Consider the following 226,011-nt stretch of genomic DNA (forward strand, 5'->3'; position numbering starts at 1 on the left):
CGCGCGGCGTACGCAGCGCGTCGATGATGACGATTTCGGTCATCGTGTCCCCCTTCGGTCTGGTCCGGCCTCTTACTGGGCCTCGACCACAAAACTCACGACGGTCCCGAAAGAGCCGCCAATATTCAACGTCTGCATCCGCTGCGCGCCTTCGATCTGCAGGTCGCCCGCCTGCCCCAGCACCTGCCGCGCCGCGTCGCGCAGCATGCGCGTGCCGGTCGCACCGACCGGATGCCCGCAGCCGATCAACCCGCCGGACATGTTCACCGGGCAGCGCCCGCCATGCTCGATGGTGCCATCCTCGACCGCCTGCCAGCTTTGGCCGGGCGCGGTCAGGCCCAGATGGTCGATGGCGATGTATTCGGTGGTGGTGAAACAATCGTGCGTCTCAACCCCGCTGACCGCCTCGATCCCGCCAATCCCGGCGCGTTTCCACGCATCCTCGATCGTCTGGCGCACATGCGGGAAGACATACGCGCCGCTGCGTTCCAGCTTGTCGCGGAACCGCAGACCTGCGTTGTGATGCCCCCAGCCTGCGATCTTCGCCGCGCGCTTGCCGGTGCGGCGCGACCACTCGGCAGCGAAGGCAGGCGAGGCCAGCACCAGCGAGGCCGCGCCATCGGTGATCTGCCCGCAATCCTGCCGACGCGTGCCCGGCTCGATCACCGGATTGGCGAAGTCGTCATCGGTGAAGCTGAGATCGGTGAATTCCCAGCCGCGCGTCTGCGCCAGCGGGTTCTTTCGGGCATTCGCGTAATTTAGTTCCGCGATGCGGTTCAGATATTTGCGATCCAGCCCATAGCGCCGGTCATATTCCTGCGCGGCCAGCCCAAACACCGCGGGCCACAGGAATTTGCAGTCGATATCCTCACGCCCCAGCCAGCCCGCGGCGTTCTGGTTGACCGAGGCGACATCGCCCTTGGTGTTCTTGAATTCCTCGGCCCCGACCACCAGCACGCAGTCATACCGCCCCGCCTCGATCTCGGCCATCGCGGTCAGCACGGCCAGCGAGGACGACGCACAAGCCCCCTCATGCCGCATCGCGGGCACGCCCCACAGTTCCGGCACCACCTGCGCGACCATGGCGCCCAGATGCGCCTGCCCGCGCTGCATCTCGCCGAAGGCATTGCCGACATGGATGCTGGCGATCTGGCCGGCATCGACCTGCGCATCTTCCAGCGCATCCAGAACGGATGCGCGGATCATGTCCGACAGATCCAGCCCTTCCCGCGACCAGGCGCGGGCGAAATCGCTTTGCGAACTGCCTAAGATATAGGTCATGCCACCCCCGCCCCAGCCGCACCACGGCAGCGTCAAACTCGCCCGCCAGACGCGCGACAATGGCCGCGACCGGCTCGGTTGCCGTCACCGCGCCCACGCCCTGCCCCGCCGCCCAGACATCCGCCCAGCGCTTGCCCTTGAAGCTCTGATTGCTGTCATAGGCGCGGTTGGGGGCGTCCGGCATGGCGTCAGGGTCCAGCCCGTTGGCGCGCAAGGACGGCTTCAGCCAGCTGGCGGGCGTGCCGGTGATCCCGGCACTGACCAGCAGATCTTCGATCTGCGCGGCGACCACCATGTCCTTGTACGCCTCGGGCGCCATGCTCTCGCTGGCCGCGATGAACGAGGTGCCCATGTAGACGTAATCCGCCCCCGCCGCGACGGCTCCGGCAACACCCCAGCCATCGCTGATGCCGCCGCCGACGATGACGATCCCGTCAAAGAACGACCGCACCGCGCTGACAAAGGCAAAGGGCGACAGCGTGCCGGTATGCCCGCCCGCGCCGGCACAGATGCAGGCCAGCCCGTCCGCCCCGGCCTCGACCGCCTTGCGCGCCAGCTTCACGGTGGTCACATCGGCGATGACCTTGCCGCCGTAAGCATGCACCGTCTCGATCGCCGGTTTGGGCGAGCCGAGCGCGGTCACCACGAAGGGCGGCTTGTGCTTGGCGATCATCTCCAGATCCTGCGGCAGGCGGGCGTTGGTGGAATGCGTCACCAGATTGGCGCACCACGGCGCATCGCCCACTTCGGCGGTGATCCGGGTCATCCAGTCATCCAGCTGCTCTTGCGTGCGGGCGTTGGGGGTCGGAAACGCACCGACGATCCCCGCCTTGCAGGCCGCGATCACCAGATCAGGGCCCGAGATCAGGAACATCGGCGCGGCAAAGACCGGCAGGCGCAGGGTATCAGGCATCATTCCTCACGGGTCGTCTGGATTGCGTCACGGCAAAGCGCGGGGCGACGAAACCGAGCGTGGTCAGCGTCGCATTGCCCGCGCCGTTCAGGCCGGTGACGTGGTAATCGCTGTAGGCAGCGGCAAAATTGAGCGGCATCGCACCGGTCAGGTTGATGGTCAGCTGGGCACCGGCCTGGGCATAGGCATCCTCGGCCCGCGTGATGAAAGCCTCGTCGCGGGCATAGAGGAAACCGGTGATCCCGCCATTGTTGCGGGCGTCCGTGGTGGCTTGGGCCAGCGCATCCTCAGCACTGTCGCAGTCGATCACAAAGCCAATGGGACCAAAGCGTTCCTCGGCGTAAAGGTCGCGCGCGTCCTTGCCCAGTTGCACCAGCAGCGGCGTCGCGGTGCGGGCCTTGGGGAAATCGAGGTGCGGATAGGCGCGGCTGTCGAGCAGCACGCGGCCCCGCGACTGGGCCTGTTCGCGCACCCACCCAATCAGCCCCAGCGTCGGTTCGGCCTGCACGGTGGCAAGGATCATCGACGCCTTGCGCGGGTCTTGCGTCAGGGCGGCGATGGCATCGGCCAGCTTCTGCGCCACGACGTCGCGCGGCACCGGGCCTGCGGGCGTGTCGATGACCGGCGGCAGATAGACGTTCTGCGGGCTGGTGCACATCTGCGCCGAGAACATGCACATCGTGGTGGCCAGCGCGCGGATCGCGGCGTCCAGATCCTCGGCTCCGGCCAGCACGACCGTGTTGCAACCCGAGGTTTCGGTGAACGCCAGCGCCGGGTGTGCGTTGGCCTCGACCCAGTGCCCAAAGCGCGCCGAGCCGGTGAAATCGACAATCGCGCACGCGGGGTGCTTGATCAGCACCTTGCCCAGGGGCGCGGCGACCGTATCCAGACAGAGCGTCACCAGATTGGGATCGAACCCCTGCTCGGCCAGCAGCGCACGAAACACCCGCACGGTCAGCGCCATCGGCAGCACGCTGGCCGGGTGCGGCTTGAGGATCACCGCGTTGCCGGTGGCGAGGCTGGCCAGCATCGACGGCCAGGCGTTCCACGTCGCAAAGCTGGCGCAGGTGAAGCACACCGCCACACCGCGCGGGATCAGGCGGTAGGTTTTCTCCAGCGCGATCTCGGACGGCCCGAACCGCCGCGCCCAGCGCGCGCTGGGGGCCACGGCGCGCATCGCCTGCTCGGCATAGACCAGCGCCTCGATCCCGCGATCGAGCGCGTTCACGCCGGACCCGGCATAGGCCATGTTATAGCTCTGCCCGGCCGTGTGCATGACCGCGTTGACCAGCGTGAACAGATGGTCACGGTAGAGGCGGTCCAGCCCTTCCATCAACAGCATCAGCCGGGTGTCGATATCAGCGGCAGCCCAAGACGGGATCGCGGCCTTGGCGGCGGCGAACAGCGTATCGGGGTCGGCCTGCGGATAGGTGATGCCCAAGGGCGCTTGGGTGTAGGGCGAGATTTCCTCGCCCACCCAGCCGGTCACACCCGGCAGATCCAGCGCAAAGGGCTGGCCCAGCAGCGCCTCGAACGCGGCCAGCCCGGCGGGGGCGGCGATATCGGCATCGGGGTAAAGCTTTGGCATCTCAGGGAAAGGCGACCAGCATTCGCGGCTGGCGCAGGCAGCTTGCGCGCGCTCAAAGGTCTTTGCATGGTCAAACATCAGCGCCTCCACCGCAGCCGATGATGGCGCGGGCCTTCCTGTGCAGAGAGCGTCAGGCGGTCGCCCTGCAAATCAACGTTGCGGACCTGTTCCGAGCCGACGAAATCGGGGTTCAGGCTGTGGGTCACCGAATGGATCACCACGGTTTGCCCGTCGCGTTCCTCGATCCGCCACGTCCCGGCGTAGTGAAAATAGCTCTCGAACGCGGCCAGCCGTTCGGCGTCAGGCGCCTTGCGCGGGTTGCCGGTGCTCCAGCGCGGACGATCCGCCCGTGCGATGCACGCCGCCATCCCACCGTCAGCGGTATAGTGAATGAGACCCGTGGCGTCGGGGCCAAAGGGATGGGCAACGCGCCCATCCCCTGACTCGATTTCCCAACCCAGCAGTTTCCACGTTCCTTCCAGCATCACGCCACCTGCGCCGCGCTCAACTGATCGCCGCGCACCCAGCACGAATGAAACCCGTGCGGCACCCGGTGTTTCAGGATCACCCGCGCGACCGGCCCCTTGGCGATGTCGCGCGCATCGGTGACCCAGACCTCGGACCGGTTCGCCAACCCGTTCCACACGAAGCCCACGACATAGCCGTCGTCCTCTTCGGTCGCCCCGTCACGCGGCGCGAAGGGTGCCTCGGAAAACCAGTACCCCTCGCCCGGATGATAGGCGAGCGCGGCGCCGGTCTGCAGGTCGTACTTCACCAGCCCGGCGAAATGCGGCTGTTCCAGCGTGCGCGGGCGGCCCATCAGCACGTTATAGGTGAAGCGGTTCTTGCGGCCCTGAAACGCCGTGTTGATCATCGGGAATTCGGTGTTCAGGATGTCATCGACCACCCCTTCGCGTGTCATCCCCGTCGTCAGGTTCATGCGCCACTGGTAGAGCTCGTAATCCGTGCCTTGCGTGCCGATGGTGTAGAGCAGTTTCTGCACATCCAGGCCCCCGTCATAGCCGCGCGGGTTGACGTAAGGCGTGCCCAGCATGACGATCTCGGTCTCGCCCTGTGCGTTCACCTCTTCCCACGCATTCGCGACGTGCAGCATGTAGCGCGGTTTGAACTCGAACCAGCGGATCTGCTCGGGCGTGCCGTGGCGCGGGATGACGGCGTAGCGGGTCGGCCAGTCCTGATGGAACTCAAGGCTGTAGCGGCCCCGCTCCAGCGCGGCGGGGGTGTTGATCAGCGGGAAGTCATGCAGGATCGTGTAGTTCTGCGTGATCGCGCAGTCGTGCGGCAGGCGCGGGCCGGGCAGTTCGACCGGCATGAAGGTTTTCAGCGCACCATCGGCCCCGATCACCCCGTAATGCATATAGGGATGGCGGTTGCCATAGGCGAAGAACATGAACTCGCCCGTCGCCTCATCCACACGGCTGTGGGCCGAGATTTGCAGGCCCACCAGACGCGGGTCCTGTTCCAGCTTGCCCAGCGTGATCAGACTGCCGGGATCGACGGTATAAACCGCGCCGCCGCGATACCACATCGAATAGAGCTTGCCGTTGTGGAACTTCACATCGGTGTTGGAGACGTTCTTCATCGCGTCATCGGGCAGCACGCCCTCGGGCATGCGCTCTTTCAGACCGGGCCACAGGGGTTCACCCGCCGCTTTCTCGGCCTTCAACCCGTCGGTTTGGACGAACCGGTTGCGATAGGTCGCCTTGCCGCCCTCAAACCGCACGGCATGCAGCATGCCGTCACCGTCGAACCAGTGGTATTTGCCATGCGGCGCATGCGCGGGCGACGGTCCGTTGCGGACGTAGAGACCGTTGAGATCGCTGGGCAATTCGCCGATGACCTCAAGATCCTGCTCGACGCTTTCCACATTGTTGGGCGCGAAGGGCCCGGCCATGCTGGCGTTTGGGACGAACCAGTCCTGCTCGTCGGGGATATGGTTTACACTCATGATCATCCTCCCATCGCGGCGCGGGCCAGAATGCCGCCGTCGCGAAAATCAACGCCGTTGGCCCAGCACGAATGCGTGCCCGAGGCCATCTGATGCGGCAGTTGCACCCGGCAGATCGGCCCGTCCGAAAAGCGCTTGCAGTCGATCAGCGCGACCTCGGATTTGCCGGTGGTTTCATTGATGATGAAGGTGACCAGATAGCCGTCATCCTCATCCTTTGCGTTGATCCGCGGCGCAAACGGCGCTTCGCTGGCGAACTGGCCTTCAGGCAGCCGGATCTCCCAGCTTTCGCCGGTGTGCAGATCGGTCTTTAGGTAGCCGTTGAAGATGAACCAGCCCGGCACCTGCAGCGCGGAATAGGCATAGCGGTAACGCCGACCTGCATACTTCTGGTTGAACATGCCGAATTCCATGATCCGGTCGTCCAGCCGCTGCTCGGTGGTCTTGCCGGTCTTCAGATCAAAGCGCCAGCGGTGCAGCTTGGTGCCCATCTTGAACTGGTCGAGATAAGACATCATCCGCTCGTAGCCCGGCAGCGCCCCCTCATAATTGGTGGGCATCGGGTCTTCCTGGAAATACCCGTCCAGCACGATTTCGTCGCCGTCTTCATAGGCGTTGAGGAAATGCAGCACGAAGGTCGGCTCGGCCTCGAACCACATGATGTCGTCCACGCCACCGCGGCGCGGGATCACCGCAAAGCGCGACGGCTTGTCCTTGAAAAAGCGCACGACATGCTTGTCCTGTTTCAGCGCCTCAGGATCCCAGTAGAGCGGAAAATCGTTCAGGATCGCGTAGTTCTGCGTATAGGCCATGTCATGCGGCAGGCGCGGGCCGGGCAGCGGGATCGGCGTGTAATGCACCAGTCGGTCGTTCCGGTCGACCACGCCGTAATGCATGTAGGGCGGCTTTTTCGAGTAGTTGAAGAACAGAAGTTCGCCGGTCTGCTCATCGACCTTGGTATGGGCCGAAATGCCATCCTCGGGCGACCAGTCGGGCACGCCCGCCTGCGCCAGCGTCAGCGGGTCCAGCCGGTAGCCTTCACCGCATTGGAAATAGGTCGTCAGCGCCTTGCCCGCGTGGACCACCACGTCCGTGCTGCTGGCATCCTTCATCGCCCCATGCGCGCCCCAGCCGGGGCGTTTGGACAGGCTGGGAGCCTCCATCAGCCCGGCCCAAAGCCGCTCGCCGCTTTCAATCTCGGCCTGCAAGCCCTTGGTTTCGATATATCGGTTGCGATACTGCACCTTGCCATCACGGAAGGCCGCCATGTGGATCATGCCGTCGCCGTCGAACGGGTGATAGCGCGACAGCGCCTGATGCAGCGGGTTTTGCGTGTTGCGCAGGTAGACCCCGTCGATGTCATCGGGCACCGCACCCTCAAGAACGATTAGGTCATCAGCATTGACCTCTTCATGCAAGGGCGCCCAGGGGCCTTGCAGATAAGGGTGATCTCCCGGCTCGATGTTGCCGGTAAAGGTCTTGATCACGTCGTGACTCATGGTTCTCCCCCACTGCGTCCGCCGAATTTAGATACCGTTATTGAACTGATGATTTCGCCAAAAATCGCATCTGTCAACCATCTTCTCAAACTGCCGTTAAATTAGGCACCTGCGTCCGCGCATTCCTGCAGCCCTGCCCGTGCAGCAGCGCACAGGCATTTCTCTCGACCGGGCAGATCGCCGCGCCTAGCTTTTGGGCATGCCCCATTCGATCACCCTGACCCGCGCCCTTGTTGACCGTCTTCCGCCCCGCGTGGAGTCGGAAGGGCCGCTCCCGGCCGAGCCAACGCCGGACGACTACTACACCGGCATGGCCACGCAGCTGCTGGCGCAGGCCGATCCGTCGGGGCTGTGGGTCTTTGCCAGCGGCTCGCTGATCTGGAACCCGCGCATGCCGGTGGCCGAGCGCCGCGCGGCGCTGATCCACGGCTGGCACCGCAGCTTCTGCTTAGGGCCGATGCTGCGCTTTCGCGGCTCGCCCGAGGCACCGGGCCAGATGCTGTCATTGGATCGCGGCGGCTCGTGTCACGGGATTGCGCTGCGCATGGAGCCGGGTAACGAGCACGCCGATCTGGTGTCACTCTTGCAAAAAGAGCCGCCCCGCCCGCCCAGCTGGGTGCGCTGCAAGACGGATCAGGGCGTGGTGCGGGCGATTGCCTTTACCATGGACCGCAGCTGGGTGGCCTATTGCCCCGAGGGCTGCATCGACGAGGTCGCAGACAAGCTGGCCACGTCCGTGGGCACCATCGGCACGATGGCCGAATACCTGCTCAACACCGTCGAGCATCTGGCCGAGGTCGGCATCCATGACAGCCACCTGTGGCGGCTGCAGGCGATGGTGGCCGAACGGCTGGAACGGTTGCCCGAAAGGCCCGCCGATCAGCCCTCGACGGCAATTTCTGCGGCGATCTGAACCGGGAAATTCACCGACCGGGCGATGAAGCAGACCTTGTGGATCTCGTGGTGAATAGCCTCGGCCCGCGCCAGATCCGCGCCCGGTTTGACGGTGATCCGGGGGCGCAGCGTGACGCCGACGAAGCGCGCAGCACCGTCCGGGGCCAGCTCTCCGGTGCCCTCGGGGTCATCCTCATACGCGGTCACCACGATCCCCGCCTCGGACGCCAGATGCAGATACCACAGCATATGGCAGCCCGCCAAAGCGCTCAGCAGCATGTCTTCGGGGTTCATCAACCCTTTGTTCCCGCCCAGAAGCGGGTCATTCGAGCACTCGATCACCGGCTTGCCCGGCACCGCCACCTCCCAGTCGCGGGTATAGGCGCGGTAATGCGCCGTGCCCTCGCCGGTGTTGCCGGTCCAGCGGATATTTGAGGAATAGGCGTGATGTTTCATGCACTTGCTCCCATAGCTTGAACAATCAGACTGGCCGCAATCGCCCACATGACCGCACCGATCATGAGTTCAACCACCACCCAGGCGCGGGGCCGCGCCAGCACCGGTGCCAGCAGCCGCGCCCCGTAGCCAAGCGCAGCGAAGAACACCACCGATGCGACCATCGCGCCCGAGCCAAACAGCCCCTCGTGCGGCGCATACTGCGACGACAGCGCGCCGAGCAGCGCCAGCGTATCCAGATACACATGCGGGTTGAGCCAGGTCAGCGCGAGGCAGGTCAGCACCACCCGGCGCAGCGGCACCGGCGCGTCCTGCGCGGCAGCCAGGGCTTCGCCGCCTTTCAGCGCGGCGCGAAACCGCAGCGCGCCGTAGACCAGCAGAAACACCACCCCGCCCCACAGCATCACCGGCTCCAGCCACGGCAGGCGCTCCGCTGCGGCGTTGAAGCCCAGAACCCCGGCAGCGATCAGCAGCGCATCGGACCCGGCGCAGAGCGCGACCACCACGCCGACATGCTCACGCCGCAGCCCTTGGCGCAGCACGAACGCGTTCTGCGCGCCGATGGCGGCGATCAGGCTGAGGCCGGTCAGGAACCCGGCAACCAAGGCAGCAAACATAAACCCTCAGGCGCTGTGACGCGCCCTTTGGACGCCAGCCCCCGGCAAAAGTAAAGCCGCCAGAACCCGCTGGGGGCCTGACGGCTTTCGACCACACAGACAGGCGATCAGCGCGAGGCGCGCACCAGACGGGCACCGGATACCAGACGGGCATAGGTGCGCGCGGGCATCGCGGGACCGGTACGCTGGATGCTCAGGCCCGCGCTGTGCGCCGCGCCGCCGAATTCCTCGTCACAATCGTTCAGACCCGAGGCGTTGCCGCATTCGCCCGCATGGTCAGGGAAGGTTTCGACGCACCAGTTGATCACGGCGGTATAGCATTCGCCCAGCGTGGTGATCGGACCGGCACTGGCGGGCACGGCGGTGGTGATGCTGAGGGCGGTGGCGGTGATGGCGATGTAACGGATCATTCTGAAAGTCCTTTGGTTGAAACAAAACCCACAATGGGCTCTCTTGTGTCGGGCGGCCCCGGCACACGGTTCAAACAAAGAGTCCCGCGCGGATCAGAGACGGCTGGGCGGGCGATCTTCTGACATCAACGCGGTCAGATCGCGGCCAGACATGGCCTCTTGTGCATAGCTGAACGTCCCTGCCCCCAGCACCTCTTGCGCGGCGCGCTGCAACCCGCCGAAAGCCGCGCGGGCAAACGAGCCGCCGACGCTGATCCGCCGCACCCCCGCCGCAGCCAGCTGAGCCACCGAATAGCGCGGACCTTGCAGGCCCATCACCACGTTGACCGGCTTGTCCACGGCGGCGCAGACGGCACGGATCGCTGCCAGATCGGGCAGACCCGGCGCATAGAGCACATCCGCCCCGGCCTTTGCGAAGGCCTGTAGCCGGGCGATGGTGTCGTCCAGATCGGGGCGGTCCCACAGGAAATTCTCGGCCCGCGCGGTCAGCAGGAACGGCAGGCCGCGCGCGGCCTCGGCGGCGGCATGGACCCGTTCAACGGCTTGCGACAGATCGTAGATCGGCGCGGCGGAATCGCCGGTGGCATCCTCGATCGAACCACCGACCAGCCCGACTTCCACAGCCAGCCGGATCGTTTCGGCACAGGTTTCGGGCGCGGGACCGAAGCCGTCCTCAAGATCGGCACTGACCGGCAGGTCGCAGGCGGCGACGATCTGGCGGGCGTTCTCCAGCAATTCCGTGCGGCTCAGCCCGGCGAACGAGTCGCGCCGGCCGACCGAAAACGCATAGCCCGCGCTGGTGGTCGCCAAGGCTTCGAACCCCAGATGGGCCAGCAACCGGGCCGACCCCGCATCCCACGGATTTGCCACGACAAACGCGCCATCGCGCGTGTGCAACGCCTGAAACGCCGCGAACTTTGCTGCCTGATCCATGGCTCTCTCCCGCGTGGCCTTTCGCGAAAGCCTAGCTCAGAAAGAACGTAAAGGGAACTCTCAGCCGCGCGCCGCCGCGCGTTCGCGCCACCAATCCTGCACCTGCAACGCCCAATACGTGCCCTGCGCGGCGATCAGCCCGGCAGGGCCACCGGCCCAGTCCAGCCCGTATTCGCCAAACAAGGCGATGCGATCCGATTCCCCCAACAGCTTTTCGCCCAGAACCGTGCCGCCGATCGCCGTGGTGTTCAGCCCGTGGCCGCCAAACCCGGTCACGTACCAGACCTTGGGGCCAAGCTTGCCGATCTGCGGCATGCGGTGGCGCGCATAGGCCATCAGCCCGCTCCACGCGCGTTCGGTCTTCAGGGGCGCGAGCTGCGGATATGCGCCCAGCATCTCGGCCCGCAGGGACTGCGTGATGCCGGGAACATTGGCAGCGCGGGTGGTGATCCGACCGCCCCACAGCAGCCGCTGGCCGTCCGCGACCAGCCGGTAATAGTCGCTGGCGCGGCGGTCGTCGCCGATGGCCATGCGGGTCTGGATGGCGGTTGCCAGCAGATCGGGTGCCGGTTCCGAGACCATCACATAGGTTGCAATCGGCAGGATCGCGCGGCGCAGGCGCGGCACCAGCGGGCCGGTGTAGCCGCCCATGGCAAAGATAACCCGCTCGGCCGTGACGCGACCCTGCAGGGTGCTGACGCTTTTGGCCGGCCCGTTCAGATCGGTGCCGATCACCGGGCTGTTCTCGAAGATCCGGCCACCCAGACGCTCGACCTCGGCCGCGATGCCGCGCAGGGTGTTGAGCGGGTGGATGTGGAACCCGCTGCGGTCTTCGATCCCATGGAGATACCGGGTAGAGCGTATGTGCGCCCCGATCGCCGTTCGGTCCAGATAGGGGCTGTCGGCGCCTGCTTCGGCCTGCAGGTCCGCCGCGCGGTCAAAACGGCGCAGGCGCAGGATGCCGGGCACCGGATCAGCCCCGGGGATCGCCAGATCGGCGATGGTCCGGCGCATGATGTCCACCCCTTCGACCGAGAGCGCCTGCAACGCCGCCGCGTGCTGTGTCCCGACGCGCTGTCGGATCGCCGCCGCACTGCTGGCAAACCCGTCCGACACAAAGCCGCCGTTGCGCCCTGACGCCCCGAACCCCACCGACTGCGAGTCGAGCACGACGACCCGCATACCGCCCCGCGCCAGCGTGAGCGCCGTGAACAGACCCGCGAATCCCGCGCCCACGATGACGCAATCGGCAGCAATATCGCCGTGCAAAAGCGGCCGGGTCCGGGTGTCAGCCAAGGTTCGGCTGTAGAACGTATCTGGATAAGAAAGCACGATGCCCTCGGGCTGAAATCAGCGCCAAGCTAGGCCAGCCGCGCGCGCCCTGCAATGGGTCAGTGCAGATGTTCACGCGGGGGAACCGGCCCCTGATTGGCAATCTCCAGTTCGGCTAAAAGGCGTCCTTGATCAAGATGTTCGACAAGTTTTTCCATGCCATGCAGACGCGCATAATTCTGCAGGTTTTCAAGCGTCCTGAACATCCACTCATGCGGCACCGCGCTGCTCCTTGTTACCTGAAGCAGAGCCTGAGACCACAGAGTTTAGAAAAGGTTTCGGACCGCTAAAATCGCGAACAAAAAGGGACCACCCCGAAGGGTGGTCCCTGACCGGACGTCTCTGCGAGGGTTCAGCGGCGGCCGGCTTCGAGCGCATCCTCGAAGGTGCGCAGCCCCGTGGTCGGTGCTTGCACCAGTACCGCCATGTTGCCCGGCTTATGCTGATTGCGCAACATCTTCACATGGGCTGCGGGAATATCCGCCCATGGGAACACCTCGGACATGCACGGATCGATGCGCCGCTCGAGCATCAGACGGTTCGCCGAGGACGCCTGCTTGAGATGCGCAAAATGCGAGCCCTGCAAACGCTTCTGGTGCATCCACATGTAACGGACGTCAAACGTGCAGTTGAACCCGCTGGTGCCCGCGCAGATCACCACCATGCCGCCCTTCTTGCACACCAGCGCCGAGACCGGGAAGGTCGCCTCGCCGGGATGCTCGAACACCATGTCGACGCTGACGCCCTTGCCGGTGATCTCCCAGATCGCCTTGCCGAACTTGCGCGCCTCTTTGAGCCACTCGTTGTATTCGGGCGTGTTGACCGTGGGTAGTTGCCCCCAGCACTTGAAATCCTTGCGGTTGATCACGCCCTTGGCGCCCAGCCCCATGACAAACTCGCGCTTGTCCTCGTCCGAGATCACCCCGACCGCATTCGCCCCCGCCGCGTTGATCAGCTGGATCGCGAAAGACCCCAACCCGCCCGACGCGCCCCAGACCAGCACGTTCTGGCCCGGTTTCAGCTCGTGCGGGTGATGCCCGAACAGCATGCGGTAGGCGGTGGCCAGCGTCAGCGTGTAGCAGGCGGCCTCTTCCCAGGTCAGGTGCTTGGGACGCGGCATCAGCTGCTGGGCCTGCACGCGGGTGAACTGCGCGAAGCTGCCGTCCGGCGTCTCATAGCCCCAGATGCGCTGGGTCGGTGAGAACATCGGATCGCCGCCGTTGCATTCCTCGTCGTCGCCATCATCCTGATTGCAGTGGATCACCACCTCGTCGCCGACTTTCCAGGTTTTCACCTTGTCGCCAACCGCCCAGACGATGCCCGAGGCATCCGAACCGGCGATGTGATAGGGCTGCTTGTGGCCATCGAACGGGCTGATCGGCACACCAAGCCCGGCCCAGACGCCGTTGTAGTTGACGCCCGCCGCCATCACCAGAACCAGCACCTCATAGCTGTCGATCTTCCAGGTATCGACAACCTCGACCTGAAACGACTTGTCCGGCTCGCCGTGACGCTCGCGGCGGATCGACCACGCGTACATTTTCGGCGGCACGTAGCCGAGCGGTGGCATTTCACCGATCTCGTAGAGGTCTTTTTCAGGTGCATCGTAGGGAACGATACCGGGGTTCACATCAAGCGCCATGAGTCACTCCTGATTCACTGTGCCGCAATGCAGAAACCATGCAGCAGTTGCAGCATGCATAGAATCGGTCGCGCAACAATGCAACCCCACAAACGTCAGTATTGAAACTTTATGTCTCAGTGACATCCGGGAGTGTCAGAGGCTCCAGCCCCTCGGACAGGTCAGCACCGGGTTCGGAAAGCCGTTGCTCAACCGATGCCGCGTAGTAGGCCAGCGCCGTCTCCTTGCCCGGCGCGATCCGCAACACCTCCGCGTCCTGCCGCAGGATCTTGTGGCGCTGCAGCGCCTCGGCAGCGAAGCGAACGGCCTCGACCACGGTGCCGCCGGGCAAATGCAACGTTGCACCCTTGGCGCGCGCTTCCTCGACCAGCGTGCTGACCCCGCTTTCCAGTTCCGGCAGGCTGGCGCTTCCGCCCAGCCGCGACAGCGCCGCAGCGGTCAACGGAACCGGCAGCAAGGGCACGGCGGCGCGGATACGGGTCATCAGTTCCTCGGCCAGCACCTCGGTGCTGCGCTCGGATCCGATATCGGTCTGGCCGGTCAGATGCGCGCGCAGCGACAGCGGCGTGCCATAGCAGACAGCGGCATGACCATAGGTGCTGGTACGGCGCAGCAGCTTCTGCCACAGAATCCAGAAGAACCACCCCGCCGCCTCACCCAGCCGCAGCCGGAACCGGCGGCTGCCGGTTGTGCCGGCCGCGATCAGCACCTCATCCTCAAGCACCCGGTCATAGTTCAGCGCGACGGGGACAAAAACGACGTCCTGTTCCGCGTCCGGCTCGAAGGCGCGCACGATGTAATGCAGCAAGCCCTTCTTGGCCGACCCGACCGCCCCGGTCAGGCTGAGCCCGCCTTCGGGGAACATCGCTTGCGTGACCCCCTCCTGCACCGACATCTGCACATAGCGCGCCAGCACCGCGCGGTAGAGCGTGCTGGAATAACGTCGCCGGATGAAATACGCACCCATCCCCCGGATCAGCGCCCTCAGCGGCCAGACCCGCGCCCATTCGCCCACGGCATAGCTGAGCGTCGAGCGATCCGCCGCCAGCCATGTCACCAGCACATAATCCATGTTGCTGCGGTGGTTCATGACGAAAACCACCGCCGACTTGGGGTCGATGTCGCGCAGCGTCTGCGCATCGCCCCGGCCCAAATGGACCTTGTAGAACAAGCGGCTAAGACCCCGCGCCACGCGGATGGCAAAGCCGAAATAGGTGGCGGTGGAGAAGCCCGGCACGATCTCGCGCGCATGGCGGCGCGCCATCTCGAAGGCGACGGAACGCGGGATACCCTGCTCGCGCGCATAGTCGGCGACGGCGGCCATCACCTGCGGGTCATAGACCAGCCGGATCACATTATCCTGCCGCCGCATCAGCTTGAACGGCTGGATCGGGCGTTCAAGCCGCTTGTTCAGCTCCTCGACCGCGCGCTCCATCCGGCGGCGCAGGAACCAGCGGACCGACGGGAACAGAAAGTGCGACAGAAACGCGACCGCTGCAAAGAGCAGGATCAGGCTGAGCAACCATAGCGGGATTTCAACACGTTGGAACATGGCGCGAGAGTGTCACCAAGCGGGGCCGGGGACAATCCACCGCGCACGCGACTTAGCGCAGCATGGGACCAAAGACGCGGGCCAAATAGTCGCGCCCGCCTTCAGGCACCGGCGTGCCATGCGCCATCACCACGCGCTCGGCGGGCCAGTCCAGCACCCGCCGCAACCCGGCGCGCGCCGGGTCGTTGCGCATCGCCAGGCGGAATTTGACCGGCACGCCGGGCTGCGGCCCGGTCATGCGGTCCAGCCGCGCGATCAGCGCGCGCCAGCCGTGATACCAGTCGGCGGGCATGTTTTGCAGCAGATCAGCGGTCAGGACCGTGGCGCTGGCAAGGTGAAAGAGCACCACCTCGGGCGCGATGGAATTGGGCACCAGCACGGCGTCAAGCTGACCGTCCCAGTGCGCGGGCATCTGGCCGGGCAGCTCGGCAGCGAAGGCCAGATCAGGCCGCTTGGCGCGCAGTTTCGGCGCAGCGTAGAGCGCGGCCTGCGGGAACGCCTCGGCCCAGTCGCCCAGAAACACATGATGCAACGCATTGGGTGCGACGATCGCCTCAACCGGCCCCAGCGCCGCGATCTCGGCGCGCAGGTCTGGATCGGCCTGCACCGGCGACCACAGCACCAGCCCGCCCGACCCCAAGCGCAACACCGCCATGCGAATTGGATAGCGAAAACCCAGCGCGGCAGTGATCGGCGTGCCGTCAGCCAACCAGAGACCGGGGGCAAAGGGGTGCAGTCGGGGCATCGCGCGGCCTTTCCTTTGCACCGACGCTAAAACCCCGCGCAAAGAAGGACAACAGCGGGTCTTCTCAGCATCCGGGTGCGACCCTACTTTTATAAGGCAGAGCGAAAGGACGCGGCCATGGCAGGCGGATGGGCAAAAGACGGCGCGGTGAACGAGCAGATCGAGGCGTCGATCAGCGACGAACTCGCCCGGCTGCGCGCACAAAAACGCCCGGCGGGTGAAAGCCGCACGCACTGCGTCGAATGCGAAGAGCCCATCCCCGAACCGCGCCGAATCGCGATCCCGGGCGTCACGCTCTGCATCGATTGCCAGACTGAGCGCGACGCAGCCTTCAAACCGCGCAGCGGCATCAACCGGCGCGGCAGCAAGGACAGCCAGCTGAAATGAGGATTATCCACGGCATCCCCCCGGACCAGATCGACACCGCCGCCGCCCTTTACTGGCAGGCCTTTGGCGGCAAGCTGGGGCGGCTGATGCGCCCTGAGGAAAAGGCGCTGCGTTTCTTCGCGCAGGTCATCGTGCCCGCGTTTGCGATCAGCGCCGTGGATGCAGACGGCCAGTTGCTGGGCCTCGCGGGCTTCAAAACCGATGCGGGCGGTCTGGTTGCGGGCGGTCTGGCGGATCTGGCGCGGGTCTATGGCTGGCCCGGCGCGCTCTGGCGCGGCCCCCTGTTGGCGCTGCTCGAACGCGAGCTGGAACCCGGCGTGTTGCAGATGGACGGCATTTGCGTCAGCGCGCAGGCGCGTGGTCAGGGTGTTGGCACAGCGTTGCTGGCTGCGATCAAGGAGAGGGCGGCGCAGCGCGGTGACCGGGTGGTGCGGCTGGATGTGATCAACACCAACCCCCGCGCCGAGGCGCTTTATCGCCGCGAGGGCTTTGCCCCGGTCTCGCGCGAGTCACTGGGGCCGTTTCGCTGGCTGTTCGGGTTCAGCTCGGCCCTGCGGATGGAATTTCCAGTCGCGGGTGCGGGCGCGCGCTGACCCCCGGCGACGCCGCGTTGCAGCAATTTCCGCCTTGACACGATCTTGCGTGTCCGGCATCCACTTGGCAAGAATATTGCGCAGTGGTTGCAGCAATCGGAGGCCAAGCATGACCCAGACCCCCAAGGACAAGCCCTGGCTGTTTCGCACCTATGCTGGCCACTCGACAGCGACGGCCTCGAACGAGCTGTACCGCACCAACCTGTCCAAGGGGCAGACCGGCCTCTCGGTCGCCTTCGACCTGCCCACCCAGACCGGCTATGACAGCGATCACGAACTGGCGCGCGGCGAGGTCGGCAAGGTCGGCGTGCCGGTCAGCCATCTGGGCGACATGCGCATGCTGTTCGATCAGATCCCGCTGGAACAGATGAACACCTCGATGACAATCAACGCGACAGCACCCTGGCTGCTGGCGCTCTATATCGCGGTGGCCGAGGAACAGGGCGCCGATGTCAGCCAGCTTCAAGGCACGGTGCAGAACGACATCATCAAGGAATACCTCTCGCGCGGGACGTATATCTGCCCGCCGAAACCGTCCTTGCGGATGATCACCGATGTCGCGGCCTACACGCGCGAACATCTGCCCAAATGGAACCCGATGAACGTGTGTTCCTACCATTTGCAAGAGGCCGGTGCGACGCCCGAACAGGAACTGGCCTTCGCGCTGGCGACGGCCTGCGCGGTGCTGGATGACCTGGAGGGCAAGGTTCCGGCCGAGCATTTCCCCGAGATGGTCGGCCGCATCAGCTTTTTCGTCAACGCCGGCATCCGCTTTGTCACCGAGCTGTGCAAGATGCGCGCCTTTACCGAGCTGTGGGACGAGCTGTGCCTTGAGCGCTACGGCGTCGAGGACGCCCGCTATCGCCGCTTCCGCTACGGCGTGCAGGTCAACTCGCTGGGCCTGACCGAGCAGCAACCCGAGAATAACGTCTACCGCATCCTGATCGAGGCGCTGGCCGTCACCCTGTCGAAAAACGCCCGCGCCCGCGCCGTGCAACTGCCCGCCTGGAACGAGGCGCTGGGCCTGCCGCGCAAATGGGATCAGCAATGGTCGCTCAGGATGCAGCAGATCCTCGCCTATGAGACGGACCTGTTGGAATACGGCGATCTGTTCGACGGCAACCCGGTGGTGGCCGCCAAGGTCGCCGCACTGAAAGACGGCGCGCGGGCCGAACTGGCACTGATCGACGGCATGGGCGGCGCGGTGCAGGCCATCGAGTATATGAAGGGCCGGCTGGTCGACGCCAATGCCGAGCGCATCGCGCGCATTGAGAGCAGCGAAACCACGGTCGTCGGGGTGAACCGCTTCACCACCACCGAACCCTCGCCCCTGACCACCGGCGACGGCGCGATCATGGTTGCCGATGCCCATGCCGAAGCCGACCAGATCGCCCGCCTCACCGCCTGGCGCAACACCCGCGATGAAGCGGCGGTGCAGGCCGCGCTGGCGGAGCTGCGCGCGGTCGCCGCCTCGGGTGCCAATGTGATGCCTGCGTCGATCAAAGCGGCCAAGGCGGGCGCGACCACCGGCGAATGGGGACTGGTGGTGCGCCAGGCCTTTGGCGAATACCGCGCCCCCACCGGCGTGTCGCGCAACCCGTCGAACCGCACCGAAGGGCTGCAAGAGATCCGCGCCGCCGTCGACGCGGTCAGCACCCAGCTGGGCCGCCGGTTGAAATTCGTCGTCGGCAAGCCGGGGCTGGACGGCCATTCCAACGGTGCCGAACAGATCGCCGCCCGCGCCCGCGATTGCGGCATGGACATCCACTACGAGGGCATCCGCCTGACCCCCGCCGAAATCGTCGCGGCGGCACTGGAACAAGAGGCGCATGTGGTCGGGCTGTCGATCCTCTCGGGCAGCCATGTCCCGCTTGTCGCTGAACTGATGGAGCGTATGCGCGCGGCCGATCTGGGCGATGTGCCGGTGGTCGTCGGCGGCATCATCCCCGAAAACGATGCCACCGCCCTGCGCGCCATGGGCGTCGCCGCCGTCTATACGCCCAAGGATTTCGAGCTGAACCGGATCATGATGGACATCGTCGGCCTCGTCGCCGACCACCCGGTGGCCGCGCAGTAAATAGGGGCCGGCGTCCGCGACAAACGGCGCAAAGGGGGCCTTGCCCCCTCTTCGGCGCTGCCGAATTCACCCCCCAGGATATTTAAGGACAGATGATGGGGCGTTTACGCTTTGTTAACTGTGCATCATCTGTCCACAAATATCCCGGGGGTGAATGGCCCGGAACGGGCCAGAGGGGCTGGCCCCCTCAACCGTACACAAGGGAACGAGCCCGCAGGGCTCTCCGCAGGGTCACCGGTCCGTTGTTTCCCTTGCCCTGAAAGCGTGCACCGCATAAACAGCTAAGGCTGAAAAATGGTTGGCCGGTACGGTTACCCCGGCCCCCGCATGGCGGGATTTAGTCGTTTCGAACCCCCAGCACCGACCCGATCCCGGGGGTGCTGTCGCGTCTGCGCTGCGTGCCCCTTCCTCTGCAAAGGAGCTGCAATGCAGTCCAGAAAAGTTATCCTACTCGCTCAGGTGTTCATCTCGGGCCTGATGGCCTTCTCGATGAGTGGCATCATGGGGTTCCTGCACACCGGCAACGCGCCCGATTTTATCAAGATCTGGCTCAGCGCGTTTATCACCGCCTGGCCGATTGCCTTTGTGCTGTCGCTGGGCGTCAGTCCGCTGGCCTTCTGGATGGCCGGGCGTTTGGCCAAACCCCGGCACCGCGCGCAGGGCTGACAGCAAAAAGGGCGCATCCCGCAGGATGCGCCCCGTTTCGTTCCGTCAAAGCCTTCAGGCTGCCGACGCGTCCACCAACTGGCTGGCCTCACTGGCCCGCGCGATCTCGATCCGGCGCGGTTTGAGCGCCTCGGGGATCTCGCGCACAAGGTCGATGTGCAGCATACCGTCGGCATGCGTCGCACCCGTCACGCGCACATGGTCGGCCAGATGGAAGCGGCGCTCGAACGCGCGGGTGGCGATGCCGCGATGCAGATAGCTGCGCTCGGCAGTGTCTTCGCCTTTGCGCCCGGCGACGGTCAGGCCGTTCTCTTTCATCTCGACGCTCAGCTCATCAGCCGCGAACCCGGCGACGGCGATCGAGATGCGGTAAGCGTTCTCATCGGTCTTTTCGATGTTGTAGGGCGGGTAGGTCGGCTGCACGGGTTCGGCAGCCAGAACACGGTCCATCAGATCGGCCATCTGGTCAAAACCGACCGAGGCACGAAACAGGGGGGTCCGGTCAAAAGCACGCATGGGAGTCATCCTTTGATAAGCGATGTCAGAGTGTTGCCCGCCGGTCTGCCGGCCGGGCGTCAAGATACCGAACCCCGTCTGGGCGTCCGGTATCCCTGATGTGGGAAGAGGTTTGCGGCGTTTCAAGAGGCCGCGATGCGCGCGTTACGGCCGCACGAACCGCGCCGTTTCCCGCGCACCCTGCGGGCCTTGCGCCGTGCCGCTGGCATCCAATGTGCCCTGCAGCGCGCGCACGCGGCGGTCCAGTTGCATGCCCAGCGACATCGGCGTGTCGCGCCCCTCGACGCGGGCCGAGATCAACGACACAATCCGCATCTCGCCCGCCTCTTCGGCAAAAACCGGCGCGCCCGAGGAACCGAAGTCGATGTCGCAGGTAAACACGGACACCCCGTCCGTGCGCTGGTCCAGCACATGGCAGCTTTGCTGGATCGACGGGCTTTCTGCGCGCTCACGCGCATAAGACACCACCGCGACCGACGTGCCCGCCGCCACAGGATGATTGCCAACGGCGAAGGGATGGATCGCGGTGGTGCGCACCGGGCGGTCCAGCTCCAGCACCGCGATATCCGAAGGCACATTGCCGATGGCCGCCCCCGCCGCAAAGTCGAACTCCGGCCAGATCGCCGCGCGCCGCACGCCGCGGATCGCCTCGGCCCGGCCGGTGCGCCAGCCCGCCAGAAACTCCAGTTGCGCATCCTCCAGCCGCGCGCCCGTACGCCGGTCAAACAGGCAATGCGCCGCCGTCAGCACCCGGTCCGGCGCGATCAGCGTCGCCGTGCAGAACCCCACACCCTGCATGTTGAGCCGCCCGACAGCCTCCCAACCCCGGCTCGCATCGGCAGTCTGCAACGGTTGCAAGCGGCTGTCCTGCTGCGCTGTCGCAGGCAAGGGGAGGAGCAGGGCAAGGGTCAGAACGAGGGTGCGCATACGAGGCAGGCTCTCCGGGATCAGCGCGAGACTGCAACGGGATGGTGGCTGAAATGCGGCAGAATAAGAAGGCGTTCGCCTGCTTGTTGCCTACCAGGATCGGCGGGATACGCCCTTCCTTTTTAGGACTCGGGATCCGCGGCAAGCGGATAGTTGGGGGTTCAGGTTTGTACCGCGCGCGGTGGGGTTTAACCCCGCCCCAAGGTAGGGTGGGGTTTAACCCCACCATCCCCCCCGGGTCACCGCAAACGCGGCACCGCGCCCTGCGCGCCCAGCGCCCTTGGCCTCACCCCACCCGTCGCCCAGTCCACCAGCTCTACCGTATGCACCACCGGCACCCCGGTGCCCGAGCCGATCTGCATCATGCAGCCGATGTTGCCGGCGGCGATCACGTCGGGGGCCTTGGCCTCCAGCGTCGCCACCTTGCGGCGCTTCAACTCGCCCGAGATTTCCGGTTGCAGCAGGTTATACGTCCCCGCCGACCCGCAACACAGATGCGCGTCCGCCGGCTCGACCACCTCGAACCCCAGCCGTTTCAGCAGCGCCTTGGGGGCGTCCTTGATCTGCTGGCCGTGCTGCAGCGAACACGCCGCGTGATAGGCGACGCGCAGGGGTTCGGGCGCGGCCCCCTCGGGTTTCAGCGCCGTCAGCACCTCGCTCACGTCCTTTGCCAGTCCCGCGATCACCGCCGCATCGGCGGCCAGCGGACCGTCGCGGAACATATGGCCGTAATCCTTGACCGTCGTGCCACAGCCTGAGGTGTTGATCACCACCGCATCCAGCCCCGCGCCCTGCACCTCGGCCATCCAGGCCTTGATGTTCTTCGCCGCCGCCACGTGGCTCTCATCCGTCTTGCCCATGTGATGCGTCAGCGCCCCGCAGCAGCCCGCGCCCTTGGCAACGACGACCTCGCAGCCCAACCGGGTCAGCACGCGGATTGTCGCGTCGTTGATGTCGGTGTTCAGCGCCCGTTGCGCGCAGCCGGTCATCAGCGCGACCCGCATCCGCCGCGCGCCCTGCGCCGCGAAGACCTGCGGCGCGTCGTTTCGGCTGACCGGCGGGATCACCCGTGGTGCCATCGCCAGCATCGCCTTGAGCCGCGCGTCGGGCATCAGAAAGGCGAAGGGCCGCCCGATCTTGGCCCCCAGCAGCGCCAGCCGGAACCGCGTCGGATGCGGCAGCACCTTGGCCAACACCCAGCGCAGGACGCGGTCGCCGAGGGGGCGCTTGTAGGTCTTCTCGATATGATCCCGGGCAATATCAACCAGATGCATGTAATGCACACCCGAGGGGCAGGTGGTCATGCACGACAGACAGCTCAGACAGCGGTCGATGTGCTTGACCGTCTTGGCGTCGGCAGGGCGACCCTGTTCCAGCATGTCCTTGATCAGATAGATCCGCCCGCGCGGGCTGTCCAATTCATCGCCCAAGACCTGATAGGTCGGGCAGGTCGCGGTGCAGAACCCGCAATGCACACAGGCGCGCAGCACCTCATTGGCGCGTTTGAGCGCCGGGGTTTGCAGCTGATCGGGCGTGAAGGTCGTCTGCATGGCTTACTCCATCAGCCCGGGGTTCAGGATGCCGCGCGGGTCGAATTTCGCCCGCAGTCCACGCGTCAGCGCCGCCACCGGCGCGTGTTCGGGTTGGAACGGGGCCAGCGCCCGCCGCGTATCGGCGCTGGCGCGCACCAGCGTCGCGTGGCCCTGAAACGCGCCCAGCGCGGCGCGCAAATCGGTGCCGACGGCAACCCGCAGCCAGACCAACCCGCCGCCCCAGTCGTAAAGCGCCTCGCCCCCCGCCTTGGCCACCAACCCCGGCGCGTCCGAGGGCTTTACCGACAACCGCCACACATCGCCGCCCCCACCATGAAACGGCACCACATCGCGCACCGAGACCCACAGCGGTTCACTTTCTTCGCGGTCCAGCACCCCCGGCGACCCAAACCGCGCCAGATGCCGCCCCAAGGCACCCGCGCGGTAAGTCACCGAACTTGCGAACCCCTCGACCCGCAGCACCGAACGCCCGTCGGGCAAATGCGCCGCGCCATTGACCTCGAACGGCGAGCCCAGCGCCGCTGCGAACATCGCGACAGCCTGCGCGCTGTCCAAACCATCAAACACCAGAGTCGCGGCGCTCGATGGCGCGGGCAGCAGCTTGAACGCTACCTCGCTCAGCACCCCCAACGTGCCCCAGCTCCCGGCCATCAGCTTGACCAGATCATAGCCGGTGACGTTCTTCATCACCCGCCCGCCGTTCTTGATCACCGCGCCCGTGCCATCGACGAACCGCACCCCGATCAGACTGTCGCGGCACGCCCCGGCCTGCACCCGACGCGGCCCGCTGGCATTGGCGGCGACCATCCCGCCCAGCGTCGGCTCACCGCCCTGCCCCAGCAACCCGCGATGATCCATCGGCTCGAACGGCAGGCGCTGCCCTTCGGCGGCCAGCGCCGCCTCGACCTCGGCCAGCGGCGTCCCCGCTTTCGCCACCAGCGTCAACGCGCCCGGCTCATAGAGCGTCACGCCCGACAATCCGCCCGTCTCCAACACCTCGCCCGCCACCGGCCGCCCGATGCCGCGCGTGCCGCCGCCGCGCACGACCAGCGGCCCCGCCGCGCCGCGCACCGCCTCTGCCAGCTCCGCCTCTGTTTGTGGACGCATCCGCCCCTCCCAGCCCGCCTTGGGCATCACCTTGTTTCAAATACGCACGGGGTTTCCCAAGGGGGCCGTGGCCCCCTTGGGCGAGGGGGTTTGGGGGGCGAGCAGCCCCCCAACCTCACCCGCGCCGCCCCTCCGACGCTGCCAGGGGAAACACCTTGGCCGGGTTCAGCAACCACGCCGGATCAAACACATCCTTGACCCGCATCTGCGCTTCAAGATCGGCGGGGGCAAACTGCACATTCATCAGATCGCGCTTTTCCACGCCCACCCCGTGCTCGCCGGTCAGACAGCCACCGACCTCGACACAGAGCTTGAGGATCTCGGCTCCCATCGCCTCGCAGGTCTCCAGATCGCCGGGTTTGTTGGCGTCAAACAGGATCAGCGGGTGCATGTTCCCGTCGCCCGCGTGAAACACATTCGCCACGTCCAGCCCGTATTGCTGGGACAGCTCACCGATCCGGCGCAGAACATGCGGCAATTCGCTGACCGGGATCGTGCCATCCAGACAGATATAGTCATTGATCTGCCCCATCGCGCCAAAGGCCGATTTGCGCCCCAGCCAGATCTTGCGCGATTCCTCTTCTGACTGGCTCTCGCGGAATTCGACCGGGTTGTGGCGCTGGGCGATCTGGCGGATCAGACCCAGTTGCTCGTCGATCTCGGCATCCGAACCCTCGACCTCGACAATCAGCAAGGCCTCGCAATCGGGGTAGCCCGCATGCGCGAAAGCCTCGGTCGCACGGATGCAGGGGCGGTCCATGAATTCGATGGCAACGGGCAGGATCCCGGCCTTGATGATGTCCGACACACAGGCCCCGGCCACCTCATTGGCGTCAAAACCGATCAGCACGGGGCGCGCGCCCTCGGGTTTGGGCAGGATGCGCAACGTCGCCTCGGTCACCACGCCGAGCTGCCCCTCGCTGCCACAAATGACGCCGAGCAGATCCAGCGCGCCAGCATCCATGAACGGCCCGCCAATGTCGACCACCGTGCCGTCCATCTGCACCAGCGTCACACCGAGCAGGTTGTTGGTCGTCACGCCGTATTTCAGACAATGCGCCCCCCCCGAGTTCATCGCGATATTCCCGGCAATGGCGCAGGCAAGCTGACTTGACGGATCGGGGGCATAGAAAAACCCGTCCGCCTCGACTGCGCCGGTAACGCTCAGATTGGTGCGCCCGGTCTGCACGCGGATGAAGCGGTTGGCATAGTCGGTTTCCAGCACGTCGCGCATCCGCGCCACACCCAGAATGACGCAATCCGCCGTTGGCAGCGCGCCCCCGGCCAGCGACGTCCCTGCCCCGCGCGGCACAACCGGCACGCCCGCCGCGTGGCAAATGCGCAGAACGGCAGCAACCTCGGCGGTGGTGGCGGGCAAAACAGCAGCCAGCGGCGGGCAGCGATAGGCGGTCAGGCCGTCGCATTCATAGGCCCGCGTCTCGGTCGGATCGACGATCACCGCTTCATCGGGCAACACCGCCCGCAGCTGCTCGAACAGGCGCGCACGCTGGGCGATGACATCGGCCCGGGGGACTGGCATCTGCATGACTGGGCACTCCTCGCCTTTATTGGTAAGAAAATGTCACCAATTGCGCCGAAAAGTCCAGCGCCAATCCCTTGGCCGCACAGCGCCTTGACACCCCGGTCGCAGCGTCGGACATCTTGAGCCTCACGAACAGGGACTGCCCATGACCCTCACGTCGTTGCTCTCGGTATTCAGCTGGCCCGACCTGCTGGCCCTGATCCTGATCGCCGCCACCTGGTTCGGCCTGCAGGCGCGGATCGAATCGACCAAGGCGAAAAAGCTTTCGGTGACCGTGCTGATGGCTGACTACCGGCGCGAATGGCTGCGCGAGTTCGTCACGCGGATGCCGCGGATGTATGACGCCTCGGTGCTCAGCAGCCTGCGGCAAAGCGCCAACTGGCTGGCCTCGACCACACTGCTGGCACTGGGCGGGCTGTTCGCGCTGATCGGCAATACCGAACGACTGGTCGGTGTGGCCGAGGATCTGGTGCTCACCGATCCGTCAGCGCGTATCCTCGAAGCGCGGCTGCTGCTGCCCGCGCTGTTTCTGAGCCACGCATTTCTCAAATTCCTGTGGTCAAACCGGCTGTTCGGCTATGCGCTGATCGTGATGTCGGCCGTGCCCAATGACGCCGACGACCCTGTCGCCTATCCCCGCGCCGCGCAGTCGGCCGAGATCAACATCCGCGCCGCCTTCAACTTCAACCGTGGCCTGCGCGCGACGTATTTCGCGTTGGCGTCGATGGCCTGGCTGCTGGGTCCCTGGGCATTGCTGTTGGCAAGCGCCGTGGTCAGCTGGCTGATCTGGTCGCGCGAATTCGCCTCGCACTCGCGCGCGGTGCTGCTCGACCCGCCGCCCAAGGTCTGAGGCCGCGCGGCGTGAGGGGTCGGAAAAGGGGGCCTTGCCCCCCTCTTGGCCTGACGGCCAATTCACCCCCCAGGATATTTAAGGACAGAAAATGGTCATGGTTAACAAAACCTGAACGCCGCATTTTCTGTCTCTAAATATCCCGGGGGAGTCGCGCCCCTGGGCGCGGCGGGGGGCTGGCCCCCCTACCCGGTCACCCGACCCAGCGCGCCGGGCAGAACCCGCGCAGGGCGTTGCCGATCCAGAGACGCACCAAAGGCAGATCGCCCGGCAGCAGCGTTTCCTCAGGCACAGCGAGCGAGGCGCGCAGGACGCCCGGCAGCAGACCGGCAGAGAGCGGCGGGGTGCGCAGGCCGTTGCCCCGATCAAAGAACAGCGTGCTGATGGATCCGTCGCAAACCTCACCGCGTTCATTGAGCAGGATCACTTCGTCAATCCCCTCTGGGAGCTCCGCGCGGGCGCGGTCATACGCGGCGCGGCGGGTGGATTTCACGCGCAGCCAAGGATCGGTGGAGGTCAGGCGCTCGCGAGAGAGAGCGAGACGCCAGACATCTTTCATTGGTGACAACGGGCCGGATTCCAGCGCAACCGTGCCCCCGGCATCCAGCGTCAGACGCAGGCGGGCGGGGTGTGCTGGCCCCTTCAGCACAAACGCGGGACAACTCCAGCCCAACGCCTGCGCCCCCGCCAGAAGCCGCGCGCGGTGCAGCGATTCCAGCGCCACGCCCGATCCGTCCCACAGCATCGTTTCGATCAGCTTAAGACCGGGTTCATCGGCCCCGCGAAGGCGGCTTTCCATAGCGCTTCCTCCCATTCCCCTTGCGGTGTGGAATCGGAGACAACCCCGCCGCCAACATTGAACACCACCGATCCGTCCGCTGACAGCGACAGCGTACGGATCGCCACGCTCCATTCCTGATCCCCGTCCGGCGCGGCCCAGCCAATCGCCCCGCAATAGGCCCCGCGTGGCTGCGCTTCGATCTCGCGGATGATCTGCATCGCGCGGATCTTGGGCGCACCGGTGATCGAGCCGCAGGGGAACAGCGCCTGCATGACCTCGGGCAGACCCACTCCCGGCAAGAGCCGTCCCTGAATGGTCGAGGACATCTGATGCACCGTGGCAAAGCTGTCGATGGCGTAAAGCTCGGGCACCCGGACCGACCCCACCGCGCTGATCCGCGCGATGTCGTTGCGCAGAAGATCGACGATCATCAGGTTCTCGGCGCGGTCCTTGGGGCTGCTTTGCAACGCCTGCGCCAGCCGCGCATCCTCGACCGGATCGGTTGAGCGCGGGCGGGTGCCCTTCATCGGGCGGCTTTCGATCAGCCCGTCGCGGATGCGAAAGAACAGCTCGGGACTGCGCGAGACCACAACCGGCCCCTCTCCCAGATCGACCAGCGCGCCGAATCCAACCGCCTGCCGGTCGCGCAACGCGGCGTAAAGCCCCGCAGCGGTGCCGGTTTCCAGCCGGGTCTGCAGCGGGAAGGTCAGGTTGATCTGATAGCAATCGCCCGCCGCTATATAGTCCAGCACCCGGCCGATCGCGCGGTCATAAGCGGCTTGCGTCAGCGCCGGTCGGATCGGGCCGAGCCTGCCGTCGGCCCGCATCGGCGCCACCGCTGCCGGCCCCTCATACACGCCCAGTTGCACCAGCGGCCCCGGCCGGTCTTGTGGCATCAGCGGCAACAGGCGCGGTTCCAGCGCATAGCCCGCCTCATAGGCCAGCATCCCGGCCACCCACAGCCCGCGCCGCCGCGCCGCTTCGGCCGCGGCGAGAACCGGCATCACCTCATCCGCCGTCCGGGCGGTCAACAGCTGCTGCGCACCCTTGAAAAGAGCGGGTTGCCCGTAGGGGCCGTGTTCGATCAGGATCATTGCCGGTTTCCGCCATCTGCGCCGCCCCGTAACACGGCGACAGGCCGGGTGACAGAGCCGCGCGGCCGCCCCCGTTTCAAAGCGCTGAAAGCGGGGTTGCGAAGCGCCGTTCGAGGCCCTAAACCCTGCGCAATTTGCTAACAGCACGAATCCGCAGGCCCGGGCTCTTTGTCCCGCGCGCTGCCTTGGAAGGGGCCGAGATATGCCGAAAAGAACCGATATCAAATCGATCATGATCATCGGCGCCGGCCCCATTGTGATCGGTCAGGCCTGCGAGTTTGACTACTCGGGTGCCCAAGCCTGCAAGGCGCTGCGCGAAGAAGGCTACCGGGTCATTCTGGTCAACTCGAACCCCGCGACGATCATGACCGATCCGCAACTGGCCGATGCCACCTATATCGAGCCGATCACCCCCGAAGTCGTCGCCAAGATCATCGAGGCCGAGCGCCCCGACGCCCTGCTGCCGACGATGGGCGGGCAGACCGGTCTGAACACCGCGCTGGCACTGGCCGACATGGGGGTGCTGGAGAAATTCGGCGTGCAGCTGATCGGCGCGAACCGCGAGGCCATCGAAATGGCCGAGGATCGCAAGCTGTTCCGCGAGGCGATGGACCGGATCGGGCTGGAAAACCCCAAGGCGACGATCATCGCCGCGCCCAAGAAGCCCAACGGCAAATACGACATCGCCGCCGGTGTAGCCGAAGCGATGGTGGCGATCGAATACGTTGGCCTGCCTGCGATCATCCGCCCGGCGTTTACCCTTGGCGGCACCGGCGGCGGCGTTGCGTATAACCGCGACGACTATGAGGCCATCGTGCGCTCGGGTCTGGAAGCCAGCCCGATGGCGCAGGTGCTGATTGATGAAAGCCTGCTGGGCTGGAAAGAATTCGAGATGGAAGTGGTCCGCGACAAAGCGGATAACGCCATCATCGTCTGCGCGATCGAGAACATCGACCCGATGGGCGTGCACACCGGTGACTCCATCACCGTTGCCCCGGCGCTGACCCTGACGGACAAGGAATACCAGATCATGCGCAACGGCTCGATCGCCGTGCTGCGTGAGATCGGCGTGGAAACCGGCGGGTCCAACGTGCAATGGGCGATCAACCCGGCCGACGGGCGCATGGTGGTCATCGAGATGAATCCGCGCGTGTCGCGGTCCTCGGCGCTGGCGTCCAAGGCGACGGGCTTCCCGATTGCCAAGATCGCGGCGAAACTGGCCGTGGGCTATACGCTCGATGAGCTGGACAACGACATCACCAAGGTCACGCCCGCCAGCTTCGAGCCGACCATCGACTATGTCGTCACCAAGATCCCGCGCTTTGCCTTCGAGAAATTCCCCGGATCCAAGCCCGAGCTGACCACCGCGATGAAATCGGTGGGCGAAGCCATGGCGATTGGCCGCACGATCCACGAATCGCTGCAAAAGGCGCTGGCCTCGCTGGAAACCGGGCTGAACGGCTTTGACGAAATCGCCATCCCCGGCGCGCCCGACAAGGCGGCGATCTTCAAGGCACTGTCCGAGCAGACCCCCGACCGGCTGCGTGTCATCGCGCAGGCGATGCGCCACGGGCTGAGCGACGCCGACATCAATCAGGTCACCTCGTTCGATCCGTGGTTCCTGGCCCGCATCCGCGAAATCATCGACGCCGAGGCGCAGGTCCGCGCCACTGGCTTGCCGCAGGATGCCAAGGGCATGCGCGCGCTCAAGGTGCTGGGCTTCACCGACGCCCGCCTTGCCGCGCTGACGGACACCACCGAGACCGAAGTGCGCCGCGTCCGCCTGAGCGCGGGCGTCAATGCCGTGTTCAAACGCATCGACACCTGCGCCGCCGAATTCGAGGCGCAGACCCCCTACATGTATTCGACCTACGAGCAGCCCGCGATGGGCGACGTCGAATGCGAAGCGCGCCCCTCGGCTGCCAAAAAGGTCGTCATTCTGGGCGGCGGGCCGAACCGGATCGGTCAGGGGATCGAATTCGACTATTGCTGCTGTCACGCCTGCTATGCGCTGACCGAGGCGGGCTATGAAACCATCATGGTCAACTGCAACCCCGAAACCGTGTCGACCGACTATGACACCTCGGACCGGCTGTATTTCGAGCCGCTGACGCTGGAGCATGTGCTGGAAATCCTGCGCGTCGAGCAGTCGAACGGCACGCTGCACGGGGTCATCGTGCAGTTCGGCGGCCAGACGCCGCTGAAACTGGCCAACGCCCTGCATGACGAAGGCATTCCGATCCTTGGCACCAGCCCTGACGCCATCGATCTGGCCGAAGACCGCGAGCGCTTTCAGCAGCTGCTGCAAAAGCTGGATCTGAAGCAGCCGATCAACGGCATCGCCTCGACCGACGATCAGGCGATTGCGATTGCCGAGCGTATCGGCTTCCCGCTGGTGATCCGCCCGTCCTATGTGCTGGGCGGTCGCGCGATGGAAATCGTGCGCGATATGGACCATCTGCGGCGCTACATCACCAACGCCGTGACCGTCTCGGGCAAGAACCCGGTGCTTCTGGACAGCTATCTGTCGGGCGCCATCGAGGTCGATGTCGATGCGCTGAGCGATGGCAAGACCGTGCATGTCGCGGGCATCATGGAGCATATCGAAGAGGCAGGCGTGCACTCGGGCGACAGCGCCTGCTGCCTGCCGCCGCACTCGCTGTCGGCCGAAACGGTGGCCGAACTGAAGGTGCAGACCGAAAAGATGGCGCTGGCACTGGGTGTCGTCGGCCTGATGAACGTGCAGTTCGCGATCAAGGACGGCGAGATCTACGTGCTCGAGGTCAACCCGCGCGCCAGCCGTACCGTGCCGTTTGTTGCCAAGGCGACCGACAGCGCGATTGCCTCGATCGCGGCGCGCCTGATGGCCGGTGAGCCGATGGCCAACTTCCCGATGCGCGCCGCCTATCCGGCGGGTGTCGGTCCCGACAGCCCGCTGCCGCTGGCCGATCCCAACACGCTGGCCGATCCGATCACGCCGTGGTTCTCGGTCAAGGAAGCCGTGCTGCCCTTCGCCCGCTTCCCCGGCGTCGACACGCTGCTGGGCCCCGAAATGCGCTCGACCGGTGAAGTCATGGGCTGGGACCGTTCCTTCCCGCTGGCCTTCCTCAAGGCCCAGATGGGCGCGGGCACCATCCTGCCCGAAGAGGGCCGGGTGTTCGTCTCGGTGCGCGACGGCGACAAGACCGACGCGCTGGCCGGCGCGCTGCGCGATCTGGCGGGCATGGGCTTTGAGCTGGTCGCCACGGGGGGCACGGCGGCATGGCTGGCCGCCGAAGGCGTCGCCACCACGCGCGTCGCCAAGGTCTATGAAGGCCGCCCGAACATCGTTGACCGGCTGAAGAACGGCGACATCGCGCTGGTGTTCAACACCACCGAGGGCGCGCAGGCCGTTGCCGACAGCCGCGACATCCGCCGCGTCGCGCTGATGGACAAGATCCCGTATTTCACCACCGCCGCAGGGTCGATTGCGGCCACGCAGGCGATGATGGCCCGGCGTGAAGGCTACGGCGTGCGCACCCTGCAGGGCTGATCCCGCCCCCGAAGAACCCGACGCGCCGCGAGAGCCCCTCTCGCGGCGCGTTGCGTTTGAGGGCCGGGCTATCGGCAGGGCCGGTCAGGCGGGATGTATCGGCCAGTGCGTCGCCAGATCGGCCAGACCCGCGCGGATCAGAGCCTCCAGCGCCGCGCAATCCACCTTGGCCAGCGCGGTCAGGTAGAGGCAGGATTTCCCCAGCTTATGCGGCCCCAGCCGCGCCAGGATCGGGCCGAAATCGGCGTAGCCGGGCAGGATGTACAGCACCAGCTGCGCCTTGCGCGGGCTGAAACCGGTGGCGAGAAAACTGCCGGAATGCCCGCTGGCATAGCGGTAGTCATAGCGCCCGTAGCCGACGATTGCCGGCCCCCACATCTGGGGCTCGAACCCGGTGGCGCGCCGAAACAGCGCGTCCAGCTGCCGCCCCTCGTCCCGGCGGCGGGCAGGTTCGACGACGCTTAGAAACGTCTCGACGCTGGCACCGGTGGGGCGGGTAACGGGTTCGGACATGGCGCGCCTCCTGACACCGCAGTGTGCCAGCGCGCGGCCATGACGGCAATCGCGGCGCTTCGGGCTTGGGTCACGCGTAAGGTGGGGTTAAACCCCACCTTACGCCGCACGCCCGGGGGGGCAGACACCGTAGGGTGGGGTTTCACCCCACCCCGACCCGATCCGCCCGCTTAGCTCTCCTGCCGCAGCAGGTCGGTGATCAGGACGTCCTGCACCGCATCGCCAAGCTCTGCCCGCGCCGCTTCGCGCAGCGTCCGGCGGAGCGCCAGCAGCGCCTCGCCCGAGGTGAAGATGCCATCGAACCCGCCGATATTGGCGTGATCGAACAGCAGTTGCAGCAGGACCGCCCTGAGTCGCGGCTCGTTGTCGGCCAGGCTGAACGTGTTGCCCACCGACAGCTCCAGCGCCAGCCCGATCACCACCATCGCATGCACCTGACCGTCCGCGATCACCGGCACGACGAACTGGTTGGGCAGACGCACGGTTTCCGTAGGGCCGCTGGACGGGGCGTAATGGCTGGGCGTATCGCCGTGGCCAGTGTCCTCTCCATGCCCCGCCTCCGCGCCAGGCACGGCTTCAGCCCCATGCCCGGCATCCGCCATCTCGCCATGGTCCTCGGCGGCGGGCTTCAAGAAGATCCCGGCCCCGACCCCGGCCCCCAGACCGACCAGCAGCAACAGAACGGGCAGCAATTTGCGTATCATAACGCCTCCTTAGAACGGCAGCACGATGTCAGCGATCTGCTGGCCATAGCGCGGTTGCTGCATCTGGCTGATCTGCCCGCGCCCGCCATAGCTGATGCGCGCGCCTGCGATGCGGTCATAGGCGATGTCGTTGCGGCGCGAGATATCCTCGGGCCGGATGTAGCCGGTGACGATCAGCTCGCGCAGCTCGTTGTTCACGCGGACCTCCTGACTGCCCTCGATGCGCAGCACGCCGTTGGGCAGTGTCTCGATGATCGTGGTCGCCACGCGCAGGGTCAGCCGTTCATTGCGGCTGACCGTGCCCTGTCCCTGAAAACTGGAAGCGGAATCCATCGACACCGCATCGGCCATGCTGGCCCCGGTTGGCAGGCGTTCGTCAATCGCCTGCGGCAAGCCAAAGAGCTGCGGCACCCCCATGCTTTGCGAGCCGGAGCGCCCCCGCGAGGTCGAGTTGGAAATCTGCGCGGAATCGTTGATCTCGATCACCACGGTCAGAATATCCCCGGCCCCGCGCGCCCGCCGGTCACCAAACAGCGAGCGCTGGCTGGACGACCAGAGCGAGGCCGTATCGACCACGCTGCGCCGCTCGGTCACCTCGGGCAGCGGCACGTTATAGAGCGCGTGATGCTCAAGATTGGGGTCGAGCGGGGCAAAGTCGGGCGGGCTGCCCACCGAAGCCAGATCGGTGCAGGCGGCGAGCGGCAGGATCAGCAGAAGGCGTCGCATGGATCGTCCTTTCAGGGCACGCTCACCAGCGCCGGGCCGACAATCGTGCCGGAAACCGTGCTGCGTGACGCAAGGTTCATGATGCGGACCGCGTCGCCCTCGGCGCCCCGGCCCAGCGCGCGGCCATCGGCGCGGATCAGCAGGCCGCCCTGCTGGAAAACCAGCGTGACCAGCTGGTTCCGCTCGACCATCGCGGGCGGGCCAAGGCTGGCCAGCGGGATCGGGCGGCCGGCGTAAAGCGTGACACGCGCTTCAAGGCCGATCACGTCGCCGGGGTTAGAGGCCGTGCCGACCGGGGCCGGGTCGGGCTGAAAGATGATGTCGCCCGGTCCGAGCTGCGCGCCGGCCCTGAGCGTGCGCGCCGCCAGCAGAACATCGGCCTGCGCCGGGGCGGCCAGCAGCAAAAGCAGCGCCAGGCGGATCATCAGCGCACCTGCGTGGTGGCGGCGAGCATCTGGTCAGCGGCGGTGATCACCTTGGCGTTCAGCTCGTAGCCGCGCTGGGCCTTGATCATCTCGGTCAACTCGCGCACCGGATCGACCGAGCTTTCCTCAAGATACCCCTGCCGCACCGTGCCCAGCCCGTCCTCACCGGGGGCCGATTGCACCGGCGGGCCCGAGGCTTCGGTCTCGACAAACAGGTTCGAGCCCAGCGCTTCCAGCCCGCGTTCGTTGGTGAAACCGGTGAGCACCATCTGGCCCAGCCGCTCGGGCTGCACCCGGTCGGCAAAATAGGCGTAAACCTCGCCCTGCGCGTTGATCGAGATTTGCCGCGCATCGACGGGAATGGTGATGCCGGGCGCGACCGCGTACCCGTCCGAGGTGACGATCAGCCCCTCGCCCGTCCGCTTCAGCCCGCCATCGCGGGTATAGGCCGAGCGGCCATCGGGCAGCGTGACCTCGAACCAGCCGCGCCCCTCGATCGCCAGATCCAGATCGCCGCCGGTCGCGCTGAGCACCCCCTGCTGGACCTGCATCGCCACCGCCGAGGGCCGCGCGCCAAGGCCAAGCTGCACACCGGTCGGCACCAAGGTGCCATCCGAGGCCGAGATGGTCCCGGCGCGGGTGTGCTGCTGATAATGCAGGTCGGCGAATTCGGCGCGGCGGGCGTTGTAGCCGGTGGTCGACATGTTGGCGAGGTTGTTCGCCACGGTATCGACCCGCATCTGCTGGGCGCTCATGCCGGTGGCGGCAATCTGTAGGGCACGCATGGAACTCTCCTATTTACCAAGGGTCTGGACGACGGCGCGGATGCGTTCATCTTCGCGGTCGAGGAATTTCTGACCGATCTCATAGGCGCGCTGGACCTCGATCATGCGGGCCATTTCCGTGATCGCGTTGACGTTGGAGTCCTCCAGAAACCCCTGCAGGATCACCGGAAACGCAACCGGGACCGTCGCGCCCGTCGCCTCGTGCAGCACACCGGTTTCGCGGCGCAGTTCCGAAGGGTCTTCGGGCAGGACCAGCCCGATCTGGGCCAGCGGCTGGCCATCCGCGCTGATCGTGCCGTCGCGGGCGATGGAAATCTGCGCGGCCTCGGGCGGGATGAACACCGCAGCGCCGCCGATATCGAGCAGCGCGTGGCCATCCGGCGTGACCAGTTCGCCGTTCTGGTTGGGGGTGAAATGCCCGGCGCGGGTCAGGCGTTCGCCCTCCGGGGTCTGGATGGTGAAAAAGCCCTCACCCTCGATCCCCAGATCCAGCGGCGAGCCGGTCATGGTGAGAGGTCCCTGCGTCAGATAGGTCTGATGCGCCCGGGCGGCGGCCATCGAGAGCGATTCCTCCTGATGGTCCAGATCGGCCACGTATTCGGAAAACAGCAGTCCCTCGCGCCGGAAGCCGGTGGTGGACAGGTTGGCGATGTTATGCGCGATCATCTGGATTTCGCGCAGCAGCCCGGACTGGCGGGCAAGCTGGGTGTAACCGGCGTTATCCATGGCTCAGCCCCCCGCCACGATGGGAATGACCTGCCCGCGAAAGAAATCGACCAGCATGGCGGTCATCGCGCTCATCGAGACCCAGAAGACGATCAGCATCGCCAGAATCTTGGGCACGAAGGTCAGGGTCATTTCCTGCACCGAGGTGAGGGCCTGAAACAGACCCACCGTCAGGCCGGCCACCAGCGCGATACCCAGCAGCGGGGCGGACATCGCAACGGCAACCCACAGGCCCTGTCGCAGGATGTCGAAAAAGGCGATCTCGGTCATTGGCCAGCCCCCGCTGTCAGACGGGCGGCCATCACACGGGCATCCGCAGGATTTCGAGATAGGCCTCGACCACCTTGTCGCGCACGGCCACAGCGGTCTCGACCGCCATCTGCGCCTCGCTCAACGCCGAGACCAGCGCATGCGGATCGGCATTGCCGGTCATCGTCTGCTGAGCCGTCGCCTCGGCGTTCTGCAGCACCTGTGTGAAGTTTTCGGCCAGACGGCCTGCGGTGCTGGCCGGGCCGCCCTCGGCTTCAGGATCGGGGGATGTGAGGGGTCGTGCCGCGCCGTAGGAACGGGCGGCCGCATTGGCAGAGACTTGCATCAGGATTCTCCTTATCTGCGCAGAAGGCCGATCAGGCTTTGCGACATCTGCCGCGCCTGATCGAACATCCGCAGGTTGGCCTCATAGGAACGCTGCGCTTCGCGCGCGTCGGCGATTTCGACCATCAGATCGACATTCGATCCATCGTAATGGCCGCTCTCATCGGCCAGGATATGGCCGGGGTCGTAGATCTGCGTCAGCTCGCTGCGATCCAGTTGCAGCGGGCCGGTTTCAACCCCGCTGCGCTGCCCCATCCGCTCGCCGGGCAGCGCCGCCTCCTGAAAGGCAATGTATTTGCGGTGATAGCCGGGGGTATCGGCGTTCGCGATATTCTCGGACACATGGCGCAGGCGCATCGCCTGAGCCTGCATGCCGGTTGCCGACAGCATCAGCGTATTGCCAAGGGTGTTGGTCATGCTCACCGCCCGATCGCGGCGCGAATCAGATCGCGCGTCATGGAATAAATGCCCAGCGCGGTTTCGTGCTGTTGCCGGGCCTCGACCGCGCGCATCATCTCGAACTCTACCGACACCGTGTTGCCGTCGGGCGATGCTGTGGCCGGGTGCTCATCCGTGCGGATCAGATCGCGCCCCTCTGCCCGGCCGGACTGGCTGGCTTGCCAGTAGTCGGCAAAGGACACGGCATCGCGAGAGCGATAGCCGGGCGTGTTGGCATTGGCCACGTTCTGCGCGATCGCCTGTTGGCGGGTCGAGGCGTGGGTCGCATAGGCCTGCGCCATGCGCAGGATCTCCAGGCTGTGGAACATGGGATTCTCCCGTTGCTGGTCTACACGAAGGATTAAGGCTGATCTCGTTTAGAAACCGTAATCGAGCGTCACCAAGACGCGCGTTGCACCAGGAGGCCCCATGTCCGTGTTCGATTCCCTGCTGGCCGAGATGGCCACCGTCCGCCCCGTGCGCCATTTCGGCCGCATCCACGCCATGCAAGGCGCGACGCTGCTGGTGCATGGCCTGTCCAAACGCGCGCGGCTGGGTGACCGGGTGCAGATCGATCCGGCGCAGGGCGCGCTGATCGGCGGTGAGATCCTTGCCCTGACCCGCGACGGCGCCGAAGTCTTGCCAGAGGCGGCGACCGAAGGGCTGGCGATCGGCGACCGGGTCGAGCATCTGGGCCGCAACGGCGTCGCGCCCGATAACAGCTGGATCGGGCGCGTCATCGACCCGTATGGCGAGCCCCTGGACGGCCGCCCGCTGGCGCTCGGGCCGGTCAACCGCAGCCTGCGGCAAGCGCCCCCTCACCCGCGCGGCGCAAGCGGCTGGGCGGGCGGCTGTCCACGGGGCTTGATGCGTTCAACACGATGCTGCCGCTGGTGCGGGGGCAGCGCGTGGGGCTGTTCGCCGGGTCAGGCGTGGGCAAGACGATGCTGCTGGGCCAGCTGGCGCGCGGGATCGAGGCCGATGTGGTGGTGCTGGCGCTGGTGGGCGAACGCGGGCGAGAGCTGCGCGACTTCGTGGAAGATGTGCTGGGTGTTGAAGGGCTTGCACGCTCGGTCGTGGTCAGCGCCACCTCGGACCTGTCGCCGCTGGCCCGCCGTCGCGCGGCCCTCACGGCGATGACCGTGGCCGAACATTTCCGCGATGAGGGCAAGCATGTGCTGCTGCTGTGCGATTCCGTCACCCGCTTCGCCGAGGCACACCGCGAGATCGCGCTGTCCGCCGGCGAGCAACCCTCGCTGCGCGGTTTCCCCCCGTCGACCGCGCATCAGATCATGGCGCTGGCCGAACGCGCCGGCCCCGGCGAAGAGGCGCAGGGCGACATCACGGCGGTCTTTACCGTGCTGGTCCCGGGTTCGGATATGGACGAACCCGTGGCCGATATCCTGCGCGGCGTGCTGGACGGCCACGTCATTCTGGACCGCACGATTGCCGAACGCGGGCGCTTTCCGGCGATTGACCTGATGCGATCCGTCTCACGCAGCCTGCCTGCCGCTGCCTCGCCCGGCGAGAACGCCCAGATCGCCGAGGCCCGCCGCCTGATCGGCGCGTGGGAGCGGGCCGAGATGATGGTGCAAGCCGGGCTTTACGCCCAGGGGTCGGACCCGCTGACCGACCGGGCGATCAAGCTCTGGCCCAAACTGGACGGGTTTCTGGCCGGTCAGGCGGCCAAATCCAACGCCGACAGCTTCGCCCGGCTGCGCAAGGCGCTGGAAGGGTAAGCCCGCAGCCCTGGTGATCCGCGCGTTTTGCCCTATGTGAAGGGCAAGACGCCGACCAACCCTGCGTGGCACGATTTGCAGCAGCGGCGCGCAACCGAAAACCATTTGTGCGCAGACAGCGTTGCCTGTATCCGGGCCGCGCGCGCTGGACGGCGCTCTGACCCCTGGCCAACGGGAGGGCCCGAGATGCTGCAAACCCCCTATTACCTGATCGACAAATCCCGGCTGCTGCCGAACATGGAAAAGATCGCCTGGCTGCGCGAAGCCTCGGGCGTGAAATCCCTGCTGGCGCTGAAATGCTTCGCGACATGGTCGGTGTTCGATTTCATGAGCCAGTACATGGACGGCACCACCAGCTCGTCGCTCTATGAGGTCCGTCTGGGGCGCGAGAAGTTCGGCAAGGAAACCCACGCCTATTCCGTGGCCTATGCCGACAACGAGATCGACGAGGTGCTGTCGCATTCCGACAAGATCATCTTCAACACCATCGGCCAGCTGACCCGGTTCGAGGCGCAAAGCGCCGGGCACAAACGCGGGCTGCGGGTCAATCCCGGTGTCTCGACCTCCAGCTTCGATCTGGCCGACCCGGCGCGACCCTTCTCGCGGCTGGGCGAGCATGACCCCGAAAAGATCGCGCAGGTCGCCGACAAGATCAGCGGTTTCATGTTCCACAACAACTGCGAGAACGCCGATTTCGAGCGCTTCGACGCCATGCTCTCGCTGATCGAGCAGCGATTCGGCTTCCTGATCCGCTCGATGGAGTGGATCAGTCTGGGCGGCGGTGTGCATTTCACCGGCGAGGGCTATCCGCTCGACCGGCTGGCCGACCGGCTGAAACGCTTTGCCGACCAGAACGGCGTGCAGGTCTATCTGGAGCCGGGCGAAGCCTCGATCACCAAGGCGGCAACGCTGGAGGTGACGGTGCTGGACACGCTGCACAACGGCAAGAATCTGGCGATTGTCGACAGCTCGATCGAAGCGCATATGCTGGACCTGCTGATCTACCGCGAACAGGCCAAGGTCACCCCGAACGCGGGCGATCACGAATGGATGGTCTGCGGCAAGTCCTGTCTGGCGGGCGATATTTTCGGCGAGTTCCGCTTCCCCGAGGCCCTGAAAGCCGGGGACCGTTTGTCGATTCAAGACGCTGCCGGTTACACAATGGTCAAAAAGAACTGGTTCAACGGCGTGAAGATGCCGGCGATTGCGGTGCGTGAACTGGACGGAACCGTCCGGCAGGTCCGCGATTTCGGCTATGAGGATTTCGCGGCAGCCCTGTCGTGAACACAGACACCAAACCCAAGGAGGTGCATGGGCGCATGAAACGCAACGTACTGATCATCGGAGCCGGGGGCGTCGCCCAGGTCGTCGCGCATAAATGCGCGCAGAACAACGACATTCTGGGCGAGATCCATATCGCCAGCCGGACCCTTTCGAAATGCGAGGCGATCATTGCCTCGGTCCACGAGAAGGGCGCGATGAAGGTCGAGGGCGTGCTGCAACCCCATGCGTTGAACGCGCGCGATTCGGCGGCCGTGGTTGCCCTGATCCGCGAGACGGGGGCGGAAATCGTCATCAACGTCGCTCAAGTTTTCGTGAACATGCCGGTGCTCGAAGCCTGCATCGAGGCGGGCGTGGCCTATATGGACACCGCGATCCACGAAGAGCCCGACCAGATCTGCGAAACCCCGCCCTGGTACGGCAACTACGAATGGAAACGCCGCGCCGCCTGTGCCGAAAAGGGCGTGACGGCGATTCTGGGCGTGGGGTTTGACCCGGGCGTGGTGAACGCGTTTGCGCGCTTTGGCATCGACGAATTCGTGCCGCAGGTCGAGTCGATCGACATCGTCGACATCAACGCCGGCTCGCACGGGCGCTGGTTCTCGACCAATTTCGACCCCGAGATCAACTTCCGCGAATTCACCGGCACGGTGTATTCCTGGCAGAAGGGCGCGTGGCAGGAGAACACCATGTTCGAGGTCGGGCGCGAGTGGGATCTGCCGGTGGTGGGCACCCAGAAAGCCTATATGACCGGGCATGACGAGGTACACTCGCTGGCCACCAACTACCCGCAGGCGGATGTGCGCTTCTGGATGGGGTTTGGCGATCACTACATCAACGTGTTCACCGTGTTGAAAAATCTGGGTCTGCTGTCGGAAAAGCCGGTGGTAACGGCCGAGGGGCTGGAAGTGATCCCGCTCAAGGTCGTGAAGGCCGTGCTGCCCGACCCCGCCTCGCTGGCGCCGGACTATGTGGGCAAAACCTGCATCGGCACGCTGGTGAAGGGGACCAGGGACGGCAAACCGGCCGAGGTCTTTGTCTATAACGTCGCCGACCACAAGGACGCCTATCTCGAGGTCGGCAGCCAGGGCATCAGCTATACCGCCGGCGTGCCGCCCGTCGCTGCCGCGATCCTGATCGCGAAGGGGGTCTGGGACGTCTCGCGCATGGTCAATGTCGAAGAACTGGACCCCAAGCCGTTCTTCGAGGTGCTCGACCGCATCGGCCTGCCGACCCGCGTCAAGGACGCGACCGGCGACCGCCCCTGGAACGCCTGAGTTTCCGCAGGATCTGACCTGAGCGCGCGGGCATAGCCCGCGCGCGTTGCTTTTCGTGCGTTCAGGGGGGCCTTCAGCCCCCTCTTCGGCTAAAGCCGAATTCACCCCCCGAGGATATTTGAAGAGCAAAGAGGGCGTTAAGGTTTCGTTAACCCGCCTTTCTTTGCTCTCTCAATATCCCGGGGGCGGGCCGGAACGGCCCGGCGGGGGCAGCGCCCCCGAGCGGCGCGAGGGCCCTCGATGGGCCCGAGCGCCGCCCCCTGACTCGACTCGTTTTCCTGACCGCGCTAGATGAGAACATATAGCGAACACGTCAGAGCCGATGGACACACGCATCCTGTCCTTGTTCCTTCCCCGGCTGGCCAGCAATGTGCACCAGCGGCGGGAGAAGGCACTGAAAACCCCGTTTGCGCTGATCGCGCGGCAGGGGCGGGGCGACGTATTGGCCTGTCTCAGCCTCTCGGCCGAGGCGCTGGGGGTTCGGCGGGGCCAGTCGCTGTCCGAGGCGCGCACGCTTTTGCCGACGCTCACCACCCGGCCCTATGATCCCGAGTGGCCCCTCAAGGCGCTCAACGGTCTGCGTCGCTGGGCGTTGCGCTATGCCCCCTGGATCGCCGTGGATGGCAGCGACGGGCTGGCCATCGACCTGACCGGGGCGGCGCATCTGGGGGGCGGGGAGGCCGCGCTGGTGCAGGACATGCGGGCCCGGCTGGCCGATATGGGCTTTGAGACGCGGGTCGCCGTCGCCCCCACCCGCGGCGCGGCCTGGGGGCTGGCGCGCCATGCCCCGGCCTCGGTCACGCTGGCCGCCGAGGCGCGCGAAGCGATTGCCACACTGCCGCTGGCCGCCCTGCGCTTGCCGGCCGAGATCTGCCTGCCGCTGTCGCGCCTCGGGATCAGGCAGGTGCAGGATCTGGCCCGCGCGCCACGCGCCACGCTGGCCCGGCGCTTTGGCGGCGATCTCTTGTTGCGCTATGATCAGGCCATCGGCGCGGTGGGCGAGCCGGTTGCCGCCCCGCCCGAGGACGCGCCCTATGCCATCCGCCTCAACCTGCCCGAGCCGATTGGTCTGGCCACCGATGTGATGGCGGGTCTGGAGCGGCTGCTGGTGAGGCTCTGCGCCCGGCTGAGCGCCGAGGATCACGGCGCGCGCCGCCTGCATCTGGAGCTGCAGCGCAGCGATGGCACACGGGCCGAGGCCGAGATCGCCCTCGCCCGCCCGATGCGCGACGCGCCCGCCATGGCCGCGCTCTTCGCGCGCGCCATCGAGGCGCTGGATGCGGGCTTCGGCTTTGACGCCCTGCGGCTGACCGCGCCGCTGGTGGAATCGCTGCCGCCCGCACAGGTCACCGGCACACAGGGCGCGGGCGCGCGCGGCACCACGGATTCCGACGCGCTGGCCGATCTGATGACGCGCCTGGGCAACCGGCTGGGGCTGGAGGCGCTGACCCGCTTCCTGCCCGCCGACAGCCATATCCCCGAGCGTGGCTTCCAGATCGCCGCAGCCGCCTATACCGAGGCCCCCGGCCCTGCCGCCTGGCCTCCCGGCCCTGACCGCCCTCTGGTGCTGTTCCCGCCCGAACCGCTGATCGGGTTGCGCGGCTCGGCCCCGCCGCAGCGCTTCCGCTGGCGGCGGCGCGCGCTGACGGCGGCGCGCACCACCGGGCCCGAGCGTCTGACGCCCGAATGGTGGCTCGATGATCCCGGCTGGCGCAGCGGCGTGCGCGACTACTGGCGCATCGACACGGCCGAGGGCCCTCGGTTGTGGCTGTTTTTCACCCCGCAAGACCCCGGCTGGTGGGTCCAAGGAGAATTCGCATGAGCGAACGTGGTCAGGACATGACGCCCGAGACCGGCTATGCCGAACTCTGCGTGACGTCGAACTTCACCTTCCTCACCGGGGCCTCGCACCCTGAGGAACTGGTCGCACGCGCCGCCGAGCTGGGGCTGGCCGCCATCGCCATCACCGACCGCAATTCGCTGGCCGGGGTGGTGCGCGCGCATTCAGCCCTGCGCGAGATCGCGCGGGCGCTGGAGACGGGCGGGCCGGTGACGATCTCGCGGGCAGATGGTGCATGACCCCTCAAGCCGCCAAAGCCACGGCGGCCCCGGCCTGCCCGTGCCGCCGCGCCTACCCAAGCTGATCATCGGCGCGCGGCTGGTGCTGAGCGATTCGCCGGTGGAATGGGTGGCGCTGCCGACCGACCGGGCCGCCTATGCCCGCCTGTCGCGGATGCTGAGCACCGGCAAGCGGCGCGCCGAGAAGGGCAACTGCGATCTGCGGCTGGACGATCTGCAGGGCGGCGATCACGGCGGTGCCGAAGGCCTGATCCTGATCGCCCTGCCCCCTGATCCCATGCCCGGCCCCACGCAGGGCCCCGCCCCCATCACACTGTTGCGCGACATGATGCGGCGCTTTCCCGGCCATGTCTTTATCGGTGCCGCCCCGCGCTATGACGGGCGCGATGAGGCGCGACTGGATGCCATCGCCGGAATGGCCCAGCGCAGTGGCGTGCCGATGGTGGCGGTGGGCGATGCGCTGATGCACCACGGACGCCGCCGCCGTCTGGCCGATGTGCTGACCTGCCTGCGCGAGAAATGCCGCATCGACGAGATTGGCCGCCGGTCGCTGCCCAACGCCGAGCGGCGGCTCAAATCGCCCGCCGACATGGCGCGCATGTTCCGCGACCACCCGGCGGCGGTGCGCCGTTCGCTGGAGATCGCCGGGCGCTGCGCCTTCTCGCTCGATGAGCTGAGCTATGAATACCCCGACGAGATTTCCAACGGCGAGCCGCCGCAGAAGCGGCTGGAGCGGCTGACCGCTGAAGGGCTGCGGTGGCGTTTTCCCCATGGCGTGCCGCGGGCGACGATGGAGAAGATCGAGAAAGAGCTGCGCATCATCGCCAAGCTGGGATTTGCCGCCTATTTCCTGACGGTCAATGACATCGTCGCCTTTGCCCGCTCGCAGGGGATCTTGTGTCAGGGGCGCGGCTCGGCGGCCAATTCGGTGATCTGCTACGCTCTGGGCATCACCGAGGTCTCGCCGGATGTGATTTCCATGGTGTTCGAGCGTTTCATGTCCGAGGCCCGCGGCGAGCCGCCCGACATTGACGTCGATTTCGAGCATGAGCGCCGCGAAGAGGTGATCCAGCACATCTATGAGACCTATGGCCGCCACCGCGCCGGGCTGACCGCGACGGTGATCCATTTCCGCAGCCGCGCCGCGATCCGCGAGGTGGGCAAGGTGATGGGCCTCAGTGAGGATATGCTGGCGGCGATTGCCGGGGGCAGCTGGGGCTGGTCCTCGCGCCCGCCCAGCCGCGAAAGCCTGCTGGAGCTGGGCCTGAACCCCGACGACCGGCGGCTGGCGCTGACCATGGACCTGATCGCCGAGATCATCGGCTTTCCGCGCCACCTGTCCCAACATGTCGGCGGCTTTGTCATCACCAAGGGCCGGCTGGACGAGCTGTGCCCGATCGAGAACGCCTCGATGGAGGGGCGCACGGTGATCGAATGGGACAAGGACGACATTGATGCCTTGGGCATCCTGAAAGTGGATGTGCTCAGCCTTGGCATGCTGACCTGCATCCGAAAATGCTTTGATCTGGTACACCAGCATGGCGGGCATGACTGGAGTCTGGAAACCCTGCCGCGCGAAGATCCTGAAACCTATGACATGCTCTGCCGCGCCGATGCGGTGGGGGTGTTTCAGGTCGAATCGCGCGCGCAGATGAACTTTCTGCCGCGCATGAAGCCGCGTGAATTCTACGATCTGGTGATCGAGGTGGCGATCATCCGCCCCGGTCCCATTCAGGGCGGCATGGTGCATCCCTATATCAACCGCCGTCAGGGCAAGGAGGACATCGTCCTGCCCTCGACCGACCTGCGCCACGTGCTCGGGCGTACGCTGGGGGTGCCGCTGTTTCAGGAACAGGCGATGCAGATCGCCGTGGTCGCGGCGGGCTTCACGCCGGAAGAGGCCGACCGTTTGCGCCGCTCGCTGGCGACGTTCAAGCGGATGGGCACGATCAGCACCTTCAAGGACCGGTTCATCAACGGCATGCTGGAACGTGGCTATGACCTGCCCTTTGCCGAGCAATGCTTTGCCCAGATCGAAGGCTTTGGCGAATACGGCTTTCCCGAAAGCCACGCCGCCAGCTTTGCGCTTCTGGTCTATGCCTCGGCCTGGCTGAAACGGCACCACCCGGCGGCTTTCACCTGCGCGCTGCTCAATTCGCAGCCGATGGGCTTTTACGCCCCCGCCCAGATCGTGCGCGATCTGCGCGAGCATGGGCACGAGGTCCGGCCGGTCAGCGTGAACCATTCGCAATGGGACAACACGCTGGAAAAACGCGCCGACGGCACGCTGGCGCTGCGGCTGGGGTTCCGCCAGATCAAGAGCCTGCGCGAAGAGGATGCCGGATGGATCGTCGCGGCGCGGGGCAATGGTTACCCGGATGTCGAAAGCCTGTGGCGCCGCGCCGGGGTGCCGCCCTCGTCACTGGAAACGCTGGCCGAGGCCGACGCCTTTGCCGGCATGCGCATCAACCGGCGCGATGCGCTCTGGGCGGTGCGGGCGATCCGCGCGCCCAAACCGCTGCCGCTGTTCGGGGTTGAAGGCGAGGGCATCGTCGAACCCATCGCCGACCTGCCGCAGATGAGCCTCGGCGAGCAGGTGATCGACGATTACCTGTCGCTGCGCCTGTCGCTCAGGGCGCATCCGATGGAGATCATCCGCCCGCATCTGCCCGGCCTGACCGCGCATTGCGATCTGGCGCGCGCGGGCCACCGGGTCAGCGTCTGCGGGCTGGTGATCACCCGGCAGCGGCCCGGCACAGCCTCAGGGGTGATCTTCATCACGCTTGAGGATGAGACGGGTGTCTGCAACGTCGTGGTCTGGGCCAAGGTCTACGAGCAGTTCCGCCGCATCGTGATCGGCGGGCGGCTGCTCAAAGTCACCGGGCGGCTGCAGCGCGAGCAGGGCATCATCCACCTGATCGCCGAGGTGGTCGAGGATTACTCGCCCAATCTGGCCCTGCTGGGTGAGCTCGGGATGGAAGCCATCGACCCGACCGAAGGCCGCGGCGACGAGACCCGCCGCCCGGTGCAGGCGCGCGAGCTGCCGGGCAAGCACCCGCTGCGGTCCAAGACCGCGCGCGGGGCGATGCATCCGCGCGATCAGGCCAAGATCCTGTTTCCCAGCCGGGATTTTCACTGACCCACCCCCGGGGCCGCGCGCCCCGGGGACTTGACGCCTTGGCCTGCAACGGGCACCCACGGGGCCAGTCCCCACAGGAGCCGCCATGCCGCCCACCGACCGCGAGATGCACGACCTCGAAGCGCTGATGCGGGCGGGCGATTTCGCCCCCGCCATCGCCCGGACCCGCGCGCTGATCCGCCAATTCCCGCGTGAGCCCTTGCTGCACAACGTGCTGGGCGTCGCGCTGATGCAGGACAAACGCGCCGACGAGGCCCCGCGCGCCTTTCGCCGCGCGCTGGAGCTGGCGCCGGGCTATGGCGAGGCGAACCACAACCTGATCGCAGCCCTGATCGCCACCGGCGCGCTGCTTGACGCTGAAGCGCCGATCCGCGCCGCGCTGGCGCAGCAGCCTGACGATGCCCTGATGCAGCGCAATCTGGCCAGCGTGCTGGTCTTGCGCGCCGACTGGGCCGCCGCCCACGCCGCCGCCACGCAAGCACTGGCGCTGGCGCCGGGCCACGCCGGTACGCTGTTGATGCTGGCGACGATCCAGCGGGCGCAGGGCGATCTGGACGCAGCACTGGCAACGCTGGCCACGCTGCCCGCCAACGCCGAGGCGCTGATGCTCACCGGCGAGATCCGCACCACGCAGGGCGATCTGGACGCCGCCCGCACCAGCTTCACCGCCGCGCTGGACGCCGACCCGGCCCTTGGCAACGCGTGGGAAGGGCTGGCGATGATCACCCGCTTTGCCCCCGGCGATCCGCTGATCGCGCGGATGCAGGCGCAGCACGCCCAAGCGACGGGCGAAACCCGGATGCATCTGGACTTCGCGTTGGCCAAGGCGCTGGCGGATACCGGCGAAGACGCGCAGGCCTTCACCCATCTGACCGCCGCCAATGCCGCCCGCTGCGCCGCGCTGCCCGCCTATTCCCACGGCCAGCGCCGCAAGGAAATCACCCGGATCAAGGCGCTGTTTGCGCCGCAGGCGCTGGCGCGGCTGGCCGAGGCGGGCGACCCCAGTTCGCTGCCAGTCTTCGTGATCGGCATGCCGCGTTCGGGCACCACGCTGGTCGAGCAGATCCTCGCCAGCCACCCGGCGGTTGCGGGCGCAGGCGAGCGGCCTGACATGATGCGGCTGGGCGCGGCCCTGTTGGAAACCCCGCGCAAACTGGATGCAGGCTTCGTGCGCGACACGGCGGCGGCGCAGCTTGCCGCCCTGCGCGCGCTGGCCCCCGACGCCCAGCACGTCACCGACAAGATGCCGCAGAATGCCGATTGGGTCGGGCTGATCCTGACGCTGTTCCCGCAGGCGCGCATCATCCGCACCCTGCGCGACCCGCGCGACATCGCGCTGTCGGTCTACCGCGCGCATTTCACCGATCCGGCGTTGAACTGGACCTGTGATCTGGACGATATCGCCAGCTATTACGCCCAGCATTGCGAGCTGATGGCGCATTGGCAGGCGCAATTCCCCGGCGCGATCCTGAGCTGCCGCTACGAGGATCTGGTGACGGATACCGAGGCCGAAACCCGCCGTCTGGCCGCGCATCTGGGGCTGGACTGGGACGCCGCGATGCTGGCCCCGCAGGACACGCAGCGCGTCGTCACCACCGCCTCGGCGGCGCAGGTGCGCGCGGCGATCTCGGATCGCTCGGTGGGCGGCTGGAAGCGGTATGAAGCGCAGTTCGACCCGTTCAACGCGGCCTTGGCCCGGCTGGGTCAAACCGTCTGAAACAAAAAAGGCCCGGCGGTGACGCCGGGCCTTTTCCTGTCAAACCTGCCGTTTACTTGCCTTGTGTCGGTGCAGTCGGCATCGGGGCCGCCGGGGCAGCGTTGGCAAAGCTGAAGCTGCCGCTCCAGGTGCCATAGTTCGCCGACTGTACGTCATGCGCGCTCGACCCCTGATAGGCCTGCTGACCCGGCAGGATGTTGATCTGCACAACACCCGTCTCGCCGACCTGCAGCACACCCGCATGCACCGCCGCGCGCGCGACCGAGCTGTCATCGGTATAGACACCCGACCCCCAGACCGAGCCCGAGGCAGCGCCGGTCACGGTAAAGCTGAGCGTCTGGCCCACCTGGCTGCGAAGACCGGTCATGTTGGCAGGGGCCATCGGGGCCGAGGGCGCGGCGGGCGCACCGGCAAAACTGAAACTGCCGCTCCAGCTGCCATAGTTCGACGATTGCACGCCGTTGGCGGACGAGCCCGAATAGGTCTGCTGGCCGGGCAGGATCGTCACCTCGACCACGCCCGTCTCACCCACCTGCAGCACGCCGGCATGCACCGCCGCTCGCGCGACCGAACTGTCATCGGTATAGACATCCGATCCCCAGACCGAGCCCGAGCTGGCACCGGTCACGGTGAAACTGAGCGTCTCGCCAACCTGATTGCGCAAGCCGGTCATGTTGGCGGGCGCATCCGGTGCCGTGGGGGCCATCGCGCCGCCCGGTGCCGTGGTCCCGCCAAAGGTTTCCAGCACCAGCACGGCCTGACAGGTGGCCTGATTGAACGTCCCCACCCAGATGTCATAGGCCCCGGCAGGCGCATTTGTCAGCCGGATGCGCGAGGTCAGGTTGGCCCCGTCATCATCGTTGAAATGCCAGGTGCCGGTGGCATCATTGACCAGCAGCACGGTGTCGCACTCGGCCTCGACCCGGAATTCCAGCTCGCGCCCGGCGGTGTTGTCGGTCACGGTCAGGTCAAAGTCGGGCGCGGTGATGACCCAGCCGTGGCCCTCGATCGGGCAGGCGCTCAGGTCGACATTGCCGCCCGCAACGACGGGCAGGCTTTGCGGCACCCACATTTCATCGGCGGAATAGGCCACCGGCGCACCCGACTGGCTCCAGTCCGGGCAGGCCACCGCCGAGGTGGCCGCACCGCCCGCAATCAGCGCGGCAAGGCCAAGGGTGGCCGGACGAAAGGGGGAAAATGAAAAAGTCATTGCACTTCTCTCATGACGTTAAGGTTGAAAACCACGGTGCGCTCGGCACCGGGTTGCTCTGTGTCAGTCCCGGCGCGGCGCGCGGTGAAACGCCCTGCGCCGGGGCTGGGAAACCGGTATGCCAGAACGGCCTCCGGCTTCCGCCCGGTTACTTGCTACCCCCGGGCGAGGGCGCGCCCGGCTCGATCAGAAAACTGTAACTGCCCTGCCACCGCCCGTAGGCGATGCTGTCGATGCCGTTGCGGCGGCTGGCAGCATAGCCGTCCTGCCCCGGCAGAACCGTGACGGCGACCACACCCGTCTCACCGGCCCGCAGCACGCCCGCATGCACCGCCGCGCGGGCGATCGTGCTGTCGTCGGTATAGACATCGCTGCCCCAGACCGAACCCGTGGTCGCGCCTGTCACTTCGAAGCGGAGCACCAGCCCGTTCTGGCCCCGGTAGCGCGTCATGTTGCCCGGATCGGGCAGCACATCGACCGGCGGCGGGGCCATCGGCATCGCAAGACGGTAACTGCCGTTCCAGCGCCCGTACGAGCGGCTCTCGACCCCGTTCCTGCTGGTCCCGCTATACGCGATCTGCCCCGGCTCCACGGTGACCGTGACCACGCCCGTCTGCCCGACCTGCAACAGCCCGGCATGGACCGCAGCGCGCCCCAGCGGGCTGTCATCGGTATAAACCTCGGTGCCCCAGATCGCGCCACTGGCCGACCCGGTGACCCGGAAGCGGAAGGTCTGGCCATCCTGCCCCCGGTACGCGGTCATGGTGCCGGGATCGGCCAGCACGCCCTGCGGAAGTGGCGGCGTCACAGGCACAGGCGGCACTGGCGCGGGCGGCGCAAAGGTCTCCATCGCCAGCGTGGCCTGACAGGTGCTCGACCCGAAGGTGCCGACCCAGATGTCATAGGCCCCCGGCACCGCCCGCTCGACCCGCAGGCGCGGGTTCAGCCCCGCGTCGTCGTCGTTGAACAGCCACGGCCCCAAGGGGCCATGAACCAGCAACACCGGATCGCAGGTGCCATCCACGCGGAACTCAAGATCATGGTTCTGCGGATTGTCCGTAAGGTTCAGCGTGAAATCGGGCCGCTGGATGATGTGCCCGTGCCCGGGAACCGAACCACAGGCCCCCAGATCCAGCGAACCGCCCGCCACGACCCCGACGCTTTGCGGCACCCGAAGTCCCTGCGCGTTATAGGTCAGCATCTGGCCGTTCTGCCCCGGGTCAGGACAGAGCGCAGGTTGCGGCGGTTGCGGTGGCTGGGGCGGTTGCGGTTGCTGGGGTTGGCCGCCGAAGCTTTCAACGATCAGCGTCGCCGGGCAGGTGTTGGCCCCGAACGTGCCAACCCAGACGTCATACGACCCCGTCGGCGCAGCAGGCAGCCGCAGCCGCGAATTCAGGCCCTCGCTGTCATCGTTGAACGACCACTGCCCCGAGGGTCCGCGCACCAGCAGCACCGGATCGCAATTGGCCTCAACCCGAAACTCCAGATCATAGCGCGGATTGTTATGCGTCAGGTCCAGCGTGAAATCCGGTCGCTGCGCAACGCGGCCATGACCGGGCACGTTGGGGCACGTGGCCAGCGTCACAGTGCCGCCTGCCGTCACGCCATGGCGCTGCGGCGTCCTCAGCTGCCGCGCGGCATAGGTCAGCAACTGGCCATGGGCGTTGGGATCGGGGCAGGCGACGGTCTGCGGCGGAACAAGGGGCGGTGACAGCGGCGGCGCGACACCGCCGGTTCCGCCGAAGGTCTCAGTGATCAGCGTGGCCTGACACAGGCTTGGGCCATAGGTGCCGACCCAGATGTCATAAGCCCCGACCTCGGCATTGCTCTGACGGATACGGGGGTTAACGCCGTTGGAGTCGTCGTTGAACAACCATCCGCCGCTGGGACTGCGCACAAGCAGGACGGTGTCACAGGTGCCTTCGACCCGGAACTCCAGATCATAGCCCGGCTGATTCCGCGTCAGGTTCAGGGTGAAGTCGGGACGGCGCGCGACGTGACCGCTGCCCTGCACCCGGTTGCACCGGCGCAGATCGACGTTGCCACCGGCGGTCACCGGGTGGCTTTGCGGCACCCATAACTGCTGGCCGGTATAGCTCAACGCCTGACCGCTGGCGTTCGGATTGGGACAGTTCTGCGCGCTCACCGGGGCTGCAAGCCCAAGGACCACCAGCAGCGCACCCAGACCGGCGCGCAGCCCGAAGCCGGTGACTCGCCGCTCGAAAAATCGGAGCATGGCGTCCTCCCTCAGTGTACATAGCCCGGCAGCACGAAGGCGCCGGAAAAATAATCGGCTTTAAACACAGGAATGCTGCGACGAGTCGCGCTTGAAATCAAGGAATTTGCGCGTGAAGGCAGGCCGGGGGCCAGTCAGCGGGTCAGTCGGCTGGTCAGTCGGCGCGCAGCAAGATCAGCAGCGCGACAACGATCAACGCCACACCGGGCAGCACCAGCAGACCGGGTCCGCCATGGCCCAGAGCCAGCTCCCACAGGATGATCCAGCAGGGCGTGGCATAGGTATAGGCCATGACCTTGGACACCGGCAGCCGTTGGGCGGCGAACTGAAGCGCGGTGGCGGAGAACGCCGTCGCGAAGACCACCAGATAGGCCAGCGTCACCCAGACCAGCGCGGGCAAAGCGCCCCAATCGGTCGCCAGCAGATCGCGCCAGCCATAGGCAAGCAGCACGAAAAACCCGGCCCCGGTGATCATCGACGCGGTGACCAGCGCGCTTTCGCCACGATTGAGGCGGCGCAGCATCGGCGCATAGACCGCGTGCAGGATACAGCCGAGGAAATAGATCCCCTCGCCCTGCCCGACCTCAAAGCCCACCAACGCCGCCGTGTCGCCGCGAAAGATCACCCACAGGGCCCCGACAGCCCCGACACCCAGCGCCGTGCCGACCACCGGGCGCAGGCGCTGGCCCAGAAAGGGCCAGGCGACGGCGGCCGTCATCAGCGGTGTCAGCGTGAACACCGCCCCGGCCGAGACCGGCCGTGCGGTCTTCAGCCCCTCGAACATCAGCACGAAATACCCGGTATAGAGCGCCGCCATCAGCCCATAGCGCCACGGCGCGCGCCAATCGGCACGGGTAAAGCCCCGCTGGCCGTCGCGCCCGCCGCCCGGCACGATGCTCACCAACAGCGCCAGCACCAGCGAGGCCAGCAAGAAGCGCACCGCCGTCAGCGCGACCGGTGAGATGTCATTGGCCACCATCGCGCCAAGACTGAACGAGCCCGACACCGCCGCCGAAAACCCCAGCATCGCGGCGTGGCCCCGCAGCGCCTGCGCCCGCCCGCGTGATGCCGCAAAGCCAGTCATGGGACGAAGCCGGTCATTGACGAAACGCATCCTTGATCACCCGAACCGCCGCCTGAACCTTGGGCGTCCGGTGCAGATCGACATGGGTCACCATCCAGACGGTGAACTCCCATTCTGGACGCGATGGCATGACCTGCACCAGATCCGACCCGGTTTCCGTCGGCGCCAGAAAACCCAGCCCCAGCCCGTCGACAATCGCCGCGCGCCGCGCGCCGGCCTCGTTCGAGCGGAAAACCACATGCGGCTTGACGCTGAGTTTTGACAGCCATTGCGCGAAGGGCGCACGGTCGTCATCGTACTCCTCACCGATGAAGCGATGATCAGCCAGGGCCGCGTCATCGGCGGGCGTCCCGTGCCGGGCCAGATAGGCCGCGCTGGCGTACAGACCAACCGGGCATTGCGCCAGCGCCTGCACCACGTTGTCGGGCTCCGTCGGGCGCGGCCCGGCACGCACCGCCAGATGCGCCTCGCCATATTCCAGCCGCAACACGCGGCGGTCGGTCTGTATGCGGATCACCAGATCCGGGTAGTTCTCGGCCAGCTCGTTGATGGCCGGGCGCAGCATGGGGATCAGGGCAGGCAGCGTGGTGATGACCAGATCACCCTCGATCCCGGTGCCCGCGCCAGTCAGGCGGGTGCCCAGTTGAGCGAATTGCTCCTCGGTTACCCGCCCGACCTGAGCCAGCGCATTCCCCGCTTCGGTCGGGGTATAGCCCCGGGCATGGCGCTGAAACAGCTTGACGCCGAGCCGGGCTTCCAGCGCATCGATATGGCGGATGACGGTGGCGTGGTGAACACCCAGGGCATCAGCGGCACCGCTCACGGTGCCTGCGCGCGCAACCTGCCAGGCCGTGCGGATCTCGTCCCAGGATTCGATGCTCATGATGCGGTCTTTCTGTGCATTGGTCCACAGTCTCGCTGTATTTTGTGAGATCACGCAGGGGGCTGCAAGGGGCAATCGCCCCCCGCGCCCGGCTTGACGCCGCGCCGCAGAACGCCTTTGATCCCCGCCGAAACCGCAGGAGACCGCCATGCAACCCGATACCCACGCCCTGATCGCCATCGACGTGCAAAACGATTTCTGCCCCGGCGGCGCGCTGGCCGTGGCAAACGGGGAGGACGTTGTCGCGCCGATCAACACCCTGCTGGACGATTTCGCGGTGCGCGTGCTGACGCAGGACTGGCACCCGGCGGATCACAGCTCGTTTGCCGCCACCCATCCGGGGGCCGCGCCCTATTCGATGACCCGGATGCCCTATGGCCCGCAGGTGCTCTGGCCGACGCATTGCGTGCAGGGCAGTGCGGGGGCGGCGTTTCATCCGGGGTTGCATACCGACCGCGCCGATCTGGTGATCCGCAAAGGCTTCCGCCCGGCGATCGACAGCTATTCTGCCTTCTTCGAGAACGACAAGGTGACTCCGACCGGGCTGGACGGCTATTTGCGGTCGCGCGGGGTGACCACGCTGACGCTGGCCGGCCTCGCCACCGATTTCTGCGTCGCCTACTCGGCGCTCGATGCCGCTCGGCTGGGCTATGCCGTGACCGTCCGCCTCGATGCCTGCCGCGGCATTGATCTGGAGGGGTCGCTGGCAGCCGCGCTGGACCAGATGCGCGCGGCGGGGGTTTTGCTTCACGGGTGAGGCGTTTCGCCCTTGGCCGAGACGGCTGTCGCCGCCGCGCCCTCGGGCGACCCAGGCAGGGGGGCGTCGCCCCCTCTTGGCCTGACGGCCAATTCACCCCCCAGGATATTTAAGGACAGATGATAAGGTTTCGTTAACCACGTCCCATCATCTGTCTGAAAATATCCACGGGGGATTTTCAAGGGGGCGCGTGCGTCCCCCTTGAAGCGGGCGTGGGTGGCAACCTACGCGGCGCGAGGGGCTCGATGCCCCCGAGCGCCGCACCCGCCGCGCTCAATGCGCCTCGGGCACCAGGATTTCGCGTTTGCCGACGTGGTTGGCCGTCGACACCACACCCTCGTCTTCCATCTGCTCGACCAGACGCGCCGCCTTGTTATAGCCGATGCCCAGTTTGCGCTGGATATACGAGGTCGAGCATTTGCGATCCCGCGCGACGATGGCCACGGCCTGATCGTAGAGCGCGTCTTCGCCGCCGGAATCGCCCAGCCCCAGCACCGCGTCGATATCCGCCTCACGCTCGGAATCCGGGCCGTCGAGGACGCTGTTGACGTAAGCCGGCTCGCCATAGCTCTTCAGATGCGCGACGATCTCCTCGACCTCGGCATCGGACACAAACGGCCCGTGCACGCGGGTGATCTTCGATCCTCCCGCCATGTAGAGCATATCGCCCTGACCCAGCAGTTGCTCGGCCCCTTGTTCGCCCAGGATCGTCCGGCTGTCGATTTTCGACGTCACCTGGAACGAGATCCGGGTGGGGAAGTTGGCCTTGATCGTGCCGGTGATCACGTCCACAGACGGGCGCTGCGTCGCCATGATCAGGTGGATGCCCGAGGCCCGCGCCATCTGTGCCAGCCGCTGGATGCAGGCTTCGATCTCTTTGCCCGCGACCATCATCAGGTCGGCCATCTCGTCCACGATGACCACGATGAACGGCAGCACTTCGGGTGCGAATTCTTCGGTCTCGAACACCGGATCGCCGGTTTCGTCGTCGAACCCGGTCTGCACGGTGCGCTTGAACATCTCGCCCTTGGCCAGCGCCTCGCGCACGCGGCCGTTATAACCCTCGATGTTGCGCACGCCGGTCTTCGACATCTTGCGATAGCGCTCTTCCATCTCGCCGACGACCCATTTCAGCGCCACGACGGCTTTCTTGGGATCGGTCACCACGGGCGAGAGCAGATGCGGGATACCGTCATAGATGCTGAGTTCCAGCATCTTGGGGTCGATCATGATCAACCGGCATTCAGCCGGCGTCAGCTTGTAGAGCAGCGACAGGATCATCGTGTTGATCGCCACCGATTTACCCGAGCCCGTGGTCCCCGCGATCAGCAGGTGGGGCATCTTGGCGAGGTTGGCGACCACCGGATCCCCGGCGATATCCTTGCCCAGCGCCAGCGGCAGCCGCATCGTGCTGTCGCCGAAGTCGCGGGTGGCGAGGATCTCGCGCAGCACCACGGTTTCGCGGTGGGCGTTGGGCAGCTCGATCCCGATGACCGAGCGGCCCGGCACCGTCGACACCCGCGCCGACAGCGCCGACATCGAGCGGGCGATATCGTCGGACAGACCGATCACCCGGCTGGCCTTGAGGCCCGGCGCGGGTTCCAGCTCGTACTGCGTGACCACCGGACCGGGGCGCGCATCGACGATATCGCCGCGCACGCCGTAATCCTCCAGCACGCTTTCCAGCATCCGCGAGTTCTGGTCCAGCGCGTCCTGCGACACCACCATGCGCTGCTCAAGCCGCGGGTCGCGCAGCAGCGCCAGCGGTGGCAGCTCGAACCCGTCGCTGGGCGGCTCGAACGGCAGAACCGGTTGCGCTTCGGCCTGCGCGCGGCGCGAGGGGACCGGCGTGCGACGCGCCATGCTGGCACTGGGCGCAGGCCGGGTTTCCGGGTCAAGCCCGGCACGCGGCGGTGGCGCGTCATAGCGGTCGTCATAATCGTCGTAGTCGTCCTGCTCGTCGTCGATCAGAACATCCTGCGACGCCACCGGCGGGGCAGCGCGGACCGGAGCCCGGGCGATCTCGGGTGCAAACGCGCCGGGATAGGCCGCAGGCGCTGGCGCCGGCTGGTAGCCGAACGCGTGGCTGAACGCATAGCCCATCGGCGCAGGCTCGGCCGGACCGGTCAGCACAGGTTCGCGCCGCCCCCCGGTCAGCGGCGGTTCAGCCTGTTGCGCCGGATCCTGCGCGCCGGGCTTCACGCGCTTGCTCGGATAGGCCTCGGGGTCGAAGCGCAGCACCGGCTTGGCCCTTGTGCGCGAGGTCATCAGCTCGGCGATGCGCGCGCGCAGACCTTCGGGGCTGGGACGCTCGGCCTGCTGGGCCGGATCGGACAAATGCGGCTCGATCAGCTCGCCTTCCGGCATCGCCCAGTCCGTACGGGTCTGGCGGGCGGGCGGCTGGTGCTGCGGGGCCTCGGGACGGCGGCCAAGGCTGGCGACGCGGCCCAGAACGCCCTGACGGTCCGGCTGCGCCCAGGATTGCGGCGGTTCGGCGCTATAGGCAGGCGCCTCGCCGCGGCGCGGTGCGGCGCGGTGCGCGGCCCGGGCAGGCCGGTCGTCGTAGGGCGCGTAATCGGGGGTATAGTCGGGCGCGTCGTCATAGACGGCGTAGGGGTCAGGCTGCCAATCCGACGGCGGGGCCGCACGGCGCGCACTGACCTGAGGCTCGGCCGGATGACCATAGCCGCGCGGGTCCGGCGTCGCGTGACGCTGGGCGCGCAGCGGCGCGCGCTGTGGTTCGCGCTGTGGTTCGGGGGCGTGCCAGCCCGGGGCGGCCGGCTCTTCCCACGGCTGATATTGCGTCAGCGCGTGCTCGGCTGCAGCGCGGGCCTGCGCCCGCGTCTCGCGGCGGGTCTGCCACTGGTCGTGACCGCGCGCAGCCAGACCGCCGACACCCCGGGCCGACAGGCCAAGCACCGACAAAAGCCCGGCATAGGTCAGGATCAGACCCGACAGCAGGAACTGAGCGATGCGGATCAGCTCGGGCACCGACGAGCCCAGCACATAGAGATACAGGGCCACCGCCGCTGCAAAACTCAGCAGCGTGACGATATTGGCCACCGTGGTGGTCATCGGCAGCGTGGTCATCACCGCTGCCAGCACGGTATCGCCGAACATGCCGCCCAGACCGAAGTTCTGCGACCAGCCCGGCCCCACCACCAGCGAGGCCAGCCAGACCGACCCCATCGCAATGGCAACCGGCACGAACAGCGAGCGGCCCATGATGTTTTCTTCGCCCTGATGGATCACCAGACGCAGGCCCCAGACCCCCAGCGCCAGCGCAAGTCCCCAGGCCCCCTTGCCGGTAATCGTCACCAAAGGCGCGGCCAGCGCGGCACCGGCACGGCCCAGCGCGTTGTGCACCGGGGCATCGGTGGCGGCCATCCACGAGGGATCCTCGGGCGAGTAAGAGCCAAGCACCAGCGCAAGGATCAGCCCCAGCCCGATCAGGCACAGGCCGAGCAATTCCTTGCCACGTTGGTTCAGCACCGCTTGCAGGCGGCGGTCGAGCAGGGGTTCGCGTTGGGGGCTGGGATAGCTGGCCATCGGGTCCTCACGCATAAAGGCAGGTACGCAGCCTGTTCAGGCCGCGACGGGTTTCGTCCTCGGGGCCGACAAGGGCCACGCGGATGTATCCCGCGCCGGGGTTCTCACCCGCAACGTCTCGTGACAGATAGGCGCCCGGCAGCACACGCAGACCGGTTTCGCGCCAGAGTTTCACGGTTGCCGCTTCGCCATCGGCGACGGGCAGCCACAGGAAAAAGCCTGCCTCGGGTGGCAGATAGGCGTTCAGACCGCCAAAGATTTCGTCGGCCACCGCGTATTTGCGCTGATAGAGCGCGCGGCTGACATCGACATGGGCCTCATCGGCCCAGGCGGCGGCGGCAACGGCTTGCAAGGGTTCAGGCAGGGGCGCACCGGCATAGGCGCGCAGCTGGCGGATCGCCTTGATCGAGGCAGGCCCGCCCGCCACAAAGCCCGAGCGCAGGCCCGGCAGGTTCGAGCGCTTCGACAGCGAATGGAACGACACCACGCGCTCGGGGTCGGCACCGATCTGCTGCGCGACCTCCAGAATGCCCGGCGGCGGCGTGTCGCGGTAAATTTCGGAATAACACTCATCCGCGAAAATGCGGAAATCGTGCTTTTCGGCCAGCGCCAGCAGCGCCGCCCAGTAGTCGCGGCTGGCCACCGCGCCCTGCGGGTTCGCGGGCGAGCACAGATAGGCGATGGTCACCCGGTCCAGAAGCGCGGGCGGCAGGCTGGTGTAATCGGGCAAATGCCCGGTGGCGGCGGTGGCGGGCACATAGACCGGCTCGGCCCCGGCGGTCAGCGCGGCGATGGCATAGACCTGATAAAAGGGATTGGGCGTCAGAATGACGGGCTGGCCGCCCTTCTTGCGCTCGGGCGACAGCGCAAGGGCGGCGTTGAACAACCCCTCACGCGTGCCGTTGAGCACCATCAGCCGGTCGGTGCCGATCTCGACGCGGTAGCGCCGCTTGAGCCACGCGGAAATCGCCCCCAGCAAAGCGGGCGTGCCGTCGTTGGACGGGTACTTCGCGAATCCCGCGATATTGGCGGTGAGCACCTCGGCCAGAAACGGCGGCATCGCGTGACGCGGCTCGCCGATGGTCATCGCAATAGGCTCGCCCCCCGGTTCATAGGGATCGAGTAACGCGCGCAAACGCGGAAATGCGTACTCTGGCAGGTTCGAAAACCGCTCAGGAAATGCCATGGACTGCCTCATATCGACGGGATCGTGTCGCCCCGCTTTCGAGCGAGGATAACGCGCGTTTGCGCTCAGGTCCAGAAAAACGGTGCCATTTCGAGAGGTTGCAACAGGGGTCTGTGGCTTTTTCGCCGCTTGCGGCTGGCAGAGGCGGGGGCTGCGCGCCCCCCGCACCCCTGCGCCCGAGGGGGAGCACGCTCCCCCTCGGGACACCCCCCGTGGATATTTAGGGACAGATGATGCGCGCGCCGCGAGATGTGGTTAGCGAAACGCGTCGCAGGGGTCCGGGCGCTCGGTCGGTGGCGTGACGATCCAGGCGTCCCACGGGGCGTTTGCGTCGGGATCGGCTTCCATCTGGCCCAGCGCGAAGACGCTGAGGTCGGGCGCGGCGGCGGCGATGGCCGCCGGTGCGCCCCAGTCGGTGCGGCTGTGGCCGGTCCCGGCGATGACGACGACGGGGCCGCCGGTCTGGTCAAGCGCCTGCAGCGCGGCGCGGGCCAGCGACGCGTCGCGCAGGCGTTGGGCCTCGACCATGCCGGACATCAGGTCGCGCGGCATCGCCTCGCAATGGGCGTCGAACTGCTCGGCTTCGCGCTGGTTCTGCTCGGCTTCAGGGAGGGGTTGATCGAGCGCAAAGCGCGCGGCATCGGGACCAAAGACCGCCGCTGCCCCTTCAGCAAATGCGCGCTGCGCTTGCGGGCGCGGTACGGCCGCGCCGTAATGGCGGGCGTCACCCGCCGCCTGAACGATGGGGAAGTAGAGGGCAAAATCGGGCCAGCCAGAGCCGTCCCAGCCCAGTGCTGCGTCAACAAAAGCCCGGTTGCTGCGGTCAGCGGGCATCTTTGCCGCCTGGTCAGGCGTCAGCATCTCCCAGACAACAGCGGCAGGGCGGATCGCGGTGATCGCGCGCGCCTGATTGAGATGGTGCTGGGGGTTGTCATGCACTTCGCCCAGCACGGTAATCTGCGCGGGCGGCAGGGCATCAAGAGCGGTTTCAGGGATCGGCTGCGCCCCGGCGGGCATGGCGACTAAAAGAATCAGGTATAGGGCATGTCTCATGCCAAGAAGGCGTAGACCCCCGGTGCGCGGCTGACAAGATCGTGCTTCATCTTGGCCAGCGCCGCCGCTTCGATCTGACGGACACGCTCTTTCGACAAGCCCAGCTCTTGCCCCAGCGCCTCCAGCGTGCGCGGCTCGTCTTCCAGCTTGCGCGCCGCCACGATCGCCCGTTCGCGCGGATTCAGCGCGGCGAGCGACTCGGCCAGCCAATCGCGCAATACAAGCGTGTCATGGCGATGCGCGACGCTTTCGCCGGGCAGCGTGCTGTCATCCTCGATCGTATCGATCCACTCCTGCCCGTCATCGTCACCCGACGGCTTGGCGTTGAGCGAAAAATCCCCGCCCGACAGCCGGCCATCCATCATCAGCACGTCATGCATCGGCACACCGATCCGCTGAGCGGCACGTTGCAACAGCTCTTCGGGCCGCGGATCTTCCCCCAGCTGCCGCGCTTCGCGGGCCAGTTCGGCCTGCACGCGGCGCAGGTTGAAGAACAGCGACTTCTGGCTGGTGGTCGATCCGGTGCGCACCATCGACCAGTTGCGCATGACGAAATCCTGCACCGAGGCCTTGATCCACCACACCGCATAGGTCGAGAACCGGACGCCCCGATCCGGGTCGAACCGCTCGGCCGCCTTCATCAGGCCCAGACCGGCCTCCTGAATCAGATCGCCCATCGGCGCCCCATAGCGGCGATAGCGTGAGGCCATCGAAATCGCGAGCCGCATATAGGCCGTCACCAGCCGGTGCAGCGCCCGCTCATCACGGTCGTCGCGCCACGCCCGGGCCAACGCGGCCTCGGTCTCGGCGTCCAGCAGTTCGGCGCGCATTGCCTGACGCGCCATCCGGTCGGTTCCCGTGCTGTCGAGTGCCATCATCGCCTCCTGTTGCGTAAGGACTACGCGCAGACCCCCGGTTTGGTTCAGTGCTTCATCGAAAAAACGCATGATTTGCCGCACAAATGCTGATTTGAGCCGGAAAGCGGTTCAGGGCATGCTGCGGGTTCCCAAGCGAGAGTGCCCCCGAATGAGTTATGATCTGTGCATCGCCGACCGCGGCTATTCCAGCTGGTCCCTGCGCGGCTGGCTGCTGTTTGCCGCCTTCGGCCTGACGCCCCGCCTGACCGTGACCCGGCTTTATGAGCCGGGCTTTGCGCAGACGCTCGACGGGTTCTTCCCGGCACGCACCGTCCCGGCCCTGCGCCTGCCCGAAGGCCTGGTGATCGCCGAGAGTGTGGCGATTGCCGAGGAACTGGCGACCCGCCACCCTGAGGCCGGGCACTGGCCCGCCGACCCCAAGGCGCGCGCCATCGCCCGCGCGTTGGTGGCCGAGATGCACGCAGGCTTCACCGCCCTGCGCAGCCATTGCCCGATGAACCTGCGCGTCAGCTATAGCGACTGCGCCCCACCGCAGGCGGTGCTGGACGATCTGGCGCGGCTGGAGGTGCTCTGGGCCTGGGCGCGGCGCGAAACCGGGGCGCAGGGGCCGTGGCTTTGCGGTGACTACAGCGCGGCGGATGCGTTCTTTGCACCGGTCGCGGGGCGCGTCGCGGGCTATGGGCTGCCGGTGAGCGACGCATCGCAGGCCTATGTCGACGCGCATCTCGCGCATGGGCCGTTCCGGCGCTGGCGGGCGATGGGGCTGGTCGATGGCGCGGATCAGCCGTTCTACGACCGCGATTACCCGCGCCGCCCCTGGCCCGGCCCTGCGCCGCTGGAGGCCGAGGCCTGCGACGGCCCGTCGATCAACGACGCCTGCCCCTATTCCGGCAAACCCGTCACCGATTTCGCGCGCATCAATGGGCAGGTCATCGGCTTCTGCAACCCGTTCTGCCGTGACAAGACGGTGGCCGACCCGCAGGCATGGCCACAGGCGATGGCGCTACTGCAGCCGTGACAGCGCCCAGACGGCGGCATCCCTGACCGTCGGATCGGGATCCCCCACCAGTGCGCGCGCCGCCCCGGCCAGAGACGGCGCGCCACTGTTGCCGATGGCATAAAGCACGTTGCGCACAAAACGGTCCCGCCCGATCCGCTTGATCGGCGAGCCCGAGAATTTCGCCCGGAACGCCGCATCATCCAGCGCCGCCAGCTCGGCCAAGGGCGGCGCAACGAGATCTGCGCGCGCGGCGTATTTCGCCTCGCTGGCGGTGGCCGCGAACTTGTTCCACGGGCAGACGGCCAGACAATCGTCGCAGCCATAGATGCGGTTGCCCAGCAAGGGCCGCAGTTCGGGGTCAACCGGGCCGTGGTGTTCGATCGTCAGGTAAGAGATGCACCGCCGCGCATCCAGCTGGAACGGCGCGGGGAAGGCCTTGGTCGGGCAGGCGTCCAGACAGGCAGTGCAGGACCCGCAGGACTCGCGCCCCGGCGCATCCACCTCCAGCTCCAGCGTGGTAAAGATCGCCCCCAGAAAGAACCAGTTGCCCAACTCGCGGCTCAAGAGATTGGTGTGCTTGCCCTGCCAGCCCAACCCGGCCGCTGCGGCCAAAGGCTTCTCCATCACCGGCGCAGTATCGACGAACACCTTGATCTCGGGCGGCTGTACCGCCGAGGGCGCAGCAGTCGCCTCCCCCGGAGGCGATGCGAGCGGCCCCCGCTGCAGGCTCTGCGCGCGAACGGCCTCCTCGATCAGCCACCGCCCCAGCCGCTTGAGCCGCTTCTTCACCACATCATGATAGTCACGGTTGCGCGCATAGACGCTGATCGCCCCGGCCTCACGCCGCGCGACCGCCGCCAAAGGGTCGTCGTCGGGCGTGTAGACCTCGGCCAGCATCACCACCGAACGCGCCTGCGGCCACAGCGCCGCCGGATCGCCACGCCACGCCATGCGCTCGGCCATCCAGCCCATCTGCCCGTGCCGCCCCTCGGCGACAAACGCCGCCAGCCGCCCGGCGATCTCGGGCACCGCATCCGGGCGCGTCACGCCCATCGCCGAAAACCCCTCCGCCAGCGCCTGTGCGCGCAAGGCGGCGGTCAGGCCCATCTTTGCTCACCAAATATCCCGGGGGTAGGCCGCAGGCCGTAGGGGGCAGCGCCCCCTGCGCGGCGCGAGGGGGCTCGATGCCCCCGAGCGCCGCCGCTCGCCGCCTCAGAAATCCAGATCGGCATAGCGACGCGGTGGCGGAAAGCCCGGAACCTGATCGGTCAGCAAAGGCCGGAACGCCGGGCGCGACTTGATCGTCGCATACCAGGCCTTGACCGCCGGGGCGCGGTCCCAGTCCACATCCGAGATATAATCCAGACAGCTCAGATGCGCCGCCGCCGCGAAATCGGCCAGCGACAGCGCGCTGCCCGCCAGCCAGCGGCGGTGTTCCAGCAGCCAACTCATGTAGTCCAGATGAAACTTGATCCGGGTCGAGCCGGTCTTGATCTTCTGGCTGTCGGGATAGCCCTGCCCGGTGATCTTCTTGTTCACCCGCTCGTACAGCAGGTTCGCCGTGACCTCGGCGTGGAACTTGTCGTCGAACCACGCGCAGAGCCTGCGCACTTCGTAGCGCCCGGCAGGATCGTCGGGCATCAGCGGCGGGTCGACATGGACCTCGTCGATGAACTCGCAGATCGCCTGACTTTCCGACAACAACCGCCCGTCATAGCGCACGATCGGCACCTTGCCCGCCGCGTTCAGGCGCAGGAACTCTGTGCCGCCCTCCCAGTAGCGCTCTTCCTTCGTGGTGAAGGGTATGCGCTTTTCGGCCAGCGTCAGGCGAACCTTGCGGCAGAACGGGGACAGCGGGACGTGGTGAAGATGGACGACGGGTGAGTGCATGGTGCCGGGGTTCAGGGATTTCCCTGTCTTTGCACCCGCAGCCCCGGAAATTCAACCGCCGAAACAGGCCGAGCGGTCATCGCGGGCGATCGTCGCCGCCCCGTCCGCGATCGAGGTCGCCCGGCGGCGCATGAACTCGCTGGGCCGCGCGGCGTCGCGATCCTGCGGCGCGGGCAGCACGGCGGCCAGCAAGGCAGCCTGCCGCGCGCTCAGATCGGCGGCATCGACGCCGTAATAGCGCTGCGCGGCGGCCTGCACGCCGAACACGCCCTGATCGAACTCGGCGATATTGAGGTACACCTCAAGGATGCGTTCCTTGGGCCAGAGCAGTTCGACCACCGGCGTCAGCACCGCTTCCAGCAGTTTGCGCACCATGGTGCGGCCGTGCCACAGGAAGGTGTTCTTCACCACCTGCTGGGTGATGGTCGAGGCCCCGCGCGCCCCGCCCTCGGCCAGCGCGTCGCGGATCGCGCCCATGTCAAAGCCCCAGTGGCGGCAGAAATTCACATCCTCGGCCGCCACGACCGAGCGCGCCATGACCGGCGCGATCTGGTCGAAATCGACCCAGTCGCGGGTCACGCCGCCCAGCTTGCGCGATTCGCTCCACTGGTAGAAGCCACCCGGCGGATCGACGAAACGGTACAGCCCGACCCAGGCCACCAACAGCACAAAGCCCGCCGCCAGCCCCAGCAACAGCCAGCGCAGCGCGCGGCGGATCGCCTGCGCGGTCCGGTCCAGCAGCCTTAACGGCGCCTTGGTCTTTTTCTTCGTCCTGCTCGCGCGTGCCATGCGCGCAGTAAACGGGTTGTCGCCGGTCGCTTCAAGCACCCCTGTGGCGCTCAGCCGCCCGTCAGAGAGAATTCGCCACCGCCAGCGATGGACGTTTGGGCCCCGCATGATACATTTCGCCGCACCCTACCCTTGCGCCAGCGAATGGATCCCCGCCGATGATGACCCTGCACTACTCTGCGACCTCGCCTTATGTGCGCAAAGCAATGATCCTGCTGCACGAGACCGGCATGCTCGACAGCGTGACCCTTGCGCCCTCGATGGGCACGCCGGTCGATCCCGGCACGATGCCGGTCGGGGCGAACCCGCTGGGCAAGATCCCGGCGCTGGAACGTGACGACGGCTGCACGCTTTATGACAGCCGGGTGATCTGCCAATACCTCGCCGCACAGGCGACCAAGGGTCCGGCGCTCTATCCCGCGGCCCCGGCCCTTTGGGAAACCCTGACGCTTGAGGCCACCGGCGACGGCATCCTCGATGCCGCGATCCTGATGCGCTACGAGACCGCGCTGCGCGCGCCCGAGCAGCAATTCGCCCCGTGGATCGAGGGCCAGTGGCAAAAGATCGCGCGCAGCCTGACGGCGCTGGAAACCCGCTGGATGGCGCATCTCGAGGGGCCGCTGACGATGGGGTCCATCGCCGTTGGATGCGCGCTGACCTATCTCGACTTCCGCCACGCCGACCGTGACTGGCGCGCGTCCCACCCGACCCTTGCCGCGTGGGAGGCCAAATTCGCCGCCCGCGATTCGGCCAGGGCCACGGTTCCCCCGGCGGCCTGATCGCAAAAATGCCCGCGACTTTACTGCCCCCGGCCGCGTTTCTGGCGGCCTGGGCCTTTCTGGCGATGAATGTGCTCACGCCGGGGCCCAATGTGCTCAACACCATCGCGCTGGCCATCGGCTCGGGGCGGCGCGCGGCGCTGGGCGCGGCGCTGGGGACCGGGCTGTCGATCACGCTGTGGTGCCTCGGCATGGTGCTGGGCGTCGCGGCCTTGCTGGTGACGGTGCCCGCGACCCGGCTGGTGATGACGCTGGTCGCCACCGGTCTGCTGATCTGGTTCGCCAGCCGCTACCTGCGCCGCGCGGCCAGCGGGCTGGCGGCACGGCGGCGCGGTGAAGCCCCCGCGCCCGAGGCCAAGCGTGGCCTGTCCGCCCGGGCCGGGATGCTGCGCGCAATGTCGATCATGCTGATGAACCCCAAGGCGCTGACCACCTGGCTGACGATGACCGCGGTCTTTCCGGTGGACCGCGCCGGGCCTTGGGATGTGGCGATTCTCTGCGTCGGGGCCTGTGTGGTCGCCGGGGCGATTCACGCAGCTTATGCCGTGGCGTTTTCCACGCCCGCCGCCGGGCGCGCCTTCATGCGCGCCGCACCCTGGATCAATCTGGGGGTCGGCCTGTTTTTTGCCGGCTTCGCCGCGACCCTTGCAGGAACGCTTCTGCGGCATATCTGAGGCGGGCGCGACCATACCGCAAGCACTGCCGCAACCGCTGCCCTCAAGGGCCGGGGTGCGGCATCATTCCCCATTTTCGCGGCTGGACTGATGTTCAAATCGCCGTTAAACAGCCGCCTTGGAAGCTGCAAGACCTGCGGCTCGTTTCGGCATATCTGCCGGACCCATGACCTTGAAATGGAGAATGCTCGTGTCCCACGCAGATGACAACGCAGGCACTCGCCGGGATTTCCTGTATTACGCGACAGCCGGCGCCGGTGTCGTCGCGACTGGCGCGGTGGTCTGGCCACTGGTCAACCAGATGAATCCTTCGGCTGATGTTGCGGCCCTGTCCTCGATCTTTGTCGATATCAGCGGTGTCTCGGTTGGCACGCAGCTGACCGTCAGCTTCCTGGGCAAGCCGGTGTTTATCCGTCGTCGTACGCCCGAAGAAATCGAAGCGGCCCGTGCCGTGCCGATGACCGATCTGATCGACACGAGCGCCGAGAACGCCAACAAACCCAACGCTGAAGCGACCGATGACAACCGCGCTGCCGACGAAACCGGCGAGTGGCTGATCATGACCGGCGTGTGCACCCACCTGGGCTGCGTGCCGCTGGGCAACGGTGCCGGCGACTTTGGCGGCTGGTTCTGCCCCTGCCACGGTTCGCACTACGATACGGCTGGCCGTATCCGCAAAGGTCCTGCGCCGCAGAACCTGCATATTCCTCTCGTCCAGTTCGTGGACGAGACCACCATCCAGCTCGGCTAAGGGAGACTGAAGGTATGTCCGGGATTCCCCACGACCATTACGAGCCCAAGACCGGCCCGGAGAAATGGCTTGACCGCCGCCTGCCGATTGTCGGGCTGATTTACAACACGCTGATGATCCCCACCCCCAAAAACCTGAACTGGTGGTGGATCTGGGGCATCGTGCTGGCCTTCTGCCTGGTGCTGCAAATCGTCACCGGCATTGTGCTGGTGATGCATTACACGCCGCATGCCGACATGGCGTTCAATTCGGTCGAGCATATCATGCGCGACGTGAACGGCGGCTATATGCTGCGCTACCTGCACGCCAATGGCGCGTCGCTGTTCTTCTTTGCCGTCTACATCCACATTTTCCGCGGTCTGTACTACGGCTCGTACAAAGCGCCGCGCGAAGTGACCTGGATCATCGGCATGCTGATCTACCTGCTGATGATGGCAACCGGTTTCATGGGCTACGTTCTGCCCTGGGGTCAGATGTCGTTCTGGGGCGCTACGGTGATCACCGGCCTGTTCGGCGCGATCCCCGGCATCGGCGAGCCGATCCAGACCTGGCTGCTGGGCGGACCGGCGGTTGGCAATGCGACGCTGAACCGCTTCTTCTCGCTGCACTACCTGCTGCCCTTCGTCATCGCCGGCCTGGTGATCCTGCACGTCTGGGCTTTCCACAACACCGGCAACAACAACCCCTCGGGTGTTGAGGTCCGTCGCGGGTCCAAGGAAGAAGCCGAGAAGGACACGCTGCCCTTCTGGCCCTATTTCGTGATCAAGGATCTGTTCGCGCTGGTCGTGGTGCTGCTGGTGTTCTGGGCGATCGTCGCCTTCATGCCGAACTTCCTGGGCCACCCTGACAACTACATCATGGCCAACCCGCTTTCGACGCCTGCGCATATCGTGCCGGAATGGTATTACCTGCCGTTCTACGCGATCCTGCGTGCCTTTACCGCCGATGTCTGGGTGGTGATCGCGGCGAACTGGCTGTCCTTCGGCATCATCGACGCCAAGTTCTTTGGTGTGCTGGCGATGTTCGGGGCGATTGCGGTGATGGCGCTGACCCCGTGGCTCGACACCTCGTCGGTCCGCTCGGGTCGCCACCGTCCGATGTTCAAGTCGTTCTTCTGGCTGCTGGCGGTCGACTTCGTGGTGCTGATGTGGGTCGGTGCGATGCCTGCGGAAGGGATCTATACCAATATTTCCCTGATCGGTTCCGCCTACTGGTTCGGCTATTTCCTGATCATCCTGCCGCTGCTGGGTGTCCTTGAGCGTCCGACGACTCCGCCGGCGACCATCGAGCAGGACTTCAAGGCCCAAGTGAAGGCAAAGGCCAAGAAGAGCGGCCCGGCCCCTGAGCAGATCCCGGCCGAGTGAGCGAAAGGAAGAGAGTGAAGATCATGATCAAGAAACTTGCCCTTTCGGCGATGACCGTGCTGGCACTGGGGTCCACCCCCGTGCTGGCCGCAGAATCGGGTCACGTCCACGACTTTGCGTTCTCGTTCGAGGGGCCCTTCGGCTCCTACGACCGGGCGCAGCTGCAGCGCGGTCTGCAGGTCTATACCGAGGTCTGCGCAGCCTGCCACGGTCTGGACCTGGTCACCTTCCGCTCGCTCAGCGACGAGACCGGCCTCGGTCTGGAAGACGACGTGATGCGCGCCTATGCGGCGACGATGGAAGTGCCTGACGGCGACGGCGGCTACCGCGCCGCCAGCGGTCCTGACCACTTCCCCGGCTCCAGCATGGAAAACGCCCCGGACCTCAGCATGATGGCCAAGGCCCGCGCCGGTTTCCACGGCCCCTATGGCCTGGGGATCAACCAGCTGCTGCACGGGATCGGTGGTCCTGAGTATATCGCCTCGTTCCTGACCGGGTTCACCGGGGAAGAGACCGAGCAGGGCGGCGCCATCTTCTATGAAAACACGGCCTTTGGCGGCAACGTCGCCATGCCGCCGCAGCTGGAAGACGGTCTGCTGGAATACGCGGACGGCACCGAAGCCACCGAAGAGCAAATGGCGCAAGACGTCGCTGCCTTCCTGATGTGGGCCGCCGAACCCAAACTGGTCGAGCGCAAGATGTGGGGCTTTATCGGCGTCATCTTCCTGGCGCTGCTGGCCTCGCTGCTCTACCTGACCAACAAGCGCCTCTGGGCACCGGTCAAGGACGCGGCCAAGAACAGCTGATCGGCTGATCCGTCACAGAACCGTGAAATGCGCCCCCCGGGGCGCGTTTTGCATTTTGCGGGTCTGGAAACGCGCTGGCGCGGCCGTTAGGCTTTTGTCATCTTTGGAGATTGCCGATGCTGCGCCCGGTTCTTACGCTGTTTCTCGCCCTCGCCGCCCCCCTGCCCGCCCTCGCACAATGGCAGGGCGTGGGCCGCTGGGGCAGCGAACAAAGCTTCCGCTTTGTCGCGCCCGGTACGTGGCTGGTGCTGCAACAGGGCGACAGCGTGCAGATCACCGCCGAGGGCGACAACCACGCGGGCAGGATCGAACTGTCGTGCACCCGCGACGCCCCCGCCGGGCAGCTGCGCCTGTCGCGCTATTACGGTGACGGGCTGGGGCTGTCGGACAGCGAACCCGTGCGCTTCGCCATCGACGGCCAGAGCTTCGAGCGCGCGCTACACTACCGCCCCGCCGACCGCGCTTGGGTGGCGTTGGACGTGCTGGATCCCGCGTTGCTCGACGCCTTCGCCTGGGGCACCCGGCTGGAATTGCTCAACGCCGCGGGCGAGCGCATCACCGCCTATCGCCTCAACGGCAGCGACGCCGCCCGTGCCGCCCTGCACCGGACCTGCGGGATCTAACCCAGATAAGCCTTCAACGCGGGCGGTGGATCAGCCAGCAGCGCCCCCGTGGCCGCAGGCGGCGCGGCCCGACCCTCCGCCACCACGATGGTCTGATCGCACAGGCGCAGCGCATCCTCGGGGTCATGGGTGATCATCAGCAGCGTCGCCCCCGTCTCATCCGCGATCCGCGCCACCAGATCCAGCATCTGGCGTTTCAGCGCCGGCCCCAGTGCCGAGAACGGCTCGTCCAGCAGGATCATCGGCCGCGCCCGCAACAGCACCCGCGCCAGCCCGGCCCGGCTGACCTGCCCGCCTGACAGCTGCGCGGGTTTGCGGGCCTCAAGGCCGCTTAGCCCCGTCTCGACCAGCGCCTGCCCCACCGCCGCCTTTTGCGCCGTGCTCAGGCGCAGGTTGGGGTTCACCCCCAGCGCCACATTGTCAAAGACGCTCAGATGCGGCAGCAGGTTGTTGTCCTGAAACAGAATGCTCAGCGGTCGCAGCGCCGGGGCCAGCCCGTCAATCCGCGCGCCCTGCCAGCTGATCGCCCCGGCAGCCAGCGGCACAAACCCCGCTACCGCGCCGATCAGCGTCGATTTTCCCGCTCCCGACGGCCCCATCACGGCGATCCGCGCGCCCTGCGGCACGCTCAGGTCCGCCGCCAAGCGGAAGCTGCCCAGCACGATCTCTACCCCGTCAAGCCCCAGCATCGCGCCCTCCGACAATCCGTTCCACGGCCACAAAGGCCCCCAGCGACAGCGCCAGCAGCAGCACCGCCGCCCCCGCCGACTCGCCGCTGCGATACGCCCCCATCAGCCGGTGCATCTGCATGGGCAGGGTCTCGGACCCGGTCTGCGCGAACAGCACGATCACCCCCAGATCCCCCAGCGACAGCGCCGCCCCCAGCCCCAGCGCAAAGCCCGCCGGGCGGCGCAGGCGCGGCCACAGCACCAGCCGCCAATGTGCCGCCGTGCTCAGCCCCAGCGCCGCCGAGAGCCGCGCGAAATCCGCCTCGGCCCGCCGCGCGGCAGGCACCAGCGCGCGCAGGGCAAAGGGCAGCGCCATCGCCGCATTGACCAGTGCCGTCACCGGCAGCGCCAGCCGCGCCGGGTCGATCCACGGGTTCGCCAACACGAACAGCCCGGTGCCGATGACCAGCGGCGATGAGATCAGCGCCGCCATCCCCAACGCCTCAGGCGCTTTGCGATACAGCGACGCCGCCGTCAATGTCGCCGCAAACACCGCCAGCAGCACCACCGACAGCCCCGCCACCAACAGCGACCGCAGCGTGGCCCACCAGACCACCGCAGGCAGACCGACCACCGCAGGCAGCCCCTTGATCACCACCATCGCCAGCGGCGCGAGCAGGAACGCCGCCGCCAGCGCAATCGCCAGCGCGTCCAGCCCCTTGGCCAGCCCGCCGGGCGGCGCAGGTGCCACCCGGTCCATGCCGGTGCTCGCCCCCTCAGGCAGCGTGAACCGCGCCAGCGCCAGCAGCGCGGCCAACCCGACGCCCGCCTGCACCGCCGCCAACAGCGCCGCGCGCCCCAGATCGAAATCGAAACGGAAGGCCTGGTAAATCGCCAGCTCCAGCGTCGTCGCGCGCGGGCCGCCGCCCAGCGTCAACGCCACCGCGAACGAGGTCAGGCAGATCAGAAACACCACCGCCAGCGCGCCGGGCACCACGCGGGCCAGCATCGGCCCCTCGATATGCCGCCACCGCGCGACCGCGCCGAACCCCAGTGCCGAGGACAGCCGCAGATGCTCTCCCGGGATCCGCGCCCAGCCCTGCAACAGCAGGCGCACCGACAGCGGCAGGTTGAAGAACACATGCGCCAGAATGACGCCGTGAAAGCCGTAGATGCTGAAACGCGGCAGACCCAGCCAGACCAGTGCCTCGTTGACGATGCCGTTGCGGCCCAGCACGGCCAGCAGGCCGATCACCGCCACCAGCACCGGCAGAATGAACGGCGCGCCCATCAGCACGATCAGCACCCCGCGCCCGGCAAAGCGCCGCCGCGCCAGCGCGCGCGCCACCGGGATCGCCAGCGCGACCGAGACCAGCGCCGACACCGCCGCCTGCACCACGGTAAAGCGCAGCGCAGACCAGTCGGCGCTGCTCAAGCTGGCGCTGCCCTCGGCCCGCCAGACCACGGCACCCAAAGCGCCAAGGTTCAGCACGACAAGGACCGCCGCGACCAGCGCGGCGGCCCCGATCAACCAGAAGGGCTCACTGCGCCAGCGCATCCCGCCACTCGGCAAGGGCGGGATCCCGCAAGGCCTGCGCCGCGTCCGCGGGCAGCAGGATCGACACCTCGGGCCGCGGCAGTGCCGCGAACCCCTCGGCCAGACCGCCCTCGGGCATCACGGCAGGGTACATCCAGTTGGTTTCGGGGATCAGCGCCTGCGCGGCGTCCGAGGTCATGAAGTCCAGAAACTGCGCCGCCAGTTCGGGCTGATCGGTCCCCGCGACAACGCCGCCGACCTCGACCTGCATGTAATGGCCCTCGTCGAACAGCGCGGCGGCCTTGGTGTCATCGCCCTCGGCGATGATGTGATAGGCGGGTGAGGTGGTATAGCTCAGCACCATGTCGGCCTCGCCCTCAAGGAACAGGCCGTAAGCCTCGGACCAGCCCGGCGTGACGGTCAGGATGCGCGGGGCGAGGCCCTGCCAGATCGCCCCGGCCTGATCGCCGTACAGCGCCTTGACCCACATCAGCAGGCCCAGACCGGGGGTCGAGGAACGCGGGTCCTGAATCACCACGCTCAGATCGCTGTCGATCAGATCGGCAAAGCTGCGCGGCGGGGTCGCGACGCGGGTGGTGTCATAGACGAAGGCGAACCAGCTCCAGTCGAAGGGCACGAACAGGGGATCGTCCCAGGCAACCGGCAGATCCAGCTGCGGCGACAGACCATGCGGCGCGATCAGGCCGGCTTCGGCAGCGGCAGCGGTCAGGTTGGTGTCCAGCCCCAGAACCACGTCGGTGTCGCTGCGCGCGCCCTCCAGCATCAGCCGCGCCAGCATCGCGGCGGCGTCACCGGCGGCCTCGAACACCAGATCGCAGCCGCAGGTCGCCTCGAACGCGGCCTCGATCTGCGGGCCGGGGCCCCAGTCAGCGATGAAACTGTCATAGGTGAGCACCCGCAGTTGGGGTGTCTGGGCGTTTGCCATCAGGGGAACTGCCAGCGCACAAGCCGCAAGCAATCCCGTGGCAAAGGTCGGATGGGTCATGATCATTCCTCCATTGCGACGGGCAGGGTCGGGGTGGAGGATCATCCTGTCACCTTCCCTCCGCCGGTCCTAACCGGTTCAGGTTCAACGGGTCCGTGGTTGCCCACATCTCAGCCGGATTGCGCCGGCACCCCGAGGTAGCGGGCAAGATAGAGCTTTGCAGAGCGACCGCAAGGGGGCACCATGACCGCAGCAAAGGGAGGCTCTTCATGCCCATCGCCATCACACCGGACTTCGACGGCCAGACCGTCATCACCACCTTCGAGATGACCCCCGGCACCTGCAGCGACGTGCTTGACGCGCTGAATGACGCCTATGAGGCGGTGATCCGCCACCAGCCCGGATTTCTGGGCGGCGCGCTGCATGTGAATGACGCGCAGACGCGGATCTCGACCTATTCGCGCTGGGAAAAGCGTGGCGACTTTCAGGCCATGCTGCGCACCACCGAGATGCGCGAGCGCAACCGCAAGATCGCGGCGCTGTGCACGCATTTCGAGCCGGTGATGTACGAGGTCGCAGCGGTGTTCTGAACGGCGCTGTGGAACCGGGAGGGTTTTCCACCCTCCCGGACGCTCCCGGAGGATATTTTCAGACAGAAAATGAGGCGCGGTTAACGAAAGCTTAACGCCCCTCTTTGCTCTTCAAATATCCTCGGGGGTGAATGGCCGGAACGGCCAGAGGGGGGCCGAGGCCCCCCTGCCCGCTCACCCTGTGCGCCGACCGCTGGCGCTGTTGAACGGGTGCAGCCCGTCCAGCGCGGCATAAAGCGTGATCGGCGCGCCTTCGGTCACGGCAGGCAGGCCAGAGAGACGCACGGTGATCGGCTGGTCGCTGCCGCCCAGTGTGACGTAGATGTGGCTCTCGGCCCCGGCCGGTTCCAGCAGTACCACCGTGCCGTTCAGCGCCAGATGCGGCTCTGCGGGCGGGGTCAGCAGCAGCTCGTCCGGGCGCACGCCGATCAGGTCGGTGCCCGAAGGCAGCGCCTGAGGGGCGATGCCGCTATCGCGCAGATAGGCCATGTCGATCATGTTCATCGCCGGAGAGCCGATGAACCCGGCGACAAACACCGTCGCGGGGCGCGAGTACAGCTCCATCGGCGTGCCGACCTGCTCGATCTTGCCGCCGTTCAGCACCACCAGCCGGTCGGCCATGGTCAGCGCTTCCAGCTGGTCATGCGTCACATAGAGCGAGGTGGTCTTGAGCCGTTTCTGCAACTGCCGGATCTCAACCCGCATCTGCACGCGCAGCTTGGCGTCGAGGTTCGACAGCGGCTCGTCGAACAGGAACGCCGCCGGTTCGCGCACCAGCGCCCGCCCCATGGCCACGCGCTGACGCTGGCCGCCCGACAGATTGCGCGGCTTGCGGTCGAGATACTCGCCGATCTGCAGCATCGCGGCTGCTTCCTGCACCCGGCGCTCGATCTCGGCCTTGTCCACGCCCTGATTGCGCAGCCCGTAGGCGAGGTTGTTGTAAACCGTCATATGCGGGTAGAGCGCGTAGTTCTGGAACACCATGGCGATGTCACGCTGCGCGGGCTCCAGACCGTTCACCACACGGTCGCCGATGGTCAGAGTCCCGCCGGTGATCGTCTCCAGCCCGGCGACCATGCGCAGCAGCGTGGACTTGCCGCAGCCCGAGGGGCCGACGAGCACGATCATCTCGCCATCGGCGATGTCGAGGCTGACGTCGCTCACCGCCTGGACGCCGCCGGGATAGACCTTGGACAGGCCATCAAGCACGATGCGGGCCATATTACTTCTCCGTCTCGGTCAGGCCCTTCACAAAGAGCCGTTGCATGAACAAAATCACCAGGATAGGCGGCAGCGCGGCCAGCACGACGGTGGCCATCACCAGATGCCACAGGGGCTCGCTGTCGGCTCCGGTCACCATGCGCTGAATGCCCATGACGACGGTGTAATAAGCCTCGTCATTGGTCACCAGAAGCGGCCAGAGGTACTGGTTCCAGCCATAGATGAACATGATCACAAACATCGCGGCGATGTTGGTGACCGACAGGGGCAGCAGGATGTCCTTGAAGAACTTGAGCGGCCCGGCACCATCAACGCGCGCGGCTTCCAGCATTTCCTCGGGCACGGTCATGAAGAACTGCCGGAACAGGAAGGTCGCCGTGGCCGAGGCGATCAGCGGGATCGACAGGCCCCAGTAGCTGTTGAGCATCCCCAGATTGGCGACAACCTGATAGGTCGGCACGATGCGCACCTCGACCGGCAGCATCAGGGTGATGAAGATGATCCAGAAGAAGAAGATGCGGAACCGGAAGCGGAAATAGACGATGGCGAAGGCCGAGAGCAGCGAGATCGCAATCTTGCCCACCGCGATCATCATCGCCATGACGAAGCTGTTCCACAGCATCAGGCCAATAGGCGGCGCACCGGCGTTCGAGCGCCCCTCGAAGATCACGGTCGAATAGTTCTCGATCGCGTGGCTGCCGGGCAGCAACGGCATGACGCCCTGCAGGAAGGTGCCCGGCGCGTGGGTCGAGGCGATCAGCGCCACATAGACCGGGAACACCACGATGGCGACGCCGATGATCAGGATGAGATGGGCAAGAAGCGTGCCCCAGCGGTCGTTTTCTACCATGATGCGGCGCCTTTAGTAATTCACCCGACGCTCGATCCAGCGGAACTGGACCACGGTCAGGACGATGACGATCCCCATCAGCACAACCGATTGCGCTGCGGACGAGCCGAGATTGTTGCCGATGAACCCGTCGCGATAGACCTTGTAGACCAGAATATTGGTCGCCTGCGCAGGGCCGCCTTCGGTCGTGGCATGGATCACGCCGAACGTGTCGAACATCGCGTAGACGATGTTCACCACCAGCAGGAAGAACGTCGCCGGCGACAGCAGCGGGAACACGATGGTCCAGAACCGCTTGGACCGGCTGGCGCCATCAATCGCCGCCGCCTCGATCAGCGATTGCGGGATGGATTGCAGACCGGCAAGGAAGAACAGGAAGTTATAGCTGATCTGCTTCCACGCGGCGGCGATCACCACCAGAATCATCGCGTGGCTGCTTTCCAGCCGGTGGTTCCACTCGATCCCGATGCCGCCCAGCATATAGGGCAGGATGCCGATGGACGGGTTGAAGATGAACCACCACAGCACACCGGCAACCGCCGGGGCCACAGCGTAAGGCCAGACCAGAAACGTCGCATAGCCATCGCGCGAGCGGATCATCCGGTTCACCATCACCGCGAACAGCAGTGACACCGACATGGCCAGCAGCGTGGTCGACACCGAAAAGATCAGCGTCGTTTTCATCGACACCAGATAATGCGGGTCGGCAAACAGACGCTCGAAATTGCGAAACCAGATGAAGGTGGTGCGCAGCCCGAACGGGTCCTGACGCAACATGGATTGCCACAAGGCCTGGCTCGCGGGCCAGACAAAGAAGATCAGCGTGATGATCACCTGCGGGGCCAGCAGCGCATAGGGCAGCCAGCGACTGTTGGTGAAGGTCATGCGCTTGGTCTGCATGCCGGTCGTCCTGCAAAAAGAGGGACCCGCCCGATCCTGAGGAACCGGGCGGGCAAGGGTCTGTTCGGATTACTGCGTCGCCGCTTCGAAATCGCGCAGCAGATCGTTGCCGCGCGCGACGATGTTGTCCGCGGCTTGCTGGGCGCCGATCGTACCGATGATCATCGCTTCCATCTCTTCCGAGATGATGTCGCGGATCTGAACGAAATTCCCGAAACGCAGACCGCGCGAGTTTTCGGTCGGCGGGTTCAGGTTCATCTGACGGATCGAGATGTCGGCGCCGGGGTTGGCGTCATAGTAACCTTCCGACTGGGTCAGCTCGAAAGCGGCCTGCGTGATCGGCAGGTAGCCGGTGTTCTGGTGCCACCAGGCCTGGTTCTCGGGCAGCGACAGGAAGGCGAAGAACTGGGCAACGCCGGTGTATTCCTCGTCGGTGTGACCCGTCAGCGCCCACAGCGTGGCCCCGCCGATGATCGAGTTCTGCGGCGCGCCTTCGACATCGGCGTAATACGGCTGCATGCCATAGCCGACGTTGAACGTGGCGTTCGACAGAACCCCGGCACGACCGGCCGAGCTTTCCATCATCATCGCGCATTCGCCCGAATAGAACTTGGCACCCGCGTCAGGGCCAGCGCCGCCGCCCGCCCAGCTGAACAGGCCTTCGGACTGCCAACGGGCCAGATTTTCCCAATGCCGGATCAGCGCCGGATGCTGGTTCAGCACCAGCTCGGTGTCGAAGCCTGCGAAACCGTTTTGCTGGGTGCCCAGCGGCAGGTTGTGATAGGCAAGGAAGTTCTCCAGCTGAACCCAGCTGGGCCAGCGGGTGGTGAAGCCACAGGTGGCCGCGCCCGACTCGACGATCTGGCGCGACATGGCTTCCATGTCAGCCCAGGTGGCCGGCGGGGTATCGGCGTCCAGACCGGCGGCCTCGAACACGTCGCGGTTGTAATACAGGATCGGCGTCGACGAGTTGAACGGGAACGACAGCATGTTGCCATCGGGATCGGCATAATAGCCGACGACGGCCGGCAGATAGGCCGACGGATCGAAGACCACATCATTGGCTTCCATCAGCTCATAGATCGGATAGATCGCGCCTTCGGCGGCCATCATCGTACCGGTGCCGACTTCGAAGACCTGCACGATGGCGGGCTGCTCACCGGCGCGGAACGCGGCGATCGCGCCGTTCATCGTCTCGGCATAGGTGCCGCGGAAGCTGGGAACGACGACGTAATCGGACTGGCTGGCGTTGAAGTTGGCGGCGATCTCTTCGACCAGCTCGCCCAGACGGCCGCCCATTGCGTGCCACCACTGGATTTCGGTCTGCGCCTGCGCGGCGGGCGCAACGAGCGCCAGTGCGGTCGCGGCCAGGAGACTGTGTTTCAACATCGGGAACCCCATTGGTTACGTTGGTTCTGATTGCGCTCAAAAAAGCGGAAACCGCGTCCCTCCGGAAAACCGGAAGGGCGCGAATTTCAGCACTTTGATGCGATAATCTTCGTTTGTGAAGCGTTTATGTCAAAAGGCGAAAATTTTCTTCGCCCGTGCATTATTCGCTTGGCCGCCCACGCAAAAGGCGCGGCCCCGTTGGAGCCGCGCCTTTTATACACAAGAAAAATCGCTGTTTCAGCCCTGATACGGCGTGGTTGCCCGCCCGACATAGCGCAACCCGCGCGGCCCCCAATGCGGCCAGGCCAGCAGTTCGGACATGGTCACCGGCTGCAACCCGCGCGCCAGAATACCGTCCAGGGCAGCGGGCACCGCGCGGATGGTCGGTCCGTGGATGTCATGCGCCAGAATCACCGCCCCCGGACGCGCGCCCTGAATCATGCGCTGCGCCACGACGGACACGCCGGGGCGTCGCCAATCCTCAGGATCGACCGACCACACCACGGACGACAGATTGCGCTGATCAAACAGCATCTGCATCTGCCGATGGGTGAACGATCCATACGGCGGGCGCATGGTGACCGGAACCGCACCGACCGTGTCCCAGATCATCTGCTGGGTGCGGTCAATCTCGGTCAGGATGGTGCTGTCGCTCTGCCGCGACAACACCGGATGCGTCCAGGTATGGTTACCCAGTTCGTGCCCCTCGGCCACGATCCGGCGCACGATCTCGGGATACCGCCGGGCGTTCTGGCCAATGACGTAGAACGTCGCCTTGACGCGATACCGGGCCAGAATATCCAGCAAATGCGGCGTATTCTGCGGATGCGGGCCGTCATCGAACGTCAGCGCCACGCGCGGACGATCCGTGTGAACGGACGTGAGCGAGACCAGTTCATGCGTCCGGCGCAGCCGAGGCATCGGCGTTGTCGGAACGGCAGGCACGGTCTGCGCAACGGCAGATGTAACAGTCCCCAGCTGCGCCGAGGCGGCAAAGCCCAGCGCACCGAGGCCGGACAGCAAGGTCCGACGATGTATGATGGTCACACTGTCCCCCGACAGTTGTGTAAGCAGCTGTCCCGAGTCCTAATGACAGCCCTCGACGCGGAAAAGTTGATTCTGGTCAAGGGCTTGTTGAGCGTCCTGCCCTGCGGCTCGATTGCCACAAAACAGCGGGTTTACAGCGTATTCGCGGTGGCTTTCGCCCGCGCACGCAACTTTTGCGCGATCGGCGCCGCTCCGCTCAGGCGCTCAAAACACCTTTGCGGCGCGCAGCACCCGCCCCGAATCACCCAGGTTTTACAGCTTGTCGCGCAGCGAAAACCACAGCATCGCCGCCACCATCAGCGGATAGCGCAGGCTGGCGCCGCCCGGAAACTGCGGGTTGGGCACAGCGGCCATCACATCGAACCGCTCGGCCTGCCCGGCGATCGCCTCGGCCATCAGCTTGCCGCCCAGCGTGCCCATCGCCACCCCGTGCCCGGAAAAGCCCGACGCGGTCAGCACATTCCCCGCCAGCCGCGCGAAATGCGGCATGCGGTTATAGGCAATGCCCAGCGTCCCGCCCCAGGCGTGGGTGATCTCGATCCCGCGCAATTGCGGGAAAATCTCTTCCATCGGACGGCGCACCTTGGCCGCGATGTCATCGGGAAAGCGGTAGCCATAGCTCTCGCCGCCGCCAAACAGCAGCCGGTTGTCCTGCGAGAAACGGAAGTAATTCACCACGAACTTGGTATCCGCGACCGCATGATCGGCGCTGATCACCGCCGCGCGTTCCGCGTCGCTCATCGGGCGGGTCGCCGCGATGAAGTTGTTGATCGGCATCACGCGCGACGCAACCTCAGGCTCCAGCCGCCCCATGTAGCCATTCAGCCCCAGCGCCACAAACCGCGCGGTGATCGTCGCGGCCTCGGTCATCACCCGCGCCGGCTCACCCTTGGTCACTGCGGTCACGCGCGACTGCTCGAAGATCCGCACCCCCGCCGCCTGCGCGGCCCGCGCCAGCCCCAAGGCATAGCGCAGCGGGTGCAGATGCCCGCCACCATGGTCAATATCGCCGCCATGATACGCGGGCGAACCCACCAGCGCCTGCATCTGCGCCCGGTCCAGCGGCTCGATCTGGTCATAGCGATAGTCGCGCGCCAGCTTCTCGGCATAGGCCCGCGCCTCGCCGACATAGCGCGGCTTGTGCGCCGCATGGATGATCCCCGGCGCAAACCCCGCCTCGGGCGCATGCCGCGCCGCCAGATCCCGCGTCAGCACCACCGATTCCAGCGACAGATCCCACAGCGCCCGCGCCTGGGTCTTGCCGACCATGCCCTCCAGCGTGTCCTGATCCAGCCGTTGCCCGGTGCCCACCTGCCCGCCATTGCGCCCCGACGCGCCAAACCCCACGCGCTGCGCGTCCAGCAGGATGACGTCATAGCCCCGCTCGGCCAGATGCAGCGCGGCGGACAACCCTGTAAACCCGCCGCCCACCACGCAGACATCGCAGCTCAGCGCCCCGGCGGCTGCCGGAAACCCCGGCAGCGCCTCGGCCGTCGCGGCGTACCAGCTGGACGGATACGCGCCCAGCCGGTCATTGGCGGTCAGCAGATCCATGTCACTGGGCCTTTTTCAGCAAACCATCGTCCTTGAGCTGCTTATACGCCTCATCCAGCGCCACCGTCGCCCGGTCGATCAGAATGTCGATCTCGGACGGCGTGATCACCAGCGGCGGCGAGATGATCATGCGGTCATAGACATGCCGCATGACCACGTTATTGGCAAAGCAACGCTCGCGCGTGATGTAGCCCGCCGTCCCGGCACCAGCGGCGAATTTCGCCCGCTCCCCCTTGACCGGCACCAGCGCCAGCGAGCCCATCAGACCCACCAGCTGCGTATCCTCGACCAGCGGGTGATCGCCCAGCGCATGCCATCGTTCGGCCAGATAGGGGTGGGCCACGTCGCGCACATGCTCGACGATGCCCTCTTCCTCGATGATCCGCAGGTTCTCCAGCGCCACAGCGGCAGCAACCGGGTGGCCGGAATAGGTGTAGCCGTGGTTGAACTCGTCGGTGGCAATCACCGCCGCCACCTCGTCACAGACCACCGAGCCCCCGATCGGCTGATAGCCCGACGACAGGCCCTTGGCGATCGTCATGATATGCGGCTTGATGGCGAAGGTCTGACTGCCGAACCAGTTGCCCGTGCGCCCGAACCCGGTGATCACCTCATCGGCAATCAGCAGGATGTCGTACTTATCGACAATGCGCTGGATCTCGGGCCAGTAGGTCGACGGCGGAATGATCACCCCGCCCGCACCCTGCACCGGCTCGGCGATGAACGCACCGACACGGTCGGCGCCCAGCTCAAGGATCTTCTCCTCCAGCGCGCGGGCGCGTTGCAGCCCGAACTCCTCGGGCGTCATATCGCCACCCTCGGCGTACCAATGCGGCTGGTCGATATGCACGATACCCGGAATCGGCAACCCGCCCTGCTCGTGCATCGACGTCATGCCACCCAGACTGGCACTGCCCATGCTCGAGCCGTGATAGCCGTTCTTGCGCGAAATGATCACCGATTTCTCGGGCTTGCCCTTCAGCGCCCAGTAGTGGCGCACCAGACGGATGTTGGTGTCATTGGCTTCCGACCCTGACGAGGCAAAGAACACATGGTTCAGATCCCCCGGTGCGAGATCGGCGATGCGGGCGGCCAGGGCGATGGCGGGCACATGGCTCGTCTGGAAGAAGGTGTTGTAATAGGGCAGCTCTTCAATCTGCCGTGCCGCCGCATCGGCCAGTTCCTTGCGCCCGTAACCGACATTGACGCACCACAACCCGGCCATGCCGTCGATCAGCGTCTCGCCCTCGCTGTCGGTCAGATACACGCCCTTCGCCCGCGTGATGATCCGCGCCCCCTTCTTGGCCAGCGCGTCATTCTGCGTGAACGGGTGAACATGATGCGCCGCGTCCAGCGCCTGCAGTTCCGAGGTGGGCAAATGATTGGTGATCGTGCGCATGGCGAAGACTCCTTCAGACCCGCAAAACCGGGGATTCGGGCCACGATACGCCCCCCGCCCGTCGCCGCAATCCGATTTGATCAAATTCTTGGCCGGTGCCCGCCGCGCCCGCTCATCTGTCCGCAAATATCCTGGGGGTGAATTTGCGCAGCAAAGAGGGGGGCAACGCCCCCCTTGCCCGGTCGCCCGAGGGCATGACGCTGAAAGCGTCAGGGCCAAAGGGCGAAACCCCTCACCCGTGCAGATCCGCCCGCACCCGGTCGATACCTTGACGGATATCCGCCTCGATCGCCCGCGCCAGCGCCTGCGCATCCCCGGCGCGCATCGCGGCCACGGCATCCTTGTGCCGGTCCGGCCCGATCTCACCATCGCAGGTCATCACCACCCTGAGCGACGGGGCAAAGCGCAGCCACAGCGACTGGGTCAGCGACGTCAGGATCGGTGCCTCGGCCAGATCATAGAGCGCAAAATGAAAGCGGTAGTTCCCGGCCAGATACCCGCGCACATCGCTGATCTCGATGGCCTCGTCGATCTCGTCATCCAGCGCCTGCAACCGGGCGATATCCACGCCCGTCAACCGCGGCAGCGCCAGCTCGGCCAGCCGAGGCTCCAGCGCCAGACGGGCGAAGGCCAGCTCATCGGCCTGCGACGCGGTCAGCCGCGGGACCGAGACCCGGCGGTTTTCATGCAGGATCAAACCGCCCTCTGCGGTCAGACGCCGTATCGCCTCGCGGACCGGGGTCATGCCCGCACCCAGAACCGCCGTGATCCCCTGAATGGTGACTTTCTGGCCCGGCTCCAGCTCACCGAACATCGCCATGTCCCGCAACCGTCGATAGGTCGCCTCGTGTTCGGGCAGTTTATGCGGATCTCGCAGCGGGGACGTATCAGTCAGGGCCATGTATTTCGCAGCAATCTGATCAAAATCCGACGTTAGCGCATCGCCTTGACCCTGCATAGCGGTTTGCTCGGCAATCCCCCTGCCCGCGCCGCGCTGCCCGATCAACGGGCCGCGCTGTGCCCGACGCCCTCATCCTGCCGGATAAGTCGCCTGACATTGCGCGCTTGCTGCGGTTGCGCGCGGGCGTTCGCGCGCCAGTTGCCGCTCCAGCAACGCGATGCGCTCGCGCACCAGATCGCGGTCGACGCGGTGGTGGATCTCGTTGATGTCGTAATCGGGGCGCGCACAGGGCACTGCCGCCCCGCCGGGCCCGCCGCAGACCCCCATCGACATCGTCGGCACGCGGATGCGCTCGATCGAATAGCCCCGGCTGAGCGTGGCGTATTCCTCGCTCAGGGTGCGCTCGATCTCACGCGCGGGTTGCTCGGCGTCATAGAGGCATTGCTGCAAGGGCGTCGCGCATCCTGCCAACAAAACCCCGACCGTCACCAGTGCCAGACTTGTCTTGCGTGCCATTCCCTTGCCCTCCTTGCGGTTTACTCGATCTCGCGTGCTTCCGACGCCAGCATGATGGGGATGCCATTGCGAATCGGAAAGGCCAGATGCGCCGTGGCCGAGATCAACTCTTGCGCAGTCCGGTCATAGGTCAGCTGGCCCTGCGTCACCGGACAGACCAGCGAGTCCAGCATGTGGCGCTCGGCCTGCGGCGTGGCCACCGCCCCGTCGTCATCATCGTTCATTGCAGCGTTCCCCCGGTCTCGCCCGGCGCGCGCAGGGCAAATTGCATCAAGGTTACCAACGTCTCGCGCCGCGTGGTGAGAGACGGCGCTTCCAGCAGCGCCTGCCGTTCCTCGGGCGGGAAGGGGCACAGCATGGACAGCGCGTTGATCAGCAGCTCGTCCTCGGCATCCTTCAGACTGTCCCATTCGGTCGACAGCGACACGGCCTCGAAATACCGCGCCAGCAGGTCAAGGAAGGGCTCGCGATCAAACGCCGTGTCATGCTCGACCGGCCCCAGATCCCGCTCGAACCCGCCCCACGCGGGCCGCCCCCGCCGGTACGGCAACCCGTCGGCTGGCAATTCCGCGCTCAGCCGAAAGCGGCTGATCCCGGTGAGGGTGATCATATAGCGCCCGTCCTCGGTCTCGGACATCGCGGTCAGACGCCCGGCGCAGCCGATCGCATGCAGCCGGTCACCGGCCCCGGCCGGGGTCGGGCGCGGCTGGATCATGCCGATCAACCGATGCGGCGTGGCCATGCAGTCTTCGAGCATCGACAGATAGCGCGGCTCGAACAGATGCAGGGGCAGCTTGGCGCGCGGCAACAGCAGCGCGCCAGGCAACGGGAACAACGCAAGGGCGTCAGGAAGGTCTTTGGCTTTCAGCATGATCCTGACATAGCGCGCGCGGCCCCTTAGGCAAAGATCATCGACGACAAACGGCGACGGCCCTTCTGCGCCAACGGATCGTTGGGCTTGAGCGCGTCGAACACGATGAACAATTGCGCCTTGGCCGCGCCCTCGTTCCACTCGCGGTCGCGGCGGAACAGCTCCAGCAGCTCGTCGATGGCCCCGGCCACATCGCCACTGGCATGCAACGCGCCGGCCAGATCGAAGCGCGCCTGATGGTTGGCCGGGTCCGCCGCCAGCGCCGCGCGCAGCTCATCCACCGGCCCCGCCGTCTCGGCCTGCCGCGCCAGCGCCAGCTGGGCGCGCGCCGCCTCGACCTCTTTCGCCGTCGCAATCGCTGCCGGGGCGTTGTTGATCAGCGCCTCGGCCTGATCCAGCGTCCCCGCCGCGATATGCGCCCGCGCCAGCCCGCCCAGCGCCCGCGCGTTCTCGGGCTCTTCGCCCAGCACCGCCGCGAAGACCTCGGCCGCATCCGCAGCCTCGCCCGCGCCCAGCATCGTCTCGGCCTCGTCCAGCGCCGCTTCCAGCCCCTCATCCGCGCCGGTCAGCGCAACCAGCTTGTCGACGAAGGTCTTCAACTCGGACGGCGGCACAGCCCCCTGAAACGCATCGACGGGGCGGCCCTGAAAGAACGCATAGACCGTCGGGATCGACTGAATGCGCAGCTGCGCGGCGATCTGCTGGTTCTCGTCGACGTTGATCTTGACCATCTTCACCTTGCCCTTGGCAGCGGTGACGGCAGCTTCCAGCTGCGGGCCCAGCGTCTTGCACGGCCCGCACCACGGCGCCCAGAAGTCGACGATGACCGGCACTTCCTGGCTGGCGTCGACGACATCGGCCATGAAACTGGCTTCGGTGGTATCCTTGATCAGACCCGCCGCGGCGGGGGCGGTGTCAAAATTGCCCAGCATGGCATCCTCTCGCGGTTTCTGCGTTGCCCCCTATATGCGACCGACGCGCCCCTGATCCAAGGGGCAAGTTCTGGACAAGCCCCGCTTCGCGCGCAATCTCGGGCCTATGCACACGCTCCTCACCTTTGGCGACTCAAACACCCACGGCACCCCGCCGCTGCAACGGCGCGGTGTGTACGAGCGGTATCCACCCGATATCCGCTGGCCAAAGCGCGCCGCCGCCACGCTCGGCTGGTCGCTGGTGGAAGAGGGGTTGCCGGGCCGCACCGCCCAGTTCGACGATCCGGTGATGGGCGGGATCATGAACGGCTGGCCCGCGCTCTATCAGGCGCTGCGCAGCCACGGGCCGATTGACGCGCTGACGATCATGCTGGGCACCAATGACGTCAAAACCCGCTTCGGCGCCACACCCGAGCAGATCGCCGGCGGCATCGCGGCCCTCCTCGACCTCGCGCTGGGGGACGAGCTGCAAACCCGCCACGGCGGCTTTCGCGTCCTGCTGATCGCCCCGCCCCCGGTCGCCGAATCCGGCATCCTCGCCGCCGACTTCTGGGGCGGCGCCGCCAAATCCCGCGCCCTCGCCCCGCTCCTCGCCGACCTAGCGCGGTCCCGGGACACCCTCTTCCTCGACGCTGGCACCCATATCGAGACCAGCCCCCTCGACGGCGTCCACCTCACACCCGACGCCCACGCCACCCTCGCCCAAGCCGTGGCCCACGCCCTCTACTGAGCGAACCCGCTTTCATCTTGCCCTAAATACGCCCCTGAACGCGAGAACCCGTCAGCGCCACGGTCTCCACTTGCGCCGTGCTTCTTCGGCCAGCGGCGCAAACTCCCGCACCTGCGCCATCGCCGTCAGGAACCAGTCGGCGAACCCGACACCGTAAGTCTGTGCTACCGGCCACAGGACATCCCAACTGGTGAGAACGTAGTGCGTCAAGGCGGCACCAAAAACGCCTTGAAAAGCGGCATTTCCTGCGGCTTCTCCCACCCAGAGCGCCGCGCCCGCTGCCAACTTCCACAGCACGTTCTTGTTTACGCTCTGCTGCGCCACGGCGGCATCCGGTGTACGGCTCGACAGCACAAGGTCTTCCAGCGCGCGCAATCGCTCTCCCATGGCCGCCGTGTCCTTCGCCGTACGCGCACTCATCGCGTCCTGTGCCGCCTTGTCGGCCTCCGGTGCCGGGTTCTCGGCATAGCGACGGGCGCGGTCCATCAGCAGGGCGACATCCGCGTTGTCGATCACCAGCCCGGGACCGAGACGCAGCGCGTCGCCCAGCGGAACAATCACCTCTTCGGGAAAATCCTCGCCGCCCTGTTCCTCGCGCCCCAGTCTGGCGAGGTCTTGCAGGTCTTCGATCGCCAGATGAAGACCCAGCATATCAAGGTCTTCAAATTCCGGCGCGACCTCCCTCTCAAGCAAACGGGCACGCGTCCCAAGGCGCGGAAACCGGTTGCCCGCCGCATCCGCCAGCGCATGGGACTTGTCCTGCAACCGCCGATGCAGCGCCCGCTTGAGGCTTTCCTCGCGCTCGGCCTCAGACGGAGCCGACGCCGCAACCTCCAACCGCCCATCCGCTGCCTCAACCGCAAACAACGCGTCCGGCTGCGGCGCATCACCCTCCCCCGGCAGCTCCCAGTCTTCCAGACACTCAAACAACACCCGCGCCCGTTCGGCACTGTCCACAATCTCGGAAATCTCGGCGATTCTGGGGTCATCTTTCGCGGCCATGCAATCGTCGAAGGTTAGCCCGAGCCCGGTTGACGACTCTACCAGCCCTTGCAGCCGTCGTATTGGCCGTAGATCTCGTACCGGGGTTCTATCCAACCAAAGATTGGTCAAAGTCAGGAGATCGGACAACGGGGTCAGGTCGCTGACCTGCGTGTCCGCCAGATACAACTCCGTCAAACCGGTCAGAACCGACAGTGCGGCCAGGTCGCTGACCGGCGTGTCGTTCAGCCACAACTCCGTCAACCCGGTCAGGCCCGACAGCGGTGTCAGGTCGCTGACCGGCGTGCCGCTCAGATACAACGCCGTCAACCCGGTCAGGTCCGACAGCGGCGTCAGGTCGCTGACCTGTGTGCCCATCAGCCACAACTCCGTCAACCCGGTCAGGCCCGACAGCTGCGTCAGGTCGCTGACCGGCGTGCCGCTCAGCCGCAACGCCGACAGTTTTGTCAGGCCCGACAGCGGAGTCAACTCGCTGACCGGCGTGTCCTCCAGAGACAACACCGTCAACCCGGTCAAGCCCGACAGCGGGGTCAGGTCGCCGACCGGCGTGCCGGTCAGGTACAACTCCGTCAACCCGGTCAAGCCCGACAGCGGAGTCAGGTCGCTGACGTGCGTGTAGTCCAGATCGAGGAATCGCAGCCCCGCAAGTTCTGCGATTTCAGGCGGCAGCGCCGCCAAGGCGCGCATATCATCGCTTTCAAACGAGAGCCTCGTCGCCCCCTCGGCCTTCGCCTTGGCGATCCGTTCCTTTGCGCGTTCATAGGCCCGTTCCGCGTCGGTCATCGCTGGCCCTCCGACCGACAGCATGGGGCAGCCAGACCGGCCCCGCAAGCCCCCGCGCGGCCCGGTGTCCCCGGCCCAAACCCTAAGGACCAGTTAATCGCACCACCCAAGTGCTTGATTTTAAAAGACCCGAGAAATGTCCCATCGTGGGACACCCCGCCCCTTACAGATCGAACGTCGCCAGCACCGGCGCGTGGTCGCTGGGCTGGGTCCAGCCCCGCACCGCCCGCAAAACGCGCGAGGAATGCCCCGATGCGGCAATATCCGCGCTGGCCCAGATATGGTCCAGCCGCCGCCCCTTGTCCGCCGCATCCCAATCCTTGGCCCGGTAGGACCACCACGAATAGAGCTGCCCCTCGGGCACGTCCTGCCGCGTGATGTCCACCCAGCCCCCGGCGGCGCGGGCTTCCTCGAAGGCCTCAACCTCGATCGGAGTATGGCTGACCACTTTCAGCAGCGCCTTGTGGCTCCAGACGTCATCCTCCCGCGGGGCGATGTTCAGATCGCCGACAAGGATCGACCTGGCCGGCAGCGACTCCCGGAACCGGTCGCGCATCTCGGCGACGAAATCCAGCTTGTGGCCGAATTTCTCGTTGATCGTCCGGTCCGGCTCGTCCCCGCCTGCGGGCACGTAGCAGTTGTGGATGACCACGCCGTTTTCCAGCTCGGCCGCCACATGCCGCGCATCGCCCTTTTCGCACCAGTCGATATGCCCCGCATCGCGCAAGGGCATCCGCGACAGGATCGCCACGCCGTTATAACCCTTCTGCCCCCGCGCCACGATATGGCCGTAGCCCAGCTCGGCGAACAGCTCGACCGGGATCTTGTCGACCGGGCTCTTGCATTCCTGCAGGCACAGCACGTCGGGGGCTTCTTCGGTCAGCAGTTTTTGAACCAGACCGGCCCGCAGACGGACAGAATTTATATTCCAGGTGGCGAGGGTGAAGGTCATGATATCTCCGTGGCTGATCCCATCGGTCTACACGTCCGCCACGCCCTGAGAAACCCGCTTGAGAGGCCGCCATGCCCGTGACCCGCCGTTTTCTGCTCGCCGCCAGTCTCGCGCTTGCGCTGCCTGCGCAGGCCGACACGCCCGCCACCGTGACGCTGATCCGCGACGGCCAGCGGTTTTCGCTGTCCATCGACCCTGCCACGCTGGGCAACCGCTCGTCGTGGAACTCCTATGACGGCGTGCTCAGCGTGCATTTCCTGGCGTCAGGGCCCGAGGGCGACTGGATCATCGGGCTGGCGGTTGAGAACGGCGAGGGGCGCGACGGCACGATGATCCCACCCTCAGGCGTGGCCGATGCCGTGTCCGATGTGCAGGTCGCCGTCCAGCGCGCGCGGGTTCAGGGCAATGATCTGGATCTTGCCGGGTCTGTCACCGATCCCGCGACCGGCCAGCGCATCGCGTTCGCGCTGACCCTGCCGCATATCGACTTCGCGCCAACCCCCGGTCCCCAAGCGACCAAATGAAAGAAGGCCCGGGCGAGGGAGCCCGGGCCAGTCCAACAGGGAGGTTCGTGTCATAACCCCAACACGCGAGGGAGGGAGGGAGGAGCACCCTGAGATACAGTCTTGCTGACAGACCTTAATCTGGGGTGAATCGGGCGGCAAAACGACGCCCGACCTGATTTTTTTTATGGCACCAGCCGATATCCGCCGGGTTCGGTCACCAACAGGCGCGCGTTCGACGGGTCGGTCTCGATCTTCTGGCGCAGGCGGTAGATGTGCGTCTCCAGCGTATGCGTGGTGACACCGGCGTTATAACCCCAGACCTCATGCAGCAGCACCTCACGCGGGGCCAGACCGTCCGGCGCGCGGTAGAGGAACTTCAGGATGTTGGTCTCTTTCTCGGTCAGCCGGATCTTGCGATCCTTGGCATCGACCAGCATCTTCTGCGCGGGCTTGAACTGATAGTCGCCCAGCTGGAACACCGCGTTCTCGGACTGCTCGTGCTGACGCAGCTGCGCACGGATGCGGGCCAGCAGCACGGGGAACTTGAACGGCTTGGTGATGTAATCATTGGCGCCGCTGTCCAGCCCCAGGATCATGTCGGCGTCCGAGTCCTGCCCGGTCAGCATCAGGATCGGGCATTTCACCCCCGCCTTGCGCATCCGCTTGCACAGCTCGCGCCCGTCGGTATCCGGCAGGCCCACGTCCAGAATGACCAGATCATACTGCTCGTCGCGCACACGTTCCATTGCGGCGGCACCATCGCCCGCCTCGAACGTGTCGAAGTCTTCGGTTGCGACCAGCTGTTCTGCCAGCGCCTCGCGCAGGTCATCGTCGTCATCGACGAGCAGGATCTTGTTCAGTTTCGACATTGCTTTGGCCTCAAATTCACAGGTCTCTCACGGATTAAACTGTGGCCGCGGGCGGGTTTGTTCAAGCAAAGCCACGATTTGTCACGCGGTCGTGTCGGTTTACCGGGGAATGTTTCAATTTCCCCCGTCCTGTCTTACATCCTAAGGGCAAATGTTTCAGCAAGGCCCCTCATGTCGCTGACCCCCAGCCCGCTCGAACGGCTCAACCGTGCCCGCGCCGACCTGCGCATGGGCTTGCCGGTCGTGCTGACTGATGGCGCATCCTCGGCGCTGGTTGCCGCTGGCGAGACGCTCGACGCTGCCCGCCTCGCCGATCTGCGCGCGATCGGGCAGCCGGTTGTCGCGCTGACCGCCCACCGCGCGGCGACGCTGAAAGCGCGCGCCTATGACGGCGATATTGCGCGGATCGTGCTGCCGGGGGATGTGGGTGTCGCGTGGATCGAGGCGTTGGCCGATCCCGCCGACGACCTGACCCATCCGATGAAAGGCCCGCTCTTGTCGCAGCGCGACGGCCCGGCGGCCCTGCACCGCGCTGCCATCCGGCTGGTGAAATCGGCACAGTTGCTGCCCGCCGCCGTCATGGTCGTCGCCCCCGCCGCCGCCGATCTGGCCCGCAGCCACAGCCTGACCACGCTCAGCGCCGAGGAAACCAACACCCCCGAGACCCGGCTCTCCCCGGTCATCGCCGCGCGCCTGCCGATGCGGCTGGCGGGGGCCGGACGGCTGCATGTCTTTCGCCCGCAGGACGGCGGGACCGAGCATTACGCGGTCGAGGTTGGCCGCCCGATGCGCGACGCCCCGGTGCTGGCCCGGCTGCATTCGGCGTGTTTCACCGGCGATGTGCTCGGCTCGCTGAAATGCGACTGCGGCCCGCAGTTGCACGCCGCCTTGATCGCCATGCAAGAGGCGGGTTCGGGCGTGCTTCTCTACCTGAATCAGGAGGGGCGCGGGATCGGTCTGGCCAACAAGATGCGCGCCTATTCCCTGCAGGATCAGGGCTTTGATACGGTCGAGGCGAATCACCGGCTGGGGTTCGAGGATGATGAGCGCGACTTCCGTCTGGGTGCCGAGTTGCTCAAGAAAATGGGCTTCTCACAGGTCCGCCTGCTGACCAACAACCCGCGCAAGGTGGCGATGCTGCAAAAGGGCGGCATCGAGGTGACCCAGCGCGTGCCGCTCAAGGTCGGGCTGACGGACGAAAACGCCGCCTATCTTGCCACCAAAGCCGCCAAATCCGGTCACCTGTTGTGAGCGGCGGCGTGGTGCTGGTGCTGGGCAGCGGCCCCCGCGCTACCCGCGCCGCAGACTGGCCCCGCGCGCCCTTCACGCAGATCGTGGCGATCAACAACGCCTGGCAGGTGCGCCCGGATTGGGATTTCCTGATCCACCCCGACGATTTCCCGCCGGCCCAGCAACCGGCGGCGCAGGGGCCGGACCAGCGCATCATCCGATCCGACGCCTATGTCCCGATCCAGAACACCTATGGCGGGTTCGTCTACGCTGGCGGCACCATGAGCTTCACCGCCGGCTATTGGGCGCTCGGCGCGCTCAAGCCGCGCGTGCTGGCCTATTTGGGCTGCGACATGGTGTATCCTGACACCGGCCCCACACATTTCTACGGCACCGGCACCGCCGACCCCTTGCGCGACGACATCTCCCTGCGCAACCTCGAGGCCAAATCCGCCCGCCTCATGCTCCTCGCCGCCGCGCAGGGCTGCGCCTGCGTAAACCTCTCGGACGACGAAAGCCGCCTCGTTTTCCCCCGCGCGACCTTGGACAGCTTGGCCGGTCAACGCCCGATCACGCCCCCGAGCTTTGCTGCCGCGCTCGCTCAAGAGAAGCGCCTCGGCTATATCGTCCCGTCGGGCAAATACTGGAAAGAAGAATCCCGCTTCGATCCCGCCGCCATCGACGCGCTCGATCAGCTCTGGTTCTCAACGCTCACGGCCGCCCCCTGATGAACAGCACCGATCTTGTCCTCACCCCCACCGGCCTGCGCTTTGCCGGGCGCATCCTTCCCTGCACCCTCGGGCGCAGCGGCATCACCCGCGACAAGGTCGAGGGCGACATGGCCACCCCGGCCGGAGAGCACCGCATCACCGGCCTGCTCTACCGCCCCGACCGTATCCCGGCCCACACCCTGCCCCGCTGGGCGACCCCCATCAGCCCGCGCGCCCTGTGGTGTGACGACCCTGAACACCCAGCCTACAACCAACCCGTCCGCGCACCGCTAAAGGCCAGCCACGAAACCCTGCGCCGCGCCGATCCGCTCTATGACCTGATCCTGATCACCGACTGGAACATGGACCCCGCCCTCCCCGGCAAAGGCTCGGCCATCTTTCTGCATACCTGGCGTCGTCCCGGCTACCCCACCGCCGGCTGCATCGCCGTCGCGCGCGCGGACCTGATGTGGATCATCCAACGCCTGACGCCCGGCACCCGCCTCCTCGTGCGCCCCTGATCCCTTCTTTGCTCTGAAAATATCCCGGGGGAGGCCGCAAGGCCGTGGGGGGCAGCGCCCCCCGCGCGCGCTGAGGGGCCTCGATGGCCCCGAAGCGCGCCACCCGCTCACTCTTTGGGCGGCACCCGCTCACCAAAGATCGCCGAGCCGACGCGCACATGGGTTGCGCCCAGCTCAACGGCGGTCTCGAAATCATCCGACATCCCCATCGACAGGCCCTCCAGCCCGTTCCGCGCGGCCAGCGCGGCCAGCAGGCGGAAATGCACCGCTGCGTCCTGATCCGCCGGCGGGATGCACATCAAACCCTTGAGCGGCAAGGACAGCGCCCGCACCGAGGCGATCAACCGTTCCAGCTCGTCCGGCAGGACACCGGCTTTCTGCGGTTCAGCGCCGGTATTCACCTGAATGAACAGATCGGGGCACCGCCCCTCGTCATCGGCAAGCCGGGCGATGGTCTCGGCCAGCTTCAGCCGGTCCACCGAATGGATCGCGTCAAACATGCTGACCGCAGCGCGGGCCTTGTTGGTTTGCAGCGGGCCGATCAGATGCAGCGAGATCCCCTCGAACCGCGCCTGAAACGCGGGCCAGCGGCCCTGTGCCTCTTGCACCCGGTTCTCGCCGAAGACCCGTTGCCCCTGGGCAAGCACGGCGTCGATCCGCTCGGAAGGCTGCACTTTCGACACGGCGATCAGCGTGACCGACCCCGGCGCCCGTCCGGTGCGGATTTCAGCAGCGCGCAAGCGGGTGGTGATGGCTTCCAGGGTCATGGCGTCTCCGTTTTCGGGCAGAAAGCCACAGGCGGAGGCGAAAGGAAAGCCGTCAGTCCGCCGCGCCCAGGCCGACGCTGTAGGAGTCGCGCGCGGCCCGCTCGCCGCGATCGGGGATATTGCCGACGACAATACCCAGCTCGAAGCGGAAGGTCAGGCCGTTATCGGCCGTGTGGCTGAAGGTCGAGGTATAGCGCCCCTCATAGAGCGGCTGCGTCGTGCCGCCGCCGTCCGGCGTCGACTGATAGGCCACGCCAAACCTGCCCTCGATCCGGTGCGTCACTTCGGCTGTGGCGGGCATCGCGGTCATGATCAGAAAAACGGGGAGCAGGCGACGCATCAAGGGGACTCTCTCTGTCTTGATGATCAAGTCTATCACGGCGGTCTTGCGCCATGAAACACCAGATCACCCCCTGCGCGGCGTTCCGCCGATCACAAAATGGAAAGAGCGGGCCAAGGCCCGCTCTTTCGCACTGTCAGAGAACTGACCGATCAGAACGTGAAGGCAACGCCGACCGAACCCGAGGTCACACCGCCGAAGACGTCGATGTATTCGGCACCGGCGGTCAGGGTCGCGCCGCCACCCAGGTCGTAGCCATAGCTCAGGCCGTAGGTGTTCAGGCCGAAGATTTCGCCAACATAGCCATAGGCGTGGCCGCCGTAGACGTCGACGGTACCCGACAGGGACCAGTTGGTGAAGTTGTTGATGTCGGCGACCAGTGCGCCAACGCCCCACGAACCGCCATCATAGTGGCCCGAGATCGTCCAGAAGTCGTTGGCGCTGCTGATGCGCGAGTCGCTGTAGCCTGCGGCGACAGTGATAGCACCGAAGGTGTAGCGGCCAGCAACTTCGGTCGAAACACCGCGCTGGCTCGACAGGGCAACGGCATAGTCACCGGCGCTGTAGGTGATCAACGCCTGCGGGGCAGCATTTGCACCGGTGGAGTTGTCGACGTGCGCAACGCGGTCAAGGAAACCGGTGTCACCGCAGATCTGGCCACCTTCGTAGCCGACACCGCAGCCGCCCAGCCAGCCATGCGACGTGCCCGACGTTGCGATAGCACCATCAGCGTTGCCGAACGTCAGGCGCAGGCCGTTCGATTCGACCCAAACGCGCGAACCCGAGAAGATGCCGGCACCAGCCGTGCCCGGCCAGCTCGAGCTCATGCGAGCGCGCGACCAAGCGCCGAAGGTCAGGCCGTGATCGGCTTCAACGGCAACGTTGAAATCGAGCGTCAGGCGATTTTCTTGGGTCCAGATGGTGGTACCGAAAGCACGCAGCGCCTGAATGCCCATGCGACCTTCGCCGGAGATGGTAACAGCCTGAGCGTTCGCGATCGTTGCGGTCGCGATCAGCAGGGTCGAGGCGAGGAGGATCTTTTTCATGATGTACTCGTTTCGTGACAGTTGGTTTCTTTGCCTGAACTTTGTTTTACGCCTCTTGACCTTCGAACGGCAGCGCTTGTGTGTCGGGTTGGAAAAAACGACAAAACATGTTGCATTGCAGCAATAGTCACGCATCCGCGCGATCTGAAACTGCCTGCGATAGGCGCAACGCGCGTCGTCAACCTGCCCATCTGCCGCTTGTGTGGGCAGGCCGCCATATCCCTGATTTTGCACGACTCACACCAACGCCACGGGCGGTTGGGGACACCGCCAGCAGGCGGCGCTTGCCGCCGGTGGTCGCGCGCGGCCTTCGTCATGAAAATCGCGCCGGATCCAACAGGACCGGCGCGACAAAAACAAAGAGCGGGCCGAAGCCCGCTCTTTGCCGATTCGGTGTTAAACCGTATCAGAACGTGAAGGCAACGCCGACCGAAGCGGTCGTGCGGCCAGCACCCAGTTCGGTGTGCTCGACACCAGCCATCACGGTGGCGCCGCCACCCAGGCCGTAGCCGTAGTTCAGGCCGTAAACGGTCGCGTTCGAGACTTCACCGACGAAGCCGTAAACGTTGCCGCCGCCCAGAGCGACGTTACCTTGCAGCGACCAGTTGGTCGTCGCGCCGCCGATACGGGCCAGCAGCAGGGCAGCGCCCCACGAACCGCCGTTGTAACGGCCCGAGATGGTGTAGGACGAAGCGCCAGCACCGCCGTTGGTGTAACCAGCGGCAACGGTGAACGCGTCGAAGGTCGAGCGGATACCGAATTCGGTAGCGCCGTCACGAGCATGCGACAGAGCAACGCGGGTCGAACCCATGGTGTAGTCGATGCGGACCATCGGCTCGTCGTCCGAACCGGTCGAGTTCTGACCTTGGCTCACACCCAGCAGACCAGCAGCGTCGAGGCAGAGGTAGCCGCCTTCGTAGCCAACGCCGCAACCGCCAGCGTAGCCCATGGCAACGCCAGCACCACGGATAGCGCCGTCTTGGTTACCGAAGGTCAGTTTCAGACCGTTCGATTCAACCCAAACGCGCGAACCCGAGAACAGGCCTGCACCAGCGGTGCCGTCGCTCAGCACTTGCATACGAGCACGCGACCAGGCGCCGAAGGTCAGACCGTGATCAGCTTCAACCGAAACGTTGAAGTTCAGGGTCAGGCGGTTTTCTTGACGCCACTCAGAGGTGCCGAAGCCAGCTTCGTCGTACTGGATGCCCATACGGCCTTCGCCGGTGATGGTCACAGCCTGAGCGTGGGCCAGACCGGCCGACAGCACCAGGGCGGTCGAAGCAAGAAGAATCTTGTTCATGGTTTCCCTCGTTTTTCAAAATCGTGCCCATCTTGTCAGCAAGCTGGGTCACAGCCTGTTTCCCGCCTTCGACCTTTCATTGCAAGTCGGCGGTCAGCGGCGTTCCAACTCTGCCGCTTTGTGATGCAGATTTGCCACGCACGGCTTTGACCCCGGCAAAGCCTGTGACTACAAGCCCCTACCCCGTGCGCCTCAGGTCTGAACCCGGCACGAATGCGGTCTGCGGGCCGTGATCTCACGCCCCTGTCTGCCACACAGATGAGTCGCGTACGCGCACGGCGGTTACAGACGGCGCGTTTGTTTGCCGATGCCATGCCCGTTCCGGCCCCCGCGTCCGCAAATGCCTTGTTCGCGTGCCGCCCCTCGGATAGATAGGGCCGCGACTGGGCTGCCTTGCGCGGGATGATAGCGCGCAGGATCATGCAGCCGGACAAACACGCGAACCTCAAAAGGGGTGGACTGACGGATGGCGGCAAGATCGGCGGCACTGACGATGACGGCACTGGGCCTTTCGGTCGCGCTGGCCGGGTGTGGACTGGGCGGGCGCGGCGACGCGGGCGACCAACGGACAGCCCGCGAGTATGCGCTGGAAGAGCGGATGGCCGAAACCGGCTCGACCGCGTCGATCTGGGATCTGTTCGCCAGCCGCGAGGATCCCTCGACCGTTCTCACCGTGAACCGCTATATCTGGACCGCCTCGCTGGAAGTGCTCGACTTCCTGCCGGTTGAGCAGATCGACCCGTTCTCGGGCGTGATCTCGACCGGGTTCGGCACGCCGCCGGGCGGTGGCCGCCCCTACCGTGCCACCATCGCCGTGACCGACGCCGCGCTGGATGCCCGCTCGCTCAACGTGGCGCTGGTGACGCGCAACGGCCCGGCCAGCGCGGAAACCGTGCGCGCTGTGGAAAACGCCATCCTGACCCGCGCCCGTCAGATCCGCATTCGCGAACTCGGCCTCTGAGCCGATCTCGCCGGGCTGGAATCCCCGGCCCGGGCAGAGTATGACACCGCCGGGCCCCGTGGCCCGGCTTTTTCATTTGCCCCGGCCCTTTCATTAGCCCCGGCCTTTCACCTGCAGGGAACCCTGATGTCCGCCCAGTCCGACGCCCGTTACTCGCCCAAAGAAATCGAACCCCGCTGGCAACAGGCCTGGGATTCGGACGGCTGCTTTGCCGCCACGGTCGATCCGGCGCGTCCGAAGTATTACGTGCTGGAAATGTTCCCCTATCCGTCGGGCCGCATCCACATCGGGCATGTGCGCAACTACACGATGGGTGACGTGGTGGCGCGCTACAAGCGCGCGCAGGGGTTCAGCGTGCTGCATCCGATGGGCTGGGACGCCTTCGGCATGCCGGCTGAAAACGCCGCGATGGCCGAGGGCGGGCATCCGGGCACCTGGACCTATAACAACATCAAGGTGATGAAGGGGCAAATGAAGCCCCTGGGCCTGTCGATCGACTGGAGTCGCGAATTCGCCACCTGTGATCCTGAATATTACGGCCAGCAGCAGGCGCTGTTTCTGGACATGTACAAGGCCGGGCTGATCTACCGCAAAACCGGCATCGTGAACTGGGACCCGGTCGACATGACCGTTCTGGCCAACGAGCAGGTCATTGACGGCAAGGGCTGGCGCTCGGGCGCGGAAGTCGAGCGGCGCGAGAAAGAGCAGTGGTTCTTCAAGATTTCCGACTATTCGGCCGAGCTGCTTTCGGCGCTGGACGGGCTGGAGAACTGGCCCAACAAGGTGAAGCTGCAGCAACGCAACTGGATCGGTTACAGCCGCGGCCTGCAATTCGCCTTTGACCTGACCGCCCCGGCGGATGGCTTCTCCCAGATCGAGGTCTTCACCACCCGCCCCGACACCCTGCTGGGGGCCAGCTTTGTCGGCATCGCACCGGATCACCCGCTGGCCAAGGCACTGGAAGCGCAAAACCCCGCCGTCGCCGCCTTCTGCGCCGAGGCCCGCAAGGGTGCGGCGACCGAGGAAGCCATGGCAACCGGCGAGAAGCTGGGCTTCGACACCGGCCTGACCGTGCAGCACCCGCTGGACCCCGACTGGCACATGCCGGTCTGGATCGCCAACTTCATCAAGATGGACTACGGCACCGGCGCGGTCTTTGGCTGCCCGGCGCATGACCAGCGCGATTTCGACTTTGCCACCAAATACGCGCTGCCCATCGTCCCGGTATTCGTGGCGCAGGGTGCCGAAGAGGCGCCGCTGACCGAGGCCTATGTCCCCGAGGACAGCGAGTCGGTGCGCTATCTGCGCCCAATCGCCGGTGAGCCCGAGCAAACCGCCGATCAGGCCGTCGATGCGGCGATCAAGCTGTGCGAATCGCGCGGCATCGGCAAGGACACCACCATGTACCGCCTGCGCGACTGGGGTTTCAGCCGCCAGCGCTACTGGGGCTGCCCGATTCCCTTCGTGCAATGCGACACCTGCGGTCTGGTCCCCGAGGTCAAGGAAAACCTGCCGGTCCGCCTGCCTGACGATGTCACCTTCGACAAACCGGGTAACCCGCTGGACCGCCACCCGACGTGGCGCGATTGCCGCTGCCCGGCTTGCGGCGATTTCGCCAAGCGCGAAACCGACACGATGGACACGTTTGTTGATCTCGTCGTGGTACTTCGCCCGTTTCACCGCGCCGCATGCCAGCACGCCGACCGATCGGGAAGAAGCCGACTACTGGATGAATGTCGACCAGTATATCGGCGGGATCGAGCACGCGATTCTCCACCTGCTGTACTCGCGCTTCTTTGCCCGGGCGATGCACAAGACCGGCCACCTGTCGGCCAAATCCATCGAGCCGTTCAACGCGCTGTTCACGCAGGGCATGGTGACGCATGCGATCTATCAGACCCGCGATGCGCAGGGTCGCGCGGTCTATCACTATCCCGAAGAGGTCGAGCTGCGCGAGGGCGCGGGCTTCCTGAAGGACGGCAAAGAGGTCGAGATCATCCCCTCGGCCAAGATGTCCAAGTCCAAGCGCAACGTCGTGGACCCCGTCGCGATCATCGACCAGTTCGGTGCCGATACCGCGCGGTGGTTCGTGATGAGCGACTCGCCGCCCGAACGCGATGTGGAATGGACGGCCTCTGGGGCCGAGGCGACCTATAAGCACCTGAACCGCGTCTGGACGCTGGGTGACAAGATCGCCGCGCTGCCCGCCGATGAGCCCGGTGAAGGCGATGACGAGCTGATGCGCGCGTTGCACCGCGCCATCGACGACGTGACCAAGACCATCGAGGGCTTCGCCTTCAACAAGGCCATCGCCAAGCTTTATGAACTGACCAGCATCCTGTCGCGCACCAAGGCCTCGGCCAAGGCGCAAAAGCAGGCGGGCCGGGTTCTGGCGCAGCTGATGGCCCCGATGACCCCGCATCTGGCCGAAGAGCTGTGGCACCGTCTGGGCGGTGCCGGGCTGGTGACGCAGGCGCAATGGCCGCAGGCGGACCCGGCGCTGCTGGTCGATGATGTGATCACGCTGCCCGTGCAGTTCAACGGCAAGCGCAAGGCCGAGATCACCGTACCCAAGGACGCCAGCAAGGAAGAGGTTGAAAAAACCGCGCTGGCCGACCAAGCTGTGATCAAGGCTCTGGCAGGTGCCACGCCGAAGAAAATCATCGTTGTCCCGGGGCGGATCGTGAATGTCGTACTCTGACCGACGCAAAGTACTGGCAGGTCTCGGGGCGCTTGCGCTGACCGGGGCCTGCGGCTTTCGCCCGGTCTACGGCGACGGTGGCGCGGGCCGCGTGCTGCGCAATGCGGTACGGGCCGACGATCCGGTCAGCCGCAGGGACTATCAGTTCCTGCACGCGCTGGAAGAAACCCTTGGCCGCCCCACCGCCCCTCGTTTCGCGCTGGCCTATACCATCGCCGTGCGCGCGGTTGGCCGCGGCTCGGTGGACGATTTCGGCACAACCCGCGTCCAGCTGTTCGGCACCGTCGATTTCACCCTGACGGACATCACCAGCGGCACCATTCTGGCGCAGGATCAGGTCTTGGCGACCGCTGTGTATTCGACCACCGGCACCCAACTGGCGACCACCACCGCCGCCGAAGACGCCGATCTGCGTCTGATGCGGATGCTGGCCGATTCGCTTGCCACGCGGCTCTATACCGAGCCGGGCCTGCCGCCGGCATGAAACTTTCGCCCCGCGATGCGGAGGGTTTTCTGGCCCGTCCCGACCCGCGCGTGCCGGCCCTGCTGATCTACGGCGCCGACGCGATGCGCGTCAGCGAAAAGCGCGCCAAACTGGTTGCCACGATTGTCGGACCCAAGGGCGACGCCGAGATGCGGCTGACCCGCATGCCCGGCAGCGATCTGCGCAAAGACCCCTCTGCCGCCGTCGACGCCGCCAAGGCGCAAAGCTTCTTTCCGGGCGCACGCGCTGTCGTGATTGACGAGGCCAACGACCACGCCGTCACCGGCCTGAAGGCCGTGCTGGATGACTGGGCCGAAGGCGACGCGATGCTGGTGATCACCGCCGGCCAGCTCACCCCCGGCTCAAAGCTGCGCAAGCTCTTCGAGGGCGACAAGCGCGCGCGGGTGCTGGCGATCTATGATGACCCGCCGGGCCGGGCCGAGATCGAAGGCATGCTGCGCGCCGAGGGTCTGGAGAGCGTGCCGCAGGACGCGCTGCGCGATCTGGTCGCGCTGGGGCAGTTGCTGGAGCCGGGCGATTTTCGCCAGACCCTGACCCGCATCGCACTGTATAAGCTCAGCGACAACGAGCCCCTGACCACGGCGGAAATCGCCATGCTCGCCCCGCAGAGCAACGAGGCCGAGATCGACGACATCCTCGACGCGCTGGCCGAGGGGCGCATAGCCGATCTGGCGCCGATTCTGTCGCGGCTGGCGGCGCAGGGGGTGCAGCCGGTCGCCGTCTGCATCGGGGCCGCGCGCCATTTCCGCATGCTGCACGCGCTGGTCAGCGCACCGGGCGGGCCTTCGCAGGCGATCCAGTCGCTGCGCCCGCCGGTATTCGGGCCGCGCCGTGACAAGCTGCTGCGTCAGGCGCAGAACTGGTCGCTGTCGCGCGTGGAAGAGGCGCTGCGCGATCTGACCGCCACCGATCTGATGCTGCGCTCGTCCACCCGCGCGCCGACGCGGGCGCTGGCCGAACGCGCACTGATCCGGCTGGCGCGGATGGCCGGGCGGCGTTGATGACGCTGCGACGGGCTTGCCGCCCTGCCCGGCCCATGTCTTCATGCGCGCCAAAGCGAATGGAGGATCGCCAATGACCACCCCGACCTACACCCTGATCGGTGCCGCTGGCACGCGCGCCGGTCGCGCCCTGTGGATGCTTGAGGAACTGGGCGTGCCCTATGAGCACCTCAGCGCCAAACCGCACGAGGCCTCGGTCACCCAGCATTACCCGCGCGGCAAAGTCCCCGTTCTGCTGGTCGATGGCGAGCCGATCACCGATTCGACGGCGATCATTCAGTATCTGGCGGATGCCCACGGCCAGTTCACCGCCCCCGCGGGCACCATCGCCCGCGCGCGTCAGGATATGCTGTCGCACTGCGTGCTTGATGAGTTCGACAGCGTGCTCTGGACCGCCGCGCGCCACAGCTTCATGCTGCCCGCCGAACAGCGGGTCGCCGGGGTCAAGGAATCCCTGCGGTGGGAGTTCAACCGCAACCAGACCAGTCTGGCACAGCGCTTGGGCGATACGCCCTTTGCGACCGGCGACGCGTTCACCGTGACCGACATCCTGCTGGCCCATTGTCTGGTCTGGGCGCGCGCCGCCAAGTTCGAGATCAACGAGCCTTATCTTGTCAGCTATTTCGAGCGCATGACCCAGCGTCCCGCGTTCAAGCGCGCGATGGCCAAGGGTTAATAGTCGCGCTCGAAAAAGATCCCAAGGCCCGAGCCGCCCGACGAGTCGGCTCGGCCCCGCAGGGTGATGTTCGAGGTGAGATCAAGGTTGATCGTCACTTCGCCCTCACCGGTGCTGTCGACGCTCACATCCGTATAAAGCCGCTCACCGATATGCCGCCCGGCGCGCAGCTGGGTGTTGCCTGCGTCGTTGACGGTAAAGTCCAGATCGTCCAGCCCCAACGCCTGCCGCGTGCGGCTGATGATGGAATTGTCCGAGCGGCCCGTCAGCGTCGCGACCGACATCGCCAGCTGCGCCGCCTGAAACGGTGACAGCGAGGTCAGCGCCCGGCGGAAGATCAGCCGCGCCAGAACCTCATCCTGCGGCAGTTCGGGCACAGACGAGAAGGTGATCTCGGGGCTATCGGCCTGCCCCGACAGCGTGACCGAGGTCAGCACCCCGTCGCTTTCCGTCGTGGCGGTCAGGCGGATGAAGGGCATGAAGCTGCCCACCATGCTGGCCGACCCGTCGGTCAGGGTAAAGCGGTTGCCCAGCAGATCCAGACGGCCCCTGAGCAGGTTGAAGGTTCCCGCCGGAACCACCCGTCTGGTGGTGCCGCCCAGCTCCAGCGTGCCGCCCAGTTCTGCGTCCAGCCCACGCCCGCGCACAAACACCCGGCCCGGCGCGTTCAGCCGCAGATCCAGCCGCATCGGCACGGGTGCCGGGCCCAACCGGGTGCCCGTGGCAATGCCCGCGTTGATCCGCGTCTCGCGGCTGGCAGCGTCCTCTCCGACATGCACCAAGCCTTGCAGCCCCATGCCCGCGCGGCCCAGCGGCGAGTTGGGAATGCTGATCTCGGCCTGATTGACGTTAACCTCACCGGTGACCAGCGGGCCGCGGGCCAGCGGCCCGATCAGCCGGACAGCGCCAGAAATGCTTGCCTCGAACAGTTGCGGTTGCTGCACGATCAGCTCGTTGACGCGCACGGCCAGATCCGCCTCGCGCGCGCCGTCCAGACGGATACGCCCCGAAATCGACGCGTCACCGCCCGACAGGGACGTCCCGCTCAGGTCAATCTGCGCCGACAGCCCGTTGACCTGTGCGGTCGCGTCGATGTTGCGGAACGCCACGCCCACGGCGGGCAGCGAATAGCGCCCGTCCGACAGGCGTGCGGTGACCCGCAGGGCATTCAGCCCGATGGGGCCGTTGACGGTGCCATCGAAGCGGACAAGCCCCGAGACCGAGGCCGGTTCCAGTGACGGGTTCAACAGCACGCTGTCCAGCCCGCCGTTCATCGCCAGCTGCACCGTGAAATCGTCGTTCACGCGGCCATTGGCCCTGACATTCAGCGCCGAGGGGCCTGCCAGCTGCGCCGTGACGCCATAGCCGGTATCGCCCGCCGTGCGCGTCACATTGCTGTCCAGCGTCACACGGCCGCCGATGCCGGGCACCACCCGTCCGATATTGTCGATCACCGCATTGACCGCAAACCGCGCGGCGCCATCGGCCTGCTGCAACCCGCTGATCGTCGCCTGCAAACCGTCCGAGGCGAGTTCGGCTTCGTCGATGCGCAGCCCCCCGTCCGCCGTCGTCGTGGCGCGCGCCTGCACTGTCAGACCGTCACCGATCAGCGAGATCCACTTGCGCGATGCCGGTCGCCAGCGGCCCCGACCCCAGCACCGAGAGCAGATAGCGGGTTGTACCATCCTCACCTGCCAGCTGCGCCCGCGCCGATATCTGGCCGCGCCCCGCCGCATTCAGCGCCGCCATGTCCAGCCGGTTCAGCGTCACGGCCAGATCGGGCGCATCCGCCGACCAGCGGCCATCGGCGCTCAGGTCCAGACGCGGGCCGATCAGCGTGAGATCCACGATCTGCGTGACGCCGCCCTGCATCACCGCATCGGCGTGCAATTGGTTGGTGCCGGTGAACATCCCCCCCAGCACGCCCGCCGCCGGCAGATCCGCCAGCGCGAGGTTCTCGACCGCGCCGTCCAGCCGCACCCGAACGGTGCCGCTCGTCGTGCTCAACCGCGACTCCAGCGCCAGTTGTCCGCCATATCCTTCACCCAGCCGCGCCAGATTGCGCACGATCAGCGAGGCGGTCAGATCGGTCCCGGTCGGGTCCAGTCGGCCCTGTGCCGTCACCTCGGCCGTGCCCGCGACAACCGAGAAGCCGCGCAATTCGGTGCCTTCGGTATCGCGGCGCAGTGACACCGAGATGCCCGATTGTCCGGCCAGCAGCGCGTCGGCCTCGGCGATATCGACCGACAGATCGGTGGTGGTCAGATCCGCCGTGAGATCCAGCGCGCCGGTCAACGGGTTGGCGCTGCCCTGCACCGTGGCCAGTGCGCTGCCGCCCAAGGGGCGATTTGCAAGGGCCGAGAAGGCGGCCAGATCCGGGATTGCCAGCTCTGAGTAACCGGTGAAGTTCAGCCCGTCCAATTCCCCATAGGCAGTCAGCGACACGGTGCTGCCTTCAAAGGACAGGCCGGTCAGCTCGACCGGCTGCCCTGCGCCGAGCCAGTTCAGACTGACCAGTCCGAACACCTCGCTCCCTACAGCCTGTTGCATCGCCGGGTCGTCAGCTTCGATCCCGCGCGCGTCGAAGTCAAACACACCCTCGAACATTGGCACCGGATCGCTGCCCGGCAGCGGCGTGCCGCTGGTGGCGTTCAGCCGCCCGCGCCCGTCCAGTGTGGCACCGCCCAGCATCATCGTCGGCAGATCCAGCGTGTCGATCTCGGCCCGCACGGTCCAGTCGCGCGAGATGCCTTCGTCATAGTGAATATCCAGCGTGGCGCGCTGAAGATGTGCCGACCCCGAACTGCCGGGCAACAGCACCGGCTGACCATCGGCGCGCTCGATGCCCGCCGTCAGCTGCACGCGGCGCGGCAGCCCTTCGGGGCTGATCGCGGCGCTGCCGTTGAGCTGCATCGCCCCGGTGGTCACCGACAGCTCGGACAGATCCAGTTCCCCTTCTTCCGAGCGCGTGCCGGTCGCCCGCAGCGCCGAGCGTGCGCCAAAGAACGGGTGCAGATCGGCGGCCAGCAACGGGCGCAGATCGCCGGTGATGTCCACCTCGAAGCCGCCGCCATCCATCACGCTGGTATCGGGCGAGGCATCCACGACGGTCACGCGCCCCGTCACCCGCTCTTGCCCGTCCGTCGCCAGCGCAAGGTTGGCCTCGAACGTGTTGAGCGGCCCTTCGCCTTGCAGCGACAGGCCCAGCGCCGGACGGTCGGGAATGCCAAGCAGGGTGGCGACGATGCCATCGCCCCCCTCGGTCAGCGACAGATCCAGCGTCAGGACACGCGTTTCGTTGTCGAAGCTGCCCTTAAAGCGGAACGCCCCCTCTTGTCCGTCGGTGCGATGCGCCTCGAAACTGGCGTTGCCCTGCCGTCCGGCCAATTGGGCCGCACCGGTCAGGGTAAACTCGGCCTCTTGCCCGATGACCGGCGCGGCCAGATGAACCAGCCCGGCGCTGACCGTGCCGATATTCACCGAGACCGGCAATTCGGGCAGCGAGAAATCCTCGCGCGCGGTCGAGCTGGGCAGCGCCGGATCCGGCGTGGTCGAGCCGGGCACGCGAAACAGGTCAATCCGCGCGGCACTGAGTTCGTTGATCTCGACCCGCCCGCTCAGCAGGGCCGAGCGGTTCCAGTCCAGCACCACATCGGTCAGGGTGATCCAGATGCCCTCGTCGTCCGAGATGCTGATCTCTGTGATCGTGGCCCGCGATGACAGCGCGCCCTGAAAGCCCCGGATGCGCACATTGCGGCCCGCGTCGGACAACACGTTCTGTAGCATCCCGGCCAGAACGCCGACATCCTCTTGCGTGTCGGCCATCGCCGGGGTCGCGGCCAACGTCACCATCGCCATCAGCACGGCAACCCAGCCGCGCATTTGGTGTTTGATGCGCCCGAACCGTGTCACCGCAACATCACGCTTTGCGGTTTGGCCCATCAAAACGCCTGCCCGATACCAAGATAAAGCTGCACATTATTCCCCGTAACACCGGCATTGCGCCGTATCGGCACGGCCAGATCCAGCCGCAGCGGGCCGATCGGCGTGGCATAGCGAATGCCCGCACCGCCGCCCGCCTGCCAGTCGGTCTCGCCGGAAAACACACCGGACGATACCGCGCCTGCATCCGCAAACGCGACGACCGAGAAGGTATCGTTGATCCGCACCCGCAGTTCCGCCGACAGCCCGGCAAAACCGCGCCCGCCAGAGTCGGTGCCGCCGCTGGTCACGCCCAGCGATTGATACGGCAAGCCGCGCACGGTGCCGCCGCCGCCCGAATAGAACAGATAGCCGCGCGGCGTGGCGTCGATATCCGGCCCGATCACCGCGCCCAGTTGCGCGCGTCCGGCCAGCACAAAACGGCCCTCGCTGCCCAGGTCATGATAGGTCCGCGCATCAAAGCGCAGGCGCAGCCCGCTTTGCGCCTCGGCAAAGCCGAGATAGGGCATCGCCTCGGCCCAGACGTAATGGCCATCCGTTGCGTTCAGGGCCACATCGCGGGTGTCATGCGTGACCGTGACCGGAATGCCAAAGGTGCCGAAATCCCGGCTGGTGCCGGCAAAATCCGCGCTTTCAAACCGCAGGATAAGCCCGGCGGACGCGCGCAGCGCATCGCTGTAGCGGCGGACCAGCGTAGCATCCGCTTGAAACGCGTCCGCCTCGTAGTCGCGCTCGTTCAGGCGGACGGCGTTCAGGCCCAGCTCCAGATCGGTGTCGCGGTTCAGCGTGGCTGGCCGCGTATAGCGCGCATCCAGCGTATAGCCCAGCCCGCCGACCCGCGCCGCAATGCCGTCAACCGCCGCTTCCAGCCGCAGCCTCTCGGCCCCGCCCAGAAGATTGCGGTGCAGCCAGAAACCACTGAGCCGCCCGCCGGATTCCGAGTCGATCTCGGCACCGAACCCGATGCGCCGGGGCGGTGCCTCTTGCACCAGCGCGGTCACATCGACGGTGCCGTCCGGGTTCGCGGTTTCAGCGGTGTTCAGCACGACCGAGGCAAACGCCCCCGTCTGCCGCAGCCGCGTTTCGGCATCGGTGATGTCTTCGGGGTTGTGGATCTCGCCCCGCTCGAGCCCGGCGATATCGACGATCCGCTGGGGCCGCGTGCGTTCTTGCCCCTGCGGCACCACCGTGCCGATGCGCAACTGCGGGCCGGGGGTCAGCGTCAGACGCACGTTCAGCTGGTTGGCATTGTGGTTCGCCACAACACGCTGATCCGCCGCCGCTGCCAGCGCATAGCCCTGCGCACGCCACGCATCCAGCGCGGTGTTCAGCGCGGCGCGCACCGTGGTGCTGCGGGCGGGCTGGCCGGTGGCGAAATCTTCGGGCAGGACAGTGCCCGCGATCAGCGGCTCGACCGACACTTCGCCAAAGGTGAATTGCGGGCCAAGGACGATATCCACGACGATCCGGTCAATGGTCGTGGGGTTCGACAGCGGCGCGATATCCGCCGCCTCGCGCCCGTCGACGCGCACATGGATGGTGGGGGCGAAATACGCCTGCTCATACAGCAGCCCGATCAGCCGCCCGTATTCCGCGCGCGCGGCGGCCATCAGGTCCAGCGGCGCCGTGCGCTCGGCCTCTTGCGCGGTCAGCAAAAGCGAGCTTGCGCGCAGGGTTTCCATCAGCGAGTCGCTGGCACCCTCAGCGTTAAAGTCAATGGATTCAAGGGCTGTTGCGGTCTGCGTCGTCGCGCCAAGTCCCAACACAGCCATCAACGCCGCAGCCATCAGTCTGCCGCGCATGCCAAACTGTCCGAGTCGAGCCCGATGCCTGGCGGCGCGCGGGTTCGCCCGCCGTCCTGCCGTCGCGTTTGTCACGCGCATTCCTCGCTGTACCGCCGTTTTGGAAGATGTCGCACAAAGCCCCCCGTCGCTCAACAGTGAATGCCGTGAACCGGCGCCAAGCCGCGCGCGCTGGCACAAATGCGCCGCAGTTCAGCGAAACCCTTGACAGCACGCGCCCTCGCGTTCACGTCCATGCTACACCTGTGTAGGATCGGATCATGGCGGATACCACTGTTTCTTCCGGCGCTGCGGCGCCTTCGGCTGCCGAAGCGGTCGTACAAACCCAGTACATGGTGATCCTGTCCATCGCGCTGTGTCATTTCATCAATGATGTAATGCAGTCCGTCCTGTCGGCCAGTTATCCGCTTCTCCATGACGAATTTGCGTTGAGCTTTACGCAAATCGGCCTGATGTCGCTGGCCTTCATGGGCACGGCCTCGGTCCTGCAGCCAATCGTGGGCACGCTGACCGACCGTTACCCCTTCCCGCAATCGCTGGCTGTGGGCATGGGCAGCACCATGCTGGGCCTGCTGTTGCTGGCCAATGCGCCCTCGTACCCCTACCTGCTGGCGGGTGCGGCGATGATCGGCATCGGCTCGGCGGTGTTCCACCCCGAGGCCAGTCGCGTCGCCCGCACCGCCGCCGGTCGCCGGTTCGGCACCGCGCAGTCGATGTTTCAGGTCGGCGGCAACATGGGCCATGCGGCAGGGCCATTGCTGGCCGCCTTCATCGTCGTGCCCTCAGGGCGCGGGTCGGTGGCGTGGTTCGCTGCGCTGGCGCTGGTCGGGATTGCGATCCTCAGTCAGGTCGGCCGCTGGCAGGCCCGCCAGAACCGCGCCGCCAAACGCACCCGCGCGATCGTCGACCACGGGCTGCCGCGCGGCCGGGTGGTGATCACCATCGCCTTGCTGGCCTTCCTTGTGTTCACCAAGAACGCCTATATCGCGTCGATCAGCTCGTACTACACCTTCTTCCTCATCGAGCGTTTCGACCTGACCACCCAGGGCTCGCAGATGATGCTGTTCATCTTCCTTGCGGCCTCGGCCTGCGGGGTGATCTTTGGCGGGGTGATCGGTGACAAGATCGGCACGCGCACGGTGATCTGGGTGTCGATTCTGGGCGTTCTGCCCTTCACGCTGGCGCTGCCCTATGTCGGGCTGGTCGGCACCGGGATCATGACCATCTTCATCGGATTGATCCTGTCCTCGGCGTTTCCGGCCATCGTTGTCTTCGCGCAAGAGCTGGTGCCGGGCCGCGTGGGCCTGATCGCGGGCGTGTTCTTTGGCCTGTCCTTCGGCATCGGCGGGATTGCTGCCGCCGCGCTGGGGCTGGTCGCAGACGCCAAGGGGATTGAGTTCGTCTACAAGATCTGCGGCTTCCTGCCCGCGCTCGGCATCCTCGCCGCCTTCCTGCCGCGCCTGAACCGCGACCCGGCTTAAGCGTCGGTCCGGGCGGCGCGCCTTAGCCACGACAGGAACACGCGCGCGCCGGGTGACAGCGGCTCGGCGCGGGTGACGATGTAATAACCCAGCCCCTCGGCATCACCCTCATACAGCGACACCAGCTGGCCCGCTGCCAGATCCGGCTGGACCAACGCCATCGCCTGAATGGACAGACCCAGACCGGCGCGTACGGCGCTCAACACCAGCCCGTTATTGGCCATCTCGCGCGCGCCCACCTTGTCGAAATCGGCACCGATCGCCGCGCCCCAGACCCGCTGTTCTGACGAGGCGGTCGAGAAGAACCAGTCATGCGCGGTCAGCTTGTCCAGATCGGCCAGGGAGCGCACCTTGGTATAACCGGGCGCAGCCACGACCGCGAAACGGCTCAGCGCAAGCGGCTCGGCCTGCACACCGGGCCATTGCCCCGCGCCAAAGCGGATCGCCAGATCCACACCGTCGCGGCGCAGGTCGGTCAGGGTGATGCCGGGCACCAGCCGCACCTCGATTTCAGGATGCGCGGCCCAGAACGCACCGATGCGCGGCATTAGCCAGGCCTCGGCAAAGGACGGGGTCAGCGCCACCACCACGGGCCGCACCACGCGCCGGTCGCGCAGCCGGGTGACGCCCTCGGCGATGCGGGCAAAGCCTTCTCCCAGGGCGGCGGCCAGTTCGTGCCCGGCCTCGGTCAGCACCATCCCCTGCCCTTCACGCCGCGCGAGCGGCTCGGCGAAATCGCTCTCCAGCGCGCGCAGGTGCTGCGAGACCGCCGCATGGGTCACGTTCAGCTCCCGCGCCGCCGCCGACAGGCTGCCATGCCGCGCCAGCGCGTCGAAGGCGCGCAGCGAAGCCAGTGAGGGGATGTCTTTCCAATCCATGCTCGATGTTAGCACAGCTTACAGGCTGAAAACCATCCGAACTTCGTCCTGTCACGGTTTCAGGGCATAACGGGAGCATCGAAACACTGGATCGAAACACTGGCAGGAGAGCCCCATGTTCGGCATCATGAATTCCATCATCCGCGTCGCAACCCGCTCTGACGCGCCCTCACAGCCCTATCAGCCGCTGATCCACCCCGCCGACTGGCGGGACCGCGACGCGATCGAGCGCAGCAGCCGCCTGCGTACCGAGCGTCGCGATCCGCTGCTGACGGCGATCACGCGGACGTAAGCTGAGATACGGCGGTCACCACCGAAACCGGACGCAAGGGCGCAGAGGTCGCGCAGCGGCGTCGAAACCCTTGCGTAACCGCGTTTGGGCGCTGCCATTGCTGTAAAGGGGTCGCAGTGCTATCTGGGCAAAAATACCGCGTCAGACAGGAGCCTCGGATGGCCGCCGATTACATCGTCAAAGACATTGCGCTTGCGGATTACGGTCGCAAGGAACTGGACATCGCCGAGACCGAAATGCCCGGCCTGATGGCCTGCCGCGAAGAATTCGGCACCACCAAGCCGCTGAAAGGCGCGCGTATCGTCGGCTCGCTGCACATGACGATCCAGACCGCCGTGCTGATCGAAACGCTGGTCGAGCTGGGCGCCGATGTCCGCTGGGCAAGCTGCAACATCTACTCGACGCAGGACCACGCCGCCGCCGCGATTGCCGCGGGCGGCACGCCGGTCTTCGCGATCAAGGGCCAGACGCTGGAAGAGCATTGGGATTATCTCGACCGTTCCTTCCAGTTCGCCGACGGTCCCAACATGATCCTCGACGATGGCGGCGACGCCACGCTCTACGTGCTGCTCGGCGCGCGGGCTGAGGCTGGTGAGACCATCATCCCCGTCCCGCAATCCGAGGAAGAAGCGGTGATCAAGGCGCAGATCGCCAAGCGGATGGCGGCCAGCCCCGGCTGGTTCACCAAAGTGCGCGACCAGATCAAGGGCGTGTCCGAGGAAACCACCACCGGCGTGCATCGTCTGTATGATCTGCACAAGAAGGGCCAGCTGCCCTTCCCGGCGATCAACGTGAACGACAGCGTTACCAAGTCCAAATTCGACAACAAATACGGCTGCAAGGAATCGCTGGTCGACGGCATCCGCCGCGCCACCGACACGATGATGGCCGGCAAGGTCGCCGTGGTCTGCGGGTATGGCGATGTGGGCAAGGGTTCGGCGGCCTCACTCAGCGGGGCCGGGGCCCGCGTGAAAGTGACCGAGATCGACCCGATCTGCGCGCTGCAGGCAGCGATGGACGGCTATGAGGTGGTCACGCTGGAAGACGTCGCGGCCAGCGCTGACATCTTCATCACCACGACCGGCAACAAGGACGTGATCCGCATCGAGCATATGCGCGAGATGAAGGACATGGCGATCGTCGGCAACATCGGCCATTTCGACAACGAGATCCAGGTCGCCCAGCTGCGCAACCATAAATGGACCAACATCAAGGATCAGGTGGACATGATCGAGATGCCCTCGGGCAATCGCATGATCCTGCTCTCGCAAGGTCGCCTGCTGAACCTGGGCAACGCGACCGGGCATCCGTCGTTCGTGATGTCGGCCAGCTTTACCAACCAGGTGCTGGCGCAGATCGAGCTGTGGACCAAGGGCGAGGAGTATCAGCCCGGCGTCTACCTGCTGCCCAAGGCGCTGGACGAGAAAGTCGCCCGCCTGCATCTGGCGCGGATCGGGGTCAAGCTGACCACGCTGAAATCCGAACAGGCCGAGTATATCGGCGTCACGGTCGAGGGGCCCTTCAAGCCCGAGCATTACCGCTATTGATCGGGGATGGGCGGGTGTCCCACGATGGGACATTGGCCCGATCCTATAGAAAACAACAGCTTGGGCAGAGGCGTTAACCTTTGCGAAAGTTGTGAACGGGGGCCTATCGGCTCCCGTTTTGCGTTTCGGTGAGGCCAGCGCCGCGCGCTGAATCTAGTTCTGGACTATTCGATCCAGAATCGCTATATCCCCCTCATGGCAAGACCGAAAGAATTTGAACGCGACAGCGCGCTTGAGGCCGCAATCGGGGTGTTCCGCGACCACGGGTTCGAGGGCAGTTCAACCGGCATGTTGCTTGCCGCGATGGGCATCGGCAGGCAGAGCTTTTACGACACGTTCGGCGACAAGCATACGCTCTACGCCGCCGCGCTGGAGCGCTATGCGCGTGATGAAGCGCACAAGCATCTGGACGCGCTCAAGGCGGGCGGACGCGGGCTTGAGGCCATTGCGGCCCTGCTGGATGGCGTTATCGCTCGGGCGGATGAGCCGTGCCTTGGCGTCGGCTCGATCAGCGAATTCGGCTGCCGCGACGCCGCGGTGAACGCGATCAACGCCGCCGCCGACCGGGTGTTGCAACAAGCCCTGATGGCGTGCCTTGTGGATGCCGCAACCGATGGCACGCTGGCCGACGGGGTAACAACCGAGGAAGCAGCGCGCTTTGTGGTCGCAACGATTGCCAGCCTGCGGCTGTCCGCGCGCGGTGGCGCCGCATCCGCAAGTCTGGATGCGATCAGACGGCTGGCGATGCGCGCCCTGATCCGCCGATAATTTTTTTGGTCCATTTTGGACCATTCTGTCAAGAATGGAGTCAGACAGATGAAAGCAGTGGTAATGAACCGTCCCGGTGATCGTGACGTGATGGCGTATGTCGCGTGGCCCGATCCGCAGCCCGGCCCGGGCGAGGTGCTGGTCACCGTGGCCGCAGCCGGGGTCAATTTCATGGATCTGGGCGTCCGGCAGGGCAAGGCGTGGACCGAAACGCCCGACCCCAAGGTGATGGGCGTCGAAGGGGCGGGCACGGTGCGCGCGGTCGGCGCGGGTGTGACGGAATTCGCGCCCGGCGACCGCGTGGCCTGGGTCTATGCGCCGGGCAGCTATGCCGAGCAGGTGGTCATCCCCGCCGCGTCGGTGGTGCCGGTCCCTTCGGGCATTGACGATGAAACGGCGGCCTCGGTGATGATGCAGGGGCTGACCGCCAGTCACTTCGCCACCGATTTCTATCCGGTGCAACCCGGTGATGTGGCGCTGGTCCATGCCGCCGCGGGCGGGCTGGGCCTGCTGCTGACGCAGATCATCAAACTGCGGGGCGGCACGGTGATCGGGCGGGTGTCGTCCGCGGAAAAGGCCGTCGTTGCGCGCGCGGCCGGGGCGGATCATGTGATCATCGACACCGCAGGCCAGTTCGCGCAACAAGTGCGCGCGCTGACTGGCGGCATCGGGGTTGCTGTGGTCTATGACGGCAGCGGGCCGGTGACGTTTCAAGGCTCGCTCGATGCGTTGCGCGCATCCGGCACCTTTTGCTGGTACGGCCCGGTGCTTGGGGCGCCCGAAGCCATCGAGATCATGAGCCTGCCGCGCAGCATCAAGCTTGGCTATGCGGTGTTTTCGGATCACATCCCGACCCCGGCCTTGCTGCGCCAGCACGCGGCGCAACTGTTCGACTGGATCGCACGGGGTCAGCTGAAAGTGCAGGCGACCACAGCCTATCCGCTGAAAGAGGCCGCGCAGGCGCTGGCGGATATCGAGAGCCGCAAGACGACCGGCAAGCTGTTGCTGGTCCCGGCGGGCCGATAGCGGCACAGCGCGCAGGTGCCCGGGCCTTCGATCATCGTGCGGCAATCGCCTTTTAGCCAGCAGCACACCGGAATCTGACTGTTGTATACCGCGTGACGGCGGGACCAGGGCGGGGTTAAACCCCGCCCTACGATGCCGTTTCACCCACTGGCGCCGTCGGACGATCACCCTTAGGGTCGCGGCAAACCGGACAAGGAGAACGCCATGCGGGTCATCATTTACGGGGTTGGCGCTGTCGGGGGCGTGCTGGCTGCCGCTCTGCAACGCTCGGGCACCGAGGTTATCGGCATCGCGCGCGGGCGCATGCTGGCAGCCGTGCAGGCCAAAGGCATCCGGCTGCGCAGCCCCGAGGTGGACGAGGTGGTGCCTGTCACCTGCGTCGCGTCGCCCGGCGAGATTACCTTTCGCGCCGATGATGCGATCCTGCTGTGCATGAAGACACAAGATACCCGGCCCGCGCTGGACGCGCTGCGGATGGCGGGTGTGACCGATCAGCCGATCTTCTGCGTTCAGAACGGCGTGGCGAACGAGGCGATGGCGCTGCGGCTGTTCCCCAATGTGCACGGCGTCACGGTGATGATGCCCGCGACCTATCTGAACCCCGGAGAGGCGATCACCTATTCCGCCCCCAAGTTCGGCATGTTCGATATTGGCCGTTTCCCCGGCGGGTCGGATGACGCCGATGCCGCGCTGGCCGAGGCCCTGAACGGGGCGACGTTCGCGGCGTATGTCAAAGACGATGTGATGGCGTCGAAATATGGCAAGCTTCTGATGAATCTTGGCAATATCTCAGGCGCGGCCTTTGGGCCAAAGGCCGCGGACAAGCCGCTGCGCGCCGCCCTTCGGGCCGAGGCGGAAGCGGTTCTGGCCGCTTCGGGCATTCGCGTCGAGGATGTCAGCCAGACCGACCCGCGCCGAGCCGTGCATATGAAAACCGGCCCGATACCGGATGCGCCCGGCATGAGCAACTCGACCCTGCAAAGCCTGCAGCGCGGCGGCAGTGTCGAAACCGACTATCTGAACGGCGAGATTGCGATGCTGGGACGGCGGCACGGGGTGCCGACGCCGCTGAATGACGCGATGATCGCGCTGTCGGTGCGGATGCTGCGCGAAGGGATCGAGCCGGGGTCGGTCTCGCTGGACGAGACGATGGCGGCGCTGGGGATCCGCTGAGCAGGGCTGGATTTGCCCGTTCAGCGCGCCAGATAAAGCGGCATGAAACACGTCATGCCCTTTCTCGTTCTGCTCGTCGCGGTGACCTTTGCGGTGTCGCCGTTCTTTGTCACCAGTTTCGCCGGGTTCGATCCGGCGCTGTTCCCCGTGCCGCAGGACGACCCGCCGGTGCAGCCTGCGGGGTATGCGTTCTCGATCTGGGGGTTGATCTATGCGTGGCTGATCATCGGGGCCGGGTTCGGGTTGTGGAAACGCGCCCAAGACCCCGCGTGGCAGCCGATGCGCCCGGCGCTGTTTGTCAGCCTTGGGCTGGGCACGTTCTGGCTGGCGATGGCCGAGCGCACGCCGATTGGCGCAACCGTGCTGATCTGGGCGATGCTGGTCGCGGCGCTGGTGGCCCTGTGGCGCACGACGCGGGCGGACCGCTGGTTGCAGCAGGCGCCGGTGGCGATCTATGCGGGCTGGCTGACGGCGGCGAGTTCGGTGTCGATCGGGCTGTTGCTGGCCGGGTGGGGCTGGACGGGCGCGACGCCTGCGGCGCTGGTCGCGCTGGTGGTGGCTCTGGCACTGGCGCTGAACGTGCAGGCGCGGTTGCCCCGCGCGCCGGAATACGGGCTGACGGTGATCTGGGCGCTGGTGGCGGTGGTGGTGCAGAACGCCGCGCCGCTGAATGCGCCCGTGGCTGGGCTGGCGGCGTTGGGCGTGGTGCTGATGGCGGGATTGCTGGTCTGGCGGCGGGGGGCCTGAACGCCCCGCCGTCAGGCGCAACGACTCAGAACAGCGTGAGCACGCCGCCCATCACCGCGCAGGCGATGGTGGCGTAGCCGCCGTCTATCAGCGCCAGAACCTTGGGGCGTTGGGCAAAGAGGACGTTCAGGGTGATCCACGGCGCGATAAAGAACAGACCGATCCCCAGCCCGCCCATCAGCCCCAGACCGACCGTGTTGATCCCGCCCATGGCGAAGACATGGCGCATCATCCCGGCGACGAGCAGGATGCAGAGATAGGCCCCGGCAAATGTCACCGGATTGGCCCCGCCGCGGGGTGCGCCGTTGGCGTCGGTCGGCACGCCCGAGGCCACGACCCAGGGCTTTGACAGCACCCCGTACCAAAGCGCGCCGACGCCAAAGCCAATCGCCGCGGTAACGATCACTGCGAGATAATCCATGCTGTCCCTCCCATGGTTTTGGTCAGGCTAGCGCGGGCTCTGGCGGCGGGAAAGGGGTTTCAGCCCTGCTCCAGCCCGCCCATGCGGCAGACGAGCGCCCATTCCTCGGGTTTGACCGGCTGCACGGACAGACGCATCGAGGTCACCAGCGACATGTCGGACAGGTCGGGCGTGGCCTTGATCTCTTTCAGGGAGACGGGCTGCGGCAGGGGTTTGACCGCGCGGATATCGACGCAATCCCAGCGCGGGTCATCGGTGGTGCTGTCGGGATGCGAGAGCGCGCAGACCTCGGCGATACCCACAACCTCAAGCCCGATGTTCGAGTGGTAGAAGAACACCTGATCGCCGAGCGCCATCTCGCGCATGTTGTTGCGTGCCAGATAGTTGCGCACGCCGTCCCATTCTTCACCGGCCTCGCCCTTGGCGATCAGCTGGTCCCAGCTGAACTTGTTGGGCTCGGATTTCATCAACCAGTAGGCCATCAGCCGATCACCTTTTTCCATTCCTCGATCCGCACCGATGCGAAGAGCCCGGCCAGCGCGTAGGGGTCGTTTGCAGCCCAGGATTCGGCTGTGGCTTTGTCGGCGACGTCGATGACCACAAGGCTGCCGGTCATCGTGCCATTGTCCAGAAACGGCCCGGCAAAGACGGTGGTGCCGGTCCCGTTGAGATAGGCCAGATGCGCATCACGGGTGGCTTTGCGCAGGGGTTCGTGGTCGGGTTTGTCGGTGCAGATCAGGGCGAACAGGGGCATGGGATTTCCTCTTTGGGTCAGGCTTTGGCGCCGCGCTTGCCCGAGCCGATCAGCGCAGGGGCGGCGGTGTCGAGCGGCCAGCGGGGACGGGCGCTCAGGGTCATGTCATCGGTGTGGCCGGCGCGGAACCGCTCGATCCCGGCCCAGGCGATCATCGCGGCATTGTCGGTGCACAGGGCCAGCGGCGGCGCGATGAAGGGGATGTTGCCCGCGACTTGCGTCAGGCGGCTGCGCAGGGTGGCGTTGGCGGCGACGCCGCCCGCCACGGCGAAAGCGGTGATGTCGGGGCAAAGCGCCAGCGCGCGGCGGGCTTTTTCGGCCAGCGTGTCGGCGACGGCGGCCTGAAACCCGGCGCACAGATCGGCGCGGTCCTGACGGGTCAGCCCGCCCTTGTCCGCCACCAGCGCATCGCGGGCACGCATCAGCGCGGTTTTCAGGCCGGAAAAGCTGAGATCACAGCCGGGCCGGTCCAGCAGAGGGCGCGGGAAGGCGAAGCGTTTGGGGTCGCCTTGTTTGGCCTCAGCCTCGACGCTGGGGCCACCCGGTTGCGGCAGGCCCAGCAGCTTGGCGGTCTTGTCGAACGCCTCGCCGGGCGCGTCGTCGATGGTGCCGCCCAGACGCGTGAAAGCCTCGGGGCCATCCACCCGCAGGAACTGGCAATGCCCGCCCGAGACCAGCAGCATGAGATAGGGGAACGTCAGCCCGTCGGTCAGGCGCGGGGTCAGCGCATGGCCGGCAAGGTGGTTCACGCCGACCAGCGGCAGGCCGGTCGCGGCGCACAGCCCCTTGGCCAGCATCACGCCCGACAGCACACCGCCGATCAGCCCCGGCCCGGCGGTGACGGCGATGGCGTCAAGGTCGCGCAGGGTCAGGCCTGAACGCGCAAGCGCCTCTTCCACCACCAGATCCAGTTTCTCGGCATGGGCGCGGGCGGCGATTTCGGGGACGACGCCGCCGAAGGCCGCGTGCAGATCGGTCTGGCCTGCCACCACATTGGCCAGCACGTCGCCCGGCTGGCCCGGCACATGGCGCACCAAGGCCGCGCCGGTATCGTCGCAGCTGGATTCGATGCCAAGGACGGTGAGCGTGCGGGTCATGGATGCCGTAAGGGTCTGGCTGGTTGCAGAGCGCGTGGCACCGGGGGTAGCATCGGGGCGCGCCGCAGACAATGGGCGCTACGGAATGCCCATGCCCCCGATTTTGCTCCTGACCCGCCCGATGCCTCAGTCCAACCGCTTCGCGGCCGAGGCGGCTGAGTCGTGCCCCCCTCATGAGGTGGTGATCGCGCCCTTGTCCGAGGTGGCCGGTGTGCCGTACGACGCGCGCGTTTTCGACCGCGCGCGGGGGCTGGTGCTGACCTCGGCCAATGCGGTGCCGTTTCTGCCTAAACTGCCGCCGATGCCCGCGTGGTGCGTGGGTCCGGCGACGGCACAGGCCGCCAGGGCGGCGGGGTTCGAGCCGCGCGATGGCGGCGGCGAGGCCGGGGCGCTGATCGAAACCTTGACCCGTGACGCGCCCGAGGGGCCGTTGGTCCATGCTCACGGCGTGCATCTGGCGCGCGATCTGGTGGCGGCGCTGCCGCAGCTCGATCTGCACGGCGTCGCGGTCTACGAGGCGCAGGGGTGCGAGTTTCCGCCGGGTCTGGCGGAACAGTTGGCCGGGCGGCGCGTTGTCGTTGCGTTGTTCTCACCGCGCGCGGCGAAACGATTCGCCAACCAGTCTGGCATAGACGCAGTTTCAGATCTGACGCTGATCGCGATCAGTGCGAACTGTGCTGCGGCCTTGCCTGATACGCTGCGTGCCCATGCAGTGATCGCGGATGCGCCAGACGGCGGCGCAATGTTGCGCGCGGTCAGGGAAGCGTTGTCGCAGGACGCCCCGGCGGGTTGAGACCTTGTCGGCGGCGGGCTAAGTATCAATCAAGCGCCGGTATTTGCGGCGCACAGTGACGGGGAGTTTCCGATGGCACGCACAACTCGCAGCCGCGCTAAGTCAGACAAGGCGAGCGACAAGGCGACCGCCATCGACGAGGCCGAGGTCGTCGAAGAAACGACCGCCGACATTTCCGCCGAAACGCCGGACAGCCCGTCAGACACGCCGGTCGAAGCGCCCGTTCTGGACGCGCCCGCGCAAGAGACCCTGTCCGCGCCAGAACCCGGGCCAGAGCCAGAACCCGACCCTGAGCCGGTCATTGACCCGTCGGGGATGGCGACGGATGAGCCCGCGGTTGAGCAATCCCCGTTTTCCGAACCAGTGATCGAGCCGGTCGAAACCCCGGTCAGCGAACCCGTCGCCCCGGCTCCGCCCGCCCCGCCGCGCGGCACGGGCACGATTCTGCTGGGCGGCGTTCTGGCCGCAGCGATTGGTGCGGCGGCGGTGTTGTTCGTGCTGCCAGAGGGATGGCGCGGGGCGACGGCGGACACGTCAGCACTGACCGACCGGATCGCGGCGCTGGAAGCACAAAGCAGTGTCAGCCCGGCGGCCTTGCAAGCGGCGCTGGGGCCCCTGGAAACCCGCATCGCGGCGCTTGAGGCGGCAACGCCTGCCGACACTGCCGGTCTGGCGGATCGCGTGGCGGCGCTGGAAAGCGCGACGCCGGACCTGTCGCCGGTCGAGGAGCGGCTGAGCACGCTGGAAGCCGCGCCGGGCGGCGTGACCGAGGATACACTGAACACCGCTGTCGGCTCTTTGGCGACCCGTCTGGCCGAACTGGAAGAGGGTGTCGCCGGGCGGATCGACACGGCGGTGACGGCGGCGATGGCGGATGCCCGCAGCGCGCTGGATACGCAAGAGCAGGTGCTGGAGACCCGCGAAGAGGATGTGGCGGCGGCGCAGCAGCGCATCGCCGAACGCGCCGCCTTGGCCGAACTGGTCGCGGCGTCCGAGTCGGGCGATCCGCAGCCGGGGGCGCTGGCGACCTTGACCGATGCGCCCGCCGCCCTCGCCCCCTTGGGCGAGGGGCTGGTGACGCTGGCGCAGTTGCAAAGCAGCTTCGCCCCGGCAGCGCGCGAAGCGCTCGCGTCGGTGCCGCCTGCGCCTGATGCAAGCCTGGGCGACCGGGTGGCGTCGTTCGTCCGGGCGCAGACCGGCGCGCGCTCGCTCGCGCCGCGCGAGGGCGACGATCCCGATGCCGTGCTGTCGCGCGCCGAGGCGCAGCTGCAACAGGGCAATCTGCAAGCGACGCTGGACGAGGTGGACAGCCTGACCGGCACCCCCGCCGAGGCGATGGCAAACTGGCGCGCGCAGGCCGAAACGCGGCTTGCGGCGCTGGCCGCGCTGGCACAAGTCCAGACGCGCATGGATGGTGAGGAGTAAGCGATGTTCTGGACAGTCTTGAAGGTCATCCTGTTCCTTGCCGTGGTCGCGGGCCTGACGATGGGCGCCGAGACCCTGATGCAGACAGACGCGGGCGTGCGCATCGCCGTGGCCGATACCGAATTCACGCTGGGCCCGGTGCAGATGGCGATTGCCGCGATCCTGCTGCTGGCCGGGCTGTGGCTGCTGATGAAGCTGGCCGGACTGCTGGTGGCGACGCTGCGGTTCATCAACGGCGATGACACCGCGATCAGCCGCTATTTCGAGCGTGGCCGCCGTCGGCGCGGGCTTGAGGCGCTGACGGATGGCTTTCTGGCGCTGGCCTCGGGCGAAGGCGACAAGGCGCTGACCAAGGCGCGCAAGGCCGAGAAGCTGATGGATGACCAGACGCTGACCACCTTGTTGATCGCGCAATCGGCGCAGGCCAAAGGAAACACCCAGCTGGCCGAGGAGTATTACAAGCGGCTGCTGGAACAGGACCGTTCGCGCTTTGTCGGCGTGCAAGGCCTGTTGTCGCAGCAAATCGAAGCAGGCAATTCCACCAAGGCGCGCAAACTGGCCGCAACCGCGCTCAGCCTGCGGCCCGGCCATGCCGCGACGCAAGATAACCTGTTGAAACTGCAGAACGATGCCTCGGACTGGCAGGGCGCGCGGCGGACACTGTTGGAGACGTCACGCTCGGGCCGCCTGCCCAAGCCGGTCTATCAGCGCCGCGATGCCGTGCTGACCCTGCAACAGGCCGAGGTCGAGGCCGAGAAGGGCAACACCGCGCTGGCGCAGGATCTGGCGATCGAGGCGAACAAGGCGTCGCCCGAACTGGTGCCTGCGGCGGTGATGGCGGCGGGTGCGATGGTGGCGCGCGGCAAGCCGAAAGCGGCGGCGAAGGTGCTCAAACGCACGTGGAAAACCCAGCCGCACCCCGAATTGGCGCAGGCCTTCGCGGCGATTGCCCCGCAAGAGGCGGCGACCACCCGGCTCAAGCGGTTCGAGCCCTTGCTGACGCTCACCCCCGGCCCCGAGGCGCAGATGACCCGCGCCGAGCTGCTCATCGCGGCCGAGGATTTCCCCGGCGCGCGCCGCGCCATGGGCGATCTGCACGACAGCCACCCGACGCAGCGCGTGATGACCATCATGGCGGCGATCGAGCGCGGCGAAGGCTCGCCGGATCAGGTGGTGCGCGGCTGGCTGGCACGGGCGCTGATCGCGCCGCGCGGCCAGCAATGGGTCTGCGAGAACTGCCACCATGAACACGCCGGCTGGCACGCGCTGTGTGCCAACTGCGGGGCCTTCGACACGTTGAGCTGGACCCAGACGCCCAACAGCGCTGGCCCCAGCGCGACGGGGACCGAGATGCTGCCGCTGATCGTGGGCGCCCTGCCCTCGCCCGCGCCGGAAGCGCCGGTGATCGACGACGAGGACGAGATCGACGAGCCCGTCGCACAAGACCCCATCGAGGACGCCGAAGAACCCGACGCCGAAACCACACCAGCGCCGGAACCCGAACCCGAGCAAGGCGCGAAGGTCATCGATCTGGATCAGACGCGGCGGATGGGGCTGTAAGGCCCACGGATCGCCCGGAAAAGGCCGCCCTTGGGGCGGCCTTTTGCATCAACTGGCGAAAAGCTGGGCGATCTCGACCGGCGACTGCAGCTGGGCGACGGGCACGTCGGCACCATACCGGGTCAGGGCGTGCTCGATGAGCGGGGCCTGATCGCGGTCATGGTGCCACAGGGCTGACAGGCCGCTGGCGGTGGGCAGACGCTCGGGGCAGCCGCGCGCCATGCCGGGGCGAACCCGGCCCAAGTGCACGAGGCCGCGCCACAGAACACGGGCCACCGCCGTGGTGCGCGGGACGCGCAGCCACAGCACCAGATCGGCGCGCGGCAGGCGCAGATCCAGACTGGCCGGATCAGAGCCGTCCATCACCCAACGCTCGGCCCCTGCCAGCCGGGCGATGATCGCGCGTTGCTCCCCGGGGTCGCGGGCGACCCAATCGGGCAACCAGCGCGCGTCACGGTCAAGCGACTGGAACGGCAGATCAAAGCGGGTAGAAAGCCGCCGCGCCAGCACCGTCTTGCCCGAACCCGGGCAGCCGATGACCAGCACGCGTTGTGCGGTGAGCAGCGCCGAAGCGGTCTGAGCGGGAGAGAGAGCGGCGGACATGAGCACGGGGTGGGCGTTGGGCGCGCGACTGTCAAGCCGTGCCTCAGCCCCGGCAGATGGCAAACAGCCCGGCGCGCGAGGATATGCCGAGTTTGGCATAGGCGCGCTTGCGGTAGGTGATCACGCTGGTGGCAGCAACGCCCAGCGAATGGGCAATAACCTCGGCCTTCTGGCCGGCCAGAATGCCTTCGCACACGGCGCGTTCGCGGTCTGACAGCACGAGCAGGGCTTCGGGCATGGTGCCGCTGCGGGCTTCGAAATGCAGCACGGCAAGACGGCCCAGAACGCGCAGCAGATCCTCGGGCCAGCCTCGTGCCTGCTGCGTGCGGTAGAGGTTCAGCACCAGATGCAGCCGCTCGCCCGCCGCCAGCACGGCCACCTTGTCGCCCAGCCCCGGCGCGTCAAAGAACCGGGTGCGATAGGCGGGCGGCATCGCGCCGGTCAAATGTGCCAGCTCGACCAGCGCCGCGGTTCGCGGTTCAAGTGCCAACACCCGCGCATGCAGCGGATCGTCGCGAAAACCGCTGCGGACATAGGCCTCGGCCAGACGGGTGCCCAGCCGACCTTCGATGAAATTGCGCGACAACAGGCAGGTGACAGCATCGGCGCGATAGGCAAAGACCATCACCTGATCGGCGCCCGCCGCCTGAGCGGCGTCCAGAAACGCGGGCGCGAAATCATCCTGACCCAGTCGGGCAAGGCAGGGGTCGATGAGCTCCAGCATGGCTGTCCTCTTTTGCGGGGGACATACAGCCCCGCAATCCCGCTTTAGATACCCGTCAACACCGGAGGATTCCATGCGCCCTGAGGGACGTGGCGAGTATGACTCGCTCTATTTCACCTATCCGCAGTTCAAGGCCCCCGCTGCGGGTGCCCCGCGCGGCACCGATGCACCGGTGATCATCGTCGGCGCTGGCCCTGTCGGCATGACCGCCGCGCTGACGCTGGCGGCCGAGGGCGTGCGCTGCCTGCTGGTCGAGGCCAAGGGCACCTTCAACGATGGCAGCCGGGCGATCTGTGTCTCGCGGTCGAGCTATCACATTCTGGCGCGGATCGGTGCCGTCGCCCCCTTCCTGCGCGAGGGGCTGCCCTGGACGATGGGGCGGACGCTGTACCGGGGTCAGCAGATCCTTGAGTTCCAGATGCCCGACGGGCCGGATGACCGCTTCCGCCCGATGTACAACCTGCAACAGCAGTATATCGAGGCGTTCCTGTGGGACGCCGTCGCCGCCAATCCGCTGATCGAAACGCGCTGGCAGACGCGGGTGACGGCGGTCGAGGATCAGAGCGACGGCGTGACCGTGACGCTCAGCGATCCGCATGGCGACACCCGGGTGTCGGCACCGTGGCTGCTGGCGGCGGATGGGGCGCGTTCGGCCATCCGGGGTATGCGCGGGCTGCGGCTGAAGGGCGAGAACTATGAGGGCCGCTATGTGATCGCCGATGTGCGGATGGCGCATGACTACCCGACCATCCGCCGCGCGCTGTTCGATCCGGCCTGTCGCCCCGGCGGCACCGTGCTGATCCACCGCCAACCCAAGGACATCTGGCGCATCGACTATCAGCTGGGCGACGGCGAAAGCGCCGAGGAAGCGGTGCGCGAGGACGTGGTGCGGGCATCCGTGAGCGCCGTTCTGGCCGAGATCGGCCATACCGGGGCGTCGGAGCTGGAATGGTGGAGCGTCTATTCCGCCAACACGCTGGCGCTGGACGATTACCGCGACGGGCGGGTGTTCTTCATCGGCGACAGCGCGCATATCGTGCCGATCTTTGGCGTGCGCGGGCTGAACAACGGGCTGGCGGATGCGCAGAACATCGGCTGGAAGCTGGGCCGCGTGGTGACGGGCCGGGCGGGTGAGGGCCTTTTGGACAGCTACACGCCCGAGCGGCGCGGGGCGACGCTGGATGTCTTCGCCAACGCGCAGAAATCGACGCGCTTCATGACGCCGCCGACGGCGGGATGGCGGCTGATGCGCGACGCGGCGCTGTCTCTGGCGCTGACGCAGGACTGGGCCGGGCAGCTGGCCAACCCGCGCCAGATGACGCCCTATACCTACGCCGACAGCCCTGCCGTGGTGCCCGGTGCGGATGGCTTTGGACCGGCGGCGGCGCTGGGGGCGATGCTGCCGGATGCGGCAGACGGGGACGGGTTCCTGACCGAGCGGCTTGGCCCCGGCTTTACCCTGCTGTGCTTTGGCCCGGCACTGGATGTCGCGCATCCCGATCTGACCGTGCTGTCCCTGCCCCCGGGTGCTGCGGCCGCCAAACGGCTGGGGGCGGCGGACGGCGCGGCCCTGCTGATCCGCCCCGACCTGCACATCGGCGCGCGCTGGAGCGCGCCGACGCCAGAGGCCGTTCTGGCCGCAATCGCCACCATCCTGAGCGCAAAGGCCGCCTGACATGCCCGATATCGAAGACGTCTTTGACACGCTGGCCACCACGCTCGATCAGGTCGGCGTTGAGCGCGCGCCCCTGTTTCTGGCCAAGGCCGCGCTGGCTCTGGCGCAGGCGCTGAACGACCCCGAGCGCGCGCGCGCGATCATCGAAGCGGCGGCGCGGCCGGACCCGGCGCACCAAGGGTAAGCCCCACCACAAAAGACGACGCCCCCTGCCAGTTTCAGCCTTGCGCAAGAGGCCTGTGAACAGTAAAGGGGGCGACGTGGCCGATGTAGCTCAGCTGGTAGAGCAACGCATTCGTAATGCGTGGGTCGGGGGTTCGAGTCCCTTCATCGGCACCACAATCCCCAACATCCCGATCCCAGCGCGCCCCTTCCACGGGAGCCGTCGCGCGACAGATCCGGTGCCGGACGGGGTGTTCGCGCCGCGGGATCGGGCCGGTGTTGCAGGGAAGGTGCCCGTTTGGTGGCCGCAATGTTTGCACGGCCCCTCCACAATCGGATTGCACCGAATTTGCGATTGCGCATACCCTCTTCCCTTGCAGCCCAAGGAAGACCCATGCCCGGCGACGACCGCCTGAGATTGCACCCCGACGATTACGATTTCGCAATCCTTCACCCGGCGTTTCGGCGCCTGTTCGGCACGACCGATCTGTACAATTACGGCTATTGGCGCCGCGCCACCGGTGAGCCGATCGCGACCCTGCCGGAAGCGGCGACTCGCCTTGTGTCGCTGCATATCGACACGGACCCCCACCGTGACACGGCCCGCAGCGTGCTGGACGTCGGCTGCGGGCTGGGGGCCTGCACGGCGCTGTTTGCCGCAGGCTATCCTGCGGCCACGATCACCGGCATCAATTATTCCGCGCGCCAGATCGCTTATGCCAACGACACCTACGCCAGCGCGCAGATCCGCTTTCACCAGATGGATGCCACCGCGCTGGACTTTCCCGATCAGAGCGTCGATTGCATCCATGCCGTCGAGGCCGCGATGCATTTCCGCCCGCGCAGCGCCTTCTTCGCCGAGGCGCGCCGGCTGCTTGTGCCGGGCGGGCGGCTGATCCTGACCGACGTTCTCGCCGACCGGCCCACCAGCTTCATTCCGTCGGTCAACGACGAAAGAACGCCCGGGGACTATGCCCGCGCGTTGCAGGTGGCGGGGCTTGAGCCCGTGGAGATCCGCGATATCCGGGCCGATACCATCCTGCCCTTCGCCGGGGTCATGCACCGCAGCGCCATGCATGCCTATGGCCGCGAGATCGAAGAATCCCTGTCTGCCTATCTGCTGGTGTGCGCGGTCAATCCCGGTTGAGCGGCGTTCAGTCTGCCGCGAATCGCGCGCGGAGCACGTCGCGGCGCAGCTTGCCCATGGCGTTGCGCGGCAGGGCGTCCACCAGATGAATGCGCTTGGGAATTTTCGTTGGCGCAAGGGCCGCGACAAGGGCCAGACGCACCGTCGCGGGATCCAGCGCGACCCCCGGCTTGGGCACGATGGCGGCGAGCAGGCTCATGCCGGTGCGGGGATGGGGAATGCCAAAGGCGCAGGCATCGGCGACGCCTTCCACCTGACGCAGCGCCGCCTCGACCTCGGCGGGATGGATCTTGAGACCGGCATAGATAACGACATCCTTGCTCCGCCCGGACAGGGTGAGGAAGCTCTCGGCGTCAAGCTGCCCGACATCGCCGGTGCGGAAAAAGCCGTCGGGGCCGAAGGCCAGCGCGGTCTCGGACGGATCGTCCTGATAGCCGTCAAAGACGAAATCCCCCCGGACCTCGACTTCGCCCTCGCCGCCGGGGGCCACCAGCTCTCCGGTTTCGAGATCGCGGATCCGCAGATCCGCTCCGGGCAGCACCCGGCCCACCGAACCCGGACGAAAGGCATCAGGGGCATTGGCCGTGGTAATCAGTGTTTCGGTCATCCCGTAGCGTTCCAGCAACGGTTTGTGTGTGCGCGCCTCGACGCTACGGCGCAGGTCGTCGGGCAACGGGGCAGAGCCCGAGGTGAACAACCGGATGCCTGACGCGGCCCCGGCGTTGAAACCGGGATGGTCCAGAAGCTGCGCGTAATGGATTGGCACCCCCATGAAACAGGTCGCCATGGGAAGACGCCGGACCACATCGGCAGGATCGAAACGCGGGCGCAGGTCCAAACGGCCACCGGCTATCAGAAGCGGCATCAGCGCGATGATCAGGCCATGCGCGTGGGTCATCGGCAGAATGTGCAGCAGACGGTCCGACGCGGTAATGCCCCAGGCCTGACGCAGGGCCTGCACCCCGGCAAGGACGGTGCGGTGGGTATGAGCGACGGCCTTCGGCCTGCCGGTGCTGCCCGAGGTGAACAGAACGATGGCTTCGGTCGCGGCTGGAACGGGCTGGTCCGCGCCCATCGCAGCCAGACCCGACTCTGGCGCGTCATCGGCAAGCGCGGGCAGCCATGTCACCGCCGGTGTGGCGTGCCGCGCGGGATGATCGCCCAGGATCAACGCAGGGCGGGTACGGGCGATGACGTCGGTGACATAGGGGACAGCGGCGGCGGCATCGAGGGGCACGACCGCTATCCCGGCCCGCAACGCGCCCAGAAGCGCCACCACCTGCCCGGTCGATTTGGGCAGGGCCAGCCCGATCCGGTCCCCGGTACGCAGGCCCCGGCCAAGCAGGCATCGCGCGAACCGGTCGGTGGCCGCATCCAGCGCATGGTAGGTCAGGTGCGTCGTCCCATCGTCGAGCGCCACCGCCAAGGGCGAGGTTCATGCCGCGCGCATCCGGGTGTACAGTGTCATGATCTATCCCTTTCCTGCCGCAGGCCAGTCGTCATACCAGCAGCGTTGCCGGTCGAACGGGTAGCCCGGAAGCGCTGGCAGCGCCGGGTCAGCGGGTGCAAGGCGCTGTGCTACCAGCGTCGCCCCGGCAAGATGCAGCGCGAGGAGCGCCGATGCGGCCGCGTCGCCGCTCGCGGTACCGTCTGGCACGGCCACCCGCACGGGCGCGGCCCTCGTTATGTCCTGTGGCCCGTCAACCAGATCCGGGCAGATCCGGCGCAGCTGCGCGACGGTCGCGGGTGCCAACGGCTGCGCCGTTTCGAGCGCAATTTTTCCCATCAGGCGTGCGGGTCGGCCCGGCGGGTCGGCGGCGATGCGGCGCGCAGCCGCCTTGGCTTCATCCACCGTCCGCGCGGTGAAACCGGCGCGCAGGGGCAGTCCCGACCAGCGGCGCGTGACAGCGGCGGCAATGCGCGCAAGCGAGGCCTCAGGCGCGTCCAGCGCCGCGTGAAGCTGGGCAGCCCGCGCGACCAAGGCGGCGGGGCTGGCCGCCGACAGCAGGAACAGCGCCGACGTGCCCGCAGGGTCGGCAGCAGGCGCGGAATGGCCGTCTGCGCCCGCGACGATCACATGGGCGTTGAGGCCGCTCATGCCAAACGCGCTGACCCCCGCCACCCGGTGCGGCCCTGGCCAATCGCGCGTCGCGCGTGGCACCTCAAGCGGCAGGGTGTCCCAATCCACCTGCGGCGACGGGTCAGTGAAGCAGGGCTGCACCGGGATGAACCCGTCGCGCACCATCAGGATCGTCTTGATCAGCCCGGCAATACCCGCCGCGGCCTCAAGATTCCCGATGGCTGCCTTGATCGACCCCAGCGCCGCCGGAGCCTCGGACCGCCCGGCGAAGACATCGCCCAGCGCCCGCGTCTCGATCAGGTCGCCCAGCACGGTGCCCGAGCCCTGCGCCTCGATTGCGCCGATCTGGTCGCGCGTGACCCCGGCTGCCTGCATTGCCCGGGTGATCACCTGCACCTGCGCGACACGTGACGGCGCGCTCAGCCCGTTGCTGCGACCGTCCTGTCCGGTTGCCCAGCCCGCAAGCACGGCGTGGATGCGGTCACCATCGGCAAGCGCGTCAGGCAGGCGCTTGAGCACCAGCATCCCGCAGCCTTCGGAGCGGACAAACCCGTCTGCCGCCGCGTCGAACGAGCGGGTTTGCCCGCGTGCGGACAACACGCGTGAGCTTTCCAGCGCTGAGAACCCCTCGGGCGCCAGCAACACACTCACCCCGCCCGCCAGCGCCATGTCGCAATGCCCCAGACGGAGCGCGTCACCGGCCAGAGTCACGGCGGTCAGCGCCGATGAGCAGGCGGTATCGACGGTCAGCGACGGCCCGGTCAGGCCCAGACAATAGCTCACCCGGCCCGTGATCGCCGCATTTTGCAGCGCGTTGGGCAGATGGGGATTGCCAGCCACCAACCCCGCGCGGGCCATGCGCATCGCGTGATCTGACGACCCGGCACCGATATAGACACCGGCGAACATCCCATCGAGTGCCGCCGGAGACAGCCCGGCATCCTCGAGCGCGTGCCATGCCATTTCCAGAGCCAGACGCTGCTGCGGGTCCAGCAGCGGGGCCTCGCTGGCAGAGATGCGGAACGGATGCCGGTCAAAACGGTCGATGCCGTCCAGCAACCCGGCGGCGGGCGGCAGGGCCGGGGATGGCCCCCAAAGCGCACGCCGGTCGGCAGGGACCGGCCCGATCCCGCTGCCGCCCGAGCGCAGCAGCTCTGCCAGCGCCCCGGTTGAGTCCGCCCCCGGAAAACGGCAGGCCATGCCGACCACCGCGACGGGGACCGGCACGCTCACCCTGCGACCTCGCGCTGTGCTTGGGTGCGTGCGATGCGACACGTCAGGCGAGTGGTGACACGCGGGGCACAAGCGAGACGCGCGGGCATCGCGACGGTCTTTGCGGGCAGTTTGTCAGGGCCTGGCATACGGTTATGGGTTCCCATTACGCGGCGATTGTCTGGCAGACCGGTTCCACCGGGCGTTGAAAAACCCCGCAGCAAACGGTTACCCTGACAGCCCGGAACCTGGCAAGCGGGTATCACCCGTCTCTTCGGCGTCTCGAAGGTTGCCACGAAGTCTGGCTTTTCGCGGCCAAGGCGCAGACGGCTGTGCGGTCGCGCCGGACGGTGTTTGAGGTACGGTTATCCGTGGACATGCAGCACGGTTCGCCGCAAAACCGCCATAGGCTTGTTTTGACCCGATTCCATGTGGGAGGTTCGACCATTTCTGACCAGCACCCGGTTGAGTTCTATTTTGACTTCATTTCACCGTTCGGCTTTCTGGCCAGTCTGCGGGTGGATGATCTGGCGGCGAAATATGGGCGCGAGACGACATGGACCTCGATGCTGCTGGGCGTCAGCGTGATGAAGGTCATGGGGTTGAAAGCCATTCCCAAGACACCGCTCAAAGGCCCCTATATGCGGCTGGATGCGCAGCGCTATTGCCGCCGTCATGGCATCCGGTTCGGGCGGCAACTGACGGATCCACCGGCCAACCCTCTGGCCGCCGGGCGGACGTTTCACTGGCTGACCGAGCACGACCCCACGCGCGCCAAGCCGGTCGCCAAGGCCATTCTGGCCGCGTACTGGCTGGAAGGCCGCGCGATTGGTGAGCTGGACACGGTGCTGGACCTTGCCGCCGGTCAGGGCGTCGACCGCGCCGCGCTGGCCGAGGCCCATGCAAGCGGCGCGGCCTCGGCGCTGCTCAACGCGGGGGTGGAAGCCTCGCTGGCCAAGGGCGTGTTCGGCTCGCCGTATTTCATCGTCGATGGTGAGCCGTTCTTCGGGCTGGAAAAGATGGAGCTGCTGGAAGACTGGCTGCGCGAAGGCGGCTGGTAGTCAGCCGCTGACCAGCGCATAGGGCACGGCAAATCCGGCCATGTGCTGCGCAACGGTGGCTTCGCTGCCCGGCGCGGCATCGCCCGCCAGACGGATCTCGACCCGCCGCGCGCCCTTTTCCTCAAGACAGGTCACGCTTTCCAACGCGCCATCCGGCAGCAGCGCCGTCAACTGCTGCGAAAACGCCCGCTCGACCGCCATGCGGCGCAGGGCCGGTTTGAAGATCTTGCCCGTCGTTGTCAGCGGCAGCGCGTCGATCAGATAGAGCGCCTTGGGGACCGCCGCGGGCTCGGGGATGTGCCCGCGCGTTGCCTCAAGGATCTGCTGCGCAGTGATCGTGCGGGACGGACGGACCTGAACAAACGCAACGGGCAGTTCACCGGCATAGGCGTCGGGCTGGCCGACGGCGGCACACAGCTGCACATCGGGGTGCTGCATCAAGGCTTCCTCGATCACCGCCGGGTCAATGTTGTGGCCGCTGCGGATGATGACGTCTTTCGAGCGGCCCATCACGACGATCTGCCCATCCGAAGCGACCAGCCCCATGTCACCGGTGAGCAGCCAGCCTTGCGCGGTAAAGGCGGCGGCGGTGACCGACGGGTCGGTATAGCCGGGGCTGATGTTGGGGCCGCGCAGGGCAAGCGCGCCCATGACACCGGATGGCAGGGTGGTGTGCGGGTCGGGCTCGCCGTCATCACTCAGCGCGAACACGGCCACTTCGCAGAACGGCAGCCGCCAGCCAGACGCGCCCGGCACCCGCCGGGCGGCGCGGGGGATGACGCTGGCAAGGCCGGAGGCTTCGGTCATGCCATAGATGCTGCGCAAGGGCACGTTGAAGGCAGCCTCGAACCGGGCGGCGGTTTCCACCGGCATGGGTGAGCCGCCGCCAAACAGCGCCTTCACGCCGCTGATGTCGATCTCGCCGACAGGGCGGTTGAGGATGGTCGACACAAAGGTCGGCCCACCGGACAGGAAGGTCACGTCAAAGCGGCGGGTGATCGGCCAGAAATCCCGCACAAACGCCTTGCTGCGCATGCCCAGTTTCGACGGGATCAGCGTTGCCGCCCCGGCGGCGATGGCGCTGCCACCCAGCACAAACGCCCCCGCGACGTGGAACAGCGGAAAGCCGTTGATGATCACATCACCGTCGCCCATGTCGTAAAACATGCCGCCGAACCAGCTGACATGGACCTCGTTGCCATGGGTATGGGTGACCAGTTTGGGCACCCCGGTCGTGCCGCCGGTGTGGAAGAAACTGGCGATGCTGTCGCGGGTGGCGGTGACGTCAAAGGACAGCACCGGGGATTCGGCAGCGATGAGGGCGGCGAAACTGTGCGCCCAGGGCTCGGGCGCGTCGCCGATGCAGATCACCTCACGCAGGGACGCTGACCGCTGCCGGATCGCAGGGAGTTTCGCCCAGATGTCGAACTCGGGATCCGGTCCCAGCGCCACCAGAACCGTGGCGTTCACGCTGTCGAGCAGATGGGCGATATGCTCGGGTGCGAGCATGTAGTTGATCGGGCAGACCCGCCCGGCGGCCTGCGCGGCAAAGAGCGACACGAAGGCCTCGGGCATCGAGGGCATCAACAGCGCAACCGTTTCGTCAGACTTCAGACCCAGCCTGCGCAGGGCGTTGGCCGCGCGGTTCACATCGGCCAGCAGGTCACTGAACGTCAGCGTGATCACGTCGCTGTCGAGCGATCCATCGCGCAGATAGGTCAGCGCGGTATGGTCGGGGAACAGCGCGGTCGAGCGTTGCAGCATCTGATACGTGTTGTGAACCGGCACGACGTCGTCATAACGCCGGGCTTCGATCGCTTCGATGTCAGCAAGGCTGCGGATCGGCCGGCGCACTTCGGGGCGCGTTGCGGTTTGGGGTCTCGCAGTTCCGAACGTCATGGCGGCCTTCTTGGTAAGTCGAGCGTTCCGGCAAACAATAAGGACACGGCTCCGCTTGACTAGACAGCGGGGGCGAACGCTAAGTTCCAGAATTGGAACACCATGCGGCCCAAGCGCCGGAACTGCGGGATATCTGGCATGACGCGACGACTGGATCTCAATGCGTTGCTTTTGTTTTATGAAACGGTGAACGCGCGCAGCATCAACAAGGCAGCGCTCAAGCTGGGCATGCCCAAATCCACCATCAGCCGCAAATTGACCGCCCTTGAGCAAGAGTTGGGATCGACCCTGTTGAAGCGGGGTCAACGGGCGCTGGGACTGACCGAAATCGGCCACGCGCTGTATCTGCGCTGTGAAAGCATCGCGCAGGAGCTGGAAAACGCCGACCTGCACACGACCAAGATGCAGGAAGAGATGAGCGGCGTTCTGCGGATCAGCATGCCGGTGTTCTTTGTCAGCTGGATCAGCCGCCCGCTGGCGGATTTCGCCAAGGAATTCCCCGGTCTGCGGTTAGAGGTCGAAGCCCAGAACCGCGTTGTCGATGTGGCGGAAGAGCCTTTTGACGTGGCGATACACTTTGGTCTGCCCGCCGAAACCCACAACCCGATGCGCCGACTGGCCGAGCTGCCGCGCAGCTTTTACGCCAGCCCCGGCTATCTTGCGCTGCGCGGACCGCTGGCCGGGCTGGACGATCTGGTGAACCACGACGTCATCTTGCACCAATACCAGCAGCGCGACCGGGTGTTTCCCGACATGCACCTGCCGGACGGCACGACGGTGGCGCTGACGCCCCGGGTCGTGGTGAACCACGCGGTGCTGGTGCAGGAACTGGTGTTGCAGGACCTTGGCCTTGGATTGATGCCCGACATCATGTGCAAGCAGGATGTGGCGGCGGGGCGGTTGATCCGGCTGCCGCTGGACTGGACAAGCCCGCCGCTGTTGATCTCGGCGACGTATCTGGAACGCCGCTATGCGCCGCGCAAGATGCGCGCCTTGCTGGACCGGATCACCGAGCATCTCAAGACCCAGGCCTAGCCGCGCGGCATGTTCCAAAATAAGAACACCCTGTTCAGCCAGCCTCGCTAGTCACCCTGACACTGGCTGTATTAGGCTTGAGGGTGTTGGAGGTGGCCCTTCGGGGTCATGGGACTTCAGGGTAATCGGGTTTGGAGGGCGCTGGATCACTGGCGCGGGAAACCCGAGAAGGAGGAACAATGAAAACGGTAGTATTTGCGCTGTCGGCGCTGCTGCTCGCGCTTCCGGCGCAGCAGGTGTCTGCACAAATGGTGACGGTCGGGACCGCAACACCCGGCTCGCTGTTTCACTCGGCGGGCACGGCGGTTGCCAAGATCATCAACGACGAAGCGGGCATCCGGGCCATTCTGCAGCCCTTCGCCAGCGCCAATGTCTATATCCCCGCGATCAGCGAGGGCGACATCGACTTTGGCGTCGGCACCGCGCATGAAGTGGGCGTCGCGCTGGAGGGGCGCGAGCATTTCGAGGGCCGTCCGCAAGAAGGTCTGCGCGCCCTGGGGGTGATGTTCCCGTTGCAGTTCGGCATGTTCGTACGGGCCGATTCTGACATCCAGTCTATCGCCGATCTGCGCGGCCACACCGTGCCGGGCGGCTACAGCAGCCAGCAGATCGCCGCGACGATGATGGAGGCGATCTATGCCAGCGTCGGCATGACCGAGGCTGACGTGGAAAGCGTCACGGTTGCCAATACCGTCGGCGGGGCGGATGACTTTGCCGCCGGGCGGGTGGATGCGTTCTTCTTTGCCCTTGGTGCGGCCAAGGTCAGCGAAGTTGACGCGGCCGTGGGCGGTGTGCGCGTGCTGCCTTTCGGCGGCACGGACGAGGAACTGGCCGCGATCCGTGAATTCCTGCCGCAAGCCTATTTCCGCCAGTTCGACCCGCGCCCCGGCGCGCCCGGCATCACCGAGCCGACGACCATTCTGGCCATCGACGCGATCATGTTCGCCAGCGCCAGTACCTCGGACGATGTTGTGCATGATGTGACGCAGGCTATTTATGAACACCGGGACGAACTGATCGCCACCTTCCCGGCGTTCCGCGGCTTTGATCCGGCGATGATGGCGCGACCGCTTTCGCCCATCGAATACCATCCCGGCGCCGTCCGCTTCTTTAACGAAGTCGGCATCATGCCCGCAGCCGAGTGAGCGACACGGTGAGTCAGGAGAGACACGAAATGGCGGATACGCCGACCATGGGCGACAGTGACGTACAGGTCTCTCGTGATTTTGTGGGCTATACAAAGATCGTGATCGCCTCGGCGATCACGATTGCGGCGCTGCTTTGGGGGGCCGATCTTTTCCGCCGTTTCGGGCTGAACATCCTGACCCAACAATTCGTTGCGGGCATGCTGGGGCTGTGTCTGGCCCTGACCTTCCTGCATTTTCCGTTCCGGCGCTTGACGAGGCGCGACGCGGTGCCGCCGCATGACTGGGTCCTGGCGGCAATCGGGCTGGCCGCGGGCCTCTACCTGGCGGTCGAGATCCCCAATCTGGTGGATCTGGTGCTGATGCGCCCGCGCGACGGGGTGATCGCGGGCGGTGCACTTCTGGTGCTGAGCATCGAGGCGCTGCGCCGCTCGACCGGCTGGGCGCTGCCGATCATCGTGGTCTTGTTCCTGCTCTACGGGCTGTTTGGCGATTTCGTACCCGGCATGCTGCAGGGCCGCGCCACCGATATCGAACGGCTGACCGCCTATCTGGCGATCGATGTGAACGGCATGCTGGGCCTGCCGATCATCGTGGCCTGCACGGTGATCATCGCGTTCTTGCTGTTCGGCAGCCTGTTGTCGGCCACCGGCGGGGCCGAGTTTCTGTCCGACCTGTCGCTGGCGCTGATGGGGCGCTACCGGGGCGGACCGGCCAAGATCGCCGTGCTGGCCTCGCTGCTGTTCGGCTCGGTGTCGGGCAGTGCGGTGGCCAATGTCGTCGCCTCGGGGGTGATCACCATCCCGTGGATGAAACGCTCGGGCTATTCGCCCGCCCGCGCGGCGGGGATCGAGGCCGTGGCCTCGACCGGCGGGCAGTTGATGCCGCCGGTGATGGGGGCGTCGGCCTTTTTGATCGCCGAGTTCCTGCAGATCCCGTTCTCGCAGGTGCTGCTGGCGGCGCTGGTGCCGGCGATCCTGTATTATCTGGCGCTGTTCATCATCATTGATCTGGACGCGGGCAAGGCCGGGATCAAGGCGATCCCGGCGTCCGAGCTGCCCCGGGCGGGCACGGTGCTCAAGGCGGGCTGGCATTACTTCCTGCCCTTCGTGGTGATGATCTACGCGCTGTTCTCGCTGAACTGGCAGCCGCAGATGGCCGTTGTCGCCGCCATCGGCGCGCTGTTGGTGACGGCGCTGGCCTTTGGCTACAAGGGCAAGCGGCCAAGGATCGCGGATCTCTTCGCCTCGATCTATCGCACCGGGCTGGGGGCGCTGGATATCATCGTGATCACCGCCGGGGCCGGTATGGTGATCGGCGTGCTGTCGCTGACCGGGCTGGGGTTCAGCCTGACGTTGACGCTGGTTTCCGTCGGCGAAGGCAATCTGTTCCTGCTGCTGCTGATTTCGGCGGTGGTGTGCATCATTCTGGGCATGGGTTTGCCGACGGTCGGGGTCTATGTCCTGCTGGCGGCGCTGGTTGCCCCGGCGATTGTCGAGCTGGGAGTCCTGCCGATTTCGGCCCATCTTTATGTGATGTATTTCGGCCTGCTGTCCTTTCTGACGCCGCCGGTCGCCGTGGCCGCCTATGCCGCCGCGACCATCGCCAAGGCCGATCCGCTGAGCACGGCGCTGCATTCGATGCGACTGGGATGGACGGCGTATATCGTGCCGTTCCTGTTCGTGTCGTCGCCCGCGCTGGTGATGCAGGGTGCGCCGCTTGAGATCGTGCTGGCCACCTCGACCGCCGTGTTCGGGGTGTTCCTGTGCTCGGTCGGGATGGTGGGGTTCATGGTGCGCCCGCTGGGTCCGCTGCACCGGCTGGTGTTCTTTGTCACCGGCATCCTTGCGCTGGTGCCCTATAACGCCTTTGCCGGGGCGGATTACACCGATGTCATCGGGGTGCTGCTGGGCGTCGTGCTGCTGGGGTGGGAGTTCTGGCACCGCTACAGCACGGCGCGGCGGATTGCGCTGGCCGACGCGGCGGACTGAGCGTGGCGGACTGAGCGTGGCGGACCGGCAAGCCAAGGGCCTGCCGGTTCACCACAGCGGGCTCAGACGGTCTGTTGCTGTGCCAGCCAGTCCGTCATCGCCGCAAGCGCGGTACGGCTGGCGGCGCAATATTCCATCGCGCGCAGATAGCCGTGGATCAGCCCGCTGCCATTGTCCTGCGTGACCGGCACACCCGCGCTGCGCAGCGCATCGGCATAGGCCAGCCCGGAATCGCGCAACGGGTCGTTTTGCGCGACGGCGATGAACGCGGGGGGCAGGTCTGCGTGCGATGCCGCCACCAGCGGAGCGACGCGGGGGTTGGTGTGCAGCTGCGCGGTGTCGGGCGAATACATCGCGTTGACCATGTCCATGCCCTTGACCTGCAACAGCGGCGCCTCGGCGTTTTCGCTATAGCTGGGGCGGGATTTGTCGAAATCGCAGGCCGGGTAGATCAGCAATTGCGCGATCAGCGGCACCTCGGAACCGCGCAGATCAAGCGCCAGCGCTGCCGCCAGATTGCCGCCCGCGCTGTCACCGCCCACGGCGATGCGCGCCGGATCAATGCCCAGACTGCCCGCCGTGGCATGCGCCCAGCGCGCCACCGCGACGCATTGATCCAGCGCGGCGGGGAACGGATGCTCGGGTGCCAGTGCGTAATCGACGCTGATCACCGTTTGCCTGTTGGCCGAGGCGATGCGGCTGGTGATGTCCCAGTGTGTTTCAGGCGAGCCCTGCATCCACGCCCCGCCGTGCATGTAGATCAGGCAGGGCTGCGTCCCGCCCGCGCGATGGCGAAACACCCGCACACGGACCGGCCCGGCCTTGGAATCGATCCAGTGCTCGGTCTCGCAATCGACATCCTCGGGCGTCGGCAGGCGCATTTCGGCGGCGATCACCTCGAACCGTTTGCGCCGGTCAGCGGGCGAGGCACCGGGGGGCAACGCGGCCCATTTTTCGGTCCATGCCGTCAGAAAGCCAGTGAGTTCAGGGTTCAGCATCGGGGTCTCCGGGGTGGGTGTAAGGGTATCGGCACCGGCCTGAACCAAGCGCAAGACGGCCTCGACCGCCTGCGCCTTGAGCCGGGCCTGTCCGGCTTCGGCGAACAGGGAGCCGCCGAAGCTTTCGGTAAAGCTGGGCCGGTTGGAAACGTTGAAGAACGACAGCGCCGAGATGTGCCAGTGCAGTTCCAGCGGCAGTATATCGGGGCGGAACAGGCCCTGCGCCTGCCCGCGCGCCAAGAGATCGGCCAGTTTCTCGATCGCGCCCTTGTTGACCCGCCCGATCAGCCCCGAAGCGCGCAGATTGTCGGCGTTATGGACGTTTTCGATCATCACAAGCCGGATGAAATCTGGATGCGCGCGGTGGTGGTCGAAGGTGAATTCGACCAATGTCCTGAGCGCCTGCACCGGCGGCAAGTGGTCCAGCCGCAGCGCCGCCTCACCCTGACGCACCTGCGCATAGGCTGATTCAAGCGCTTGCAGGTAGAGCCCCTCTTTATCGGTGAAATAGTAATAAATCATACGCTTGGAGGTCGCCGTCTGCGCCGCGATATCCTCGACCCGTGTCGAGGCATAGCCATGACGGGCGAATTCAGCCTGCGCCGCATCCAGAATCGCGCGGCGAACCCCTTCGGGGTTTTGCTTCCATCGCTGCCGGCCCTGCCCGCCGTCCATCACGCCCTCGCCCATCGGGTGGTGCTCCTCTTTCGCTGGAAATGAACCTAGCGGAACATTTCAATTGACACAATTAACTTGTCGGTACAATTTGAGCCGCAGGAGACGAGGGAGGAATCGATCCGCATGTCCGCAGCGCCATCACCTGTGACCCTTGCGTCGCCCAGTCCGGGCTTGCGGGCGGCGTTGATCGGGGCCGGGATCGGCGCATCGCGCACGCCGCGCATGCATGTCGAGGAAGGCCGTGCGCTGGGGCTGGACTATGGCTATGACCTGATCGACGCCGATCAGCTGATGACGCGCGATATCGCCGCCCTGCTCGATCAGGCGCAGGCGGACGGGCTGGCCGGGGTGAACGTGACCTTTCCGTTCAAGCGCGCGGCGCTTGATCACGTCGACAGCATCGCGCCGTCGGCGCTGGCGGTCGGCGCCACCAACACCGTGGTTTTCGGGCCGGACGGACGCGTGGCGCATAACACCGATTACGCCGGTTTCGCCGAGGGCTTCCGCCGCGACATCGGCACGCAGGCGCAGGGCTGCGCGCTGCTGCTGGGCGCGGGCGGTGCCGGGGGCGCGGTGGCCAATGCGCTGCTCGACTCGGGCGTCCGGCTGCTGTTTGTGCAGGACGTCGACACCGCCGCCGCCGAGGCGCTGGTCACGTCGATCACCGCGCGGCTGGGGGCCGGGCGGGTGCGCCTGGCGGGCGATCTGCGCGTTGCCGCCGCTGCGGCCGACGGCATCGTTAACGCGACGCCGGTGGGCATGGCCAAGCTGCCCGGCACGCCGCTGGACATGGCGCTGGTCGAGCCGCGCCACTGGGTTGCCGATATCGTCTATTTCCCGCTGGAAACCGCGTTCCTGCAACAGGCCCGCGCCAAGGGCTGTCACGGCATCGACGGCTCGGGCATGGCCGTTTTTCAGGCGGTTCTGGCGTTCGAGCTGTTCACCGGGCGCAAGCCCGACCCGGCACGGATGCGCGCCACATTCGACAGTTTCACCTGACCTGCACCCTTCGGGGCGCACCAAACGCTACTGGGAGGATATTATGCGTTTGACTCTGAAGACTCTTCTGACCTGCGGCACCGCCGCTGTGACCCTGAGTGCCAGCGCCGCCTCGGCGACGGTCGAACTGATCTATTCGGACACGGTGTCCGAAACCGATATCCGCTCGCAGCTGCTGCAGTCGGAATTCGGCGATTGTCTGGGCGACGAGTTCACCTTTCAGGCCTATCACGGTGCGACCCTGTTCGCGCAGGGCACCGAGCTGACCGCCATGCAGCGCGGCAATCTGGACATGGCCAATCTGGCGATCTTTGACTTTTACAATCAGGTCCCGGCGACCTCGGTTCTGGGTCTGCCGTTCCTGTTCCGCGACTATGAGCACATGCGCGCGGTCTATAACAGCGACGTGCTGGATGAGCTGTGGGCGCAGGTCGAGGAAGCGACCAACGTCAAGTTCCTGTCCTTCCCCTATATCGGCGCGCGCCACCTGTCGTATATCGGCGACCACCGCTACATGACGCCTGCGGATCTGGCTGGTGTCCGCCTGCGGATGCCCGGTGGCGAGGGCTGGCAGTTCGTCGGTCAGGCGATGGGGGCAAGCCCGGTGCCGGTGGCCTTCACCGAGGTTTACACCGCGCTGCAAACCCATGCCATCGACGCGCAGGACAACGGCTTTCCGGCCACCCGCTCGATGCGTTTCGACGAGCTGCTGACCCATATCGCGCTGACCAACCATCTGATCGCGGCGAACGAGTTCACCATGTCGATGTCCAAGTGGAACTCGATGACCGCAGAGCAGCAAGAGCGCGTGCAGATGTGTGCCGACCAGTTCGAAGCCGCGCTTGACCAGACCACGCTGGAACAGGAAGCGACCCTGCAAGCCGAATTCGAAGCACAGGGCATTGACGTCTATGTCCCTGACAACGCCGCGTTTCAGGCGCATGTGACCGAGGTCTACATGAACTCGCCCTATTCGGCGGACTGGCCTGCCGGGCTGGTCGATGCCATCGGCGCCGTCGGTCAGTAAGCCTTAGCCCAGCGCGCGACGGCGGCCCCGGTACGGTCGCCGTCGCAGCCTCTGCCCGCCCTGACGGAGACACGCCATGACCCGCTTTGCGCCGATCCTTGGATGGTTGCAGCGACGCGCCGAGAATTTCATTGCGCTGATGCTGGCGGCGATGTTTCTCACCTTCCTGCTGCAGATCCTGTTTCGCTATATCCTTGCCTTGCCGGTGACTTACACCAACTGGACGGTCGAGTTTGTCTCGATCGCTTGGCTTTGGGGCATCCTGTTCGGCTATGCCTTCGTCGTGCGCGACAGCGACATCATCCGGCTGGATATCGTGTACAACGGCCTGCCGCTGGGCGCGCGCCGGGTGCTGGACGCTGTCACCGGCCTGATCTGCGCCGCGATCCTTGCCAATACGCTGCCCAAGTGCTGGGACTACGTGCAGTTCATGCGGATCGAGCGCACGCCCGCCATGCGCATCCACTACAATTATGTCTTTGCGATCTACATCGCCTTTGCCGTCGCCGTGATCGTCCGCAGCCTGCTTAACGTCTGGGGTGCGATCCGGGGGACAGGCAGCCGCTATGTGACGCCGATCCATCCCGAGGGCCATGATTATGACTGATCCGTTCACCCTGGCCATGGTGCTGATCGCGGCGCTGGCGCTGATGGGTCAGTCCATCGGTATCTCGATGCTGGTGGGCAGCTTTGTCTACCTGATGCTCAAGGGCTACGATGTCTCCATCGCGGCCGAGACGATGATGCAGGGTCTGTTCAACGGCTATACGCTGCTGGCGGTGCCGCTGTTCATTCTGGCCGCCGATATCATGAACATCGGCTCGCTGGCCGACAAGCTCTTGCGCTTTGCGCAGGCATTGGTGGGTCGGTTCCGGGGCGGGCTGGGCCACGTCAACGTGGTCTCGTCGCTGATCTTTTCGGGCATGTCCGGCTCGGCCGTGGCGGATGCCGTGGGCATGGGCAAGATCGTCATCACCATGATGACCAAGGACGGCAAATACACCCCCAGCTATGCCGCCGCGATCACCGCGGCCACGGCCATCGTCGGCCCGATCATCCCGCCGTCGATCCCGATGGTGCTGTATGCGCTGGTCTCGGGCCAGTCGGTCGGCTTTCTGTTCGCCGCCGGTATCCTGCCCGGCCTGCTGATGGCGCTGCTGATGGCCGTCACCAACGGCGTGATCGCCCATCGGCGCGGCTTCCCGGTCGATGACGGCATTCCGCTGCGCGAATTGCCCGGCGCAACGTGGCAGGCGATCCCGGCACTGATGCTGCCGGTGATCCTGCTGGGCGGTATCTATGGCGGGGTGATGACCCCGACCGAGGCCGCCGCCGTCGCCGCTGCCTATGCGCTGGTGATCTCGGTCGTGCTGTACCGGTCGGTCAGCGCGCGGGGGCTGTATCAGGCGCTGCTGGGTTCGGCCCGTTCGACGGCCTCGGTGGGCATCCTGATCGCCGGGGCGCTGGCCTTCAACTATGTGGTCACGCGCGAAAACGTGCCCGATTCAGTCGCCGCGATGCTCAGCGCGATGGATCTGGGGCCTGTCGGGTTCCTGATCGCCGTCAACATCCTGTTTCTGGTGCTGGGCTGCGTGCTGGAAGCCGGAGCGCTGCTGCTGATCGTGGTGCCGATCCTGATCCCGGCTGCGCAGGCGCTGGGGATTGATCTGGTGCATTTCGGTGTGGTGCTGGTGGTCAATGCGATGCTGGGGCTGATCACGCCTCCCTACGGGCTGCTGTTGTTCATTGTCGCGGCGATCACCAAGCAACCGCTGATCCCGATCATCAAGGATCTGGTGCCCTTCATCGCGATCCTGATCGTGGCCTTGATGGTGATCACTTTCTGCCCGGACTTCGTGCTCTATCTGCCACGTTTGCTGGGATATCAGGGGTAAGCCATGCTGAGATGCGGGATTGCCAGCGTTTCCATCGCCGGAAATCTGGAAGAAAAGATCGAAGCGATCGCGGCGGCGGGATTCGACGGGATCGAGATCTTCGAGCAGGATTTCATCGCCGACGCCCGCAGCCCGCGCGCGCTGGCGACCCGCATCCGGGACGCGGGGCTTGAGCTGATGCTGTTCCAGCCGTTCCGCGATTTCGAGGGCCTGCCGGGCGATCTGCGTCGCCGGGCCTTTGAACGCGCCGAACGCAAGTTCGATCTGATGGGCGAACTGGGCTGCGATCTGATGCTGGTGTGCTCGTCCGTGCATCCGCAGGCGCAGGGCGGGATTGACCGGGCGGCGGCGGATTTCGCCGAGCTGGGCGAGCGCGCGGCAAAGCGCGGTCTGCGCGTCGGGTACGAGGCGCTGGCCTGGGGCAAGCATGTCGATGACCACCGCGATGCGTGGGAAATCGTGCGCCGCGCCGATCATGCGAATGTCGGGCTTATCCTGGACAGTTTCCACACGCTGGGCCGGGGGATCGACCCCGACACCATCCGCCGCATTCCCGGCGACCGGATCTTTTTCGTCCAGCTGGCCGATGCGCCGGCGATCCCGATGGATCTGCTCTACTGGTCGCGCCACTTTCGCAACATGCCCGGCGAGGGCGATCTGGACGTCACCGGCTTCATGCGCGCGGTGATGGCGACGGGTTACAGCGGGCCGATCAGTCTGGAAATCTTCAACGACCAGTTTCGCGGCGGTTTGCCGCGCGCGATTGCCCGCGATGGCCACCGCTCGCTGATCCATCTGATGGACAGCGTGCGCCGGGCCGAGCCGTCGCTGACGGTCGATCTGCCGCCGATCCCGGCACCCCGGCCCGCGCAGGGGGTCGAGTTCATCGAGATCGCCACCCGCGGGCCCGAGGCCGAGAGCATCGCCGCCCTGCTGCGCACGCTGGGTTTTGCCGAGACGGGCCGCCACATCGCCAGGGATCTGACCCTGTGGCAACAGGGCGCGATCCGCGTTCTGCTGAACGCCGAAACGCAGGGCCACGCGGGCAGCACGTTTACCGTCCACCGCACCAATATCTGCGATATCGGGCTGCGCGTGGCCTCGGCCCCCGACACGGTTGCCCGCGCAATCGCGCTGGGGTCCGAGGCATTCAGTCAGCCGCGTCAGGCCGGTGAATTGCCGATCCCTGCCATCCGCGGCGTCGGCGGCTCGGTTCTGCATTTCGTTGACGACGGTTTCAGCGATGTGTGGCAGGTGGAGTTTACACGCACGGGCAACACTGCCCCCGGCGCGGGTCTGACGCGGGTTGATCACCTTGCGCTGACCATGAGCTATGACGAGATGCTGTCATGGTCGCTGTTCTATTCCTCGCTGTTCGGCATGACCAAGACGCCGATGGTCGACGTCATCGACCCCGACGGGCTGGTGCGCAGTCAGGCGCTGTCCGCGCCGGGTGGCGGGTTGCGCGTGACGCTGAACGGGGCCGAGAACCACCGCACGCTGGCCGGGGGCTTTCTGGCCGACAGCTTTGGCGCAGCCGTGCAGCATGTGGCCTTTGCCTGCGATGACATCTTTGCCACCGCCGAGCGTCTGGCAGGTCTGGGCTTTGACCCGTTGCCGATGCCGGGCAACTACTATGCCGATCTGACCGCCCGGTTCGAGCTGGACCCGGCGTTTCTGGCCCGCTTGCAGGCGCATAACATTCTCTATGACCGCGATGGCGAGGCCGAGTTCTTTCAGCTCTACTCGCGCAATTTCGCCGGATCGATGTTCATCGAACTGATCGAACGGCGCGGCGGCTATCAGGGCTATGGCGCGGCGAATGCGCCGTTCCGGGTGGCGGCACAAAAGCGGTTGTCCCGGCCCAAAGGGATGCCCCGGCTTTAGCCGCCCGGCGTTTGCGACCTGCTGTCGCATCCTGCCGACACCTTTGTGTTGCGCGCAACCCGGCGCGCGATGCGGACGGGTGCCGGGGGCGCAAACCGCGGTGGCTCCTGACAAAAACGTGCGCGGGCGGTGACGTGCCTCTGTCGCGCTTGCGCGCTAGGTTAAGGCAAAGGCCCCCTGTGCCTGCCCTTTGACCAGGAGACCCCCATGCGTCCGCGCTCCGTCCTTATCCTTTCTGGCCTGATCGCCGGAACCGCGCTTGCTGTGCTGCCGATTCTGGCCAATGGCCGGACTGTCGGCGCACGCGACTATAGCCCGACCCAACCCTTCGCGGTGCAGGCGGTGGCCGATTTCGACACGCCCTGGGCGATTGCGGCGCTGCCGGACGGGCGGATGCTGGTGACCGAACACGCCGGGCACCTGTTCGTGGTGACGCCCGAGGGTGAGAAGACCGAGATCTCCGGCGTGCCCGAGGTGCATCAGCAAGGCCAGCTGGGCATGCACGATGTCGCCCCTGCCCCCGATTTCGCGCAAAGCGGGCTGATCTATCTGACCTATGCCGCGCCCGGCGAGGACGGCAGCCAGATCGTGCTGGCCCGCGCGCGGCTGGACGGCGCAAGCCTGAGCGATGTCGAGGAACTGTGGCGTCAGCCGCAAGGCGGTGGCGGCGGGCATCCCGGCGCGATCATCGCCTTTGACCCGGCGGGCGAGCATCTGTTCCTGACCCTGGGCGAGCGCACCTTGTCCGACACGGCCCAAGACCCGGCGCAGGCGCGTGGCAAGGTGCTGCGGCTGATGCTGGATGGCTCGACCCCGGCGGACAACCCCTTCGCCGATGAGGTCGGCGTGGCAGCCCAACTGTGGACGCTGGGCAACCGCAACCCCTATGGGCTGGCCTTTGCCCCTGACGGTCAGCTGTGGCTGCACGAGATGGGACCGCGCGGCGGCGATGAGTTGAACCTGATCGCGCCGGGGCTGAATTATGGCTGGCCGGTGGTGTCGAATGGCAGCAATTACAGCGGATCGGCCATTCCCGACCACGACGAGCGCCCCGAATTCGAGGCCCCGCGCCTGAGCTGGACGCCGGTGATCGCCCCCGCCGGGATGGTGTTCTACACCGGCGATCTGTTCCCCGACTGGCAAGGCTCGGCGCTGATCGGCGGGCTGGCCGCGCGGGGATTGGTGCGGGTCACGGTTGACGGCGATCAGGCCGACGAGGCCGAGCGCTGGGACATGGACGCCCGCATCCGCGATGTGGCCATGGCCCCGGACGGCGCGGTCTGGCTGATCGAGGATGACGCCCCCGGCCAGCTGCTCCGCCTTACGCCCCGTGACTGAGCCGGTGACTGAGGGGATCAGAGCTGCCAGTTGCGGGTGATCAGGGCGCGGATCGCCTCCATCTTGGCGATGACGGTGGGGGACAGGACGAACGGATAGAACGTCTCGTGCCCCATCGCCTGATTGACCGCGTTCAGCGACACCGACAATGCCACCCAGGATTCCGCCAGCCGCTCCATCGGTCTGAGCGCCAGATCGTGCAGATCCTCGGGCAGATCCGCCCCGACCAGCGAAAACGCCCGCGCCGTTTCCAGACCGTCCAGCACATGCATCACATGCGCCCATGTCTCGGCGAAATCCTCATAGGGATGCGCCGTCGCATAGGACGAGATGAAGCTTTGCGCCCAGTCGGCGGGCGGGCCGTTCTCGTAATGCGCTTTCAGCGCCTCGCCGTAATCGGCGCGGTCATCGCCGAAGACCGCGCGCAGGGCTTCGCGTTGGGCCGGGTCGTTGCCGGTCAGCGCTTCGAAATAGTGATGCGCGACCTCGTGGCGGACGTGGCCGGACAGCGTGCGATACGGCTCGCCCATCGCGCTGCGCATGGCTTCGCGCTCGGCATCGTCGGCCTCGACGATGTTGAGCGTGATGGTGCCGTTCTCATGCCCGGTCAACACACGCGGTTTGCCGGTGTCGATGGGATCGCCTTTCAGCTCGAACACCGGGGCCGGGTTACCCTCGGCGTCGTTGAGCGGCAGTTCCAGCCGGTACAGCAGGCGGATCAGGCGGCGCTTGGCGGTTTCGATGCGCGCCCATTTCTCGACATTGCCCTCGACCGTCAGATCCGGCACCACGGTTGTGTGACGGCACGACAGGCACAGCGCGCCCGGTTCCGGCGCGATCCAGTTGCAGTCGATGGTGGCGCGGTTGGCGCAGGCGGGGTTATCGTCGCCGATCAGCGAGAAGCCCCCACCGGGCGCGAAGCCCAGCACAGAGCCGCAATAGAGACAAGCGGTATTGGGAAAGAAGACCTCGTGCTGGCACGATGGGCAACGGAAACGGCGCATGAAGGCCCCTGACATGGTGAAGACGCACCCCCACACAACGGTTGAGCAGGCGGGTTGTTCCGCAGGCTGTGGGCGCTTGGGGGTACAATGGGCGCTCAACGACGCGCACACAAGGTTGATCCCCGCATGACCGCCCTGCCCGCGCGCTTTGCCGACTGGTTCGCCGCCCGTGGCTGGTCGCCCCACCCGCACCAGTTGGCGCTGCTGGCGACGACCGGGAACACGCTGCTGATCGCACCGACGGGCGGGGGCAAGACGCTGGCGGGGTTCTTGCCGTCGCTGGTCGATCTGGCGGCGGGCGGCAAGGGGTTGCACACGATCTACCTGTCGCCGCTGAAGGCGCTGACCGCCGACATCGCGCGCAATCTGGCCGCGCCGGTTGGCGAGATGGGCCTGCCGATACGGATTGAGGACCGCACGGGCGATACCTCAGGTGCGAAGCGGGCGCGGCAACGGGTCGATCCGCCGAATATCCTGCTGACCACGCCCGAGAGTCTGGCGCTGATGCTGTCCTATCCCGAAGCGCCGAAGATCTTTGCGGGCCTCAAACGGGTGATCGTGGATGAGATCCACGCGCTGGCCGAGGGCAAGCGCGGCGATCAGGTGATGTTGGGCATCGCGCGGCTGAAATCCCTTGCGCCGGGGCTGGCCGTGACCGGCCTGTCGGCGACGGTGGCCGACCCTGAGGGGTTGGCGGCGTTCATGGGCGGCGCGGTGATCCTGCGCGCCGATCCCGGCCCCGCGCCCGACATCGCCATGCTGGCGACCCGCGCGCCCGCGCCGTGGTCCGGGGGCGGTGCGCATTACGCGGTGCCCGACGTGATGGCGGCGATTGTGCAGGCGCGGCTGACGCTGGTTTTCGTCAACACCCGCGCGCAGGCCGAGCTGTTCTTTCAGGCGCTGTGGGAGGTGAACGACGCCAATCTGCCGATCGGGCTGCACCACGGCTCGCTGTCGCGCGAGGCGCGCCAAAGGGTCGAGCAGGCGATGGCGGCGGGGGCGTTGCAGGCGGTGGTCTGCACCGGCTCGCTGGATCTGGGGATCGACTGGGGCGATGTGGATCTGGTGCTGCAGGTCGGCGCGCCCCGGCTGGTGACCCGGCTGATGCAGCGCATCGGGCGGTCGAACCACCGCTACGACCAGCCGTCGCGCGCGCGGCTGGTACCGGCCAATCGTTTCGAGGTGATCGAGAGTGTCGCGGCGTTGCAAGCGGTGGATGAGGGGGCGCTGGATGGCATTCCGCGCGGGCCGGGGCCGCTGGATGTGCTGTGCCAGCAGATCCTGCTGACCGCCTGCGCGGGGCCGTTTGATGCCGAGGCGCTGTTTGACGAGATGCGCAGCGCAGGCCCCTATGCGGCGCTCAGCCGGGCGGATTTCGACGCCTGCCTCGATCTCTGCGCGACGGGGGGCTATGCGCTGAAAGCCTATGATCGCTGGCAACGGCTGATGCTGCGCGGCGGGCTGTGGCAGTTGCGCGACCCAAGGGCGGCGCGGCTGATACGGATGAACATCGGCACGATCACCGCCTCCGAGACCTTGCAGGTGCGACTGGCGCGCTCTCGCGGGGGTGCGCCCTTGGGGCAAGTTGAGGAAAGTTTCGCCGCGACGCTTGAGGCGGGCGATACCTTTCTGATCGGCGGCAAGGTGGTGCGGTTCGAGCGGCTGCGCGACATGATCGTCGAGGTCCAGCACACCCCCACCCGCAACCCGCGCATCGCGGTGTTCAGCGGGGTGAAGATGGCCAGTTCGTTGCAACTGTCGCACCGGGTGCAGGCGCTGATCGGCGATCCGGCGCGCTGGGATCAACTGCCCGACGACATCGCCGGGTGGCTCGACATGCAGCGCCGCCTGTCGGTGTTGCCCCGCGACGGCGTGCTGGCCTGCGAGACATTTCCGCGCGGCGACCGGTGGTTTTTCTGCCTTTACGGTTTCGCCGGGCGCAACGCGCATCAGACGCTGGGCCTGTTGCTGACCCGGCAGATGGAGGCGCTGGGACTGGGCCCCTTGGGCTTTACCCCCACCGATTACGCGCTGCTGATCTGGTCCACCGACCCGGTGACCGATGCCGCCGCCCTGTTGCAGCCAGAGGTGCTCAAAGCCGGGCTGGACGGCTGGCTGGCGGGCAATTCGCTGATAAAACGGACATTTCGCAGCGTCGCGACCGTTGCAGGGCTGTTGCCGCGCAACCTGCCCGGTCAGCGGCGCAGCGGACGGCAGGCGACCTTTTCCTCGGACATCATCCATGACACCCTCAGACGACACGACCCCGGGCACCTCTTGCTACGCATCACGGCGGACGAGGCGCGGCGGGGTCTGGTGGATTTCGACCGGATCGAGGACATGCTGCGCACCAACCCCCTCATCGACCACGCCAGCCCGCCGCATGTGACGCCGCTGGCCGCACCGGTGCTGATGGAGATCGGGCGCGTCTCGGTCGACGGCGAGGGACGCGAGCGCGAAATGGCGCGCGAAGCCGAACGGCTGATGCGCGAGGCGGGGTTGTCGTGATGCGCTCAGTGGTCTTTGCCGGGGTTGCGCTGCAGGCGCGCGCGTCGGGGGCGCTGTACTGGCCGGGGCGTGACACGCTGATCGTCGCCGATCTGCACCTTGGCAAATCGGCGCGGATGGCGGCGCGGGGTGGTGCGCTGCTGCCCCCGCACGAGACGGCGGACACGCTGTCGCGGCTGGAAGCCGAGGTGCGCGCGCTGAACCCGGCGCGGGTGATCAGCCTGGGCGATGCGTTCGAGGATGCGCTGGCCCCCGACGCGCTGCGGGCCGAGGAAACCGCGCGGCTGGCGGCACTGGCGCAGGGGCGCGACTGGCTATGGATCACCGGCAACCACGATGCCGCCGCCCTGCCCGGTTTGGGCACCGTTGCCGATGAGATCACCGAACAGGGCCTGACCCTGCGCCACATCGCGGGCGATGGCCCCGACATCTCGGGCCACTACCACCCCAAGGCGCGGCTGGCCGGGCAAGCGCGGCCTGCGTTCCTGATCGGGGCCGAGCATCTGGTCCTTCCGGCCTTTGGCACGTATACCGGCGGTCTCGATTGCGGTGTCGAGCCCTTGGCGTCTCTGGTGGGGCCGGGTCTGGCGCTGTTGACCGGGGCGCGGCTGCTGGCCTGTCCCCTGACCCGCCCGACAGGGCGAAAAGACCGAAGGCAGCGCGTATGACCGACTCTCCGATACCGGCCCGCCGCTCGTCTCTGCGCGGCTTTGCGATGCGGCTTTATGTCGGCATCGGCGAAGATCAGATCGGCCTGCTGGCCGCCGGAATTGCGTTTTACGCGCTGCTGGCGATCTTCCCGGCGCTGGCCTCGATCATGGCGATTCTGGGGATCTTCTTTGATTCGGCCGAAATCACGGGACCGCTGGCCGAGGCGACGGCGTCCATGCCACCCTCAGCCGCGCAACTCATCCTCAATCAAGCCAACGGTGTGACCGGCTCGGACAGCAGCAGTCTGGGGCTGGCGGCGGGGATCGGCATTCTGGTCGCGCTCTATTCCACCGCGCGCGGCATGCGGCACCTGATCCAGGGGCTGAACGTGGCCTTCAACCGGGTCGAGACGCGCAGCTTTCTGCGCCGTTGGTTCACCATTGTGGTCCTGTCGGTGTTTGTCGTCGCCGGGGTCATTCTGGGGTTGGGCGCGATTGCGGTGATCCCGGTGCTGCTGCAACTGCTGCCGCTGGACGTCGCGACGCAGGCGTCGATCAGTTTCGCGCGCTGGGTTGCGCTTTTCGCGCTCAGCACCGGCGGGATAGCGATGATCTACCGCTTTGGCCCCAGCCGCCGCCATCATCAGTGGCAGTGGATCTGGCCCGGTGCTGTGGTCGCCTGTCTGATGTGGGTGATCGCCTCGGCGGGGTTTTCGATCTACGCCGAGAATTTCGCCAGCTATCAGGAAAGCTTCGGCGCGCTGGCCGGGGTCATTGTGTTGCTGACATGGCTGTGGCTGTCGGCCTATGTGCTGCTTTTGGGGGCAGAGCTGAACGCAGCGCTTGAGGCCAGCACGCATCCGGTGGACGCTGGCGGGCCGTCCGACACCGCAGCGTCCGACGGTGCCTCAGAGTCCATTCCCACGGACTGACCGCTCAGAACTGCAAGACGTGGTGCACGCCCAGATCCGGCGTGGTGTCCGCGCTCAGATTGGCCTTGAGGATCTCGAACCCGTAATTCAGCACGCCTGTGCTGCTGCACCACAAGGCCGCTTCGGTCAGATCGAAACGCAGCATGGTCAGGTCGGGGTCTGATTTGCCACCTTTGAACCAGGCAGCAGCCAAGGGGGACCAGAGCGCGTCCAGATACTCGCGGTTCAGATCCTGCGACAGCATCCCGATCAGGCAGGCGTCAAACCCGGCCTTTTGGTCCATGACACAGAAATTCGCCCGCGCCCGGGGGATCAACTCGCGCACCAGCGTGGTGCTGCGCGAGGTCAGAAACCAAAGGCGGTCGTTCGTCCAGTCGGCATAATGCGTCATCGGATGCATCGGATGCTCAGAGCCTTCGACCCCCAGCATACCGGCGCGGATGTTATCGACACCGTTGATCAGGGCCTGACGCGGGTCGTTATTGATCTTCGTAAAGGCATTCATGGCGTATCCTCGCGAGCAAGGGGTTCACCAACACAACGCAGAGTAGTGCAAATTGTTCCATCAACGCCCCTCAAGCGCTTGGTCGCGCGCGGCCGAGTCCGCCTGATCCTGCCCTGTCGGCGGCACCCAGCCCCGCGCCGAGCGTTCGCGGAACGCCCCGCCCCGGTCCCGCAGATCCGCGTCGGTCATCAGCTCGCGGGCTTTCAGGCGATACGGCTCGTTGATGTGATCGGGCAGCGCGGGGTCCCACAGCTGCGCCAGTTCATAGAGCGCGTGGCGGTCCTCTTTGACGAAGGCCCGCGCGAGGCGCTCGGCCTCGAACGGATGCATGCCCAGCGCCTCATAGGCCGAGCGCCCGGCGCGGACCGAGCTGTCGAAAGTCTCGCGGATGATGTCGCGGCACCCGGCGGCAAAGAGCTGGTACACATGCCGGCGGTCGCGGGCGCGGGCGATGATGTGGACATGCGGGTGGTTGTGGTGGACGTAATGCGCCAGAGCGGTCGCTTGGTCCTTGTCGTCGATGGCGATGATCAGCAGCTTCGCCGCGTCGATCCCGGCGGCGTGCAGCAGATCGGGGCGCGTGGCATCACCGTAAAACGCGCGCACCCCAAACGAGCGCAGCATGTCGAGCTGCGTGGCCGAGTAATCCAGTACCGTGGTCTCATACCCGGCGGCCAGCAGCATGCGGTTCACCACACCGCCAAAGCGCCCGTGACCGGCGACGATGGCGATGCCCGGCTCGGTGATCTCATCGGCATCGCGCAGTTCTTCGCGGTCATAGCGCGGGCGGATCACGCGGTCATAGAGGATGAACAGCGCGGGCGTCAGCATCATCGACAAGGTGATCACCAGCATGATGCGCGGGGCCAGATCATCGGGCAGGACCGCGTTGGCAACAGCAAAGGAGGTCAGCACAAAGCCGAACTCACCAGCCTGCGCCAGACCCAGACCGAACAGGAATTTTTCCGACCCGCGCAGGCCAAAGACGCGGGCGGCGACCAGCAGAACAAGGGCCTTGGCCAGCATGACGCCGACCGTCATGCCGATGATCGCCGCGAAATCGCCAAACAGCAGGTCAAAGTCGATGGCCGCGCCGACGGTCATGAAGAACAGGCCCAGCAGCAGGCCGCGGAAAGGGTCGATGTCGGATTCCAGCTCGTGCCGGTATTCGCTGTTGGCCAGCACGACCCCGGCAAGGAAGGTGCCCAGCGCGGGCGACAGGCCGACCAGCGTCATCAGCAAGGCGATGCCGACGACGAACATCAGCGCCGTGGCGACGAAGATCTCGCGCAGGCGGGCCTGCGCAATGTAGCGAAACACCGGGCGCGTCAGGAACATCCCGCCCGCGATCACCAGCGCGATTGCCCCGGCGGTGACCAGCGTGGTCTGCCAGCCGCTCAGGCCCGCAACCAGCGACAGGCTTGCGCCGTGCCCTTCCTCGGCCCCGCCATGATGCGCGCCGGGCATCGCCAGCAACGGCACCAGCGCCAGAATGGGGATGACGGCAATGTCCTGAAACAGCAGCACCGAGAAACTGGCCTGCCCGCCGTCGCCTTTCATCAGCCCCTTTTCATTGAGCGTTTGCAGCACGATAGCGGTAGACGACATCGCCAGAATAAGCCCGCAGGCCAGCGCAATGCGCCAGTCGGCGCCGAACCACCAGACCACCCCGGCGATCAGCGCGGTTGTCCCGCCGACCTGCAACCCGCCCAGCCCCAGCAGCCGGTTGCGCATGGCCCAGAGCATCTTTGGCTCCAGTTCCAGGCCGACCAGAAACAGCATCATCACCACGCCGAACTCGGCGAAATGCTGGATCGAGACGACATCGACATGCAGCACCGCCAGCATCGGGCTGAGGATGATCCCGGCGATCAGGTAGCCCAGCACTGACCCCAGCCCGAGGCGCGAAGCGATGGGAACGGCGGCAACCCCGGCGACCAGAAACAGAAAGGCGAGCAGCAGGAAATCGGACATGGCTCAGACCTCGATTATCGGCAGGGTTTCATGGGTCAGGATCGCCAGTTCTTGCGCGCGGTCCAGATCCAGCCGGTCATCGCGCAGGGCTTCCAGCAGGCGGGCAAAGCCCTGCGCATGCGCCACCGGGTCGGCATGCAGCGCGCCGTGCAGAACATAGGGCGTGACAAAGCGCATCTGGCAGAGATGGGCGGTCTGTTCAAAGGGCAGCAGGAACTGGCGGATTTCGTGATGCTGATAGCCCTGCGGGCGATAGGCGTCCTGCGGACTGCCGGTGGTGATCGCCAGCATCAACCGCTTGCCCGCCAGTTTGTCGCCGTCATGGCCATAGGCAAAGCCATGCTCCCATGCCAGATCCAGCCATTCCTTGACCAGCGCCGGGCAGGAATACCAGAACAGCGGGAACTGCAGCACGATGACGTCATGATCCAGCAGGCGCTGCTGCTCATCCTCGATGTCGATGTCGTAGCGCGGGTATTCTTCGTACAGATCCAGCGTGGTGATCCCCGACACGGCACGCGCCCGCTGTACCATCGCCTTGTTGATCCGCGAGGTGCTCAGACCGGGGTGCGCGGCGTAGTGGAGAACTCGGGACATAGGGGGCCTGTTCGCTGAAATTGCCGTCTATCTGACCTGCAAACGGCTGGCGGAGCAATGCTGCATCGGCACCGGAAAGCCTTGTGCGGGGGCATGTGCAAAAAACTGCAACCGCCAAACTATCTTCTTGCGTTGCGTCCCCATTGTTGCACTATAAAGCATAGCGGCGGCGTGATTCCGCGCCCGGCCTTGAGGAGGGCTGCGCCCGCGCGGGAGGAGAGCACCGATGAATGAGAACGCAGCCGTCTATTTCGTGGACCGCCACCTGGACGAGGGCCGGGCAGCCAGGACCGCGTTTCGCGAAGCAGACGGTGCGCAGCGCAGCCTGACCTATGGCGACCTGGCTGCGCAAAGCGCCAGTTTCGCAGGCGCGCTCTATCGCCACGGCGTCCGGCGTGAGGAACGCATCGCGATGATCGTGCGCGATCAGCTGGAATTTCCGGTGGTGTTCTGGGGCGCGCTCAAGGCAGGCGCGATCCCGGTGCCGCTGAACACGCTGCTCAGCGCCTCGGTCTATGAGGCTATCCTGAACGACAGCCGCGCGTCGATTCTGGTGGTGTCCGAACAGATGTGGGACGCGGTCAAACCCGCCATCGACGGCAACCGCTTTCTGCGCGCCGTGGTGGTGATCGGTGGCGAGCGGCTGTGCGACGGGACGGAATGCGTGAGCTTTGATGCCTTTATGGCGGGGGCCGAGCCGGTGCAAACCGTCGAGGCGGGCGGCGACGAGCTGGCGTTCTGGCTGTACTCGTCCGGCTCGACCGGGATGCCCAAGGGCGTGCGTCACATCCATTCCAGTCTGAAAGCCACCGCCGACACTTTTGGCGCGCAGGTTCTGGGGATGCAGGAGGACGATACCGTCTTTTCGGTCGCCAAGCTGTTCTTCGCCTACGGGCTGGGCAACGGCATGTCCTTCCCCATGTCCGTCGGCGCGACGGCGGTGCTGTTCGGCGGACGGCCCACACCCGACGGGGTCTTCGCGATCATGGCCAAGGAAAAGCCGACGATCTTCTGCGGCGTGCCGACTTTGTATGCGGCCCTCGTTGCTGCACAGGAAAAGCAGGGCACCAAGCCCGATCACTGCATCCGCCTGTGTACCTCGGCTGGCGAGGCGCTGCCGCGCGACATCGGGCAACGCTGGGAAAAACTGTGGGGGGCCGAGATCGTCGATGGCGTCGGCTCGACCGAGATGCTGCACATCTTCCTGTCCAACCGGCCCGGCGACATCGTCTATGGCACCTCGGGCGTGGCGGTGCCGGGCTATGAGGTGCGGCTGGTCGATGAGCATGACGAGGATGTCGCCGAAGATGAGGTCGGCGAGCTGTTGGTGCGCGGCCCGTCCAGCGCCGAAGGCTACTGGAACCGCCGCGACAAGAGCCTGAGCACATTTCAGGGCCACTGGACCCGCACCGGCGACAAATACGAGCGCACCAAGGACGGGCGCTATGTCTACTGCGGGCGCACGGATGACATGTTCAAGGTCTCGGGCATCTGGGTGTCGCCGTTCGAGGTGGAGCAGGCGCTGGTCGAGTTCCCCGGCATTCTGGAAGCCGCCGTAGTGGCGCGGGCCGATGAGCAGGATCTGCTGAAACCGGCGGCGTTCATCGTGCTGAAAGAGGGGGCTTCGGTCGATGGCGAGGCGCTGAAAGAGCATGTGAAGGGCAAGATCGGCATGTGGAAATACCCGCGCTGGGTGACGGTTGTGGATGAATTGCCGAAAACGGCGACCGGCAAGATCCAGCGGTTCAAATTGCGCGATATCGAGGCGGCGGAATGATCAATTGGGCTGACGGCAAGGGCTGGGTAACCGCAGGCGGCAAACGGTTGGAGTGGGCCGCCTGGGGGGCGCTTGGTGCAGGCCCGGTGATCGTGCTGCTGCACGAGGGGCTGGGCTGTCTGGCGCTGTGGCGCGACTTCCCCGAGCGGTTGTCGCAGGCGACCGGGCTGCCGGTCTTCGCCTATTCGCGGGCGAATTACGGCCAGTCCGATTCCGGTGATCTGCCCTTTCCGGTCGATTACATGACCCGCCACGCGGTCGATGTGCTGCCTGAGGTGCTGGATGCAATCGGGGCCGCGCATGTCATCCTGATGGGCCATTCCGACGGCGCGACCATCGCGGCGGAGTATGCCGGGCGGGTGGTGGACTACCGCGTGCGCGGGCTGGTGCTGATGGCACCGCATTTCTTTACCGAAGAGATGGGGCTGGCGCAGATCCGGCGGGCGCGGGATGCCTTTGCTGACGGGGATATGGCCGAGAAGATGGGCAAATATCACCGCGATCCCGTGGCGACGTTCAAGGGCTGGAACGACGGATGGCTGAACCCGGACTTTGCCGCCTGGGATGTCAGCGAGGTGATCGACTTCCTGCGCATCCCGGCTTTGGTCATTCAGGGCAAGGACGACCAGTACGGCACGCTCAGGCAGGTCGACGAGATCGTCAGCCGCTCCTACGCGCCGGTCGATGTGCTGATACCCGACGATTGCCGCCACGCGCCGCAGGTCGATCAGCCCGAGGCCGTGCTCGGTGCCGTGAGCGCCTTCACCCAGCGCCTGATCGCGCATGAGGCGGCACAGCCCGAACGCGCGTGACGCCTTTGCCGCCAGAACCCCACCATCCGGGCCGCAATGCGCGCCCGGATGAAGCGTTTTTCGCAGGCTTGATTGCCGGGCTGGACGGTTTGGCGGCGGAGGCTCTGGCGCAATCCCCGGCGTTTCTGGCCGGGTTCGAGGCTTTCGCGCGGCGCTACTACTGGGAGGCGCACGAGTTCTGGGAACCCGTCTGGGCCGCCCTGCCCCCGGCCAGCGCCGAGCGGCATTTGCTGCGCGGGTTGATCCAGCTGGCGAACGCCGGGCTCAAGCGCCGGATGGGGCGGCCGGGCGCGGCGGTGCGCATCCTCGCGCTCGCGGACGCGGCGCTGCGCGAGGCCTTCAGCGGTGGCCGCGAATCGCGGATGGGGCTGAGCGCAGGGCGGGTGTCGGCTCTGCGAGAGCAGGTTCTGACGGAATGCGCATTATAATGCATTTATCCGCACCTAAAGCCCGCGAATCGCCGCCGATTGCGTCATGCACCCGCCTAATAGGTATTTACGCAGCACCATACAGGCACTATTGTGCATCTCAACATTCAGGCAGCATGACGGACCCCAGGGAGGACCCCCAGTGACCCAGCGAGATCGACTTCCAGACGGACCCGTCGCGCTATCGCCATTGGCGCGTGGAGTATGACGGCGCGGTGGCGAACCTGTTCATGGACGTGGACGAAAACGCCGGTCTGTTCGACGGCTATCAGCTCAAGCTGAACAGCTACGATCTGGGCGTCGATATCGAACTGGCCGATGTGGTGCAGCGGATGCGGTTCGAACACCCCGAGGTCAAGGTCGTGGTGATGCGCTCGGCCAAGGACAAGGTGTTCTGCGCCGGGGCCAATATCCGCATGCTGGGCGGGGCGAGCCATGCGCATAAGGTGAACTTCTGCAAGTTCACCAACGAAACGCGCAACACCTTCGAGGCCGCCGAAGCCGACTCTGGCCAGAAATATATTGCCGCGGTCAAGGGGGCCTGCGCGGGCGGCGGCTATGAGCTGGCGCTGGCGTGCAACCATATCATGCTGACCGACGACAGTGCCTCGGCTGTGTCGCTGCCCGAAGTGCCGCTCTTGGCCGTGCTGCCGGGCACCGGCGGGCTGACCCGCGTGACCGACAAGCGCAAGGTGCGTCGCGATCTGGCCGATGTGTTCTGCACGCTGGAAGAGGGCGTGAAGGGCAAGCGGGCTAAAGACTGGCGTCTGGTGGATGAGGTCATCGCCAATTCCAAATTCGACGAGACGGTGGCCGAACGGGCGCGCGAATTCGCGGCGGCCTCGGACAAGGCGACGGGCACGGGCATCAGCCTGACCCCGCTGAACCGGAGTTTCGCCGAGGACGGCTCGATCCACTATTCGCTGGTCGAGGTTGCGGTGGATGCCGAGGGGCGCAAGGCCACGATCACGCTGAACGGCCCGGATCAGGACGTGCCGGCCTCGGTCGAGGCGCTGCATGCGCAGGGCGATCAGGGCTGGATGCTGCGTCTGGCGCGGGAATTCGACGATGCGATCCTGCAATTGCGTCTCAACGAGATGGAGCTGGGGCTGGTCGTGTTCCGCACACAAGGCGACGCGCAGGCCGTGCTGGCGCATGAGGCCTTCCTGCTGGCCAACAAGAGCGACTGGCTGGTCAACGAGATCCTGACCTACTGGAAGCGCGTGCTCAAGCGCGTGGATATGACCGCGCGCTCGCTGGTGGCGCTGGTCGAGAACGGCTCATGCTTTGCCGGGTTCCTGGCGGAACTGCTCTGGGCCTCGGACCGCGCCTATATGATGGAAGGCGAGTTCGACGGCGACAACCGCCCGGTGGCGACGGTCACGCTGTCGCAAGCCAACTTCGGCCCCTTCCCGATGGGTAACGACCTGACCCGCCTGCAAACCCGCTTTCTGGGCGAGCCGGAAACGGTGGACACGCTGCAGGGCAAAATCGGCGAGGCGCTGGAAAGCGACGCGGCGATGGAGCTGGGTCTGGTGACCGAGGCCTATGACGACATCGACTGGGAAGACGAGATCCGCATCTTCATGGAAGAGCGCGCCTCGTTCAGCCCCGACGCGATGACCGGCATGGAAGCCAACCTGCGGTTTGCCGGGCCGGAAACGATGGAAACCCGGATCTTTGGCCGCCTGACCGCCTGGCAGAACTGGATCTTCATCCGGCCGAACGCGACCGGCCCCGATGGCGCGCTGCAGCGCTATGGCTCGGGCGTGCGCGGCGATTACAACATGCAACGCGTGTGATGCCTCGGTGGGGTTGAACCCCACCCTACGGGCGTCGGCGCTGCCGGTCCCGTCACCCTGTAGGGTGGGTTTTCAACCCACCTTCCCCGTGCCCAGCATTCCGTGGAGGAACCCATGATCGACCTCATCAATGTCAGCTATGACACGCAGATCCCCAATAACGTCGGCCTGTCCAACGACAAGCGCGTCCTGAAGGCGCTGGAGAAATGGCACCCCGGTTACATCAACTGGTGGAATGACCTGATCCCGCAGCAGTTCCAGAAATCGGATGTCTACCTGCGCACGGCCGTGTCGGTCGACCCCAAGGGTTGGGCCAAGTTCGACTATGTGAAGATGCCCGAATACCGCTGGGGCATTCTGCTGGCCCCCGAGGTCGAGGGCCGCGTGATCCCCTGTGGCGAACACGCCGGTCAGCCCGCGTGGCAGGAAGTGCCGGGCGAATACCGCAACATGCTCAAGCGGATGATCGTCATTCAGGGCGATACCGAGCCGGGCTCGGTCGAGCAGCAGCGCTTCCTCGGCCTGACCGCGCCGTCGCTCTATGACCTGCGCAACCTGTTTCAGGTCAACGTGGAAGAGGGCCGTCACCTCTGGGCGATGGTGTATCTCTTGCAGAAATACTTCGGCAAGGATGGCCGCGAAGAGGCCGACGATCTGCTGATCCGTTCGTCGGGTTCGGAAGAAGCCCCGCGCATGCTGGGTGCCTTCAACGAGGAAACGCCCGACTGGCTGTCGTTCTTCATGTTCACCTATTTCACCGACCGCGACGGCAAGATGCAGCTGGAAAGCCTGGCGCAATCGGGCTTTGACCCGCTCAGCCGGACCTGCCGCTTCATGCTGACCGAAGAAGCGCACCACATGTTCGTCGGCGAGACCGGCGTGGGCCGCACGATCGAGCGCACCTGTCAGGTGATGAAAGAGCACGGTATCGACGATCCCTACGAGATCGAGAAAATCCGCGCGCTGGGGGTGATCGACCTGCCGACGATCCAGAAAAAGCTGAACTTGCACTACACGCTGTCGCTGGATCTGTTCGGTCAGGAAGTCTCGACCAACGCCGCCAACGCCTTCAACTCGGGCATCAAGGGGCGCTACATGGAGCACCGCCTGACCGATGACCACAAGCTACACAACGATACCTATCCGGTGTGGAATTTTGAGGACGGTCAGCTGGTGCGCAAGGATGTGCCGGCCCTGACCGCGATCAACATGCGCCTGCGCGACGATTACACCCGCGACGCGGCGGGCGGCATCGGGCGCTGGAACAAGATCATCGAGAAGAACGGCGTCCAGTTCGAGCTGAAACTGCCGCACGAAGCCTTCCACCGCCAGATCGGCGTCTTCGCGGGCAAGCCCTTTGCCCCCGATGGATCGCTGCTGACCGGCGCGGAGTACGACGCACGCCGCAACGAATGGCTGCCGACCCGCGCGGATGGTGACTTCATCCAGTCGCTGATGAAACCGGTCACCGAGCCGGGGCAATACGCCAGCTGGATCTCGGCCCCGAAAGTCGGGATCGACAACAAGCCCGGTGACTTTGAGTATGTGAAGCTCTACATGGCGTGAGACGATCAGGGTGGGGTTGAACCCCACCCTACACACCCGCGCCGCCCGTAGGGTGGGGTTTCACCCCACCGCCAGCCCCGCCGGAGGACCCATGCCCGCCACCCGCACCGCTCTGCCCCGCCCCGCCGCGCCGGCCAAGCGCCTGACCTGTCTCGACTGCCCCGATTGCACCGGCCCCTGCTGGAGCCGCTTCGAGCTGGCCTTCCTTCCCGAATCGGTGCTGCACCCCCGGACCCCGCGCGCATGAACAAGCCCCTCAAACAGCACCTGATCGACCCGGAAATCTGCATCCGCTGCTACACCTGCGAGATGACCTGCCCGGTCGAGGCGATCACCCATGACGACAACAACGTCGTCGTCGATGCCGAGAAATGCGATTTCTGCATGGATTGTATCCCGGTCTGTCCGACCGGCTCGATTGATGAGTGGCGCGTGGTCAACACGCCCTATTCGCTGGAAGAGCAGTTCAGCTGGGAAGACCTGCCCGCGCAGGGCGACGTCGGCACCTCTGCCGCCCAAGGCGGCAGCGTCGAGGCGCTGGATGACGCCATGGAGGCCCTGCTGGCCGAGGCCCACAAGGGCGCAGGCGGCAAATCCAAAGCCCCGGCCAGTGCCGCCAAGCCGACGGTCAACATGTATAACCTCGGCAAACCCGCCATTGCCAAGGTGCAGGGCAACTACCGTCTGACCAGCACCGAGAGCGGCTCGGATGTGCGCCACCTGATCCTTGAGTTCGGCGGCCAGCCCTTCCCGGTGCTTGAAGGCCAGTCGATCGGCATCATCCCGCCTGGGCTGGACGCCAACGGCAAGCCCCACCTGCCCCGGCTCTATTCCGTCTCAAGCCCGCGCGACGGCGAGCGGCCGAATTTCAACAACCTCTCGCTGACCGTGAAGCGTGAGGAACAAGGCCTGTGCTCGAATTACGTCTGCGATCTGAAGATCGGCGATGAGGTCAGGGTCACCGGCCCCTTCGGCGCGACCTTCCTGATGCCCGAAGACCCCGCCGCGCGCCTGCTTATGGTCTGCACCGGCACCGGTGCTGCGCCGTTCCGTGGCTTCACCATGCGCCGCCAACGCGCCGCTGCCGGGGCGAGTGGCGATATGGTCATGTTCTTTGGCGCCCGCGCGCCCGACAGCCTGCCCTATTTCGGCCCGCTCAACAAAGTGCCGGACCGTCTGCTGAAAAAGCATCTGGTGTTCAGCCGCATTCCCGGCGTGGAAAAGGAATACGTGCAAGACCGCATGATGGTCGAACAGGAGGTTGTCGCCAATCTGCTGGCCGATCCCAAGACCCATATCTACATCTGCGGTCTGCGCGGCATGGAGCAGGGCGTGGAACTGGCGTTCAAGAACATCGCCGAAAGCACCGGCCTGGGCTGGGAGGCGACCCGCGACGCCATGCGCGACGAGGGACGGTACCACGTCGAGACCTACTGATGCCTTACAGCCATGAGATCCGCGTCAGCTGGGGTGACTGCGACCCGGCCAGGATCGCCTATACCGCGCGCATTCCGGCATGGGCGCTGGAGGCGATCAACGGCTGGTGGGAGCATCATTTCGGCGGCGGCTGGTTCCAGATGGAGATGGACCACAATTTCGGCACGCCCTTCGTTCACATGAGCCTCGACTTCCGCCATCCGATCACGCCGCGCCACCGGCTGATCTGCGCTGTCGCACCGACCCGGCTGGGTGACACCTCGGTCGCGTGGCGGGTGATCGGGCGACAGGACGGGGCGGTGTGCTTTGAGGGCAGCTTCGTCTGCGTGTTCACCATCGCCGACCAGTTCCGCAAAGCCCCGCCCCCGAGGCCGTGCGCGCCCTGGTGCTCAAGCATCTGGAACCCCCGGCAGAATAGTGCAATCGCCCGCGCGTTTCGCAGGATGCCTATTGTTCGGCGGCAGGGCATCCCCTAAGCTTGTGCACTATTGTTCCCAAAACGGACGCCCCGAACGGACGCCCTGATGTCAGAGATCACGAACTTTCGCGGTGAAACCCTTGCCCCCGATTCCGCCACCCGGGACGAAGCCGCCGTGCGCGGGCTGATCCTGCGTGTCGGCGAACGGGTGCGCAAGGCGCGCGAGCTCAAGGGCATCCCGCGCCGGGTGCTGTCCGAGGTTTCAGGCGTCTCGCCGCGTTATCTGGCGCTTCTCGAAGCGGGGGACGGCAATATCTCCATCGGGCTATTGCAGCGCGTCGCCGATGCGCTGGACCACCGCATCGAATGGCTGGTCGGCGAGGATGACCCCTGGACCTCGGACGCGATGCGGATGAGCGAGCTCTATCGCGGTGCCTCGTCCGAGGTGCGCGCGAAGGTGCTCGACCTGCTCGCCCCCCAGCCCGAAGCCAGCGCCCGCCGCCACCGCATCGCGCTGATCGGGCTGCGCGGCGCGGGCAAATCCACGCTGGGCGCGCTGGCCGGCGAGACGCTGGGCATCCCCTTTGTCGAACTCAACCGCGAGATCGAGGATCAGGCAGGCATGCCGGTCAACGAGGTGATGGCCTTCTACGGACAGGAAGGCTACCGCCGCCTTGAAGCGCAGGCGATGAACCGCATCGTCGCCACGCATGACACGATGATTCTGGCCGTCGCGGGCGGCATCGTGTCCGAGCCCGAGACGTATAAGACCCTGCTGGCGCATTTTCACACCGTTTGGGTCAAGGCCAGCCCGGCCGAGCATATGGCGCGGGTGCGCGGGCAAGGCGACATGCGGCCGATGGCGGGAAATCCTGAAGCGATGGACCAGCTGAAATTCATCCTGACCAGCCGCGAGGCGCTTTATGATCAGGCGCGCGCCAAGCTGGACACCACCGGGCGCACGCTGGCCCAGTCGCAGGCCGATCTGCTGGCCCTGATCCGCGAGCGCGGGTTTCTGGATTGATCCCGCCGGGTGCGGCGCATCTGGCGCGGGTTCGCCAGCGGCTGGCGGTTGGCGCGCCGCTGGATCTGACCCGCGCGGCGGTCGCCGGGGGCAGCCCGCAGGCGCTGGCGCTTGCGGTCGCCTTGGCGGAAACCGGCGTTGCCGTCGTCCTGATCGAAGAAGACCGCTGGGACGTTGAACGCGCGCAGGACGCGCTGACGCGGGCGGGCAAAGGCTCCGGCATCACCTTGCACAGCGACCCGGCTGCGGCGGACGGGGCCGAAGCCGTGATCGAAGCCTCGGGCCGCGATGCGGGCCTGCGCGCGGCCCTGCTGGGTGGCATGGCGCGGGTGGCACCGGGGGCCTTGCTGGCCAGTCTCGGCCCCGGCGATCTGCGCGCCGACCTCCCCGCGCCGATTGCGCTGATCGACCAGCCGGGCGAGGGGGTGATCGAGATCCTCAACGGCTCGGACCTGCGCGCCGAAGGGCTGGCGCGACGGCTGGGGGCGCTGCCGGTGCGCGTGGAACGCTTCCTCGGTGCGGAACTGGTCGCGGCGCTTGAAGACGAGGCCGAGGCGCTGGTGTTCGAAGGCTCGACGCCCTGGGACATCGACGCAGCGGCAGAGGCGGTTGGTTTCGCCCTCGGCCCCTGCGCCGCGCAGGATCTGCGCGGGCTGGACCGCGCCTATGCACGCCACCGACTGACCGGCCACCCCCTGCCGGTCGTGGACCGCATGGTCCCCGAGGGTCGGCTGGGCCGCAAGGGCGGCGTCGGCTGGTATCGTTACCCGGGCGGCGGCGGGCGGGTGATCGACCCGCTGGTCGAGGATCTGGCCCGCGAAGAGGCCCATTTCGCGGGCGTGACCCCGCGCGCGATCAGCGACAGCGAGATCGCCGCGCGTTTGAGCAGAGCGCTGCTGCGAGCGGCAAAAGGGCTGGTGGCCGAGCCCGGCGTGATAGACCTGCTCTCGGTGCTGGCCTGCGGATTTCCGGCAGACACGGGCGGCGTGCTCTTCGCCGCGCAGCCACTGGACCTTTAGCGCCGCGCGCGGCAGGATGCCCGCATGACCCTGACAAACTCCGATATCCACGAGCTGACCGAGTTCCGCCGCGCCCTGCACCGGCGGCCCGAAGTCTCTGGCTTTGAAGCCGAAACCGCCCGCAGCGTCACCGCTGCGCTGCCTGCAGCCGATCTGGTGGTCACCGACCTTGGCGGGCATGGTGTGGCGGCGGTCTATGACAGCGGCCAGCCCGGCCCCACGGTGATGATCCGCAGCGAACTGGACGCGCTGCCGATCGTCGAGCTGGGCGATCTGCCCTATGCCAGCGAAACGCCGGGTGTGGCGCATCTGTGCGGGCATGACGGGCATTCGACCATCCTGCTGGGACTGGCCCGGCTTCTTGCGCGCAAACGGCCCGCGACGGGGCGCGTGGTGCTGCTGTTCCAACCGGCGGAAGAGGACGGCTCGGGCGCGGCAGCGGTGCTGGCCGACCCGCGCTTTGCCGGGATCGCCCCCGACTGGGCGCTGTCGCTGCACAACATGCCGGGCGTGGCGCTGGGGCGGGCGTGGCTGGCGGCTGGGCCGGCCAATTGCGCCTCGGCGGGGTTGCGCATCACGCTGACCGGCGGCACGGCGCATGCCTCGCTGCCCGAGACGGGGCGCGCCCCGACCCCGGCCCTGCCCGCACTGATCGACGGGCTGCGCGCGATGGGACCGGGCGGCGCGATGGGCGCAGGGTTCCGGCTGGCCACGATCACCCACCTGCGCATGGGCGAACCGGCCTTCGGCATCGCGCCCGGTGAGGCCGAACTGTGGGTCACCCTGCGCGGACTCTCGACCGAGGATCTGGACGCGTTGCTGACGCAGGCCCAAGACCTCGCGCGGGGTGAGGCAGAAGCGGCGGGGCTGGTGGTTGCCTTCTCGATCCACGACCGGTTCGAGGCCTGCACCAACCACCCCGACGCCACCGCCGTCCTCACCCGCGCGCTGGACGCACAGGGTATCGGCTATGACAACGGCGACATGCCGATGCGCGGCTCGGAAGACTTCGGTCGCTTCGGCGGAGCGGCGAAATCGGCGATGGTGTTTCTCGGGTCGGGCACCGATCATCCGGCCCTGCACACCCAGACCTATGACTTCCCCGACGCGCTGATCGCCCCGGGCGTCGCGATCTTCCACCACGCCATCACCGAGCTGCTGGGGTAGCACCAAGGCGAGGGGCTCCTCGCCCCTCGCGCTCCCCCGCCAGAGGAGGGGGCACGCCCCCTCCTCTGGACTCCTCCCGTGGATATTTTCAGACAGAAAATGAAACAAGGTTAACAAAGCCTTATCATCTGTCCTCAAATATCCTGGGGGTGAATGCGCGGAACGCGCAGAGGGGGGCTAGCCCCCTCCTTGCTCCCGCGTTAGGACTGGCGAAACCACCGGGGGCAAGCGATGGCAGCGACAGTGATGATCCAGGGTGCCGGTTCGAATGTCGGCAAGTCGCTGCTGGTCGCAGGCTTCGCGCGGGTGTTTGCCCGGCAGGGGCTGCGGGTTCGGCCGTTCAAGCCGCAGAACATGTCCAACAACGCCGCCGTAACGCCCGACGGGTTCGAGATCGGCCGGGCGCAGGCGTTGCAGGCGCTGGCTTGTGGCGTGGCGCCCGCGGTGGATATGAACCCGATCCTGCTCAAGCCCGAGTCCGACATCGGCGCGCAAGTCATCGTGCAGGGCCGGCGGTTCGCCACCTGCAAGGCGCGGGAGTATGCGGCGCTGAAGCCGCAGTTGATGGCGGCGGTGCTGGAGAGCTTTACGCGCTTGCAGGCTGAGGCCGATCTGGTGATCGTCGAGGGCGCGGGCAGTCCGGCGGAGGTCAATCTGCGCGCTGGCGACATTGCCAACATGGGGTTTGCGCAGGCCGCGCGGGTGCCGGTGGTGTTGACCGGCGATATCGACCGGGGCGGGGTGATCGCGCAGCTGGTGGGGACGCAGGCAGTGCTGGACCCGGCGGATACCGCGCTGATCAAGGGGTTTCTGATCAACAAGTTCCGGGGCGATCCGCGTCTTTTCGATGATGGCTATGCGCTGATTGCCGAACGCACAGGCTGGGCCGGTCTGGGCGTGTTGCCATGGTTCACGCAAGCCCACCGCCTGCCCGCCGAGGACGCTGCCGACTTGCGGCGCTCCGGCGGGACGGGTGGGTTTCGCATCGTCGTGCCGCAGCTCAGCCGGATCGCGAATTTTGACGATCTGGACCCGCTGATGGCCGAGCCGGGCGTCACGGTCGAGGTCATCGGACCAGGCCGGCCGCTGCCGGTCGAGGCGGATCTGATCCTCATCCCCGGCTCAAAATCCACCATTGCCGACCTGGCCTATTTCCGCGCGCAAGGCTGGGACATTGATCTGGCCGCCGCCCTGCGCCGGGGCGCACGGGTGCTGGGGCTTTGCGGCGGGTATCAGATGCTGGGGCGGCTGATCTCTGACCCCGAAGGGATCGAAGGCACGCCGGGGTCGGTAGCCGGGCTGGGGTTGCTGGACGTCGAGACCGTGATGACCGCAGAGAAGCGGGTGACGCTGACGCGGGCCGCCCATGTGGCCAGCGGTGCTGTGGCCGAGGGGTATGAGATCCACATCGGCCAGACCGACGGCCCGGACCGCGCGCGCCCGCTGTTCACCGTGGCCGGGGCTGCTGAGGGCGCGATGCGGGCCGACGGGCGGGTGATGGGCAGCTATCTGCACGGGATGTTCAGCGCTGACGGGTTCCGGGCGGCGTTCCTGCGCAGTCTTGGGGCCGAGGGGGGCGGCGTGTCTTATGACGCAGGTGTCGAGGCGGCGCTGGAGGCCTTGGCGGACCATCTGGAGGAATACGCCGATTGCGCGGGGTTGCTGCGTATCGCGCGGGCGGGGGTGTAGGGATGGTAATGTGTGGGGACGGTGGGGTGAAACCCCACCCTACACACGCGCGATAGGGTGCGAGCGCTCGCGGGTTTGCGGGCCCGTAGGGTGGGGTTTCACCCCACCAATGTCAGAGACGCAAGGTCCGCAGCAGCCCCGCTTCATCGTCGATCCGCAGCCGCACGGGCAGCGTGAGCACCTGACGGCGCGCGTCGAGCGGCAGGCGGACGGCGTCTTTCTCGGTCGTCACCAGCTGGGCGCGTTCGCGGCGGGCCTCGGCCTCGAGCCTTGCGAAAAGTGCCGGTGTCAGGGGTTGGTGGTCGTCCAGCGCCTGTGTGCGCACCACATCCGCCCCCGTCGCGCGCAACGTGTCGAAGAATTTGCCCGGACGCCCGATCCCGGCGAAGGCCAGCGCCCGCAGGCCAGCCCACGTCATCCCGGTGTTCAGCGGCTCAAGCGATCCGGTGAACAGCGGCACCGATCCCAGTGCCCTTCCCCACTGCGCCGCGAACCGCGCCTGTGCCGCCGCATCGCCAATCGCCAGCACCGCCTGCGCGCGGGCCAGCCCGGCGCCGACCGGCTCGCGCAACGGCCCTGCGGGAATGCAGCGCGCGTTGCCAAATCCGACGGCGGCATCGACCACCACAACCGAGGCACTTTTCACCACGCCGGGGTTCTGGAACCCGTCGTCCAGCAGGATGACCTGCGCGCCGTCCGTTTCGGCCGCCTGCACGCCCAGCGCGCGGTCCTTGGCCACCCAGACCGGCCCGAAAGCGGCCATCAGCAGCGGCTCGTCGCCGACATCCGCCGCCTTGTGCTGGCGCTCGTCGACCCGCACAGGCCCCTCCAGCCGCCCGCCATAGCCGCGCGACACGACCTGCGCCGCCACCCCGCGCGCGGCCAGTGCCTGCATCAGCGCGATGACCGTCGGCGTCTTGCCGGTGCCGCCTGCGTTCAGATTGCCGATGCAGATCACCGGCACCCCGGCGCTGTGACCGGGTTGCGCCACGCGCCGCGCCGTCGCCCGCGCATAGAGCCAGCCCACAGGGGCCAGAAGCCGGGCCTGCCAGCCGGGCCGCTCGGGCGGGTTGGTCCAGAACGCCGGTGCCTTCATGCGCCCCCCGGTTCAGCGTCAGCCAGTCGCAGATCGCGCGGGTCACGGTCCATGTTGCATCGCTGCCATCGGTCGCGAGGGTCCAGGCGCGCAGTGCCGCGTCGGCCCCGGCTTCGGGCGACAGAAAGGCGCTGACGGCGGGACCGAGGTCCGAGGCGGTCTCGATCTGCCGCCCGCCACCATGCTGGCGCAGCGGGTCCAGAAACGCGCGGGTCGAAGCCGTGGCATGCGGCCCGAACACCAGCGCCGACCCCAACGCGGCTGCGGTGACCGGCGAAGGCGTACCGGCGCCCTTGGTCAGCGAGCCGCCCAGATAGGCGACCGGCGCAAGGCGCAGGAACAGGCCGGGATCGTCGCCTGCATCGGCGACATAGACCTGCGTCGTCTCGTCGATCTGATCTTCATTCGAGCGCAGCGCCTGCGCAAAGCCGACCTCATTGGCGCGATGCGCCATATGGGCGCCCTGCGCGACATCGCGCGGTTGCAGGATCATCAACAACCGGTGCGCCCGGCGCAGGGCGTGGGAATGGGCCAGCAGCGCGGTGTCCAGCTCGGCCAGCGGCAGGTCTTGGGCCAACCAGACCGGGCGCGTGCTGACCTCGTCGCGCAGCGCGTCCAGCTCGAGCACATTGCAGCCCGGCACGGCTGCATGGCGCGCCAGGCGTCCCGTCTCCAGCACCGGCACCGCGCCGCGCACCGTGCGGGCAATCGTCGCCGCGCTTTGCGCGTCGCGGGCGTGGATCTGGCAGAACTGCGCCAGAACGCCGCGCAGATGCCCCGGCAGGATCCGCCAGCGCCCCGAGGTTACCGTGCTCTGCGCGTCCACAAGCATCAGCGATACGCCGCGCGCTCTGGCGCGTTCGATCAACGGCACCGGAAGCGTGGTCCCGGCGAGCACGATCAGGCGGGTCGGAAAATGGTCAAGCTGTGCGTCGATCGACCGCGGATCGTCGCCCGGTCCGGGGTTCAGCGCATCGCCGCTGACAAAGAGGCGCGGGCCTTCGGGTTGATCGTCCAGTTGTTCGGCCAGCACATGCAGCGCCGGGGCCAGTCCGGGATCGGTGGTGTGCAGCCAGACCCCGCCAGAGCGTCCTGCAGGCATCACGCCGCCCCTTGGGGCGCGGTGAGGCCCGCCATCAACCCGGCATGGACGGCGGGCCCGGCGGCGACCACGCCGGGGTTGCGCGCTTCGGCCCGGTTGAAGCGCAGCGGCTGGCCGTGGCGGTCGGTGATCACCGCGCCCGCCTCGGTCGCGATCAGCGCGGCCCCGGCGATATCCCAGTCCCAGCTGTCCCGGATCGTCACCAGCGCGTCAAAGCGCCCCTCGCCCACCAGCGCCAGCCGCCAGGCCGGCGAGGGGCGGAACTCGCGTTTGATCGCGGGCACGCCACCGGGCCAGTGTACCGGGTCCATCGCCGGGCGGGTGATCAGCACATGCGCGCCGTCAACATCGGCGCGCGCGCTGGCTGATATCGGCACGCCGTTCAGCGTTGCCCCGCCGCCCCGCCGCGCCGCATAGGTCAGCGCAAGCATCGGCAGATAGACCACGGCAGCGACCGGCTGCCCCTTGTGGATCACCGCCAGCGCATGGGCAAAGCCCGGCTGACCGTCGATGAAGGCGCGGGTGCCATCGATGGGGTCGATGACAAAGCAGGTCTCGTGGCCCAGCCGCGACAGGTCGCCCAGCGGGTTGCTTTCCTCGGACAGCCAGCCATAGCCGGGGCGCGCCGCGGTGAGCACGCTGTGCAGCTGGGCGTTGACCGCAAGGTCAGCCTCGGTCACCGGACCCTGCCCGTCGCCCTTGTCCCAGACCCTGGCGTCGTTGCGATAGTACCGCTCGGCGATCTTGCCAGCGGCCAGCGCGGCCTCGGTCAGCAGCGCCAGATCATCTTTGTAAGCGTCATGCGCCTGCAATCGTCAGGCCCTCGACCAGCAGCGACGGCACCAGCGTCGACAGATGCGCGCGGGCGTCATTGGCAGCCGTCAGACGCATCAGCATGTCGCGCAGGTTGCCCGCGATGGTGCATTCATTGACCGGATAGGCGATCTGGCCGTTCTCCACCCAAAAGCCCGACGCGCCGCGCGAATAATCCCCGGTCGTTGCGTTGATCGTCGACCCGATCAGCGAGGTGATCAGCAACCCGGTGCCCATGTCGCGGATCAGATCCTCGCGGCTGGCGGTGCCGGGGGTCAGCGCGAGGTTCGAAAGGCTGGGCGACGGCGGGGCCGAAGGACCGCGCGCGGCGTTGCCGGTGCTCTGCATGCCCAGCTTGCGGGCGGTGGCAAGGTCCAGCACCCAGCCCTGCAACACGCCGTCCTGCACCCAGACACGGCGCTGGGTCGGCAGGCCCTCGGCGTCGAAGACGCGGGTGCCGCCGATGCGCGGGCGGTGGGGGTTTTCGGTCAGATCAAAGCCAGCGGGCAGCACAGGTTTGCCCATCGAATCGCGCAGCCAGCTGGCCCCGCGCGCGATGGCGCTGCCGTTGATGGCCGAGGTCAGGTGACCGATCAGCGACGCGGCGACCCGCTCGTCATAAAGCACCGGAAACGCGCCCGACGGCGGTTTGCGGCTGCCCGCACGGGCGGCGGTGCGCGCGCCAGCCAGCTGGCCGATGCTTTCGGGGCTGGGCAGATCGGCCTGAAAGACGCGGCCCTCCGAGGCCCAGTCACGTTCCATCGCCGTACCCGTCCCAGTGATGGCGACGCAGGCGGTGTGGCGCGAGGACCGCTCATAGCCCCCGGCGAACCCGTTCGAGGCGGCCAGATGGATCGTGCGGTGCGAATAGCTGGCGCTGGATTGGTCGATCTGGCTGATGCCGGGCATGGCGCGCGCGGCGGCCTCGGCCCGGCGGGCGTCGTCTTCCAGCGCGGCGGGGTCGGGCTCGGGCGCGGGGTCGTGCAGCTCGAAGCCCTCGGCATCGCGGCGGGCGCTCAGTTGATCAGGATCGGCCAGCCCGGCGTGCGGGTCTTCGGGCGCTTCGCGGGCCATGGCGACGGCGCGCTCGGCCATGGTGGCCAGCGTCTCGGGCTTGGCATCCGAGGACGACACGCAGGCCTGCCGCTTGCCGATCAACACGCGCAGGCCGATGTCCAGCCCTTCAGCCCGCTCGGCATGCTCCAGACGCCCTTCGCGCACGTCGATGGAAACCGCCGTACCTTCGATCACCAGCGCATCGGCGCTGTCGGCCCCGGCCTTGCGGGCGGCGGCGAGAAGGGCTTGGGCGAGATCTGCGGACATGGGCTTGGGCCTGTGCTGTAAGGGTTGAGCAGACTTAGCGCCATGCGGGTGCAAAGGAAACCCGGGTTAGGGTCACAGAGGGGTGCGGGGTGGCCAAGGACGGTGCGGTGAAACCGCACCCTACAGCGTTGGCGTAAGGTGCGGTTTCACCGCACCCTCCGTTCACACCACAATCGTCGCCGCGTCGCCGTTATCGTAGAGCCGCGCCACCAGCCCCGCGCGCCGCAGCAACAGCTTGCGGAAGTTGAGGTTGCCCTTGGCGGTGATCTCGCCCTCGGCCATCGAGGGCGGCTCGGCCATCACCATCGCCCGGCGGATCGCCTGCGCCGAGCCCTCGGCCGCGTCCGGTTTCAGCCGCCGCGCGATCTCGGCCGCCTGCGCGACGATCAGCGCACCACCGGCCTCCTCGGCCCCCTTGGCCAGACCCGGCAACGGGATGATCAGCACACCGACCTCGGACCGGTCGGCCCCCGTGATCACCACGTCCTGCGCCAGACCCTTGAGCTTGGCCAGCACCTCAAGCCGCAGCCCCGCAGCGCGGACCCATGTCCCGGTGATCAACTTGAACTCCTCGGAAATCCGCCCGTCGAATTTCAAGCCCTTGTTCATATCCCCCGGCTCGACGAATTTCATCGCGTCGCCGGTGATGAAATAGCCTTCGTCGTCAAAGGCTTCGGCGGTCTTTTCGGCGTCGTGCAGATAGCCCGGCGTGATCGTGTCGCCCTTGACGCGGACCTCGAACCTTGTGTCATCCTCCGCCGGAACCAGCTTGACCGTCACGCCCGGCAGCGGCACGCCGATGATGCCGGACTGGTGGGTGAACTCGTGCTGCAACAGCGCGGCGGGAGCGGTTTCGGTCAGGCCCCAGCTGGAGTTGAACAGCGGCATCTCGCCGCGCACTTCGCGCGCCATGGCTTCCAGATCAGCCCAGATGTCCTGTGGCAGCGACGCCCCGGCATAGAACAGCATGTCGAGGTTCTGGAAATACTGCCGCTTGAGCGTCTCGTCCTGCTGCATCGCGTCGCGCAGCACGGCAAACCCGACCGGCACGTTGAACGCGATACTGGGCGAGACCATGCGCAGGTTGTCCAGCGTGTGCTGCGCCAGCGCGGGTGTCGGCTTGCCGTTGTCGATATAGAACGTGCCGCCGTTCGACAGTACCAGATTGAAGTTATGCGAGCCGCCGAACACATGGTTCCACGGCAGCCAGTCGAGCAGCACCAGCGGCTTGTCGGCCACAAAGGGCAGCGCGGCTTTCAACTGCGCCTGATTGGTGGTCATCATCCGCTGCGTGGTCAGCACCCCCTTGGGGTGCGAGGTCGAGCCCGAGGTCATCAGGTATTTCGCCACCGTATCGGGCGTGACCGCTGCGTTCAGCGCCGAGACATCGCCGCGCCCTTTGAGCAGCGAGATCGAAGAGTGTTTCGCCCGCAGCGCCGCCCATGCTCACCAGTTTCTCGACGCCCTCGAACACCGGCAGCGCCAGCGCCGTGCCGTAGCGCGCGGCATCATCGGCAAAGACAATGCGCGGTTGGATCACGCTGGCGATGCGTTCCAGCACCGGATGCGCGCCGGGGATCAGCGCGTATTGCTCGGCCACCGGCACGGTCGGTACGCCGATATACTGCGCGGCCAGCGTCAGCAGGCCATGGTCCACGCCGTTGCCGCTAACGATCAGGATCGGCGTCTGTGCCCCCATCCCGCGTTCAGCCAGCGAGGCGGCGATGGCGCGCACCATCTCCAGCGCCTGCGCATAGGTAACCTCGCGCCAGCCTGCGCCCGAGCGTTCGGCCAGAAACACCCGGTCGGGCGCGGCGGCGGCCCAGTCCACCAGCCAGTCGGTCGTGCGGCAAGCAATCGGGCCCAGCGCCAGCCCGCTGGTCAGCAGGATCGAACCGTCCGGGCGGTCTTGCCGGCGCGCGTCATGGGCGCGGTATTTCTGATGGGTCATCGGATGTCCTCCCGTTCAATTCGATCTGCCGCAGGGCGCGGTGCAAGGCGGCGACCTCCTCGTCGCTCAAACCCCGCGTCATGCGTGTGTCGTGCCCGTTGACCGCCGCAGTGGCCTGTTCGCACAGGCGCTTTCCCTTGGGCGTGGCGGTCAGTTCATAGGCGCGCCGGTCGTCCGGCGCGCGGATGCGTGTGACCAGCTCGGCCTCTTCCAGATCATCGAGGATCAGCACCAGATTGGGCCGTTCGATCATCAGAATCTCGGCCAGCCGCGTCTGGCGCAGGCCCGGATTGTCGCGGATGACAACCAGGGTCGAATAGGTCGTCATCCGCAGGCCAAACCCCGCCAGCACGATGCCCAGATCGCCCAGCACCACATTGAGCGCGCGTTTCATGTCATAGCCGATGAAGGCGCGCAGGGTGCGGTCAGACGAAGCCATATCTTAGCGCGGGGGCAGACGGGTGGCGCCGTCCAGACGGATCGTGGTGCCGTTCAGATAGGGGTTCTCGACAATCTGCGCGACCATCAGCCCGTATTCCGACGGATCGCCCAGCCGGTCAGGAAAGGGCACATTGGCGACGATCTTGGCGGTGGTTTCGGGCGGCAGGCTTTCCATCATCGGCGTGTTGAACAGCCCCGGCGCAATGGCCATCACCCGGATGCCCGACTGCGCCAGTTCGCGCGCGGCGGGCAGGCACATGCTGGCGATCCCGCCCTTGGACGCGGCATAGGCCGCCTGACCCACCTGCCCGTCCTGCCACGCGGCCGAGGCGGTGTTGATCACCACGCCACGCTCGCCGCCCTCAAGCGGCTCTTGCGCCTGCATGCCCTTCACGGCGTGCGACATGACAATGTAGCTGCCGATCAGGTTGACCCGGATCACGCGCTCGAACAGGTCGATGGACATCTTGCCCTCGCGCCCGACGATCCGCGCGGCAAGGCCGATCCCGGCGCAGTTGACGGCGACGCGGGGCATGCCGCCCCAGGCATCCTGCACCGTGGCAAAGGCAGCCTCGACCGCAGCGGCGTCGCCGACATCGGCCTGCACGCCCAGACCGCCGATGCTGGCGGCGACCGCGCCGGCCTTGGCGCCATCATAATCAAGCACCACGACCTTGGCGCCGCGCCCGGCCAGAAGGCGGGCTGTCGCCTCGCCCAGCCCGCTGCCGCCACCGGTGACCAGTGCGATCTGTCCCTCAAGGCGCATGATGGTTCCCTCCCGAAATCAACCTGCTTATTCGTTACATGACATAACGGTTTAATCTGTCAATCCTTGGCGTGCGCCGGTACGAAAATGGGGGCCAGAAGGCCCCCATTCAGTTCCGTCAGCGCTGCGGTGCATCACGGTATCAAGAACAGCGTGATCGCCGGGAAGGCCACCAGAATCGCCACCCGCACCATGTCCGACAGCACAAAGAACGAGACCGCCTTGTAGGTCGAGGTCATCGGCGTCGCGCGGTCCATGGCGTTGATGATGAACAGGTTCATCCCCACGGGCGGTGTTATCAACCCGGTCTCGACCACGATCAGCACCAGAATGCCGAACCAGATGGCGACGTGTTCCTGCGACATGCCGAAATCGAGCGCCATCATCATCGGGAAGAAGATCGGCACGGTCAGCAGGATCATCGACAGGCTGTCCATGACACAGCCCAGCGCCAGATAGATCAGCAAGATCAGCACCAGCACCATCACCGGGGCCAGCCCAAGGCCGAGCACCCATTCGCTGAGCGCCTGCGGCACCCGCGTGCGGGCCAGAAAGCCGTTATAGAAGGCCGCGCCGAAGACGATGAAGAAGATCATCGCGGTCGAGCGGGCGGTCGAGGTGAAGCTTTCCAGCAGCGTTCTGAAGTTCAGCCCCCGGTTGGCCAGCGCGATCAACCCCGTGCCCAGCGCGCCGACAGCCGCGCCTTCGGTCGGAGTGAAGACGCCGCCATAGATGCCGCCGACCACCGCCAGAAACACCACCAGTACCGGCCAGACCCCCAGCAGCAGGCGGAAGCGGTCGGGCCAGTTGATCCGCTCGGCGGTGCCGGCGCGGTTGGGATAGAGGCGCACATAGATCGAGATGACGATCATGTAGCCGATCGCGGCCAGAATGCCCGGCGCGAAGGCGGCGAGGAACAGCTTGGCGATGTTCTGCTCGGCAAGGATCGCATAGATCACCAGCACGACCGAGGGCGGGATCAGGATGCCCAGCGTGCCGCCTGCGGCCAGCAGGGCGGTCGAGATCCCGCCGTCATAGCCAAAGCGCTTGAGTTCGGGCAGGGCGACGCGGCCCATGGTCGCCGCCGTCGCCAGCGACGAGCCGCAAATCGCGCCGAAGCCCGCGCAGGACGCCACGGCAGCAATGCCGACGCCGCCCTTTCGGTGCCCGACAAAGGCCGCCGCGGCCTTGAACAGCGCCGAGGACATGCCGCCGATGGTGGCGAAATACCCCATCAGCAGAAACATCGGCACCACGGCCAGCGCCTCACTGGCAAAGGTCGAATAGGCCGCATTCTTGAGTTGTGCCAAGGGGATGCGGCTTGAGCCGTCAATGATCCAGTAACCGCAGAAGCCGGTCACGAACATCGACAAGCCGATGGGTACGCGGACAAAGATCAGCCCCAGCAGGACCGGAAAGGACAGGATACCGATTGCGAGGTTGCTCAATGGTCTGCTCCGGCGGCTGAGAGGATGGTGTGTCTGGTGACCGCCTCGGCCACGCGAACAAGCGCCACATAGACGCCAATGGCGGCGGTGATCACGGCGGGCACAAGGGCCGCGGCGTAGTTCCACCACAGGGGATATTGCAGCAGGAACGTCGTCGACCGGCGGCGGGCAAGGGTGTTCATCCCGTCGTAGAGCTGCACCGCAATCAGAACCAGAACGCCCGCGAAAAGGATTTCGATGAACACTTGCAGCCAGCGGCGCTGGTTGTCGCTCAGGCCCGAGGTGAAGACATCCACCGTGGCGTGCCCGGCGGTGATCTGACACCAGCCCAGAAAGCAGAACACGCTGACAGCCAGCCCTGCGACAAGGAATTCATAATCGCCGAAGATCGGCCCGACCCCGGCATCCAGCAGCGACCGCGCGACATCGGGCATGGTTTCCTGCATCCAGGCAGAATGCAGCACATCCGACGCTTCGCGGCCCAGAATGGACAGGCAGAGCATCAGTACCAGCGCTGTCAGCAAGGCACCGCCGACAACTGCCATGGTCCAGGCAAGCCCGTAAAAGATCTTGTGGATCGTCTTGAACATTGTCCCTCTTCCCTGGATGACCGGTTGATCCGGCGTCTTGGGGCCGGCGCGCGGGTCAGACTGCGCTGTCCACGGACCGTTGTCTTGTTTGTGAGAGGGGCGCGGCCTGTCGGCCACGCCCCATCGTCTTTGCGCAATGGATGCCGCTTAGTTCGCAGCCTCGTAGTCAGACATCAGCTGGCGGGCTTCGTCGATCAGGGCCTGACCGTCGATGCCGCGACCGTTCATGTCTTCAACCCAGGTTGCATACAGCGGCTGGACCACCTCCACCCATTCCTGCGCATCGGCTTCGGACACGGTGACGATGTTGTTGCCCAGATCGACAGCGACCTGACGCGCCGGACCGTCAGCATCGGCTTGCGTGCCGCCCGCGAAGATCGAGAACTCGAGCCCCGAGTTGTTGTCGATGACTTCCTGCAGATCGGCGGGCAGCGAATCGTAGGTGTCCTGGTTCATTGCGAACGAGAACGTCAGCACATACAGCGCCGGACCTTCGATTTCGGTGTGGTTGTGCACCAGTTCGGACACGTGCAGCGCCGAGGTCACTTCCCACGGGATCGTCGTGCCGTCGATGACGCCGCGCGACAGGGCCTCGGGCACGCCCGACACTGGCAGACCGACGGCTTCGGCACCCACCAGCGCCAGCAGATCGTTCACGCCACGCGACCCGCCGCGGATTTTCATCCCTTGCAGATCGGACGGGTGCACGATCGGGCGGTTGGTGTGGAACATGCCCGGGCCGTGAACCCACATGGCCAGCATGTGCACGCCGGCGAAATCTTCCTGCATGTGCTCTTCATACATCGTCCACAGCGCGGACGAGGCAGCGCGGGCATCCGACACCATGAACGGCAGTTCGAACACTTCGGTCTGCGGGAAGCGGCCCGGCGTGTAGCCGTTCACCGTCCAGATGATGTCGGCAATGCCGTCCATCGCCTGATCCATCAGTTCCGGCGGGGTGCCGCCCAGCGCCATCGAGGCGTAACGCTCGATCTCGATCCGGCCGCCCGAGTCGCGCTCGACGTTGTCAGCCCAGACATCCAGCACGTCCCGCGGGACGTTGGCCTGCGCCGGCAGGAACTGGTGCATGCGCAGGGTGAATTCCTGCGCCGTCGCAGCCCCGGTGGTCAGCGCCGCAATTGCGGTCGCCCCCATGAGGCCGAGAAGCGTGGTACGTTTCGTCATGTGATCTCCTCCCTAGAGTCTCAGATGGCACTATCTTGCATCAGATTGCACAAGAAGCATTTTGTTGCCAATACTTGTTGGCACAAGTCGCCGTTTCAGGCGAATACTAATTTCGCTCCCGGGCATAAGTTTGTGCTATTTCCTGCACAAACCCGGGACTTGGTTACTCGGCATCCGGCTGCTGCGACGGGTGCGCCGCCGCAAAGGCAGGATGCGTATCGCAGGCGGCGGCAATCTCGGTAAGGCGGGGCATGGCGCTGGTATCAACCTTGAAGCGTTTGGCCGAAAAAAACTGAGGAATCAGATAGATCTCGGCCATGCCCGGCGCGTCGCCAAAGGCAAAGCGGGTGGGCGGGCGTTTGGCCAGAAGGGCCTCGCAACTGGCCAGACCCTCGCCGATCCAGCGCTGGCACCAGGCCTCTTTGCCGTCTGGCCCCTGGCCATAAGCGGTTTCAAGATACTGCAAGGTCCGCAGGTTCTGCAGCGGATGGATTTCGCAGGCGATCACCGCACAGAAAGCCCGCACCGCCGCCCGCTCTGCCGCATCCTGCGGCAACAGGCGCGGCTCGGGATGCGTTTCGTCCAGCCATTCCAGAATCGCGGGTGATTGGGTCAGCACCAGCCCGTCCACCTCAAGCGTCGGCACCAGCCCTTGCGGGTTCAGCGCACGGTATGCTGCCGACTTCTGCTGCCCGCCATCCTTGACCAGATGCACCGGTACGAACGCGGGCGTCAGGCCCTTGAGGTTGAAGGCAATGCGGCAACGATAGCTGGAAGAGCTGCGGAAATAGCCGTGAAACCGCATCATTCGGCGGCCCCCAGCGTCAGGCTGATCGGCTCGAGCCCGTCGATGCCACCGGTGATCGCATCCCCGGCCACCACCGGGCCGACGCCTGCGGGCGTGCCGGTCAGGATGATGTCGCCCGGTTGCAGGTGATAGTAATGCGACAGGTGGCTGATGACCTCGGCCGGCGACCAGACCATATCGTCCAGCGTGGCGTCCTGCCGGGTGGTGCCGTTGACCTCCAGATGGATGCGCCGTCCGGCCAGCGCGAAGCCTGCCGCCGGGGTGAGCGTGGTCAGCACTGCCGAACCCTCGACATCCTTGCCCAGATCCCACGGGCGGCGGTTGTCCTTGCCGTCTTGCTGGCGGTCACGCCGCGTCATGTCCAGCCCGCAGCCATAGGCGAAGATCGCGGCCTCGGCCTGCGCCAGATCGGCCTTGAACACGGCGTCACCGACAGCGACGACCAGCTCCATCTCATAGTGGAAATCCGAGGTGCCCGGCGGATAGGGCCGTGTTTCGCCCGACAGACACACCGCCGAGACCGCCGATTTGGTGAAATACCACGGCGCCTCACGGTCCACGGTGCCGCCCATTTCGGCGGCGTGCGCCTCATAGTTGCGGCCCACGCAGAAGATGCGCGACACGGGATATTCGGCCGCCTGCCCCAGCACCTTGAGGCTGCGCACGGGCGCGGGTGTAAACAGATACTGGGTCATCTGGCCGGGTCCTTATCGGTGCCCGTCGCGCGGGCGGTCATGGCGGCAGGCCACGTGGCAGTGGCCCCGCGCCGCGGTGGCGGCGTGCCCTGTTGTGGCATGTCCTGATCCGGCAGAAAACACCGGCTCATGCCCCGGTCAGAGGCAAGCGGATGAGCGCGCCCAACTGTGCCATACGATTCGCCCTCCTCAACGCCCGATAAAGGAAGTGTGCTAACAATTAGTCCACTTGTCAAACGCCATCGCTTGTCTATCCTGCGCTCATGTCCGTGATCCAAACCATGCCGGGCCATCTGATCCGGCGCCTGAACCAAATATCCGTGTCGATCTTCCAGGCCCGCATCGCCGAGCTGGGGCTGGATTTGACGCCGGTGCAATTTGCCGCGCTGGCGTCGCTGCGCGACAATCCCGGCATTGATCAGGCGACGCTGGCCGGGTTGATTGCGCATGACCGCGTGACGATGGGCGGCGTGATCGATCGGCTGCAGGCCAAGGGGCTGGTTCTGCGCATGGTGAACAGCAAGGATCGCCGCGCTCGGCAGGTATCGCTGACCCTTGAGGGGCGCGCGCTGATCGACCGGTTGTTGCCCGAGATCGACGCGATTCAGACCGACATCCTGTGCGGGCTGAACCCTGAGGAACAGGTGCAGTTCACCGCCCTGGCGACCAAGGCGATGCTGGCCGCCAACGAGCGCAGCCGCGCGCCGATGCGGCCCCGGGATGAGGCCCCCCACGATCAGGACAAGGCGATCCGGCGATCCAGATTGAGTGACGCAAGAAACCGCTGGTCATGGCTGACCACCACCAGCGCACCGTCAAAGCTGGTCAGCGCGACCTCAAGCGCCTCGGTTGCGTCCAGATCCAGATGATTGGTCGGCTCGTCCAGTATCAGCAGCCCGGGCGGCTGTTCCCCACCCAGCGCACAGGCCAACCCGGCGCGCAGACGCTGACCGCCGCTGAGCGTGCCGACCCGCTGCAAGGCATCGCCCGCGCGGAACAGAAACCGCGCGAGCGTGGCACGGATCTGGGTTTCATCGGCTGTGGGGTTGAGGCGTTTGAAGCCGTCGCGCAGGGTTTCATCGGGATTGAGCAGGCTCACGGTCTGATCCAGCAGCGCATGGGGAACACGGCGGTGGATCTGACCGGCGGCGGGTTGCAGTGCCCCCGTGATCAGCGCCAGCAACGTCGATTTCCCGCTGCCATTTGCCCCGGTGATCGCCACCCGCTCGGGCCCGGTCAGCTGGAACGACACATCGCGGATTACCGGGCGCGCCGGGTCATGCCCGCCGGTGACGCCCTGCACCTGCAGCACCACCTTGTCGCGCGGCAGGCCCGTCGGCGGCAGGTCCATGCGCAGCGGCTGGAGGATTTCGATGCGGGACCGTGCGGCCTCGCTGGCCTCGGCCACCGCCGACGCGCGGGCATCGCGCAGGCGGGCATTCGCGCCGCCGCTCGACTCTGCGCGCTCTTGCGCCCGGTCCATCAGGATCTTCGGCTGCCCGCCCGCCGCCCGCCCCCGCTTGCCCGCACCATCCTTGCGCGCCTTGCGCTCGGCGGCTTGCCGGGCGCGGCGCGCGGCTTCGTCCTGCGCGCGCGACGCAGTTGCCAGATCCTGCGCCGCCGCGCTCAGCTCGATGTCCTTGCGGGCGCGGTAATCGGTGTAATTCCCGCCAAACCGCGCCGCGCCCAGCGTGGTCAGTTCGACGATGGCATCCATCCGGTCCAGCAGCGCGCGGTCATGGCTGACCACGATCGCCGCCCCGGACCAGCCTGCCAGCAGGTCCAGCACGGCCTGCCGCCCCTCCGCGTCAAGGTTGTTGGTCGGCTCGTCCAGCAGCAACACCGCCGGCGCGTCAAACACCGCCGCCGCCAGCGCCGCCCGCGTCCCCTGCCCGCCGCTGAGACTGTCCAGCGGCATGTCCGGCGCGACAGCCAGCCCGCAGCGCAGCAAGGCAGCGTCGATGCGGGACGGCAGCGTCCAGTCAGCCTCGGCCAGCTCGTCAGCGCTGGCCTCGCCCGCCTCGGCCCGGTCCAGCAGGGCCAAGGCGTCGCGGGCGCCGAAGAGGTCGGCGAGGGTTTCTCCGGGCGCAAAGCTCTGGCGCAGCAGCGCGGCGCGGCCCGTAACCTGCACCGTGCCCGACACCGGCACCAGCGCGCCGGCAATCAGCCGCAGCAGCGTGCTTTTGCCGGTGCCATTGCGGCCGACAAGTCCGGTGCGTTCAGCGCCGAAGGACAGGGAAAGATCGGTGAAAAGCGCGGTCCCCTCAGGGGTGGACCAGCTCAGACGGGACAGGGTGACAGACATGGACAGGCTCGCGGTTCGTGATCGGTTGGGCGATGACGGCGCGATGTTGGTCCATGGTGAAGTCTCCGTTTGGTGGCGCGTTATCTAAACCTTGCCCCGCGCAGATCAAGGGAAAGCACCCCCGCGCCCAAAGATTTCTTGACAGGTGGGGATTCCCCCGGCATCCCTAAATGAAACATGAATCATCGTTCATGTTTATGACAGGGAGGAAACGATGAGACTGATGTTAAGCGCCGCGTTCATCGCGCTCGCCACCGCACCCGCCGTGGCCGATGAGATCCGCATTGCCCATATCCACGATTCCACCGGCGCGCTCGAGGCCTATGCCGCGCAAAGTCAGACCGGGCTGCTGCTGGGGATCGAATACGCCACCCAAGGCACCATGCAGATCGACGGTCATGATCTGGTGGTGACCGAATACGACAGCCAGCTGCGCCCCGATCTGGGCCGCGCGCTGCTGGCGCAGGCCTTTGGCGACGATGATGCGCATATCGCCGTGGGGCCGACCTCGTCGGGCGTGGCACTGGCCATGCTGCCGGTCGCCGAGGAATACGAGCGCATCCTGCTGGTCGAGCCCGCCGTGGCGGACTCGATCACCGGGTCCGAATGGAACCGCTACATCTTCCGCACCGGGCGCAACTCCAGCCAGGACGCCATCTCGAACGCCATCGCGCTGGGGCAAGAGGGCGTTGTGGTCGCCACGCTGGCGCAGGATTATGCCTTTGGCCGTGACGGCATCGCCGCCTTCCGCGAGGCGCTGGCCGATACCCCCGCCCAGCTGGTGCACGAGGAATACGTGCCCACCGACACCACCGATTTCACCGCCGCTGCCGAGCGTATCTTCAACGCGCTGCAAGAGCACGAGGGCGACCGCCGGTTGTTCGTGATCTGGGCCGGGGGCGGCAACCCGATGGGCCGCATTCAGGCGATGGACCCGTCGCGTTTCGGCATCCAGCTGGCCACCGGCGGCAACATCCTGCCCGCGATGGTCGGCTACCGCGACTTCCCGGGCATGGAGGGCGCGACCTATTACTACTATGAAATCCCGCAGAACCCGGTGAACGACTGGCTGGTCGAACAGCACATGGCCCGCTTCGGCACCCCGCCGGACTTCTTCACCGCCGGCGGCATGGCCTCGGGCATCGCGGTTGTCGAGGCTTTGCGCGCCACCGGCGGCTCGACCGACACCGAAGAGCTGATCGCGGCCATGGAAGGCATGCATTTCGAGACCCCCAAAGGCGAGATGTGGTTCCGGGCCGAGGACCATCAGGCGATGCAGTCGATGTACCACTTCCGCATCCGGGTCGAGGATGACGTGGAATGGGCGATCCCCGATCTGGTGCGTGAGATCACGCCGGACATGATGGATATCCCGATCCGCAACCAGTGATCTGACCCGATTTCGCCTCCCGGGGGCGGCCGCCCGCGCCGCCGCCCCCCTCATCATCTGTCTCTAAATATCCCCGCCGGAGGCATCCGCCGCGCGCCACAGGCGACCGGCCCGGCCCGTGCATCTGTCAACCCCAGGAGCCCCCATGCAGCCCTCGCTTGTCACCAAGGATCTGACCGTGCGCTTTGGCGGCCATGTCGCCGTGGACCATGTGAGCTGCGCCTTCACCCCCGGCCAGCTGACCGCCATCGTCGGGCCGAACGGCGCGGGCAAGACCACGTATTTCAACCTGATCTCCGGTCAGATCCGCGCCACTTCGGGCCGTGTCGAGCTGCTGGGGCAGGACATCACCCGCCTGCCCGTCGCCGCCCGGACCGAGGCGGGACTGGGCCGCGCCTTCCAGCTGACCAACCTCTTCCCGCGCCTGACGGTGCTGGAAAACGTCCGTCTGGTCGTGCAGGCGCGCGAGCGGCGCGGGTTCAATCTGTGGACCATGGCGATGGGCCACCGCGACCTGATCGCCGAGGCCGAAGCGGTGCTCGACCGCGTGCGCCTGACCGCGCTGGCGCATCAGACCGTCAGCGCGCTCAGCCACGGCGATCAGCGCAAGCTCGAGGTGGCGGCGATGATCGCGCTCAAGCCCCGTGTCTTCATGTTCGATGAACCCACTGCCGGCATGTCGGTCGAAGAAGCGCCGGTCATTCTGGACCTGATCGCCGGGATCAAGGCGCAAGCCGACACCACCATCCTGCTGGTCGAACACAAGATGGACGTGATCCGCTCGCTGGCCGACCGGATCATCGTTCTGCACAACGGCGCGCTGGTGGCCGATGGCGCGCCGGCAGAGGTGATGGCCTCGGATGTCGTGCAAGAGGCCTATCTGGGCAAGGAACTGACCGATGTCTGACCCGATCCTGTCCCTGCGCGACGTCAAGACCGACATTGCACAATACCACATCCTGCACGGCGTCAGTTTCGACGTGCCGCGCGGCGGGGTGACCATGCTGCTGGGCCGCAACGGCGCGGGCAAGACCACGACGCTGCGCACGATCATGGGTCTGTGGAAGCCCCATGCCGGGGAAATACTGCTCGACGGCGCGGCCATCAACGGCCAGACCCCGTCGCAGATCGCCCGGCGCGGCATCGGTTTCGTGCCCGAGGATATGGGCATCTTTTCCGACCTCACGGTCGAGGAAAACATCCGCCTCGCCGCGCTCACCGGCGCGCCCAACCCTGAGCGGCTGCACTGGATTTTCGGCGCCTTTCCCGCGCTGAAAACCTTCTGGCACTCGGCGGCGGGCACGCTGTCGGGCGGGCAAAAGCAGATGCTGTCCGTCGCCCGCGCGATGGTGGAAGAGCGCGAACTCTATCTGATCGACGAACCGTCCAAGGGCCTCGCCCCCGCCATCGTCGCCACACTGGCGCGCGCGCTCAAGGATCTCAAGGCGCGCGGCGCCTCGATCTTGATGGTCGAGCAGAACTTCTCGCTCGCCCGCGCCTTGGGCGATCACGTCGTGGTCATGGATGACGGCAAGATCATCTGGACCGGCGCGATGGCCGATCTCAAAGCCGACGCCTCCCTGCAAGAACGCCTGATGGGCCTGAAAATGGAGCACGCATGAGCGCGCAATCCCCGGGCGCTGCGCCCAGCCACGCCCCCACCATCACCCGCCTGCCGCTGTCCGAGCGGATGAAACCCTGGCTGCCCTATCTGCTGGTGCCGGTGCTGATGGTGCTGGGGTATTTCGCCATCGACTCAAGCAGCTCATGGCTGACGCTGACCGTCTCGGGTCTGGCCATGGGGATGATGATCTTCGTCATCGCCTCGGGCATGACGCTGGTCTTCGGGCTGATGGACGTCATCAACTTCGGCCACGGCGCGTTCATCTCGTTCGGCGCTTTCGTCGGCACCTCGGTGCTGCTGGCACTCGGCACGATGACCGGCGCACCCTCGCTATTGCTCAACCTTCTGGCCATCACCGGTGCCGTGATGGCCGCCATGGTCGTCACCGGCGGCATCGGCTTTGCGTTTGAGCGCTTCATCGTGCGCCCGGTCTATGGCTCGCACCTCAAGCAGATTCTGGTGACAATGGGCGGGCTGATCGTGGCCGAACAGCTGATCTACGTGATCTGGGGCGGGCATGAGATCGTCATCGCCCGGCCCGAAACGCTCAAGGGCGCGATCACCTTTGCAGGCGCGGCGCTGGAGAAATACCGGCTGGTTGCGGTGGCCGTCGGGCTGGTGGTGTTCCTGTCGCTGCGCGCCGTACTGCGCCGCACCAAGCTGGGGCTGATCGTGCGCGCCGGGGTCGAAAACCCCGAGATGGTGCAGGCGCTTGGCTACAACATCACCCGCGTGTTTGTCGGCGTGTTCGTCACCGGCTCGGCGCTGGCTGGCCTCGGCGGGGTGATGTGGGCGCTCTATCAGGAGGTGATCACCGCCCATATGGGCAACGAGATCATGATCCTTGTCTTCATCGTGGTGATCATCGGCGGGCTCGGCTCGGTCGAAGGCTGCTTTATCGGCGCGCTGACCGTGGGTCTGGTGCAGAACTACGCCGCCTTTCTGGAACCCAAACTGGCGCTGATCTCAAACATCGCGCTGATGGTGGCGATCCTGATGTGGCGGCCCATGGGCATGGTCCCTGTGGTAAAGGCGAAATAAATCATGCGGCTTCTCTCAGGCGATCCCCCCAAAAGCATCGTGCTCTCGGTGCTGCTGCTCGCGGTGCTGGTGGCACTGGCCTTTGCCCCCTTCCTGTTCCCCGGCTCACGGTCCTTGGAGACGGCAGCGCGGATCTGCATCTTCATCGTGCTGGTCGCCAGCTATGATCTGCTGCTGGGCTATGGCGGCATCGTCAGCTTTGCCCATACGATGTTCTTTGGCATGGGCGCGTATGGCGTCGCCATCGCCACCGACCGGATGGGCACCGGCTATGGCGCGCTCATGCTGGGTGCGCTGGCGGGCATGACGGTGGCGGGCGTTGTGGCGCTGCTGGTGGCGCTGCTGTCGCTGCGCGTGCGGGCGATTTTCTTTGCGATGATCACCCTCGCTATTGCATCGGCCGTGGCGGTGCTGGTCAGCCAGCTGTCGGGCTTTACCGGCGGCGAGGATGGCATGAACATCCGCATCCCGCGCGAACTGACCCCGGCCTTCCGGCTGGGCGAGGTCTTCGGCACGCAGATCACCGGCAAGATCCTCAACTATTACGTGGTGTTTTTCGCCTGTCTGGCGTTGTTCCTCTTGATGCTCAGGATCGTGAATTCACCGTTCGGCCGCGTCCTGCAAGCGATCCGCGAGAACGCCTTCCGCGCCGAGGCCATCGGCTACCGCGTCGTGCTCTACCGCGCCATGGCCACCTGCCTGTCGGCGATGATCGCCGCGCTCGCGGGATCGCTGTTCGCGCTCTGGCTGCGCTATGTCGGCCCGGCAACAACGCTGGGCATGGAGATCATGATGGACATCCTGCTGATCGTGGTGATCGGCGGCATGGGCACGATGTACGGGGCGGTGGTCGGCACGGCGATCTTCGTGCTGGCGCAGAACTACCTCAAATCGCTGATGGGCGGCCTGTCCGAGGCCACCGCCTCGCTGCCGCTGATCCCCGACCTGCTCAGCCCCGACCGCTGGCTCTTGTGGCTGGGGGTGCTGTTCATCCTCTCGGTCTATTTCTTCCCCACCGGCATCGTCGGACGGCTCAGGGGCACCCGGTGACACCGGCCACGGCGCTGCACCGCTGGGGCGCGGGCGCGCCGGTAATCCTGCTGCACGGCTGGACAATGACCGGCGACGTCTGGGCCCCGGTGGCCGAGCGGCTGAAGGGCGAAAGCTTCGCCCCCGACCTGCCCGGCCACGGGGCAACGACGGGATACGCGCCCAGCGTGGAGGGCGGCGTGGCGCAACTGCGCGACCTGATCGCTGACCAGGGGCTGCAAGAGGCCACGCTGGTCGGCTGGTCACTGGGCGCGCTGATCGGCTGGTCGTATCTCGCACAGGGCGGCACCGGCATCGCCCGCATGGTCTCGCTCGACATGTCGCCCTGCCCGCTGCCCGCGCCCGGCTGGGACTTTCCCATGCGCGGCCAAAACGCCGGGAAAGCCGCCCGAGGCGCCACCCGCTTCCGTCGGGACTGGCCCGCGGCCGCCCCTGCCATCGCTCAGGGCATGTTCGCCCGGCCGGAAGGCTGCGCGCTGATGTCCCGCGCGCATGCGGAAACCCGCATCCGCGCCCAGAACCCCGACGCGATGACCCGTTTCTGGACCTCCCTGACCATGATCGACCTGCGCCTGTCGCTGACCGCCATCCGCCAGCCCCTGCTCGCCCTCCACGGCGCGCAAAGCCGCGTCTACCCTCCCGCGACCGGCCACTGGATCGCGCAACACGCCCCGTCGGGCCGCGCCCTTGTCCTGCCCGGCTGCGGCCACGCCCCCAATCTCGAAGACCCCGCCGCCACGGCCACCGCCATCGCCCGTTTCCAAAGCGCGGCATAGCCGGAAACCCCGGGGGGATTTTCCATCCCCCGGCCCCCCTGGAGGATATTTGCCGAGCAAAGAGGGCCCTTAACAAAAGGTTAACCACCGTTCTTTGCTCTCTAAATATCCTCGGGGGTGAATTCGGCCTTGGCCGAAGAGGGGCTGAAAGCCCCCTGACGCGCGCCGCGCACGCGGCGCTTAAAAGGCGTGCGGCGCAGCCGCTCCGCGAGATCCCTCAGGCAGTGACGTCCCGCGCGAGTACCAGCGCGCGGCCTTCGCAGATCAGTGTTCCATCCGCGCTGTGACAGGTCGTCCGCAAATCGACGAGGTGTTTTTCGGGCCGCACACGGGTGATTTCCACGCGCGCGGTCAGCGTGGTGTCGATTGCGGCACGACCCGTGAAGGCGAGGCTTTGTTTGAGGTAATTCGTGCCAGCCCCCGGCAGCCTGACCCCCAGCAGAAACGAGAACAGCGCGGCGATCAGCGGTTCGGGGACGTGGTCGGGCAGCGCGCTGCCGGTGAGGGCGGCGAAATCGGCCATGTCTTGCGCGGTGTAGCGGCGGGTGGTTTCGGCGACATCACCGGCTTTCATGCCAGCACCGCCGTGCCCTGAAAGCAGACCGCGCGGTCAGCCGCGCGCGTGGCGGTCATGATCAGCCCGTCCGCGCCATCGTCCAGACGCAAGACCAGTCCCTCACCCGCATAGGCCGGGTTCGGGAACATCATGTCCTGAGACACATAGGCCACACCCGGGCGGGCATCGCGCACCATCGCCCAGAGCTTGGCATACACCAGCATCCCGTGGCTGACCGTACGCCCAAAGCGGGTCCGCGCGCTGAAAGCAGGGTCTACGTGGATCGGGTTATCGTCACCCGAGATCCGGGCGAAGGCGTCGAATTCGGCCTGTGTTGGTGTCCAGTGTGCTTCGATCATGGCACCAGCTTCCGCAGCTCGGGCTTGCGCACCTTGCCCGCAGCCGTGCGGGGGAAATCGGTCACGACATGGAAGGCTTTGGGCAGTTTGTACCCCGCCAGCCTTTCGCGCAGCCAGCCGGTCAGTGCGCAAGGGTCTACCGGATGCCCGGGCCGGGCGATCAGGAACGCAACGCCGCTCTCGCCCCATGTCGCATCGCTGACCCCGATCACGGCGGCGTCCAGCACCGACGGGTGGGTGATCAGCACCTTCTCCACCTCGGCCGGATAGACGTTCTCGCCGCCCGAGATGTACATATCCTTGATCCGGTCGATGATGCGGTAATAACCGTCGCTGTCGCGCTCGGCCACATCGCCGGATTTCAGCCAGCCGTCCACCGTAAAGCTTGCCGCCGTCGCGCCCGGGTTGTCCAGATACCCCGGCGTCACCGTGGGTCCGCGCAGCAACAACTCGCCCGCGCCCGGCTGGCCGTCGGCCACGCCGTCGAGCCGCGCCTCGGTCATCATCTGCGGTTTGCCCACCGATCCGATCCTGGTGATCGCCGCCGCGCGGTCGATCAGGAAGCCGGTCGGCCCGGTCTCGGTCATGCCGAAGCCGTTGCAGATCACCGCGCCGCGGTCAGCAAAGAAGCGGATCGTGGCCTCGGGCAGCGCCGCACCGCCGCAGGCCCAGCCGCGCAGGCGCGACAGGTCGATGCCCGACAGATCCATGTGCATCAGCGCCTGATAAATCGCGGGGACGCCGAAAAACTGCGTCACCGCGCCTTGGGAGATCAGCGCCACCAGCGCCTGTGCGTCGAACTTGCGCAGCACCAGCGACGATCCGCCCCACAGGAAGATCGGCAGGGTAAACAGGTTGATCCCGCCGGTGTGGAACAGCGGCAGGAAATTGAGCGTGCGGTCCTCGGCCACCAGCCCCATCGCCTGCGCGATGTTCATCGCATTCGCGACCACCATGCGCGGTGTCTGGATCACCGCCTTGGGCGTCCCCGTGGTGCCCGAGGTGAAGAGCACGTACCACGGCTGCTCGTCATCCACCTGCACGGGATCCAGCGCGGGGCCATCCGGGATCTCCAGCGCCATGACCGGCACGCCCAGCGCGGCGGCGGGTTCGGCAAAGGTTTCGTCGTGCAGCACAAGTGTGCAGTTGACGCTACCCAGCACCGGCTTCAGCTCGGCCACCGGCTGACGCCAGTTGAGCGGGGCAAGGATCAGCCCGGCCTTTTGACAGGCAAAGAGCGCCACGAAGAACTCGGGCCGGTTGTGGCACAGGATCGCCACGCGGGCCCCGCGCGGCACGCGCGCCAGCAGTGCAGCCCCCAGCCGGGCGGCGGCGGCATCGACGCGGGCAAAGCTCCACGCATCGCCCGTCTCATGATCCCGGAACGCCAATGCATCCGGCGTCAGCTGCGCGCGGCGGGCGGCAAGGTCGGGGATCAGGCCCATCGCGTCACCGTCGCCCGCTTCATGGTCTCAGCCCACGTTCCAGCATGTCGAACACCTCGGTCACCAGCGCATCGGGATCGACCTCACTCTCCCAGATCGCGAAGCGTTCGCCCAGCGTCACGGCCATGCCCATCAACGCCCAGGCGCGGACCTCGGCGTCGCCGTCGCGGATTTCCCCTTCGTGCGCGGCGGCGGCGAGGTTCTGGGCATAGCCGCGCGCAAAGGTGGTGTAATAGGCGCGGTAGGCGTCGGGGGCGACGAAACGCGCCTCCATGACGATGTTATACAGCGCCGGACGTTCCGCCACGAAGCTGAGAAACGCGCGCAACCCCCGGCGTTCGGCGGTAAGGCGGTCGGGGGCATCGGCGACAGCATCGGCCAGAAAGCCGCGGGTCAGCTTGCCCATTTCCAGCACCAGTTCGCGAAACACCTCGTCCTTGGACTGAAAGTAGATATAGAACGTCCCCTGAGCGATCCCGGCACGGCGGGTGATGTCCGCGATCGAGGCGGCTGCAAAGCCGACCTCGCCGATCACTGCCTCGGCCGCCTTGATCAGCGAGTCGCGCGTGTCCTGCCCGCGCCGTGTGCGGGGTTTGGGGGTGCGCGGGCGGACAGGTGCCGGGCGGTTGGGGCTGGCCTCGGGCATGGGCGCTCCTGAAACATGAATCATTCGTCATATTGAGACCCGTCAGGAAACTGTCAAGAAATTTCCCCTGCCCGCGCCAGAACCCATGCTACGCTTCCTCTCGCCGATTCTGCACGGGAGAGAGCGATGGGCGGACAGGTGACGGTGCTTGCAGCCACCAGCAAGGGATTGTTTCTGGTCGACTCGGACGAAGCGCGCAAGGACTGGACGCTGTCCGGGCCGTTCTGCGACGGCTGGCCGGTCGCCCATGCGCTTGGCGATCCGCAGACCGGCACGATCTGGGCCGCGGCGGGCGGCGAGTGGCAGGGGTCGGCAGTTTTCCGATCCCATGATCACGGGGCCAGCTGGACGCATGCGATGCTGGCCAATGGCCATATGGACGTGATGCTGGCGCAGAACGAAGACTTTCGCAAAATGCTGGGACGCGGGCCGGGCCCGGACGCACCGTTCAAGGGCGAGATCACCGCGCTCTGGGCCTTGGGCCGGGTGGGCGACACGCTTTATGCCGGGGCAAAACCGGCGGCGCTGTACGCCAGTCATGACAACGGCGACAGCTGGCAGCGGGTGCAGGGGCTGTCTGATCACCCCTCGGCCGACAGCTGGGAGCCGGGCGGCGCGGGGTTGGTGCTGCACACCATTCTGGGCGAGGGCGAGAAGCTGCTGGTCGGCATCTCGTCCGCCGGGGTTTTCGCCAGCGAGGACGGCGGCGCGACTTGGGAACGGCGCAACCGGCGCACCAACCTGTCCGCCACGCCGCACCCGGTCACCGGCCAATGCGAATCCGATATTGGCCTGTGCGTGCATAACATCACGCGCAGCGCGGACGGACAGACGCTGTATATGCAAAACCACACCGGCGTGTTCCGCAGCCGCGATGAGGGGCGCAGCTGGGATGAGATTAGCGATGGGTTGCCGTCAAAGTTCGGCTTCCCCGTTGCGGCCCACCCAAGCGACCCGGATACGCTCTATGTGCTGCCGCTCAGCGAATGGGGCGGGCGCACGCCGCCAGAGGGCAAGGCGACCATCTGGCGCTCTCGCAACGCGGGCGACAACTGGGAGCCGATGCGCGAAGGGCTGCCCGACAACGCCTATTTCACCGTGCTGCGGCAGGCGATGGCGACCGACAAGGCGGACAAGGCCGGGATCTATTTCGGCACCAACTCGGGCAGCGTGTTCGCGTCAACCGACGATGGCGACAGCTGGAGCGAGATCGCGCGCCACCTGCCGACCGTGCTGGGCGTCGAGGTTATGCACCGCCGCTAATCGTGCTCGGCGGCGATGCTGCGCGGCTGGCGCGCCGGGGTCAGCAGGATCGCCGCCAGCACCAGCACGCAGGCCACCGCCTGCGCCGGATGCAGCGATTCGCCAAAGCCCAGCCAGCCGACGGCAAACATCACCGGCAGTTCGATACTGCCCGCCATGGCGGTGCGCGCGGTGCCGACGATGGGCGAGCAAAGGACATAGAACAGCTGAGGCACCAGCGCCGTGCCCAGACCGATACCCAGCACCATCAGCCAGCCATAGCCATCGACCGGCAGCAACTGTGCAACCGGGGTCGCCAGCACCAGCGGCAACAGACCCAGCACCGACCCCAGCGAGACGACGCCGATCCGCACCAGCACCGGGATCGTGTTCAGCCGGTGAACCAGCACGGCAATGCCCAGCCCGAACCCGGCGGGCGCGGCGAGCGAGAGCAGCAAGGCGGGCAACAGCTCGGGTGCAACCGCGCCGGGGGTGGTGACCAGCGCGGCAGCGGCAACGATCATCGCCGCGCCAAAGATCGCGCGACCGGCGGGGCGCTCGCCAAACAGCAGCCACGCGAACAGCAGCGCAAAGGCCGGATAGGTCATATAAAGCACGCCCGCCGTCGACACCGGCACCATCTGCACCGCGCTGACATACGAAGTCCATCCCAGCCCCATCAGCACACCGACCCCCAGTGCCCAGAACAGCGTGCGCCCCTGATCGCGCACGCGCCACGCCAGCAGGGCCAAGAGCGCGCTGGCCAACAGGTAGCGCGCAAAGGCGACGGCGTGGGGCGGCATCCCCGCATCGGTCAGCGACCGGGCGAACAGCGGCACAAGGCCGAAACACACCGACGCGAAGACGACGCCGAGCGTCGCAAGGCCCAAACCGGGCGTGGGAAGATTGCGCACCTGCATAACCCTCGCTACCACGCGATTCGCATTATGAACAGTGCTGTACAGATTAGCCGGAGACGTTTTCCAGCAGGATCGGCTGTCCATGCGGCGTGGCGTGTGCCGCGTCCTGCCAGCGGTGCGCCAGAGCGGCGATCTCGTCGGGCACGGCGATGCCTTTTTGCGTCAGAATACCCTCAAGCGCCTGCAGCCAGGCGTCCCAATACTCGGCCCCCGTCGCCAGCTGCGCCCCCAGCGCCTGCGTCCAGTCGGGCCAGCTGAACAGCCCCGCCTCGCTGAGCGCGACGGTCAGGCCAAAGACCTGCGCCTGCCACGGCGCCAGAAAGGGTTGGTCAGGCGCGCTCAAGATACCCCTCCCACAGATCGGCGCTGAGGGTCAGGCCGGGCTCGCTGTCCGGTCCCCAAACCTCGGCCCCGTCAAACACGACGGTGTACAGGCGTTGTGGCTGCTCGCCTTGCCCATGCGCGTTGGTGTCGGGCAACACGAAGCCGCCATGCTCGGACTCCACCACGCCCGCATGCCCGGCCAGATAGGTCGGCACCCGCGTATGGCCGCGCGGATGCGCGTTGCGGCAGCGCACGCGGTCGCCGGGCGCAAAGCGCGGCGCGGTTTCAACCCGACGGTCACACGGCCCGCCGCGGGCCAGAGCGCCGGGCACCGCCTGCGCAGACAGACGTCTGGGGTGCGGGTCTCGGGCCTGCGCCTGCCCCTCGGCCAGTTCCTGCGGCGTCAGCAGATCGTGGCGCTGCAGCAGGGTTTCCAACGCGCGCGTCCATATTTCGTAATAGCTCGAAGCATAGTAGACCACCGGCGGCAGGCTTTCGCGCGCATGACGGCTCTCATCCAAATTCCAGTGCCCCAGCGCGCCGCAGGCCAGCACCACCCCCAGCGCACGGGCTTCCCAGTCGGCGTGAAACAGCGGCTCGTTTGCCTCGGGCGCGACCGCACCGAAGCCCATCTTGCCGCCCAGATCATGCGGCCCGTTCATGCCGGCACCCGTGCCAGCCCGGTGCCGATCATGCTTTCGCGCGTGACCAGCTCGGCCAGTTGCGCGGGCGACCAGCCCTCGGTTCCCTCAGGGCGCATCGGCACCACCAGATAGCGCAGCTCGGCGGTGGAATCCCACACGCGCAGCTGCGTGCCCTCGGGCAAGACCAGCCCGAACTCGGCCAGCACCGCGCGCGGCTCGATCACCACGCGCGAGCGATAGGCGGGCGATTTGTACCAGACCGGCGGCAGGCCCAGCAGGCTCCACGGGTAGCAAGAGCACAAGGTGCAGACGATCACATGATGCTGGCCGGGCGCGTTGAACACCGCCTTCACATGCTCACCCTGCCGCCCGGTGAACCCCATCGCGCCCACCGCCGCCGTTGCATCCCGCGCCAGCCAGTCGGCAAAGGCGGGGTCGGTCCACGCCCGCGCCACCACCGCCGCCCCGTTCTGCGGGCCGACTTTGTGCGCGTAGGTTTCGATGATCGCGTCCACGGCGGCAGGATCAACGAGGCCCTTTTGCACAAGGATCGTCTCTAACGCGCGAACGCGCGCGTCCATCGGATCCAGATGGTTGTCGTGGTCGTGGTGGTCATGCGGCATGGCGGGCACCCGGTTGTGAAACCTCATGCTAGGCCATCGTGCCAGCCCGGAAAAGCCGGGATATGCGACCTCTGGGTGCTAGGCGTTCAGGCCTTGCTGTGGCAGGCTCGCGGTCAAAGGACAGCAGCAAGATGCCACAGGGCCTGACCGATATCTTCCAGTATCCCGCGCGGATCGGCGCAGCGCACAGCATCGGCGCGGTCTGCGCCGAGATGCTCGCGCTGACCGAACCGCTGGGCTACTCGGTCTATGCCATCGGCGCGGTGCCGCATCCGCAGGATCCGTATCCGTCAAGCTTCATGGTCACCAATTGGCCCGAGGAATGGCGCACCGCCTATTTCGACCGTCAGTTCGGCCGCCGCGACCCGACGCTGCGGGCGCTGGCGCAGACCAGCCAGACCTTTACGGTGACAGAACTGCGTCAGGGCCGCATGGGTTTCGCGCCCACGGCGAAAGAGCTGGAGGTGCTCGATTTCGCCGCCGGACTCGGGTTGCCCAGCGGTCTGATCGTGCCGGTGTTTCGCGCGCGGGGCTATACCGGGGTCTGCTGTCTTGTCGGCAAAGCCCCCGAACCCACGCCCGAAATCCGCGCCCGGCTGCAGTTCATCGCCGAGCATACCCATGACCGCCTGCGCGCGCTCAGTGCCGCGCATAGCATCGGCGAGGTGACCGAGACGCTCAGTCCGCGCGAAACCCAGATTCTGGTTCTGGCGCGACAGGGACTCAGCGACGCGGGAATCGCCCAATCGGCCGCGATCAGTGTGCGCACCGTGCGCTTTCACTTCGACAATGCGCGGCGCAAGCTCGCCGCCCGCTCGCGCGCAGAGGCGATCGCCATAGCGGTCGCACAGCACCTTTTACCGACCTGACCTGTCAGAAGTCACAGTTGCGTGCGGCGGCGGCAGAGTTAAGCTTTGACACATTGATATAGTTTTTTCAAAGTCGGGGCGGTCCTTTGGACCGTCCCTTTTTTGTCGTTCACGCTGTGGCCAGTGCCCCCGTGGCCCGTCCCGGCCTGCTGCGCAGCAGGATGGTCAGGATCACCACGATATTCAGCAGGTTCCATGCGATGCCATTCACGAAGGCCATCGTGTACGAGCCGCTGACGTCATAGATCCAGCCCGACATCCAGCCGCCGAGCGCCATGCCGACGATGGTTGCCATGATGACAAAGCCGACCCGAGCGCCGGCCTCGCGCGCCGGCATGTATTCGCGCACGATGATCGCATAGGCGGGCACGATGCCGCCCTGGCTCAGGCCAAAGATCAGGCTGACGACGTAGAGCGACACCAGCCCGTCGAACGGCAGGTACAAGAACAGCCCGATCATCTGCCCGACCGAGCCGATCAGCAGCGTCGGGATGCCGCCCAGCCGGTCGGTGATGAACCCCGAGATCAGCCGCGACACCACGCCGCCCATCAGCATCACGCTGAGCATCTCGGCCCCGACAGCAGGGCCATAGCCAAGGTCCACGCAGAAGGCGACCAGATGCACCTGCGGCATCGACATCGCCACGCAACAGCCGATCCCGGCCAGCGCCAGCATCCACGCCAGCGTGCGCGGCGAGTAGGGGGCGCGGCGCGGGATCAGGCTGGTGGCCTGCGCGGTCGCGGTCATGCTTTCGGCAGGCACCCGGCGGCGCAGGAACTGCGCAGCGGGGATGACGACGACGGGGACCAGAGCGGCCAGAACCCAACAGACGGCACGCCAGCCGCTCGCCGCCAGCACACCGGACAGCGCCAGCGGCCAGATCGCCCCGGCGAGATAGTTGCCGCTGGCCGCGATGGCCACGGCGATCCCCCGCCGTTTGCGGAACCACAACGAGATGTCCGCCAGCAAAGGCCCAAAGAAACACGCCGTCCCCAGCCCGATCAGGAATTGTGCGCCCGACAGCAGCCAGATCGTCGGGCTGAGCGCGGCCAGCACGTAGCCAAAGCTCGACAACAGCGCGGCCAGCGACAGCGCCACGCTGACACCGAACCGGTCCACCACCCGGCCCAGCACCAGATTGCCCAGCGCAAACCCGGCCATCGTCAGCGTATAGGGCACCGAGGCATCGCCGCGCCCGCCGCCGAATTCCGCCTGCACGGCAGGCAACAGGGCGATGATCGACCACATGCCGACGTTGCCGACGGTGGCAATCCCCAGCGACAGGGCGAGGCGGGACCATGAATAGCGGGTGTCGAAAATCTGGCTCATGCCCGCACCTTAGGCAGCGCAAACCGATGCTGCCAGCGCAAACTTTACAGGTTAAAGGCTTTCCACCAACCCCGGCAGCGCGGCCAGATCCGACAGCACATGCTGCGGGCTGCCGAACAGCCGGTCGCGGGGCGCGCCATCGCGGTTCACCCACACCGTCGCGAAGCCGTACGCCGCACCGGCGCAGGCATCCCAGCCGTTCGAGGACACAAAGAGCACCTCTTGGGGCGCCAGTTTCAGCCCCGCGCCAACCAGTTCATAAACCCGGCGGTCCGGCTTGAAGACCCCCACGCTCTCGACACTGAACAGCCCCTCGAACACCCCGCCCAACCCGGCCGAGCGCACCGCCCCGTCCAGCATCCCCGGCGAGCCATTCGACAGGATCGCCAGCCGCTGACCCTGCGCCGCCAGCGCGACCAGCATCGCCGGAACCTCAGGAAACGCGGCCAGATCCCAGTACAACTGCAACAGCCGCGAGCGCAGGCCCGTATCGCTGAGCCCGGCATTCTCCAGAGCCCAGTCCAGCCCGTCCTGCGTCACGCGCCAGAAATCGGCATGCGCCCCGGCCACGGCCCGCAGCCATGTGTACTCCAATTGCTTGCGCCGCCAGTCCGCCGCGATCTGCGGCCATTTCCCGGCCCACCCCTCGGCCCCCGGCTCGCCCGCCGCGATCCGCGCCGCCGCGCCCACGTCGAACAGCGTGCCATAGGCATCAAACACACAGGCCTTGATCATCGTCGCCCTTTCATCTTGCCAAAAATACGCTGGGGGGTGAGGCCCGGCACGGGCCGAGGGGGGCTAGCCCCCCTACCCCGCCGCCCGCCCCGCGCTGCGGCCTGAAAACAGGCAGCCGCCCAGAAACGTCCCCTCAAGTGCGTTAAATCCATGATAGCCGCCACCGCCAAACCCGGCGCATTCCCCGGCGGCGAACAGCCCGTCGATCCGCGCGCCTGCCGCGTCCAGCACCGCGCCGTCCAGATCGGTGTGGATGCCACCCAGCGTCTTGCGGGTCAGCACCGACAGGCGCACGGCGATCAGCGGGCCGTGGGCCGGGTCAAGGATGCGATGCGGTTTGGCGGTGCGGATCAGCTTGTCGCCCAGATAGCGCCGCGCACCGTTGATCGCAGTGATCTGCGCGTCCTTGGCGAACGGGTTGGCGACCTGCGCATCGCGCGCATCGATCTGCGCGCGCAGCATGTCGACGTCCAACACCGGATCGCCCATCTCTCCCGCCAGCCGGTTCATCCCCGCGACCAACTCGTCAAACGACTGCGCCACGACGAAATCGGCCCCGTGTTCCTTGAATGCCTCGACCGGCGCGGCCGCCTTGCCGCCGGACCCCAGCCGCGCCTTGAGCACCTCGCGCCATTTGCCTGAACTCAGATCCGGGTTCTGCTCGCTGCCCGACAGCGCGAATTCCTTCTTGATGATGCCTTGCGTCAGCACGAACCACGAATGCGCGTGGCCGGTGGACAGGATGCGCTTCAGCGTGCCCAGCGTGTCAAACCCCGGCAGGAACGGCGCTTCCATCCGCTGCCCCAGCGCGTCGAACCACAAAGACGAGGGGCCGGGCAGGATGCGAATACCATGTTCGGGCCAGATCGGCGCCCAGTTGCGGATGCCTTCGCAATAGTGCCACATCCGGTCGGTGTTGATCAGCCCCGCGCCTGCCTGCGCCGTCACGTCGATCATCGCGCCATCGACATGCGCGGGCACCCCGGCAACCATGCGCGCAGGCGCCGGGCCGAGGCGGTCCACGGGCCATGCCCTGCGCACCCTCTCGAAATCGCCCCCGATCCCGCCCGAGGTGACGATGACCGCATCGGCCTCGACCTCGAACGCCCCGGTGACCACGCGGCTCGACGTCTGACCGCGCTCAACGGCGGTGTCCTCCAGCACGTCACCACCAACCCCGGCGATCCGCCCGGCCCTGCGGGTGATCGCGGTGACGCGGTGACGAAAGGCAAAGACCAGCGTGCCCGCCGCCTCATGCTCGCGCGCCATGCGCACGAACGGGGCCAGAACCCCCGGCCCCGTGCCCCATGTGATATGAAAGCGCGGCACCGAATTGCCGTGACCCTTCGCCAGCGCGCCGCCGCGCTCGGCCCAGCCGACGACCGGGAACCAGCGCAGGCCGATGCCCGCCAGCCAGTCGCGCATCTCGCCTGCGGCGAAATCGACATAGGCCTCGGCCACCGTGCGCGGCCAGTAGTCCTGCGGGCCGTCGAACTGCGCCGAGCCCAGCCAGTCGTTCAGCGCCAAGGCGCGAGAGTCGCGGATTCTGAGGCGGCGCTGCTCGGGCGTGTCGACCATGAACAGCCCGCCCAGCGACCAGAACGCCTGCCCGCCCAGATTTTGCGGCCCCTCCTGATCCAGCACCAGCACCCGCTTGCCACGCGCGGCCAGCTCGCAGGCTGCCGTCAACCCGGCCAGACCTCCCCCGACGACGGCAACATCCGCCTGATAGCGTTGATCCCCCATGCGACGCCCCCCTGGCGATGCGTTGATGCAACGCTAATGCGCCCAAACGCCTCTGCCTAGCCCATGCAACACCCGCCCTGCGCGCCCGTGCCCGTCGGCGGCAAACTGTTGCACCAACTCCCCGCTGCGGGGTGTTTGCCGCCAGAGCGCTTGTCGCAGACGTCGAACCGCAGTAGCGTCTCGCCTACGCACGCCCGTCCTTCGTTCACCCGAAGGGAAAGAGACCCGGAAAGGGTCGGGGCTGCTTGAGGGAATAGGCAGGCGACAGTGGCGATGACAATGACCAACACCACCCTTCGATTTGAGCCGGGGAATGGGCGACACGGGCTGCATTTTGCGCGCATCGCCATCGCCGCGCTGATGATCCCGGCACTGGTTGCGGGCTGCTCGATGCCGCGCGGCGCTGCGCTGCAAAGCGAGATCCTGCGCGGAACCGATGACCCTGCGAACGAAGTTCAGGTCTTTGCCGTTACCCGTGCCGCACTGGATGAACTCGACACCTGGCCGCTGGCCCACCCCGAACTGCGCCACAACTGGACCACGACGGGCGCATCGGCGACCGCGCGCATTATCCGCGCGGGCGATTTGCTGAGCATCGCCGTCTGGGACAGCCAGCCGGATTCGTTGCTGACCACGACAGAGCAACGGGTCGTGCGGATGGAAAACGTGCCCGTGTCCGCCGCAGGCCGCATCTTTGTGCCCTATGTCGGTGAAGTGCGCGTGGCCGGACAATCCGCCGAAATGGCGCGCCGCGACATTCAGGATCAGATGGCGCCGATCGTACCCGACGGTCAGGTGCAACTGACCGTCACCCCCGGCGCAGGCAATACCATCGACATGGTGACCGGCGTCGCCCGCCCCGGCCGTCTGGCCCTGCCCGAAATCAGCCCGACCATCTTGAGCGCGCTGGCTGAATCGGGCGGCATCGCGTCTTCCCTGCGCAATCCGCTGGTGCGGCTGAACCGCGCCGGAACCGCCTATGCGATCCCGGCCCGTGAGCTGTTCTCGGACCCCGCCCATGACATCCAGCTACGTGGCGGCGACCGCATTCTGGTCGAAGAGGATCATCGCAGCTATATCGCGCTTGGCGCCGCGGGCACCCAGCGTGTCGTTTATTTCGAGCGCGAGACGATCAGCGCTCTGGATGCTTTGTCCACGATTGGCGGCCTGTCCACGTCACGGGCCAACCTCGAAGGCGTCATGGTCATGCGTCAGTACCCGCCCGAGGCCGTGCGCCCGACGGGGCCTTTCCCGCGTCAGCAAGAGGTGATCTTCACGCTGGACCTGACCTCGGCTGATGGCCTCTTTGCCGCCGAGCAGTTCGAGATCCAACCCGGCGACGTGGTGCTGGCGACGGAATCCTCGCTGCCGCTGATCACGCAGTCGATGTCTGTCCTGCGTGCCGCTGCGGCCACCGTGAACAACCTGAACTGACGGCGTCAACGCCTGATCGCTCAGACAGACCCGCCGGGGAACCGGCGGGTCTTTGCTTTTGGTGCGACACGCCGCCGCCCGAACCGGTCACCCGACGCCAGCCCGCCCAAAGGCGGCGATGGTCAGGGAGAGGTCGCTTTCGGGCATGCCGCCCGAACGCAGGCGGTTCAAGCAGAGCGGGACCATGGTGCGCGTCCGGCTCCCCCTCCCAGCCCTTGCCGTACGGGCGGAAAGACCGCAGTAAGGCACCCGAACCTCAGGCAGCGCGATGCGAGACGTCATGACCAACCCTCTGCCCAGCGCCCCGACCGCGCCGCTGCGTGTGGCCGGGCATTTTGGCGAACTGATGCAGGGCCGTCTGGGCAGTGAGGGCCCGGTTGTGTTGGTTTCGCTGCCCTGCCCGGCGCTTAGCGTCGAAATTGGCGGCACCGGCGACGACACCCTGCTCGGCCCGCGCCGGGTCCGCGCGCTCTGTGCGGCGTTGGGGCTGGCGGTGCCCGCAACGCTGCCGCCGATGCGCGCGCTGATGCCGCAGGGGGCGGGGCGGGGTCATCGACGGCTGCGCTGGTGGCGTTGGCGCGGTGGCTTGGGTTCTCGGGCTCCTGCGAGGCTTTGGCCCGCGCCTGTGTCGCCGCCGAAGGCGCCAGCGATCCGCTGATGCTACCCCGCGCCGAGCGTCTGCTTTTTGCCCCGCGCGAGGGACGGGTGGTGGCGGACCTGCCAGCGCTGCCCGCGTTCGAGGTGCTCGGCGGGTTCTTCGGCCCCGGCCAGCGCACGCGGGCTGAGGACATGGCCTTTCCCGACATCACCGATCTGGTCGAACGGTGGGAGACGCTGGCGGATCTGCCCGCGATGGCCGCCCTGACCACAGAATCCGCCCGCCGGACCCTGGCCCTGCGCGGTCCGTCCGATGACCCCACCGCCCCTCTGGCCCGCGACCTTGGTGCCTTGGGCTGGCTGATCGCCCATACCGGCAGCGCGCGTGGGCTGATCTTTGCGCCCGGCACCGTACCTGAGGGGGCCGAGGCCGCACTGGCTGTTGCAGGGCTGACCGGCGTGCTCCGCTTCACAGGGGGCGGCGCATGAGTTTCTGTCTGGCCATGCTGATCGCCATGGGCATCGACGCTGCGATCGGGTGGCCGGATGCTGTGTATCGGCGCATCGGGCATCCGGTGACCTGGGCGGGCGGGCTGATCGCCACGCTTGAGGGGCGGCTGAACCGGGGCGAGGGCCGCCGCGCCAAGGGCGTGCTGACGGCGCTGATCGTGATCGGGCTGGCCGGGGGGCTGGCATGGGGCGTCGTTGCGCTGCTGCCGGGGGGCTGGTTTGGCACGGTTCTGACCGGCGTTCTGGCATGGCCGCTGGTTGCCCTCCGCTCGATGCACCAGCACGTCGCCGCTGTCGCCGCGCCGCTGGGCCGGGGCGATCTGGCCGGCGCGCGCCATGCCGTGTCGATGATCGTCGGGCGCGATCCGGCGCAGCTGGACAGCGCGGGCGTAGCCCGCGCGGCGGTGGAAAGTCTGGCCGAGAACACCTCGGACGGCATCGTCGCCCCCCTGTTCTGGGGCGTCGTCGCCGGGCTGCCGGGGATCGCCGCCTACAAGGCGATCAACACGCTGGATTCGATGATCGGCCACCGGAACGCGCGCTATGAGCAGTTCGGCTGGGCCTCGGCCAAGATCGACGATGTGGTCAACCTGATCCCGGCGCGGCTGACCGGCGTGGTCTTCGCGCTGGTGTCACCGCGCCCCGGCAAGGCGCTGAAAACCATGGCGCGGGACGCGCGCCACCACCGCTCGCCCAACGCCGGTTGGCCGGAATCCGCCATGGCGGGCGCGCTGGGGATCCGTTTGTCGGGTCCGCGCGTTTACGGGGACCGGGTGGCGAACGAGCCTTGGGTCAATGAAGGCGCGCCCGATCCGTCAGCGCGCGACGTGACGCGGGGCCTGGCGCTGTATGTCCGGGCGATGGGGGTCTTGGCGGTGATGATCGCCGCAGGGGGAGTGTGGGGATGGTAACGCGCGATCATGGCGGCAATCTGGATGCCGCGCGGGCCGAATATGGCGGCAGCGGCTGGATCGATCTGTCGACGGGGATCAACCGGCGGCCCTATCCTGTGCCCGCGCTACCTGCGGACGCGTGGACGGCACTGCCGACCGCGACCGCGCAAGGGGCGCTGATCGACGCCGCCGCCGAGGCTTTCGGCGCCGCGCCCGAGACGGTCCTGCCGCTGGCGGGCGCACAGGCGGCAATCCAGCTCTATCCGCGCTGTGCCGCGCCGGGCGACGCGCGGGTGCTGACGCCGACCTACAACGAACACGCCGCTGCGCTTAGTGCGCAGGGCTGGACCGTCACCCCGGTCGAAGGCCTGCGCGGACTTGCCGGGGCGGATCTGGCGGTGGTGGTCAATCCCAACAACCCCGATGGCCGCAGCTGGTCGCCCGAGGCGCTGGTGGCGCTGTCCAGAAAGGTGGGATTGCTGGTGGTCGACGAGAGTTTCGCCGATCCGCATCCCGAACTGTCGGTTGCCGATCAGGCGGGTGAGCGGCTGGTGGTCTTGCGGTCGTTTGGCAAATTCTACGGGCTGGCGGGCGTGCGGCTGGGCTTTCTGCTGGGTGCCCCCGCGATGGTGGCCCGACTGCGCGAGCTGGCCGGGCCGTGGTCGGTCAGTGGCCCCGCGTTGAGCATCGGCACCACGGCGCTGGGTGATACGGCGTGGCAGAGCGCGACGACCGAACGGCTGGCGGATGACGCCGCGCGGCTGGACTGGATGGCGGCGCGGGCGGGCTGGGTGCTGGTCGGCGGCACGGCGCTGTTTCGCACCTATGCGACGCCCGACGCCACCCGCGCGCAGGACCATCTGGCCCGCCGCGCGATCTGGACGCGACGGTTTCCGTACTCGGGCACCTGGCTCAGACTGGGGCTGCCGGACGGGGCGGAGTGGGGCCGCGTCGAAAAAGCGCTGAGCGAGTGGCGACCGGTATAAGGGAGCGGTGCGCTGAAGCGCACCCTACCCGGGATGGGGGGCTGCGCGCAGGCGGTGACCGCGCAGCTTGCGTATTTTCAGCAAGATGAAAGGGCGGCGCGGTCGCCTCGACACCCAGCGTGGGGCGGGGTAGTTTCTGCACCTGCAAAGACAGATTGGGAGCAGCCCCGTGACCACCACGCATAGCCTGACCTATACCGTGACCTTTGGAGACTGCGACCCGGCTGGGATCGTTTTCTATCCCAATATCTATGGCTGGTTCGACCGCACCTTCCACGACTGGCTGGCCGGATTCGGCGGGCATCAGGCGATCTGCACCGAACTGGGCGCGATCGGGCTGGGGTTGATGCAGGCGGATGCGAAATTCCGCCGCCCGATGCAGCCCAATGACACGGTGACCATCGCGATGACGGTGCGCGACTGGGGCCGCAAGGCGCTGGTGTTGGGCTATGAGGTGACCATGGGCGAGACGGTGATGGCCACCGGGGAAGAGGTGCGCGGGATGTTCAAGCGCACCGAGCAGGGCCTGAGCGCGGGCGAGATGGCCGCGCTGAAAGCCCTGCTGGAGCGCTAAAGCGCCATCTCGTCGATCAGCACCGCCAGCGCCGCGCCGTGCATGTCGCGGTCGTCGCGGCTGCCCTGCACCACCGGGCGCGGGATCGACAGTTTGACCACCCGCAGTTCGGCAATGTCAAAGCGTTTGACCAGGTGCAACGGCGTGCCGGTCAGATCGGCGACGCGCTGTGTTTCGAGTTTCTGCGAAACGTCGGCATAGGCCGCCTCGGTGCCGCAGAAGATGTCAATCGTGATCCAGAACGGCCCGGCGTTCTTGGAGCGCACTTTCAAAACCAGATCGCCCAGACGCGCCATCAGCCTACCTCGGATACAGTGAGGCGGAAGGCCGACATCGGGTCGTCCAGCGCCAGAATATGGTTGAGCGCGAACTCGTAAAGCGGGCCGCGGTCGGTGGTGGCCGGGGAATAGGGGAAGGCGAAGGTTGGCAGTTCCTCGTCCTCGGTCAGCGGGTAATGCAGCACGAAAGGGTTGATCAGCTTGCCGATCTCGCTGGCAAGGGCCTGCGACGCGGCGGTGACGATGCCTAGAACGCCCACTTCGACCGGCTGGCCCGTGCGGTTCTCCAGCGACCCCAGCGCGCCATTGGTGCCAATCAAGCGGAATTCGAGCGTGTAATCGGGCGGGGTCAGGCCCATGCGTTCGGTGATCTGGCCGGTGAGATAGGCGTGCAGCTTGTCGGCCCAGATTTGCGCGTTGGTGACATAGTGCTGCTGACGCAGGACCGCCAGAATGGTGGTCTGGTAGCCCGCCGCGCGCGCGCCCTCCAGCTTGACGGTATAGGCACCGGGCACCCAAGTTGAGCCTTCGACGCGAACGCGCCGCGCATCGAGCGCCGTGTAGCGCGCGCCGCGAACGTCCAGATAGCCGCCGGGTTCATAGAGCTGGAACGGGTCGGAATTCTCATAGAGCATATGGGCGGAGACGGAATGCGGGGTGCAAAGCGCGGTCTCGGCCATAGCCTCGACCGTGAAGCCGGTGGTGTCGAAATCGACCATGATCACGCCCGAGGTCGGATTGGTCGAACACAGCGCGCCGCATTCGGCGATCTTGGCCCCGTGCCACGCGGCCCCGGCGTGATCGCCGCGCGCCAGCGGCAGGGCGGCGATGGTGGCGGTATCCGTCACCCGGCCACAGATCACGATATCCGCGCCGGTCGCCAGCGCCGCCTGCACCTGCTCGACGCCGCCCAGCGCCACGATGTTGGTCATCGCACGCAGCGCGTCGGCGCTGATTTCGGGCGCGGGGGTCAGCGGGGTGATCTGCCCGGCCTCAAGCGCCTGAACCAGACGCTCGGCGGGTTGCTGGCAATAGAGCCGCGCCACTTTCAGCGTCATGCCCAGCTCTGCCGCAATCTCGGCGGTCAGCGCATACATCCAGTCCACCGTCGCATCCGCGCCGCAGGTGCCCGCCGTGCCGATGATCAGCGGCACGCCCGCCTCGGCCCGCGCCTGCATCAGCGTGCGCCATTCGGATTTCGTCGCGGCGCGTGAATATTTGGATTCGCCCGCGCCCAGCGACCAGGGGCCTGAGTCGGTCGAGCCGCCGTCGATGGCAATGATGTCCGGCTTAAGCCCAAGACCGCGCGACAAAGCCGCGCGGTCAAAGCCCAGTCCCAGAACGCCCGAAGGCACCAGAACGCGTGTGCTCATCTCAGTCCCCGATTGCCTCAGGCTGAACCTCAGGCCGTTTCAGAAAGCGGCGCAGAAAGATCGGCGCCAGAAAGCCGATGATCGCGGCGATCCACAGGCCGGTCGAAACCGACGACGAGAAGAGATACGTCCAGTCGCCGTTCGACAACACCATGGCGCGGCGCAGGTTGTCTTCCATCGCGTTGCCCAGCAGGATGCCCAGAATGATCGGCACCGTCGGGATATCCAGCTTGCGGCAGACATAGCCCAGAATGCCGAAGGCGACCATGAGCTGCATGTCGAAGGTCGAGCCGGTCAGCGAGTAGATGCCGACAAAGGCCACCATCGTCACGCCGGGCAGCAGGATATGCGACGGCACCGAGAGGATCTTCACGAAGATCTTCACCATCGGCACGTTCATGATCAACAGCACGATGTTGGCGATCAGCAGGGCGGCGATCAGGCCCCAGACAACCTCGGGCCGTTCGGTGAACAACAGCGGGCCGGGGGTGATGTTGAGCGTCAGCAGCAAGGCCAGCAGCACGGCGGTGGTGCCCGAGCCCGGCACGCCCAGCGTCAGCATCGGGATCAGCGCGCCACCGGCGGCGGCGTTGTTGCCCGCCTCAGGCGCAGCCACGCCCCGGACGTTGCCCTTGCCGAAGCTGTCCTTGTCCTTGGCCACCGCTTTTTCGGCGACATAGGCCAGGAACGAACCCAGCGAGGCCCCGGCGCCAGGCAAAATCCCGGCGACAAAGCCGATGCCCGTCCCGCGCAGCATCGCGCCGGTCGTGTGGCGCAGCGCTTTCCACGGGATCGTCACCTTGCCGAGCGCGACACCGATGGCCGAATTCTTGCCGTGGCTCTCGATGAAGAAGAACACTTCGGACACGGCGAACAGACCGACGATGGCGACCAGAAAGTCGATGCCGTCCATCAGATGCAGCTCACCGAAGGTGAAGCGCGGCATGCCGGTGGTCTTATCCAGACCGATCATCGCGATGCCCAGACCCAGCAGGGCAGCCAGCGCCGATTTCGCCTGATTGTTCGACCCCAGACCGCCCAGCGTGCAGAAGGCCAGCAGGTAGAGCGCGAAATATTCGGCCGGGCCGAACTGGTAGGCAACGCGCGACAGCACCGGGGCCAGCAGCATCAGGCCGATGGTCGCCAGAAACGCGCCGACGAAGGACGCAACGCCTGAGACGACAAGGGCCTCGCCCGCTCGACCTTGCCTTGCCATCGGATAGCCGTCGAGCGTGGTCATCATCGCCGGTTCGTCGCCCGGAATGTTCAGCAGGATCGACGAGATCCGCCCGCCATACATCGCGCCGTAGTAGACCGAGGTCAGCAGCACCAGCGCCGACATCGCGTCCAGACCCATCGAGAAGGTGATCGGAATCAGCAGCGCCACGCCATTGGCCGGGCCAAGGCCCGGAAGCGCGCCGACGATGGTGCCGATGAAGCAGCCGATCACGGCCAGCATCAGCGACCATGGCGACAAGGCGATGGAAAAGCCCATTGCCAGGTTTGACAGAATGTCCATGTCTCTCCCCCGTGGGCGGCCCGTCCGGCGTGCGCGCCCCGAATTTACGTCACCGCGTCAGAACCAGCTGCGCGGAAAACCCACCAGGCTCAGCCCCAGCACCATGTTGAACAGCACGAAAAGACCGACCGACAGGCCCACCCCGGTCAACACAGCGGTGACGGGTTTGGGATTGATCTGATAGCTGAGCACACCGGCGGCGATCGCCGTTGGGATCACGAAACCCAGCGGGCGCACGGCGCTGGCGTAGCCCAGCAGCACGGCCAGTGCGATCGCCAGTTGCACCAGCGTGCCGACGCCGGGCCACTCGGCATTGGCATCGGGCTTGATGATCAGAAAGGCCGACCCGATCACGACAAAGCCGCCGATCAGGTAGGGAAACACCCGCGGACCCACCGGGTCCGACAGAAAACTGGTCTGAATAGAGGTGGCGCTGTAGAGATACCCCAGCGCCACCGCCATCAGGACCAGACCAAAGATCCGGTCCGCTTTCATCACTGAATCACGCCGATCTCGCGGCTCAGCTCCTGGGTCTGGGCGATCACGCCATCGATCCAGGTCTGAAACTCATCGCCAACGCGGGTGAAGGGCGCCAGACCATTGGCCGTCATCGCCTCTTGCCACTGCGCGCTGTTCGCAACGGCGGTCAGACGGTCAGCCCAGGCTTGGAACGCTTCATCCGAGATGCCGCCGGGGACATAGAGACCGCGCCAGTTCACGGCGGCGACGTCATAGCCCTGCTCACGCGCGGTGGGGATATCGTCAAAGCCCGGAACGCGCTCTTCGGTCAGCACAGCCAGAACGCGCACTTCGCCCGAACGCACAAAGCCGACGATTTCCGACATGTCGCCGGTCATCGCTTGCGTGAAGCCACCCACCGTCTGGGTGATCGCATCCGCGCCGCCATCCACGCCGATATAGCGGACCTGACGGATGTCTTCCAGACCGGCAGCCTGCAGGATCTGCAGCGGTTTCATGTGGTCGAAGCCACCCACCGCAGAGCCACCGGCAAAGGCGACCGACGCCGGATCGGCCAGCACGGCGTCAACCAGATCGTTCAGCGACTGGAACGGGCTGTCATTGGCCACCACGATCACGCCGGGATCGCCCCCGATCGAGCCGACAAAGCGCACCTGATCCGCGGTCGCGCCGCCAAAGGCGTTCTGCGCCAGACGGGTCGTCGTGGCCGACGAGGCGGCGACGATCAGATCTTCGTCGGTGTTGCGCTCGTTGGCGACGTTGGCATAGGCCACGCCACCACCGGCACCGGCCATGTTGGTCACCACGACCGGCGCGGGGACTTCACCGATTTCATACAGGATGCGGCCGATCTGGCGGCAAGTGAAATCCCAGCCGCCGCCGGGGTTAGCGGGCGCGATGCATTCGGTGGCAGCGGCCGGAACGGCCAGCGCCGCCAGCGCGCCCAGTGAAAGCGCGGACAGAGTCAAACGGGTCATGTGGAACTTCCTCCCTGAAACATTCCGCAAAGGCGACTGCGGCCGGCTGCTTGGCCAGCGCATGTTCCCCCCTTGCGTCGTGCACCATTCGCTGAAAACCTTGCACAGACCTGTCACGGACGCGTCATCGCGCCAGAAAATGAGGCGGAATGCGATTTCTTTTGATCGAGGACAACGCCGACCTCGCGCGCTCGGTCCGTGAGCGGCTTGAGCTGGAGGGGCACGCCGTCGACCACGCCGTCGATCTGGCTGATGCCGACGATCATCTGGCCGTCGCGCGCTATGACCTGATCTTGCTCGACATCACCCTGCCCGATGGCGACGGGCGCAGCTTTTTGCAGCGCCACCGCGCAGCCCAGGCCGATACGCCCGTGATCGTGCTGACCGCGCGCTCGGCGGTGTCGGACCGGGTGGATACGCTGGATCTGGGGGCCGATGACTATCTGACCAAACCCTTTGATTTCGCCGAACTTGAGGCCCGCTGCCGTGCCGTGCTGCGCCGCAGGGGCGGGGCGGCGACCACGTTGCAGACCTATGCCGATCTGACCTTTGATCCGATGGGGGCCTGCGTCACCGTCGCGGGCGAGACCCGCGATCTGCGCAACCGGGAACTGCGGCTGCTCGAGGTTCTTTTGTCCGCGCCGGGCCGCATCCTGTCCAAGGACCAGCTCTGCGACCGGCTGTTTTCCTATGCCGAACCGGTCAGTGACAACGCCATCGAGGTCTATATCGCCCGCCTGCGCCGCAAGATCGACGGCAGCGCCGCGCGGATCGAAACCGTGCGCGGGCTGGGTTACCGGCTGACCGGCGGATGACCCCCCGCGCCGCCCCCAGCCTGCGCCGTCGCCTTATGGTGCAGCTGCTTGTGTTGTCGGCGGTGCTGGCGGTCGCGCTTTACGTGGCGGTACGGCTGGGGGCCGAGCGCGCCTCTGAGGCGACGCTCGACGGGATACTGGGCGCGGCCACCACCACCATCGCCGAGGAATTGCGCAGCGTCGAGGGTGGAGCCGAGCTGGACCTGTCGCCCGGCACCTTCTCGATGCTGGCGGCGATGGGTGAAGAACGGATCTTTCACCGCATCGACATCCGGGGCCTGCCCGTCACCGGCTATGACGACCTGCCCCTGCCACCGACCACCCCCACCGCGCTGGAACCGGCGTTTTACGACGCGACCTACCGCGACGCCGATCTGCGGCTGGCCGCCGTGGCGCGCAGCCTGATGATCGAAAACCGCGCCGCCCCTGTGCTGGTGATCGTCGGCCAGACGCGCGAGGGCCAGCGCGCCATTGCCCGCGATCTGGGCAACCGCGCGGCGGCGCTGGGGCTGGTGGTGTTTCTGGTCGCCGTGCCCCTCAGCCTGTTCGCGACGGGCACCCTGCTGCGCCCCATCGGGCGGCTGGCCGAGGCGGTCGGCCGGCGCGGCGGTCACGATCTGCGCCCGGTGCGCCACCCTGCCCCCGCCGAGCTGATGCCGCTGGTCGAGCAGCTCAACGCCTTCATCGCCCGTCTGCGCCAGACCCTTGCGCAGACCGAAACCTTCATCGCCGAAGCCGCGCATCACATCCGCACGCCGCTGGCCACCCTGCGCTCCGAGGCCGAGCTGGCGCTGCGCCAAGCCGGGGATGAACCCACCCGCGCCCGCCTGCGCGGCATGATCCGCGCGACCGAGGAAAGCGCGCGCTCGGCCAACCAGCTCCTTGACCACGCGACGGTGCTGTTTCGCGCCGACCAGCGGGCGCAGGACCGGGTCGAACTGGGCGCGATGGTCTCGGCGCTGGCCGACAGGTTCCGCCCCACCGCCGATCTGAAAGAAATGGAAATCACGCTGGACCTGCCCGCCGCGCCGATGGAAACAACCGGCGACGCGGTGCTGATCGAATCCGCGCTGCGCAACCTGATCGACAACGCGCTGAAATACTCGCCCGCCGAATCCCCCATCCTGATCACCCTGCGCGAGGACGCAGGTTTCGCCCGGCTCGACGTTCACGACCGGGGCCGGGGTCTGGGCGGCGAGACGCAGGCGGCACTCTCCAAACGCTTTCGACGCGGCGGGAATGTCGGTGGTGTGGTCGGCTCGGGGCTGGGCTTGACGATTGTGAGCGAGACGGCGGCGGCGATGGGCGGGCGCTTTGCCCTGAAAGACAGAAAGGACGGCGGCACATGCGCAACGCTCTGGTTCCCCTTCTCGTCGTGATCGCGGCGCTGTTCGCGCTGCCCGCCGTCGCCTTCGAGATCGAAGCCGAACAGCGGTTCGGTCCGGCAGGCGCGACCAACGAGCTGTCTGTGCTGTCCACCACCGACATCAGCTTCTTTGCCCCGCTGGCCGAGGCGTTTCTGGCCCGCCAGCCCAATCTGGCGCTGCGCTATGTGCAGGCAGGCAGTCAGGATCTGTTTCGCGCGGTCGATGGTGAAGGGGCGGCGTTTGATCTGGTGATCTCGTCCGCGATGGATTTGCAGATGAAGCTGGCCAATGACGGCTACGCCCGCGCCCTGCCTGCCGATCTGGTCGCTGAACTGCCGGTCTGGGCGCGCTGGCGCGACCGGCTGGTGTCCATCGCGCAAGAGCCGGTGGTCTTGCTGCTGGCCGATGCCGCGCTGCCCGACGGGCAGGCCCCGCCCCGCTCGCGCCGCGACCTGATCGCGCTGCTTCGTGACCACCCGCAGCTGTTCGCCGGGCGGATCGGCACCTATGACCCGCGCATTTCGGGCGCGGGGTATCTGTTTTTGACCCAGGACGCGCGCATGTCCGATTCCATCTGGCGGCTGGCCGAGGTGATGGGGCGGCTGGATGCGCGGCTCTTTTGCTGCTCGGGCGACATGATCGCCGGGCTTTTGTCGGGCGAGCTGCTGGTCGGCTACAACGTGCTGGGCAGCTATGCGGCAGCAAACCTGCCCGCAGGCTCGGGCGTGCAGGCCATCGCGCTGGAGGATTTCACCGTCACCCTGCAACGCACCGCGCTGATCCCGGTCAATGCGCCGCTGCCCGAGGCAGGCGCGGCGCTGCTGCGCTTCCTTTTGTCGGACGAAGGCCAGTTGATCCAGTCCCGCGCCACCGGCTTCGCCGTCATGCGGCCCGAGACCTTTGCCACCCAGCCGTGGCTCAGGCCGATCCGGCTGGACCCCGGCCTGCTGTCATCGCTGGATTCGATGACCCGCAGGCGGTTTCTGGCAGAATGGACGGCGGCGCTGGATCAGCCATGAGAGATCAGGCAAGCGGGTGCGATTCGCGCCGGTGACGCCAATGGTGAACTCAAGTTCATGATGGGCAACGATTTCTCTGATTCAGTCCGTTGAAACCAGCGGTGAACGCGGAATTATCGCCCGTTGCCCTTCACCCTCAGGCCGCCTGACAATACGTTGCACAGTTGAGCCGGAATTATCCCGTATCGCCGCTCTGCTCCTCTTGCCCCTTACCGGGCGGGCCGGAACAGCGCGGCGCGATTGCAACAAGAGGGGCGCCAAACCGCGCGGCGCGTGTTTTTGATGCCGCTTTGGCGCAGATCGCACCGGGCTGTTCGGAAACGGACCAGACAACGGGCGGGGGAACGCATCGAGATCACCACGACCGCAAGGCCGCTGGCATGAGCGATGCACGAAAGGGAAGAGTGAGGATGCGAGCAGAACTGATCGACGGCAAAGCCTTTGCGGGCAAGATCCGCGCGCAAGTGGCCGAGAATGTCGCCCGCCTGAAATCCGGGCACGGGCTGACCCCCGGTCTGGCCGTGGTACTGGTCGGTGAAGACCCGGCGTCCGAAGTCTATGTGCGATCCAAGGGCAAGCAGACGCTTGAGGCAGGCATGGCCTCGTTCGAGCATAAACTGCCCTCCGACACGGCACAGGCCGATCTGCTGGCGCTGATCGCGCAGCTGAACGGCGATGCGTCGGTGCATGGCATTCTGGTGCAGCTCCCGCTGCCCGATCATCTGGACAGCGATCTGGTCATCAACGCGATTGACCCGGCCAAGGATGTGGACGGATTTCATATCTCGAACGTCGGGCTGCTGGGCACCGGGCAGAAGTCGATGGTCCCCTGCACGCCGCTGGGCTGCCTGATGATGCTGCGCGATCAGCTGGGCTCGCTGTCGGGCCTGAATGCCGTCGTGGTGGGCCGGTCGAACATCGTCGGCAAGCCGATGGCCCAGCTGCTGCTGGGTGACAGCTGCACGGTGACCATCGCGCATTCGCGCACCAGGGATCTGGCGGCCGTGTGCCGGCGTGCCGATATCCTCGTCGCCGCTGTCGGTCGCCCGAAGATGATCCCCGGCGACTGGATCAAACCCGGTGCCACGGTTATCGACGTCGGCATCAACCGGATACCCGCGCCTGAAAAGGGTGAGGGCAAGACCCGGCTGGTGGGGGATGTCCATTTTGACAGCGCGGCCGAGGTCGCCGGTGCCATCACGCCGGTGCCCGGTGGCGTTGGGCCCATGACCATCGCCTGCCTGTTGGCCAACACCGTCACCGCCTGCTGCCGCGCGCACGGGCTGCCTGAACCCACGGGGCTGACTGCCTGACCCCACCCTTTCCGCCCCCGGCCTTTGGCCGAGCGGGCCCAGACCCTTCGAACCAGGAGTTCCTATGACCAAATACTGCCTGACCGTGACCTGCACCTCGACCCGCGGCATCGTTGCCGCGATCTCGGCCTTTCTGGCCGAAAACGGCTGCAACATCACCGACAGCTCGCAATTCGACGACATGGAGACCGGCAACTTCTTCATGCGGATCAGCTTCACCTCGGAAACCGGCGCAGACCTCGCAGCCCTGACCGAAGCCTTCGCGCCGGTCGCGACGAAATTCGACATGAACTACGCGTTCCATGATGAAGCGACCAAGATGAAGGTCGTGATCATGGTCTCGCGTTTCGGCCATTGCCTGAACGATCTGCTCTACCGCGTGCGCATCGGCGCGCTGCCGGTCGAGATTGTCGCGGTGATCTCGAACCACATGGACTACCAGAAGGTGGTCGTGAACAACGACATCCCCTTCCATTGCATCAAGGTGACCAAGGCCAACAAGCCGCAGGCCGAAGCCGCGATCATGCAGGTGGTTGTCGACACCGGGGCCGAACTGATCGTGCTGGCGCGCTACATGCAGATCCTGTCGGACGAGATGTGCACCAAGATGTCGGGCAAGATCATCAACATCCACCACTCGTTCCTGCCCAGCTTCAAAGGGGCCAACCCCTACAAGCAGGCCTTCGAGCGTGGTGTGAAACTGATCGGGGCGACCTCGCACTACGTCACCGCCGATCTGGACGAGGGTCCGATCATCGAACAGGACACCGTGCGCGTCACCCATGCGCAAAGCCCCGAGGATTACGTGAGCCTTGGCCGCGATGTGGAAAGCCAGGTTCTGGCCCGCGCGATCCACGCGCATGCCCACCGCCGGGCATTCATGAATGGCAACAAGACCGTGGTCTTCCCGGCCTCGCCCGGTTCGTATTCGTCCGAGCGTATGGGCTGACCCCCCGGCTTTGAGACCAGCCCTTTGATCCAGCCCGCCCCCTCGGGCTGGATCTTTACATTTCCGGAGCGCCGCTTTGGGGGTTGGAACAGGGGGGCCTCGGCCCCCTCGGCCCGTTCCGGGCCTCACCCCCTGAGGATATTTAAGGACAGAAAATGGCGTTAACTTTTTGTTAACCATGCCCCATTTTCTGTCTCTAAATATCCTCCAGGAGGGTCCGGGAGGATGGAAAATCCTCCCGGTCGGCTGGGGCGACGCGCCTCAGGAGTCGCTGGCGTCGCCGGCACTGCCAAAGGCGTTCCAGCCGCCATCGACGCTGAGCAACGTGCCGTTGACATAGCTGGCACCGGGCGAGGCAAGGAACCACACCGCCTCGGCAATATCTTGCGGCTGCCCCAGATCACCCATCGGAATCCGCGCACGGATCTTCCCGCTGTCGATACGCCCGGCCTTTTCCAGTGCGGCCACACCCGGGGTGCGGATATACCCCGGCGCGACGGTGGCGGTGCGGATGCCTTGCGGGCCGAGTTCGGCGGCGAAACAGCGGGTCAGGATGTCGATCCCCGCCTTGGACGCGCCATACGCATGCCGCGGCGCCATCGGCACCAGCCCGGCGATTGAGCCGATGTTGACGATCACGCCGCGCCCGGCCTGCAGGCTCGGGATCGCCGCACGGGCACACAGAAACGCGCCGGTCAGGTTGACGTCGAGCACGCGTTCAAGATCCGCTGTCGTCTGCTCAGTGGCGGGCTGGAAGGCGTCGGCGATGGCGGCGTTGTTGACCAGAATATCCACCGGCCCCAGTGCCTGCACGATCTGCGCAAAGCAGTCGGTGACGGCCTGCTCATCGGTCACGTCGCAGACAAAGGCCTGCGCCGAAGCGCCCAGAGTGGCGGCTTGCGCCTTCGCGCCCTCACCGTTGCGATCCACAATCGCCACCCGGTCGCCCGAGGCCACAAACCGCGCCGCAATCGCCGCCCCGATACCGTCTGCCGCGCCGGTCACCACCACGACGCGCGGGGCAGGATCGGCAAAGGGGCGGGATTGTTCGGCGGCGGGCACGACGTCGGCAGGCGGGTGCGCATCGCCGGGCTGGTTGAACGACATCCAGCCACCATCGACACCCAGAATGGCCCCCGTCACATAGCGCGCCTTGTCCGAGGCCAGAAACCCGATGACCGAGGCCATCTCATCGGCCCGTGCCAGCCGCCCCATCGGAATGCGGCGGCGCACCGCGCGCAGGTCTGCCTTGCCCGCCGCTTCCAGCGCCGCGACCATCGGCGTGCGCACATAGCCCGGCGCAATGGCATTGACCCGGATCCCCCGCGCCGCCCATTCGCAGGCCAGCGACCGGGTGAGCGAGATCAGCGCCGCCTTTGACGCGGCATAGGCGTTGCGGGTCGGGTTGCCGAGCACGCCCGCCAGCGAGGCGGTGTTGACGATCACCCCGCCCGCGCCCATCCGCGCTGCCGCCTCACGCGCCATGACAAACGGTCCGGCCAGATTGGTGCGCAGGGTCAGGCGGAAATGGGCGATGTCGGTCTGCACCGTGGGGGCCATGATCGGCCCCATCGCGGCGTTGTTGAGCAGGATATCCACGCCATCACACAATGTGTCGATCTGCGCGAACAGCGCGACGATCTGTGCCTCGTCCGAGAGATCGCACTCAAGTCCGACATGCTGGGGGCCATGTTCCGCTACAGCGTCGGCCACACCGCTGCCGGGCAGGTCCACGGCGATCAGCCGCACATCGGGGGCGGCGAATTCAGCCAGCAACGCGCGGCCAATGCCGCCCGCGGCACCGGTGACGATGCAGGTTCTGGTGGGGGTCATGGGATCACTCCGCAGTCAGGCGACGAAAGAACCCGTCGCGGTAAAGCAGGTTCGCACCGGGCGCGATGCGCAGGCCGACGACCGACCCCAGAAACACCGTGTGGCTGCCCTGCGTGAAGGCTTGCGCGACCACGCAGTCAAAGCGGCTGACCGCGCCATCGAGCATCGGCGCACCCGCCTGCCCTTCTTCCCAGGTTCCCAGATCAAACGCGCCGCGATCATCCAGCGGGGTCGAGGAAAACCGCCGGGCAATATCCGCCTGCTCATCAGACAGGAAGTTCACCACGAAAGCACCCGCTGTGCGAATGCGTTCGGCGGCGGGACGGTCGTTGCGGATGCAGACGACCAGCGTCGGCGGCTCGGTCGTGGCCGAGCAGATCGCGGTGACGGTCATCCCCTCCCACGCATCGGCGTGGCGATAGGTGACGACGGCGACGGGCGAGACGACATGGCGCATCGCCGTCTTGTAGTCGTCGACCGCGACGGCGTTGGGCCGATCTTTCATGGGAGCGCTTTCCATTGGCAGGGGCTGGTCAGACGGGTTTGAGGATCTGATAGACGGGGTCATCGGGCCAGCTGCTGCCGACCGGCTGTCGCACGCCAAAACGCTCGGCCTCGCTGCCTTCGGGCACGGTCTGATCCTCGGCCCAGTCATAGACCACGGTACGCGCCGCAACGCGCCAGTCGTCGCCGCGCTTTTCGAACCGGTCGCAGTACCGGCCGATCAGCATGACCTGCCGGACCACGCCATCCGCGCCCTTGCCCCGCTGATGGGCGGTGAAATAGCTTTCGACGGCGGCTTCAGTGGGGCTGGCAAAGTCGATCAGAATGTTGGTCAGCACATGCACATTGCGCGGCCCGGTGGCGAAGATGCTGCGCGCCCAGTTGATGAAACCCTCGGCGCTGCCCTGATATGGGCCGTGCCGGTCGGTGGCATCGGGCCAATAGGCCGAGCGCAGCGCGACCTCGTCGGCGCGGTCCACGCCGCGACAATAGCGGTGCAGGCACTCCTTGATCGCCTCACGGTCGCGCAACTCGGTGATCTGCGCGGCTAGATCGGGTGTCATGGCTGGCCCTCCAGTTCGATCAGCGCATCCAGCGCGATGACGCCCTGCCCTTTCGGCATCACCCGCACCGGGTTCAGGTCAACGCCGATCACCTGCGCGGCATGGGCGGCGGCAAAGCGTGACAGGTCGGTGAGCAGTTGCGCCAGCGCGTCGATATCGCTGGGCGGCGCACCGCGCACGCCTTCAAGCAGCGCAAAGCCGCGGATTTCGCGGATCATGCGGTGCGCCTCGGCCAGACCGAAGGGCGCGGCGCGGAAAGTGACGTCCTTGAGCACCTCGACAAAGACGCCGCCCAGACCGAACATCACCACCGGCCCCAGCACCGGATCGCGGGTGACGCCGACGATGGTCTCTACCCCGCCCTGCACCATCGGCGCGACCAGCACGCCCTCAATCCGGGCGTCGGGCATCGCCGTGGCGGCGCGGGCGAGGATCTCGGTGGCGGCCTGCCGCACGGCCTCTTCGTCGTGCAGATTGACGGCGACGCCGCCGATCTCGGTCTTGTGGGGGATGTCGGGCGAGCAGATCTTGACCACCACCGGAAAACCCAGTGCGGGTGCAAGGCGCGCGGCACAGCCAGCGGTTGCCGCCAGATGCTCGCCCGCAAAGCGGATCCCGGCGCGGGCCAGCAGGGCCTTGGCGCGCGCCTCGCTCAGCGGACCTTGCGGCAGGTCCAGCGGTTGCATCGGCGCGGGGGGCAGATCACGGCGGGCAAAGGCATCGCGGAACCGGGTCAGCGCGCCCAGCGCGTGGGCGAGTGCCGAGCCATCCTCGAACACCAGAAACCCGTCGGCCTCGTAGCGGCGCACCACCTCAGGGGGGCGGACATGGTCAGCGCGCGGATACTGTTGCCAGCCTCGCCGAGCGCCTCCATCAGCGCCTTGCGCAGCGGATCGGCATAGGTACGGCTGGCCGGGCCGGTGCCTAAGATGGCGGTGAAAAGATCATACTCGCCGCGCGACATCATCAGCTGAACGCAACGCTGCAACAGGTTCAGGTCGCTGACCGCCTGCGCGGTGGCATCGACCGGATTGCGCGGCGAGGCGAAGGGCAACATGTCCAGCAGTTCGGCCTGTGCATCCTCGGGCATGGGCGAGACGTCGAGACCCGCAGCCTCGGCATCATCGGCAAGCTGGATGCCGAAACCGCCGGACATGGTGAAGATCCCGATCCGGTTGCCCGCCGGAAAGCGACCAGCGGCGCAGGCATAGGCGACGTCGATCTGCTCGGCCGTCGTTGCGGCGCGGTGCACGCCGTATTGGCGCAGCACGGCATCGAACACCGCGTCCGACCCGGCCAGCGCGGCGGTATGCGAGGCGGCAGCGGCGGCCCCGACCGAGGAGCGCCCGGTTTTCATGAACACAATCGGTTTGCCCAGATCACGCGCGTTCTCCAGCGCGTTCAGGAACAGATCGCGGTCGCGCACACCCTCGGCATAGGCCATGACCACGCGCGTCTCGGGCTGGCGGACAACCCAGTCCAGCGCCTCGGCCACGTCGATATCGGCCTCGTTCCCGGTGGTGATCCACTGGCTGATGCCCAGCCCGCGCTGCCGCGCCAGATGGGCGATATGCGCGCCATACGCCCCGCTTTGCGAGACGATGCCAACCGGGCCGGGGGTGATCAGCGCGGTGTCCAGAATGACGCTGAACGTGCCGTAATAGCCAAGGCCTGGGTTGAAGACGCCCAGACAATTGGGCCCCAGTAGGCGCATGCCCGCTTCGCGGGCGGTGGCGATGATGCGCGATTGCAGATACTCGCCCTCGAGCCCGGTCTCCGCGAAACCGGCAGAGAAGATCACCGCCGAGCGCACGCCGCGCGCCGCGCATTCCTCAACGGTTTGCAGGGTGGCGGCGGCGGGCAGGGCCAGAATGGCGGTGTCGGGGGTTTCGGGCAACGCGGCGATAGAGGGAAAGGCGGGCAGACCCTGCACGCTTTCGCGGCGCGGATTGACCGGCAGGACGCGCCCGGCAAAGCCCGCCTCGCGCAGATAGCGCAGCGGGCGGCCCCCGATGCGCGACACATCATCCGAGGCTCCGACCAGCGCCACGCTGCGCGGGGCCATGAGGGCGGCGAAGGCGTCAGACATGCGCAGCGCCTCCCAGTTTCATGCGCGGTTCGGCCAGCCCGGTAACCCCCAGCCCGTCAAGCGCGAACAGATACCCGCCCTGCGGATGGCGCGAGATCGCGCGGCCCGAGCCACTGTCCTTGATCGAGGTGACATAGAGCTGGTCCAGATTTGGGCCGCCGAACGCCAGACAGCTGGGCATGTCCGTGGGGGCCTCGACCAGCCGCTCCAGCTTGCCCGAGGGGGCGAAGCGGGCGATCTTGCCGACATTGACCAACGCCACCCAGACATGGCCTTCGGCATCGACGGTTGCGCCATCGGGGCCGGAATTGAATTGCTGCGTGTCGGCAAACACGCGGGGATGCGACAGTTCACCGTCGTCATAGTCATAGGCGCGGATGAAGCGGTCCAGACTGTCCGAGAAATACATCGTGCGCCCGTCCGGGCTGAAGCACAGCGAGTTCGAGATGCGGATACCGTTGGCCAGCACCTCGGCCTGCCCGTCGCCGGTGACGCGGATCAGCTCGCCCACCGGTTCGGCAAACACCCCCATGCCGCCACACACGAAACGACCCTGACGGTCAACCTTGCCATCGTTGAAACGCACGCGGTCGCTGGGGATCGCCGGGCGGTAGAGCGGCGCAAGGCTGTCTGCATCCAGATCGACCAGATAGATCCCGTCGAACAGGCCTGCGACCAGCCGCCCATCCTCGCACAGCCCGATCGAGCCGATCATCGATGGCATCAGCATTTGCCCCGACGCACCGCTGGACGGGTCCAGAAAGCGGATCATGCGCGACACGCCGTCCACCCAGTACAAACGCTGGCGCCGGTCGTCCCACAACGGGCTTTCGCCCAGCATGTCCGGGCTTGGCCCGACGCGTTGGGCCTTGATCTTGGTGTCGATAGGGGCGGTCATCGCGTGTCCCGGAAAAATTGGCGACCAGCCCGAAGGCCGGTCGCCAGGTGGGGAGGAACTTAGTTGGTGAACAGCGGGCAGGCGCTTTCAGCCTGCGAGCGCCAGGATTGTTCAGCCGGGATCTGGCCGAGCACTTCGTACAGATCCCACGGCCCGGTCGAGGCCTCGGGCGTCTGCACGCGCACCAGTTGCATCGGGTGCATCACCACGCCATCGGCGCGGATCGACACATCATGCATGACCGCATCGTTCACCGGCAGCGCCCGCATCTGCTCCATGACCGTGACGCCATCGTCGCTGCCGCCTGCTGCCATGGACTGCAGCAGATGGTTCATCGCCGAATAGGTAACCAGCTGCGACTCGTTGGGATACCGCCCGTCATAGGCCGCGTTGTAGCGTTCGGTCAGGGCGCGGGTCTCGTCGTCCGAATTCCAGTAGGCCGCAGCCGAGAACACCAACCCCTGCGTCGCTTCCAACCCGATGCTGTAGACGTTGTTGACCTGAATCCCCAGCGGTGCCAGCTGCTGACCGGCATCGACGATGCCAAACTCTTCCGCTTGCTTGATCACGTTGGCCAGATCGGCCCCGGCGTTGGCGATCCCGATCACCTGCGCGCCGCTGGCCTGCGCTTGCAGCAACTGCGAGGAGAAATCGCTCGCGCCCAGCGGATGCAGGGTCGAGCCCAGCACCGTCCCGCCTGCCGCTTCGACGAAGCGGGTGGCATCAGCCTGCCATTGCTGGCCGAAGGTGTAGTCAACGGTGATGAAATACCACGTCAGGTTGCCCTGTTCGAGCTGCGCATTCACCGAGCCGCGCGCCAGCGTATAGGTGTCATAGGCCCAGTTCGTCGTCATCGGCGAACACTGGCCATTGGTCGTTTCGGTCGTCGCCGTTCCCGCGATCAGATAGGGGCGGTTGTTTTCGCGCATCACGTCCTGAACCGCCAGCGCGATGGACGAGGCCGAGCAGCCGATGATCGCATCGACGCCTTCTTCCTCTACCCAGCGACGCGCGGTCGAAACGCCGATGTCGGGCTGGTTCTGGTCATCGGCGATGACGATCTCGATGGGCGTGCCGTTGATGGCGCCGCCGTTATCCTCGACCGCCAGCCGCGCCATGGCGACCGACCCCGCACCGCAGTTATCGGCATAGGGGCCCGACTGGTCGTTCATCACGCCGATACGGATCACACCGTCGGAAAAATCCGCAAAGGCCGGCGAAGCGGTCAGCGCGGTGCAGGTCATCATCAGCCCGAAGGCTTTCGTGGTTTTCATGGTCTTCCTCCCATTGGATTGGCTTGGCTCCTCCAGCCTTGCCGGTTCATTTCTCAGCAGTCACGAGAACGCGTAGGTGACCCCTCCGTCGACAAACAGCATGTCCCCGGTCACAAAAGATGCCTCGTCCGAGGCCAGAAACACGGCGGCATTCGCCATGTCCTCGGGCTGTCCCAGACGGCCGATAGGCATGCGCTGGCGGCGGCGTTCCCACGCCTCTTCGGACACCACCAGATTGGCGCCGTCGGTCTGGGTCGGCCCCGGTGCAATGGCCGTGACGCGGATGTTGTCAGGGCCGAATTCCGCCGCGCCCGAACGGGTCGCAGCCGCCACCGCCGCCTTGATCGCGCTGTACATGATGCCGTTCTTCATCGCCAAAACAGCCGAGGGCGAGGCGATGTTGACGATCACGCCCCCGCCCGCCAGACGCATCTGCGGAACGGCGGCCTGATAGCCCCAGATCACCCCCTTGAAGCCCACGTCGATCATCCGGCCGATCATCGTTTCGGTCTGCTCTTCCAGCGGGCCGTAGCGGTTATACATCGCGTTGTTGACCAGAATGGTGATCGGCCCCAGCGCATGCTTGATGCGCGCGGCGGCGGTGAACACTTCTTCGCGGTCAGCGACATTGGCGCGCAGGGCAATCGCCTGTCCGCCTGCGGCGACGATCTCCTGCGCGGTCGCCTCGGCCACCTCAAGCTTCAGATCGACAACGCCGACAGCGGCCCCTTCGCGGGCATAGGCCAGGCTGATTGCACGCCCGATGCCGCCGCCTCCGCCGGTTACCATTGCCACCCGACCTGTCAGTCTGCCTTGCATGCGTCTTGTCCCCTCCCTGGGCCGGCGATGTGCAAAACCGCCGATAATTCCATGGCCTTACGGGCTTCCAAAGGGCATGCCGGTTGCGCACACCACCCGCGCCATTCAGCGGCGGGCAGAGCAAACAGGACGGACCACACGACGCGACCCTTGGGCAGTAAGGCGTGATGTGAAGATTGCACGAGCGTTTGCATGCAGCCAGAAAATTCCGTAAGTGAATTTGAGTTTCACACTTGTGAATTCCGGGGGGATGCTGTGTCGAACGCTCAGGTTAAATCCGCGATGCGGGCCTTCGAGATCCTCGAACACTTCCGCCTGTCGCAACAGCCCCGCACCATGTCCGAGCTGTCGACGGACCTTGGCTATCCTTTGTCCAGCACCACGGTCTTGCTGAAAACATTGGTTAATCTTGGCTATCTGAACTACGACCGCAGCAAGCGCGTCTACTTCCCCACCACCAAGGTCACCGGCCTTGGCGACTGGGTGCCGCGCGCGCTGTTCGGCTCGGGCCAGATCATCGACGCGATGAACGACGTGCACGCGATCACCAGCGAAGGCGTCTTTGTCGGCACCCGCAACGATGTTTACCTGCAATACCTCAAGACCAAGCAATCCCTGCACGCGCTGCGTTTTTACATTGATGAGGGCACGGTGCGCCCGATCACGCAGTCGGCAGCGGGCTGGGTTTTGCTGGCCACCATGCCCGACGACAAGATCGAAAACATGGTGCGCCGCGCCAATATCGCCACGCAGAATCCGGCCGAGCGCGTGCTGATGCCCGAGATCCTGAAATCCGTCGCCGAGGTCCGCCGCCGGGGCTATGGCTGGGCCGAGGGCGTGCCCTTTGCCGGGGGCGCGACCATCGCCGTCTTGATGCCCGGCACCATTCTGGGCAGCCCGGTGACGCTGGCGGTGGGTGGCGTCACCGACCGCCTGAAGAAGAACTTCGACAAATATCTCGGCGCGCTGATGGCTGCCGCGCGGTCGGTCAAGCGCGATCCGGGCTTTGACACCCCCATCCACATCGAACTGTAAGACCCCGCACATTTCACGGATGTGAATGTTTCGCGCAATTCTGCTGAAGTGTTGCTCGTCGTCGCCTGAGCGCGTTTCATGCGCCCAAGCGGCGCGCGACCCTCAGGAGGAGGCCGCGCTCTGGCGCCCCGGTCCGGCGATTGCGCAGGCCCCGGCACCCGATGCCCGCAGCAGTCCAATCGGAGGAGGGGCACAAATGGATCACACGTCAGCACAGGCCGAGCGGGTCGACATGGTCATCGTCGGCGCAGGCTTCGGGGGCATGTACGCCACCTGGAAATTCCGCGAGATGGGCCTGTCGATCGTCAGCATCGAAGAGGGTAAAGACGTCGGCGGCGTCTGGTACTGGAACCGTTATCCCGGCGCGCGCTGCGACCTGCTGTCGGTCGATTACAGCTATGGGTTCTCGGAAGAGGTGCAGCAGGAATGGACATGGTCCGAGCAATTCGCCGCCCAGCCCGAGATCCTGGCTTATGCCAATTTCGTCGCCGACCGGCTGGATCTGCGCAAGCATTACCGCTTTGAAACCCGCGTCGAGAGCGCCAAATGGGACGACAAACGCCAGCTTTGGCGGGTGCGCACCAGCGACGGCAAGCTGCTGGAAGCGACTTACTGCGTCATGTCCACCGGCCCGCTGTCCAAGCCGACCGATCCTGACATTCCCGGATTGAGCCGCTTCAAGGGCCTGACCCTGCGCGCCGCGCGCTGGCCGCACGAGGAGCCGGATCTCAAGGGCAAGCGGATCGGGGTGCTGGGCACCGGCTCGTCGGGGATGCAGATCATCCAGACGCTGGGCCGCACCGAGTGTGAGCTGTTCGTGTTCCAGCGCACGCCCAGTTTCACCCTGCCGATGCGCAACCGCAAAGTCTCGGACCGCGACGTGGCGGAACTCAAAGCCAATTACGCCTCGATCCGCGCGGCCTGCAAGATGAACCCCACCGGCGGCGCGCGCCCGGTTTCGACCCGGCCTTTCTTTTCCATCCCGGCCGATCACCGGCAAGAGCTGATGGAACAGGCGTGGCAGCATGGCGGGCACACGTTCCTTGGCATCTTTTCCGATCTGATGGTCAATCAGGCGGCCAATGATCAGGTGGCCGACTTCGTCCGCGACCGCATCCATGACACCGTGAACGACAAGGCGCTGGCCGAAAAGCTGAAGCCGCGCGGCTATCCGATCTTTGCCCGCCGTCCCTGCCTCGATACCGGCTATTACGAGACCTATAACCGCGAGAACGTGCATCTGGTCGATTGCCTGGAAGACCCCATCGTCGAGATCACCGAAAACGGCATCCGCACGCAATCGGGCGAGCATGAGCTTGACGTGCTGATCCTTGCCACCGGCTATGATGCACTGACCGGCGCGCTCTTGGCCTTTGAGATCACCGGCAAAGACGGCGTCGCGCTTAAGGACAAATGGGAGGGCGGGCCGCGCTCGCTCTTCGGGATCATGATGGCGGGCTTTCCCAACCTGTTCATGACCACGGGGCCGAATGGCCCGGCGGCGCTGGCGAATATCTTCACCATCTCGGAAAACGATGTGGATTTCATCGCCGGGGTGATCGCGCAGATGCAGGCCCAGGGACAGGGGGCGGTGGAGCCGTCGCTTGCGGCCGAGGATGCCTGGATGGCGCAGATCCAGACCTTGGCCAGCCGGTCGCTGATGCTGAAGGCAAAGACCTGGTGGACAGGGTCCAACGTGAAGGGCAAGCCGCAGGGCATGTCGATGTTCACCGGCGGCTTCCACAAATACCGTGAGGCCTGCGAGTCGGTCAGTGCCAATGGCTACCGCGATCTGGTGTTTGAACCGGCCCCCGCGCTGGAAACCGCCGCGCGCTGAGCGCCCCTGCCACAACCGCTTCCCCACCCGGCCGCCGCCCCGCGCGGCCGGGCTGATCCCTTTCATCCCGGAGTTTCCCCCATGCTCGGTCTCATGCAGGATCAGCCGCTGCTGATCTCATCCCTTCTCACCCATGCCGAACGCTATCACCCGCGCAGCGAGATCGTCTCGGTCACCTGCGAGGGTGAAACCGTGCGCTCAAGCTGGGGCCAACTGGCCCGGCGCGCGCGGCAGGCGGCGCAGGCGCTGCTGGCGATGGGGGTCAAACCGGGCGACCGGGTGGCGACGCTGGCGTGGAACACGCACCGGCATCTGGAACTGTACTATGCCGCCGCCGGGATCGGGGCGGTGCTGCACACGGTCAATCCCCGGCTGTTCCCCGAACAGATCGAGTATATCCTCAACCACGGCGGGGCCGAGGTGCTGCTGTTCGACCTGCCGTTTCTGGGGCTGGTCGACGGGCTGGCGGGCAAGATCCCCAATATCCGGCATCAGGTTGTGCTGACCGACGCGGCGCATCTGCCCGAGGGGCGCGACACGCTGGCCAGCTATGAGACCCTGATCGCCGCTGAGGATGGCACGCTGGTCTGGCCGCGCTTTGACGAGCGCAGCGCCTCGGGGCTTTGCTACACCTCGGGCACCACCGGCAACCCAAAGGGCGTGCTCTATTCTCACCGCTCGACCGTGCTGCACGCCTTCCTGTGCTGTCAGGTCGACGGCTTGCACCTGTCGCGCGATGACAGCACCCTGCTGGCCGTGCCGCTGTTCCACGTCAACGCCTGGGGCATCCCCTATGCCAGCGCGATGTGCGGCGCCAAGCTGGTGCTGCCGGGGCCGAAACTGGATGGCGAGAGCCTGTTTTCACTGGCTGTGGCCGAGGAGTGCACCTTCTCGCTGGGCGTGCCGACAGTCTGGCTGGGTCTGTTCAAATACCTTGATGAGGCCGGGATCGACGTGCAGCGCCTGCCCTTCCAGCGCGTGCTGATCGGTGGCTCGGCGGCCCCGCGTGCGCTGTTGCAGCGCTTCCACGACGCGGGCGTCCATGCGTTTCAGGCCTGGGGGATGAGCGAGACAAGCCCCGTCGCCACCGTCGCCGCCCTGCTGCCGCATCACCGCGACCTGCCGAAATCCGACCAGATCGACGTGCTGGCAAGGCAGGGTCGCGCGATGTTCGGGGTCGAGCTGAAGATCGTCGCCGAAGATGGCAGCGAGTTGCCGCAGGATGGCTCGGTGAGTGGCGAGCTGATGGTGCGCGGGCCGTGGGTGACCTCGGGCTATTACGGCGGGGTTGGTGGGCAGGTGGTCGATGCGGATGGCTGGTTCGCCACGGGGGACGTGGCGAAGATCGACAGCGAGGGCTTCGTCACGCTCACCGACCGCTCCAAGGATGTGATCAAGTCGGGCGGCGAGTGGATCAGCTCGATCGAGCTGGAAAACGCCGCCCTCGGCCACCCGGCGGTCGAAGCCGCGGCGGTGGTGGGCGTCACGCATGAGCGCTGGCAGGAACGCCCGCTGATGCTGGTGATCCGCAAACCGGGCAGCGCGGCGGAACCGCAAGAGATCCTCGATTTCCTTGCCGACAAGGTCGCCCGCTGGTGGCTGCCGGACGCGCTGGTCTTTGTCGACACGCTACCGCTGACGGCGACCGGCAAGCTGGACAAGAAGGTGCTGCGCGCGGCGTGGAAGGATCATCTGGTCGGCGCTTAACCCCGGCTCCAACAGGAAAGGGGCGCGCCGATGATCCGGCGCGCCCCTTTTTCATGCCGTGCCGGCGGTCTTCAGCTTTTCGCCGGTTTCCAGAACCGCGCCTTGATCTCGCCCACCACGCCCTTGCGGAAGAACAGGATCACCGCCAGGAAGACCGTCCCCTGAATGATCAGCGCCCATTCGCCGAACTGCGCCAATTCGTCGTTCAGCAGCACGATCAGCGCGGCCCCGACCATCGGCCCGGTCATCGTGCCAAGGCCGCCGAGCAGCGTCATGAAAATGATCGTGCCGGACACATGGAACGACAGATCATGCAGCGTGGCGATCTGGAAGACGGCGGCTTTCATCGCGCCCGCCAGTCCGGCCAGCCCCGCCGACAGGGTCAGCGCGAGTATCTTGAACCGTTCGGGCTGGAAACCCAGCGATTCCACGCGGTCCTCATTGTCGCGGATCGCGCGCAGCACCTCGCCAAAGGGCGAATGGACGATGCGGTAGAACAGCGCGATGGCCAGCACCGAAAACACCAGCACGACGAAATACAGCGCCAGATTGCTGCTGACATCGACCACCCCGAACAGCGCCGAGCGCGGGATGCGCTGCAGGCCGTCCTCGCCGCCGGTAAAGGGCGCGCGCAGCAGCAGGAAGTAGACGAACTGCGAGATGGCCAGCGTGATCATGGCAAACTGGATGCCGCCGCGCCGGGCCGAGATCAGCCCGACCAGCCAGCCCAGCGCCGCCATCGCCAGCGCGGCAAGGATGAAGCACAGCTCGATCGACAGCGCGGTGTTCTTGAGCATCCAGCCCGACAGATAGGCCGCCGTGCCAAAGAACATCGCATGCCCAAAGCACAAGAGCCCGGCATAGCCCAGAAGCAGATTGAACGACGACGCGAAGACCACAAAGCACAGGATGGTCATCAGC

208 protein-coding genes, 1 tRNA gene, 7 pseudogenes and 1 riboswitch (1 of these 217 only partly in view) are annotated in these 226,011 nt (G+C 66.5%); of the genes and pseudogenes, 94 read left to right on the forward strand and 122 right to left on the reverse strand.

Features of this window, described 5'->3' with window-relative positions; all coding sequences use genetic code 11:
• Positions 1–72: 72 nt before the first annotated feature.
• From OKW52_RS00570 to OKW52_RS00595, 6 genes and pseudogenes are all read right to left on the reverse strand, one after another.
• The gene (locus OKW52_RS00570) at positions 73–1,281 is read right to left on the reverse strand and encodes an acetyl-CoA acetyltransferase (protein ID WP_264503973.1); all 1,209 of its coding nucleotides are present in this window, start codon (positions 1,279–1,281) and stop codon (positions 73–75) included.
• Between the two features lie 58 nt (positions 1,282–1,339).
• Positions 1,340–2,197 (reverse strand): annotated as a pseudogene (locus tag OKW52_RS00575) (NAD(P)H-dependent flavin oxidoreductase); the annotation flags it as partial.
• Complete coding sequence (locus OKW52_RS00580; protein ID WP_264503974.1) at positions 2,187–3,860, reverse strand: aldehyde dehydrogenase family protein; 1,674 nt, start codon at positions 3,858–3,860, stop codon at positions 2,187–2,189. The pseudogene OKW52_RS00575 and the gene OKW52_RS00580, both read right to left, overlap by 11 nt.
• Positions 3,860–4,267, reverse strand: a complete 408-nt coding sequence (locus OKW52_RS00585; RefSeq protein WP_264503975.1) for a lipocalin-like domain-containing protein — start codon at positions 4,265–4,267, stop codon at positions 3,860–3,862. The genes OKW52_RS00580 and OKW52_RS00585 overlap by 1 nt, the downstream gene beginning before the upstream one ends.
• Positions 4,267–5,751: a carotenoid oxygenase family protein gene (locus OKW52_RS00590; RefSeq protein ID WP_264503976.1), complete on the reverse strand. Its 1,485-nt coding sequence runs from the start codon at positions 5,749–5,751 to the stop codon at positions 4,267–4,269. Before OKW52_RS00590 ends, OKW52_RS00585 begins: the two co-directional genes overlap by 1 nt.
• A 2-nt stretch (positions 5,752–5,753) precedes the next feature.
• Positions 5,754–7,250 (reverse strand): carotenoid oxygenase family protein, encoded by a 1,497-nt coding sequence (locus OKW52_RS00595; RefSeq protein WP_264503977.1) that lies wholly within the window; start codon positions 7,248–7,250, stop codon positions 5,754–5,756.
• Positions 7,251–7,449: 199 nt separating this feature from the next.
• Here OKW52_RS00595 and OKW52_RS00600 point away from each other — a divergent pair, with 199 nt between their 5' ends.
• On the forward strand, positions 7,450–8,163 hold the full coding sequence (locus tag OKW52_RS00600; RefSeq protein ID WP_264503978.1) for a gamma-glutamylcyclotransferase: 714 nt from the start codon (positions 7,450–7,452) through the stop codon (positions 8,161–8,163).
• Here OKW52_RS00600 and OKW52_RS00605 read toward each other — a convergent pair.
• From OKW52_RS00605 to OKW52_RS00645, 9 genes are all read right to left on the reverse strand, one after another.
• The gene (locus tag OKW52_RS00605) at positions 8,130–8,600 is read right to left on the reverse strand and encodes an OsmC family protein (protein WP_264503979.1); all 471 of its coding nucleotides are present in this window, start codon (positions 8,598–8,600) and stop codon (positions 8,130–8,132) included. The two genes, OKW52_RS00600 and OKW52_RS00605, sit on opposite strands and share 34 nt — an antisense overlap.
• Positions 8,597–9,217 (reverse strand): LysE/ArgO family amino acid transporter, encoded by a 621-nt coding sequence (locus OKW52_RS00610; RefSeq protein WP_264503980.1) that lies wholly within the window; start codon positions 9,215–9,217, stop codon positions 8,597–8,599. Before OKW52_RS00610 ends, OKW52_RS00605 begins: the two co-directional genes overlap by 4 nt.
• Positions 9,218–9,324: 107 nt before the next feature.
• Positions 9,325–9,627 (reverse strand): hypothetical protein, encoded by a 303-nt coding sequence (locus OKW52_RS00615; protein ID WP_264503981.1) that lies wholly within the window; start codon positions 9,625–9,627, stop codon positions 9,325–9,327.
• A 93-nt stretch (positions 9,628–9,720) separates the two neighbouring features.
• Positions 9,721–10,560: an isocitrate lyase/PEP mutase family protein gene (locus tag OKW52_RS00620; RefSeq protein ID WP_264503982.1), complete on the reverse strand. Its 840-nt coding sequence runs from the start codon at positions 10,558–10,560 to the stop codon at positions 9,721–9,723.
• 60 nt (positions 10,561–10,620) lie between these two features.
• Positions 10,621–11,892 (reverse strand): NAD(P)/FAD-dependent oxidoreductase, encoded by a 1,272-nt coding sequence (locus tag OKW52_RS00625; RefSeq protein WP_264503983.1) that lies wholly within the window; start codon positions 11,890–11,892, stop codon positions 10,621–10,623.
• Positions 11,893–11,951: 59 nt separating this feature from the next.
• Positions 11,952–12,113, reverse strand: coding sequence for a hypothetical protein (locus OKW52_RS00630; RefSeq protein ID WP_264503984.1), 162 nt, complete (start codon positions 12,111–12,113; stop codon positions 11,952–11,954).
• 131 nt (positions 12,114–12,244) lie between these two features.
• Positions 12,245–13,534, reverse strand: a complete 1,290-nt coding sequence (gene ccrA / locus OKW52_RS00635; protein ID WP_264503985.1) for a crotonyl-CoA carboxylase/reductase — start codon at positions 13,532–13,534, stop codon at positions 12,245–12,247.
• 109 nt (positions 13,535–13,643) lie between these two features.
• A complete protein-coding gene (locus OKW52_RS00640) occupies positions 13,644–15,086 on the reverse strand; it encodes a 1-acyl-sn-glycerol-3-phosphate acyltransferase (protein ID WP_264503986.1) in 1,443 nt (480 codons plus the stop codon).
• 52 nt (positions 15,087–15,138) lie between these two features.
• Positions 15,139–15,831, reverse strand: a complete 693-nt coding sequence (locus tag OKW52_RS00645; RefSeq protein WP_264503987.1) for a DUF4336 domain-containing protein — start codon at positions 15,829–15,831, stop codon at positions 15,139–15,141.
• A gap of 117 nt (positions 15,832–15,948) precedes the next feature.
• Here OKW52_RS00645 and OKW52_RS00650 point away from each other — a divergent pair, with 117 nt between their 5' ends.
• From OKW52_RS00650 to OKW52_RS00665, 4 genes are all read left to right on the forward strand, one after another.
• Positions 15,949–16,218, forward strand: a complete 270-nt coding sequence (locus OKW52_RS00650; protein ID WP_264503988.1) for a DksA/TraR family C4-type zinc finger protein — start codon at positions 15,949–15,951, stop codon at positions 16,216–16,218.
• Complete coding sequence (locus tag OKW52_RS00655; RefSeq protein WP_264503989.1) at positions 16,215–16,811, forward strand: GNAT family N-acetyltransferase; 597 nt, start codon at positions 16,215–16,217, stop codon at positions 16,809–16,811. The genes OKW52_RS00650 and OKW52_RS00655 overlap by 4 nt, the downstream gene beginning before the upstream one ends.
• 109 nt (positions 16,812–16,920) lie before the next feature.
• Positions 16,921–18,888, forward strand: a complete 1,968-nt coding sequence (locus tag OKW52_RS00660; RefSeq protein WP_264503990.1) for a protein meaA — start codon at positions 16,921–16,923, stop codon at positions 18,886–18,888.
• Positions 18,889–19,314: 426 nt separating this feature from the next.
• Complete coding sequence (locus tag OKW52_RS00665) at positions 19,315–19,554, forward strand: DUF2798 domain-containing protein (RefSeq protein ID WP_264503991.1); 240 nt, start codon at positions 19,315–19,317, stop codon at positions 19,552–19,554.
• A gap of 54 nt (positions 19,555–19,608) precedes the next feature.
• On the opposite strand, the gene OKW52_RS00670 is transcribed toward OKW52_RS00665, so the two are convergent.
• The 5 genes from OKW52_RS00670 to OKW52_RS00690 all read right to left on the reverse strand — a co-directional run bounded on the left by OKW52_RS00670 (position 19,609) and on the right by OKW52_RS00690 (position 25,203).
• Entirely contained in the window at positions 19,609–20,070 is a 462-nt protein-coding gene (locus tag OKW52_RS00670) for an Hsp20 family protein (protein WP_264503992.1), read from the reverse strand.
• A 144-nt stretch (positions 20,071–20,214) separates the two neighbouring features.
• On the reverse strand, positions 20,215–20,997 hold the full coding sequence (locus OKW52_RS00675) for a trypsin-like serine peptidase (RefSeq protein WP_264503993.1): 783 nt from the start codon (positions 20,995–20,997) through the stop codon (positions 20,215–20,217).
• Between the two features lie 239 nt (positions 20,998–21,236).
• Positions 21,237–22,547, reverse strand: a complete 1,311-nt coding sequence (glcF, locus tag OKW52_RS00680) for a glycolate oxidase subunit GlcF (RefSeq protein ID WP_264503994.1) — start codon at positions 22,545–22,547, stop codon at positions 21,237–21,239.
• 3 nt (positions 22,548–22,550) lie between these two features.
• On the reverse strand, positions 22,551–23,657 hold the full coding sequence (locus OKW52_RS00685) for an FAD-binding protein (RefSeq protein WP_264503995.1): 1,107 nt from the start codon (positions 23,655–23,657) through the stop codon (positions 22,551–22,553).
• Between the two features lie 115 nt (positions 23,658–23,772).
• Positions 23,773–25,203 (reverse strand): FAD-linked oxidase C-terminal domain-containing protein, encoded by a 1,431-nt coding sequence (locus OKW52_RS00690; protein WP_264503996.1) that lies wholly within the window; start codon positions 25,201–25,203, stop codon positions 23,773–23,775.
• A 142-nt stretch (positions 25,204–25,345) separates the two neighbouring features.
• On the opposite strand from OKW52_RS00690, the gene OKW52_RS00695 reads away from it, so the two are divergent.
• On the forward strand, positions 25,346–26,050 hold the full coding sequence (locus tag OKW52_RS00695) for a DUF599 domain-containing protein (RefSeq protein ID WP_264503997.1): 705 nt from the start codon (positions 25,346–25,348) through the stop codon (positions 26,048–26,050).
• A 193-nt stretch (positions 26,051–26,243) separates the two neighbouring features.
• Here the strand turns inward: OKW52_RS00695 and OKW52_RS00700 are convergent, their stop codons facing one another.
• Complete coding sequence (locus OKW52_RS00700; RefSeq protein WP_264503998.1) at positions 26,244–26,849, reverse strand: aminotransferase class IV; 606 nt, start codon at positions 26,847–26,849, stop codon at positions 26,244–26,246.
• A complete protein-coding gene (locus OKW52_RS00705) occupies positions 26,804–27,925 on the reverse strand; it encodes an aminodeoxychorismate synthase component I (protein ID WP_264503999.1) in 1,122 nt (373 codons plus the stop codon). The genes OKW52_RS00700 and OKW52_RS00705 overlap by 46 nt, the downstream gene beginning before the upstream one ends.
• A 202-nt stretch (positions 27,926–28,127) precedes the next feature.
• On the opposite strand from OKW52_RS00705, the gene carB reads away from it, so the two are divergent.
• Positions 28,128–31,457, forward strand: a complete 3,330-nt coding sequence (carB, locus tag OKW52_RS00710; RefSeq protein WP_264504000.1) for a carbamoyl-phosphate synthase large subunit — start codon at positions 28,128–28,130, stop codon at positions 31,455–31,457.
• 84 nt (positions 31,458–31,541) lie between these two features.
• Here carB and OKW52_RS00715 read toward each other — a convergent pair whose 3' ends face one another.
• The 10 genes from OKW52_RS00715 to OKW52_RS00760 all read right to left on the reverse strand — a co-directional run bounded on the left by OKW52_RS00715 (position 31,542) and on the right by OKW52_RS00760 (position 36,697).
• A complete protein-coding gene (locus tag OKW52_RS00715; RefSeq protein WP_264504001.1) occupies positions 31,542–31,970 on the reverse strand; it encodes a DUF1801 domain-containing protein in 429 nt (142 codons plus the stop codon).
• 170 nt (positions 31,971–32,140) lie between these two features.
• Positions 32,141–32,674 (reverse strand): flagellar basal body-associated FliL family protein, encoded by a 534-nt coding sequence (locus OKW52_RS00720; protein ID WP_264504002.1) that lies wholly within the window; start codon positions 32,672–32,674, stop codon positions 32,141–32,143.
• A gap of 9 nt (positions 32,675–32,683) precedes the next feature.
• Positions 32,684–33,400, reverse strand: a complete 717-nt coding sequence (flgH, locus tag OKW52_RS00725) for a flagellar basal body L-ring protein FlgH (RefSeq protein ID WP_264504003.1) — start codon at positions 33,398–33,400, stop codon at positions 32,684–32,686.
• Between the two features lie 11 nt (positions 33,401–33,411).
• Positions 33,412–33,825 (reverse strand): flagellar basal body P-ring formation chaperone FlgA, encoded by a 414-nt coding sequence (flgA, locus tag OKW52_RS00730; protein WP_264504004.1) that lies wholly within the window; start codon positions 33,823–33,825, stop codon positions 33,412–33,414.
• Positions 33,825–34,610 carry a flagellar basal-body rod protein FlgG gene (gene flgG, locus OKW52_RS00735; protein ID WP_264504005.1) on the reverse strand — a complete coding sequence of 262 codons (786 nt, stop codon included), beginning with the start codon at positions 34,608–34,610 and terminating at the stop codon, positions 33,825–33,827. Before flgG ends, flgA begins: the two co-directional genes overlap by 1 nt.
• A 9-nt stretch (positions 34,611–34,619) precedes the next feature.
• Entirely contained in the window at positions 34,620–35,336 is a 717-nt protein-coding gene (locus OKW52_RS00740) for a flagellar hook-basal body complex protein (protein ID WP_264504006.1), read from the reverse strand.
• A 3-nt stretch (positions 35,337–35,339) separates the two neighbouring features.
• Positions 35,340–35,606, reverse strand: coding sequence for a flagellar biosynthetic protein FliQ (locus OKW52_RS00745; protein WP_264504007.1), 267 nt, complete (start codon positions 35,604–35,606; stop codon positions 35,340–35,342).
• Between the two features lie 31 nt (positions 35,607–35,637).
• The gene (fliE, locus tag OKW52_RS00750) at positions 35,638–35,931 is read right to left on the reverse strand and encodes a flagellar hook-basal body complex protein FliE (protein ID WP_264504008.1); all 294 of its coding nucleotides are present in this window, start codon (positions 35,929–35,931) and stop codon (positions 35,638–35,640) included.
• 11 nt (positions 35,932–35,942) lie between these two features.
• On the reverse strand, positions 35,943–36,347 hold the full coding sequence (flgC, locus tag OKW52_RS00755; protein ID WP_264504009.1) for a flagellar basal body rod protein FlgC: 405 nt from the start codon (positions 36,345–36,347) through the stop codon (positions 35,943–35,945).
• Between the two features lie 2 nt (positions 36,348–36,349).
• Entirely contained in the window at positions 36,350–36,697 is a 348-nt protein-coding gene (locus OKW52_RS00760) for a flagellar basal body protein (protein WP_264504010.1), read from the reverse strand.
• A gap of 100 nt (positions 36,698–36,797) precedes the next feature.
• Here OKW52_RS00760 and OKW52_RS00765 point away from each other — a divergent pair.
• The 6 genes and pseudogenes from OKW52_RS00765 (at position 36,798) to OKW52_RS00790 (ending at position 47,600) form a co-directional block, all read left to right on the forward strand.
• Positions 36,798–38,107, forward strand: a pseudogene (locus OKW52_RS00765) (FliI/YscN family ATPase).
• Positions 38,108–38,296: 189 nt separating this feature from the next.
• Positions 38,297–39,391, forward strand: coding sequence for a carboxynorspermidine decarboxylase (locus OKW52_RS00770; RefSeq protein ID WP_264507620.1), 1,095 nt, complete (start codon positions 38,297–38,299; stop codon positions 39,389–39,391).
• A 35-nt stretch (positions 39,392–39,426) separates the two neighbouring features.
• Positions 39,427–40,665, forward strand: a complete 1,239-nt coding sequence (locus OKW52_RS00775; RefSeq protein WP_264504011.1) for a saccharopine dehydrogenase family protein — start codon at positions 39,427–39,429, stop codon at positions 40,663–40,665.
• A 322-nt stretch (positions 40,666–40,987) separates the two neighbouring features.
• Positions 40,988–42,487 carry a Y-family DNA polymerase gene (locus OKW52_RS00780; protein ID WP_264504012.1) on the forward strand — a complete coding sequence of 500 codons (1,500 nt, stop codon included), beginning with the start codon at positions 40,988–40,990 and terminating at the stop codon, positions 42,485–42,487.
• Positions 42,484–45,883: pseudogene (locus OKW52_RS00785) on the forward strand (error-prone DNA polymerase). Before OKW52_RS00780 ends, OKW52_RS00785 begins: the two are co-directional and overlap by 4 nt.
• Positions 45,884–45,968: 85 nt before the next feature.
• Positions 45,969–47,600, forward strand: a complete 1,632-nt coding sequence (locus tag OKW52_RS00790) for a tetratricopeptide repeat-containing sulfotransferase family protein (RefSeq protein ID WP_264504013.1) — start codon at positions 45,969–45,971, stop codon at positions 47,598–47,600.
• A 52-nt stretch (positions 47,601–47,652) separates the two neighbouring features.
• Here the strand turns inward: OKW52_RS00790 and OKW52_RS00795 are convergent, their stop codons facing one another.
• The 4 genes from OKW52_RS00795 to OKW52_RS00810 all read right to left on the reverse strand — a co-directional run bounded on the left by OKW52_RS00795 (position 47,653) and on the right by OKW52_RS00810 (position 53,013).
• Positions 47,653–48,810 carry an LCCL domain-containing protein gene (locus tag OKW52_RS00795; RefSeq protein ID WP_264504014.1) on the reverse strand — a complete coding sequence of 386 codons (1,158 nt, stop codon included), beginning with the start codon at positions 48,808–48,810 and terminating at the stop codon, positions 47,653–47,655.
• Between the two features lie 148 nt (positions 48,811–48,958).
• On the reverse strand, positions 48,959–51,046 hold the full coding sequence (locus OKW52_RS00800) for an LCCL domain-containing protein (RefSeq protein WP_264504015.1): 2,088 nt from the start codon (positions 51,044–51,046) through the stop codon (positions 48,959–48,961).
• A 154-nt stretch (positions 51,047–51,200) separates the two neighbouring features.
• Positions 51,201–52,160, reverse strand: a complete 960-nt coding sequence (locus tag OKW52_RS00805) for a DMT family transporter (protein ID WP_264504016.1) — start codon at positions 52,158–52,160, stop codon at positions 51,201–51,203.
• Positions 52,144–53,013, reverse strand: a complete 870-nt coding sequence (locus OKW52_RS00810; protein ID WP_264504017.1) for a LysR family transcriptional regulator — start codon at positions 53,011–53,013, stop codon at positions 52,144–52,146. Before OKW52_RS00810 ends, OKW52_RS00805 begins: the two co-directional genes overlap by 17 nt.
• A 148-nt stretch (positions 53,014–53,161) precedes the next feature.
• Between OKW52_RS00810 and pncA the strand changes: the two genes are divergently transcribed.
• Positions 53,162–53,770, forward strand: coding sequence for a bifunctional nicotinamidase/pyrazinamidase (gene pncA / locus OKW52_RS00815; protein ID WP_264504018.1), 609 nt, complete (start codon positions 53,162–53,164; stop codon positions 53,768–53,770).
• Positions 53,771–54,043: 273 nt separating this feature from the next.
• Here the strand turns inward: pncA and OKW52_RS00820 are convergent, their stop codons facing one another.
• The 4 genes from OKW52_RS00820 to OKW52_RS00835 form a co-directional block, all read right to left on the reverse strand.
• Positions 54,044–57,319 (reverse strand): FtsK/SpoIIIE family DNA translocase, encoded by a 3,276-nt coding sequence (locus OKW52_RS00820; protein ID WP_264504019.1) that lies wholly within the window; start codon positions 57,317–57,319, stop codon positions 54,044–54,046.
• A 7-nt stretch (positions 57,320–57,326) separates the two neighbouring features.
• Positions 57,327–58,505 (reverse strand): aminotransferase class I/II-fold pyridoxal phosphate-dependent enzyme, encoded by a 1,179-nt coding sequence (locus OKW52_RS00825; protein ID WP_127106834.1) that lies wholly within the window; start codon positions 58,503–58,505, stop codon positions 57,327–57,329.
• Between the two features lie 255 nt (positions 58,506–58,760).
• Positions 58,761–59,558: a ChaN family lipoprotein gene (locus OKW52_RS00830; RefSeq protein WP_264504020.1), complete on the reverse strand. Its 798-nt coding sequence runs from the start codon at positions 59,556–59,558 to the stop codon at positions 58,761–58,763.
• Positions 59,555–60,433 (reverse strand): RNA polymerase factor sigma-32, encoded by an 879-nt coding sequence (locus OKW52_RS00835; protein ID WP_264504021.1) that lies wholly within the window; start codon positions 60,431–60,433, stop codon positions 59,555–59,557. The genes OKW52_RS00830 and OKW52_RS00835 overlap by 4 nt, the downstream gene beginning before the upstream one ends.
• Before the next feature lie 151 nt (positions 60,434–60,584).
• Between OKW52_RS00835 and OKW52_RS00840 the strand changes: the two genes are divergently transcribed.
• Positions 60,585–61,454 carry a glutathione S-transferase gene (locus OKW52_RS00840; protein WP_264504022.1) on the forward strand — a complete coding sequence of 290 codons (870 nt, stop codon included), beginning with the start codon at positions 60,585–60,587 and terminating at the stop codon, positions 61,452–61,454.
• On the opposite strand, the gene queG is transcribed toward OKW52_RS00840, so the two are convergent.
• The 3 genes from queG to mtgA form a co-directional block, all read right to left on the reverse strand.
• On the reverse strand, positions 61,440–62,543 hold the full coding sequence (queG, locus tag OKW52_RS00845; RefSeq protein WP_264504023.1) for a tRNA epoxyqueuosine(34) reductase QueG: 1,104 nt from the start codon (positions 62,541–62,543) through the stop codon (positions 61,440–61,442). The two genes, OKW52_RS00840 and queG, sit on opposite strands and share 15 nt — an antisense overlap.
• A gap of 105 nt (positions 62,544–62,648) precedes the next feature.
• Positions 62,649–63,326 (reverse strand): FtsZ-binding protein FzlA, encoded by a 678-nt coding sequence (gene fzlA, locus OKW52_RS00850; RefSeq protein WP_264504024.1) that lies wholly within the window; start codon positions 63,324–63,326, stop codon positions 62,649–62,651.
• Positions 63,327–63,377: 51 nt separating this feature from the next.
• Positions 63,378–64,115 carry a monofunctional biosynthetic peptidoglycan transglycosylase gene (mtgA, locus tag OKW52_RS00855; RefSeq protein WP_264507621.1) on the reverse strand — a complete coding sequence of 246 codons (738 nt, stop codon included), beginning with the start codon at positions 64,113–64,115 and terminating at the stop codon, positions 63,378–63,380.
• Between the two features lie 161 nt (positions 64,116–64,276).
• Here mtgA and OKW52_RS00860 point away from each other — a divergent pair, with 161 nt between their 5' ends.
• From OKW52_RS00860 to OKW52_RS00885, 6 genes are all read left to right on the forward strand, one after another.
• A complete protein-coding gene (locus tag OKW52_RS00860; RefSeq protein WP_264507622.1) occupies positions 64,277–64,894 on the forward strand; it encodes a glutathione S-transferase in 618 nt (205 codons plus the stop codon).
• A gap of 8 nt (positions 64,895–64,902) precedes the next feature.
• Positions 64,903–65,568, forward strand: a complete 666-nt coding sequence (locus tag OKW52_RS00865; protein ID WP_264504025.1) for a LysE family translocator — start codon at positions 64,903–64,905, stop codon at positions 65,566–65,568.
• A gap of 190 nt (positions 65,569–65,758) precedes the next feature.
• On the forward strand, positions 65,759–66,319 hold the full coding sequence (gene petA, locus OKW52_RS00870) for a ubiquinol-cytochrome c reductase iron-sulfur subunit (RefSeq protein ID WP_264504026.1): 561 nt from the start codon (positions 65,759–65,761) through the stop codon (positions 66,317–66,319).
• Positions 66,320–66,333: 14 nt separating this feature from the next.
• Positions 66,334–67,683: a cytochrome b gene (gene petB, locus OKW52_RS00875; RefSeq protein WP_264504027.1), complete on the forward strand. Its 1,350-nt coding sequence runs from the start codon at positions 66,334–66,336 to the stop codon at positions 67,681–67,683.
• A gap of 23 nt (positions 67,684–67,706) precedes the next feature.
• Entirely contained in the window at positions 67,707–68,489 is a 783-nt protein-coding gene (locus OKW52_RS00880) for a cytochrome c1 (RefSeq protein ID WP_264504028.1), read from the forward strand.
• A gap of 116 nt (positions 68,490–68,605) precedes the next feature.
• The gene (locus OKW52_RS00885; RefSeq protein WP_264504029.1) at positions 68,606–69,112 is read left to right on the forward strand and encodes a hypothetical protein; all 507 of its coding nucleotides are present in this window, start codon (positions 68,606–68,608) and stop codon (positions 69,110–69,112) included.
• Here OKW52_RS00885 and OKW52_RS00890 read toward each other — a convergent pair.
• The 3 genes from OKW52_RS00890 to thiB are packed head-to-tail and all read right to left on the reverse strand — an operon-like array spanning position 69,109 to position 72,323.
• Positions 69,109–69,801, reverse strand: a complete 693-nt coding sequence (locus OKW52_RS00890; protein WP_264504030.1) for a thiamine ABC transporter ATP-binding protein — start codon at positions 69,799–69,801, stop codon at positions 69,109–69,111. The two genes, OKW52_RS00885 and OKW52_RS00890, sit on opposite strands and share 4 nt — an antisense overlap.
• Complete coding sequence (locus OKW52_RS00895) at positions 69,788–71,338, reverse strand: ABC transporter permease family protein (protein ID WP_264504031.1); 1,551 nt, start codon at positions 71,336–71,338, stop codon at positions 69,788–69,790. Before OKW52_RS00895 ends, OKW52_RS00890 begins: the two co-directional genes overlap by 14 nt.
• On the reverse strand, positions 71,322–72,323 hold the full coding sequence (gene thiB, locus OKW52_RS00900; RefSeq protein WP_406622180.1) for a thiamine ABC transporter substrate binding subunit: 1,002 nt from the start codon (positions 72,321–72,323) through the stop codon (positions 71,322–71,324). Before thiB ends, OKW52_RS00895 begins: the two co-directional genes overlap by 17 nt.
• A gap of 38 nt (positions 72,324–72,361) precedes the next feature.
• Positions 72,362–72,468, reverse strand: a riboswitch (TPP riboswitch).
• A 64-nt stretch (positions 72,469–72,532) separates the two neighbouring features.
• Here thiB and OKW52_RS00905 point away from each other — a divergent pair.
• Positions 72,533–72,853, forward strand: coding sequence for an antibiotic biosynthesis monooxygenase family protein (locus OKW52_RS00905; RefSeq protein ID WP_264504032.1), 321 nt, complete (start codon positions 72,533–72,535; stop codon positions 72,851–72,853).
• A 174-nt stretch (positions 72,854–73,027) separates the two neighbouring features.
• Here OKW52_RS00905 and ugpC read toward each other — a convergent pair whose 3' ends face one another.
• From ugpC to trxA, 12 genes are all read right to left on the reverse strand, one after another.
• Positions 73,028–74,074 (reverse strand): sn-glycerol-3-phosphate ABC transporter ATP-binding protein UgpC, encoded by a 1,047-nt coding sequence (gene ugpC, locus OKW52_RS00910; protein WP_264504033.1) that lies wholly within the window; start codon positions 74,072–74,074, stop codon positions 73,028–73,030.
• 1 nt (position 74,075) lies between these two features.
• On the reverse strand, positions 74,076–74,924 hold the full coding sequence (gene ugpE / locus OKW52_RS00915) for a sn-glycerol-3-phosphate ABC transporter permease UgpE (RefSeq protein ID WP_264504034.1): 849 nt from the start codon (positions 74,922–74,924) through the stop codon (positions 74,076–74,078).
• Between the two features lie 12 nt (positions 74,925–74,936).
• The gene (gene ugpA, locus OKW52_RS00920; protein WP_264504035.1) at positions 74,937–75,824 is read right to left on the reverse strand and encodes a sn-glycerol-3-phosphate ABC transporter permease UgpA; all 888 of its coding nucleotides are present in this window, start codon (positions 75,822–75,824) and stop codon (positions 74,937–74,939) included.
• A 69-nt stretch (positions 75,825–75,893) separates the two neighbouring features.
• The gene (gene ugpB, locus OKW52_RS00925; protein ID WP_264504036.1) at positions 75,894–77,213 is read right to left on the reverse strand and encodes a sn-glycerol-3-phosphate ABC transporter substrate-binding protein UgpB; all 1,320 of its coding nucleotides are present in this window, start codon (positions 77,211–77,213) and stop codon (positions 75,894–75,896) included.
• A gap of 237 nt (positions 77,214–77,450) precedes the next feature.
• The gene (locus OKW52_RS00930; protein ID WP_264504037.1) at positions 77,451–78,260 is read right to left on the reverse strand and encodes a polysaccharide deacetylase family protein; all 810 of its coding nucleotides are present in this window, start codon (positions 78,258–78,260) and stop codon (positions 77,451–77,453) included.
• Positions 78,261–78,512: 252 nt separating this feature from the next.
• Positions 78,513–79,814, reverse strand: a complete 1,302-nt coding sequence (locus tag OKW52_RS00935; RefSeq protein ID WP_264504038.1) for an NAD(P)/FAD-dependent oxidoreductase — start codon at positions 79,812–79,814, stop codon at positions 78,513–78,515.
• Between the two features lies 1 nt (position 79,815).
• Positions 79,816–81,213, reverse strand: a complete 1,398-nt coding sequence (locus tag OKW52_RS00940; RefSeq protein ID WP_264504039.1) for an aspartate aminotransferase family protein — start codon at positions 81,211–81,213, stop codon at positions 79,816–79,818.
• 232 nt (positions 81,214–81,445) lie between these two features.
• Positions 81,446–82,114 (reverse strand): GntR family transcriptional regulator, encoded by a 669-nt coding sequence (locus OKW52_RS00945; RefSeq protein WP_264504040.1) that lies wholly within the window; start codon positions 82,112–82,114, stop codon positions 81,446–81,448.
• Between the two features lie 129 nt (positions 82,115–82,243).
• Positions 82,244–82,630: a hypothetical protein gene (locus tag OKW52_RS00950; protein WP_264504041.1), complete on the reverse strand. Its 387-nt coding sequence runs from the start codon at positions 82,628–82,630 to the stop codon at positions 82,244–82,246.
• A 20-nt stretch (positions 82,631–82,650) separates the two neighbouring features.
• A complete protein-coding gene (locus tag OKW52_RS00955; RefSeq protein ID WP_264504042.1) occupies positions 82,651–82,854 on the reverse strand; it encodes a Trm112 family protein in 204 nt (67 codons plus the stop codon).
• A complete protein-coding gene (locus OKW52_RS00960) occupies positions 82,851–83,501 on the reverse strand; it encodes an LON peptidase substrate-binding domain-containing protein (RefSeq protein ID WP_264504043.1) in 651 nt (216 codons plus the stop codon). The genes OKW52_RS00955 and OKW52_RS00960 overlap by 4 nt, the downstream gene beginning before the upstream one ends.
• A gap of 26 nt (positions 83,502–83,527) precedes the next feature.
• Complete coding sequence (gene trxA / locus OKW52_RS00965; RefSeq protein ID WP_264504044.1) at positions 83,528–84,433, reverse strand: thioredoxin; 906 nt, start codon at positions 84,431–84,433, stop codon at positions 83,528–83,530.
• A gap of 106 nt (positions 84,434–84,539) precedes the next feature.
• On the opposite strand from trxA, the gene OKW52_RS00970 reads away from it, so the two are divergent.
• A complete protein-coding gene (locus OKW52_RS00970) occupies positions 84,540–85,163 on the forward strand; it encodes a GDSL-type esterase/lipase family protein (RefSeq protein ID WP_264504045.1) in 624 nt (207 codons plus the stop codon).
• A 51-nt stretch (positions 85,164–85,214) separates the two neighbouring features.
• Here OKW52_RS00970 and OKW52_RS00975 read toward each other — a convergent pair whose 3' ends face one another.
• Together OKW52_RS00975 and OKW52_RS00980 are read right to left on the reverse strand one after the other, a co-directional pair.
• Positions 85,215–86,948 carry a leucine-rich repeat domain-containing protein gene (locus tag OKW52_RS00975; RefSeq protein ID WP_264504046.1) on the reverse strand — a complete coding sequence of 578 codons (1,734 nt, stop codon included), beginning with the start codon at positions 86,946–86,948 and terminating at the stop codon, positions 85,215–85,217.
• A gap of 163 nt (positions 86,949–87,111) precedes the next feature.
• Positions 87,112–87,900, reverse strand: a complete 789-nt coding sequence (locus OKW52_RS00980; protein WP_264504047.1) for an exodeoxyribonuclease III — start codon at positions 87,898–87,900, stop codon at positions 87,112–87,114.
• Between the two features lie 71 nt (positions 87,901–87,971).
• Here OKW52_RS00980 and OKW52_RS00985 point away from each other — a divergent pair, with 71 nt between their 5' ends.
• Complete coding sequence (locus tag OKW52_RS00985; protein WP_264504048.1) at positions 87,972–88,424, forward strand: hypothetical protein; 453 nt, start codon at positions 87,972–87,974, stop codon at positions 88,422–88,424.
• Between the two features lie 164 nt (positions 88,425–88,588).
• On the opposite strand, the gene OKW52_RS00990 is transcribed toward OKW52_RS00985, so the two are convergent.
• Positions 88,589–89,275: a response regulator transcription factor gene (locus OKW52_RS00990; RefSeq protein ID WP_264504049.1), complete on the reverse strand. Its 687-nt coding sequence runs from the start codon at positions 89,273–89,275 to the stop codon at positions 88,589–88,591.
• Between the two features lie 171 nt (positions 89,276–89,446).
• Here OKW52_RS00990 and ribA point away from each other — a divergent pair, with 171 nt between their 5' ends.
• The 3 genes from ribA to OKW52_RS01005 are packed head-to-tail and all read left to right on the forward strand — an operon-like array spanning position 89,447 to position 91,736.
• A complete protein-coding gene (gene ribA, locus OKW52_RS00995; RefSeq protein ID WP_264504050.1) occupies positions 89,447–90,526 on the forward strand; it encodes a GTP cyclohydrolase II in 1,080 nt (359 codons plus the stop codon).
• A complete protein-coding gene (locus tag OKW52_RS01000; protein WP_264504051.1) occupies positions 90,523–91,233 on the forward strand; it encodes a hypothetical protein in 711 nt (236 codons plus the stop codon). Before ribA ends, OKW52_RS01000 begins: the two co-directional genes overlap by 4 nt.
• Entirely contained in the window at positions 91,233–91,736 is a 504-nt protein-coding gene (locus OKW52_RS01005) for a L,D-transpeptidase family protein (RefSeq protein WP_264504052.1), read from the forward strand. The genes OKW52_RS01000 and OKW52_RS01005 overlap by 1 nt, the downstream gene beginning before the upstream one ends.
• A 107-nt stretch (positions 91,737–91,843) precedes the next feature.
• Here the strand turns inward: OKW52_RS01005 and OKW52_RS01010 are convergent, their stop codons facing one another.
• The 4 genes from OKW52_RS01010 to OKW52_RS01025 form a co-directional block, all read right to left on the reverse strand.
• Positions 91,844–92,503 carry a YggS family pyridoxal phosphate-dependent enzyme gene (locus OKW52_RS01010; RefSeq protein WP_264504053.1) on the reverse strand — a complete coding sequence of 220 codons (660 nt, stop codon included), beginning with the start codon at positions 92,501–92,503 and terminating at the stop codon, positions 91,844–91,846.
• Between the two features lie 52 nt (positions 92,504–92,555).
• Complete coding sequence (locus OKW52_RS01015; RefSeq protein ID WP_264504054.1) at positions 92,556–92,843, reverse strand: hypothetical protein; 288 nt, start codon at positions 92,841–92,843, stop codon at positions 92,556–92,558.
• 152 nt (positions 92,844–92,995) lie between these two features.
• Entirely contained in the window at positions 92,996–93,889 is an 894-nt protein-coding gene (locus tag OKW52_RS01020) for a porin (RefSeq protein ID WP_264504055.1), read from the reverse strand.
• Positions 93,890–94,295: 406 nt separating this feature from the next.
• Complete coding sequence (locus OKW52_RS01025) at positions 94,296–95,189, reverse strand: porin (RefSeq protein ID WP_264504056.1); 894 nt, start codon at positions 95,187–95,189, stop codon at positions 94,296–94,298.
• Between the two features lie 466 nt (positions 95,190–95,655).
• Between OKW52_RS01025 and OKW52_RS01030 the strand changes: the two genes are divergently transcribed.
• From OKW52_RS01030 to OKW52_RS01050, 5 genes and pseudogenes are all read left to right on the forward strand, one after another.
• On the forward strand, positions 95,656–96,150 hold the full coding sequence (locus OKW52_RS01030; protein WP_264504057.1) for a DUF3576 domain-containing protein: 495 nt from the start codon (positions 95,656–95,658) through the stop codon (positions 96,148–96,150).
• A 126-nt stretch (positions 96,151–96,276) separates the two neighbouring features.
• Positions 96,277–98,851: pseudogene (gene leuS, locus OKW52_RS01035) on the forward strand (leucine--tRNA ligase).
• Positions 98,838–99,335 carry a hypothetical protein gene (locus tag OKW52_RS01040; RefSeq protein WP_264504058.1) on the forward strand — a complete coding sequence of 166 codons (498 nt, stop codon included), beginning with the start codon at positions 98,838–98,840 and terminating at the stop codon, positions 99,333–99,335. The pseudogene leuS and the gene OKW52_RS01040 overlap by 14 nt, the downstream one beginning before the upstream one ends.
• Positions 99,332–100,357, forward strand: coding sequence for a DNA polymerase III subunit delta (gene holA / locus OKW52_RS01045; protein ID WP_264504059.1), 1,026 nt, complete (start codon positions 99,332–99,334; stop codon positions 100,355–100,357). Before OKW52_RS01040 ends, holA begins: the two co-directional genes overlap by 4 nt.
• A gap of 73 nt (positions 100,358–100,430) precedes the next feature.
• On the forward strand, positions 100,431–101,033 hold the full coding sequence (locus OKW52_RS01050) for a glutathione S-transferase family protein (RefSeq protein WP_264504060.1): 603 nt from the start codon (positions 100,431–100,433) through the stop codon (positions 101,031–101,033).
• Here OKW52_RS01050 and OKW52_RS01055 read toward each other — a convergent pair.
• The 3 genes from OKW52_RS01055 to OKW52_RS01065 are packed head-to-tail and all read right to left on the reverse strand — an operon-like array spanning position 101,030 to position 106,777.
• Entirely contained in the window at positions 101,030–102,718 is a 1,689-nt protein-coding gene (locus OKW52_RS01055; RefSeq protein WP_264504061.1) for a translocation/assembly module TamB domain-containing protein, read from the reverse strand. The two genes, OKW52_RS01050 and OKW52_RS01055, sit on opposite strands and share 4 nt — an antisense overlap.
• Positions 102,633–104,975 (reverse strand): translocation/assembly module TamB domain-containing protein, encoded by a 2,343-nt coding sequence (locus tag OKW52_RS01060; protein ID WP_264504062.1) that lies wholly within the window; start codon positions 104,973–104,975, stop codon positions 102,633–102,635. The genes OKW52_RS01055 and OKW52_RS01060 overlap by 86 nt, the downstream gene beginning before the upstream one ends.
• Positions 104,975–106,777: an autotransporter assembly complex protein TamA gene (locus OKW52_RS01065; protein ID WP_264504063.1), complete on the reverse strand. Its 1,803-nt coding sequence runs from the start codon at positions 106,775–106,777 to the stop codon at positions 104,975–104,977. Before OKW52_RS01065 ends, OKW52_RS01060 begins: the two co-directional genes overlap by 1 nt.
• A gap of 260 nt (positions 106,778–107,037) precedes the next feature.
• Between OKW52_RS01065 and OKW52_RS01070 the strand changes: the two genes are divergently transcribed.
• Positions 107,038–108,258 carry an MFS transporter gene (locus OKW52_RS01070; RefSeq protein ID WP_264504064.1) on the forward strand — a complete coding sequence of 407 codons (1,221 nt, stop codon included), beginning with the start codon at positions 107,038–107,040 and terminating at the stop codon, positions 108,256–108,258.
• Here the strand turns inward: OKW52_RS01070 and OKW52_RS01075 are convergent.
• Positions 108,255–109,136 carry a LysR family transcriptional regulator gene (locus OKW52_RS01075; protein ID WP_264504065.1) on the reverse strand — a complete coding sequence of 294 codons (882 nt, stop codon included), beginning with the start codon at positions 109,134–109,136 and terminating at the stop codon, positions 108,255–108,257. The genes OKW52_RS01070 and OKW52_RS01075 overlap by 4 nt on opposite strands.
• A gap of 115 nt (positions 109,137–109,251) precedes the next feature.
• Here OKW52_RS01075 and OKW52_RS01080 point away from each other — a divergent pair, with 115 nt between their 5' ends.
• From OKW52_RS01080 to OKW52_RS01105, 6 genes are all read left to right on the forward strand, one after another.
• On the forward strand, positions 109,252–109,428 hold the full coding sequence (locus tag OKW52_RS01080) for a hypothetical protein (protein ID WP_264504066.1): 177 nt from the start codon (positions 109,252–109,254) through the stop codon (positions 109,426–109,428).
• 158 nt (positions 109,429–109,586) lie between these two features.
• Positions 109,587–110,975 carry an adenosylhomocysteinase gene (gene ahcY, locus OKW52_RS01085; RefSeq protein WP_264504067.1) on the forward strand — a complete coding sequence of 463 codons (1,389 nt, stop codon included), beginning with the start codon at positions 109,587–109,589 and terminating at the stop codon, positions 110,973–110,975.
• Positions 110,976–111,170: 195 nt separating this feature from the next.
• On the forward strand, positions 111,171–111,743 hold the full coding sequence (locus tag OKW52_RS01090; RefSeq protein ID WP_264504068.1) for a TetR/AcrR family transcriptional regulator: 573 nt from the start codon (positions 111,171–111,173) through the stop codon (positions 111,741–111,743).
• Positions 111,744–111,791: 48 nt separating this feature from the next.
• Positions 111,792–112,769, forward strand: coding sequence for a quinone oxidoreductase family protein (locus OKW52_RS01095; RefSeq protein ID WP_264504069.1), 978 nt, complete (start codon positions 111,792–111,794; stop codon positions 112,767–112,769).
• Positions 112,770–112,973: 204 nt separating this feature from the next.
• Entirely contained in the window at positions 112,974–113,942 is a 969-nt protein-coding gene (locus OKW52_RS01100) for a ketopantoate reductase family protein (RefSeq protein ID WP_264504070.1), read from the forward strand.
• Between the two features lie 42 nt (positions 113,943–113,984).
• Complete coding sequence (locus OKW52_RS01105) at positions 113,985–114,689, forward strand: tryptophan-rich sensory protein (RefSeq protein WP_264504071.1); 705 nt, start codon at positions 113,985–113,987, stop codon at positions 114,687–114,689.
• A 25-nt stretch (positions 114,690–114,714) separates the two neighbouring features.
• On the opposite strand, the gene OKW52_RS01110 is transcribed toward OKW52_RS01105, so the two are convergent.
• From OKW52_RS01110 to tsaD, 4 genes are read right to left on the reverse strand one after another with little or no spacing between them, the layout of a single operon-like run.
• Entirely contained in the window at positions 114,715–115,110 is a 396-nt protein-coding gene (locus OKW52_RS01110; protein WP_264504072.1) for a DUF1761 domain-containing protein, read from the reverse strand.
• Positions 115,111–115,169: 59 nt separating this feature from the next.
• On the reverse strand, positions 115,170–115,592 hold the full coding sequence (locus tag OKW52_RS01115; protein WP_264507624.1) for an EVE domain-containing protein: 423 nt from the start codon (positions 115,590–115,592) through the stop codon (positions 115,170–115,172).
• Positions 115,592–115,864 carry a YciI family protein gene (locus tag OKW52_RS01120; RefSeq protein WP_264504073.1) on the reverse strand — a complete coding sequence of 91 codons (273 nt, stop codon included), beginning with the start codon at positions 115,862–115,864 and terminating at the stop codon, positions 115,592–115,594. The genes OKW52_RS01115 and OKW52_RS01120 overlap by 1 nt, the downstream gene beginning before the upstream one ends.
• A gap of 17 nt (positions 115,865–115,881) precedes the next feature.
• The gene (tsaD, locus tag OKW52_RS01125) at positions 115,882–116,961 is read right to left on the reverse strand and encodes a tRNA (adenosine(37)-N6)-threonylcarbamoyltransferase complex transferase subunit TsaD (RefSeq protein WP_264504074.1); all 1,080 of its coding nucleotides are present in this window, start codon (positions 116,959–116,961) and stop codon (positions 115,882–115,884) included.
• Between the two features lie 91 nt (positions 116,962–117,052).
• On the opposite strand from tsaD, the gene OKW52_RS01130 reads away from it, so the two are divergent.
• The 3 genes from OKW52_RS01130 to OKW52_RS01140 all read left to right on the forward strand — a co-directional run bounded on the left by OKW52_RS01130 (position 117,053) and on the right by OKW52_RS01140 (position 120,739).
• Entirely contained in the window at positions 117,053–117,754 is a 702-nt protein-coding gene (locus tag OKW52_RS01130; protein WP_264504075.1) for a uroporphyrinogen-III synthase, read from the forward strand.
• A 72-nt stretch (positions 117,755–117,826) separates the two neighbouring features.
• Positions 117,827–119,179, forward strand: coding sequence for a COG4223 family protein (locus tag OKW52_RS01135; RefSeq protein ID WP_264504076.1), 1,353 nt, complete (start codon positions 117,827–117,829; stop codon positions 119,177–119,179).
• Between the two features lie 3 nt (positions 119,180–119,182).
• Entirely contained in the window at positions 119,183–120,739 is a 1,557-nt protein-coding gene (locus OKW52_RS01140; protein ID WP_264504077.1) for a heme biosynthesis HemY N-terminal domain-containing protein, read from the forward strand.
• 48 nt (positions 120,740–120,787) lie between these two features.
• On the opposite strand, the gene OKW52_RS01145 is transcribed toward OKW52_RS01140, so the two are convergent.
• Positions 120,788–121,342 carry a P-loop NTPase family protein gene (locus OKW52_RS01145; protein ID WP_264504078.1) on the reverse strand — a complete coding sequence of 185 codons (555 nt, stop codon included), beginning with the start codon at positions 121,340–121,342 and terminating at the stop codon, positions 120,788–120,790.
• 43 nt (positions 121,343–121,385) lie between these two features.
• Entirely contained in the window at positions 121,386–122,066 is a 681-nt protein-coding gene (locus OKW52_RS01150; RefSeq protein WP_264504079.1) for a helix-turn-helix transcriptional regulator, read from the reverse strand.
• 73 nt (positions 122,067–122,139) lie between these two features.
• On the opposite strand from OKW52_RS01150, the gene OKW52_RS01155 reads away from it, so the two are divergent.
• From OKW52_RS01155 to OKW52_RS01170, 4 genes are all read left to right on the forward strand, one after another.
• Positions 122,140–123,741, forward strand: a complete 1,602-nt coding sequence (locus tag OKW52_RS01155) for an FAD-dependent monooxygenase (protein ID WP_264504080.1) — start codon at positions 122,140–122,142, stop codon at positions 123,739–123,741.
• Position 123,742: 1 nt separating this feature from the next.
• The gene (locus OKW52_RS01160; protein ID WP_264504081.1) at positions 123,743–123,925 is read left to right on the forward strand and encodes a hypothetical protein; all 183 of its coding nucleotides are present in this window, start codon (positions 123,743–123,745) and stop codon (positions 123,923–123,925) included.
• A 79-nt stretch (positions 123,926–124,004) separates the two neighbouring features.
• Positions 124,005–124,080 (forward strand) — tRNA-Thr (locus OKW52_RS01165).
• A gap of 217 nt (positions 124,081–124,297) precedes the next feature.
• Complete coding sequence (locus OKW52_RS01170; protein ID WP_264504082.1) at positions 124,298–125,050, forward strand: SAM-dependent methyltransferase; 753 nt, start codon at positions 124,298–124,300, stop codon at positions 125,048–125,050.
• 7 nt (positions 125,051–125,057) lie between these two features.
• On the opposite strand, the gene OKW52_RS01175 is transcribed toward OKW52_RS01170, so the two are convergent.
• Both OKW52_RS01175 and OKW52_RS01180 read right to left on the reverse strand, forming a co-directional pair.
• Positions 125,058–126,470, reverse strand: a complete 1,413-nt coding sequence (locus OKW52_RS01175; protein WP_264507625.1) for a class I adenylate-forming enzyme family protein — start codon at positions 126,468–126,470, stop codon at positions 125,058–125,060.
• Positions 126,471–126,521: 51 nt separating this feature from the next.
• The gene (locus OKW52_RS01180) at positions 126,522–128,357 is read right to left on the reverse strand and encodes a polyketide synthase (RefSeq protein WP_264504083.1); all 1,836 of its coding nucleotides are present in this window, start codon (positions 128,355–128,357) and stop codon (positions 126,522–126,524) included.
• 416 nt (positions 128,358–128,773) lie between these two features.
• Here OKW52_RS01180 and OKW52_RS01185 point away from each other — a divergent pair, with 416 nt between their 5' ends.
• Positions 128,774–129,403 carry a 2-hydroxychromene-2-carboxylate isomerase gene (locus OKW52_RS01185; protein ID WP_264504084.1) on the forward strand — a complete coding sequence of 210 codons (630 nt, stop codon included), beginning with the start codon at positions 128,774–128,776 and terminating at the stop codon, positions 129,401–129,403.
• Here OKW52_RS01185 and OKW52_RS01190 read toward each other — a convergent pair whose 3' ends face one another.
• Positions 129,404–131,302, reverse strand: coding sequence for an AMP-binding protein (locus tag OKW52_RS01190; protein ID WP_264504085.1), 1,899 nt, complete (start codon positions 131,300–131,302; stop codon positions 129,404–129,406). It abuts the gene before it with no gap.
• A gap of 138 nt (positions 131,303–131,440) precedes the next feature.
• Here OKW52_RS01190 and OKW52_RS01195 point away from each other — a divergent pair, with 138 nt between their 5' ends.
• From OKW52_RS01195 to OKW52_RS01205, 3 genes are all read left to right on the forward strand, one after another.
• Positions 131,441–132,337: a LysR family transcriptional regulator gene (locus OKW52_RS01195; RefSeq protein WP_264504086.1), complete on the forward strand. Its 897-nt coding sequence runs from the start codon at positions 131,441–131,443 to the stop codon at positions 132,335–132,337.
• Positions 132,338–132,516: 179 nt separating this feature from the next.
• A complete protein-coding gene (locus OKW52_RS01200) occupies positions 132,517–133,482 on the forward strand; it encodes a TAXI family TRAP transporter solute-binding subunit (protein ID WP_264504087.1) in 966 nt (321 codons plus the stop codon).
• Between the two features lie 29 nt (positions 133,483–133,511).
• Positions 133,512–135,473: a TRAP transporter permease gene (locus OKW52_RS01205; RefSeq protein ID WP_264504088.1), complete on the forward strand. Its 1,962-nt coding sequence runs from the start codon at positions 133,512–133,514 to the stop codon at positions 135,471–135,473.
• Positions 135,474–135,535: 62 nt separating this feature from the next.
• Here OKW52_RS01205 and OKW52_RS01210 read toward each other — a convergent pair whose 3' ends face one another.
• Positions 135,536–137,161 (reverse strand): alpha/beta hydrolase fold domain-containing protein, encoded by a 1,626-nt coding sequence (locus OKW52_RS01210; protein WP_264504089.1) that lies wholly within the window; start codon positions 137,159–137,161, stop codon positions 135,536–135,538.
• 111 nt (positions 137,162–137,272) lie between these two features.
• Here OKW52_RS01210 and OKW52_RS01215 point away from each other — a divergent pair, with 111 nt between their 5' ends.
• The 6 genes from OKW52_RS01215 to OKW52_RS01240 all read left to right on the forward strand — a co-directional run bounded on the left by OKW52_RS01215 (position 137,273) and on the right by OKW52_RS01240 (position 144,295).
• Complete coding sequence (locus OKW52_RS01215) at positions 137,273–138,148, forward strand: shikimate dehydrogenase (RefSeq protein ID WP_264504090.1); 876 nt, start codon at positions 137,273–137,275, stop codon at positions 138,146–138,148.
• Positions 138,149–138,191: 43 nt separating this feature from the next.
• Positions 138,192–139,175, forward strand: coding sequence for a TRAP transporter substrate-binding protein DctP (dctP, locus tag OKW52_RS01220; RefSeq protein ID WP_264504091.1), 984 nt, complete (start codon positions 138,192–138,194; stop codon positions 139,173–139,175).
• Positions 139,176–139,251: 76 nt separating this feature from the next.
• The gene (locus OKW52_RS01225) at positions 139,252–139,782 is read left to right on the forward strand and encodes a TRAP transporter small permease (protein WP_264504092.1); all 531 of its coding nucleotides are present in this window, start codon (positions 139,252–139,254) and stop codon (positions 139,780–139,782) included.
• On the forward strand, positions 139,775–141,070 hold the full coding sequence (locus OKW52_RS01230; RefSeq protein WP_264504093.1) for a TRAP transporter large permease: 1,296 nt from the start codon (positions 139,775–139,777) through the stop codon (positions 141,068–141,070). The genes OKW52_RS01225 and OKW52_RS01230 overlap by 8 nt, the downstream gene beginning before the upstream one ends.
• A gap of 6 nt (positions 141,071–141,076) precedes the next feature.
• Complete coding sequence (locus OKW52_RS01235) at positions 141,077–142,957, forward strand: bifunctional sugar phosphate isomerase/epimerase/4-hydroxyphenylpyruvate dioxygenase family protein (RefSeq protein ID WP_264507626.1); 1,881 nt, start codon at positions 141,077–141,079, stop codon at positions 142,955–142,957.
• A gap of 207 nt (positions 142,958–143,164) precedes the next feature.
• Entirely contained in the window at positions 143,165–144,295 is a 1,131-nt protein-coding gene (locus OKW52_RS01240; RefSeq protein WP_264504094.1) for a PQQ-dependent sugar dehydrogenase, read from the forward strand.
• A 17-nt stretch (positions 144,296–144,312) separates the two neighbouring features.
• Here OKW52_RS01240 and OKW52_RS01245 read toward each other — a convergent pair whose 3' ends face one another.
• On the reverse strand, positions 144,313–145,299 hold the full coding sequence (locus OKW52_RS01245) for a zinc-binding metallopeptidase family protein (RefSeq protein ID WP_264504095.1): 987 nt from the start codon (positions 145,297–145,299) through the stop codon (positions 144,313–144,315).
• A gap of 126 nt (positions 145,300–145,425) precedes the next feature.
• On the opposite strand from OKW52_RS01245, the gene OKW52_RS01250 reads away from it, so the two are divergent.
• From OKW52_RS01250 to OKW52_RS01260, 3 genes are read left to right on the forward strand one after another with little or no spacing between them, the layout of a single operon-like run.
• Positions 145,426–147,807, forward strand: a complete 2,382-nt coding sequence (locus tag OKW52_RS01250) for a ligase-associated DNA damage response DEXH box helicase (protein WP_264504096.1) — start codon at positions 145,426–145,428, stop codon at positions 147,805–147,807.
• The gene (gene pdeM / locus OKW52_RS01255) at positions 147,807–148,475 is read left to right on the forward strand and encodes a ligase-associated DNA damage response endonuclease PdeM (RefSeq protein ID WP_264504097.1); all 669 of its coding nucleotides are present in this window, start codon (positions 147,807–147,809) and stop codon (positions 148,473–148,475) included. Before OKW52_RS01250 ends, pdeM begins: the two co-directional genes overlap by 1 nt.
• Positions 148,472–149,389: a YihY/virulence factor BrkB family protein gene (locus OKW52_RS01260; protein WP_264504098.1), complete on the forward strand. Its 918-nt coding sequence runs from the start codon at positions 148,472–148,474 to the stop codon at positions 149,387–149,389. Before pdeM ends, OKW52_RS01260 begins: the two co-directional genes overlap by 4 nt.
• A 4-nt stretch (positions 149,390–149,393) precedes the next feature.
• Here the strand turns inward: OKW52_RS01260 and OKW52_RS01265 are convergent, their stop codons facing one another.
• The 3 genes from OKW52_RS01265 to OKW52_RS01275 are packed head-to-tail and all read right to left on the reverse strand — an operon-like array spanning position 149,394 to position 152,465.
• Positions 149,394–149,894 (reverse strand): pyridoxamine 5'-phosphate oxidase family protein, encoded by a 501-nt coding sequence (locus OKW52_RS01265; RefSeq protein ID WP_264504099.1) that lies wholly within the window; start codon positions 149,892–149,894, stop codon positions 149,394–149,396.
• Between the two features lie 60 nt (positions 149,895–149,954).
• Positions 149,955–151,868 carry a cation:proton antiporter domain-containing protein gene (locus OKW52_RS01270; protein WP_264504100.1) on the reverse strand — a complete coding sequence of 638 codons (1,914 nt, stop codon included), beginning with the start codon at positions 151,866–151,868 and terminating at the stop codon, positions 149,955–149,957.
• A 3-nt stretch (positions 151,869–151,871) separates the two neighbouring features.
• Positions 151,872–152,465, reverse strand: coding sequence for an NAD(P)H-dependent oxidoreductase (locus tag OKW52_RS01275; RefSeq protein ID WP_264504101.1), 594 nt, complete (start codon positions 152,463–152,465; stop codon positions 151,872–151,874).
• A gap of 226 nt (positions 152,466–152,691) precedes the next feature.
• Between OKW52_RS01275 and OKW52_RS01280 the strand changes: the two genes are divergently transcribed.
• The 12 genes from OKW52_RS01280 (at position 152,692) to OKW52_RS01335 (ending at position 165,604) form a co-directional block, all read left to right on the forward strand.
• Positions 152,692–154,242, forward strand: coding sequence for a benzoate-CoA ligase family protein (locus tag OKW52_RS01280; RefSeq protein ID WP_264504102.1), 1,551 nt, complete (start codon positions 152,692–152,694; stop codon positions 154,240–154,242).
• On the forward strand, positions 154,239–155,054 hold the full coding sequence (locus OKW52_RS01285; RefSeq protein WP_264504103.1) for an alpha/beta fold hydrolase: 816 nt from the start codon (positions 154,239–154,241) through the stop codon (positions 155,052–155,054). Before OKW52_RS01280 ends, OKW52_RS01285 begins: the two co-directional genes overlap by 4 nt.
• 5 nt (positions 155,055–155,059) lie before the next feature.
• Positions 155,060–155,482, forward strand: coding sequence for a DUF309 domain-containing protein (locus tag OKW52_RS01290; protein WP_264504104.1), 423 nt, complete (start codon positions 155,060–155,062; stop codon positions 155,480–155,482).
• Positions 155,483–155,637: 155 nt separating this feature from the next.
• Positions 155,638–157,284 carry a 2,3-epoxybenzoyl-CoA dihydrolase gene (boxC, locus tag OKW52_RS01295; RefSeq protein WP_264507627.1) on the forward strand — a complete coding sequence of 549 codons (1,647 nt, stop codon included), beginning with the start codon at positions 155,638–155,640 and terminating at the stop codon, positions 157,282–157,284.
• 114 nt (positions 157,285–157,398) lie between these two features.
• A complete protein-coding gene (gene boxB / locus OKW52_RS01300) occupies positions 157,399–158,850 on the forward strand; it encodes a benzoyl-CoA 2,3-epoxidase subunit BoxB (protein ID WP_264504105.1) in 1,452 nt (483 codons plus the stop codon).
• Between the two features lie 91 nt (positions 158,851–158,941).
• Positions 158,942–159,097 (forward strand): hypothetical protein, encoded by a 156-nt coding sequence (locus OKW52_RS01305; RefSeq protein WP_264504106.1) that lies wholly within the window; start codon positions 158,942–158,944, stop codon positions 159,095–159,097.
• Positions 159,094–160,287, forward strand: coding sequence for a benzoyl-CoA 2,3-epoxidase subunit BoxA (boxA, locus tag OKW52_RS01310; RefSeq protein WP_264504107.1), 1,194 nt, complete (start codon positions 159,094–159,096; stop codon positions 160,285–160,287). The genes OKW52_RS01305 and boxA overlap by 4 nt, the downstream gene beginning before the upstream one ends.
• Positions 160,287–160,763 carry an acyl-CoA thioesterase gene (locus tag OKW52_RS01315; protein WP_264504108.1) on the forward strand — a complete coding sequence of 159 codons (477 nt, stop codon included), beginning with the start codon at positions 160,287–160,289 and terminating at the stop codon, positions 160,761–160,763. The genes boxA and OKW52_RS01315 overlap by 1 nt, the downstream gene beginning before the upstream one ends.
• A gap of 48 nt (positions 160,764–160,811) precedes the next feature.
• The gene (locus OKW52_RS01320) at positions 160,812–161,729 is read left to right on the forward strand and encodes a helix-turn-helix transcriptional regulator (protein ID WP_264504109.1); all 918 of its coding nucleotides are present in this window, start codon (positions 160,812–160,814) and stop codon (positions 161,727–161,729) included.
• Positions 161,726–162,748 carry a 3-hydroxyacyl-CoA dehydrogenase family protein gene (locus OKW52_RS01325; protein WP_264504110.1) on the forward strand — a complete coding sequence of 341 codons (1,023 nt, stop codon included), beginning with the start codon at positions 161,726–161,728 and terminating at the stop codon, positions 162,746–162,748. Before OKW52_RS01320 ends, OKW52_RS01325 begins: the two co-directional genes overlap by 4 nt.
• Before the next feature lie 24 nt (positions 162,749–162,772).
• Complete coding sequence (locus OKW52_RS01330) at positions 162,773–163,915, forward strand: amidohydrolase (RefSeq protein ID WP_264504111.1); 1,143 nt, start codon at positions 162,773–162,775, stop codon at positions 163,913–163,915.
• Positions 163,916–164,146: 231 nt separating this feature from the next.
• Positions 164,147–165,604 (forward strand): cobyric acid synthase, encoded by a 1,458-nt coding sequence (locus OKW52_RS01335; protein WP_264504112.1) that lies wholly within the window; start codon positions 164,147–164,149, stop codon positions 165,602–165,604.
• 112 nt (positions 165,605–165,716) lie between these two features.
• Here the strand turns inward: OKW52_RS01335 and lpxK are convergent, their stop codons facing one another.
• From lpxK to OKW52_RS01400, 13 genes and pseudogenes are all read right to left on the reverse strand, one after another.
• The gene (lpxK, locus tag OKW52_RS01340; protein ID WP_264504113.1) at positions 165,717–166,700 is read right to left on the reverse strand and encodes a tetraacyldisaccharide 4'-kinase; all 984 of its coding nucleotides are present in this window, start codon (positions 166,698–166,700) and stop codon (positions 165,717–165,719) included.
• 712 nt (positions 166,701–167,412) lie between these two features.
• Positions 167,413–167,802 (reverse strand): annotated as a pseudogene (locus OKW52_RS01345) (glycosyltransferase N-terminal domain-containing protein); the annotation flags it as partial.
• Positions 167,802–168,614, reverse strand: a complete 813-nt coding sequence (locus OKW52_RS01350; RefSeq protein WP_264504114.1) for an inositol monophosphatase family protein — start codon at positions 168,612–168,614, stop codon at positions 167,802–167,804. The gene OKW52_RS01350 and the pseudogene OKW52_RS01345, both read right to left, overlap by 1 nt.
• Positions 168,601–169,938 (reverse strand): TldD/PmbA family protein, encoded by a 1,338-nt coding sequence (locus tag OKW52_RS01355; protein WP_264504115.1) that lies wholly within the window; start codon positions 169,936–169,938, stop codon positions 168,601–168,603. The genes OKW52_RS01350 and OKW52_RS01355 overlap by 14 nt, the downstream gene beginning before the upstream one ends.
• Positions 169,939–170,100: 162 nt before the next feature.
• Positions 170,101–171,273 (reverse strand): AMP-binding protein, encoded by a 1,173-nt coding sequence (locus tag OKW52_RS01360; protein WP_264504116.1) that lies wholly within the window; start codon positions 171,271–171,273, stop codon positions 170,101–170,103.
• A gap of 241 nt (positions 171,274–171,514) precedes the next feature.
• Positions 171,515–171,889, reverse strand: a pseudogene (locus OKW52_RS01365) (AMP-binding protein); the annotation flags it as partial.
• Positions 171,861–172,328, reverse strand: a complete 468-nt coding sequence (locus tag OKW52_RS01370) for a MarR family winged helix-turn-helix transcriptional regulator (protein ID WP_264504117.1) — start codon at positions 172,326–172,328, stop codon at positions 171,861–171,863. The pseudogene OKW52_RS01365 and the gene OKW52_RS01370, both read right to left, overlap by 29 nt.
• 3 nt (positions 172,329–172,331) lie before the next feature.
• Positions 172,332–173,096, reverse strand: a complete 765-nt coding sequence (locus tag OKW52_RS01375) for an SDR family NAD(P)-dependent oxidoreductase (protein ID WP_264504118.1) — start codon at positions 173,094–173,096, stop codon at positions 172,332–172,334.
• 134 nt (positions 173,097–173,230) lie between these two features.
• Positions 173,231–174,544: a TRAP transporter large permease gene (locus tag OKW52_RS01380; RefSeq protein ID WP_264504119.1), complete on the reverse strand. Its 1,314-nt coding sequence runs from the start codon at positions 174,542–174,544 to the stop codon at positions 173,231–173,233.
• Positions 174,541–175,134, reverse strand: coding sequence for a TRAP transporter small permease (locus OKW52_RS01385; RefSeq protein WP_264504120.1), 594 nt, complete (start codon positions 175,132–175,134; stop codon positions 174,541–174,543). Before OKW52_RS01385 ends, OKW52_RS01380 begins: the two co-directional genes overlap by 4 nt.
• A gap of 147 nt (positions 175,135–175,281) precedes the next feature.
• Positions 175,282–176,319: a TRAP transporter substrate-binding protein gene (locus tag OKW52_RS01390; RefSeq protein ID WP_406622181.1), complete on the reverse strand. Its 1,038-nt coding sequence runs from the start codon at positions 176,317–176,319 to the stop codon at positions 175,282–175,284.
• Between the two features lie 163 nt (positions 176,320–176,482).
• Positions 176,483–177,127 carry a maleylacetoacetate isomerase gene (gene maiA / locus OKW52_RS01395; protein ID WP_264504121.1) on the reverse strand — a complete coding sequence of 215 codons (645 nt, stop codon included), beginning with the start codon at positions 177,125–177,127 and terminating at the stop codon, positions 176,483–176,485.
• A complete protein-coding gene (locus OKW52_RS01400) occupies positions 177,124–177,822 on the reverse strand; it encodes a fumarylacetoacetate hydrolase family protein (protein ID WP_264504122.1) in 699 nt (232 codons plus the stop codon). The genes maiA and OKW52_RS01400 overlap by 4 nt, the downstream gene beginning before the upstream one ends.
• A gap of 281 nt (positions 177,823–178,103) precedes the next feature.
• Between OKW52_RS01400 and OKW52_RS01405 the strand changes: the two are divergent.
• A pseudogene (locus tag OKW52_RS01405) lies at positions 178,104–178,346 on the forward strand (MarR family winged helix-turn-helix transcriptional regulator); the annotation flags it as partial.
• Between the two features lie 212 nt (positions 178,347–178,558).
• Here the strand turns inward: OKW52_RS01405 and OKW52_RS01410 are convergent.
• Positions 178,559–180,133 carry an ABC-F family ATP-binding cassette domain-containing protein gene (locus tag OKW52_RS01410; protein ID WP_264507629.1) on the reverse strand — a complete coding sequence of 525 codons (1,575 nt, stop codon included), beginning with the start codon at positions 180,131–180,133 and terminating at the stop codon, positions 178,559–178,561.
• 208 nt (positions 180,134–180,341) lie between these two features.
• On the opposite strand from OKW52_RS01410, the gene OKW52_RS01415 reads away from it, so the two are divergent.
• The 6 genes from OKW52_RS01415 (at position 180,342) to OKW52_RS01440 (ending at position 186,008) form a co-directional block, all read left to right on the forward strand.
• Positions 180,342–181,517, forward strand: coding sequence for a substrate-binding domain-containing protein (locus OKW52_RS01415; RefSeq protein ID WP_264504123.1), 1,176 nt, complete (start codon positions 180,342–180,344; stop codon positions 181,515–181,517).
• Between the two features lie 145 nt (positions 181,518–181,662).
• A complete protein-coding gene (locus tag OKW52_RS01420; RefSeq protein ID WP_264504124.1) occupies positions 181,663–182,424 on the forward strand; it encodes an ABC transporter ATP-binding protein in 762 nt (253 codons plus the stop codon).
• The gene (locus tag OKW52_RS01425; RefSeq protein WP_264504125.1) at positions 182,417–183,139 is read left to right on the forward strand and encodes an ABC transporter ATP-binding protein; all 723 of its coding nucleotides are present in this window, start codon (positions 182,417–182,419) and stop codon (positions 183,137–183,139) included. The genes OKW52_RS01420 and OKW52_RS01425 overlap by 8 nt, the downstream gene beginning before the upstream one ends.
• Complete coding sequence (locus tag OKW52_RS01430) at positions 183,136–184,182, forward strand: branched-chain amino acid ABC transporter permease (protein ID WP_264504126.1); 1,047 nt, start codon at positions 183,136–183,138, stop codon at positions 184,180–184,182. The genes OKW52_RS01425 and OKW52_RS01430 overlap by 4 nt, the downstream gene beginning before the upstream one ends.
• 3 nt (positions 184,183–184,185) lie before the next feature.
• Positions 184,186–185,232 carry a branched-chain amino acid ABC transporter permease gene (locus OKW52_RS01435; protein WP_264504127.1) on the forward strand — a complete coding sequence of 349 codons (1,047 nt, stop codon included), beginning with the start codon at positions 184,186–184,188 and terminating at the stop codon, positions 185,230–185,232.
• Positions 185,229–186,008 (forward strand): alpha/beta fold hydrolase, encoded by a 780-nt coding sequence (locus OKW52_RS01440; RefSeq protein ID WP_264504128.1) that lies wholly within the window; start codon positions 185,229–185,231, stop codon positions 186,006–186,008. The genes OKW52_RS01435 and OKW52_RS01440 overlap by 4 nt, the downstream gene beginning before the upstream one ends.
• A gap of 217 nt (positions 186,009–186,225) precedes the next feature.
• Here the strand turns inward: OKW52_RS01440 and OKW52_RS01445 are convergent, their stop codons facing one another.
• From OKW52_RS01445 to OKW52_RS01460, 4 genes are read right to left on the reverse strand one after another with little or no spacing between them, the layout of a single operon-like run.
• Positions 186,226–186,582, reverse strand: coding sequence for a hotdog family protein (locus OKW52_RS01445; RefSeq protein WP_264504129.1), 357 nt, complete (start codon positions 186,580–186,582; stop codon positions 186,226–186,228).
• Entirely contained in the window at positions 186,579–186,923 is a 345-nt protein-coding gene (locus tag OKW52_RS01450) for a MaoC/PaaZ C-terminal domain-containing protein (RefSeq protein WP_264504130.1), read from the reverse strand. Before OKW52_RS01450 ends, OKW52_RS01445 begins: the two co-directional genes overlap by 4 nt.
• On the reverse strand, positions 186,920–188,368 hold the full coding sequence (locus tag OKW52_RS01455) for a class I adenylate-forming enzyme family protein (protein WP_264504131.1): 1,449 nt from the start codon (positions 188,366–188,368) through the stop codon (positions 186,920–186,922). Before OKW52_RS01455 ends, OKW52_RS01450 begins: the two co-directional genes overlap by 4 nt.
• Positions 188,369–188,387: 19 nt before the next feature.
• The gene (locus OKW52_RS01460) at positions 188,388–189,014 is read right to left on the reverse strand and encodes a TetR/AcrR family transcriptional regulator (protein WP_264504132.1); all 627 of its coding nucleotides are present in this window, start codon (positions 189,012–189,014) and stop codon (positions 188,388–188,390) included.
• Between the two features lie 126 nt (positions 189,015–189,140).
• Here OKW52_RS01460 and OKW52_RS01465 point away from each other — a divergent pair, with 126 nt between their 5' ends.
• Positions 189,141–190,277, forward strand: a complete 1,137-nt coding sequence (locus tag OKW52_RS01465; protein WP_264504133.1) for a WD40/YVTN/BNR-like repeat-containing protein — start codon at positions 189,141–189,143, stop codon at positions 190,275–190,277.
• Here OKW52_RS01465 and OKW52_RS01470 read toward each other — a convergent pair.
• The 4 genes from OKW52_RS01470 to nthA are packed head-to-tail and all read right to left on the reverse strand — an operon-like array spanning position 190,274 to position 192,767.
• Positions 190,274–191,170 carry a DMT family transporter gene (locus tag OKW52_RS01470; protein ID WP_264504134.1) on the reverse strand — a complete coding sequence of 299 codons (897 nt, stop codon included), beginning with the start codon at positions 191,168–191,170 and terminating at the stop codon, positions 190,274–190,276. The two genes, OKW52_RS01465 and OKW52_RS01470, sit on opposite strands and share 4 nt — an antisense overlap.
• A gap of 52 nt (positions 191,171–191,222) precedes the next feature.
• Positions 191,223–191,519, reverse strand: a complete 297-nt coding sequence (locus OKW52_RS01475; RefSeq protein ID WP_264504135.1) for a nitrile hydratase accessory protein — start codon at positions 191,517–191,519, stop codon at positions 191,223–191,225.
• Positions 191,506–192,162, reverse strand: coding sequence for a nitrile hydratase subunit beta (nthB, locus tag OKW52_RS01480; RefSeq protein ID WP_264504136.1), 657 nt, complete (start codon positions 192,160–192,162; stop codon positions 191,506–191,508). The genes OKW52_RS01475 and nthB overlap by 14 nt, the downstream gene beginning before the upstream one ends.
• A complete protein-coding gene (gene nthA / locus OKW52_RS01485; protein WP_264507630.1) occupies positions 192,159–192,767 on the reverse strand; it encodes a nitrile hydratase subunit alpha in 609 nt (202 codons plus the stop codon). Before nthA ends, nthB begins: the two co-directional genes overlap by 4 nt.
• A gap of 131 nt (positions 192,768–192,898) precedes the next feature.
• Between nthA and OKW52_RS01490 the strand changes: the two genes are divergently transcribed.
• A complete protein-coding gene (locus OKW52_RS01490) occupies positions 192,899–193,636 on the forward strand; it encodes a helix-turn-helix transcriptional regulator (protein ID WP_264504137.1) in 738 nt (245 codons plus the stop codon).
• Positions 193,637–193,745: 109 nt separating this feature from the next.
• Here OKW52_RS01490 and OKW52_RS01495 read toward each other — a convergent pair whose 3' ends face one another.
• From OKW52_RS01495 to OKW52_RS01505, 3 genes are all read right to left on the reverse strand, one after another.
• A complete protein-coding gene (locus tag OKW52_RS01495; RefSeq protein WP_127108031.1) occupies positions 193,746–194,966 on the reverse strand; it encodes an MFS transporter in 1,221 nt (406 codons plus the stop codon).
• A gap of 51 nt (positions 194,967–195,017) precedes the next feature.
• Positions 195,018–195,701: a haloacid dehalogenase type II gene (locus tag OKW52_RS01500; RefSeq protein WP_264504138.1), complete on the reverse strand. Its 684-nt coding sequence runs from the start codon at positions 195,699–195,701 to the stop codon at positions 195,018–195,020.
• A 72-nt stretch (positions 195,702–195,773) separates the two neighbouring features.
• The gene (locus OKW52_RS01505) at positions 195,774–197,447 is read right to left on the reverse strand and encodes an FAD-binding dehydrogenase (RefSeq protein WP_264504139.1); all 1,674 of its coding nucleotides are present in this window, start codon (positions 197,445–197,447) and stop codon (positions 195,774–195,776) included.
• Between the two features lie 279 nt (positions 197,448–197,726).
• On the opposite strand from OKW52_RS01505, the gene OKW52_RS01510 reads away from it, so the two are divergent.
• From OKW52_RS01510 to OKW52_RS01530, 6 genes are all read left to right on the forward strand, one after another.
• Positions 197,727–198,881, forward strand: a complete 1,155-nt coding sequence (locus tag OKW52_RS01510) for a polysaccharide biosynthesis/export family protein (RefSeq protein WP_264504140.1) — start codon at positions 197,727–197,729, stop codon at positions 198,879–198,881.
• Between the two features lie 280 nt (positions 198,882–199,161).
• Complete coding sequence (locus tag OKW52_RS23195; RefSeq protein WP_319800442.1) at positions 199,162–199,539, forward strand: hypothetical protein; 378 nt, start codon at positions 199,162–199,164, stop codon at positions 199,537–199,539.
• A complete protein-coding gene (locus OKW52_RS23200) occupies positions 199,494–199,967 on the forward strand; it encodes a hypothetical protein (RefSeq protein ID WP_319800443.1) in 474 nt (157 codons plus the stop codon). The genes OKW52_RS23195 and OKW52_RS23200 overlap by 46 nt, the downstream gene beginning before the upstream one ends.
• Positions 199,964–200,899, forward strand: a complete 936-nt coding sequence (cbiB, locus tag OKW52_RS01520) for an adenosylcobinamide-phosphate synthase CbiB (protein WP_264504141.1) — start codon at positions 199,964–199,966, stop codon at positions 200,897–200,899. The genes OKW52_RS23200 and cbiB overlap by 4 nt, the downstream gene beginning before the upstream one ends.
• A complete protein-coding gene (cobD, locus tag OKW52_RS01525; protein WP_264504142.1) occupies positions 200,893–201,867 on the forward strand; it encodes a threonine-phosphate decarboxylase CobD in 975 nt (324 codons plus the stop codon). The genes cbiB and cobD overlap by 7 nt, the downstream gene beginning before the upstream one ends.
• A gap of 169 nt (positions 201,868–202,036) precedes the next feature.
• Entirely contained in the window at positions 202,037–202,441 is a 405-nt protein-coding gene (locus OKW52_RS01530; RefSeq protein ID WP_264504143.1) for an acyl-CoA thioesterase, read from the forward strand.
• On the opposite strand, the gene OKW52_RS01535 is transcribed toward OKW52_RS01530, so the two are convergent.
• The 5 genes from OKW52_RS01535 to OKW52_RS01555 are packed head-to-tail and all read right to left on the reverse strand — an operon-like array spanning position 202,438 to position 207,068.
• The gene (locus OKW52_RS01535; RefSeq protein WP_264504144.1) at positions 202,438–202,737 is read right to left on the reverse strand and encodes a DUF4387 domain-containing protein; all 300 of its coding nucleotides are present in this window, start codon (positions 202,735–202,737) and stop codon (positions 202,438–202,440) included. The two genes, OKW52_RS01530 and OKW52_RS01535, sit on opposite strands and share 4 nt — an antisense overlap.
• Complete coding sequence (locus OKW52_RS01540; protein ID WP_264504145.1) at positions 202,737–204,092, reverse strand: DUF1446 domain-containing protein; 1,356 nt, start codon at positions 204,090–204,092, stop codon at positions 202,737–202,739. The genes OKW52_RS01535 and OKW52_RS01540 overlap by 1 nt, the downstream gene beginning before the upstream one ends.
• A 1-nt stretch (position 204,093) precedes the next feature.
• Positions 204,094–205,611 carry a tripartite tricarboxylate transporter permease gene (locus tag OKW52_RS01545; protein ID WP_264504146.1) on the reverse strand — a complete coding sequence of 506 codons (1,518 nt, stop codon included), beginning with the start codon at positions 205,609–205,611 and terminating at the stop codon, positions 204,094–204,096.
• Positions 205,612–205,668: 57 nt separating this feature from the next.
• A complete protein-coding gene (locus OKW52_RS01550; protein WP_264504147.1) occupies positions 205,669–206,106 on the reverse strand; it encodes a tripartite tricarboxylate transporter TctB family protein in 438 nt (145 codons plus the stop codon).
• Positions 206,106–207,068 (reverse strand): Bug family tripartite tricarboxylate transporter substrate binding protein, encoded by a 963-nt coding sequence (locus tag OKW52_RS01555; protein WP_264504148.1) that lies wholly within the window; start codon positions 207,066–207,068, stop codon positions 206,106–206,108. Before OKW52_RS01555 ends, OKW52_RS01550 begins: the two co-directional genes overlap by 1 nt.
• Before the next feature lie 149 nt (positions 207,069–207,217).
• On the opposite strand from OKW52_RS01555, the gene OKW52_RS01560 reads away from it, so the two are divergent.
• The 5 genes from OKW52_RS01560 (at position 207,218) to purU (ending at position 212,531) form a co-directional block, all read left to right on the forward strand.
• Entirely contained in the window at positions 207,218–207,883 is a 666-nt protein-coding gene (locus OKW52_RS01560) for a response regulator transcription factor (protein ID WP_264504149.1), read from the forward strand.
• Complete coding sequence (locus OKW52_RS01565; protein WP_264504150.1) at positions 207,880–209,262, forward strand: sensor histidine kinase; 1,383 nt, start codon at positions 207,880–207,882, stop codon at positions 209,260–209,262. Before OKW52_RS01560 ends, OKW52_RS01565 begins: the two co-directional genes overlap by 4 nt.
• A complete protein-coding gene (locus tag OKW52_RS01570) occupies positions 209,229–210,269 on the forward strand; it encodes an ABC transporter substrate-binding protein (protein ID WP_264504151.1) in 1,041 nt (346 codons plus the stop codon). Before OKW52_RS01565 ends, OKW52_RS01570 begins: the two co-directional genes overlap by 34 nt.
• 410 nt (positions 210,270–210,679) lie before the next feature.
• Positions 210,680–211,582, forward strand: a complete 903-nt coding sequence (gene folD / locus OKW52_RS01575) for a bifunctional methylenetetrahydrofolate dehydrogenase/methenyltetrahydrofolate cyclohydrolase FolD (RefSeq protein ID WP_264504152.1) — start codon at positions 210,680–210,682, stop codon at positions 211,580–211,582.
• 64 nt (positions 211,583–211,646) lie between these two features.
• Positions 211,647–212,531, forward strand: coding sequence for a formyltetrahydrofolate deformylase (purU, locus tag OKW52_RS01580; protein WP_264504153.1), 885 nt, complete (start codon positions 211,647–211,649; stop codon positions 212,529–212,531).
• Between the two features lie 261 nt (positions 212,532–212,792).
• Here the strand turns inward: purU and OKW52_RS01585 are convergent, their stop codons facing one another.
• From OKW52_RS01585 to OKW52_RS01620, 8 genes are read right to left on the reverse strand one after another with little or no spacing between them, the layout of a single operon-like run.
• Complete coding sequence (locus tag OKW52_RS01585) at positions 212,793–214,364, reverse strand: SDR family oxidoreductase (protein WP_264504154.1); 1,572 nt, start codon at positions 214,362–214,364, stop codon at positions 212,793–212,795.
• Positions 214,365–214,368: 4 nt separating this feature from the next.
• Positions 214,369–214,869, reverse strand: a complete 501-nt coding sequence (locus tag OKW52_RS01590; RefSeq protein ID WP_164736660.1) for a flavin reductase family protein — start codon at positions 214,867–214,869, stop codon at positions 214,369–214,371.
• A 28-nt stretch (positions 214,870–214,897) separates the two neighbouring features.
• Positions 214,898–215,431, reverse strand: coding sequence for a nuclear transport factor 2 family protein (locus OKW52_RS01595; RefSeq protein ID WP_264504155.1), 534 nt, complete (start codon positions 215,429–215,431; stop codon positions 214,898–214,900).
• A complete protein-coding gene (locus tag OKW52_RS01600; RefSeq protein ID WP_264504156.1) occupies positions 215,428–216,240 on the reverse strand; it encodes an acetate--CoA ligase family protein in 813 nt (270 codons plus the stop codon). The genes OKW52_RS01595 and OKW52_RS01600 overlap by 4 nt, the downstream gene beginning before the upstream one ends.
• Positions 216,165–217,520 carry an acetate--CoA ligase family protein gene (locus tag OKW52_RS01605; RefSeq protein ID WP_264504157.1) on the reverse strand — a complete coding sequence of 452 codons (1,356 nt, stop codon included), beginning with the start codon at positions 217,518–217,520 and terminating at the stop codon, positions 216,165–216,167. The genes OKW52_RS01600 and OKW52_RS01605 overlap by 76 nt, the downstream gene beginning before the upstream one ends.
• Positions 217,513–218,418, reverse strand: coding sequence for an SMP-30/gluconolactonase/LRE family protein (locus OKW52_RS01610; RefSeq protein ID WP_264504158.1), 906 nt, complete (start codon positions 218,416–218,418; stop codon positions 217,513–217,515). The genes OKW52_RS01605 and OKW52_RS01610 overlap by 8 nt, the downstream gene beginning before the upstream one ends.
• A 59-nt stretch (positions 218,419–218,477) precedes the next feature.
• Complete coding sequence (locus OKW52_RS01615) at positions 218,478–219,692, reverse strand: ABC transporter substrate-binding protein (RefSeq protein ID WP_264504159.1); 1,215 nt, start codon at positions 219,690–219,692, stop codon at positions 218,478–218,480.
• Between the two features lie 60 nt (positions 219,693–219,752).
• On the reverse strand, positions 219,753–220,511 hold the full coding sequence (locus OKW52_RS01620; protein WP_264504160.1) for an SDR family NAD(P)-dependent oxidoreductase: 759 nt from the start codon (positions 220,509–220,511) through the stop codon (positions 219,753–219,755).
• Positions 220,512–220,766: 255 nt separating this feature from the next.
• On the opposite strand from OKW52_RS01620, the gene OKW52_RS01625 reads away from it, so the two are divergent.
• The 3 genes from OKW52_RS01625 to OKW52_RS01635 all read left to right on the forward strand — a co-directional run bounded on the left by OKW52_RS01625 (position 220,767) and on the right by OKW52_RS01635 (position 225,090).
• Entirely contained in the window at positions 220,767–221,546 is a 780-nt protein-coding gene (locus OKW52_RS01625) for an IclR family transcriptional regulator (RefSeq protein ID WP_264504161.1), read from the forward strand.
• A gap of 196 nt (positions 221,547–221,742) precedes the next feature.
• Positions 221,743–223,383, forward strand: a complete 1,641-nt coding sequence (locus OKW52_RS01630) for a flavin-containing monooxygenase (RefSeq protein ID WP_264504162.1) — start codon at positions 221,743–221,745, stop codon at positions 223,381–223,383.
• Positions 223,384–223,464: 81 nt separating this feature from the next.
• Positions 223,465–225,090 carry a long-chain fatty acid--CoA ligase gene (locus tag OKW52_RS01635; RefSeq protein ID WP_264504163.1) on the forward strand — a complete coding sequence of 542 codons (1,626 nt, stop codon included), beginning with the start codon at positions 223,465–223,467 and terminating at the stop codon, positions 225,088–225,090.
• Positions 225,091–225,161: 71 nt separating this feature from the next.
• Here OKW52_RS01635 and OKW52_RS01640 read toward each other — a convergent pair whose 3' ends face one another.
• Positions 225,162–226,011, reverse strand: the 3' portion of a protein-coding gene (locus tag OKW52_RS01640; protein WP_264504164.1) for a branched-chain amino acid ABC transporter permease. Its footprint extends 74 nt past the window's final position; the window shows 850 of its 924 coding nt (coding positions 75–924); its start codon lies off the right edge, out of view; the stop codon is at positions 225,162–225,164.

Source organism: Pararhodobacter zhoushanensis (assembly GCF_025949695.1).
Classification (GTDB): Bacteria; Pseudomonadota; Alphaproteobacteria; order Rhodobacterales; family Rhodobacteraceae; genus Pararhodobacter; species Pararhodobacter zhoushanensis_A.

What these genes read in the sequence shown, in the direction of transcription:
- OKW52_RS00570 (WP_264503973.1), bottom strand. Translation starts at nt 1,281, where the DNA reads ATGACCTATATCTTAGGCAGTTCGCAAAGCGATTTCGCCCGCGCCTGG.
- OKW52_RS00580 (WP_264503974.1), bottom strand. Translation starts at nt 3,860, where the DNA reads ATGTTTGACCATGCAAAGACCTTTGAGCGCGCGCAAGCTGCCTGCGCC.
- OKW52_RS00585 (WP_264503975.1), bottom strand. Translation starts at nt 4,267, where the DNA reads ATGCTGGAAGGAACGTGGAAACTGCTGGGTTGGGAAATCGAGTCAGGG.
- OKW52_RS00590 (WP_264503976.1), bottom strand. Translation starts at nt 5,751, where the DNA reads ATGAGTGTAAACCATATCCCCGACGAGCAGGACTGGTTCGTCCCAAAC.
- OKW52_RS00595 (WP_264503977.1), bottom strand. Translation starts at nt 7,250, where the DNA reads ATGAGTCACGACGTGATCAAGACCTTTACCGGCAACATCGAGCCGGGA.
- OKW52_RS00600 (WP_264503978.1), top strand. Translation starts at nt 7,450, where the DNA reads ATGCCCCATTCGATCACCCTGACCCGCGCCCTTGTTGACCGTCTTCCG.
- OKW52_RS00605 (WP_264503979.1), bottom strand. Translation starts at nt 8,600, where the DNA reads ATGAAACATCACGCCTATTCCTCAAATATCCGCTGGACCGGCAACACC.
- OKW52_RS00610 (WP_264503980.1), bottom strand. Translation starts at nt 9,217, where the DNA reads ATGTTTGCTGCCTTGGTTGCCGGGTTCCTGACCGGCCTCAGCCTGATC.
- OKW52_RS00615 (WP_264503981.1), bottom strand. Translation starts at nt 9,627, where the DNA reads ATGATCCGTTACATCGCCATCACCGCCACCGCCCTCAGCATCACCACC.
- OKW52_RS00620 (WP_264503982.1), bottom strand. Translation starts at nt 10,560, where the DNA reads ATGGATCAGGCAGCAAAGTTCGCGGCGTTTCAGGCGTTGCACACGCGC.
- ccrA (WP_264503985.1), bottom strand. Translation starts at nt 13,534, where the DNA reads ATGGCGCTTGATGTGAACCCCGGTATCGTTCCCTACGATGCACCTGAA.
- OKW52_RS00640 (WP_264503986.1), bottom strand. Translation starts at nt 15,086, where the DNA reads ATGTTCCAACGTGTTGAAATCCCGCTATGGTTGCTCAGCCTGATCCTG.
- OKW52_RS00645 (WP_264503987.1), bottom strand. Translation starts at nt 15,831, where the DNA reads ATGCCCCGACTGCACCCCTTTGCCCCCGGTCTCTGGTTGGCTGACGGC.
- OKW52_RS00650 (WP_264503988.1), top strand. Translation starts at nt 15,949, where the DNA reads ATGGCAGGCGGATGGGCAAAAGACGGCGCGGTGAACGAGCAGATCGAG.
- OKW52_RS00655 (WP_264503989.1), top strand. Translation starts at nt 16,215, where the DNA reads ATGAGGATTATCCACGGCATCCCCCCGGACCAGATCGACACCGCCGCC.
- OKW52_RS00660 (WP_264503990.1), top strand. Translation starts at nt 16,921, where the DNA reads ATGACCCAGACCCCCAAGGACAAGCCCTGGCTGTTTCGCACCTATGCT.
- OKW52_RS00665 (WP_264503991.1), top strand. Translation starts at nt 19,315, where the DNA reads ATGCAGTCCAGAAAAGTTATCCTACTCGCTCAGGTGTTCATCTCGGGC.
- OKW52_RS00670 (WP_264503992.1), bottom strand. Translation starts at nt 20,070, where the DNA reads ATGCGTGCTTTTGACCGGACCCCCCTGTTTCGTGCCTCGGTCGGTTTT.
- OKW52_RS00675 (WP_264503993.1), bottom strand. Translation starts at nt 20,997, where the DNA reads ATGCGCACCCTCGTTCTGACCCTTGCCCTGCTCCTCCCCTTGCCTGCG.
- glcF (WP_264503994.1), bottom strand. Translation starts at nt 22,547, where the DNA reads ATGCAGACGACCTTCACGCCCGATCAGCTGCAAACCCCGGCGCTCAAA.
- OKW52_RS00685 (WP_264503995.1), bottom strand. Translation starts at nt 23,657, where the DNA reads ATGCGTCCACAAACAGAGGCGGAGCTGGCAGAGGCGGTGCGCGGCGCG.
- OKW52_RS00690 (WP_264503996.1), bottom strand. Translation starts at nt 25,203, where the DNA reads ATGCAGATGCCAGTCCCCCGGGCCGATGTCATCGCCCAGCGTGCGCGC.
- OKW52_RS00695 (WP_264503997.1), top strand. Translation starts at nt 25,346, where the DNA reads ATGACCCTCACGTCGTTGCTCTCGGTATTCAGCTGGCCCGACCTGCTG.
- OKW52_RS00700 (WP_264503998.1), bottom strand. Translation starts at nt 26,849, where the DNA reads ATGGAAAGCCGCCTTCGCGGGGCCGATGAACCCGGTCTTAAGCTGATC.
- OKW52_RS00705 (WP_264503999.1), bottom strand. Translation starts at nt 27,925, where the DNA reads ATGATCCTGATCGAACACGGCCCCTACGGGCAACCCGCTCTTTTCAAG.
- carB (WP_264504000.1), top strand. Translation starts at nt 28,128, where the DNA reads ATGCCGAAAAGAACCGATATCAAATCGATCATGATCATCGGCGCCGGC.
- OKW52_RS00715 (WP_264504001.1), bottom strand. Translation starts at nt 31,970, where the DNA reads ATGTCCGAACCCGTTACCCGCCCCACCGGTGCCAGCGTCGAGACGTTT.
- OKW52_RS00720 (WP_264504002.1), bottom strand. Translation starts at nt 32,674, where the DNA reads ATGATACGCAAATTGCTGCCCGTTCTGTTGCTGCTGGTCGGTCTGGGG.
- flgH (WP_264504003.1), bottom strand. Translation starts at nt 33,400, where the DNA reads ATGCGACGCCTTCTGCTGATCCTGCCGCTCGCCGCCTGCACCGATCTG.
- flgA (WP_264504004.1), bottom strand. Translation starts at nt 33,825, where the DNA reads ATGATCCGCCTGGCGCTGCTTTTGCTGCTGGCCGCCCCGGCGCAGGCC.
- flgG (WP_264504005.1), bottom strand. Translation starts at nt 34,610, where the DNA reads ATGCGTGCCCTACAGATTGCCGCCACCGGCATGAGCGCCCAGCAGATG.
- OKW52_RS00740 (WP_264504006.1), bottom strand. Translation starts at nt 35,336, where the DNA reads ATGGATAACGCCGGTTACACCCAGCTTGCCCGCCAGTCCGGGCTGCTG.
- OKW52_RS00745 (WP_264504007.1), bottom strand. Translation starts at nt 35,606, where the DNA reads ATGACCGAGATCGCCTTTTTCGACATCCTGCGACAGGGCCTGTGGGTT.
- fliE (WP_264504008.1), bottom strand. Translation starts at nt 35,931, where the DNA reads ATGCAAGTCTCTGCCAATGCGGCCGCCCGTTCCTACGGCGCGGCACGA.
- flgC (WP_264504009.1), bottom strand. Translation starts at nt 36,347, where the DNA reads ATGACCAACACCCTTGGCAATACGCTGATGCTGTCGGCAACCGGCATG.
- OKW52_RS00760 (WP_264504010.1), bottom strand. Translation starts at nt 36,697, where the DNA reads ATGTTCCACAGCCTGGAGATCCTGCGCATGGCGCAGGCCTATGCGACC.
- OKW52_RS00775 (WP_264504011.1), top strand. Translation starts at nt 39,427, where the DNA reads ATGAAACGCAACGTACTGATCATCGGAGCCGGGGGCGTCGCCCAGGTC.
- OKW52_RS00780 (WP_264504012.1), top strand. Translation starts at nt 40,988, where the DNA reads ATGGACACACGCATCCTGTCCTTGTTCCTTCCCCGGCTGGCCAGCAAT.
- OKW52_RS00790 (WP_264504013.1), top strand. Translation starts at nt 45,969, where the DNA reads ATGCCGCCCACCGACCGCGAGATGCACGACCTCGAAGCGCTGATGCGG.
- OKW52_RS00795 (WP_264504014.1), bottom strand. Translation starts at nt 48,810, where the DNA reads ATGACTTTTTCATTTTCCCCCTTTCGTCCGGCCACCCTTGGCCTTGCC.
- OKW52_RS00800 (WP_264504015.1), bottom strand. Translation starts at nt 51,046, where the DNA reads ATGCTCCGATTTTTCGAGCGGCGAGTCACCGGCTTCGGGCTGCGCGCC.
- OKW52_RS00805 (WP_264504016.1), bottom strand. Translation starts at nt 52,160, where the DNA reads ATGCGTTTCGTCAATGACCGGCTTCGTCCCATGACTGGCTTTGCGGCA.
- OKW52_RS00810 (WP_264504017.1), bottom strand. Translation starts at nt 53,013, where the DNA reads ATGAGCATCGAATCCTGGGACGAGATCCGCACGGCCTGGCAGGTTGCG.
- pncA (WP_264504018.1), top strand. Translation starts at nt 53,162, where the DNA reads ATGCAACCCGATACCCACGCCCTGATCGCCATCGACGTGCAAAACGAT.
- OKW52_RS00820 (WP_264504019.1), bottom strand. Translation starts at nt 57,319, where the DNA reads ATGGCCAGCTATCCCAGCCCCCAACGCGAACCCCTGCTCGACCGCCGC.
- OKW52_RS00825 (WP_127106834.1), bottom strand. Translation starts at nt 58,505, where the DNA reads ATGGCATTTCCTGAGCGGTTTTCGAACCTGCCAGAGTACGCATTTCCG.
- OKW52_RS00830 (WP_264504020.1), bottom strand. Translation starts at nt 59,558, where the DNA reads ATGAGACATGCCCTATACCTGATTCTTTTAGTCGCCATGCCCGCCGGG.
- OKW52_RS00835 (WP_264504021.1), bottom strand. Translation starts at nt 60,433, where the DNA reads ATGGCACTCGACAGCACGGGAACCGACCGGATGGCGCGTCAGGCAATG.
- OKW52_RS00840 (WP_264504022.1), top strand. Translation starts at nt 60,585, where the DNA reads ATGAGTTATGATCTGTGCATCGCCGACCGCGGCTATTCCAGCTGGTCC.
- queG (WP_264504023.1), bottom strand. Translation starts at nt 62,543, where the DNA reads ATGGGCCTGACCGCCGCCTTGCGCGCACAGGCGCTGGCGGAGGGGTTT.
- fzlA (WP_264504024.1), bottom strand. Translation starts at nt 63,326, where the DNA reads ATGCACTCACCCGTCGTCCATCTTCACCACGTCCCGCTGTCCCCGTTC.
- mtgA (WP_264507621.1), bottom strand. Translation starts at nt 64,115, where the DNA reads ATGGCACGCGCGAGCAGGACGAAGAAAAAGACCAAGGCGCCGTTAAGG.
- OKW52_RS00860 (WP_264507622.1), top strand. Translation starts at nt 64,277, where the DNA reads ATGACCCTGCACTACTCTGCGACCTCGCCTTATGTGCGCAAAGCAATG.
- OKW52_RS00865 (WP_264504025.1), top strand. Translation starts at nt 64,903, where the DNA reads ATGCCCGCGACTTTACTGCCCCCGGCCGCGTTTCTGGCGGCCTGGGCC.
- petB (WP_264504027.1), top strand. Translation starts at nt 66,334, where the DNA reads ATGTCCGGGATTCCCCACGACCATTACGAGCCCAAGACCGGCCCGGAG.
- OKW52_RS00880 (WP_264504028.1), top strand. Translation starts at nt 67,707, where the DNA reads ATGATCAAGAAACTTGCCCTTTCGGCGATGACCGTGCTGGCACTGGGG.
- OKW52_RS00885 (WP_264504029.1), top strand. Translation starts at nt 68,606, where the DNA reads ATGCTGCGCCCGGTTCTTACGCTGTTTCTCGCCCTCGCCGCCCCCCTG.
- OKW52_RS00890 (WP_264504030.1), bottom strand. Translation starts at nt 69,801, where the DNA reads ATGCTGGGGCTTGACGGGGTAGAGATCGTGCTGGGCAGCTTCCGCTTG.
- OKW52_RS00895 (WP_264504031.1), bottom strand. Translation starts at nt 71,338, where the DNA reads ATGCGCTGGCGCAGTGAGCCCTTCTGGTTGATCGGGGCCGCCGCGCTG.
- thiB (WP_406622180.1), bottom strand. Translation starts at nt 72,323, where the DNA reads ATGACCCATCCGACCTTTGCCACGGGATTGCTTGCGGCTTGTGCGCTG.
- OKW52_RS00905 (WP_264504032.1), top strand. Translation starts at nt 72,533, where the DNA reads ATGCCCATCGCCATCACACCGGACTTCGACGGCCAGACCGTCATCACC.
- ugpC (WP_264504033.1), bottom strand. Translation starts at nt 74,074, where the DNA reads ATGGCCCGCATCGTGCTTGATGGCCTGTCCAAGGTCTATCCCGGCGGC.
- ugpE (WP_264504034.1), bottom strand. Translation starts at nt 74,924, where the DNA reads ATGGTAGAAAACGACCGCTGGGGCACGCTTCTTGCCCATCTCATCCTG.
- ugpA (WP_264504035.1), bottom strand. Translation starts at nt 75,824, where the DNA reads ATGCAGACCAAGCGCATGACCTTCACCAACAGTCGCTGGCTGCCCTAT.
- ugpB (WP_264504036.1), bottom strand. Translation starts at nt 77,213, where the DNA reads ATGTTGAAACACAGTCTCCTGGCCGCGACCGCACTGGCGCTCGTTGCG.
- OKW52_RS00935 (WP_264504038.1), bottom strand. Translation starts at nt 79,814, where the DNA reads ATGGATCTGCTGACCGCCAATGACCGGCTGGGCGCGTATCCGTCCAGC.
- OKW52_RS00940 (WP_264504039.1), bottom strand. Translation starts at nt 81,213, where the DNA reads ATGCGCACGATCACCAATCATTTGCCCACCTCGGAACTGCAGGCGCTG.
- OKW52_RS00945 (WP_264504040.1), bottom strand. Translation starts at nt 82,114, where the DNA reads ATGGCCCTGACTGATACGTCCCCGCTGCGAGATCCGCATAAACTGCCC.
- OKW52_RS00950 (WP_264504041.1), bottom strand. Translation starts at nt 82,630, where the DNA reads ATGGCACGCAAGACAAGTCTGGCACTGGTGACGGTCGGGGTTTTGTTG.
- OKW52_RS00955 (WP_264504042.1), bottom strand. Translation starts at nt 82,854, where the DNA reads ATGAACGATGATGACGACGGGGCGGTGGCCACGCCGCAGGCCGAGCGC.
- OKW52_RS00960 (WP_264504043.1), bottom strand. Translation starts at nt 83,501, where the DNA reads ATGCTGAAAGCCAAAGACCTTCCTGACGCCCTTGCGTTGTTCCCGTTG.
- trxA (WP_264504044.1), bottom strand. Translation starts at nt 84,433, where the DNA reads ATGCTGGGCAATTTTGACACCGCCCCCGCCGCGGCGGGTCTGATCAAG.
- OKW52_RS00970 (WP_264504045.1), top strand. Translation starts at nt 84,540, where the DNA reads ATGCACACGCTCCTCACCTTTGGCGACTCAAACACCCACGGCACCCCG.
- OKW52_RS00975 (WP_264504046.1), bottom strand. Translation starts at nt 86,948, where the DNA reads ATGACCGACGCGGAACGGGCCTATGAACGCGCAAAGGAACGGATCGCC.
- OKW52_RS00980 (WP_264504047.1), bottom strand. Translation starts at nt 87,900, where the DNA reads ATGACCTTCACCCTCGCCACCTGGAATATAAATTCTGTCCGTCTGCGG.
- OKW52_RS00985 (WP_264504048.1), top strand. Translation starts at nt 87,972, where the DNA reads ATGCCCGTGACCCGCCGTTTTCTGCTCGCCGCCAGTCTCGCGCTTGCG.
- OKW52_RS00990 (WP_264504049.1), bottom strand. Translation starts at nt 89,275, where the DNA reads ATGTCGAAACTGAACAAGATCCTGCTCGTCGATGACGACGATGACCTG.
- ribA (WP_264504050.1), top strand. Translation starts at nt 89,447, where the DNA reads ATGTCGCTGACCCCCAGCCCGCTCGAACGGCTCAACCGTGCCCGCGCC.
- OKW52_RS01005 (WP_264504052.1), top strand. Translation starts at nt 91,233, where the DNA reads ATGAACAGCACCGATCTTGTCCTCACCCCCACCGGCCTGCGCTTTGCC.
- OKW52_RS01010 (WP_264504053.1), bottom strand. Translation starts at nt 92,503, where the DNA reads ATGACCCTGGAAGCCATCACCACCCGCTTGCGCGCTGCTGAAATCCGC.
- OKW52_RS01015 (WP_264504054.1), bottom strand. Translation starts at nt 92,843, where the DNA reads ATGCGTCGCCTGCTCCCCGTTTTTCTGATCATGACCGCGATGCCCGCC.
- OKW52_RS01020 (WP_264504055.1), bottom strand. Translation starts at nt 93,889, where the DNA reads ATGAAAAAGATCCTCCTCGCCTCGACCCTGCTGATCGCGACCGCAACG.
- OKW52_RS01025 (WP_264504056.1), bottom strand. Translation starts at nt 95,189, where the DNA reads ATGAACAAGATTCTTCTTGCTTCGACCGCCCTGGTGCTGTCGGCCGGT.
- OKW52_RS01030 (WP_264504057.1), top strand. Translation starts at nt 95,656, where the DNA reads ATGGCGGCAAGATCGGCGGCACTGACGATGACGGCACTGGGCCTTTCG.
- OKW52_RS01040 (WP_264504058.1), top strand. Translation starts at nt 98,838, where the DNA reads ATGTCGTACTCTGACCGACGCAAAGTACTGGCAGGTCTCGGGGCGCTT.
- holA (WP_264504059.1), top strand. Translation starts at nt 99,332, where the DNA reads ATGAAACTTTCGCCCCGCGATGCGGAGGGTTTTCTGGCCCGTCCCGAC.
- OKW52_RS01050 (WP_264504060.1), top strand. Translation starts at nt 100,431, where the DNA reads ATGACCACCCCGACCTACACCCTGATCGGTGCCGCTGGCACGCGCGCC.
- OKW52_RS01055 (WP_264504061.1), bottom strand. Translation starts at nt 102,718, where the DNA reads ATGGTACAACCCGCTATCTGCTCTCGGTGCTGGGGTCGGGGCCGCTGG.
- OKW52_RS01060 (WP_264504062.1), bottom strand. Translation starts at nt 104,975, where the DNA reads ATGGGCCAAACCGCAAAGCGTGATGTTGCGGTGACACGGTTCGGGCGC.
- OKW52_RS01065 (WP_264504063.1), bottom strand. Translation starts at nt 106,777, where the DNA reads ATGCGCGGCAGACTGATGGCTGCGGCGTTGATGGCTGTGTTGGGACTT.
- OKW52_RS01070 (WP_264504064.1), top strand. Translation starts at nt 107,038, where the DNA reads ATGGCGGATACCACTGTTTCTTCCGGCGCTGCGGCGCCTTCGGCTGCC.
- OKW52_RS01075 (WP_264504065.1), bottom strand. Translation starts at nt 109,136, where the DNA reads ATGGATTGGAAAGACATCCCCTCACTGGCTTCGCTGCGCGCCTTCGAC.
- OKW52_RS01080 (WP_264504066.1), top strand. Translation starts at nt 109,252, where the DNA reads ATGTTCGGCATCATGAATTCCATCATCCGCGTCGCAACCCGCTCTGAC.
- ahcY (WP_264504067.1), top strand. Translation starts at nt 109,587, where the DNA reads ATGGCCGCCGATTACATCGTCAAAGACATTGCGCTTGCGGATTACGGT.
- OKW52_RS01090 (WP_264504068.1), top strand. Translation starts at nt 111,171, where the DNA reads ATGGCAAGACCGAAAGAATTTGAACGCGACAGCGCGCTTGAGGCCGCA.
- OKW52_RS01095 (WP_264504069.1), top strand. Translation starts at nt 111,792, where the DNA reads ATGAAAGCAGTGGTAATGAACCGTCCCGGTGATCGTGACGTGATGGCG.
- OKW52_RS01100 (WP_264504070.1), top strand. Translation starts at nt 112,974, where the DNA reads ATGCGGGTCATCATTTACGGGGTTGGCGCTGTCGGGGGCGTGCTGGCT.
- OKW52_RS01105 (WP_264504071.1), top strand. Translation starts at nt 113,985, where the DNA reads ATGAAACACGTCATGCCCTTTCTCGTTCTGCTCGTCGCGGTGACCTTT.
- OKW52_RS01110 (WP_264504072.1), bottom strand. Translation starts at nt 115,110, where the DNA reads ATGGATTATCTCGCAGTGATCGTTACCGCGGCGATTGGCTTTGGCGTC.
- OKW52_RS01115 (WP_264507624.1), bottom strand. Translation starts at nt 115,592, where the DNA reads ATGGCCTACTGGTTGATGAAATCCGAGCCCAACAAGTTCAGCTGGGAC.
- OKW52_RS01120 (WP_264504073.1), bottom strand. Translation starts at nt 115,864, where the DNA reads ATGCCCCTGTTCGCCCTGATCTGCACCGACAAACCCGACCACGAACCC.
- tsaD (WP_264504074.1), bottom strand. Translation starts at nt 116,961, where the DNA reads ATGACCCGCACGCTCACCGTCCTTGGCATCGAATCCAGCTGCGACGAT.
- OKW52_RS01130 (WP_264504075.1), top strand. Translation starts at nt 117,053, where the DNA reads ATGCCCCCGATTTTGCTCCTGACCCGCCCGATGCCTCAGTCCAACCGC.
- OKW52_RS01135 (WP_264504076.1), top strand. Translation starts at nt 117,827, where the DNA reads ATGGCACGCACAACTCGCAGCCGCGCTAAGTCAGACAAGGCGAGCGAC.
- OKW52_RS01140 (WP_264504077.1), top strand. Translation starts at nt 119,183, where the DNA reads ATGTTCTGGACAGTCTTGAAGGTCATCCTGTTCCTTGCCGTGGTCGCG.
- OKW52_RS01145 (WP_264504078.1), bottom strand. Translation starts at nt 121,342, where the DNA reads ATGTCCGCCGCTCTCTCTCCCGCTCAGACCGCTTCGGCGCTGCTCACC.
- OKW52_RS01150 (WP_264504079.1), bottom strand. Translation starts at nt 122,066, where the DNA reads ATGCTGGAGCTCATCGACCCCTGCCTTGCCCGACTGGGTCAGGATGAT.
- OKW52_RS01155 (WP_264504080.1), top strand. Translation starts at nt 122,140, where the DNA reads ATGCGCCCTGAGGGACGTGGCGAGTATGACTCGCTCTATTTCACCTAT.
- OKW52_RS01160 (WP_264504081.1), top strand. Translation starts at nt 123,743, where the DNA reads ATGCCCGATATCGAAGACGTCTTTGACACGCTGGCCACCACGCTCGAT.
- OKW52_RS01170 (WP_264504082.1), top strand. Translation starts at nt 124,298, where the DNA reads ATGCCCGGCGACGACCGCCTGAGATTGCACCCCGACGATTACGATTTC.
- OKW52_RS01190 (WP_264504085.1), bottom strand. Translation starts at nt 131,302, where the DNA reads ATGACGTTCGGAACTGCGAGACCCCAAACCGCAACGCGCCCCGAAGTG.
- OKW52_RS01195 (WP_264504086.1), top strand. Translation starts at nt 131,441, where the DNA reads ATGACGCGACGACTGGATCTCAATGCGTTGCTTTTGTTTTATGAAACG.
- OKW52_RS01200 (WP_264504087.1), top strand. Translation starts at nt 132,517, where the DNA reads ATGAAAACGGTAGTATTTGCGCTGTCGGCGCTGCTGCTCGCGCTTCCG.
- OKW52_RS01205 (WP_264504088.1), top strand. Translation starts at nt 133,512, where the DNA reads ATGGCGGATACGCCGACCATGGGCGACAGTGACGTACAGGTCTCTCGT.
- OKW52_RS01210 (WP_264504089.1), bottom strand. Translation starts at nt 137,161, where the DNA reads ATGGGCGAGGGCGTGATGGACGGCGGGCAGGGCCGGCAGCGATGGAAG.
- OKW52_RS01215 (WP_264504090.1), top strand. Translation starts at nt 137,273, where the DNA reads ATGTCCGCAGCGCCATCACCTGTGACCCTTGCGTCGCCCAGTCCGGGC.
- dctP (WP_264504091.1), top strand. Translation starts at nt 138,192, where the DNA reads ATGCGTTTGACTCTGAAGACTCTTCTGACCTGCGGCACCGCCGCTGTG.
- OKW52_RS01225 (WP_264504092.1), top strand. Translation starts at nt 139,252, where the DNA reads ATGACCCGCTTTGCGCCGATCCTTGGATGGTTGCAGCGACGCGCCGAG.
- OKW52_RS01230 (WP_264504093.1), top strand. Translation starts at nt 139,775, where the DNA reads ATGACTGATCCGTTCACCCTGGCCATGGTGCTGATCGCGGCGCTGGCG.
- OKW52_RS01240 (WP_264504094.1), top strand. Translation starts at nt 143,165, where the DNA reads ATGCGTCCGCGCTCCGTCCTTATCCTTTCTGGCCTGATCGCCGGAACC.
- OKW52_RS01245 (WP_264504095.1), bottom strand. Translation starts at nt 145,299, where the DNA reads ATGCGCCGTTTCCGTTGCCCATCGTGCCAGCACGAGGTCTTCTTTCCC.
- OKW52_RS01250 (WP_264504096.1), top strand. Translation starts at nt 145,426, where the DNA reads ATGACCGCCCTGCCCGCGCGCTTTGCCGACTGGTTCGCCGCCCGTGGC.
- pdeM (WP_264504097.1), top strand. Translation starts at nt 147,807, where the DNA reads ATGCGCTCAGTGGTCTTTGCCGGGGTTGCGCTGCAGGCGCGCGCGTCG.
- OKW52_RS01260 (WP_264504098.1), top strand. Translation starts at nt 148,472, where the DNA reads ATGACCGACTCTCCGATACCGGCCCGCCGCTCGTCTCTGCGCGGCTTT.
- OKW52_RS01265 (WP_264504099.1), bottom strand. Translation starts at nt 149,894, where the DNA reads ATGAATGCCTTTACGAAGATCAATAACGACCCGCGTCAGGCCCTGATC.
- OKW52_RS01270 (WP_264504100.1), bottom strand. Translation starts at nt 151,868, where the DNA reads ATGTCCGATTTCCTGCTGCTCGCCTTTCTGTTTCTGGTCGCCGGGGTT.
- OKW52_RS01275 (WP_264504101.1), bottom strand. Translation starts at nt 152,465, where the DNA reads ATGTCCCGAGTTCTCCACTACGCCGCGCACCCCGGTCTGAGCACCTCG.
- OKW52_RS01280 (WP_264504102.1), top strand. Translation starts at nt 152,692, where the DNA reads ATGAATGAGAACGCAGCCGTCTATTTCGTGGACCGCCACCTGGACGAG.
- OKW52_RS01285 (WP_264504103.1), top strand. Translation starts at nt 154,239, where the DNA reads ATGATCAATTGGGCTGACGGCAAGGGCTGGGTAACCGCAGGCGGCAAA.
- boxB (WP_264504105.1), top strand. Translation starts at nt 157,399, where the DNA reads ATGATCGACCTCATCAATGTCAGCTATGACACGCAGATCCCCAATAAC.
- OKW52_RS01305 (WP_264504106.1), top strand. Translation starts at nt 158,942, where the DNA reads ATGCCCGCCACCCGCACCGCTCTGCCCCGCCCCGCCGCGCCGGCCAAG.
- boxA (WP_264504107.1), top strand. Translation starts at nt 159,094, where the DNA reads ATGAACAAGCCCCTCAAACAGCACCTGATCGACCCGGAAATCTGCATC.
- OKW52_RS01315 (WP_264504108.1), top strand. Translation starts at nt 160,287, where the DNA reads ATGCCTTACAGCCATGAGATCCGCGTCAGCTGGGGTGACTGCGACCCG.
- OKW52_RS01320 (WP_264504109.1), top strand. Translation starts at nt 160,812, where the DNA reads ATGTCAGAGATCACGAACTTTCGCGGTGAAACCCTTGCCCCCGATTCC.
- OKW52_RS01330 (WP_264504111.1), top strand. Translation starts at nt 162,773, where the DNA reads ATGACCCTGACAAACTCCGATATCCACGAGCTGACCGAGTTCCGCCGC.
- OKW52_RS01335 (WP_264504112.1), top strand. Translation starts at nt 164,147, where the DNA reads ATGGCAGCGACAGTGATGATCCAGGGTGCCGGTTCGAATGTCGGCAAG.
- lpxK (WP_264504113.1), bottom strand. Translation starts at nt 166,700, where the DNA reads ATGAAGGCACCGGCGTTCTGGACCAACCCGCCCGAGCGGCCCGGCTGG.
- OKW52_RS01355 (WP_264504115.1), bottom strand. Translation starts at nt 169,938, where the DNA reads ATGTCCGCAGATCTCGCCCAAGCCCTTCTCGCCGCCGCCCGCAAGGCC.
- OKW52_RS01360 (WP_264504116.1), bottom strand. Translation starts at nt 171,273, where the DNA reads ATGACCTCGGGCTCGACCTCGCACCCCAAGGGGGTGCTGACCACGCAG.
- OKW52_RS01370 (WP_264504117.1), bottom strand. Translation starts at nt 172,328, where the DNA reads ATGGCTTCGTCTGACCGCACCCTGCGCGCCTTCATCGGCTATGACATG.
- OKW52_RS01375 (WP_264504118.1), bottom strand. Translation starts at nt 173,096, where the DNA reads ATGCGCCTTGAGGGACAGATCGCACTGGTCACCGGTGGCGGCAGCGGG.
- OKW52_RS01385 (WP_264504120.1), bottom strand. Translation starts at nt 175,134, where the DNA reads ATGTTCAAGACGATCCACAAGATCTTTTACGGGCTTGCCTGGACCATG.
- OKW52_RS01390 (WP_406622181.1), bottom strand. Translation starts at nt 176,319, where the DNA reads ATGACGAAACGTACCACGCTTCTCGGCCTCATGGGGGCGACCGCAATT.
- maiA (WP_264504121.1), bottom strand. Translation starts at nt 177,127, where the DNA reads ATGATGCGGTTTCACGGCTATTTCCGCAGCTCTTCCAGCTATCGTTGC.
- OKW52_RS01400 (WP_264504122.1), bottom strand. Translation starts at nt 177,822, where the DNA reads ATGACCCAGTATCTGTTTACACCCGCGCCCGTGCGCAGCCTCAAGGTG.
- OKW52_RS01415 (WP_264504123.1), top strand. Translation starts at nt 180,342, where the DNA reads ATGAGACTGATGTTAAGCGCCGCGTTCATCGCGCTCGCCACCGCACCC.
- OKW52_RS01420 (WP_264504124.1), top strand. Translation starts at nt 181,663, where the DNA reads ATGCAGCCCTCGCTTGTCACCAAGGATCTGACCGTGCGCTTTGGCGGC.
- OKW52_RS01425 (WP_264504125.1), top strand. Translation starts at nt 182,417, where the DNA reads ATGTCTGACCCGATCCTGTCCCTGCGCGACGTCAAGACCGACATTGCA.
- OKW52_RS01430 (WP_264504126.1), top strand. Translation starts at nt 183,136, where the DNA reads ATGAGCGCGCAATCCCCGGGCGCTGCGCCCAGCCACGCCCCCACCATC.
- OKW52_RS01435 (WP_264504127.1), top strand. Translation starts at nt 184,186, where the DNA reads ATGCGGCTTCTCTCAGGCGATCCCCCCAAAAGCATCGTGCTCTCGGTG.
- OKW52_RS01445 (WP_264504129.1), bottom strand. Translation starts at nt 186,582, where the DNA reads ATGAAAGCCGGTGATGTCGCCGAAACCACCCGCCGCTACACCGCGCAA.
- OKW52_RS01450 (WP_264504130.1), bottom strand. Translation starts at nt 186,923, where the DNA reads ATGATCGAAGCACACTGGACACCAACACAGGCCGAATTCGACGCCTTC.
- OKW52_RS01455 (WP_264504131.1), bottom strand. Translation starts at nt 188,368, where the DNA reads ATGGGCCTGATCCCCGACCTTGCCGCCCGCCGCGCGCAGCTGACGCCG.
- OKW52_RS01460 (WP_264504132.1), bottom strand. Translation starts at nt 189,014, where the DNA reads ATGCCCGAGGCCAGCCCCAACCGCCCGGCACCTGTCCGCCCGCGCACC.
- OKW52_RS01465 (WP_264504133.1), top strand. Translation starts at nt 189,141, where the DNA reads ATGGGCGGACAGGTGACGGTGCTTGCAGCCACCAGCAAGGGATTGTTT.
- nthB (WP_264504136.1), bottom strand. Translation starts at nt 192,162, where the DNA reads ATGAACGGGCCGCATGATCTGGGCGGCAAGATGGGCTTCGGTGCGGTC.
- nthA (WP_264507630.1), bottom strand. Translation starts at nt 192,767, where the DNA reads ATGCCGCATGACCACCACGACCACGACAACCATCTGGATCCGATGGAC.
- OKW52_RS01490 (WP_264504137.1), top strand. Translation starts at nt 192,899, where the DNA reads ATGCCACAGGGCCTGACCGATATCTTCCAGTATCCCGCGCGGATCGGC.
- OKW52_RS01495 (WP_127108031.1), bottom strand. Translation starts at nt 194,966, where the DNA reads ATGAGCCAGATTTTCGACACCCGCTATTCATGGTCCCGCCTCGCCCTG.
- OKW52_RS01500 (WP_264504138.1), bottom strand. Translation starts at nt 195,701, where the DNA reads ATGATCAAGGCCTGTGTGTTTGATGCCTATGGCACGCTGTTCGACGTG.
- OKW52_RS01505 (WP_264504139.1), bottom strand. Translation starts at nt 197,447, where the DNA reads ATGGGGGATCAACGCTATCAGGCGGATGTTGCCGTCGTCGGGGGAGGT.
- OKW52_RS01510 (WP_264504140.1), top strand. Translation starts at nt 197,727, where the DNA reads ATGACCAACACCACCCTTCGATTTGAGCCGGGGAATGGGCGACACGGG.
- OKW52_RS23195 (WP_319800442.1), top strand. Translation starts at nt 199,162, where the DNA reads ATGACCAACCCTCTGCCCAGCGCCCCGACCGCGCCGCTGCGTGTGGCC.
- cbiB (WP_264504141.1), top strand. Translation starts at nt 199,964, where the DNA reads ATGAGTTTCTGTCTGGCCATGCTGATCGCCATGGGCATCGACGCTGCG.
- cobD (WP_264504142.1), top strand. Translation starts at nt 200,893, where the DNA reads ATGGTAACGCGCGATCATGGCGGCAATCTGGATGCCGCGCGGGCCGAA.
- OKW52_RS01535 (WP_264504144.1), bottom strand. Translation starts at nt 202,737, where the DNA reads ATGGCGCGTCTGGGCGATCTGGTTTTGAAAGTGCGCTCCAAGAACGCC.
- OKW52_RS01540 (WP_264504145.1), bottom strand. Translation starts at nt 204,092, where the DNA reads ATGAGCACACGCGTTCTGGTGCCTTCGGGCGTTCTGGGACTGGGCTTT.
- OKW52_RS01545 (WP_264504146.1), bottom strand. Translation starts at nt 205,611, where the DNA reads ATGGACATTCTGTCAAACCTGGCAATGGGCTTTTCCATCGCCTTGTCG.
- OKW52_RS01550 (WP_264504147.1), bottom strand. Translation starts at nt 206,106, where the DNA reads ATGAAAGCGGACCGGATCTTTGGTCTGGTCCTGATGGCGGTGGCGCTG.
- OKW52_RS01555 (WP_264504148.1), bottom strand. Translation starts at nt 207,068, where the DNA reads ATGACCCGTTTGACTCTGTCCGCGCTTTCACTGGGCGCGCTGGCGGCG.
- OKW52_RS01560 (WP_264504149.1), top strand. Translation starts at nt 207,218, where the DNA reads ATGCGATTTCTTTTGATCGAGGACAACGCCGACCTCGCGCGCTCGGTC.
- OKW52_RS01565 (WP_264504150.1), top strand. Translation starts at nt 207,880, where the DNA reads ATGACCCCCCGCGCCGCCCCCAGCCTGCGCCGTCGCCTTATGGTGCAG.
- OKW52_RS01570 (WP_264504151.1), top strand. Translation starts at nt 209,229, where the DNA reads ATGCGCAACGCTCTGGTTCCCCTTCTCGTCGTGATCGCGGCGCTGTTC.
- folD (WP_264504152.1), top strand. Translation starts at nt 210,680, where the DNA reads ATGCGAGCAGAACTGATCGACGGCAAAGCCTTTGCGGGCAAGATCCGC.
- purU (WP_264504153.1), top strand. Translation starts at nt 211,647, where the DNA reads ATGACCAAATACTGCCTGACCGTGACCTGCACCTCGACCCGCGGCATC.
- OKW52_RS01585 (WP_264504154.1), bottom strand. Translation starts at nt 214,364, where the DNA reads ATGACCCCCACCAGAACCTGCATCGTCACCGGTGCCGCGGGCGGCATT.
- OKW52_RS01590 (WP_164736660.1), bottom strand. Translation starts at nt 214,869, where the DNA reads ATGAAAGATCGGCCCAACGCCGTCGCGGTCGACGACTACAAGACGGCG.
- OKW52_RS01595 (WP_264504155.1), bottom strand. Translation starts at nt 215,431, where the DNA reads ATGACACCCGATCTAGCCGCGCAGATCACCGAGTTGCGCGACCGTGAG.
- OKW52_RS01605 (WP_264504157.1), bottom strand. Translation starts at nt 217,520, where the DNA reads ATGTCTGACGCCTTCGCCGCCCTCATGGCCCCGCGCAGCGTGGCGCTG.
- OKW52_RS01610 (WP_264504158.1), bottom strand. Translation starts at nt 218,418, where the DNA reads ATGACCGCCCCTATCGACACCAAGATCAAGGCCCAACGCGTCGGGCCA.
- OKW52_RS01615 (WP_264504159.1), bottom strand. Translation starts at nt 219,692, where the DNA reads ATGAAAACCACGAAAGCCTTCGGGCTGATGATGACCTGCACCGCGCTG.
- OKW52_RS01620 (WP_264504160.1), bottom strand. Translation starts at nt 220,511, where the DNA reads ATGCAAGGCAGACTGACAGGTCGGGTGGCAATGGTAACCGGCGGAGGC.
- OKW52_RS01630 (WP_264504162.1), top strand. Translation starts at nt 221,743, where the DNA reads ATGGATCACACGTCAGCACAGGCCGAGCGGGTCGACATGGTCATCGTC.
- OKW52_RS01635 (WP_264504163.1), top strand. Translation starts at nt 223,465, where the DNA reads ATGCTCGGTCTCATGCAGGATCAGCCGCTGCTGATCTCATCCCTTCTC.